Below are 221,894 nucleotides of genomic sequence, written 5' to 3' on the forward strand. Positions count from 1 at the left end.
ACGATGGGATCGGGCAGGAGCGGACCGACGCCGCAGGCGTGACTGAGCACCAGATTGGTCTGGAGGGTCTCCAGGTCCTCGGCGGCGATGGAGGTGTTGGCCAGCAGCCCGAAGCCCGTGTTGACGCCATAGACGGTGCGGCCCGAGGCGGCGATCTCGCGGATGGTGCGGGCGCCGGCCTCCACATCGGCCCATGCAGCGTCCGAGAGGCTAAGGCGCACGGGCCCGGCCAGGACGCCGCGCAGCTGGGCCAGGGTGAGCGGGGACTGGTCGATGATCAGGTGGGTCATGATTGCTTTCCCTTCTCCCCCTGGGGGAGAAGGTGGGCGGCGAAGCCGCTCGGATGAGGGGTAGAGTTAAGCTTGCTTAAGGCGTGGGCCCTGATCGCATCAAGCACCACGCTGGGGTTCCGTGTGAAGGCGCTGTTCTCGAAGCGAAGAACCGTGAAGCCTGCCGATCTCAGACGTTCGTCCCGCGCCTGATCCTCATGCTCGCGCAAGCGATGAACACCCCCGTCTAGCTCCACCACTAAGGCCAACTCGGCGCAGAGGAAATCGACGACGGAGCCAGCCACGGGCGACTGCCGTCGAAATTTGAGGCCGAGGAAGCTGCGGCCGCGCAGCATGGACCATAGCTGGGCTTCGGCTGAGGTCTGGCGGCTCCTCAAACCTCGCGCCCGGCGTGTCGTGGTTTCGGACTGGAACATCGTCCCCCTCATCCGGCGCTTGCGCGCCACCTTCTCCCCCGGTGGGGAGAAGGGCTATGTCAGTGACGGCAGGTTCAGGCCGTGCTCGCGGGCGGCGGCCTTGGCGATGTCGTAGCCCGCGTCCGCATGGCGCATGACGCCGGTGGCCGGGTCGTTCCAGAGCACCCGTTCGAGACGTTTCGCCGCGTCGGGGGTGCCGTCGGCGACGATGACCACGCCGGAGTGCTGGGAATAGCCCATGCCGACGCCGCCGCCGTGGTGCAGCGACACCCAGCTGGCGCCCGACGCGGTGTTCAAAAGGGCGTTCAGCAGCGGCCAGTCGGAGACGGCGTCAGAGCCGTCCATCATGGCCTCGGTCTCGCGGTTGGGGCTGGCGACCGAGCCGCTATCCAGATGGTCCCGGCCGATGACGATGGGCGCGGACAACTCGCCCGACGCCACCATCTCGTTGAACATCAGGCCCGCCCTGTGCCGGTCGCCGAGGCCGATCCAGCAGATGCGCGCGGGCAGGCCCTGGAAGGCGATGCGCTCGCCCGCCATGTCCAGCCAGCGCAGCAGGCCCGCATTGCCCGGGAACAGCCGCTTCATGGCCTGATCGGTCTTGCGGACGTCTTCAGGGTCGCCGGAGAGGGCGGCCCAGCGGAAAGGGCCAATGCCGCGGCAGAACAGCGGGCGGATGTAGGCGGGCACGAAGCCGGGGAAGTCGAAGGCGTTCTCGACACCCTCGTCAAAGGCGACCTGGCGGATGTTGTTGCCGTAGTCGGTGACAGGCAGGCCCATCTTCTGGAAGTCCAGCATCGCCTGGACGTGAACCGCGCAGGACTTGCGCGCGGCGGCCTCGACCGCGCGGGGATCAGCGACCCGCTTCTTCTCCCACTCATCGACCGTCCAGCCGATGGGCAGGTAGCCGTTGACCAGATCATGGGCGCTGGTCTGGTCCGTGACGAGATCAGGGCGCGCCCCGCGTTTCACGAGCTCGGGAAGAATCTCGGCCGCGTTGCCGAGCAAGCCGATGGAAAGCGGCTTCTTTTCGGTGAGGGAGCGGTTCAGCAGCTCGAGCGCTTCGTCCAGAGTCTCGGCCATGACGTCGAGATAGCGGGTGCGCAGGCGCATCTCGATGCGCGACCGCTGGCACTCAATGGCCAAGCATGAGGCGCCCGCCATGGTGGCCGCCAGGGGCTGGGCCCCGCCCATGCCGCCGAGACCCCCCGTCAGGATCCAGCGGCCGGACCAGTCGCCGCCGTAATGCTGGCGGCCGGCCTCCATGAAGGTCTCGTAGGTGCCCTGAACGATGCCTTGCGTGCCGATATAGATCCAGGAGCCGGCGGTCATCTGGCCGTACATGGCCAGGCCCTTGCGATCGAGCTCGTTGAAGTGCTCCCAGGTGGCCCATTTGGGCACCAGATTGGAGTTGGCGATCAGGACGCGCGGCGCATCCGCATGGGTGCGAAAGACGCCGACCGGCTTGCCCGATTGCACCAGCAGGGTCTCGTCGGGCGCGAGCTTCGTCAGCTGTTCGACGATGCGGTCGAAGTCGGCCCAGGTGCGCGCCGCCTTGCCGATGCCGCCATAGACGACCAGGTCTTCGGGCCGCTCGGCCACCTCGGGATCGAGGTTGTTCATCAGCATGCGCAGGGCCGCCTCAGCCTGCCAGGTCTGTGCGGACTTCTCGGGGCCGCGCGGGGCGCGGACGACGCGGGCGTTGCGGTCGGTGTCGGTCATGCGGGGCTCTAGGCGGTTTGGCGGCCGTCGCGGTAGCGGGCGGCCAGCAGATCAGCGCCGAGCCAATAGGCCAGCTCGGCCGGTTCGTCGATGTTCCACACGGCCAGGTCGGCGGCCTTGCCCGGCTCCAATGTACCGATCCGGTCGTGCAGGCCCAGGGCGCGGGCGGCGTTGCGGGTGAAGCCGGCCAGGGCCTCTTCCGGCGTCAGGCGGAACAGGGTGCAGGCCAGGTTCATGGCCAGGAGGGGGTCGGTCAGGGGCGAGGTGCCGGGATTGCAGTCAGTGGCCACGGCCATGGGCACGCCGGCCTCGCGCAGGGCGGCGACGGGCGGGGCCTTCTCGTCGCGCAGGAAGTAGTAGGCGCCGGGCAGGAGGACGGCGACCGTGCCCGCCCCGGCCAGGGCGGCGACACCCTCCGGCGACAGGTGCTCCAGATGATCGGCTGACAGGGCCTGATGCCGTGCGGCGAGGGCGGCCCCGCCCTGATCGGACAGCTGTTCGGCGTGCAGCTTGACCTGAAGGCCGTGGGCGCGCGCGGCGGTGAAGATGCGGTCCACCTCGTCCGGCGTGAAGCCGATGGTCTCGCAATAGGCGTCCACCGCATCGGCGACGCTCGCGGCCTGGGGGATCATCCGATCTATGATAAGATTGACATAAGCATCGCGATTGTCGCGATATTCCTTCGGCACGGTGTGGGCGGCGAGCAGGGTGCGCGAGACGCGAAGGTCTGCCGCCTGACCCACCAGACCGGCGGCCTCGAGCATTCGTCGTTCGCAGCCGGGTTCGAGGCCGTAGCCGGATTTGATCTCGACCGTGGTGACGCCGCGCCGGGCCAGGGCGCGGGCGCGGGGCAGGGCCTGCTCCGCCAGCTGTTCCGTGGAGGCCCCCCGGGTCGCGTCAACGGTTGACTGGATGCCGCCGCCGGCGCGCGCGATCTCTTCGTAGGTGGCGCCGTTCAGCCGCCGCTCCCATTCAGGGGCCCGATTGCCGCCGAAGACCAGGTGCGTGTGGCAGTCGATCAGGCCGGGCGTGACCCAGCGGCCTTCAAGGTCGCGGGTTTCCCGCGCGGCGGCGTCCGGCAGGTCGGCGCGCGGGCCGATCCAGGCGATGCGGCCGTCATGGACGGCGATGGCGGCGTCGCGCCCGGCGCCATAGGGCGCGCCGCCCGGCGTCATGGTCGCGGCGTTGAGGTTGGTGAGCAGCAGGTCCCACATGGTCTCGCCTCTTAAATGGACAGGTGGCGCACGGCTAGGCTACCGCTTGCTCATGAGCACGACTTCCGAAGGCCTGGGCTGGACCTCGGCCGCGAGCCTGCTGGGCGACCATCCCGACGCCGCCGTGGCGCTGATCGGCGCGCCGCTGAACGAGCGGTCGCTGACGCCGGGCCGCTGCGATCTGGGACCCAGGGCGCTCCGGGCCGCCCTGCCGCGCATGAGCGTCTATGACCTGGAAACGCGGACCGACATTTCGGCCGTGAAGGTCCATGACGCCGGCGATCTGTTCCTGAAGGCGATGGCGCCGGCCGACGCTTTCCGGCCCGTGCGGGATGCGGTGCGGGCGCAGGCGCAGAGGCGGCTGATCATCCTGGCCGGCGGCAACAACGCCGTCACCCGGCCCGGGGTGCACGGACTGTCGGACGATCTGTCGAAGGTGGGGCTGCTGACCCTGGACGCCCATTTCGACCTGCGCGACACGGATGTGGGCCTGACCAACGGCAATCCGATCCAGGCCCTGCTGGACGACGGCCTGCCCGGTGAGAACATCACCCAGGTCGGCCTGGCGCCCTTCGCCAACACGGCCCGGGCGCACCAGAAGGCGCTGGACGCCGGCATCACCGTGCGCACGGCGCGCGAGTGCCGCGAACAGGGGACGGCGCGCCTGGTGGCGCGGGAGCTGGAGCTTCTCGCCGCCCGCTGCCCTGTCATCTACGTGGACTTCGACATCGATGTCATCGATCGGGGCCAGTTTCCCGGCGCGCCAGGAGCGAGGCCGGGCGGGGTGCCGGTCCACGACTTCTTCGACGCCACGCGCGTGGTGGGCGCGCATCCGGCGGTGCGCTGCGTGGACTTGACGGAATACGATCCGTCGCTGGAAGTGGGCGACCTGGCCTCGCTGACGGCGGCGAGGTGGTTCTGCGAGCTGCTGGCGGGGTTCACCCTGCGCCGAGACGGGAGGGCGTGACCATGCTGCTGACGGTGATGGCGATGACCGCCATGGTTCAGGCGGCCGAGGCCCCGGCGGCCCCCGACCTGGGCTGGCTGGCGGGCTATTGGCTGAACTGCGCCGAGGATGGGCGCGAGACGTCGGAGACCTGGAGCGATCCGCGCGGCGGAATCCTGATCGGTTTCGGGCTGACGGTGGTGAACGGCCAGGCCGGCTGGGAGCAGGTGCAGATCGGTCCCAATGCGGCGGGACAGCTGACCTTCTTCGCCCAACCCAGCGGCCAGCGCCCGGCCCAGTTCCCCATGGCTGAGGTGGGCGAGCAGTCGATCACCTTCGAGAACCCGGCCCACGACTTTCCGCAGCAGGTCTCGTACCGCCGCGAGGGCGATGTGCTGATCGGCGCCATTTCCGGCGTTCTGCCCAACGGCCAGACGCGCGGGATCGAGTGGCGCTATGAGCGGGCCGAGCTGAACGCCCGCTGCCCGGCGCCTGAGGCCCAGGCGCCGGAAGCTTCGGAAGAGACGCCGGACGAGTGACGACCTCTGACGTTCTGATCCTGGGCGGCGGCCACAACGGGCTGGTCTGCGCCTTTTACCTCGCGCGGGCCGGGCTGAAGGTGACGGTGCTGGAGCGGCGCGGCGTCGCGGGCGGCGCGGCCGTGACGGAGGAATTCCACCCTGGCTTCCGCAACTCGACCGCCAGCTACACGGTAAGCCTGCTGAACCCGCGCGTCATCGCCGAGATGGAGTTGCATCGCCACGGGCTTCAGGTGGTGGAGCGGCGGGCGGCCAACTTCCTGCCGCTGCCGGACGGGGACTCGCTGCTGCTGGGCGAGGGACGCAGCCATGCCGAGGTGGCGCGCTTCTCCCAGAAGGACGCGGACCGTCTGGACGCCTATGCCGAGCGGCTGGACGTCATCGCCGATGTGCTGCGCGAGCTGATCCTGAGGACGCCGCCGAACGTGACGGAAGGCGGCTGGGGCGCGGCCCTGCCGGAGCTGCTGAAGTCGGCCGCGCTGGGCGGGCGGCTGAACCGGCTGGACATGCGGGCCAAGCGCGACCTGCTGGACCTGTTCGCAAAGTCGGCGGGCGACTGGCTGGACCACTGGTTCGAGAGCGATCCGATCAAGGCGGCCTATGGCTTCGACTCGGTGGTGGGCAACTACGCCAGCCCCTACACGCCCGGCTCGGCCTATGTGCTGCTGCACCACGTCTTCGGCGAGGTGAACGGCAAGAAAGGCGCCTGGGGCCACGCCGTGGGCGGCATGGGCGCCATCACCCAGGCCATGGCCAAGGCCTGCGCCGAAAAGGGCGTCGATCTGCGCCTGAACAGCCCCGTGGCCGAGGTCTTGACCGACAAGAGCCGGGCCGCGGGGGCCGTGACCGAGGACGGGGCCGTCTTCCGCGCGCGCACTGTGGTGTCGAACCTGCATCCGCGCCTGCTGTTCGGGAAGCTTGTGGACCCGGGCGTGCAACCGGCCGACTTCCGGGAGCGGATCGGGGCCTACGCCTCGGGATCAGGGACCTTCCGCATGAACCTGGCCCTGTCGGAGCTGCCGCGCTTCACCAGCCGGCCCGAGCAGGGCGATCACCTGACGGCGGGGATCATCATCGCGCCCAGCCTCGACTACATGGACCGCGCCTACACGGTTGCGCGGCGTCACGGCTGGTCGAAGGCGCCCATCGTCGAGATGCTGATTCCCTCGACGCTGGACCCGACCCTGGCGCCGGAGGGCCGGCACGTGGCCAGCCTGTTCTGCCAGCATGTGGCGCCCAGGCTGCCGGATGGGCGCCGCTGGGCCGACTGCCGCGACGAGGTCGCCGACCTGATGATTGAGACGGTGGATCGCCACGCGCCCGGCTTCAAGGCGTCAGTGATCGGACGGCTGGCGCTGACGCCGGATGACCTGGAGGAGCGCTTCGGCCTGGTCGGCGGCGACATCTTCCACGGCCGGCTGACTCTGGATCAGTTGTTCTCGGCGCGGCCCGTGCTGGGGCACGGCGACTACCGCAGCCCCATCAAGGGTCTCTACATGTGCGGGTCAGGCACGCACCCCGGCGGCGGTGTGACCGGCGCGCCAGGACGAAACGCCGCGCGCGAAATCCTCAAGGATCTGCGCCGTCCGGGCTTTTCCTGAGGTGCAATCGGCCCTCGGAGGGCCTATCTGGGCGCCATGGAAAATCGCAAGCTTTCGACGGGCCTGTCCCGCGGCGCCCTGGGCCGCTGCCCCGAGTGCGGCAAGGGCGGCCTGTTCCGCGCCTATCTGAAGGTGAAGCCGACCTGCGAGGCCTGCGGCCACGACATCGGCGAATACCCGGCCGACGACGGCCCGGCCTACATCACCATTCTGCTGGTCGGGCACCTGATCATCGCGCCGGTGCTGTTGTTCCCGTTCGTGTGGGAGTGGCATCCGGCGGCCGTGCTGGGCTTGCTGATCCCGCTGCTGATCGCGGTGATCCTGGTCTCGTTGCCGGTGGCCAAGGGCGCGGTGGTCGGCATGCACTGGGCGGCGGGGATCAAGCGGGCGCCGCACTAAGCTAAGCGGCGGGCGATGGTGGATGCGGTAGGGATTGAACCTACGACCCCTGCCGTGTGAAGGCAGTGCTCTCCCGCTGAGCTACGCATCCATGCCGTCGATCAGGAGGCGGCGGACATAGCGCGGGCGTTCACCGCCCGCAAGCCCGTTTCAGGCGCGAACCAGCGGTTCCAGCAGCGCGCGCACGGCGGCCGGGACTTCGGCGGGCCGGCGGGTCTGGCGATCCACATAGACATGGACGAAGCGTCCGGCCGCGGCCACCAGGTCGTCGCCCTGGCGGAACACGCCCAGCCGATAGGTGGCGCTGGACCGGCCCAGCCGCTCGACGGCGAGGCCGACTTCAAGCCGATCAGGGAAGCCGACCGAGCCGAAATAGCGACAGCCGGTCTCGGCCACGACGCCGAACACCTCGCTGCCCATCTGATCCAGCACGCCCGCCTCAATCAGATGGGCGTTCACCGACGTGTCGAAGAGGCCGTAGTAGACGACGTTGTTCAGGTGCCCGTAGGCGTCGTTGTCCATCCAACGGGTGTCGGCCGGGCGGAAAAGGGCGAAGGCGGATCGGTCGGGGCGATCCATCAGGCGGCCTCGGTCGCGGCGAGATCGACCCGTGGCCGCGCCAGCTCCTGAACCAGGGCGATCAGAGCGTCGGGACGCAGGGGCTTGGCCAGGTGGCGGTCCGAGCCCGCCTCCAGGCTCATCTTGACGTGCTCCGGCAGGGCGTTGGCCGTCAGCGAGACGATGGGCGTGCGGGGGCGGCCCACCTCGGCCTCGAAGCGGCGGATGGCGCGCGTGGCGGTCAGGCCGTCCATCTCGGGCATCTGCACGTCCATCAGGATCAGGTCGTAGGCGCTGGCCTGGGCGTGATCCAGGGCGTCGCGGCCGTTCTCGACGATGGTCAGGTCCACACCGATCTGTTCGAGCACCAGCGCCACCACGCGCTGATTGGTGGGATGGTCCTCGGCCAGCAGTATGCGCGGGGGCCTGGCCGGCGCATCCCCCGCGAACTCGACCGGCTGAGCCGCCATGGCGGCGCCCTGCGGCGGTTCCGTGGGCGTGAGGGCGACGGCCAGGGTGAAGGTCGATCCCTTGCCGGGGGTCGAACGGGCTTGGATATCGCCGCCCATCATCTCGGCCAGCGACTGGGAAATGGACAGGCCGAGGCCCGTGCCGCCGTACTTGCGGGTGATGCTGGCGTCGGCCTGCTCGAAACGCCGGAACAGACGCCTGGCGGCGTCAGCGTCGAAGCCGACGCCGGTATCCTTGACGCTGATGCGCAGGCCCCTTGGGGAGGCCTTGGCGGTGAGGGTGACGGCGCCCCTTTCGGTGAACTTCACGGCGTTGCTGAGCAGATTGGACAGGATCTGCGTCAGGCGCACCGGGTCGCCCAGGTACCAGCCGTCGGCGTCAGGCGAGATGCGACAGTTGAGCTCCACGCCCTTGGCGCGGGCGGCGGCGCGGTGCAGCTCGGATATGCGGGTCAGGCATTCGCGCAGGGAGAAGGGCGTGGTCTCAAGCTTTAGCTGGCCCGCCTCGATCTTGGACACGTCGAGGATGTCATTGACCACCTGTTCCAGCATGCGTCCAGAGGCGGTGATCAGCCCGGCCATCTCGCGCGCCTCGGGCTCGGTCTGGCGGGCCTTGAGGAGCTCGGACAGGGCGACGACGCCGTTCAGGGGCGTGCGCAGCTCGTGGCTCATATTGGTCAGGAACGAGGTCTTGGCGGCGTTGGCGCGCTCAAGCTCGGCCGTTCGCTCCTGGACGCGGGTCTCGAGCGTGCGCAGCAAGTCGTCGGATCTGGCCTTGGCGGCCGAGAGCGCCCGCGCAAGACCGCCGACCTCGTCGCGTCGCGCCTCGATATCCTCGACGTCGGTCGCCTCGGCGCCGTCGGCGTGGCGTGCGGCCAGGCGCTTCAGGGGGCGCGTGACGACCTGGCGGACCAGCCACCAGACGATGGCGATCTGCAGGGCCAGCACCAGGGCGCCGGCGGCCACCAGCACCAGGGCCGCTGTCGCCGCCTCGCGCACCACCGAGGCGGTGCTGGTCGTCGTCAGGAAATACCAGTCGGGGCCTTCGACGTGACCGTAGGAGATGATGTGGCGGCCGTCCGAAGTCTCGAGCACGCCGTAGCGGCGCCCGGACTGGCGTATGCGCTGCACGAGCTGGGTGAGGTGCAGGTTGTTCTCATAGAGCTGCACGACGCTGGCTTCGGCTCGGCCAGGCGTTTCGAATCCTGGATAGGCGATCAACGAGCCCTGGCCGTTGACGATGAGGCTTTCGGCGCCGGCGGGCGCCTCGTTCACGGCCCGCAACAGGTAGGAGCCGATCTGCAGCGAGTTGCCCCACGCCCCCACATAGCGGCCGTTCAGATAGACCGGCGTGAAGCAGCCCGTGGTCAGGGTCGCTCTCCTCGAGTCGGACAGCAGCGCGCGCAGCCGACTGCAGCGCATGACGCCCTGGGGGTTGTTCTCCGGGCGGGGCAGCTGGGCCATCTCCTCGCCGGAAAAACGGAAGGAGGCGGGGGCGTCCTGGCGATAATAGATCAGGCGATCCGCGCGACGGGGCGCGAACATGATCATGCGATCGTCGGGCGTGAAGAAGTAGAAGTTGTCGAAACGACTCGGGTCGGCGGTGCCTGTGGAGAAGACCACGCGCATCGCGCCCAGCAGCAGCGTCTTGTCCTCGGCCGTGAGCTCGGCGCCGCGCGCCATGAAGCTGCCGATCCCGTACATGTAGGAGCCCGCGCCGTTGGCGAGGCCGTCGAACAGCTCGGGCCGGCTGCGCCGGGTGCCGTCGGGCTGGAGCGGGAAGCGGCGCTCGAACTCCTCGGCGGAGGCGGTGAGGTCGCTGTGTGCAAGCCGCAGTTGCAGAGCCTCGGTGGCCGCAGCGTGCTTGGCGCGCAGGTCATCGAAAATCTGCTGCTCGGTGCGCGCCCGCTCGCGGGCATAGAGGGTCAGGTCGCTGTGACGCTGGGCCTCGAAGCGTTCCTTGAAGCCGTGAAAGGCCAGCCCGAAGGTCAGGGCCAGGGCGACGAGCGAGCTCGCCACCACGCCGATCAGCAGCTTGCGCGTTACGGAAAACGACTTCATGCGCTGGTTTAGGTCCCCCGCTCCTCCAATCGTGCTTACGCCGCACCGGTTGAGAGAGGGTTAGGACCGGGCGAGCAGCGTTCGCAGACTGTCCGCCAATTGATCAAAGTGGTCGATGACCAGGTCGGCGCCCAGGTCGCGCGCGGGAATTTCGGTATAGCCGAAGGAGACCAGGATCACCGGCGCCCCGGCGCCCCGCGCGGCGGCCAAATCGTTAAGGCTGTCGCCGATCATGAGGCACCGGGCGGGATCGCCGCCCGCCTGCCGCACCGACTCGATCAGATGCGCCGGCTCGGGCTTGCGCGCGCTGACGAGATCGGCGCCCACCACGGCGGCGAAGCGGTCCAGAAGGCCGAGCCCCTCGAGCACGCCGATGGACAGGTCGGTGCGCTTGTTGGTGCAGACCACCAGCCGCGCCCCTGCGTCCGACAGCTGGTCCAGCGCCTTGGGCACGCCGTCGAAGGGCCGGCTCTCCAGAGCGAGCCGGTCGCGGTAGAGGTCGATGAAGCGCTCGACCAGGTCGTCGGCCTCTTCGGAAGTCAGGATGCGCCCCGCCTCGGCGAAGCCGTGCTCCAGCATCACCCGGGCGCCTGACCCGACCAGATGACGGGCCGCCGCCAGCGGGGCCTGAGGAAGGCCATGCTCGTCAAGCAGCAGGTTGAGCACGCCGATAAGGTCGGGCGCGGTCTCGACCAGCGTTCCGTCGAGGTCAAAGGCGAGGGTCCAGCCGTCGAGGCGCAAGTCGCAGGCTCCGTGGGTGGCGACGGGCGGCCCGTTTCGGCTAAACGGGGCGAGATCGCAACCGAAAGAGTCGCCATGGCCGCGCGCGCCGCCGTCATTCTCGCCGCCGGGCAGGGCACCCGGATGAAGTCGCTTCTGCCCAAGGTTCTGCACCCTCTGGCGGGTCGGGCCATGGTGGACCACGCCATCAACGCGGCCGAGGCCGCCGGATGCGAGCGGGTGGTGGTCGTCGTCGGGACGCATGCCCCCGAGGTCGTCGCTCACGTGACGAAGCGGCTGGGAGAGCAATCCATCGCCGTGCAGGATCCGCCGCTGGGCACCGGACACGCGGTGCTGGCCGCGAAGGCGCAGCTGGCGGATTTCGATGGCGAGGTCGTGGTGACCTTCGCGGATTGCCCGCTGCTGCGCGGAGAATCGATCCAGCCCCTGTTCGGACGCGGCGCGGCGCTGACCGTGCTGGGTTTCGAGGCCGCCGATCCGGGCGCCTATGGGCGGCTGATCCTGGGAGAGGACGGTTCGCTGGAGCGGATCACCGAAGCCAAGGGCGCGCCGGACGAGGTGCTGGCGATCAAGACCTGTAACTCGGGCGTGCTGGTGTGCGACCGGGGCCTGCTGTTTTCGCTGCTGGGCGAGGTGGGCAACGACAATCCCAAGGGCGAGTACTACCTGACCGATGTGGTCCAGCTGGCGCGTGGACGGGACCTGCGCTGCGAGGCGGTGTTCACCGATGAGGCGGCGGTGCAGGGCGTCAACTCGCAGGCCGAGCTGGCCGCCGCCGAGCGCGTCTGGCAGCAGGGACGGCGACGTGAGCTGATGGATCAGGGCGTGCGCATGCCCGCGCCGGAGACCGTCTGGCTGGCCTGGGACACCGTGGTGGAGGCCGGCGCCGCCATCGAGCCGAACGTGGTGTTCGGCGCGGGCGTGACGGTCCGCTCAGGCGCGGTGATCGGCGCGTTCTCGCATCTTGAAGGCTGTGAAGTCAGGTCGGGCGCCAAGGTGGGGCCCTATGCGCGTCTGAGGCCGGGCGCCGACATTGGCGAGGGCGCGCGGGTGGGCAACTTCGTCGAGGTCAAGAATGTGGCCATGGGGCCGGGAGCCAAGGCCAATCACCTGGCCTATCTCGGCGATGGCCAGGTGGGGGCGGGCGCGAACATCGGCGCCGGGACGATCTTCTGCAACTACGACGGCTTCAACAAGGCTCGAACCGAGGTGGGCGAAGGGGCCTTCGTGGGTTCGAACAGCTCGCTGGTGGCGCCCGTCAAGATTGGCGAGGGCGCCATGGTGGGCTCCGGGTCGGTGGTCACGGAGGATGTGGCGGCGGGCGACCTTTACCTGGAACGTGCGGCGCCGACGGTGAAGGCCGGCTGGGCGGCGCGGTTCCGCGAGGCGATGAAGGCGCGCAGAGGGAAGTGAGCCCGCAGTATGTCTGACGCACAGAAGCGCACCGCCGGCGAGGCGGCAGCCGAGCGGGTCGAACCCGGCATGGTGGTGGGGCTGGGCACCGGCTCGACGGCGGCCTGGTTCGTGAAGGCGCTGGCGGCGCGGGGACTGAAGGACCTGCGCTGCGTGCCCACCTCGGAGGCCACGGCCGAACTGGCGCGCGAGCTGGGTCTGCCGCTGTCGACGCTGGAGGACACGCCGCGCATCGACCTGACCGTGGACGGGGCGGACGAGATCGGGCCGGGCCTGGCGCTGATCAAGGGCGGCGGGGCGGCCCTGCTGCGCGAGAAGCTGGTATGGGAGGCCTCCAGCCGCTGCATCGTCATCGCCGACAAGGGCAAGGTGGTGGAGACGCTGGGCGCGTTTCCCCTGCCCATCGAGGTCATCGCCTTTGGCCACAAGACCACGGCCAACCGCATTGCCGACGTGCTGGCCGACCACGAGATCGCGATGCCGGCGCGGGTGCGCACGGCCGAGCGCGGCCTGATCCGCACCGATGGCGGGAATCTGATCTATGACGCGCGCTGCGGCGCCATCCACGACCCGAGCCGCCTGGCCGACGACCTGAAGCTGATCACCGGCGTGGTGGAGCACGGCCTGTTCCTGGACCTGGCCGACGAGGCGATCATCGGCACGGATCAGGGCGTGGAGGTGCTGGCGCCCTAGGAGCGGGGACCCCGTCCCATCCAGCGGACGTTTGGGCTGGCTGGAGCGGACCCCCGCTTTCGCGGGGGTGAGCGGATTGTCAGAGGTTGGGTTTCCGGCCGCCACGTCCTAAATGCCGGGGCCTGACACGCAGAGCCCGGGACCACGCACATGGCCTACGACTACGACCTCTTCGTCATCGGCGCCGGATCGGGCGGAGTGCGCGCGGCGCGGCTGGCGGCGCTGGAGGGCAAGCGGGTGGCGGTGGCCGAGGAGCACCGTGTCGGCGGCACCTGCGTGATCCGCGGCTGCGTGCCGAAGAAGTTCATGGTCTATGCGTCGGAGTTCGCCCACACCTTCGAGACGGCCCAGGGCTATGGCTGGAGCTTCGGCGAACCCAGCTTCAACTGGAAAGGCTTCATCACGGCCAAGGACGTGGAGATCGCCCGGCTGTCGGGGCTGTACGCGGCCAATCTGGCCAAGGCGGGGGCGGACCTGATCCACGCACGGGCGGTGCTGAAGGACGCCCACACGGTCGAGCTGCTGGGCAAGGACCGCACGGTGACGGCCGAGCGCATCCTGATCGCCACAGGCGGACGGCCCTGGGTTCCGGAGGAGCTGCCCGGCATCGAGCACGCCATCACCTCTGAAGAGGCCTTCCACCTGCCCGAGCTGCCCAAGCGCATGCTGATCGCGGGCGGCGGCTATATCGCGGTGGAGTTCGCCGGCATCTTCGCCGGGCTGGGCGTCGATACGACCCTGGTCTATCGCGGCCCGAACATCCTGCGCGGCTTCGACGACGATGTGCGCGCCCATCTGGCGGGCGAGATCGAAAAGCACGGCGTGCGCGTGGTGCTCGGCGCGCAGCACACCTCCATCGACAAGACGGCCTCAGGACTGGTCAACCGGCTGGACAACGGGATCGATCTTGAGACCGACGTGGTCATGTTCGCCACGGGCCGAAAGCCCTATGTCGGCGGGCTGGGCCTGGAGGCGGCCGGCGTCGAGCTGAACGAGCGCGGCGCCATCAGGGTGGACGAGTACTCCAGGACCACGGCCGACAACATCTGGGCCATCGGCGACGTCACCGACCGGGTGAACCTGACGCCCGTGGCCATCCGCGAAGCGGTCGCCTTCGTCGAGACGGTGTACCGGAACCGGCCGACCCACTTCGCCTATGATCACATCCCGACGGCGGTCTTCAGCCAGCCGCCGGTGGGTACGGTAGGCCTGTCCGAGGCCGAGGCGCGAAAGACGGTGGGGCCCGTGGACGTCTATGTGACCCGCTTCCGGCCCATGAAGACCGCCTTCACCGGCGCCGAGGAGCGGACCCTGATGAAGATCGTCGTCGATCAGAAGACGGACCGGATATTGGGCGTGCATATCGTCGGCCCCGACGGGCCGGAGATGATCCAGCTGGCCGCCATCGCCGTGAAGATGGGCGTGACCAAGGCCCAGTGGGACGAGACCTGCGCCCTGCATCCCACCGCCGCCGAGGAGCTGGTGACCATGAAGGTCAAGCAGGAAGCGCCGGAACTGCGAGCCGCGGAATGACGCGGCTGGAGGGGCTGGGGAGCCGCGTATCGTCGGGCGCGGTGCTGGGGGCGGTGCTGCTGGCGCCATTGCTGGCCTATCTGTGGCCCCTGGGCTTCGCGGCGATCGTGGCCCTGGCCGGCGTCGTGGCCGTGCTGGGGCGGCTGGTTCCGGGCGCCAGGGTGGAGGGACCCTTAGCGAAGCCCAGGCTCCCCGGATTGCGGATGAGTATGTTCGCCCCGCTGGCCATGCTGTTGTTGATTGTCTTGTTTGCCGTCGTCTCGGTGAACTGGAGCCCGGCCTACGAACAGTTCGGGCCCATGGCGACCTATCAGGAGGCGGAAAGCCAGACCTGGCTGAAGCTGCCCATGCAGTTGGGGCTCTATGCGGCGGTGGTGCTGGCGACTGTCAGGCTGGGGCCCCTGGCCGCGCGGCGCGGCGCGGATTGGCTGGTTTGGGGCGCGGCGGCGCTATCAGTCCTCTGCCTGTTCGAGGGTCTGTCGGGGGCGCTCTTGTACCAGGGCCTGCGCGAGATGATCGGCGACCCGATCCGGCCTGACCTGGCGGTCAAGAACGTGGCCCAGGCGACCTACGTCCTGGCCCTGATGGCCTGGCCGGCCATGGCGGTGCTGCGCGACAGGGAGCGCGATCGGATCGCCCTGCTGGTGGCGGCCGCGGCGTTGATCTCGCCGCTGCTGCTGAAGACCTGGGCGCCGGCGGCGGCTTTCGTGGCGGCTGGTGCGGCGGCCCTGATCGTTCGACGCGCGCCGATCATGGGCCCCCGCATCGTCGCTGGAGCGGCGGCCGGGTTCATGCTGCTGGCTCCCTGGCTGATCCTGATGGCCCGTCCGCTGCTGGAGAGCGTCAAGGCTAACCTGGGCGCGTCCTGGGCCGCGCGTATCGACATCTACGCCTTCACGGCCGAGCGGATAGGGGAGCGGCCGCTCCAGGGCTGGGGGCTGGACGCCAGCCGCCTGTTCGATCCGCCTGTTCCACTGCACCCCCATGACGCCGCACTGCAGGTCTGGCTGGAGTTGGGCCTGGCCGGATCGGTGCTGGCGGCGGCCTTTTGGGCGTTGGTCTTCGCAGGACGTTCCGGGAAGCCCGGGGGGGCCTCAGCCGTGGCGGCGGGCTCGGCCTATTTCATCATCGGCGCCCTCAGTTTCGGGGTTTGGCAGGAGTGGTGGCTGGCCCTCGGTGCCCTGACAGCGGTTTGGGGCGGCCTGGCCGCGCGCGAAGCCGCCGAAGATCCCGACGCAATGCTCATTGAGGCGTAACAATCAGCACCTTATGTTGGGGGCATGAAAGGCCCCTGGCGTCCCTCCTCCTGGCGTGACCATCCGGTCAGCCACATGCCGCAGGACTATCCTGACGCGGCCGAGCTGGCGCGCGTGGAGGCCGAGCTGCGCACCCTGCCGCCGCTGGTCTTCGCCGAGGAGGCCCGGACCCTGACCGAGCGGCTGGCGCGGGTCGAGGCGGGCGAGGCGTTTCTGCTGCAGGGCGGCGACTGCGCCGAAAGCTTCAAGGAGTTTTCGGCCGATAATATCCGCGACGCCTTCCGCCTGATGCTGCAGATGGCAGTGGTCCTGACCTTCGCGGGCGGCAAGCCGTTGGTGAAGGTGGGCCGCATCGCCGGCCAGTTCGCCAAGCCCCGATCCAGCGCCGAGGAGACGGTGGGCGGCGTGACCCTGCCCAGCTATCGCGGCGACATCGTCAACGGGACGGACTTCGACGCCGCCAGCCGCGTGCCCGACCCCGATCGCATGATCCGCGCCTATCACCAGTCGAGCGCCACGTTGAACCTGTTGCGCGCCTTCGCCGGCGGCGGGTTCGCCGACCTTTATCACGTGCGTGACTGGACCGTGGGCCTGACGGCGGGGCCTGCCGGAGACCGCTATCGCGAGCTGTCCGAGAAAATCTCGGAGGCGCTGGACTTCATGGCCGCCGTCGGCGTGACGCCCCAGACCCACCCGGAGCTGTCGCGGGTGGAGATGTTCACCAGCCACGAAGCGCTGCTGCTGAACTTCGAGGAGGCGCTGACGCGCAGGGAGCATGACGGCTGGTTTGCTGCGTCGGCCCACATGCTGTGGATCGGCGAGCGGACGCGGCGACTGGACGGCGCCCACGTGGAGTACGCACGCGGCATCCGCAATCCCATCGGTCTGAAGTGCGGCCCGACCATGGAGCCGGACGATCTGCTGCGCCTGATCGATGTGCTGAACCCCGACAACCGGCCGGGCCGCCTGACCCTGATCGGCCGCTTCGGCGCGGACAAGGTGGGCGATCGCCTGCCGCGCCTGATGGCTGCGACCAAGGCCGAGGGGCGCCGGGTGATCTGGTCCATCGATCCGATGCACGGGAACACCTTCTCCAGCAACGGCTACAAGACCCGGCCTCTGGACCGCATCCTTTCGGAGGTGCGCAGCTTTATCGACATCGCCGCCTCCGAGGGCGTGCATGCGGGCGGCGTGCACCTGGAGATGACCGGGCAGGACGTGACCGAGTGCCTGGGCGGCGCCCGCCCGGTGACGCCCGAGGACCTGTCGAGCCGCTATCACACGCACTGCGATCCCCGGCTGAACGCAGCCCAGGCGCTGGAGCTGGCCTTCCTCGTGGCCGAGAATCTCAAAGCGGGACGCCGACGCGCGTCCCAGGCGGCCTAAGCGATGAGTCGGGTGGCCTATCAGGGGGAGCCCGGGTCGTTCAGCCATGAGGCGTGCCTGGCCATGCGGCCGTGGGACGAGCCCGTGGCCTTTCCTACGTTCGAGGCGGCGGTGGCGGCGGTGAAGTCGGGCGACTGCGGCTGCGCCATGATCCCGGTGGAGAGCGATCGCACCGGGGCCATCGAGCCGGCGGCGCGTCTGGTCGAGACCTCTGGCCTGAGGCAGATGGCGGAGGCCTGGCGGCCCTTCCGTCTGCATCTGGCGGGCGTGGCCGACGCCCTGCTGGAGGGGGTGCGGACGGCCGAGAGCCATCCGGTCGCCCTGGCCCAATGCACGCGGGCGATCCGATCGCTGAACCTGAAGCCGGTCGAAGCGGAAGACACCGCCGGCGCGGCCCGGGCCGTGGCCGAGGCCGAGGACCGCACGCGCGCCGCCATCTGCTCCAGCACGGCGGCCGAGCTTTACGGCCTGCGCATCCTCAAGAGCGATGTCGAGGACAACCCGGGCGTGCGTCTGCGCTTCGTGGTGCTCTGCGACAACTGAGTTCAATGAAATCGCCGGGGCTGCGGCCGTCGCCCTTGCGCGCGTGACCGCAGATGGCCAGTTTCCGCGCCCTCCTGCGGATGCGACTCCCATGACTGACGCCCTGCTCAGCGCTGAACCGCCGCGCCGGCCCACCGCCGCGCTGGGCGAATTGCTGCGCCTGGCCTGGCCGGTGGTGCTGGCCCGCGTGGGCATCATGACCATGGGCCTGGTCGACGTGATCGTGGTGGGCCGCCACTCGGCCGAGCAGCTGGCCTATCAGGCCCTGGCCCTGGCGCCGATCTCTGTGGTGGTGACCACGGTCGTCGGCCTGCTCATGGGCGTGCAGGTGATGACCTCGCGCCTGATTGGCGAGGGCCGACCGGAAGAGACGGTGGCGGTGCTGCGGCGCGGCTGCGTTTATGCGCTGCAGCTGGGCTTCGGCGCATTGCTGATCATGGCGCTGCTCGGCCCGTGGGCCATGCGCAACGCCGGGCTGGAGCCGGGGCTGGGCGAGGGCGCGAGCCTGCCGCTGGTGATCTTCGCCCTGTCCATGCCGGCCTACCTGCTCTCCGTGGTGGGCCAGCTGTTCCTGGAGGCCCAGGGGCGTCCGGGCGCCGGGGCGGCGGCGATGATCGTGGCCAACGTGGTCAATCTGGCGCTGAACCTGTGGCTGGTGCCCGGCGCCTCGGGCCTGCCGGTGGAAGGCGCGGCGGCCTCGGCCTGGGCGACCTTCTTCGCGCGCGGGCTTCTGGCGGTGGTCATCTTCGCCTTCATCTTCGCCAAGGCGGGCGTCACCCTGAAGGCCCTGCTGCGCCACGGTCGGGGCCATGCGGCGGACGCGCGCGAACAGCGCAAGATCGGCCTCGGCGCGGGCTCGTCCTACTTCATCGAGGTGACGGCCTTCGCCGCCATGACCTTCGTCGCCGGCTGGCTGGGCGGGCTGGAGGTCGCGGCCTGGACCGTTATCCTGAACATCGCCGCCGTGATCTTCATGGGGCCGCTGGGCCTGTCGTCGGCGACGGCCGTGCTGGTCGGCCGCGACTATGGCGCCGGTCAGCCGCATGGCGTGCGCCAGGCGGGCTTCCTCGGCATGGGGGTGACCGCGGTCCTGACGGGTCTGATCGCGCTGGGCGTCTGGCTGTTCGACGAGCCGCTGGCGCGGGCCTACACCTCTGATCCCCAGGCGGTGGCCATCGCCGTCTCCGGACTAACCATCGCTTGCCTGTTCTTCGTCGCAGACGGGCTGCAGGTGGTGGCGGCGCAGTCGCTGAGGGCCGCCGCCGACGTGTGGTGGCCCACGGTCATGCACATCGTCAGCTACGGCGTCGTCATGCTGCCACTGGGCTGGTTCCTGGCCCATCCGGCGGGCCTGGGCGTGAATGGCATCGTGTGGGCCGTGGTCGTGGCCAGCCTGATCTCGGCGGGCATGCTGACCACCCGGTTCTGGTTCGTGTCGGGCCGAAAGCTGGCTCCGGCCGTCGCCTGATTCGGATCAGCCCTGCGCCTTGGCCCACTTCTCCAACCAGTGGATGTCGTAGTCGCCCGACAGGATGTCGGGCTCCTGCAACAGCTGCTGGAACAGGGGGATGGTGGTGTCGATACCGCCCACGACCATCTCGTTCAGGCTGCGCTTGAGGCGGGCGATGCACTCCTCGCGGTCGCGGCCGTGGACGATCAGCTTGCCGATCAGGCTGTCGTAGTAGGGCGGGATCGAATAGCCGGCGAAGAGCGCCGAATCGAGCCGCACGCCCAGACCGCCCGGCGCGTGGAAGTCATTCACCAGGCCCGGCGAGGGGGTGAAGGTGCGCGGGTTCTCGGCGTTGACGCGGCACTCGATGGCGTGTCCCTCGAAGACGATGTCCTCCTGCGTGAAGGACAGGGGCAGGCCGGCGGCCACGCGGATCTGTTCGCGCACCAGATCGACGCCGGTGATGGCCTCGGTCACCGGATGCTCCACCTGCAGGCGGGTGTTCATCTCGATGAAGAAGAACTCGCCGTCCTCCCACAGAAACTCGATGGTGCCCACGCCGAGGTAGCCGATGGCCTTGATCGCATCGACGACGACCTTGCCGATCTTCTCGCGGCCGGCGGCGTCGAGCGCCGGGGAGGGGGCTTCCTCCAGCACCTTCTGGTGGCGCCGCTGCAGTGAACAGTCGCGCTCGCCCAGATGGACCACGTTGCCGTGGCTGTCGGCGATGACCTGGATCTCGATGTGGCGCGGCTTCTGGAGGTAGCGCTCCATGTAGACGGCGCCGTTGCCGAAGGCCGCGGCGGCCTCGGCCTGGGCGGTCTGCACGGCCTCGACCAGATCATCGGGGGTCAGGGCCACCTTCATGCCGCGCCCGCCGCCGCCGGCGGCCGCCTTGACGATCAAGGGGAAGCCGATGGACTTGGACGCCTCGATGGCCTGCTCGACCGTCTCGACCTCGCCGTCCGAGCCCGGCACCACGGGGATGCCTGCGTCCCGGGCGGTCTGCTTGGCCGTGATCTTGTCGCCCATGATCCGGATGTGCTCCGGCTTGGGACCGACGAAGGTGATGCCGTGGGCGGCCACGATCTCGGCGAAGCGGGCGTTCTCCGACAGGAAGCCGTAGCCGGGGTGGATGGCCTGGGCGTGGGTGACCTCGGCCGCCGCGATGATCGAGGGGATGTTCAGGTAGGACTTGGCCGCGGGGGCGGGCCCGATGCAGACGCTCTCGTCGGCCAGGCGCACCCACATGGCGCCGCGGTCGGCCTCGGAATGGACCGCCACAGTGGAGATGCCCATCTCCTTGCAGGCGCGATGGATCCGGAGCGCGATCTCGCCGCGGTTGGCGATCAGCAGCTTGTCGAACATGGCGCTGATCCTACTGGAGGACGACGAGCGGCTCGCCGTACTCTACCGGCTGGGCGTCGCCGACCAGCACCTCGGCCACCACGCCGTCGCGCGGCGAGGCGATTGGGTTCATGGTCTTCATGGCCTCGACGATCAGCAGCGTCTGGCCGGCCTTGACCTTGTCGCCCGGCTTGATGAAGGCCGGCGCGCCCGGCTGCGGCGAGAGATAGGCGGTGCCGACCATGGGGGACTTCACCTCCTCGCCGTCGCGCTTGGCCGCAGCCGGGGCGGTGGCGGGGGCGGCCTGGGCCGCTGGTTGGGGCGCGGGAGCGGCGGCCGGAGGCGGCGCGTGAACCATCATGGGCGCTGCGGCCGCCATCGACTTGGCGACGCGGATTTTCAGCCCGTCCTTTTCGACCTCGATCTCGGTCAGGTCGGTCTCGTTGAGGATGCCCGCCAGCTCGCGGACGAGCAGGGAGTCGATCGGAGACGGGGTCTTGGAAGCAGCCATGGAGGTCTTTGCCCTCTTCTTTTCGTCAGGCGGTCGCGCCGGTCAGGCGCAGCGCCGCGATGACGGCCAATTCGTAGCTTGCCGGGCCGAAGCCCTGGATGACGCCGGCCGCGACCGGCGAGATGAGCGAGGTCCGGCGGAAGTCCTCCCGCGCGGCGGTGTTCGACAGGTGGCATTCCACGAGCGGGATCGACAGGCAAGCCGCCGCGTCGCGCAATGACACGGATGTGTGGCCATATCCCGCCGGGTTCAGCACGACAGCCAGCGCCTTGTCCTCGGCCTCGTGCAGCCAGTCGATGAGCTGGCCCTCGTGGTTGGACTGACGGAAGTCGACGGCCACATCGCCGGCCGCCCGTTCGCACAGGCGCTGGATGTCGGCCAGGGTCGCGGTCCCGTAGACCTGCGGCTCGCGGGTCCCGAGGCGGTTCAGATTGGGGCCGTTGAGCACGAAAAGGGGTTTGGACATCCGCCGCCGCCTTGGAATCGGCGGACTTTTATAGTCCGTAACGTTCTGTCACAAGCCGCGAGGCGGGAAGGCCCGCCAGGACTGTCATGCTGATCTTCGTCAACGGCGATCCCATCACGGTGAAAGCGATCACCATCGCCCAGCTGATCGACGAGCTGGGCCTGGACCGCGCCGCCGCCGCCGTGGAGCGCAATCTGGTCATCGTGCCCCGCAGCCTGCACGACCAGACGGTGCTGGAGGCGGGCGACCGTATCGAGATCGTCCAGTTCGTCGGTGGAGGGTAAGGCCTTTCTTTCGCCGGACGCCTCGGTCAAGGTTCAGCGTCAGGAGAGACGCCCATGCACCTGTTCCGCAACAGCCTGATCGCCATCGCCGTCGCCTTGGCGGGTTCAGCCGCCGCCCAGACAGCGCCGGCCGGTCACGTGCAGCAGTCGCAGCTGCCGCCCCCGCCACCCCCGCCGCCCCCGGCTGAGCCGATGAAGCTGGTCTCGCCGCTGCCGCCCGAGCTGAACGGCGAGGATGCCGGTGGCCGATATCAGCCGACGCCTGAGGAGGTCGCCGAGATCGAGGCGTTAAACGCCCAGATCCGCGAGAACAACGCCCGCATCGCGGCCCACAACGCCGAAGAGGCGGCGCGCGCCGCCGCCGACCGCCGCGCCTACGAGCAGGCCCTGGCTGAACGCGAGGCCGAGATCGCCCGCGTCAACGCCGCGGCCGCCGAGTCGCAGGCCCGCTATGAGGCGGAGATGGCCGCCTGGCGTGCTCGCGTCGCCGCCTGTCAGGCCGGAAACACCGCCGCCTGCCAGGGTGGGTGAGACCTAGAGGCTTAGCGCCCATTCCGCGTAGCGGCGGCCCAGGTCGCGGACGCGTGTGCCCTCGAGATTGGTCAGGATCGACACGGTCACACCAGCTTCAGGGTATCTGGCCAGCCAGGAGCCGAAGCCGTTGATGTCCCCGAGGTGGCCGATCTCGCGTTGGCCGAACATCTCGCGCACCATCCAGCCTAGGCCGAACTCGTTGACCTCGGGCGTAAGGACCTGGCGCCAAACCTCTGCAGGCAGGAGATGTTCGTCTCCCACGGCCGCGACCCAGCGGTGCAGATCGTCGGAACCGGAGTACAGGGACCCCGCTCCGCGCGTAACGCTCATGTTCAGTGGACGGGCCGAGGCAAGGCGGCCCTCGGCCAGTACAAGGCCGTCCACCAGGCGCGGCGGAGGATCGGCCAGGCCCAGTCCGCCTGTCGAGGTGAGACCTAGTGGACTCAGAAGGCTGCGTTCCAGCACCGCCTCATAGGGCAGTCCGGCCAGCCGTTCGATCAGACCGGCCGCGACGACGGCGCCTGAGTTGCCGTACCTGAACTCCGACCCGGGTGCGGCTCTCAGGGGCTCTGCGTAGAGGAGAGCCAGTACCTCCGGGAGACTTGTTCCTTCGGCCGCCAGCCGGGGGAAGGCCTCAAGGGAGATGATGTCGCGGATGCCGTGGGAATGGTTCAGGAGCCGCCGCACGGGGATCGCCGCCCAGCTGTCCGGCGCGTCCCGCAAATAGTGGGTGACGGGCGCGTCCAGATCGATGCGGCCCTGGTTTGACAGGCACAGGACCGCCGTCGCGGTGAAGGTCTTGGATATGGAGGCGATCTTGAACTGGGCGTCCCGGTCGATCCGCGGATCACCGCCCAGCCGGGCGGGCCCCTGGTCTCTTCGCAGCAGCACTTCATCGCGCCGCTTCACCAGGATGGAGCCGGAGAAGGGGCGCGGTTCAGCCTCCTGGACCCGGGCGACGGCGCCCATCGACAGAGCGCAAGGGCTGGCCGCGGCGGCCGCAAGCAGGAAACGTCGATTGATCATCAGCCCCTCCAAGCAACAGAGGGCCTCGGCGCCCAGATCAGATGCAACCGGCGGCCAACCAGGCGCTACGAACCCCAGTCGGGCCTTCGCAGCGGGCCCGCGCGGGTCTAAACCCCGCCCATGACCGAAGCGAACGACACCTGGACCGTCGCCGGGCGCACCTTCACCTCGCGCCTGATCGTGGGCACGGGGAAATACAAGGACTACGCCCAGAACGCCGCCGCCGCCGAGGCCTCGGGCGCCGAGATCGTCACCGTGGCGGTGCGCCGGGTGAACCTGACGGATCGCTCCCAGCCGCTGCTGACCGACTATGTGAAGCCGGACCGGTTCACCTATCTGCCCAACACGGCGGGCTGTTTCACCGGTGAGGACGCGGTGCGCACCCTGCGCCTGGCGCGCGAGGCGGGCGGCTGGGACCTGGTGAAGCTGGAGGTGCTGTCGGACCCCAAGACCCTGTTTCCGGACATGGAGGAGACCCTGCGCTCGCTGAAGCTGCTGGTCGCAGAAGGCTTCCAGGTCATGGTCTACTGCACCGACGATGTGGTCTATGCCCGCAAGCTGGAGGACGCTGGCGCGGCGGCCATCATGCCGCTGGGCGCTCCGATCGGCTCAGGGCTCGGCATCCAGAACCCGGTCAACATCCGCCTGATCGTCGAGCAGGCCCGGGTGCCGGTGCTGGTGGATGCGGGCGTGGGCACCGCTTCGGATGCGGCCGTGGCCATGGAGCTGGGCTGCGACGGGGTGCTGATGAACACCGCCATCGCCGAGGCCAAGGACCCGGTGCGCATGGCGCGGGCCATGAAGCACGCCGTCATCGCGGGCCGCGAGGCCTATCTGGCCGGGCGCATGGGCAAGCGCATGTACGCCGATCCTTCGTCCCCCTTGGCGGGGCTGATCTAAGCGTTCATCATCCTCCCCCAGGGGGAGAGCCAGATGCGACAGATATTGCTAGGTTTTTCGGCGCTTACGCTGGCCGGCGCGCCGATGACGGTGGCGGACGCCACCTCGGCCATGGGCGTCTTCTCGGCCATCTGCAGCCAGGCCGCGGCCACGGTCGGGGCCACGGCGTCGCCGGAGGACATGCGCATCGTCTCCGGGTTCGGCACGGGCGGCTTCAAGGCCGACACCGACAATGCCGAGGCCCAGACCTGGTTCGACCACGCCATGCGCCTGCGCTGGGCCTTCGAGCACGAGGAGGCGGTGCGGGCCTTCCAGAAGGCGCAGCGGCTGGACCCCAACTGCGGCATGTGCGTGTGGGGCGAAGCCTGGGCCATGGGCGCGAACCTGAACTACAACGTGCCCCAGGCGACGCAGGCGCGGGCCCTGGCCATTGCCGAGCGGGCCCGGCGCCTGTCGGCGGACGCCCCGGCCTGGCAGCGCAAGCTGGTGGACGCCACCGTGCGGCGCTATCGCGGCCCGCCCGCGCGCCGGGCGGTCAACTTCGCCCGCAGCCTGGAGCGCATACAGCGCCAGCACCCCGAGGAGTTGCAGCTCAGGACCCTGGCCGCCGACGCCCTGCTGATGGCGAACCGCAACTGGTGGAGCGCCGACGGACGCATCCCGGGCGAGGGCGTGGACCGGGCCATCAGCCTGATTGAGAGCGCGCTGGCCCAGAATCCGGACGATCCGGGGGCCATCCACCTGTACATCCACTCGACCGAGTGGTCGGCGGATCCCTACCGCGCCGTGCCCTATGCCGACCGTCTGGCGGGACTGACGCCCGGCTCGCCGCATCTGGTGCACATGCCCTCGCACACCTACTACCGGATCGGCCGCTACAAGGACGCCACCACGGCCAATGTGGGCGCTGTGCGGGCGGCCCAGCGCTATCACGGCATTTCGCCGGCGCCTGAGGGCCTGACCAGCATCGGCATCCACAACCACAACATCCACTTCGGCATGGCGGGCGCCCTGATGGCCGGCGACGCCGAGGGCGGGCTGTTCCTGGCCGGGCACTTCTTCGAGGCTTATCCGCTGGATCAGCTGAGGAACCCCTTCGGCCAGATCGTGGCGGGGACGGCCCTGGTGAACCAGGCCCGCTTTGGCGATCCGGACGTGGTGCTGGCCTTTGACGATCCCGGCGCGGACTACTGGGGCCTGCGCGTCATGCGCCACTATGCGCGGGGCGAGCTGCGCGCCCGTCAGGGTGACGCCGACGCGCTGGAGGCCGAGCTGGCGGGGCTGCGCGAAGCCAAGACGGGCGTTCCCCAGCCGACGACCCCGTTCGGACGCATGGCCAGCATCGTTCTGTCCATTCCGGAGAAGGTGCTGGCCGGGCGGCTGGCCCTGCTGCGCGGGGACGAGGAGGCGGCCGTGACCGCCTTCCGCGAGGCGGCCGAGCTGCAGGCCAGCATGAACCTGGGCCGGGACCCGCCCCTGTGGTGGTACCCGACGCGGCGCAGCCTGGGGGCGGCCCTGATCGCCGCCGGGCGGCTGGACGAGGCCAAGGCCGAGCTGGAGCGCTCGCTGGAATATGCGCCCCACGATCCGCTGACGCTCTACGCCCTGTCGGAGGTGGCCGAGCGCCGCGGCGACCGGGCCGAGCAGAGCCGGCTGCTGGCCGAGGCCCGTCGCGAATGGCGGGGCGGCGACTTCAGCCTGGGCATGGTCTGACGACGATCCGGACGGAAAAATACCGTCCGAAGCGTCCGAAGCGTCCGATCCGTCCGACTCGTCGGCATGCCGGGGAGCGAGGGCGCTCGCGGGATGTCAAAGACCCGCTGCCAGTCTAGGGCCGGTCAGAGCGGCGGGGACAAGGTGGCCGTCTATTCCGGCTCGACCACCACGGCGGTGCCGTAGGCCAGCACCTCGGTGACGCCGTCCATGATCTCGTTGGCGTCATAGCGCATGGCCAGGACGGCGTTGGCGCCCATGCCGCGCGCGTGCTCGATCAGCTCGTCATGGGCCTCCTGCCGGGCGGTTTCGGCCAGCTTGACGTAGGCGCCGACCCGCCCGCCCAGCATCGACTGGAGCCCGCCCAGCATGTCGGACAGCGCATTGCGGCTGCGCACGGTGATGCCGCGCACCAGGCCGATCGTGCGCACGACGCGGTGGCCGGGCACTTCGTTGGACGTAACGACGATCATGACGGTCTCCTAGGGGACTTCAGCGGCGTTCCAAGAGGCGAAAAACGAAGGCGTGGTCATTGGTCTCGTCGGCCTCGTGGCGCTCGCGGCGGACCTCGGTCCACTGGCTTTCGTCAAAGGCGGGGAAATGGGCGTCGCCCTCGGGTTCGGCCTCGACCTCGGTCAGGTACAGGCGTCGGGCGCGGGGCAGGGCGGTCTCGAACAGCTGGGTGCCGCCGATAACGCAGACCTCGTCCACCCCGTCCTCGCGCGCCTGTTCGCGGGCGATGGCGTAGGCCTCGTCGAAGTTGGGGCAGACCAGGGCGCCCTTCAGCTTCAGCTCCGGATCGCCGGACAGGACAAGGTTCAGCCGGCCCGGCAGGGGCCTGAGCGGCAGGCTCTCCCAGGTCTTGCGGCCCATCAGGCACGGCTTGCCGATGGTGTTGGCCTTGAACAGCTGCAGGTCCGCGCGCAGCCGCCAGGGCAGACGGCCGTTGCGGCCGATGACGCCGTTGCGGGCGCGGGCGACGACGAGGGAGAGGGTGGTGGGCATCATCCCCCCTATTTAAGCCAGTCCAGCCATTTGCGCTGCATGGCCTGCTCCAGATCGACGCCGGCGCGGTCGCAGTAGATCAGCAGCATGCCCAGCAGGTCGGTGGCCTCGTCCGCCAGCTTGGCGGCGTCAGGCTGGCCGCGCGCCCGGCCTGACAGGCGCAGGTGCTCGGCGGTCAGTTCACCCAGCTCCTCCTGCAGCTTGAGCAGGGCCCAGTCTTCACCAGGAATGGCACGGTCACGGTCAATGCCGTGCTCGCGCGCATAGATGTCGGAGATGCGCAGGACGTCGTCCTGCAAGGCCTTAAGGTCCATCAGACCGCGACAGCCGCCTTGATGTGCGGCCAGGCCTCGTAGCCCTCGAGGGTGAAGTCGCCGTACTCGAAGGCGAACAGGTCGTCCCGGTCGGCGAGCGTCATGGTCGGGAAGGGCAGGGGCTCGCGCGTCAGCTGGGTGCGGGCCTGCTCCACATGGTTCAGATAGAGGTGCGCATCGCCGAAGGTGTGGATGAATTCGCCCGGCTCCAGCCCCGTAACCTTAGCCAGCATCAGGGTCAGCAGGGCGTAGGACGCGATGTTGAAGGGCACGCCCAGGAAGACGTCGGCGCTGCGCTGGTACAGCTGGCAGGACAGCTTGCCCTCGGCGACGAAGAACTGGAACAGGCAGTGACAGGGCGGTAGGGCCATGTCGTCCACGTCCGCCGGGTTCCAGGCGCTGACGATGTGGCGTCGGCTGTTGGGATTGGTCCTGATCCCCTCGACCAGACGCGAGATCTGGTCGACCACGCGGCCGTCGGGCGCGGCCCAGCTGCGCCACTGTTTGCCATAGACCGGCCCCAGGTCGCCCTTGTCATCGGCCCACTCGTCCCAGATGCGGACGCCGTGCTCCTTGAGGAAGGCGATGTTGGTGTCGCCGCGCAGGAACCAGAGCAGTTCCACGATGATCGAGCGCAGATGCAGCTTCTTGGTGGTCAGGAGCGGAAAGCCCTGGGCCAGGTCGAAGCGCATCTGGCGGCCGAAGACCCCGATGGTGCCGGTGCCGGTGCGGTCGTCGCGGCGCACGCCCGTCTCGAGGATGTCGGTCAGCAGATTCAGGTACTGCCGCTCGGGGTGGTCGGCGGGCGCAGGAGAGACGGCCCCGGTGCGGGCCTGAACCTCGGCGAGTGCGGCGAGCGCGTTCATGGCCTCAGAATGCCAGTGATTCGCTCCGGCGCGATTCGCCGGTGGCGATTAGCTGTGGGTAGCTGCCGCCTGTCTCCTCCCCGTCCCTGACGGGGAGGGGGACCGCCGGAGGCGGTGGAGGGGAAAGGGACCTCGAAGATTCCCCTCCGTCTGCTCGCTGCGCTCGCAGCCACCTCCCCACGGCTTCGCCGTAGGGAGGAGACATGAGCGCCGTCTCCTCCCCATCGCCAGATGGGGAGGGGGACCGCCAGTAGGGCGGTGGAGGGATGGGCATGCGAACGGCCTGCTACACCACCCCTCCGTCGCGTCGCTCCGTTTCACTCCGCGAGCGACACCTCCCCGCAAAGCGGGGAGGAGACAGGAGCATCAACCGCGCTGGCTGATCGGCACGTAGTCGCGGCGCGTGGGGCCGGTGTACAGCTGGCGCGGACGGCCGATCTTCTGCGACGGGTCCTCCATCATCTCCTGCCACTGGCTGATCCAGCCGACGGTGCGGGCCAGGGCGAAGAGGACGGTGAACATGGTGGTGGGGAAGCCCATCGCCGACAGGGTGATGCCGGAATAGAAGTCCACGTTCGGGTAGAGCTTGCGCTCGATGAAGTACTCGTCGTGCAGGGCGATGCGCTCCAGCTCCTGGGCCACCTGCAGCAGCGGATCGTTGGGGTCGCCCACCTCGGCCAGCACCTCCTTGGCGGACTGCTGCATGACCTTGGCGCGCGGGTCGTAGTTCTTGTAGACGCGGTGGCCGAAGCCCATCAGGCGCCGCTCGCGGTTCTTCACCCCGTTGATGAAGTCCGGGATGTTCTCGGGTGTGCCGATCTCCTTGAGCATGTTCAGCGCCTCTTCGTTGGCGCCGCCATGGCTGGGGCCCCACAGGCAGGCGATGCCCGCCGCGATGCAGGCGAAGGGGTTGGCGCCGGACGAGCCGGCCAGACGCACCGTCGAGGTGGAGGCGTTCTGCTCGTGATCCGCATGCAGGATGAAGATGCGGTCCATGGCGCGGGCCAGGACGGGGTTCACCTCGTAATCCTCGGCCGGGACGGCGAAGCACATGCGCAGGAAGTTCTCGGCGTAGTTCAGGTCGTTGCGGGGCGACACGAAGGGCTGGCCGATGTGGTACTTGAAGGCGCGGGCCGCGATCGTCGGCATCTTGGCGATCAGGCGGATGGCCGAGATGTAGCGCTGGGTCGGATCGTTGATGTCGAGGCTGTCGTGATAGAAGGCCGACAGCGCGCCCACCGTGCCCACCATGATGGCCATGGGGTGAGCGTCGCGGCGGAAGCCTTCGAAGAAGCGGTCGAACTGGGCATGCAGCATCGTGTGCATGGTGATGTTGCGCTCGAACTTCTCGTACTGCGCGGCCGTCGGCAGCTCGCCGTGGAGCAGCAGGTGGCAGACCTCGATGAAGTTGGACTTCTCGGCCAGCTGATCGATGGGATAGCCGCGGTGCAGCAGGATGCCTTCGTCGCCGTCGATGAAGGTCAGGCCGCTCTCGCAGGCCGCCGTCGAGGTGAAGCCAGGGTCGTAGGTGAAGGCGCCCGTCTGGCCGTACAGCTTGCGGATGTCCAGAACCTCAGGACCGGTCGAACCCTCGAGGATGGGCAGGTCGATGTCCTTGCCCGCGTAGGAGAGCTTGGCGGTCTTGTCGGTCATGGGTGCGATCCCTGTCGTTCGAAGAAGCGCGGCGCGGGGGAGGGCGGCCGCAGTTGGGCGCCTTTATAACGCCTTAGGTCGGTAGCGAAAGCGCATCGTCCAGGCGGGCGAGGCTTTCTTCACGGCCGAGCGCGGCCATGACTTTGCCGAGGTCGGGCGAGGGCAGGCCGCCGGTAAGGGCGGCGCGCAGGGCCGGGGCGAACTTGCCGAAGCCGACGCCCTGGCCTTCGGCGAAGGTCTTGAGCGCGGCGGCCAGGGCGTCGGCGTCCCAGGCGGGTTGGTCGGCGAGGACGGCGCGCAGCGGCTCCAGCAGCGGGCGGGCCTGGGCGATCTGGCCTGTCGCCTTGTCGTCGAGCGACAGGGGGCGGGCGGCCAGGGCGAAGGCGACCTGTTCGGCCAGCTCCACCAGGGTCTTGGCGCGGTCCTTCACCTGGGGAATGGCGGCGGCGATCCGGGCTTCGTCGGCGGTCAGGCCCGCCTTCTCCACGAAGGGCAGGGTCAGGCCGGTCAGGCGCGCATCGTCGGCCTGGCGGATCCAGTGGGCGTTGACGTGGGCCAGCTTTTCGAAGTCCAGGCGCGAGGGGGCGCGGTTGACGTCGCGGACGTCGAACCAGGCGATGGCCTCATCGTCGCTGAAGATCTCGTCGTCGCCGTGGCTCCAGCCCAAGCGGGCGAGATAGTTGCGCATGGCCTCGGGCAGGTAGCCCAGCCCGGCGTAGTCGGCCACGGCCTGGGCGCCGTGGCGCTTGGACAGCTTGGCGCCGTCCGGGCCGTGGATCAGCGGGATGTGCGCGAAAGCCGGGCGGCTCCAGCCCAGGGCGTCGTAGATCAGGCTCTGGCGCGCAGCGTTGTTCAGGTGATCGTCGCCCCGAATGACGTGGGTCACGCCCATGTCGTGGTCGTCCACCACCACGGCAAGGTTGTAGGTGGGCGTGCCGTCCGAGCGCAGCAGAACAAGGTCGTCCAGGTTCTCGGCCTGCCAGGCGACCCGGCCCTGCACCAGATCATCGACCGCCACCTCGCCCGAGTCGGGCCCACGGAAGCGCACGACGTAGGGCTGGTCGGCTGGGCCGTCGGTACGATCACGCCACGGGGAGCGGATGAGGCGGCCCTCGGCGCGGCCCTGTTCGCGCGCGGCCTCGACCTCGTCGGGCGTCATCCAGCAGCGGTAGGCGCCGCCGCTGTCCAGCAGCTGAAGCGCCGCCTCGCGGTGGCGGTCGGCGCGTTGGGACTGGAAGACCGGCTCCTCGTCCCCCTCGAGGCCCAGCCAGGCCAGGCCCCTGAACAGCACGTCGACGGCGTCCTGGGTGGAGCGCTCGCGGTCGGTGTCCTCGATGCGCACCAGGAACCTGCCGCCGCAGTGGCGGGCATAAAGCCAGTTGAAAAGCGCCGTGCGGGCGGTGCCAATATGCATGGCGCCGGTGGGCGAGGGGGCGATACGGGTGACGACGGACACAGGAGCCTTCCTGGGGGGCGATGACGGCGTCGCCTCTATAGCGCAAGGCGGCCGCAAGCCCACCCCGGCGTGGCGGAGCTGGATCGCAGCTCAGGTGGAGGCCCAGGCCGACCGCTGGCGGCTGTGGACCCCCGTGTTCCTGGGGCTGGGCTGCGCGGCCTATTTCGCCCTGAAGAGCGAGCCGCCCGCCTGGCTGGCCTGGGCGCCGGTGGTCGTGGCGGCCGGGGCGCTTTGGGCGGTGCGGCGCTGGGCGCCGGCGGCCATGTGGGCCGCGGTGCTGATGCTGGCCCTGTCAGGCGGGTTCCTGGCGGCCAAGCTGCGCCAGCAGGCGGTCGATGCGCCGGTCGCGCCGGAGCAGGCCGGCGCGGTCACGCTGGAGGCCTGGGTCCTGGACGTGGAGTCGCCGGGCACACGCGGGCCGCGCATCCTGGTGGCGCCCATCCGGGTCAGCGGACTGGCCGCTGAGGCGACCCCCGAGCGGTTGCGGGTCAACCTGACCGTGCCCGCGCCGAGGCCAGGGACGGCGATCCGCCTGCGCGGTCTGCTCAGCCCGCCGCCGCCGCCCGCCGCGCCCCACGCCTATGACTTTGGCCGCAACGCCTATTTCCAGAGCCTGGGCGGCACGGTCATCGCCTTCGGGCGGCCGCAGCATGTGCTGGGGCTGGCGCCGCCGCCGCTCGGCCTGCGGGCGAAGATGGCCGTGAACGCCTGGCGCCTGCGCCTGGCCGAGCGGGTGCAGGGGGCCATGTCGCCCCAGGCCGGCTCCATCGCCGCCGCCATGGTCACGGGGCACGAGGCCTGGATCAGCGAGGCGGACGAACAGGCCATGCGCGACTCGGGCCTGGCGCACATCCTGTCGATCTCGGGCCTGCATATGGCCATCGTCGGCGGCTTCGCCTTCTTCGCGGCGCGACTGGCCATCGCGGCCTGGCCGTGGCTGGCCTTGCGCATCCACGGCAAGAAGGCCGCGGCCCTGTTCGGGGCGGGCGCCGTGGGGCTCTATCTTGTGGTCTCAGGCGGGCCGCCGCCGGCGGAGCGGGCCGCCATCGTCGCCTGGGTGGCGTTCGCCGCCATCCTTCTGGACCGTCGGGCCGTCAGCATGAACGCCCTGGCCCTGGCGGCGCTGATCGTGCTGCTGCGCCGGCCCGAGAGCATCGTCCAGCCCGGCTTTCAGATGTCGTTCGCGGCCACGGCCGCCCTGGTGGCGTTGGCCGAGGCCTGGCCGGCGCGGGTGCGCGAGATCAGCGCGCCCTGGCTCATCCGAGCGGTTCAGGGGGCGGGCGCCTGGATCGCAGGGGCGCTGGCGGCCAGCTTCGTGGCGGGTCTAGCGACCGGCCCTTTCGCCATGCAGCACTTCAATCGCGTGGCGGTGTTCGGGCTGGGAGCCAATCTGGCCGTGGCCCCGCTGTCCAGCTTCGTGATGATGCCCGCCCTGGCCCTGGGCAGCGTGCTGTCCGGCACGCTGCTGGGCGATCTTATCCTGGCGGTGGCGGGATGGTCGGTGGACGCCATGCTGGCCATCGGACACTGGACCTCGCGCCTGCCGGGCGCGGTGCGCCTGGTCCCCAGCGCGCCGCCCCTGGCCCTGCCGGTCGCGTTTCTGGGCATTCTGATCATCTGCCTATGGCGCGGACGACTGCGCTGGGCGGGCCTGCCGCTGGCGCTGGCGGTGATCTGGTGGCCCAGGCCCGAGCCGCCCAACCTGTGGCTGGCCGACGGCGGGACCAACGCCGTGATCCGCACGGCGCCGGGTCAGGCCATGGCCGTGCGCAGCCGAGCCGGACGCTTCGGCGCGGACCTTTGGGCCAAGCGCATGGGGCTGACCCTGGCCGAGGACAGCGATGCGGCCTGCCGTCGCTTCTGGTGCCTGAGGGAGGGGCGGCCGTCAGTCGCCGTCTGGTTCGGCCGCCGGGCCCCCGACGCCGAGGCCCTGGCCCAACTGTGCGCCGCCGAGGTGGTGGCGGTGCGCGCGGTCGTGCCGAGCCTGCCGCCGGCCTGCGAGCGCCGGCTGGTGCTGGATGCGGAGGATTTCAGGCGCGGCGGCGCCGTCGAGCTATGGCGCTCGGGCGGCGGTTGGGCCGCGCGCTGGACGCGCGATGCGCAGGGCGACAGGCCGTGGACTTAAGTCTCCTCCCTGGCGCCAGGCGGGAGGGGGGGCGCCGAACGCGGTGGAAGGGGAAAGGGATGCTGGCGCGGGTGATTGAGCGAGAAATTTCCCCTCGGTCTGCTCGCCTGCGGCTCGCATCCATCTCCCCATGGCTGCGCCATAGGGAGGAGACGGCTGGGACCTAGTGATACCGGCGGAACAGGCCGACCAGCTTGCCCTGCACCTCGACCTGATCAGGCCCGAAGATGCGGGTCTCATAGCGGGGGTTGGCGGGCTCGAGCGCGATGGAGGCGCCCTTGCGGCGCAGGCGCTTGAGCGTGGCTTCCTCACCCTCGACCAGGGCGACGACGATCTCGCCGGACGAGGCCGTATCGGCCTTGCGGATGATGACCATGTCGCCGTCGAGGATGCCGGCGTCGATCATGGAGTCGCCCGAGATCTCGAGCAGGTAGTGCTCGCCCGCGCCCAGCAGGGCCTCGGGCACCGGCAGGCGCTCGCGCTCGTGCTGGATGGCGGCGATGGGCGTGCCGGCGGCGATCTTGCCCAGCAGGGGCAGTTCGCGCACGTCGTTGGCGGCGTCTGACGCCGGCGCCGAGGGCAGCTTGCGCGCGCCTTCGATCACCTGGGGCTGGAAGGGCGCGCGGCCCCGGGCCGGAGCGGCGGCGGTGGCCTGTTCAGGCAGGCGCGTCACCTCCAGCGCACGGGCCCGATGGGGCAGGCGGCGCAGAAAGCCCCGTTCCTCAAGCGCGGTGATCAGGCGATGGATGCCGGACTTGGACGCCAGATCCAGCGCCTCCTTCATTTCGTCGAAGGACGGAGAGACACCGGTCTCCTTGATCCGCTCATGGATAAACATGAGCAGTTCGTGCTGTTTGCGCGTGAGCATCCGAATCCTCGGAACAAGTCGTGAACCTGAGCCGATGTTCTGCGAGTGTTCCGGTTAATTGTCAATGAACGGCTTCACGCCGCCGCAGGTTGGCTCCGCAGCACGGGGAAGCCGCGCTCCAGAAGGGTGAAGCCCCCAAACAGCAGGGCGGCGAACAGGGCGTCGCCCGCCAGGGAGTTGGCGAAGAAGGGAATCGCCGCCGCATAGCAGGCCGCCAGCCCCTCGACCGTGTGGGGATACATGGTCCCCAAGGCCCAGGTGGCGAAGTTGGTCAAGGCGAAGAAGATCACCGACCCGGCCAGGGTGACGCCGGCGATGCGGCGGGGCGTGCGCCCCTCGCGCAGCAGGAAGCCCAGCGTCGTGACCAGGGCCAGGGTGGCGTAGATGGCCCACATCTCCGCATAGAAGCCGAGCACTAGGTCGCTTATCAGCAGGGCGACCAGCGGCGCGGCGACGGCCAGCCAGCGGTTGGGGAAGAGGGCGCCGGCGAACAGGCCCATGGCCATCACCGGCGCGAAGTTCGGCGGATGCGGCACGATCCGCAGCAGGGCGGCGGTCAGAACCAGCGCGGTGAGCGCGGCCAGGCGAGCCTTGGGCATGGCGCGAATCCTCTTCAGCGGCGGGGATTGAATCCCCTTCGGTCTTCTCATGCAAGGAGGGCCCGCGTGGCGGCGGCGACGTCGGCCTGACGCATCAGGCTTTCACCGACCAGCATGGCCCGGGCGCCGGCGGCGGCCATGCGGGCGGCGTCCGCGGGTGCGAACAGGCCGCTTTCCGTCACCAGCAGGGCGCCCTGCGGCGACAGGGGCGCCAGCCGCTCGGTCACGGCGAGGTCAACATGGAAATCGCGCAGGTTTCGGTTGTTGATCCCGATCAGATCCGCTCCCAGCCGGCCCGCGCGTTCCATCTCGGCCTCGTCGTGGACCTCGACCAGGGCGTCCATGCCGAGGCGCCGGGCTTCGCTCATGAGATCGGCGGCCAGGGCGTCGTCCACCATGGCCAGGATGACCAGGATGGCGTCGGCGCCCAGGGCGCGGCTCTCGGCCACCTGCCACAGATCGACCAGGAAGTCCTTGCGCAGGCAGGGTAGGCCGACCGCCCCGCGCGCCGCGACGAGATACTCGTCACGCCCCTGAAAGCCCGGCTCGTCCGTCAGCACCGACAGGCAGGCGGCTCCGCCCGCCTCGTAGGCGCGCGCCAGGGCGGGAGGATCGAAATCGGCCCGGATCAGCCCCTTGGACGGGCTGGCCTTCTTGATCTCGGCGATGAGGGCCAGGCGCCCCGGCGCGGCGGCGCGCTCAAGGGCGGCGCGGAAACCGCGCGGCGGCGAGGCGGCGGCGGCGCGGGCCTCGATCCCGGCCTGGGAGACCTCCGCCTTGCGAGCCGCCACGTGGGCGCGCTTGGCCTCGGCGATCCGCGAGAGGATGTCGCTCATGACGCCTGGTTCTCAACCAGACGGTCCAGGGCCTGACGCGCGCGGCCCTCATCGATGGCGGCGGCGCCCAGGGCGATGCCCTCGGCCAGGGTCTCGACGCGCTCGGCCACCAGCAGGCCTGCGGCCGCGTTCAACAGCACCACATCGCGATAGGGGCCGGTCGCCCCGTCCAGCAGGCGGCGGATGGCGACGGCGTTGTGCGCCGGGTCGCCGCCGCGCAGGTCTTCTATCGTGGCGGGCGCGAGACCCACGGCCTGTGGCGTAATGCGGAAGCGCCGCAGCGCGCCGTCGCGCAGCTCGACGATGTCGGTCGGCCCGGTTGTGGTCAGTTCGTCCAGCCCGTCGCCATGCACGACCCAGGCCCGCTTCGCCCCCAGCCGCTGCAGGGCGCCGGCCACCAGATCGAGGTGCCGGGGCGTGGGCACGCCGATGACCTGACGCTCGACGCTGGCCGGGCTGATCAGCGGTCCCAGCAGATTGAACAGGGTGCGAAACCCCAGCTGGGTCCGGACCGGGACGGCCCGGGCCAGGGCGGGGTGATGGGCGGGGGCGAACATGAAGCAGACGCCCGCCTGGTCGAGCGCGCGCTTTTCAGCCTCGGGCCCGGCCTGAAGATCGACGCCGAGCTCGGACAGCACGTCCGAGGAGCCGGATTTCGACGTGGCCGCCTTGCCGCCATGCTTGGCCACGCGAACGCCGGCGCCCGCCACGACGAGCGCCGCGGCCGTGGAGATGTTCAGCGTGTGCTGGCCGTCGCCGCCGGTCCCGCACAGATCGATGGCGTCGGCAGCGCCTTCCAGCTTCAGCGAGGCGCGGCGCAGCACGCGGGCGCAGGCGGCCAGCTCGCCCACCGTTTCCCCGCGCAGGCGGATGGCGGTCAGGGCGGCGGCCAGCTGGGCATCGGTGGCGCGGCCGTCGAGGCAGGCCTCGAAGAACGTTTCGGCGTCGGCCTCGGTCAGGGTCGCGCCGTCGGCCAGCCGGGCCAGCAGGGGGCGGAAGTCCTGTTCAGACATGAGCCGACCGCTTCACGCCCGCCAGGTCGAGGAAGTTGGCCAAGAGGTCGTGCCCGTGTTCGGTCGCCACCGATTCCGGGTGGAACTGCACGCCGTGGATGGGCCGGCTGACGTGGGCCAGGCCCATGATCTCGCCGTCCTCGGTCCAGGCCGTGACCTTGAGCACGTCGGGCAGGTCGGACCGGCGCACGGCCAGGCTGTGATAGCGCGTCGCCGTGAAGGGCGAGGGCAAGCCCCTGAAGACGCTTTGCCCTTCATGATGGATAGGGCTGGTCTTCCCGTGCATCAGGGTCTGGGCCCGCACCACCGTTCCGCCGAAGATCTGGCCGATGGCCTGATGTCCCAGGCAGACGCCGAAAATGGGCAGGGTCTCGGGCGCCCGCTGGATCAATTCAAGGCAGATCCCCGCCTGGTCGGGCGCGCACGGCCCGGGCGACAGCAGCACGCCCCGGGGCTGAAGCGCCAGGGCCTCATCCACGCTGAGGGCGTCGTTGCGCGCGACATGCGTCCTGGCCCCCAACTCGGCCAGGTAGTGGACGAGGTTGTAGGTGAAGCTGTCGTAGTTATCGATGACCAGGATCATGGGCGCTTCTTAAGCACAGGCGGCGGCGCGAAGGCGACCGGGAAAGACCTCGTTAACCATGACGCGGCCACCCTTTGGGCAGATTCCAGGAGGGGAGCCGATCCATGACCGAAGCCGCTACGCAGATCGCCAGCGTCGTGGATCAGGCCCGGGCGCTGTTAAGCGATCGGCCGAAGGGGGCGGACGGTCTGATCGGCCTGTTCGGCGCCACTCTGCTGGCGGCCATGGGCGCGACCTTGCTGGCCGGGGCCGTCGTCATGGGGCCGGGCTTCGACGTGCGGGTGCAGCCGGCGGCGGAGGCTACTGCATCCCAGCCCTGATCTCGGCGCGCAGGTGGTCGATGGGCTTCAGCCCCTGGTCTGACTTGAAGCGCCAGTAGGTCCAGCCGTTGCAGGCCGGGGCGTTCTCGAGCAGGGCGCCGACCTTGTGAATCGAGCCGGTGATCTCGCCATAGGCCAGGCTGCCGTCGGCGCGGACGCGGGCCTCGCGCTCTCCCTTGGGGCAGAACAGGCGGTCTCCGGGGCGCAAAAGGCCGGCCTCGACCAGGGCGCCGAAGGGCACGCGCGGCTCGGCGCGCTTGGAGCCCATCACGGTGAGGTCCTCAGGGTTCAGCGGCTTGACCTTGTCGATGCGCTTCTGGGCCAGGCGGGCGTAGGTCTCGTCGCGCTCGATGCCGATCCAGCGGCGGCCCATCTTGCGCGCCACCGCGCCGGTGGTGCCCGAGCCGAAGAAGGGATCCAGCACCACGTCGCCCGGCCTTGAGGCGGCCAGCAGGATGCGGTGCAGCAGGGCCTCGGGCTTTTGCGTCGGGTGGGCCTTCTTGCCGGCCTCGTCCTTGAGGCGCTCCTCGCCGGTGCACAGGGCCAGCGTCCAGTCCGAGCGCATCTGGACGTCCTCGTTGAAGGCCTTCAGCGCGTCGTAGTTGAAGGTGTAGCGGGTCTGGCCGCGCCCCTTGGCCGCCCAGATCAGGGTCTCGTGCGCATTGGTGAAGCGCGTGCCCTTGAAGTTCGGCATCGGGTTCGACTTGCGCCAGATGATGTCGTTCAGCACCCAGAAGCCGAGGTCCTGAACCGCCACGCCCAGGCGGAAGATGTTGTGATAGCTGCCGATCACCCAGATCGTGCCCTCGTCCTTGAGCACGCGGCGGCATTCAGCCAGCCACTCGCGGGTAAAGGCGTCGTAGGCGGCGAAGCTCTCGAACTGGTCCCACTCGTCGTCGACGGCGTCGACCTTGGAGTTGTCGGGGCGCAGCAGGTCGCCGCCCAGCTGGAGGTTGTAGGGAGGGTCGGCGAAGATGAGGTCGACCGAACGGTCCGGCAGGCTCTTCAGCCGCTCGATGCAGTCGCCGATGAGGATCACGTCGGTCGCGACGGTCATGGATGAGCCTTCCCCAACTCCGGAAAAAGGACTCTGAGCGGCAACACGGTTAAGGTCGGGTTGATTCCGAAGGGATTCTGGCGGTCTTGATCAAGTACATCGGCTCCAAACGCGCGCTGATCGCCCCGCTGATGTCGGTGGTGGGGCAGATCCTGCCGGAGCAGGGCCGTGTCTGTGATCTGTTCAGCGGGTCGGCCCGCGTGGGGCATGCCCTGAAGGCGCTGGGGCATCAGGTTCACGCCAATGACCACAACGCCTTTGCGCACGTGCTGGCGACGGCCCTGGTGCAGGCGGATAAGGAGCGGTGGTCGGCCCCCGCGGCAAAGGTCCTGGCCGAGCTGTCGGCGCTGAAGCCCGAGCCGGGCTGGTTCACCCGCACCTTCTGCGAGGAGGCGCGCTTCTTCACGCCGGAGAACGGGGCCCGCATCGACGCCATGCGCGAACGCATCGCGGCTCTGGCGCTGGAGCCGGAGCTTGAGGCGATCGCACTGGCCAGCCTGATCCGGGCGGCGGACCGTGTGGACTCCACGGCCGGTGTGCAGATGGCCTTCATGAAGCGGTGGGCGCCCCGGGCCCTGAAGCCGCTGGAGTTGCGCCTGCCCGAGATGGCCCCGGGGGTCGGGGCCCGCTGCCTGGCGACCTGTGCGGACGCCGAGGCCGTGGCCGCCGAGGTGGAAGCGGACCTGGTCTATCTGGACCCGCCCTATAACCAGCACTCGTACCTGGGGAACTACCACGTCTGGGAGAGCCTGGTGCGCTGGGACAAGCCCGAAGTCTATGGCGTGGCGCGCAAGCGGCTGGACGTGCGGGAGCGCAAGAGCGCCTTCAACAGCCGCAAGGGCATTCTGCCGGCGCTGGAGCGGGTGATCGGCGAGCTGAGCGCGCCGCGCCTGATCGTCTCCTTCAACGACGAGGGTTTCGTCACGCGGGAGGACATGGAGCGCATCCTGCTGGCTACCGGGCGCGCCGTACGCGTGGTGGAGCTGCCTCACAGCCGCTACGTCGGCGCGCGCATCGGCATCCACAATCCCAAGGGCGAGAAGGTGGGGCGGGTCGGGCGACTGACCAATGTGGAGCGGCTGTTCATCGCTCTGGACCCCGCGCTGGAGCCCAGGCTGGCCGCCTAGACTATTCGGAACCGCCAGAGTCCGGGGCCGTTCTTACCCGCCGAAGGAGGAACGGCCATGCGTGCTTATGTGGACCGAGCCGAAGGTTGGCAGGCCTATGAGGAAGTCCAGAGCTGGAGCGGCTTCGACCGCCCGGCGCCGGCGACGGCCGAGACCTCCCCGGCTCAGCAGGCCAGCGTCTGGGATAGGGACGAGGCCTTTGACGGGGTCATGGCCGTGCTGGGCGGCGTGATCTTCGCCCTCGGCGGCGCCCTGACCGGGCTTTGGCTGCAGCTTTAGGGCGTTATGGCCGCTATCTCGACCGGCTGGGCGGGTAGCTCGGCCGGCGGCGGCGGCGGAGCCGGCACGACGGCGGTGCGCGCGCCTTCGGCGATGAGCGCCAGCGAGTCCGGCCGCTGGCCCAGCAGCCGCTGGTAGATCCAGTAGGCCGCGGCCACCTCTTCCACGTACTGGCGCGCCTGCGGGATCGGTAGGGTCTCAATCAGCAGAAGGGCGTCCGCATCGGGCGGCAGACGGCGCAGGGTCTGCAGCATCGGCGCGGGGCCGGCGTTGTAGGAGGCGACGCTGCGCAGCAGATCGCGCTCGAACTCGGGCCAGGCCAGCATGCGGTTGAGATAGGTCTGGCCGAGGCGCAGGTTCAGCGCCGGCTCAAGAAGTCTGCGCGGCTCTCGCGCCAGGCCGGGATCGCGGTCGATCTCCGCCGCCGTCGTCGGCATCACCTGCATCAGGCCGTAGGCGCCCGCAGAGCTGACCGTCGAGGGATCGAAGCGGCTTTCCTTGCGGGCCAAGGCGTAGACGAGGGCGCGATCCACGGTGAAGCCGCCCTGGGGCTGAAGGTCCGGCATGGGATAGTCGGCGGCGTCGATGAAGGTGCTTTCCGGCGTCGTCACCAGGGGGCCCAGATCTATGGCCAGGGCGATCCAGCGATTGATGTCGCGTTCGTCGGTGGCGGTGCGCAGGCCCCGGCGGATCATGTTGGCGGCCTCGACCCGGCGGCCGACCTCCATGAGGGCGATGGCGTAGCGGGCGCGGGGTTCGCCGCGCACGAAGGCGTCCAGGTCCACGTTGGGCGGCGCGCGGCGGGCGACCGGCGGCGGGCGCAGACTATCGTAGGCGCGAGGCCCCAGGCCGATGATCTCGGGTTCACGGCCCAACCTGGCAAGGGCCAGCTGTCCGTAGAAGGTGTTGGGCCAGCGGGCGGCCGTCTCGAGCAGGGCGTTGGCCTCTTCCGGCCGGCCCGTGGCCAGAGCGGTGCGCGCGCCCCAGAAGGCCCCGCCGGCCCGGACCCAGATGTCCTCGGTCGGGTCATCGGCCACGCGGCGGAAATGATAGAGCGCCGTACCCGCCGAGCCCATGCGGTAGGCGGCCAGGCCCGCCACCCACTGCTCGCCGCGTTCGACCGCCAGCTGATAGGCGCGGGTGAAATCGTCGGCGTTCAGCGCCTCGCGCGCGGCGCGGGGACCTTCGAGGGGCTCGCCGTCCGGACCCAGCCGCTCGGGCCGAGGCGGGGGCGGCGCCCCCTCGGGCTGCTTACGCAGGGCCAGACGGTAGACGCGGCCGGCGCGGGGCTCGTCGCCATACTGTTCAAGCCAGGCGACCAGCTCCTCGTAGGTTGAGACATAGTTGCGGTGGAACAGCTTTTCGAAGGTCAGCGGCCCCATGAGGATCGGGTCGGTGATCCGTCCCGCCGCGGCGTCATAGGCGGCGAAGTCGCCGGCCGCGGCGGCGGCGAAGGCGGCGCGATAGGCGTCGCGGTTGGAAGACGACAGGACTTCAGGCGCACGGGCGGCGGCGGGCGCGGCCGCCAGCAGCAGAATCAGAAGCGCACAGGCCGCCCCCCAGAAGCGCCGTACCAAATCCATACTGTCGTCCCTCGAACCCTCGCGGCCGTGCAAGCCGCGCGCCGCCCTTCGCTGACACGTCGTTAGGGCCGGCCCCTCGATCAGGAGCGGAGCCTATTCGCCGGGTCCGCCTGCGCCAAGCCGGGCGGCCAGAGTCAAAATGTCGCTCCAGGCGCGCCCCTTCGCGGCGGGCTGGCGTAGCAGGAAGGCGGGGTGCAGCGTGGGCATGACCGGCAGCTCCAGCTCGCCATCGATGCGCCAGCTTCCCCAGTTTCCCCGAACCTTGAGGATGCCGTCGGTGGTCTTCAGAACCGACCGGGCGGCCGCCGCCCCGACCAGCAGCACCGCCTTGGGTCGCACCAGCTGAGCCGTGCGTTCGACGAACGGGGCGCAGATGGCCTGGTCGCCGGGGGAGGGCGTGGCGTTGCCGGGCGGGCGCCAGTAGACCGTATTGGTGATCAGGGCCTTGTCCAGCAGGCCCGCCGCCTCGAGCATACGGTCGAGCAGTTTTCCGGCGCGTCCGACAAAGGGCTCGCCGCGCGCGTCCTCATCTGCGCCGGGCGCCTCTCCGATGACAAGCAGCGGGGCGTCCGGACGCCCCCGCGAGAACACGGCCTGACGCGCCCCAGAGCGCTTCAGAGCGCAGCCGTCGAAGGCCGCGACGGCCTCCTTCAGTTGTTCCAGCGTCTCGGCCGCCTGGGCGGCTTCGCGCGCCAGGGCGACGGCGTGGGACAGATCGATACGCTCATCGCCAGCGCCGGTCCCGGCTGCGGCCGCGGCCCGGAGGGCGGCGACCACCGCCTTGGGCTGGGGCGCCTGGAGCCGGCGGTCCACCGGCGCTTCCTCAAGACAGGCGTCCACGCCTGCATCGCGCCAGAAGGCGAGCAGGCTCTCAAGGGCGCGGTCGTGGGCCGAAGCGGCGAGCATGCCCATGGGATAGTCCTTGACCGGCCGCGCGTCACCTTCCGATAAAGCCTTTGCGCCGCGCGGCCGCGCGAGGATGAGACAAGGACGCCTGCATGACCGAAGACACCCAGCGCGAGTCGATGGAATACGACGTGGTCATCGTGGGCGGCGGGCCCGCGGGCCTGGGCGCTGCCATCCGCCTGAAGCAGCAGGCCCAGGCGCAGGGACGTGACGTCAGCGTCGTCGTGCTGGAGAAGGGCTCCGAGATCGGCGCGCATATCCTGTCAGGCGCGGTGATCGACACCAGCGGCCTGAGCGCCCTGTTCCCCGACTGGAAGGAACGCGGCGCGCCCTTGGACACGCCGGTCACCAAGGACCGCTTCGTGGTGCTGGGCCCGCAAGGGTCGCTGGACATCAGCTGGCTGCCGCAGCCGCCCTACATGAAGAACCACGGGGCCTATATCGGCTCGCTGGCCAATCTGTGCCGCTGGCTGGGCGAACAGGCCGAGGCGCTGGGCGTCGAGGTCTATCCGGGCATGGCCGCCAGCCAGCCCATCTGGGACGAGGCGACCGGCGCGCTGAAGGGCGTGGTGGCCGGGGTCTTCGGCGTCGGCCGCGACGGTCAGCCCAAGCCAGATTACCAGCCTGGAATGGACGTGCTGGGCAAGTACGTTCTGTTGGCGGAGGGCGCGCGCGGCTCACTCTCCAAGCAGGTGCAGAAGCGCTTCGCCCTGACCGACGGACGCGATCCGCAGAAGTACGGCATCGGCCTGAAGGAAATCTGGGAGCTGGCGCCGGAGAAGCACCGGAAGGGCCTGGCCCAGCACACCCTGGGCTGGCCGCTGGACGACAAGACCGGCGGCGGCAGCTTCATCTATCACTTCGGCGACAACCTGGCGGCGGTGGGCTTCGTGGTGCACCTGAACTACGCCAACCCGTACCTGTCGCCCTATGACGAGTTCCAGCGCTTCAAGACGCACCCGGACGTGCGCGAGATGCTGGAGGGCGGGCGGCGCCTGTCCTACGGCGCCCGGGCCATCACCGAGGGCGGCTATCAGTCGGTGCCGAGGCTGGCCTTCCCGGGCGGGGCGCTGATCGGCTGTTCGGCGGGCTTTGTGAACGTGCCCCGGATCAAGGGCAGCCACAACGCCATCCGCACCGGCATCCTGGCGGCGGACGCCGTGCTGGAGGCCCTGGCGGCCGGACGCTCGGGCGATGTGCTGGAAGGCTATCAGACGGCCTATGAGGCCTCGGCCGTGGCTAAGGAACTGCGCCTGGTGCGCAATGTGAAGCCGCTGCTGTCGAAGTTCGGCACCACGATCGGCACCCTGCTGGCGGGCGTGGACATGCAGATCACGCGCCTGCTGGGCGGCTGGTCGCCCTTCGGCACGCTGAAGCACGGCAAGACCGACGCGGAGTCCACCGGCCCGGCCAAGGATCACAAGCCCATCGCCTATCCCAAGCCGGACGGCGTGGTGACCTTCGACAAGCTGTCCTCAGTGTTCATCTCGAACACCAACCACGAGGAGGATCAGCCCGTGCACCTGCGGCTGATCGACCCGAACGTCCCCATCCAGGTGAATCTGCCGCGCTATGGCGAGCCGGCGCGCCTATATTGCCCGGCCGGCGTCTACGAGGTGCTGTACGACGACGCCGGAGAGAATCCGCGCTTCCAGATCAACGCCCAGAACTGCGTCCATTGCAAAACCTGCGATATCAAGGATCCCAGCCAGAATATCGACTGGACGACGCCCGAGGGCGGCGGGGGCCCCAACTATCCGAACATGTGAGGCGGCCCCGAAGTCCATGCGCGTCCTGAGCCTGATCCTGGCCCTCTCGGCCCTGCCCGCGGCCGCCCTGGCCGACAGCCCCCTCACCATCCAGCAGGGCGCCGATCCCCTGGGGGCGACGTCGGACTACAGCCAGTTCCTGATGGGCCGCTACGCCATGGCCAGCGGCAACGCCGAGCGGGCGGCCGCGGCCTATGCGGCGGTCGGCGAACTGCCGTCCGAGGACCGACCTCTGGTCGAGAACGCCTTCGTCTCGGCCCTGTTCGCGGGCGAGATCGACCTGGCGGCGCGGCTGGCGCCCGACATGACCGAGGCCTCGACCCTGCTGAAGGAGTCCGCGCGGCTGGCCCAGCTGCTCCAGGCGCTGAAGCAGGGGCGCGGCGCGGACGCCGAGGTCCTGATCCAGACGCCCCTGGAGGGACCACACGCCGGGGTCGGCGCCCTGCTGAAGCCCATCGCCCAGGCCATGGTCGGCCGCTGGGACGTGGCGACGGCGGCGCCGGAGGGCGAGCAGCAGCCGGTCCAGGCCCTGTTCGGCGAGTACCACCGCGCGCTGCTGCTGGAGCACCAGCGCCGCTTTGACGAGGCGGACGTCATCTATCAGCGCCTGCTGACCCAGTCGGCGCCCATGTCGCTGTTCGTGGAGCCCTACGCCCGCTTCCTGGAGCGGCAGGGCAAGCGCCGCGAGGCGCGTCAGGTGCGCGCCGCGCACGCCAGTGATCTGGACAGTGGTCTGCCGGTGTTCCAGCCGCCCCAGGGTCTGCCCAGCCTGACCGAGATCGCGGCCCTGGCGCTGACCGAGCAGGCGGGCATGGCCATGAGCGCCGAGAGCAACGAGCTGGCCGCCGTCTATCTGCGCATGGCGCTGTATCTGCAGCCGCATACCCCAGGGGCATGGGCGGCGCTGGGCGACGTGCTGGACGGCGCCGACATGGATGCCGCGGCCCGCGCCGCCTGGCAGCGGGTGTCGCCCACCGACCCTTACTATTCGGCGGCCCTGACCCAGCTGGCCTTCAACCTGCAGGCGGCAGGGCAGGGGGCGAACGCCATCGCTACGGCGCGGCGGGCGGTCGAGGCGGCGTCGGCGGCAGAGCGCGACAACGCCCTGATGGCCCTGGCGGGCGTGCTGAACGCCGAGGGCCGCTACGCCGAGGCGCTGGCGGCTCTGGACCAGCTGCGCCAGCCGCTGGCGCAGCAGCCCTGGCAGACGCGCTTCACGCGCGGCGTGGCCTTTGAGCGGCTGGACCGTTTCGCCGAGGCGGAGGCCGAATTCCAGGCCGCCCTGGCGCTGAACGCCAACAGCGCCGAGGTTCTGAACTACCTCGGCTATATGTGGGTCGACCGGGGCGTGAAGGTCGACGAGGGCACGGCTCTGATCGAGCGGGCTGCGGCCATAGAGCCCTCGTCGGGGGCGATCCAGGACTCCCTTGGCTGGGCGCGGTTCCGCCAGGGCCAGTATGAGCTGGCGGTGACGCTGCTGGAGACGGCGGTGCTGGCCGAACCCAGCGATCCGGACATCAACGAGCACCTGGGGGACGCCTATCTGCAGGTGGGCCGCCGCCGCGAGGCCGCGTACCAGTGGCGGCGCGTGCTGACGCTGGAGCCGACCGACGCCCAGCGCGCGGCCGTTGAGGCCAAGCTGCGCGACCTGGAGGCGGACGCCGGGTGAGCCTGGACGGCGGCGTGAAACGGGCGGCGCCGGCCAAGGTCAATCTGTACCTGCACGTGGGCCCGCCCGCACCGGACGGCTATCATCCGGTCGAAAGCTGGAGCGTCTTCGCCGATGTGGGCGATCAGGTGCTCTCCCGCCCTGCGGACGCGACTTCGCTGAAGGTCGAGGGGCCGTTCGGCGTCGAGGTCCCGACGGACGTCGAGAACCTGATCCTGAAGGCGCTGGCGATGGCCGGCGCCGGGCCGGCGGCGGTGACCCTGGACAAGCGCCTGCCGGTGGCGGCGGGGCTGGGCGGCGGCACCTCCGACGCGGGCGCGGCCCTGCTGGCGGCGCGGGACCTGGGACTGACCGAACTGGATGACGCCGGGCTGGAAGCGGTCATGGCGCGGCTGGGCGCGGACGGCCCGCTGTGCCTGTGGGGGCGGGCCGCCGTCGCGCGGGGACGGGGAGAGCGGCTGACGCCCGCGCCCTTTGCGCCGCCCTTGGCCGCCGTGCTGGTCAATCCGCGCGCCCCGTCGCCGACCGGCGCGGTCTATCGGGCCTATGACGCCGCGCCCCGGCCTCTGGAGGCGGTGGATCTGCCGGATCGGTTCGCGAGCCCCGAAGCTGTCGCGGCGTTCCTGCGCGAACGGACGCGCAACGATCTGGAGACCCCGGCCATGGGTCTGGCGCCCGCCATCGGCCAGGTGCTGGCGGCGCTGGAGCCGCTGCCTGGCGTGCTGCTGACGCGGATGTCGGGATCGGGGGCGACCTGCTTCGCCCTGTTCAGCGACAGGGCGGCGGCGCAGGACGCGGCGCGGCGTCTGACCGAGGCGCGACCGGACTGGTGGGTGCAGGCCTGCGTCCTGGCCTGAGGCCGCTCCCCATAGAATACTGTCAAGCTTATATCGCGTATGCTCAAGCTAGACGATGAAACCATCGTCGGCGATCGTCGTTTACTGAGCCGGAACCAAGTCCCTCGCTGGTCGATCAGCTTAACCTGACCTTGCGGGCTCCCACAAGACTTGGGCGAAGACTGAACGATAGGAGAGTGACGGATATGCGTCGCATGATGATGGCTATGGGCTGCGCCAGCGCGGCCCTGATTCTCGCTTCGGCCGCCAACGCCCAGGATCCGGGCGATCCCGGCACCCGCACGGACGACCATACCTGCATGGCCCTGGCCATGGAGGCCAACGAGGCGGCCGAGAACAACATGTCCGAGAACACCGGCCGCCGCTACGGCTCCGGCGAGGCCACCCCGGCTGAGCGGGAGTACAAGCAGGAGTGCATGGCCCCGACCACCTCGCGCATGTATTCCTCGACGGCGGTGACGACGAACGAGAATCTGTCGAGCACCACCGTTTCCGGCACCACCGGCGTCGGCACGCCGATCCTGCCGCCGCGCACCGAGCTGATCACCAACGGCCCCGTGCCCGACACCCCGGCCAACCGCGCCCGCTACGGCGGTCCGAACAGCCGCGCCGGTCAGATGACGGCGCCGCGGGGCAACTGATCCCTCGATCAGCCTAAGCCTTTCTTGAAGGCATGGACGGCGGGCCCTATGGTCCGCCGTCTTTTTTGCGCCTGCGAACACCGTGACAACCGAGCCGCTTTCCTTCCAGGACCTGATCCTGACCCTGCAACGCTACTGGGGCCAGCGAGGCTGCGCCCTGCTGCAGCCCTATGACGTGGAGGTGGGGGCCGGCACCCTGCATCCGGCTACGGTGCTGCGCGCCCTGGGGCCGCGTCCGTGGAAGGCGGCCTATGTGCAGCCCAGCCGGCGGCCCGGCGACGGACGCTATGGCGAGAACCCGAACCGGCTGCAGCACTATTACCAATTTCAGGTGATCCTGAAGCCGAACCCGGACGACCTTCAGGAACAGTATCTGGGGTCGCTGGCGGCCATCGGCATCGATCCCAAGCTGCACGACATCCGCTTTGTCGAGGACGACTGGGAGAACCCGACGGTCGGCGCCTGGGGGCTGGGCTGGGAGGTCTGGTGCGACGGCATGGAGGTGACCCAGTTCACCTATTTCCAGGGCGTCGGCGGCATCGAGGTCGACGTCGTCTCGGGCGAGCTGACCTACGGGCTGGAGCGTCTGGCCATGTATGTCCAGGGCGTCGACAATGTTTACGACCTGAAATTCAACAACGACGGCCTGACCTATGGCGAGGTCTTCCTGGAGAACGAGCGCCAGCAGTCGGAAGCCAACTTCCACGGCTATGACGTCGACGGGCTGAAGCGCCGCTTCGACGACATGGTGGCTGAGGTGGAGCGCCTGCTGGCCATGCAGGGGCCGCAAGGCCAGGCGCTGGTCCTGCCCGCCTACGACCAGGTTTTGAAGGCCAGCCACCTGTTCAACCTAATGGATGCGCGGGGCGCCATCGCCGTGGCCGAACGGCAGAGCTACATCGGCCGCATCCGCGATCTCTGTAAGGCCTGCGCCACCGAATGGGTCGAGCAGGAAAGGGGGCGCGTCTGATGCCCCAGCTGCTTCTGGAACTGTTTTCCGAAGAGATCCCCGCGCGCATGCAGGCGGGCGCGGCGCGCGACCTGCATCGGCTGATGACCGAACGGCTGAGCGCGGCGGGCCTGGCCTTTGAGCAGGCCCGGGTCTTCGCCGGGCCGCGGCGGCTGACGCTGGTCATTGACGGCCTGCCGGAGGCGACGCCCGACCTGTCGGAGGAGCTGAAGGGCCCGCGCACCAGCGCGCCTGACCAGGCGCTGGAGGGCTTCCTGCGCAAGACGGGCCTGACCCGCGAGCAGCTGACCGAACGGGACGGGGTCTGGTTCGCCGAGATCAACCGCGCCGGCCGCCCGGCGGCCCAGGTCATCGCCGAGGCGGTGGACCAGACGGTGCGCGCCTTTCCCTGGCCGAAGTCCATGCGCTGGGGGTCTGGAACGCTGCGCTGGGTGCGGCCGCTGAAGCGCATCGTCTGCGTCTTCGGGAGCGAGGTGGTCGCGTTCGACATCGATGGGATCGCGTCCGGCGACGAGACCCAGGGGCACCGCTTCCTCGGCTCGGGCCAGCCCTTCGCCGTGCGGGACTTCGACGACTACCGGCACAAGCTGGAGGTGGAGCGGGTCATCCTGGACGCCGCCCAGCGCAAGGCCCGCATCCTGGAAGGCGCGCGCGCCGTGTGCGCCGCCAAGGGGCTGGAGCTGGTCGAGGACGAGGGCCTCCTGGAAGAGGTCGCCGGCCTGGCCGAATGGCCGACGCCGATCCTGGGGGCCATGGACCCGCAGTTCCTGGACCTTCCGCCCGAGGTGGTGCGCCTGTCCATGAAGACGCACCAGAAGTACTTCGCCGTACGCGATCCGCTGAACGACCGGCTGGCGCCCCACTTCGTGGTGGTGGCCAATGTGGAGGCTTCCGACGGCGGGATGGCCCTGGCCGCGGGCAATGCGCGGGTGCTGTCGGCCCGGCTGAACGACGCGCGCTTCTTCTGGGACGAGGACCTGAAGACGGGCTTTGACGCCTGGCTGAAGAAGCTGGAAGGCGTCACCTTCCACGCTAAGCTGGGAACGATGGCCGAGCGGGTCGAGCGCATCGCCGCCCTGGCCCGCGAGATCGCGCCCCTGGTGGGCGCCGACCCGGATCAGGCCGAACAGGCGGCGCGCCTGGCCAAGGCCGACCTGGCCAGCGGCATGGTGGGCGAGTTCCCCGAACTGCAGGGGATCATGGGCGGGTATTACCTTCGCGCTGCCGGTAGTGCAGACGCGATCGCCGACGCCGTGCGCGATCACTACAAGCCGCAGGGGCCGAACGATCAGGTCCCGACCGCGCCCCTGACCGTGGCGGTGGCGCTGGCCGACAAGCTGGACACCCTGGTCGGCTTCTTCGCCATCGATGAGAAGCCGACGGGCTCGAAGGACCCCTTCGCCCTGAGGCGCGCGGCGCTGGGCGTGATCCGGCTGGTGCTGGAGAACGGGGTACGCGCGCCGCTCCGAGCTGTCTTCACCCTCCGATTTGAGACGATCATTCGACAGCTTCATCAGCAAGGTCGAGCTCCGCTCGAAGCTGCTGTAGAGGGGTTGCGCCCGTCGATTGGTGAGGTCCAGGCAGATCAAGCTCAGAGGGCTGTGACTTGGACGGACCGCTCCGAGGGCTTTGCAGTTTGGGTGCTGGGTGAGGCGGACGAGAAAGCTCGCGACCTCCTCGCCTTCTTCGCTGACCGCCTGAAGGTCCTGCTGCGCGATCAGGGCAAGCGTCACGATCTGGTGGACGCGGTGTTCGCGCTGGGCGACGACGATCTGGTACGCATCGTGCGCCGGGTCGAGGCGTTGGAGGCGTTTCTGGCCACCGACGACGGGGCGAACCTGCTGGCCGGCTATCGCCGCGCCGCTAACATCCTGAAGGCCGAAGCCAAGAAGGGCCCGCTACCCGAGGCGGGAGCCATTGATCTGGCCGCCCTGACCCTGGACGACGAACGCGCCCTGGCCGTCAGCGTAGCCCAGGCCCGCACCGACGTGGACGCGGCCTTGCACGCCGAGGATTTCGCCGGGGCCATGGCTTCTCTGGCCCGGCTGCGCGCGCCGGTGGACGCCTTCTTCGAGGGCGTGCTGGTGAACTCGGACATTGCCTCGGAGCGCGAGAACCGCCTGCGCCTGCTCATGCAGGTGCGTGACGTCATGGGCCGCGTGGCGGACTTCAGCCAGATCGGGGGCTAGTCCCCCGTGTCTCCTCCCCATCCAGTACGGGGAGGAGACAGAAATGGCCGCCGCCTTTACAGAATCACGCGCGAGGGCAATGACTTAGGCTTCAGTCCGTTTGGAGTGCGCGTCCGTGGCCGGCTTTGTCATCCTGATTACCCTGGCACTGGTCGCCCTGGTCTGGGTCCTGCACTTTCGAGCGGTGAAGAGGGCGGGCCTCGCCTCCACCTGGCCGCGCACCGTGGGGCGCGTCACGCGGTCCGAGGTGATCGAGGAGGAGGACACCGACTCCTACGGGGACCGCTCTTCCGCCTACATCTCAAAGCTGGCCTATGAGTACGAGGTCGGCGGGCGGACCTATACGGGCGAGCGCGTGGGCCTGGGCGCCACGCCGCGCTGGTCCCTTCGCAAGAAGGCCGAGGCCGTCATCAGCCGCTTCCCCGTTGGGGCCCAGCCGCAGGTGATCTACAACCCGGACGACCCTGCCGAAGCCTGCCTTGACGCCAAGAAGCCGGGCGTGGGCATGCCGATCTTCTGGACGGTGGTGCTGCTGTTCCTGGGCTTTGTCTTCCTGGGCGTCTGGGCCGAGTAGCCGCCGCGCCTATTCGAAGCGCCAGGCCTCTTCCGCCGCGCGGCGTAGGGACCGGGACTTGTGCAGGGTCTCGTCGTATTCGGCCCTGGGATCGCTGTCGGCGACGACGCCGCCGCCCGCCTGGACATGGATCTGGCCGTCCGCGAACAGGGCGGTGCGCAGCACGATGCACAGGTCCACCTCGCCCATGGCCGAGATGTAGCCGGCCGCTCCCGCATAGCCGACGCCGCGCTTGGTGGTCTCCAGCTCGTCGATGATCTGCATGGCCCGCACCTTGGGCGCGCCGGACAGGGTGCCGGCGGGCAGGGTGGCGGTCAGCACCTCGACCGGGTGCAGGTCGGGCCGCGCCTGGCCCTCGACCTCCGAGACGATGTGCATGACGTGGGCGTAGCGTTCGATGACGAAGCTTTCGGCCACACGCACGCTGGCGGGCTGGGCGATGCGGCCCACGTCGTTGCGGCCCAGGTCGAGCAGCATCAGGTGCTCGGCGCGCTCCTTGGGATCGGCCAGCAGCTCGGCCTCAAGGCGTGCGTCCTCTTCCGGCGTGGCGCCGCGGGGGCGGGTGCCGGCGATGGGCCGCAGGGTCAGCTTGCCGCCCCGCAGGCGCGCCAGAATCTCGGGGCTGGAGCCGGCCAGCTGAAAGCCGCCGAAGTTCAGGAAGTACAGGAACGGCGAGGGGTTGGTGCGCCTGAGCGAGCGATAGAAGGCGAAGGGCGAGCCCTGATAGGGCGCGCTGAAGCGCTGGCTGGGCACGATCTGGAAGATGTCGCCGGCGCGGATGTAGTCCTTGGCCGCCTCGACGTTGGTTGAATAAGCCTCGAGCGTCAGGGAGGGCTGCAGCGGGACCTGGGCTGACGCGGGAGGCGTGGCGGCAGGCCGTGGGGCGGGCGCGCGCAGGGCCGCCTCGGTCTCGTCCAGCAGGGCCTGGATGCGGTCCCAGGCCTGGTCGGCCGTCTCGACTGCCGACGGGCGGGCCGGGCACGCCAGGATGATCTCCTGGGCGACGCCGTCGAACACCGCCACCAGGGACGGCCGGGCCAGCACGGCGTCGGGCAGGTTCAGGGGATCGTCCTTGGCCGGGCCGAGGGGTTCGACAAGCCGGACCACGTCATAGCCAAAGACGCCGAAGAGTCCCGCCGCCATGGGGGGCAGACCGGGCTGGTCGAAGTCGATGCGCGAAGCGTCGATCAGGGCGCGCAGGGATTGAAGGGCTGGCTGGGCTTCAGGCTCGAACCGCTCTTCGGCGATGGCGTCGCCCCCCCGCGCGACCTCTGCGCGGTCGCCGAAACAACGCCAGACCAGATCGGGCTTGAGGGCGATGACCGAGTAGCGGCCGCGCCACGCGCCGCCCTCAACCGACTCCAGCAGGAAGGCGTAGGGCTGATCGAGGCCAAGCTTCAGATAGGCCGAGACCGGCGTCTCCAGATCGTCCACCAGACGTCGGACGACCACCTGGGCGCGGCCTGCGTCCCAGGCGGCGGCGAACGCCTGACGTTCGCTCATTCGGCCGGGGCGTCGGCGGCGCCTTCACCGCCCTCAGCCGGCGCAGCCTCGGGGTCGATGCCGAGGGCGCGCTGAGCCTGGTCAGGGTAGGTGCGGACCTTGACCGCTTCGCCGGCCTGGCTGCGGGCGATCTCGGTCAGCTCGTTCATCAGGCCCATGGTCAGGCGCGGGCGCGCCTGCTCAGCCGGACGCGCGGCCAGCGCCGCCGTCGGCGCGTGCACGGCGTCGACCCGTCCGACAACCATGCGCGTCTGGTCGGCGGGGCCGCTGAAGACCTGGCCGCGGCCCTGTCCGAACAGGCCCTGGAGCACGCCCTGGGGCGTTTCGCCGGCGGTCTGGACCGAGACGCCGGTGCGGGTGACCAGATCGGCGCCGGCCGAGGCGGCGACAGCGGCGATGTCTTCGCCGCCGCGGACGCGGCCGGCCAGCTCATCCGCCTTGGCCTGGAGCAGGCGGGCGTTCTCACGCCGGGTCCAGACGTCGGTCAGCTGGGGACGGACCTCCTCCAGCGGGGGCAGGGCGGCTTCGCGCACGTCCTCCACCCGCAGGGCGAAGTACTGGCCTTCGCCGGCGTCGACGATGTCGCTCTCGCCGCCGGCCTCGGTGGCGAAGGCGGTCTGGAAGACGCTCTCGGGCGCGCCAAGGCGCTGGCCGTTCTCTGCGATGCCCTGCTCGGTCAGATAGGGCAGCTGGACGACCTGGCCGTTCGTGCGCTGGGCGGCTTCGGTGATGGAGGCGCCGCCGTCGCGGGCCTGCTGGAAGGCTTCGACCTGTTCGTAGACGCGAGCGCGGGCGGCCTCCTGGCGCAGCTCCTGCTCGATGGCCGCGCGGTTGTCCTCAAGGGTGGCGGCGCGGCCGGGCGTGATCGAGGTCAGCTTGGCCACCGTCAGGCCCAGCGAGCCCTGGATGGGGTTGGAGACCTGGCCGGGCTGCATGCCGAACACGGCCTGGCGCACGGCCTGATCGGCCACGGCCGAGGCGGGGCGGTTGTCATAGGCGACGGGCTCGACGCCGTTGGCCTCGGCCACGGCGGCGGGATCCTGGCCGGCGCGCAGGGCCTGGGCGATGCGGTCCGCGGCGGCGCGGTCGCGCGCGGCGATGGTGACGAAGGTGCGGGTCTCGGGCTGGCCCAGGGCGTCGCGGCGGAAGTTGAAGCGCTCCTGGATCTGGGCGTCGGTGACGCTGACCTGGCCCAGCTGCTGCGAGGGCGTGAACAGGACCAGGGTCGTGCGACGCATCTCGGGACGACGCAGCGCCTCGGCGTTCTCGTTCATGAAGGCGGTCAGCTGGGCGTCGGTGGGGGCAGGGGCCGTGCCGGCCATGTCCTGGGTGACGAAGAACCAGCGGCCGTCCCGGCTCTGCATCTGCACCGAGGCCATCAGGGCGCCGTAGACGCGCGGGGCGCGCGAGCCGGCCACGAGAGCGGCGGCGAAGTGGTTGGCGCTCATCTCATCGCGCAGGCCGCGCTCGAACACCGGGGCGGTCAGGTTCGCCTCGGCCAGGCGGCGGTTGTACTCGTCCTCGTCGAAGGCGCCGGTGATCTGGTTGAAGAAGGCCGGGATGGCGCGGATCTGCTCGATGATCAGCTGCTCGCTGGGCCGAACGCCGACCTTCCACAACCAGGCGTAGAGGCCTTCGTCGGCGGCCATCTGCTCCAGCATCTGCATGTGCACGCCGCGCTGGATCAACTCGTCCTGGGGAATGGGCTGGCCGCCGTTCTGCTGTTCCATGTTCTGCTTCACGCGGGCGAACTGGGCGGCGAACTCCTGCCGGGTGATCTCGCGGTCGCCGGCGGTGATGACCGCGCCGCCGGGATTGGCGCCGAAAGTGTCGCTGAACTGGAAGACGGCGAAGCTGATGATCAGCAGGCCGATCAGGACCAGGGCGACCTTGGACTTGGCGAAGGCCCGAAACGAGCTGAGCATGGCGGTTCCCGACAAAGCGATTGGGCGCGATCCCGACGCTGAGAGCGCGCCTTCTGCCTATAGGCGGGCGGCGGGGCTACCGGCAAGCGGCGGCTTGGCGGAAAGCCGTGGTCCGGCTAGGAACCCGGGCCATGCAGAGCACCATCACCCCCCTGATCGCCGGCAACTGGAAGATGAACGGCCTGTCGGCCTCGCTGGACGAGGCGGCCGCGCTGAAAGAGGCGCTGGACCAGCAGCCTGCCGCATGTCGCGTGGCCCTGTGCCCGCCCGCCACCCTGATCGCCCAGATGGCCTGGCGGCTGAAGGGCGGGGCTGTGCTGATCGGCGCGCAGGACTGTCACGCCGCGGCCGAGGGCGCCTACACCGGCTCGATCTCGGCGGCCATGCTGAAGGATGCGGGCGCGGGCCTGGTGATTCTGGGCCATTCGGAGCGGCGCCAGGGCTTCGGCGAGACGGACGCGGATGTGGCCGCCAAGGTGGAGGCCGCGCTGGCGGCCGGCCTCGAGCCGATCGTCTGCGTGGGCGAGACCCTGGAAGAACGTGACGCCGGCAAGGCGGTGGAGGTGGTGCAGCGACAGGTTTCGGGCTCGCTGCCGGACAGCCTGGCGGGCGCGGCCTTCAGCGTGGCCTACGAGCCGGTCTGGGCCATCGGCACGGGACGCACGCCGACCCTGGAGCAGATCGCCGAAGTGCACGACGCCGTGCGCGCGACGCTGGAACAGCGCTTTGGCCAGCACGGTTCGGGCATCGCCATTCTGTACGGCGGGTCGGTGAAGCCGGCCAATGCGGCGGAGATCCTGAAGGTGTCGAACGTCGGCGGGGCGCTGGTCGGCGGCGCATCGCTGAAGGCCCAGGACTTCCTCGGCATCATCCGCGCGCTGTGACGCCCAAGGGCTCTGGCGTTCGCCCGACCCCGGTGTTAGAGGGGCCGCTTGATCGCGGCCCGGTCGCCGCCCACATGATTTAGGCCATGCTGTCCGCCATTCTGCTTACCGCCATCATCCTGGTTTCCCTGGTCATGGTCGGGGTCATCCTGCTGCAGCGCTCCGAGGGCGGCGCGCTCGGCATGGGCGGCGGTCCCAGCGGCTTCATGACCGCGCGCGGCGCCGGCAACCTGCTGACCCGGATCACCTCGATCCTGGCCACGGCGTTTTTCGTGCTGGCGATCCTTCTGACCATCGTGGGCAACCGCGAACAGGCGGCCCGGTCGATCGTCTCGGCTGACGAGGTGGGCTCCATCGACCTGAACGCCCAGCAGCCGCAGCCGACCGAGCAACAGCCCGCCCAGCCCGCCCCGGCCCAGCCGGACGCGCCGTCGCTGGACGACCTGCAAGCTCTGTCCCAGGCGCCCGCGGCGCCGCCGGCCCAGTGACCGCGCCGGGTTCCGGCCCGGCTCAAATCATCCACGGACTTGGTGTCTCCGCCGCTTCGATCAGCGCGGCGGCGGCGCCCGAATCGCGCTTAGTTTGATCCCCCATGGCCCGCTATGTTTTCATCACCGGCGGCGTGGTTTCCTCATTGGGAAAAGGCCTCGCCTCAGCCGCGCTCGGCGCGCTGCTCCAGGCGCGCGGCTACCGCGTCCGCCTGCGTAAGCTCGACCCCTATCTGAACGTCGATCCGGGGACGATGAGTCCCTATCAGCACGGCGAGGTCTTCGTCACCGACGACGGGGCCGAGACGGACCTCGACCTGGGGCACTACGAGCGCTTCACCGGCGTGTCGGCGGCCAAGTCGGACAACATCACCACGGGCCGCATCTATCAGACCATCCTGGAGAAGGAGCGGCGCGGCGACTATCTGGGCGCGACCGTTCAGGTCATTCCGCACGTCACCGACCAGATCAAACAGTTCGTGCTGCAGCCGGCGCTCGACGATGACGGCCAGGAGGTCGACTTCGTCCTGGTCGAGGTCGGCGGCACGGTCGGCGACATCGAGGGCCTGCCCTTCTTTGAGGCGCTGCGCCAGTTGAGCCAGGAGCTGCCGCGCGGCCAGTCCATCTTCATCCACCTGACCCTGCTCCCCTTCATCAAGACGGCCGGCGAGATGAAGACCAAGCCGACCCAGCATTCGGTGAAGGAGCTGCGCTCCATCGGCATTCAGCCCGACATACTGCTGTGCCGCTGCGAGGCGCCCATTCCGGCGGACGAGAAGCGCAAGATCGGGCTGTTCTGCAACGTCCGTGAGAACGCGGTCATCCAGGCCATGGATTCGGCGGACATTTACGCGGTGCCGCTGGACTATCACCGCGAGGGCCTGGACCGGGAAGTACTGGCCTGCTTCGGCATGGACGAGGCGCCGGCGCCGGACCTGTCCCGCTGGGAAGAGATCGTGGATCGCCGGCTAAACCCGGACGGCGAGGTCACCGTGGCCGTGGTCGGCAAGTACACGGTGCTGAAGGACGCGTACAAATCGCTCATCGAGGCGCTGCACCATGGTGGGGTGGCCAATCGGGTCAAGGTCAACATCGACTGGGTCGAGGCCGAGACCTTCGAGGGCGACGCCGCCGACTGCGAAGCCCGGTTGCAGGCCGCCCATGCCGTGCTGGTGCCCGGCGGCTTCGGCGAGCGCGGCTCGGAGGGCAAGATCGCCGCCGCGCGTTTCGCCCGCGAGCGCAACATCCCCTATTTCGGCATCTGCTTCGGCATGCAGATGGCGGTGATCGAGGCGGCGCGGAACCTGGCGGGCCTGGCCAGGGCCAGCTCCACCGAGTTTGGCCCGGCTGAAGAGCCGCTGGTGGGCCTGATGACCGAGTGGACGCAGGGCAACGAGCGTGTGCGGCGCGAGGCCGGCGGCGACCTGGGCGGCACCATGCGCCTGGGGGCCTATGATGCGGTCCTGACGCCCGGATCGCGGATCGCCGAAATCTACGGCGCCACCGACATCAGCGAGCGGCACCGGCACCGCTACGAGGTGAACATCAACTACCGCGAGGCCATCGAGGCCACGGGGCTGAAATTCCGGGGGCTGTCGCCCGACGGCGTGCTGCCCGAAACGGTGGAGCGCGAGGACCATCCCTGGTTCATCGGCGTGCAGTACCACCCTGAGCTGAAGAGCCGGCCCTTCGCGCCCCACCCGCTGTTCGCCAGCTTCATCGCTGCGGCGGTGGAGCAGAGCCGTCTGGTCTGACGCGGCCATGAGCGCGCGTCAGACGGCCGAGAAGGGGCTGGAGCTGTGGCGGTCGGGCCGCATGGCCGAGGCCCAGCCGTTGATCCGCCGGGCCGCGCGCGAGGGCGAGCCCAGGGCGCAATACCAGCTGGCGCTGTGGAAGATTTGGGGCGACGGCGCCGAGCGCGACCTGGCGTCCGGGCACAAGCTGCTGCTGGCGGCGGCGGCCAAGGGCGTGACGGCGGCGCGTCTGACGCGGGCGGCCCTGCTCGCCAACGGAACGGGCGTGGCCGAGGACTGGGGCGCGGCCCTTGCCGAGGTTCGGTCGGCGGCGGGACAGGGCGACCAGATGGCCCAGCAGCAGCTAGCCCTGCTCGGGGCCATGAATCTCGACGCCGAGGGCCGCCCGGCGGGCGATCCGCCCGAGGGCCGACGGCTGAGCGAGAGCCCGGTGGTGGACTGGGCGCCCAACCTGCTGACCCCCGAAGAATGCGCCTGGCTAAGGGCGCGGGCCGCTCATCTGCTCGTACCCTCGCGGGTGATCGATCCCAAGACCGGCCAGACCATCGATCATCCCGTCCGCACCTCTGACGGCGGCAGCTTTGGGCCGCCGGACGAGGATCTGGTGGTGCGCGCCATCAACCATCGCCTGGCCCGCGTCACCGGCACGGAGACAGCCTGGGGCGAGCCGCTGCACATGCTGCGCTACCGGCCCGGGCAGGAGTACCGCCCCCACTTCGACTTCCTGCCGGGCGAGGCCAACCAGCGCTCGACCACGGTGCTGATCTATCTGAACGAGGACTATGAGGGCGGGGAAACCGCCTTCGCTTCCGGCCTGAAGATCAGGGGCGGACTGGGCGACGCCATCGTCTTCCGGAACCTGCTGGCGGACGGGCGCGGCGATCCCATGAGCAAGCACGCCGGCCTGCCGGTGACCGCGGGAGAGAAGTGGCTGGCCACGCGCTGGATCCGGCAGAGACCTTATCATCCTTGGGGGCTGCAGCCCTCTTGAAAGCCGGGGCGGCTTGGGGCATAAGCCCGCGCTCACGCGGCGGCCGAGCGGGCCGCCGTTCCCGTTTTCGCGCCCCAGGCGCTTACTAGAACCCTACGAGAGACGGACATGGCCGTTCCCAAGCGTAAAGTCTCGCCCTCGCGTCGCAATATGCGCCGCGCGCACCACGCCCTGGGCGCCAACAGCTACACTGAGGACAAGGACACCGGCGAGCTGCGCCGTCCGCACCACATCGACCTGAAGACCGGCATGTACAAGGGCCGCCAGGTCATCACGCCTAAGGAAGACTAGGCCCTTTCAAGCCTTCATCGTTTGAGCGGATTTGACGGCGCGCGAGATCCCTCGCGCGCCGTTCGTCGTTGACGCGCCGTCTCAGCGGCGTCGCCAGGTATCCGTCGACCAGTAGGCGCGCCGGCCTTCGTAGAGCACCAGATTCTCGTCGTCCTGGACGACCAGGCCGACATCGCCCGAGGCGCGGGCCCCGCTGGTCCAGAGCCGCCATCCGCTGCTGTCGCTGAGCACCAGCTGGCCGTCCCGCTCGAGGGTCAGGCTGCAGTTGCGGGCCCGGCCGGCCGTGCGGGATTCCCACAGGGTCTGGCGGCGGGTTTCGAGCACGAGATTGCAGTCGCGGCCGAGGCGCAGACGTACCTCGCGGTTGTTCGAATAGATCGTCTCCTCGTCGCGTGAATAGAGGATGTCGCCGATCCGGAAGGCCCCGCGAGACGTGGAGCTGTAGGGTCCAGTCGACCCGCTCCAACCGCCGCCGGGACCGCCCCAGCCGCCCCGATCACGGCGGTCCCCGCGGTCACGGTCACGCGGGTCGCGGTCACGATCGCCCTGGGATTGCTGGACGGTGTTCGAGGCCCAGACCGGACGGTTGCCCCCAGCGTACAGGACCAGGTTGCCGTCGCCTTGCATGACCAGCCGGACGGAGCCTGAGCCGGCTGTGTTGGACGCCCACAGCGGCCGGTTGGCGGCGTCATAGACGACCAGATTCCCGTCGTCCTGAAGGTTGGCGTAGCAGCCGCGGCCACGATTGTTGGTGCGGCTGGACCACAGCGGCTGTCCGCTGGAGGCGTAGAGAACCAGATTGCAGTCGGTCTGCATTCGCAGGGCGTAGCGATTGTTGGCGGCGGTCAGGGTCTGACCGGCCGTCAATCGGGCGGGGGCGGACAGGCTGTCGGCCGAGTACGCGGGGGTGGCGAGGACGAGGCCGGCGAGGGCGGCGGCGGCGAGACTTGCAGTGCGGATCATGGCGGCTATTCCCGAGGGCGACGCCCAAGCTGTAGCGTTTGCAACATGAACGGCAACTGTCGAGCTTGGCAGCTTTTCTGTTGAACTTCGCGGCGCGCAGGTGAACGCTCAGAAACTGCTCGCGGACCTGAACCGGAGATCGCCGATGCACCGTAACGCCCTTGTCGCCGCCGCCGTCGTTCTGATCGCCGCCTGCTCTCAGGAGCCGGCCAGAGAGGACGGATCCGCCCATGCGCCCACGCCTGCCCCGGCTCCTGCCGAGCCGACACCTGCAGATGCCAACGCCCTGACCGCCGAGGGCTGGGGTCCCTTGCGCATCGGTATGACGCGCGCCGAGGTCGAGCAGGCGCTCGGCGGCGACGACGATCCGGCGGTGGGCGGGCCAGAGCCCGAGGTCTGTGATCAATTTCGGCCCGCGCGCGCGCCCGAGGGCCTGCAGGTCATGATCGAGAACGGCCGGCTGGCCCGCATCAGCCTGATCCGCGAGGCGGCCTTGAAGACAGTCGATGGCTACGGGCTGGGCGCGACGGCCTCTGAGCTCAAGGCGGGCCTGGGCGCCCGCGCCGTCGTCACGCCCCACAAGTACAGCCAAGCGCCCGCCGAATACGTGGACGTCTGGTACTCGCAGGAGCGGTCCGGTGACGATATCCGCCTGATCCGATACGAGATCGGCCCAGACGGACGGGTGTCGATGATCCACGCGGGCGGCCCCGCCGCCATGTACGTGGAGGGCTGCGCCTAGGGGACCCTAGGGTTCGGTGACGGCGCCGGGCGCGTCGTCCTGGCGCTGGGCCAAGTTGCCGTCGGGCGGCGTGGTGTCGCCCGCCAGCCCTGGAGCGACCGGCGGCGGCGAGCCGGGCACGGTCGTGCCTTCAGCGGCCGTCTGACCCATTCCGGCTTCCCCGGCGGTCATGGTCCCGTCGGCGGTCATGGTGGTTCCGGCGGCGTTCACGCCGGCGTCTTCGGCGGTCATGGCGCCGGTCTCGGACATGGTGTCCTCCGCCGGGTCACTGCAGGCGGCCAGCAAAAGGGCGGGGGCGGCGACGAGGGCCGCCAGTCTGAATGCGAACATGGTCTGAATTCTCCCAAGCTTGGAATCGCTGCGCGATTCCGCCGAGGCCGTGAATCAGGCTCTCGTTAAGTACTGGACCGAAATCTGAGTTTCGCCGGTGCGCGACCTGCTCAACCGATTTCGGTCTAGCCCCAACCGCCTAAGTTGCCCGCGCGTTCCCCATGGTCTATCGCCACGCCGACTTTCCCGCGGCAGGCGGGACCTACGGCCCATGCGAAAGGCGCGACCTCAATGACCGACATCCTCGACATCACCGCCCGCCAGATCCTGGACAGTCGGGGCAATCCCACCGTCGAGGTGGACGTGGTGCTGGAGGACGGCAGCTTCGGTCGCGCCGCCGTGCCGTCGGGCGCCTCCACCGGAGCCCACGAGGCGGTCGAGATGCGCGACGGCGACAAGTCCCGCTGGCTGGGCAAGGGCGTGGAAAAGGCGGTCGACGCCGTCAACGGCGAGATCTTCGATGCGCTGGCCGGCATGGACGCCGAGGACCAGCGCCGCATCGACGACGTGCTGATCGAGCTGGACGGCACGCCGAACAAAAGCCGCCTGGGCGCCAACGCGATCCTGGGCGTCAGCCTGGCCTGCGCCAAGGCCAGCGCCATCAGCGCCGATCTGGCCCTGCACCGCTACGTCGGCGGCGTCTCAGCCCGCGTGCTGCCGACCCCGATGATGAACATCATCAACGGCGGCGCCCACGCCGACAACCCGATCGACATCCAGGAATTCATGATCATGCCCACGGGCGCCGACAGCTTCGGCGAGGCCCTGCGCATGGGCGCGGAGATCTTCCACTCGCTCCGCGCCGCCCTGAAGGCGGAAGGCCACAACACCAACGTCGGCGACGAGGGCGGCTTCGCCCCGAACCTGGCCTCGGCCGACGCGGCCCTGGGCTTCATCATGAAGGCGGGCGAGCAGGCCGGTTACAAGCCCGGCGAGGATTTCCACCTGGCGCTGGACGTGGCCTCCACCGAGTTCTTCAAGGACGGCAAGTACGTGCTGGCCGGCGAGGGCAAAACCCTGGATCAGGCCGGCATGGCCGAATATCTGGTCGCCCTGTGCGACCGCTTCCCGATCGTCTCCATCGAGGACGGCTGCGCCGAGGACGACCTGGAGGGCTGGCGCCTGCTCACCGAGCGTCTGGGCGACCGCGTGCAGCTGGTGGGCGATGACCTGTTCGTGACCAACCCGGCGCGCCTGGCGGCCGGCATCGGCGAGGGCCTGGCCAACTCGATCCTGATCAAGGTCAACCAGATCGGCACCCTGTCCGAGACCCTGGACGCCGTCGATATGGCCCATCGCGCCGGCTACACGGCGGTGATGAGCCACCGCTCGGGCGAGACGGAGGATTCGACCATCGCCGACCTGGCCGTGGCCACCAACTGCGGACAGATCAAGACCGGCTCGCTGGCCCGCTCGGACCGTCTGGCCAAGTACAACCAGCTGCTCCGCATCGAGGAGATGCTGGGCGATCAGGCCATCTACGCCGGGTCGTCGGTGCTGCTCGGCGGCTAGCGATTTCTTCGGCAACGGCGGCCCCTTGCCGAGGCGGCGAGGGCGGCGGATAAGCTGGCGCGTGACCACATCCGCGCCGCATCGCCTGACTGCTCTGGAAGCCGCGGCGCTTGTGGCGATCGTCGTCATCTGGGGCGTCAACAATGCCGGCGCCAAGCTGGCGACCGAGCACCTGCCGCCGCTGTTCATGGGGTTCTTGCGCTTCGCCATAGCCGGGGCCGTGCTGGCCGCCTTCGTGCGGCCGCCGTTTCCGAACGGGCGGCGGTTGCTGGGGGTGATGATCTTCGGCGGGCCGGTTCACTTCGGCCTGATCTACCTCGCCTTCTGGATGGCCGAGGACGTCACGCCCCTGTCGGTCAGCCTGCAGCTGTGGATCCCGATGACGGCGCTGTTCGCCTTCCTCTTGATGGGTGAACGCCTGACCAAGGCGGCGGTCGGCGGCATGGCTCTGGCCATGCTGGGCGTGGTCTGGATGACGGCCGACCCGCACGCCCTGCACGACTGGGACGCGATCCTGGTGGGGGCGGCGGCCAGCGCCGCCTGGGCGCTTGCGACGGTGAACGCGCGCCGCAGCATCGGCGTCTCGCCGCTGAAGCTGCAGGGCATGCTGGCCCTGACGGCGGCGCCGGTCCTGGGGCTGGCCTCGATCCTGTTTGAGGACGATCAGCTGACCGCGGCGGTGACCGCGCCGCCGATGGTCTGGGCCTCGGTCATCTGGGCCTCCCTGATCTCGACCGTCATCGCCACGGGTCTGCTGTTCTGGCTGGTGCAGCGGCGCGAGGCGGGCCGGGTGACGCCCTACATGCTGGCGACGCCGGTGGTCTCGGCCCTGATGGGATGGGGCTTCATGGGCGACCAACTGACCTGGCAGATCGTGCTGGGCGCCGCCCTGACGCTGGCGGGCGTCGGCGTCGTGGCCCTGGTCGAGCGCCGGCTTCGGATGGGGGCGGCGAGGGCCGCCTGAGCTCAGCCGCTGCGGGCGGAGCCCCCCGATCAGCCGGCCGCCATGATCCCGCAGGCCACGCGGGCGCCGGCTCCGCCGATGGGCTGGGACTGATGATCGTCGGGCTGGGCGTGGATGACGAGCGCCGAGCCGTCGGCGTCCCACAGAGGCGCGCCGGGTCCGGAGGCGGCCAGACGAACCCGGTCGGTGAAGATCTCGGCGCGACCGCGGCCGTCGCCGCCCACCCACAGATTGGGCAGGTCGCCCGCTTCCGGACCGCCGGGATTGAGCAAGCCGTGGGCGCCGTCGCCGTGACTGACATGACCGCCGGCGGACTGGAACGCCGGGTCGGAGCAGTCGCCGACCGCGTGGATGTGCATGCCGTGCCAGCCTGGCGTCAGCCGCTCGACCTCCACCTGCATCAGCACGCCCGTCGGGCCCTGGCGATAGGTCGCGCGGCCGATCCGTGCGCCGTCCGGGCTCATCAGCGTGGCCTCGCCGAAGTCGCCCATGGGACTTCTTTCCGTCATGCCCGGAAGGCTGGCGCAGCCGCCTACGGCGAGGATTGACAAGGCACTGATTAACAAGCCGGATTTCATCGCGTTCACTCCCTGCGCGGATAGGGCTTTGGGCCCCGGTTTCTTTGCCTTGCGGACCCCTGGATGCTAACAAGGGGGGAACCCAGACGTTCCGCGATTCTGACGGACTTTCCTTGACCGACGACACCCGACCCGACGCCGCCGACGGCGGCGCCCAAGGCATCGCACCGATCGCCATCGAAGACGAGCTGAGACGCTCGTATCTCGACTACGCCATGAGCGTGATCGTGGCCCGCGCCCTGCCGGACGCGCGCGACGGCCTGAAACCCGTGCATCGCCGCATCGTCTACTCGATGTACGAGAACAACCAGACCTCGGACCGCAAGCACGTGAAGTCGGCCAACGTGGTCGGCGCGGTCATGGGTCAGTACCACCCGCACGGCGACCAGGCGATCTATGACGCCATGGTGCGCATGGCCCAGCCGTTCTCGATGGGGCTGCTGCTGGTGGACGGCCAGGGCAACTTCGGGTCCGTCGACGGAGATCCGCCGGCGGCCATGCGCTACACCGAATCGCGCATGACCAAGGCCGCCGAGGCTCTGGTCGAGGACATCGACAAGGATACGGTCGACTTCCAGGACAACTACGACGGGGCCCGCCAGGAGCCCCGAGTCCTGCCGGCGCGCATCCCCAACCTGCTGGTCAACGGCGCGGGCGGCATCGCCGTCGGCATGGCCACCAACATCCCGCCGCACAATCTGGGCGAGGTGATCGACGCCTGCGTGGCTGTTCTGGACAATCCCGAGCTGCCCCTGGACGAGCTGCTCGACATCGTGCCGGGCCCCGATTTCCCCACGGCGGGCGAGATTATCGGCCGATCGGGCGCGCGCCAGGCGCTGATGACGGGCCGGGGCTCGGTCGTCGTGCGCGGCAAGGCCTCCATCGAGACGATCCGCAAGGATCGCGAGGCCATCATCGTCACCGAGCTGCCGTATCAGATCAACAAGGCCACGCTGATCGAGCGCATCGCCGAACTGGTGCGCGAGAAGCGCCTGGAGGGCATCAGCGACATCCGCGACGAGAGCGACCGCCACGGCATGCGGATCGTCATCGAGCTGAAGCGCGACGCCTCCGGCGACGTGATCCTGAACCAGCTCTACCGCTTCACGAACCTGCAGAGCAGCTTCGGCGTAAACATGCTGGCGCTGAACCGGGGCAAGCCCGAGCAGATGGGCCTGCGCCAGCTGGTCGATCTGTTCCTTGAGTTCCGCGAAGAGGTCATCGTCCGGCGCACCAAGTTCGAGCTGGGCAAGGCGCGCGACCGGGGCCACGTGCTGGTCGGCCTGGCCATCGCCGTGGCCAATGTGGACGAGGTCATCGCCCTGATCCGCACCTCGGCGGACCCAACCGAGGCGCGCGAGCGTCTGCAAGGCAAGGCCTGGCCGGTGGGCGACATGATGGCCCTGATCGAGCTGATCGCCGATCCACGCTCGGTGATCGTCGAGGGCGACAAGCTGCGCCTGACCGACGAGCAGGCGCGCGCCATCCTGGCCCTGACCCTGGCCCGGCTGACCGGCCTTGGCCGGGATGAGATCTTCGGCGAGGCCAACGAGCTGTCCGCCACCATCCGCGAGAAGCTGGAGCTGCTCTCGGACCGCGCCAACATCCTGGCCGTGGTGCGCGCCGACCTGCTGGAGGTGAGAGAGCAGTTCGCCGTCCCACGTCGCAGCCAGATCGTCGAGGGCGACTTCGAGCTGGAGGATGAGGACCTGATCCCGCGCGAGGAGATGGTCGTGACCGTCACCCACTCGGGCTACGTCAAGCGCACGCCGCTGGCCGCCTATCGGACCCAGCATCGCGGCGGCAAGGGCCGCTCGGGCATGGCCATGAAGGACGAGGACGCCGTGGTGGGCGTGTTCTCAGCCTCGACACACGCGCCGGTGCTGTTCTTCGCCACCAACGGCAAGGCCTACAAGCTGAAGGTCTGGCGCCTGCCGCTGGGCACGCCGCAGTCGCGCGGCAAGGCCTTCGTCAACCTGCTGCCCATCGAGCCGGGCGACAGCATCATGAACGTGCTGCCCCTGCCGGAAGATGAGGCTGAGTGGGACCAGTACGACATCATGTTCGCCACGCGCTCGGGCGACGTGCGCCGCAACAAGCTGTCAGACTTCGCCAGCGTGAACCGGGCCGGCAAGATCGCCATGAAGCTGGACGAGGGCGACCGCATGGTCGGCGTGGCCCTGTGCACGGCGGATGACGACGTCATGCTGACCACGGCCCTGGGCCGGGCCATCCGCTTCAAGGCCGACGACGTGCGCGTGTTCAAGGGGCGGGATTCCACTGGCGTGCGAGGCGTCCGACTGGCCGAGGGCGACGAGGTCATCTCCATGGCGGTGCTAAGCCGCGTCGACGCTACGCCCGAAGAGCGCGCCGCCTATGTTAAGCATGCCAACGCCATGCGCCGCGCGGCGGGCGACGAGGACGACGCGCCGGCTGAGGCGGACGATGAGGCGACGGGCGACGCGGTCCTCAGCCCCGAGCGCATCGCAGAGCTGGGCGCGGCTGAACAGTTCATCCTGACGGTCACCGAGACCGGGTTCGGCAAGCGCTCTTCGGCCTACGAGTACCGGCGTACCGGCCGAGGCGGGCAGGGACTGACCGCCCATGGCCTGGGCGGGCGCGCGGGCGACCGGCTGGCGGCGTCCTTCCCAGTGGAGGAGAGCGATGACCTGCTCATGGTCACCTCGGGCGGCCAGCTGATCCGCACGCCGGTCAGCCAGGTGCGCGTGGTGGGCCGGGCGAGCCAGGGCGTCACCATCTTCCGCACCGCCGAAGGGGAGCGGGTGGTGTCCGTGGAGCGGTTGGCTGACAGCGGCGGCGGCGAGGCGGAGCCGGGCGATGAGGGCGGCGAGAGCGAAGCCGACTGAGGCTTGACGCCTCGCCTCGGCCGCCGCCACTCTCGCAATGGCTGTGGCCAGGGGGGGCAGGCGTCATGAAATGGTTGTGGCTGATCATGTCGGCTCTGCTCGCCTCCTGCAGCATGCCGAGCGTGGACCCGGAACGTGCTGAGCAGACCTTACAGGTCTATCGGTGGGTCAGGGACGGCGATGCGCAGGCCCTGTCGTCGGCCAGCACCGGCGCTCTGCTCCGGCAACTGACACCCGAAACGCTGGAAAATCTCCGTAGCTACACTCGCCCCGGTGAACCACAGAGCAGCGAAGTCATTGGCTGGAGCGCTAACGTCGTCGATGGCGGACCTTCCAGCTACCAGGTCGCCCAGCGCCTGGATTATGGCGAAACCTACGTCATCGTGACCGTCGTCATGGTGCAGAGGCGACCGGGCGGCGAGTGGTTCATCGACGGCGTGCACCTGAACCAGATTGACGCTGCCGCAGCGCAGAGCGCGGGCGGCTTCAGTCTTTCAGGTAAGCGGGCGCTCCATTATGTGGCGCTTGCGGGCGCGGTGGCGGCGCCGATCCTCTGCCTGGTGACGGCGGCCGTGGCCGGCTGGCGGCGCCGCTGGGCCTGGATGATCCTGAGTCTGTTCGGCGTAGGCCAGTTCGCCCTGAACTGGGCCACGGGAGAGTGGCAGATCCAGGCGGTCTACATTTCAGTGTTCGGGGCAGGGGCGTTCAAGGGGCCGGGATTGGCCGACCCGTGGATTCTCTACCTGTCTCTACCCCTGCCGGCGCTGCTCTTTTGGCTACTGGGCAAATACAGACCCAAGCCCGCGCCAACCGCGTCGGCGGCGTGAAGGCCGAGCCCCGCATCCTGGTGGACGGACGGCTCGCCGAGGCGGCGGACTTCCGGCATCAGGCGCTGGTCAACTATGGGGCCTACACGTCCTTTCGCGTGGAGAACGGCGCGGCTCGCGGTCTCGGCCTGCACATCGCCCGGCTTCAGGCGGCGGCAGTCGAGCTGTTTGGCGAGGCGCTGGACGAGGTCGAACTGCGTGGCTGGATGCGGGCGGCGCTTGAGGGCCGGGACCAGGCCTTCCTGCGCGTCAGCCTGTTCTCGCCTCAGGTCTGGCCGCGAGAGCCGACCTATGTCGGGCGACCCTCGGTCATGACGGCGGCCTTTGATGCGCCGCCGCCCCTGGCGGAGCGGCCACTGGCGGTCCAGCCTCAAGTCCATCAGCGCGAGGCGCCGCACCTGAAGTCGGTCGGCACCTTCGGCCTGATGCGTGCGCGCCGGCGGGCGAGGGCGGCAGGGTTCGATGACGCCCTGTTCGTGGACTCAGAAGGCGTGATCTCCGAAGGTACGTTGTGGAACATCGGCTTCTGGCGCGGCGATCAGCTGGTCTGGCCTGAGGCGCCCATGCTGGAGGGCGTAACCCAGGCGTTGCTGCGCGGCGCGATGGGCGGGACCGAAGAGCGCGTGACGCTCAACGACCTGGGCGGCTTTGACGCCGCCTTTCTCTGCAACAGCGCCACGCCGGCCTGCGCCATCAGCCGGATCGGAGACATCGGCTTTGCGCCCGCGCCGGAGCGCATCGCAGCCCTGGAGGCGGCGTGGCTGGCGGCGCCGCCAGAGCTGATCTAGGACCGCGCGCGGCCTGATGCTAAGCCTTGGCGGATAGAGGGGAGCTCCGACCGGTGCGCATCGGCCTTTACCCAGGAACCTTCGACCCCGTGACCAACGGGCATGTCGACATCATCGCGCGCGCGGTCAAGCTGGTGGACCGCCTGGTCATCGGCATCGCCATGAATGCGGCCAAGGGCCCCATGTTCACGCTCGAGGAACGCGTCGAGATGCTGGAGGCCACGGTCGCGCCCTTGCGCGGCCGCACCGAGATCGTCATCGCGCCCTTCGAGTCGCTGTTGATGCACTACGCCGAGAAGATCGGGGCGCAGATGATCATCCGCGGCCTGCGCGCCGTGGCTGACTTCGAGTATGAGTTCCAGATGACTGCAATGAATCAGCGTCTTAATCGAGAGATTGAAACCGTGTTCTTAATGGCGGACCCGCGCCATCAGGCGATCGCATCACGCCTGGTGAAGGAGATCGCGCGGCTGAACGGGGATGTGACGCCCTTCGTCTCGCCCGCCGTGGCCAAGGCGCTGGTCGCCAAGGTGGCCGCCCAATGAGGCGTCTGATCGCGGGCATCGCCGCCGCGGTCGCGCTCGGCGCCGCCGGTCCCGGCCTGACCCAGGACGGCTGGCGCACGCCGGACCCGCAAAACCTGTTGGTCATCGACACCACCAAGGGCCGCATCGTCGTCGAAATGGTCCCCGAGGCGGCGCCTCAGCATGTGGCGCGTCTGCGCGAGTTGGCCGGGCGCGGCTTCTACGACGGCCTGATCTTCCACCGCGTCATCGACACCTTCATGGCCCAGACGGGCGACCCGCAGGGCACGGGCGCCGGCGGCAGCGACCTGCCGGACCTGCCGGCTGAGTTCACGTTTCGGCGGGGCGACGCCGTTCCGTTCCAGCCCGTTCCCGACTCCCTGCCCAACGTGCGGGCGCCTCTGCAGGCGGGGCTGTGGGGCGTGCTGCCGGTGGTCACTCAGCCGGACGGTCAGATGATGGCCACCCTGGACGGCAAGGCGGGGGGCGAGGCCCGCTTCTGCCCAGGCGTCGCCGCCATGGCGCGCACGGGCGGCGACGTGAACAGCGCCAACAGCCAGTTTTTCCTGATGCGCCAGATGAGCACCAACCTGAACAGCCAGTACACCGTCTGGGGTCGGGTCCTGACGGGCCTGGATGTGGTGCGGGGGCTGAATGTGGGCGAGCCGCCGGCCAGTCCCGATCGCATGACCCGGGTGCGCGCCGGCGATCAGATGCCCGAGGCCGAGCGTCCGCGCCTGCGCGTGGCTGAGGCGAACAGCCCCCAGATGGCCGAGGCGATAACGGCGGTCCGCGCGCAACGCGGGGCCCGCTTCAACCTGTGCGACATCCAGCCGGTCGTCGAGGCCGGCTGAGGGGAGGATTGCCGATGATGCGTCTGGTTCTGGCCCTGGCCGCCGGTGGAGCCTTGCTGAGCAGCCTCTCCGCCGCCCAGGAACCTCCGGCCGCCGTCGCCGCCGCGCCGCCGCCTGTTCCGGCCGCCAACGAGTGGCGCGCGGTCGCGCCGGAGAACCTGTTGGTCATCGACACCACCAAGGGGCGCATCCTGGTGGAGCTGGCGCCCCAGGCGGCCCCCGGCCATGTGGCGAGGATCGTTCAACTGGCGAACAGCGGCTTCTACGACGGCCAGCGCTGGCACCGGGTCATCGACTGGTTCATGGCCCAGACCGGCGATCCGCTTGGCACAGGCGAGGGACAGAGCCCCTATGAGGACCTGACGGCGGAGTTCACCTTCAGGCGTGGCGCGGACACGCCGTTCACCCCCGTGGCCAGCCCGGCCGGGACCGTCGAGGGCTTCTCACTGTCGTTGCCGGTGGTCAGCCAGCCCGACGCCCTGATGGCCAACACCTCGGACAACAAGGTGCACGGATGGGGCACCTACTGCCCCGGCGTGGCCGGCATGGCGCGCGGCGCCGAGGAGAACAGCGCCAACAGCCAGTTCTTCATCATGCGCCAGCCCTATCCGTCGCTGGACAAGCGCTACACGGTCTGGGGCATGACCGTGGCTGGGCTGGATGTGGTTCGAGCCCTGAGCGTGGGAGAGCCGCCGGCCGAGCCCGATCGGATGACGCGGGTGCGCACGGCCTCGGCCCTGCCAGAGGGCGAACGCCCCGCCGTTCGCGTGCTGGACACCGGCTCGGCCTTTTTCCGCAACATGGCCGAGCAGGCGCGGGCGGCGCGCGGCGCCGACTTCTCGGTCTGTGACCTGGCCCTGCCGGCGGAGGTCAGCGCCCCCGCCGCTTATACATCTGGCTGAGCAGCAGCCCTTCGCGCAGGCCGCGATCGGCGACCCGTACGCGAGGGCAGGGCCAATCAGCCTGCAGCGCCTCAAGGATGGCCGCGCCCGCCAGCACGAGATCGGCGCGGTCAGGCCCGATGCAGGGTTCGGCCGATCGCTCCTTAAGGTTCATGCCAAGCAGTCGCTCGGCGGTGGCGGTGCAGTCCTCGCGCGTCAGCCACAGTCCATCGACCTTGTTGCGGTCATACCGCAGCAGCCCCAGATGCAGGCCCGCCAGGCTGGTCACCGCGCCGGACGAACCGATCAAGTGCGCTCGCCCGTCAGGAAAGTCTGCGGCCATCCTGCCCAGGTCGGGCGGCGGGGCCAGCGCCTGGCGCACATGATCGACCATGGCCTCGAACCAGGCGCGCGACGGCGTTTCGGGCTCAGGGAAGGCTTCGGCCAGGCTGACGACGCCCAGCGGCAACGAGCGCCAGGCCGCCAGGCGATAGCGGCGCCCGTCGCTGGGATTGAGCTGAACCCAGGACACCTCGGTGGAGCCGCCGCCCACATCCACGATAATCGCCGAGCTGTGATCGCGGTCCAAGAGGTTGGCGCACCCGCGCACGGACAGGCGCGCCTCTTCCTGCGGTTCGATGATCTCCAGTCTCAGGCCAGTCTCGGCCTCCACACGGTCAATGAACTCAGGGCCATTTTCGGCGGCGCGGCAGGCCTGAGTGGCCACGGCGCGGAAGGTCGTGACGCCGCGACGGTTCAGCTTGGCCGCACAGACTTTCAGGGCCTCCACCGCGCGGTCCATGGCGGCGGGCTGAAGTCGCCCCGAGGCGGTGAGGCCTTCGCCCAGCCTGACGATGCGCGAATAGGCGTCCACGACGCGGAAGCCGCCGCGGGTCGGCCGCGCGATCAGCAGCCGGCAGTTGTTGGTCCCCAGATCCAGCGCGCCGAACAGGGGGGCGCGGCTTGGCTCCGGGCCGGCGCCGGGCGGCGCCGAAGCGGCATCAGGCATCAACCTGGACTCGTTGCGGCCCGCGGATCGCGGGCGTCTTGCCTGCCACCCTAAAGCGTTCGTGGGGCGGCACAATCCTGAACGGGGCCTGCATGTCCTGTTCCGGCTGGGCTCAGGGGCCGGGGTCCAATGTGGCCGCATGGAAAAGGTACGTTCAGCCAAGTTCTGCATCGGCCAGGTGGTCGCCCACCTGTCAGGCGCGCTCCGGGGCGCCGTCGTCGACGTGGACGTGTTCATCGACCCGGAGGTGCAGGCGGCGCTGGGCCGCGAGCCCGAGAACGGCGACCAGCCCTACTACAGGCTGCTGGCCGAGACCGATCAGGGACCCATCCTGGCCTATGTGGGCGAGGACGAACTGATCGCCGACTTCACTGGCGAGCCGGTGCACCATCCTGCGGCGCGGGAGGTTTTCGACGGATTCAAGGGCGGTCGCTATCATCGCGATGCCCGCGCCCTGCACTGATCCGGAAACGTCCGGATGGAACCCGGCGCGGCTTGAGGCTAGTTAACCCCACTGTAGGTCCGGGCATGCTTCCTTCCGCCCAGCTTCGCGCCCGCCAAGGAGGACGACCGATGGGTGACTTCGCGCACGTCTTCGAGACGCCGCCGCCGGGCGCGGCCGCCGACTGGACCATCCCTCAGAACTGGGAAGCCTATACCGAGGTCGAGCACCAGACCTGGGTCAGCCTCTACGAGCGGCAGATGAAGGTCTTGCCGGGGCGGGCCTGCGACGCCTTCATGAAGGGGCTCGACCAGCTGGACCTGCACGGCCAGGGCATTCCCGACTTCGCCCGCATCAATGAAGCGCTCGAGAAGCTGACCGGTTGGACCGTGGTGGCCGTGCCGGGTCTGGTGCCGGATGACGTCTTCTTTGATCACCTCGCCAACCGGCGTTTCCCCGCGGGACAGTTTATCCGTCTGCCCGACCAGTTGGACTACATCCAGGAGCCTGACGTCTTTCATGACGTGTTTGGCCATGTGCCCATGCTGTGCGACCCGGTCTTCGCCGACTACATGCAGGCCTATGGGCAGGGCGGGGCGCGGGCCCAGTCGCTGGGCATGCTGAAGAACCTGGCGCGGCTTTACTGGTACACGGTCGAGTTCGGCCTGATGGAGACGCCCGAGGGGCTGCGCATCTATGGCGCGGGCATCGTCTCTTCGAAGACGGAGTCGATCTTCTGTCTGGAGGACCCCTCGCCGAACCGCCTTGGCTTCGACCTGGAGCGGGTGATGCGGACGCTCTATCGCATTGATGACTTCCAGCAGGTCTATTTCGTCATTCCGTCGCTGGAGGCCCTGCTCGAGGAGACGACGCGCGACTTCGGCGGCGTCTATGAGCGGCTGAAGGGCACCGAGGACCTGCCCATCGAGACGGTGCTGCCGACCGACAAGGTCTATACGCGCGGCACCCAGGCTTATGCGGCCGCGGGCGGCCGTTTCGCGCTGCGCAGGGTCGGCTGAGATTTCAAGCCAAAAACCCGCCGTAACCAGCTGATGCGGCGGACAATCTCGTAAATGATCCAGCTGCCGCCGAAGGTGGCGGCGATGAGCAGGGCCGCCTCCAGCCACAGGGGCAGCCAAAGGCCGGCCAGGCTGGGCGCGACCATGATGATGATGGTCTGGTGCACGATGTAGAAGGGGAAGATCGCCACCGTCATGTAGCGGCGGATCGGGTGATCGAAGCTGAGATATCGGCGCGCGAAGCCCAGCGCCGCCGCCACCCAGAACCACTGCTCGGCCGCGAAGACGAAGCGCATGCCGAAATAGGCCCATAGCGGCGAAGGCTCACCCCTGCCGTGCCATGCCCAGATGTAGAACAGGTTCAGCAGATAGGCGGCGACGGCGAGGCTGAGCGCGATCCAGCGCAGGTGGGCCAGCCGTTCGGCCACGACCTCGGACTTAGCGATCAGATAGCCGCCGACGAACAGGCTGAACCAGACCGCATGTTCGTACCAATCGGCCAGCAGCACGTGCGGGCGGTGGGCCCAGGGGAACAGAGCCAGGCGGAAAAGGCTGAGCGTAAGCCAGGGCAGGATCAGCAGCATCACGGGCGACAGGCGCTCGATGCGTTCGCTGAGGCCCGTCAGCGGCCCCCGGGCCCGGACCAGCGCCGCCAGGGCGAGGGCGTAGGCCAGCACGTAAGCCACGAACCACATGTTGTTCCAGGTGGGCACGGGCAGGCACGGTCCGTCGCAAGGCAGGCCGAACAGACCCGCCAGCCATCGCCAGCCGTAGTCGATCAGGCCCGGCGCGACGACCTGGCCGTCCTGGATCAGCTCGAAATAGGACTGCGGCGGCATGATCAGAAAGGCGGCGAAGATCAGCGGCGGCAACAACCGCCAGGTTCGGTCCCATGCAAAGGTCCACGGGTCCGAGCGGTCCAGCATGAAGCGGCAGGCGCAACCCGAGACGAAGAACAGCAGGCCCAGTCGCCAGGGACTGGTCAGCAGCAGGGTGGCGTCCAGGGCACCGGAGGCGCGTGGGCTTTTCACGTGCCAGTCCCAACCAGCGTAGAACAGGCCGACGTGAAACAGAATCAGGACTGCGAAGGCCAGGATACGCAGCCAGTCGAGGTCATAGCGGCGGTCGGCGGCTGCGGTCACTGTGGAGGTCGAGGCCTGGTCAGGCGCCGTGGCGCTGGAAAGGATAGAAGCCTGACCCGAGGTGCAGCATGGCGGTCAGCTCGTCCAGGGCGCCGTAGCACTCGTCGATCAGCAGGGGGTCGGCCAGATCGGCGGGCGTCATGCGGTCGCGGTACCAGCGCATCACCCACACCGACAGACGGGCGTGCATTTCTTCGGTCAGGCGCTGGGCGGGATTGGCGGCGGCCAGCTCGCCCTCGGTCATGACCACACGCAGACGCAGGCAGGCGGGCCCGCCGCCGTTCCTCATGCTCTGACGCACATCCACGTACTCGACCGCGCCGATGGGGCCGTTTGAGGCGGCCAGCTTTTCGGCCGCGGCGTGGGCGCGCGGGTTCTCGCGCGTCTCGACGGGCGCCAGCAGCGTCAGTCTGTCCTGGCCGGGGACGGTGAGTAGCTGGCTGTTGAACAGATAGGACGAGACCGCGTCCTCGATGGGCAGGTCCGCCTCAAGGATCTCAAGGAAGACCGGCTCGAACAGGCCCTCGGCCGCGCGGCGGATGGCGTCCAGCGTGGCCTTTTTGTCCTCGAAGGCCAGCTCGTGGAACAGCAGGGCCTCGCGCGTGCCGACGCAGACGACGTCGTTGTGGAAAGCGCCTCCGCCGATGGCGGCGCGGCCCTGGCGGGCGAAGACGGGCCGCTGCGTCCCGTGGCGGCGCGCGACGGCCTCGGAAGCCTGCAGCGTCTGGCGGGCGGGGAAGTCGTCCTGCCAACGCTCCCAGCCGTCGCGGCCCCAGACGAACAGATTGACGCCCGGCTGGCCGTGCTCGGCGCACAGGCGAACATGGTTGGCCGCACCTTCGTCGCCCAGGTGCGCCACGCTCGGCAGGGGGCCGTGAACGGCGAAGCGCGCCTCGTCGGGGAACAGCCGCTTGAGAATGCGGTGCGTCTGCTCGCCTTCCAGCGCGCGATGGATGTTGCTGGTCAGGTTGGCCGCCGACAGATGCAGGCGGCCATCAAGGGCGTCGGCGCTGGGCGTGACGGTGGCGGCGTTGGCGGCCCACATGGCCGAGGCCGAGCAGGCGGCGGCGGCGAAGGCGGGCGCCTCTTTCCAGGCGCTGGCCAGCACCTCGCCGTCCTTCCCCGAAAAGCCCAGGTCGCGCAGAAAGGGGATGTGTGGACGCTGGTGCGGGGGCAGGACGAACTGGGGAATGCCCAGATCCGCCAGGCGCTTCATCTTTGCCAGGCCTTCCAGGGCCGCGCCGCGTGGGTCGGAAACTTGGCCCCGGTTGCGGTCGCTGGCCAGGTTGCCCGGCGACAGCCCGGCATAGGAGTGGGTCGGCCCGACCAGGCCGTCGCAGTTGGCTTCGTGGGCTAGCGTCATTTCTATGTCCGCCGAACCTCGACCAACAGGCCCAGGCTCCTAAGCAAAGGATCGCTGCCGTAGTGCAGCGCGAGAAGCGTGACCGCCGCAAGACCAGCCAGTAGCAGCGACTCGCGCTTCAACCCGCTCCGCCAAAATTCAAAGGCCGTAACGCCACACATCAGGCCAAACGTCGTGCTCCAGATCAGTATCCGAGTCGCTGGTGGAACTCGCAAATCTTGCCCGAAATTAAAGCTGACGGCAGCGACGAAAAGAGCTGTCAGGCTGAAGAGAACATACGTGATCACAGCGAGGCGGTACTCGCGAGAGCGGCCATTGCTGGTGGCAGTCATCAAGCCAGCCCCTTGATCTCGCCCGCGGTGGAGCGGACCTGATCGGCCTCGAAGCTGGCCACTGGGTAAGCGCAGTAGTCCGCCGCGTAATAGGCGCTGGGGCGGTGGTTTCCGCTGGCGCCCAGGCCGCCGAAGGGCATGTCGCCGGCCGCCCCGGTGGTCGGACGGTTCCAATTGACGACACCGGCGCGGATCTCGTCGAGGAAGCGGTCCCATAGGCCGCCGTCATTGCTGAGCAGACCGGCGGACAGGCCATACTTGGTGTCGTTGGCCGCCTCCATGGCCTGATCGAAACTGGAGACGCGGCGCAGCTGTAGGACCGGAGCGAAAATCTCCTCGTCCGGCAGGTCGCGGGCCTCGGTCACGTCCAGCAGGGCCGGGCGGACGAAGGCGCCGCCGCGTTCGGACTTCAGCGGCCGGATCACCCTGGCGCCGCGCGCCACCAGGCTCTCGACCTGGGCCAGGGCGCCCTCGGCAGCGCGGGCCGAGATCAGCGGCCCCATGAAGGGGGCGGGGTCGGCGTTCCAGGCATCTACGATCAGCCGGTCCGACAGGGCCGCCAGCGCCTCGATCAGGGCGTCCGCCTCGCTGTCCTGCACGATCAGCCGCCGCGCGCACGAGCAGCGCTGGCCGGTGGTGATCCAGCCGGACATGGCGACCAGCGTCGCGGCGGCCTCAGCGTCGCCAAAGTTCCACGCCACCAGCGGGTTGTTGCCGCCCAGCTCCAGCGCCAGGATCACATGCGGGTCGTCGGCGAACTTGCGCCGGAAGTGCGCGCCCGCCGCGCCCGAGCCGGTGAACATCAGGGCGTCGATGCGCTGATCCAGCAGGGCCGCGCCGGTCTCACGCCCACCCTGGACGATGTTGAAGACGCCGTGCGGCAGGCCAGCCATGCTCATGGCCTTGCCGATCATCTCGCCCGTGCCGGGCGCTTCCTCCGAAGGCTTGAAGACGACCGTATCGCCCGCCAGCAGCGCGGGGAGGATGTGGCCGTTGGGCAGATGGCCGGGGAAGTTGAACGGACCCAAAACCGCCGCCACGCCGTGGGGCCGGTGACGCAGGACGGCGCGGCCGAAACCGGTCTCGACCTGGCGCTGGCCGGCGCGCTCTTCCTGGGCGCGGATGGAAATATCGATCTTGCCCTGCATGGCGGCCAGTTCGGCCTGGGTCTCCCACAGGGCCTTGCCGGTCTCGCGGCTGATGATTTCGGAGAAGGCGGGCGCCAACTCCTTCAGCGAGGCCTGGTAGCGCTTCATGGCCGCCACCCGCTCGTCACGCGGCATCCGCGCCCAGGCGGGGAAGGCGGACCGCGCGGCGTCCACGGCGGCGGCGACCTCAACCGGCGAGGCGGCCTGGCCCTCCCAGACGGTTTCGCCGGTGGCGGGATCGGTGGAGATCAGCTTGGTCATGGCGTGCAGATAGGCCGTTCCGGCCAAGAAATCACGTCTTGACCCGTATGGTGTCGCCAGCGCGCACCTTGAGCGCCTCAGCGGTCTCGCGGGTCAGAACGGCGGCGCTGTCGTCGATCAGCTGCACCTTCTGACGCACGGCGCGGAAGCTGGATACGCCACAGGTCGAGATCAGGGCCGGGAGCTCGGTCTCAACCTCGGCGGCGATCTCCACGCGCAGGGGCCGGGCGTCGCGCACGGTGCGGATGTCGTCCCGGCGGCAGGTCACGGTGGGGCCCGCGTCGAAAATGTCCACCAGGCCGTTGGGGCGGAAGCCTTCGCTCTCCAGCAGCGCCATGGCCGGCACGCCCTGGGGATGGACCTTGCCGATCACGGCGCGCGCGGGCTCGGGCAGGATTTCGACATAGATCGGATGGCGCGGCGCCAGGTCGAGGATGAACTGCTTGTCCGTCGAGCCGGTCATGTGGTCGGCCTCGTCGAACGGCATGGGGAAGAACTTGGACGCCACGTGGTCCCAGAAGGGGCATGCGCCGTCGGGCGTGAACACGCCGCGCAGCTCGGCAAGCACCGTCTCGGCGAAGAGGTCAGGCTGACAGCCGATCAGCATGTAGCGCGACTGACTGAGCAGCCGTCCGGCGCCGCCCTTGCGGCGGTCGGCCTTGAGGAACAGCGAGCCCACCTCGGACCACCCGGTGCACTCGTTGACCAGCATCAGCACGTGGTGCTGCAGCCGGATGTTCAGCGAGGGGCAGGACTGGCTGATTGGTGACAGGCGGAACGAGAAGAAGGGCCGTTTCAGACCCACCGCCGCCTTGACGCTGCACACGCCGTCGATGTCGCCGGTCTCGCTCTCTTCGAGCATGAGAGTGTACCAGCGTTCCTCGGGCGGGATGGTCTGCTCGAAGCTGGCGCGGGACAGCTCGAGCCGGTCGCTGAGGACGTCGGGGTCTTCAGGCAGGCTAGTGAAGCCGGGACCTGAGAGCAGAGCCAGCTCAAGCAGCGAATCCAGATCGCCGGGCAGGGCGGGGCGGACGACGAGCACTAGAGGGTCTCCAGTCTGAGCGCCTTGAGGCGGTGGGCGTCGATCTCGCCGCCTGCCACCTTCATAAGGATCAGGGCCGACAGCTGGGCGCGCTCCACGAAGCTTTCGGGCCAGGCGAATTCCTGATCCGAGTGGATGTCGCCGCCGCGCACGCCGAGCGTGTCGATGTTGGGCAGGCCCGCCGCGTGCAGGTTGTTGCCTTCACAGACGCCGCCGGAGGGCTTCCAGGCGATGGGCAGGCCGAGCGCCGCGCCCGCGCCCTCGACGGCGCGGCACAGCTCCGTCTGGGCGGCGTCCATGGGCTTGGGCGGACGGGTAAAGCCGCCGTGCAGATGCAGGTTGAGCCCCTCAAAGGGCGGCGATGCGACGATACGGTTCACCTCGGCGGTGATCCAGTCGGCGGAGGCCTTGTCGGGCACGCGCACGTTGAAGCGGACCACGGCGTTGTCGGCGACGACGTTCAGCGCCGAGCCGCCTGATATCTTGGAGACGTTGATCGTCACCTCGTCCCGCAGTCCGTTCAGGCCGTGCAGTTCCGCGGCGATCATGGCGGCGCCGGCGACGGCGTTGCGGCCCTCGTGGAAGGCGCGGCCCGCATGGGCGGCTTTGCCCCTGACCACGAGGTGGAAGTTGGCCGAGCCCTTGCGCGCCCCGGCCATGGAGCCGTCGGGCAGGGCGGGCTCGAAGGTCAGGCCCAAATGGCCCAGGGCGCCCAGACGCGCCAGCTCCTGGGCTGAGCCCGGAGAGCCGATCTCCTCGTCCGGCGACCACAGGACGGTCCAGCCGACGCGATCCTTGCCGGGGAAGGTCTCGAACGCTTCGAGCGCGCCGAACATGACCGAGATACCGCCCTTCATGTCGGCGATGCCCGGTCCCCACAGGGCCCCGTCGTCGCGCGTGCGAACGCTCTGGAACGCGGAGTCCGCTGGGAAGACGGTGTCGTAGTGGCCGGTCATCACCACCTGGACCGACGCCTCGGGCCGCAGGGTCAGGCGAAGGGCCGGCGGGCTGGGCGTATGCCGCGCCTCGCCCGCGTCGGTGATCTCCACCAGATCCGGCAGGGCGACGCGTTCGACGGCGCAGGGCAGGGTGGCGGCCAGCGCCTCCAGCGCCTCCAGCTGCCGCATCAGGCCGTCGTGATTGCGGCTGCCGGAGTTCTGGGCGCACCAGCCGACGGCCCGCTCGATCAGATCGGGGCCGCGCTGGGCCAGCCTGTCGAGGACGGCTTGTTCCTGGGGCAGAATCCGCATCGGGGCGGACCCTAGTCGGGGCGGACGCAAAGGTGAAGGTGGCGCGGGGCTTCCTCGACACGGCGGCGCGATCTAGGCTCCGTCCCTCAACTGGGAGAACTGACGATGACCTGGCTGCAAGCCATGAACCCGAACGCGCCGATCAACAGCGAGGCCGACGCCCTGAAGGCCGGCCGAGCCAGCGCCATTTCGATCTTCATCGGCGTGATCGTAGGGCTGGTCAGCGCCGCGTGGTCCTTCATGCAGGCGGATGAATTGGCGGCGCAAGCGGCGCAGGGCGCCGACCCCGCCACCGCCGAGGTCATGGCCGCCAGCGTGCAGGCGGGTCTGTGGATGGGCGTGGGCCTGGTTGTGATCCAGCTGATCTTCGCTGTGGTTCAGTGGCGCGATCCCAAGAAGTTCATCGCCATCCTGTTCATCATCCTGATCATTCTTGGCCTGCTCTCGACGCTGGCGACGCCGATGCTCGCCCAGTCCATGCCGAACATGCCGGCGACGCCCCTGTGGCAGGTAGCCCTGTCGGTGGTGATCATGGTGATCCAGCTGGTGCTGCACATCGCGGGTCTGCGGGGCATCAAGCGGCTTGACGATATGCAGATGGCCGCCTCTCGCTGAGGCCGGCCGAAGTCAGCGAACGGGGACGGTACGCGTGCGCTCCCGGCGGTTTCGGCCGGGGCGCTCGCTCTCACGGCGCCAGCGGATGGAGAGGCGATTGTCGCCGTCGCCGCTGAGGCGTGAGACCACGGCGACGTTGCGGCGCGCGCGCCACTCGACCTGAACCGCCGCCCCTTCGGCCCCACCGATGATCTCGAAATAGACGTCGTCGGACAGGTACTTGCCGCCGGCTATGGTCATGCCTGAGGCCTCGCCGCCGAAGGACAGGCGGTCCAGTCCCGCGAACTCACGCAAATTGCCCAGGACGTCGAAGCCGCCGCCGCCGGCCAGGGAGGCCACGCTTGAGGCCAGTTGCGCCGCCTCGAGGGCCGATAGCTGCGAGGCGGATCGGCCGAACAGGACCTGGGCCAGGATCTCGTCCTGGGGCAGGGACGGCGTCGAGCCCAGGGTGATGATGGGCCGCGCCGCCGTGCCGGAGACGCGCACCTCGGCGGTCAGGGTCGGGTCCTCGCGAACGGCGCGCAGGTCCAGCCGGATGTTGTTGGGGTCGGTCGACAGGCTGACCGAGCCGCGCTCGTCGATGATGAAGCGCTTGCCCGCGAACTCGTAGTCGCCCCGGATCACATTGGCCCGCCCGGTCAGGATGGGATCGCTGAGCGTACCGCGCACCCGCGCGTTCAGAGACATCTCGATGTCGAGCCCCCGTCCGCGAAGGTAGATTTCATCGTCCGCGCGCAGGGTCACGTCCAGCGCCATGTCGAAGCCGCGGCCCCGTGGGCGCTCGCGCGGCTCCTCGTCGCCACCGGGCCGATTGATCTCCACGACGTCCAGAGTCACGACACCCGAGGGCGTGGGCAAGTCGGCGGAAATTTCAGCGCGGTTCACCTCGAGCCTGCCCTCCAGGCTGATGCGACCGTCGCGTCCACGCGTGACGGTGATGGGGCCGGTGGCCTGGGCCTCGGCCAGGTCGTTGTCGATGACCTTGAAGCTGGTCAGCTGCAGGGTGAGGTTCGAAGCTGATCCCTCACGCAGGCCCAGACGCCCTGAACCCGTCGCGCGGCCACCGTCGCCGTCGCCGGCGGAGAAGGTCTCAAGGGTGGCGGAGCCCCGGTCGAAGGTGGCGCTGGCCGTCACATCGGTCAGGGTCAGGCCCGTGGCGGCGTCCCGGAAACGTCCTTGCGTCAGGTCGAGGCGCCCGTCCAGCTCCGGCGCGATCAGGGTGCCGCCGATGGCGGCCCGCCCATTGACCTGGCCCGACAGGCTGCGCTCACCACCCAGAACCAAGTCCCAGATGGGCTGGATTTCACCATTGAGGGTCACCTGGCCCCGGATCGGCGCGTCCCGAGCCACGGCCAGCCGAAGCGGAGCCGCCGAGGCGCGCACAGGCAGGCTGAGCTCCAGTTCGGAGCGAGCGTCGCCGCCATTAGCGGCGGTGGCCGTGATCTCAAGCCGGTTGTTCAGCAGGATGGCCTCGACGTTGGCGTCCACATTCACGCCCGGACCGGTGTCGCGACTGCGCGCGTCCTGGAGTTGGGCGGTGACCGACCCCGAAAGGTCGTCGCCGCGCCCGCGCAGTGACACCCGGCCCGTGATGCGTCCACGCAGATCGGGCGTCAGGGAGGCCAGATCGACACTGGACAGGTCAGCCTGAAGCACGGCCCCCTGCTGGTCCTGGCGCAGCTCGCCGATCAGGGCGCCGCCCCCCACCTCCAGATTGGCGCGCACCACGCGCCCGCCGTCGGCCAGGGCGAAGACCGCCGGCGCGCGCGTGCGGAAGGCGATGTCGCGGATCCGGCCCGAACCCTCCAGAGCCACGCTCTGAGCCTGGCCCTGGCGCGAATAGAGGCCTGTGCCTTCGAAAATCACCGGCGTGGCGCCGCGCACGTCCGCACTGACTCGGAAGGGCAGACGCTCCAGCGTGCCCTGACCTTGCAGGGACAGGCGGCGGATGTGTGTGTCGGACCCGGCCAGACGCACGTCGGTGGCGCGCACATCGACCATGGCCTGGGCGTCGCCGCGCGACCCGCTCAAGCGGATCACGCCATCGGCCTGTCCCGAGGTGATGAAGGCGCCGGGCCGCGCCGTGAAGGTCAGGTCGGCGCTTGAGGGCGTGCGGCCGTTCAGGGCCACGTCGCCCTGGGCCACGACCCCGCCGGCCGCCACATCCAGATTGTTGAGGGCGACGCCGCCGCCGCCGAAGCGGAAGTCGGACGAGGCGCGCGCCGGGCCGTAGCGGCTGTCGGCGGTGAGCACGAAGCGCCCATCCGAGCCGTTGGCGCCGCGCCGGAATCTCAAGGTCAGATCGGCGTCTGTGAGGGGTAGCGGGCCAGCGTCCAAGCGCGAGATATTCGCCGTCAGGTCGATGATGGGCCGGTTCAGCGTCCCGGTCAGCGCGCCCTGGCCCGACGCCTCACCCACGACTTCGATGGGTCCGATCCCGAACGGCCCACTGGCGTCCCAGTCCAGCAGCAGCCGCGTGTCGCGCCCGCCCAGACCCAGAAAGCCGCGCGCGCCCAGGCGACCGGACTGCCCCGTCAGCTCCGACTGGCTGATGGCCAGGCGGCCTTCGCTGAGCACGCCCTGTCCGCGCAGACGCGGCGTCTCGCCCAATAGGCGGTCGAGTTGCGCCATGCCCGTATGGAGGCGGCGGCCGCGTGCATCGATGCGGAAGCTCCAGGGGTTCTGACTACGCTTCGAGGCGCTGAAATCCAGATCCAAGCGACCTGAACCCGCCCGGCGGATGCGGGAGAAATCCTCGACGATGGCGTCGCCCTGGAAGCTGAGGGCGCCCGTCACGCCGCGAGATCCTCTGCCGTCCAGATGGAAGGCCGAGCCGTCGAGGATGACGCGCTCAAAGAGGGTCCGCCCGTCCGCCAGTCGGGCGCCTTGGAACTGCAGCCGCGGCTGGGCGCCCAACAGACCGCCGATCACGCCTCGGGCGCGTCCGCCGTCAGCACGCAGGTCAGCGTCCACGTCGAAGCGGCCGTTGCGGGCGATGATCTCGACCGGGCCGGTCACAACGTCCGCTTGATACCCAGCCAGTTGGACCTGGGCCAGGGTCGTACGGCCAACGAACCGCCAGCGATCAGGCTCGCCGCGCCAGAGCCCATTGAGGGAGGCGGGCCCGGCGATGTTCTGACCCGACAGGCGCGCCAGGTTCGGCGTGGAAGCGCGCAGGGTGAGCCCCTGGGACGAACGGCGCGTCTGGCGATTGATAAGTCCCTGGGCCCGTGTGGTCAGGTTGTCGGCGCGCAGCACCCAGCCGACCGCATAGATGTCGCCGCGCTGGTGAATCGCCGCCATGCCGAAGCGCGCCTCGCGGCCCAGCCGCTCCGCGAAGGGCTCCAGCAGGTCCGAGCCCTCGAAGACCATGCGCCCCGAGACGCGCGCGCCCTCGTCGTCCCAACGTCCCTGGGCGTAGAGCGGTGTGAACCGGCCGCTGCGCACGATGGCGTTCAATCGCCGGTCGTCCAGGGTGATGTTCATCAGGAAGGGCTCGTCGGGCGAGAAGCCGAAGGCGCCGGCGATGGGGCCGCCCCGGGCTTCGTGCGCGCGGGCGTTCAGCTCGATGGGCGCGTCCTCCCCCAAGGCGAAGGTCGCCTCCAGCCGATCGCCCGGCCTCGTGACGCTGACCGCCCGGAACTGGCCCCGCCGGTCGCCGACGCGCGTCAGCTCAAGCGCGCCATCGACGTTGAAGCGCCCATACTCCTGGGAGAAGTTCTCGAACAGTTCGACCTCGGCGCGAAACCGGTCGATGTCGATGCCCAGCGGCAGGGGTCCCGGCGGCTCTAGCCGGGGCTCCACCTCGGGACGCCTCAGCACCTGTAGCTTGCGGACGGTGATGTCGGTGGCGTGAAAGCGACGCGTGACCAGCGCCCAGTAGCTCCAGTCCACGCGGACATCCCGAGCGTCCAGCCAGACGCCCTGGGCGTCGGTGACGGTCACGCGCTCAAGCGTGAAATCGTCCCAGAGGTCGCCCCGCAGGCCATAGACGTTGATGCGCCCGTAGCGGCCCAGTTTCTTGCCGGCGACGAAGGTTTGCACCAAGTCGCGGCCCGCGGGCGACAGCACCGCCAGTCGGCCGCCGACAAGCACGACCACCACCAGGGCAGCCAGCACGGCCAGCACGATCCCAGCCCACCAAAGCAGGCCGCGCTTCACCTTTGCCTTGGTTTCGGCTTCGGCGGGCGTCTCAGCAGGCTGTTCGGCGGGCTCTGTCAAAACGCCTGGCCTATGCTGATGTAGAGCTGGAAGGCCGCGTCGCCTTCGCGCTTGTCCAGCGGGATGGCGATATCCGCCCGGATCGGACCGAACGGAAGATGATAGCGCACGCCCGCGCCGACAGCCCACTGCACCCCGTCGAAGCCGGCGAAGCTGCTCTCACCCACCGTGCCCCCGTCGATGAAGGCGACCGCGCCCCATCGCTCACCTATGCGGCGGCGCACCTCCAGCGAGGTCTCGATCAGCGACAGGCCGCCCTGGGGGGTGCCGTCGGGCAGGCGAGGTCCGACGCTCTGGAACTCGTAGCCCCGGATGGATCCGCCGCCGCCCGCGAAGAAACGCCGGTCGCTGGGGACATCCCCAACGCCGTCGGCCCCCGCGATGGACCCGGCGCGGATGCGCCCGGCGACCACGGTGTCGCCCTGCTCATCCAGCGGCAGATAGGCGCTGACCTGGCCGGCGGCCCGAAGGAAAGCCAAGCTTGTGTCGCCGCCCACTAGGGTCGGCTGCAGATCCAGGCTGGCGCGCCAGCCCTGCGTCGGGTCAAGCGGGTCGTTCGACCTGTCCAGCGTCGCCGAGCCGCGCAGGGTCGCGATGTAGAGGGTACGCTCGCGTGGAACCGGATTGCCCAGCGAGTCAAAGGTGATGTCCTCGTACTGCCCCGCCTCCAGGGCCGCGCCGTACGAGTAGAACGAGGTCGGCCCGAACCGCTGGGTCAGATCGGCCGAGGCCAGCAGGCCGCGGCGGTTATAGGCGTCGGTCTCTTCGTCCACGACGGCGGCCGACAGCTTCAGCGTCCGTCCGGGCCGACGCCAGTGCGGCAAGGACAGGGTCGCTCCGATGCGGCTGTCGATCTCGGCCAGGCGCAGGTCGAAGCGCAGGGTATCGGCGCGGCCGAAGCGGTTGCGCCAGGTCCAGGCGGCGTCGACGCCCACGCCCTCGCTGGTGGACCAGCCCACGCCCGCTTCCAATACGCGTGCGGGCTGATCCCGCAGGCCGACGACGATGGGCCGCAGGCCTTCGGCGTTCGTCTCGGAAGGCGGACTCAAGGCGACGGTGACGGAATCATAGACTCCGGTCTCCGTTAGCCGGCGCTCAAGCTCGGCGACATCCTCGGGATCATAGACCTCGCCTTCGCGCCACGGGGCGAGGCCTGCGACCCACTGGGGATTGGTCGGCCCCTGGGTGCGCAGCGTCACCCCGTCCAGCCGCACCAGGGGGCCGGATGCGATGCGGTAGGTGGGTGTCAGCGTATTGTCGGCGTGATCGACCACGACCCGGCGGGCGCCGGCGCTGGCGTCGGCATATCCCTGGCGTGTCAGGACCGCGACGATGCGGCCCTCAGCGGCGACAACATCGGCGGCGCGGCCAGGCTCGCCGGGCTCAAGCTCAATGGCCTCCCTGGCGGCGGCGGCCGCCCCGGCTTCAGGCGGCGGTTCCGTCCACTCGACCGCGGGGTCGGCGATCAGGAAGCGAGGGCCCGGCTGAACGTCGATGTAGGGGAGGGCGGGGTCCGCCTCGGTGATGTCGGGCGTGACTGTCGAGGCGTAATAGCCTTCCGAGCGCAGGACGGCGGTGGCGTCCTCGGCGGCGGCGCGGGCGCGTCGGCGCGCCTGAAACCGGTTGTCGGGCGCATCATCGGTCTCGCCGACAGCGTTTTCGATTCGCTCGCGCAGATCGTCGGGGAGTTCGCCCCGCACCTCGGCCTTGGGCGCAGCCACGGCCGCCTGAGTCGACAGCGTCAACGCAGCCGACATCGCCGCCGTAAGCGCCGCGCGTCTCGTACGGATGGGTGCCCCCGATCGCCTCATGCCCGCCTTCAAGCTCCGCCCGGACGGGCGCCCTTAAGGTCCAGAACAGGCGGCGAGCTTGACGGTTCCACCGTACCCCGCCGCCCGGCCGCTGTTGGCCCAGGAAGCGGGCCGGATCAAGGCGCGGCCGTTTCCCCGTCGGAACTCAGTAGAAGAGGGTGTCGCTGTCCGGCTGAACGCTCTCGGCCGAATCGCGATCGGTCGGCAGTTCGCGCTCCTGAGGGGGCGTATCCGTGGGAGCGGGAGCCGCCGATGCGTCCGCCTCAGCCTCGGTTCCTGCGGCGTCCAGACCGGCCTCGGCGGCCGTCGGCGGCACCTGCTCAGGCAGAGGGTCCATGTCGGCGGGCTCTTCGCAGGCGGCGACGCTCAGCATCATCGCGGCGGCGGCGGCCTTAAGGATCAGTCTCATCGGGCTCCCCATCGGGCGTATGGCCAAGCTTTGTGGCCGGGGTGGAGATTGGCGCGGGACGCGCGCCGGTCAAGCGCACGGAGGGGCCGGCCGGTTCCAATCCCGTTCGGCGTTGCCGCAAAGCCGCTTGCGGCGACAGGGCCTCATCCCTATGGTCCGCGCCCGTCGCGGCGCGCCCCTAGCTCAGCCGGTTAGAGCACCTGACTTTTAATCAGGGGGTCCTGGGTTCGAGTCCCAGGGGGCGTACCAACTTTCAACGATTTAGCGACGTTGGTTGAAGCGCGGCCAGAGCTGCTCTTGCGGACGCCGATCCCCGAGACCGCTTCGGCGAAAGGACTCCGCTCAGGCCGCCGCATACGGTAGAAGGGCTTATGTCCATGTATCGTCTGGCGCTTTCGGCCTGTCTCATCCTTGGCCTTGGAGCCTGCGCCTCAGGCCAGGCGGCTCGCGACGGCGCGGGTCAGGTGCAGGACGGCTTCGCTGACGCCGCCCTGGCTCCGCTCGAGGATCTGAACGTCCGGCGGGACGAGATTCCCATTGTGCTGCTGCAGGCCCAGGCCAATCCGTATGACCTGCGCAATATGGAGCGCTGCCAGGCCATCGCCCAGGAGGTGCGACGCCTCGACGACGCCCTGGGGCCGGACACGGATGAGCCGCCGTCGCCGGATGGGCGCATGATGAGCGAACGGGGGGCCGATGCGGCAGCCGATCTGACGCTGGACGCCATCCGCGGCACGACCACCGATCTGATTCCATTCCGCAGCTGGGTGCGCCGCCTGACTGGCGCTGAAGCGCACAGCCGTCTGATGCGCGAGTCGATCACCGCTGGACGCCAAAGGCGCTCGTTCCTCAAAGGGGTGGGCATGAGCCGCAATTGCGCGCCGCCCGCAGCGCCCAGCTGGTTCAATCCGGCGCCGGAACCGGCGCCCCCACCGCCACCGCCGCGTCAGTCGCGCCGTTCTGGCCGCAGATGACGCGCGGCGAAGTCTCGCCGGAAGGCCTCGAAACGTCCCTCCGAGATCGCGGCGCGCATGGCGGCAGTCAGGGCCTGGAAGAAGGCGATGTTGTGCCAGGATAGAAGCACCTGCCCCAGGATCTCGTCAGCGCGCACCAGGTGGTGAAGATAAGCTTTTGAATAATCGCGGCTGGCCGGGCAGGGGACATCGGCGTCGAGCGGCTCGTCGGCCTCGGCGAAGCGGGCGTTCTTCAGGTTGATGGGTCCGTCCCAGGTCCAGGCCTGGCCATGACGGCCCGAGCGCGTGGGCAGGACGCAGTCGAACATGTCGACGCCGCGCACCACCGCCTCCACCAGGTCGATGGGCTTGCCGACCCCCATCAGGTAGCGGGGCCGGTCGACGGGCAGCAGGGGGGCGGAAAACTCCAGCGTCTCGCACATGGCCTGATGGCCCTCGCCCACGGCCAGGCCGCCGATGGCGTAGCCGTCAAAGCCGGTCTCCAGAAGGCGATCGGTGCTCTCTCGGCGCAGGTCCTCGAAGGTGGAGCCCTGCTGGATTCCGAAAAGGGCCTGGGTATCGCGCGCGCCGAAGGCGGCCTTTGATCGCGCGCCCCAGCGGGCCGACAGCTCCATGGCCTGACGCGCCCGGTCCTTCTCGGCAGGCCAGGAGACACACTCGTCCAGCTGCATGACGATGTCCGAGCTCAGCAGGTCGGCCTGGATCTCGATGGAGCGTTCGGGCGACAGGGCGTGGCGCGAGCCGTCGATATGGCTGGCGAAGGTGACGGCCTCCTCGCGCACCTTGGAGATGCCCGACAGGCTCATGACCTGAAACCCGCCGGAGTCCGTCAGGATCGGCCCCTCCCAGCGCATGAACCGGTGCAGACCGCCCAGCCGCGCGATGCGCTCGGCGGTGGGGCGCAGCATCAGGTGATAGGTGTTGCCGAGAATGATGTCGGCGCCGGCCTGGCGCACCTGATCGACCGTCAGGGCCTTGACCGTCCCGGCCGTGCCCACAGGCATGAAGGCGGGGGTGCGGATGTCGCCTCGCGGCGTTTTCAGCACCCCGGTGCGCGCCTGTCCGTCCGCAGCGGCTATGTGAAAGGGGAAGGTCATCGGCGGATCAGGGCCTCAAGACGCTCTGCGCGCTCCAAATCCTTGGGCCGACCGAACAGGCGGCAGGTGTCGATCTGTTCCTCCACCGAGGGGATGAAAACGACCGCGCCCTCCAATTTGATCGGAATGCGACTTTCGAAAGTCACCCGGGTCCACTCGACGCCAGCGCGCACATCCATTTCGGCCATGACGTCCACGGGTACGGGCGTGGTCAGAATCTGGCCGAAGACCTGCGAGCGGAACAGACCCTCGCCGGGGTCCTCCGACACTTGGCCATGCAGCGCGCGGATCAGGGTGTGGGCGTTGCGCGCGCTGGCCAGCACATCGACGTCCGGAACGTGGGGCTCGTTCAAACCCGCCAGCGCCATGGCCGCGCCGCCATAGATCCACCACGGATCGCGAAGCTCGCTCGCGGTCGAGGCGATGACGCCCAGCGTCGCCACCAGCGGCTCTGGCAGTCGGCCGCTCACGGCTCTGCCCTGAACAGGAGGCTGCCATCGCCATAGGAGTAGAACCGATACCCTGTCTCGACGGCGTGAGCGTAGGCCGCCTTCATGCGCCTGGTCCCGGCGAAGGCGCAGACCAGCATGAACAGGGTCGATTTCGGCAAATGGAAGTTGGTCATCAGCATGTCCGCCGCGCGGAACCGATAACCCGGCGTGATGAAGATGTCCGTCTCGCCGTCGAAGGGGCGGACCACCCCGTCTTCGCCCGTGGCGCTCTCCAAAAGGCGCAGCGAGGTGGTGCCGACGCAGACGATGCGGCCGCCCCGGGCCCGGACGGCGTTCAGCCGGTCGGCGACCTCGGCTGAGACCTCGCCGGTTTCGGCGTGCATGCGGTGGTCGGAAAGGTCGTCCGCCTTGACCGGTAGAAAGGTGCCGGCCCCCACGTGCAGGGTGACGAAGGCCTGCTCCACGCCCCGGTCGCTCAGGCGCCGCAGCAGCTCGGGCGTGAAGTGCAGGCCCGCCGTCGGCGCGGCGACCGACCCGTCCTCGCGGGCGTAGACGGTCTGGTAGTCGGCGAAGTCCTGCTGATCCTCGGGCCGCTGGGCGGCGATATAGGGCGGCAGGGGCATGGCCCCCAGCGCGCGGATCGCCTCGTCCAAGAAGGCGCTGGAGCGGTCGAAGCTGAGCTCCACAAGCCCGTCCTCCATCTTGGCCTCCACGCGGGCCTCCAACTGCGACATCGCGCAGGCGGACGGCTGGCCGAACAGGACGCGATCGCCGGGCTTCAGCCGCTTGCCCGGCTTCATGAAAGCCGTCCAGCGGTCCGGGCCGGTGCGCTTGTGCAGGTTGCCCTCGACGGCGACGGTCAGGCCGTCGCGCTCCCGCACGCCCTTCAGCCGGGCCGGGATCACCCGCGTGTCGTTGAAGACCAGCACGTCGCCGGGCTGGAGCAGGTCGGGCAGGTCGCGGACAACCCGGTCTTCGTCGGGCGCGCCGGGCCGCACTAACAGCAGCCGCGCCGAGTCGCGCGGGCTGGCCGGGCGCAGGGCGATGCGCCCCTCGGGCAGGTGGAAATCGAAGTCGGCGGTCCGCATGGGGTCCCGCCAATGGGGGAGGGCGGAGCGGACGTCAATCCGCAAGGGCTGGCCCAGTCTCGGGGCTGGACGGGAGCTTCGCCATGCGGCTTGATCGCTGGGTTCAGGAGAGTCCGCATGATCGCCCGCCTTATCCGCCCCCTTGCCTTCGCCGCCTTGGCTCTAGCGGCCGGTTGCGCCACGCCCGTCTTCGCCCCGGATGATCCGGGCGAGCGGCTGATGAACGATGTGCGCGCCCTGTCCTCTGACCGCTATCAGGGTCGCGCCACCGGCACGGTCGGCGGCGCCCTGGCGCAAGCCTGGGTCCAGCGCCGCATGGAGCAGGCGGGCCTGCAACCTGGCCCGCAGGGCTGGCGACAGACCTTCATCACCCGTGACCGCGCCAACACCGAGGTCACGGGCATCAATCTGGTTGGCGTTCTGCCGGGCTCAGGCGGTCCTGACGCGCCATGGATCGTGCTGTCGGCCCACTACGACCATGTCGGGGTCCGCAACGGTCAGATCTACAATGGGGCCGATGACAACGCCTCCGGCGTGGCCGCCACGCTGGAGCTGACGCGGCGGTTCCGCGAGCGGCCGCTGCGTCATAACCTGATGGTGCTGTTCCCTGACGCTGAGGAGCTGGGCCTGAGGGGCGCGCGCCATTTCGTGGCGAATGCGCCCGTGCCCGTGGAGAACATGGCGCTGAACGTCAATCTGGACATGGTCGCGCGGGGCGACAACGGCATCTACTGGGTGGTCGGAACCTATCAGTGGCCGGTGCTGCGCCCCGTGATCGAGGCCCTGCCGGTCAATGCTCCGGTGACCATCCGCTTCGGCCACGACACACCCCAGGACACGGGGGCCAACGACTGGATCAACCGGGCCGATCAGGCCGCCTTCCTGGACGCGGGGGTGCCGTCGCTGTTCTTCAGCGTCGATGACCATATGGACTACCACCAGCCTGCGGATGATCCGGAGAAGATCCCGGTGGACTTCTTCGTGGAGGGCGTCCGCATCACGGAGGCCACGATCCGGGCGCTCGACGCTGATCCAGCCCTGCTGGCCCGCGCCCGCGCCGAGCGGAGGCGCTGATGCGAAGGGTTATCCTTGCCGCTGGACTAGCGGCGCTGGCCCTGGCCGCCTGCGAGGAGCGCCGCCCGCCGCAACCTGGCGAGACGCCGGCGCCTGAGGCGCCGCGCGCGCCCAGCCTGAACGGCTTCGCCTACAGCGCCTCGGGCGACATCTCAGGCTTCTTCCTGCCGGTGTCGGACGTGGTTATCGGCGATCAGGCGTTGGATCACCTGTTCATCGGTCGCGCCTCGGACTTCAGCGACTGGCAGGGCGGCCAGCGCAGCGACACCTTCGCGCCCATCATGTTCGAGTTCGAGGATCGGGCGTCCGAGCTTGTGACGAACGAGATGGGACAGGAGGTGCGCACGAACCGGCCGCGCGTTCTGCCTGACGCCTACGCCGTGTCCGACGACGCGATCCGCTTCACCGGGCAGCACCCGACGCTGGGCGTGGTCAGCTTCGAAGGCCGTCTCGACACGGACGCCCTCAATCAGGCCCGGCGGGCCATCGGCTCGAGCCAGACTGTTCTGACCGGCGCCCTGAGGGTCGGCGAGCGCACCTTTGAGGGGCAGTCCTTCGTCTGGTACGGCGGGGACTGATCAGGATCAGGCGCTGAGCTGATTTAGCTCGCGGCGGATGTTGGCGCGAGCCTGACGGCCCAGCCGCCGCTCCCACTCGGGGTCGGGAAACAGGGGCGCCGCCTCGAAAAACCGGCGCATGACTGCGGCGCGGCCGGCGCGATAGGCTGCGTCCGGGACATGAGCGTATTCCTTGCGTATGGCGCCGGCGTAGGCGTCATAGTCTGCGGGGCGCGCCCCCAGGATCGAGAGGTCAATGGAGACGAGGCGCGCGCCCAGCCGGTCCTCCGGCCTTACCGAGTGCCCGGCCGTCAGCAGGATCAGCCGTTCGATCTCGGCGATGTCGGCGGCCGAGACGCCCTCGGCGGTCAGCGCCGATCTCGCGAGCCGGGCGCTCTCGGCCTCATTGTCATTCCGCGCCGGAACGTAGACGGCGTCGTGAAACCAGAGGGCGGCGTCCAGTAGAGCCCGCTCGTGCGCCGCCAGATCCTCGCACGCCTCGAGCTGGGCCAGGCAGTCCCGAACGTGGGTCAGCGTATGATAGACCCGATGCGGCTCGCGGTACCTGGCGATCAGAGCGTCGCGGACCGCATCGGAGATCACAGGATCAGCCCACCGTCGCCTTGACGATCTTCCCCGGATTACGGGGCGGCTCGCCCTTGGGCAGGGCGTCCACATGCTCCATGCCGCTCTCGACCTGGCCCCAGACGGTGTACTGGCGGTCCAGGAAGGTGGCGTCGTCGAAGCAGATGAAGAACTGGCTGTTGGCGCTGTCCGGATTGCTGGTCCGAGCCATGGAGCAGACGCCGCGCACGTGCGGCTCGGACGAGAACTCGGCCTTGATGTTCGGCTTCTTGGAGCCGCTGGTCCCCGTGCCGGTGGGGTCGCCGCCCTGGGCCATGAAGCCGGGGATGACGCGGTGGAAGACGACGCCGTCGTAAAAGCCCTCATTGGCCAGGTCGGTGATCTGCTTGACGTGGTTGGGCGCCAGGTCAGGGCGCAGGCGGATCACCACATCGCCGCCGTTTCCGTCGCCGGTGTCGAGGGTGAAGGTCAGGGTCTGGGGCTCGGCCACGAGGCGCTCCTCTCTAATGGGGACGGGCGGCTTCTAGCTTGCGCGCGCCCTTCCGGAAAGACGCAAGGTCTCGCTCCAAGCCGCAGCGTCGTCACGCGGCGCTGGACGCTGCGAGCGGAGGTCGCCCTCTGGCGCCCCGCGTCCGCGAGTATCTAACCCAGCAACGCTCTTACCTGTGTCTGGAGCCGGGCGTCGCCCGTGGCGAGGATCTGGCCCGGGCCGCAGTCGGCGCTGATCCATCCCTCGACTTGGCCTCCCGCGCCCTCGATGAGCGGTTTGTGCGCGGCCCAGTCCCACAGCTTGAGGCCGGACTCCAGCACCACGTCAATCTGTCCGGCGGCCAGCATGGCGTAGGCGTAGGCGTCGCAGCCCAGGCGGGCCAGGCGTGCGGACTGGCGCAGGCCCCGCCAGGCCGCCGCCTCCTCGTCTGCGAAGAGGGCCGGGTCGGTGGTCGAGATGGTGGCGTCGGCGAGGGTGGGGCAGGGGCGCGTGCGGAGCGTCCGGTCGGGCTGGCCCGGCCGCACAAGACGCGAGGCTGACCGCGTTCCGACAAACGTCTCCTGCAGGTAGGGCTGCGCTACGACGCCGAGCACAGGCTCCCCCTCGCGCATGAGGGCGATCAGGGTCGTCCAGAGGGGGAGGCCCGCGATGTAGGCGCGCGTGCCGTCAATGGGGTCGAGCACCCAGACCCAGTCGGCGTGTGGACGATCCTCGCCGTACTCCTCTCCAATGACCCCATGATCCGGAAAGCGATTAGCGATCGCCCGGCGCAAGGCGGCCTCGGCCCCTCGGTCGGCGGCGGTCACGGGGTCGAAGGCCCTTTGGGCGCCCTTGTCGACGATCGCGATCTCCTGCCGGAAGGGCGGCAGGGTCTCGGTCGCGGCGACGGCGACCAACTCCAGAGCGAAGGCTTCGAATGCGGTGAGAGAAGACATGTGCCGTGTCTAGCCATGGGCGTAGGGCTGAGCCAGCGGGATTGCCGAAAAGGCGTTGACAGCGTTTCAACGTAGTAATACAGCGGCACGCATGACGACCGATCTTTCCTCTGCCGAGGCGCGGCTGCACGCCGCAATCCTCTCGCTAGAAACTCCAGCGGAGGTGCGCGACTTTCTGGCAGACCTGTGTACGCCTTCCGAGGTTCGCGCCTTCATCGAGCGGCTGGAGGTGGCGCGGCTGTTGGACCAAGGCGAGCTGTCCTATCGCCAGATCGCAGAACAGGCCGGGGCCAGCACCACGACCGTGGTCCGTGTGGCGCGGTTCCTGAGGGAGATGCCCTTCCAAGGCTACCGCCGCGCGCTCGACCGGTTGAAGGGAACCGGAAAGTGAGTGGTTCCGTGTCTGTCCCCGAGAACCGCCTTCGCATCGCCGTTCAGAAGAACGGGCGGCTGGCCGAACGCAGCCTTGATCTGATGCGGGAAGCGGGCCTGCGCGTCATGAAGGGCGCCAACGACCTGCTCTACCGGATTGAAAACCACCCGATCGACGTCCTGCGCGTGCGCGACGACGACATTACGACCTTTGTGGCCGATGGGGTCTGCGATCTGGGCGTCATCGGGCTGAACGTGCTCGAGGAGCATGCGGCGCGGCGCAACGGCCCGAGGCCAGAGGTTGTGATGCGGCTGGGGTTTGGGCGCTGCGCCCTGAAGATCGCGGCGCCGGCGGAGGCGACCTGGCAGGGCCCTGAGGCTTTGGCGGGCAGGCGTATCGCCACCTCCTATCCGGGCGTGCTCCAGTCCTGGCTGCGCGAGCGGAATATCGAGGCGGAGGTGGTCGAACTGCACGGCGCCGTTGAGGTCGCGCCCCGCCTGAAGGTGGCCCACGCCATCTGCGATCTGGTGTCCACCGGAGCGACGCTTGAGGCCAACGGCCTGAAGGCGGTCGAGACGGTGTTGGAAAGCGAGGCCGTGCTCGTGCGGGCCCCCGGCGGGCCGCCGGAAGCCCACCAGCATCTGGCGGACGTGCTGACGGACCGGCTGCGGGGCGTCGTGGCGGCCCAGGGCGCCAAGTACATCATGCTGAACGCTCCGCGCAGTTCGCTGGATCGCATCACGCGGCTGCTGCCGGGCGCCGGCGCGCCGACCATCACACCGCTGGCGGGGGCGAACGACGCCGTCGCGGTGCACGCTGTCTGCCAGGAGAACGTCTTCTGGGAGACCCTGGAAGGTCTGAAGGGGGCGGGCGCTTCCGCCATCCTCGTCCTGCCGATCGAGAAGATGATGATGTAGGCCCAGATGCGATTGATCGATTGGAACGCGGCCTCGTCCGAGGACCGTGAGAGGGCCCTGCTGCGCCCGACGCAGGCAAGACAGCCAGAGGTCACCGCCAAGGTGGCCGAAATCCTGGCCGACATCCGCGCGAGAGGCGCCGACGCGGTCGGCGACTGGTCCCTGCGACTCGATGGGGCGCCGATGCGGCGGATCGACATCAGCGAGGCGCGTGTCGCTGAGGCGGCCGGTTCGGCATCGGTCGAGGACAGGGCCGCCCTGTCGATGGCGGCCGGCGCTATACGGCGCTTTCATGAGGCCGACCGTCCGGTTGACGGACAGGAGGTCGAAGCCCTTCCAGGCATCCTCAGCCGTCGGGTCTGGCGCCCGCTCGAGCGGGTGGGGCTGTACGTGCCTGGCGGAACGGCGCCGCTGTTTTCAACGCTTCTCATGCTGGCACTTCCAGCGAGGGCCGCGGGCGTGACCGACAGGATCGTCGTGACTCCGCCGAACCGCGACGGGTCCGTCGATCCGCTGATGGTGTTGGCGGCGCGAGAAGCTGGACTCGAAGCCATCTGGCTGGTGGGCGGCGCCCAGGCGATCGGGGCGCTGGCCTTCGGCGCCGGTCTTCCCCGGGCGGACAAAATCTTCGGTCCCGGCAACGCGTGGGTCGCCGAGGCCAAGCGTCAGGTAAGCGCCGAACCCGGCGGCCCCGCCATCGACCTTCCCGCAGGCCCCAGCGAACTGATGGTGGTGGCCGACGACGGCGCCGATGCTGAGCTCGTGGCTGCGGATCTCCTGGGTCAGGCCGAGCATGACGCTGACGCCCAGGTGGTCTTGGCGACTCCCGATCCGGTCCTGGCCCGGGCAACGCAGGAGGCCATCGCTCGCCGACTGCGATCGCTGCCGCGCGCCGAGATCGCGGGCCAAGCCCTGCAAAGCGGCGCCCTTATCCTGTGCAGGGACGTGGCTCAGGCCATCGATATCGCCAACGCCTATGCTCCCGAGCACCTCTCTCTTCAGGTGCGGGATCCCGACAACTGGATCGCCCTCATCCGCAACGCGGGCGTCGTTTTCGCCGGCGCGCGCGCGGCCGAGACCTTTGGCGATTATCTGGCCGGGCCCAGCCACGTCCTGCCCACGGATGGCGCCGCCCGCGCCTTCTCCGGCGTGACGACGGCGTCCTTCATGAAGAGCTTCGCCGTTCAGCGCGTGAGGCCGGAGGCCATGGCCAGGGCGGCCGCCGCCGCAGCGCGACTGGCGCGACTGGAGGGGCTGGAGGCTCATGCCCTCGCAGCGGACTTGCGCTGGGAGCGCCTGACGCCATGACCAGCCTGGCTGAGCGTCTCGCGCGACCCGAGATCCGCAATCTGCCCCGGTTCGAGCTGTCTGACCGGGGCTGTCCCGCGGCTGTGCGGCTCGACGCCAACGAGAACCCCTTTCCCCCGCTGATCGACGGGCCGTTGGCTCAGGACCTGAACCGGTATCCAGATCCGCGACCCGAGTCCCTCAGGCGCCGCATGGCCGCCATTTACGGTGTCGCCGCCGAGAGGTTGCTGCTGACCCGCGGAGGTGATGACGCCATCGACGTTCTCATTCGCGCCTTTTGCCGGCCAGGCGAGGACGCCGTCCTGGTGCGGCCGCCCACCTTCGGCGCCTATGCTCACTTCGCTCGTATGAACGGCGTTCGGGTGATCGAGAGGCCGCTGGGACCAGACTTCAGTTTCGACGCGGAGACGGCCATCGCCGCCGTGCGGGAGGACGGCGCGGTCAAGCTGGTCTTCCTCTGTACGCCGAACAACCCGACCGGAACCGTCACGCCCGTCGCCGACATCCGCGCCTTGGCGAAGGCGCTGCCGGACACATTGGTCCTGGTCGACGAGGCCTATCTGGAGTTTTCGGAAAGCGGCAGCGCTGCCCCGCTGTCCGAGGCGCTGCCCAACCTTCTGGTCCTGCGGACGCTGTCCAAGGCCTACGGGCTCGCCGGTGCGAGGGTAGGGGCCCTGATCGGCGATCCAGAGGTGCTGGAGATGGCCGGCCGGACCTTGCCGCCCTATCCCCTCCCGGGGCCCTGCATCAGGGCGGCGGAACTGGCGCTGGCGCCTTCGCGTCAGCCGGTGGTCGAGGCGCGGATTAGCCGTCTGACGACAGAGCGGCGCCGGCTTGCAGAGCGGTTGACGGACTCCGGGCTGTTGACGGCGGTGCACGAGGGGGGCGGCAACTTCCTGCTGCTGGATACGGACACGCCAGAGGCGCTGGCCGCCAGGCTGAATGCGAGCGGGATCAAGGTGCGCCCCCGCCCGCAAGTCTCGCCGGGCGCGCTCAGGCTGAGCGTTGGAACGCCCGAGGAGAACGACCTCGTCCTGGCCGCCCTGGGCGTGGGAGCGCCCCGTCCGCCCGGACGCCGGGCCGACATCAGCCGCGACACTCGCGAGACGCGGATCGCGGTGGCTATTGACCTGGATCAGGCCGCGCCGCGGCGGGTGCGGACAGGGGTGGGTTTCTACGACCACATGCTGGACCAGATCGCCGCCCATGCTTGTATCTCGCTCATCCTCGACTGCGAAGGCGACCTCGAGACCGACCCGCATCATACGGTGGAGGACTGCGCCCTGGCCCTCGGCGCGGCCCTCAAGGCCGCGCTCGGCGACCGCCGAGGCATCGGCCGCTACGGCTTCGTCACGCCCATGGATGACGCGGAGGCGGCGGTCAGCCTGGACCTGTCGGCGCGACCCTTCTGCCGGTTCGAGGGCCAGTTCGCGACCGACCGCATCGGCGACTATCCGACGGCGCTCACGCCGCACGTCTTCCGCTCGCTGGCCGACAGCCTGGGCGCGGCGATCCACGTTCGGGTCACGGGCGAGGACGACCACCACAAGACCGAGGCCTGCTTCAAGGCCTTCGGCCGGGCGCTGCGCCAGGCCATCCGGCTGGAGGGCGGCGATGTCCCTTCGACCAAGGGCGTGCTGTGAGTCTGGTCGTCGTGGACATTGGCGTGGGCAACACGGCCTCCATGGTGTGGGCGCTGGAGCGGCTGGGCGCACGCCCGCGGCTGTCCGCCGACGCGGCCTGCATCGCCGATGCGGAGCAGCTGGTGTTCCCCGGCGTGGGCGCGGCCGGCTTCGCCGCCGAACGGATCGAGGCCCTTGGTCTCACGGAAGTCCTGCACGCCTTTAATCGGCCGCTGCTGGGCGTCTGCCTGGGCATGCAGATGCTGTTCGAGCGCAGCGAGGAAGGCGGAGCGCCTGGCCTAGGGCGGCTGGCTGGGACCGTGCGCCGGCTGAGGCCTTCGCCCGAACGGCCATCACCGCACATGGGTTGGAACCGGCTGTCGAAGCGCGCGGACGATCCCTTGCTGGAGGGCGTCGAGGACGGCACCTACGCCTATTTCGTGCACGGCTACGCCGCGCCGGTCACAGCGGACACGGTGGCGAGCTGCACCTACGGCGAGCCTTTCTCGGCAGTCGTTCGGCGCGGCAACGCGTGGGGCTGCCAGTTCCACCCGGAGCGGTCGGGGCCCGTCGGCGCGCGGATCCTGCGCAACTTCCTGGACCTGCCATGCTGATCTACCCGGCCATCGACCTGCGCGCGGGCGAGTGCGTGCGGCTGCTGCACGGGCGCTTCGATGCGGTCACCCGCTACGACGCCGATCCGCTGGCGCGGCTGGCGGCCTTCGAGGCCGCGGGCGCCGAGTGGGTCCACATCGTCGATCTCGACGGCGCCGAGGCTGGAGAGCCACGTCAGCACGACCTGATCGCGCGCCTGGCCGCGGCCGCTCGGGTGCGTATCCAGACCGGCGGCGGCGTGCGCAGGGCCGACGACGTCGCCCGACTGCTCGACGCCGGAGCCGAGCGTGTGGTGGTCGGCAGCCTGGCGGTTCGACAGCCCGACACGGTGATCGAATGGCTCGACCGGTTCGGAGCCGAGCGGCTGACGCTGGCGCTCGACGTGCGGATGATGGAGGGGGCGCCCATGGTCGCCACCGACGGCTGGACCAAGGGCTCGGGCCTTTCCCTGTGGCAGGCGCTGCACAGGCTGTCGGCGGGCCGACCGAAGCACGTGCTGGTCACCGAAATCTCGCGCGACGGCGCCCTGGAGGGCCCGGACCTCGACCTTGCCGCCGAGATCGTGCGCCGGGCTCCGGACCTCGCCTACCAGGCCTCGGGCGGCGTCTCGTCGTTGGCCGACCTCGCGGCCCTGAAGGCCGTCGGCGCCACCGGTGCGATCGTCGGCCGCGCGCTCTACGAGGGCCGCTTCACGCTCGAGGAGGCGCTCCTTGCTGGCTAGGCGGATCATCCCCTGCCTGGACGTGCGCGGCGGCCGGGTCGTGAAGGGCGTTCGCTTCCGGGATCACATCGACGTGGGCGATCCGGTGGAGATGGCGCACGCCTATTCGGCCGAGGGCGCCGACGAACTGGTCTTCTACGATATCACCGCCAGCCCGGAGGGCCGCGGCCCGGAGCTCGGCTGGATCGAGGCTGTGGCGCGCGTGATCGACATCCCCTTCTGCGTGGCGGGCGGCATCCGCACGCTCGATCATGCCCTGGCCTGCCTGACGGCCGGGGCCGACAAGGTCTCGATCAACTCGCCCGCCCTGGAACGTCCCGATCTCACTGAGGAGATCGCCCAGGTCGCGGGCTCGCAATGCGTTGTCGTCGGCGTCGACAGCGAGCAGGTCGAGGGCCAATGGCGAGTGCGCCAGTACACGGGCGACCCCTCGCGCCAGAAGGATGCGGGCCGCCTGACGCTTGATTGGATCGCTGAGGCGCAATCCCGCGGCGCCGGCGAGATCGTCCTCAACTGCATGGACCGCGACGGGGTCCGCCAGGGCTACGACATCGAACAGCTTCAGGCCGCCCGAAGCCGTCTGAGCATCCCGCTGATCGCCTCGGGCGGCGCGGGCTCGGCCGAGCATTTCCGCGACGTCTTCGACCAGGCGGATGTCTCCGGCGCCCTAGCCGCCAGCGTGTTCCATTCCCGCAAGCTTACCGTTCCCGACCTCAAGCAAAGGCTGGCCCGATGGCACATCCCCGTACGCCTCTGACCCCGGCCGATCTCGACCGCCTCGACTGGGACAAGAGCGCCGACGGCCTGCTGCCCGCCGTTGTGCAGGACGCCGCCACGCTCCAGGTGTTGATGCAGGCCTGGATGAACCGCGACGCGCTCGCCGAAACCCTCGAAAGCGGTGAGGCGACCTTCTGGTCGCGCAGCCGCCAGGCGCGATGGCGGAAGGGCGAGAGCTCGGGAAATCGACTGCGCTTGGTCGAAGTGCTCGCCGACTGCGACGCCGACAGCCTGCTGGTGAGCGTGCGACCAGCAGGCCCGACCTGTCATGAGGGCCTGACCAGCTGCTTCGGCGAGGAGAACGCGCCCGGTCTCGGCTGGCTGGCGCGTTTGGAACAGATCATCGCATCGCGCCGGGGCGGCGATGAAAGCGCCAGCTATACCGCGCGTCTGCTGGCCGAGGGACCGATGCGGATCGCCCAGAAGGTGGGTGAGGAGGGCGTCGAAGTCGCCCTTGCCGGGGTCGCCGGCGCGGATCGGCGCCTCGTCGAAGAGGCGGCTGATCTGCTTTTTCACCTCCAGGTGTTGCTGTGCGCGCGTGACATGACGTTTGAGGCCGTGACGGACGAGCTAAGGCGTCGCACGGTCCGGCCAGCCCCGTCCTGAGGGTCCGCCCATCGTGCGGGCCCGGTCCGTCGCAGAGGCTTAGAAATCCCGACACACAAGTTTCGCGTGACCGTCGAGCATCCTTCGCGGGCGCGCCTTAGCCATGCTCTCATGGCCGAGACCGCATCTCAGAGTGAAGACCCCGTCCGCGCCGCCGTCGCGCCTTCAACCGCCATAGGGTTGGTCTGTGCCGCGGATGAAGACTCCGTCGCCAGCCAGCGCGCGCGTCTTGCTGCCGCCGGCTTCGACGGCATGGCCGTGGAGGCGCCTGCTGGTGCGGCGGCGAGGCCACAGGTCGATCGCGTTCTCCTGGAACTGAGAGCGGGGCAGACCCTCTATCTGCCGGGTCTCGATACGCTGCGGCGCAATGTGCCCGACACGCTCAGGACCCTTCGAGGTCTGCTGGAGCTGGGGGTGGAGATCAGGGTCGCCGAACCGGATTCTCCCCCCGTCACTCTGGCGCCGGAACCCGTCCTGATCGAGGCGCTGACCCTGCTGTCCACCTTCTCGGCCAATCACCGCAATGCGCCGAATACGCCTGGCAGATCAGGCCGTTCGGAGACATTGAGCGAGGTTCAGGCCAAGCATGCGCGGCGTCTGTTTGACGAAGGGCAATCTCTTCGAACCATCAGCCTGATCTTCCGTGTGCCTCCCGATGTGGTGTGGCGCGCCATCGGGCGCCGTTCAGCGCTGCGCGACGAGGGCTGAAAGGTTTCAAGGCATTGTCACATGACAAAGCCTTGACGGATTCAAATCGGTCCCTGTCGCCGTTCCGACAATCCGCTGTCGTCTGCCGCCGCTAGCAAGCCCGCCGAGGTGGGCAGAGCCACGGGATCCGCAGGGGGTTCCGGTCGTCCGCCCGCGACCAGACCCATCGGTGGAGATCAAAATGACCAGCGCGTCCCGTTTCAAGTTCCTGGCCCTGGCCGGGGCCGCCATGCTGACTCTGTCGGCTTGCGGCTCGGCTGAAGTCGCGTCGCCCGGCGAAGACGGCTTCGGCGGCGGCGGCACCGGCGGCGGCACTGGCGGGGGGGGCGGCACCGGCGGCGGCGCCGCGGCTGACTGCCCGACCGGCTTCTCGAACGTGGGTGTTTTGAACAACCTGCGCGTCTGCCAACTGCCGGCCAAGGTCACAGGCAATCTGGTGGTGCCGCTTCGCGCCGGCACGGTCTATTCGCTGGGCGGCCGCACGGACGTGGGCGATGACCGGGGCGCCGATCCCAACAATCCGACCGCGGGCGCTCAGCAGGGCATCCTGACCATCGAGGCCGGCGTGCGCATCTTCGGTTCGAGCGGCGCCGACTTCCTAGTCGTCAACCGCGGCTCGCAGATCTTCGCCGAGGGCACCTCGACCAGCCCGATCGTCTTCACCAGCCGCCAGAGCATTGAAGGCGCGACGGGCGTCGACTCGATCGGCCAGTGGGGCGGCATCGTGATCCTGGGCCGCGCGCCCATCGCCGCCTGCCCGGGCGGCCTGACGCCTCCGAACATCGGCTGCACCGCCCAGGTCGAGGGCACCAACGCCTTCTACGGCGGCGCGACCCCGGCTGATAACTCGGGTCGTCTGCGCTATGTGCGGGTCCAGCACTCTGGCTTCGAGGTGCTGCCGGGCAACGAGCTGAACGGCATCACCCTGGCCGGTATCGGTTCGGGCACGACCGTCAATCACGTGCAGGTCCACAACAGCTCTGACGACGGCATCGAAATTTTCGGCGGCCGCGTGAACCTGGACCACATCGTCCTGACCGGCAACGACGATGACAGCCTGGACACCGACACGGGCTGGCAGGGTGCGGCCCAGTTCGTCCTGGTGGTCCAGCGGGCCAACGGCGGCGACCGCGCGTTCGAAATGAGCTCGGCGGGCGTCGTCGACGGCGGCGGCCAGCCGGCACTGCGCTCCCATCCGCGGATCGCCAACGCCACCATCGTCAAGCGCAGCAGCGGCAGCGACGCCATCGTGGTCAACTCGGGGTCGGACCTGACCCTGCTGAACTCGGTGGTCACTTCGCTCGGCGGCTCGGGCGCCTGCCTGGACCTCGACAGCGCCGCCACCGGCACGGCCGCGCCTGAATTCCAGTCCGTGTTCTTCTCCTGCGCTACGGCCTTCCGCGTTGATGGGGACCTCGACTCCTCGACCTTCTTCAACGCCGGGTCGAACAACAACGCCGCGGGCACATCGACCCTGACGGGCACGTTCATCAACGGCGCCAACGAGGCCGGCGTCACGACGACGAACCCGGTCCCGTACTCGGCCTTCTTCCAGAACGTCGCCTACATCGGCGCGGTCCGCGATGCGAACGACACCTGGTGGCAGGGCTGGACGTGCGGTCTGGCCGCTGGCTCGACCTGCTGATGCGACGGGAGCGGCTCCGGAGTCGGAGCCGCTCCCCCACGTCCCTGGCCGGCGGCCGGGGAGCCTGAACGCTTGACCCTTTCAGAGGCGCATTCGATGACCCGCTTTACACCCATGCTCGGCGGCCTGCTGCTCGCCACGACCGCGCTCGTCGCGCCTCACCACGCCCGCGCGGCGATGATCCAGGATACAACCCAGCCCGCCGGGGAGCCGGTGGAGGCGGCGGGGCCGACCGCTGTTGACGAGATCGTCGTCCTGGGCCGCAACATCCCGCAGCCCATGCGCGAAACCTCGGAGGTCGCGTCTTTCGTCAGCGCCGAGGAACTGGCGCGAACCGGCGACTCCAACGCCGCAGAGGCCCTGACTCGCGTGACCGGCCTGTCCATCGCACAGGGCCGCTTCATCTATGTCCGCGGTCTGGGCGAGCGCTATTCGGCCGCGCGTCTGAACGGCTCGCCGCTGCCCAGCCCCGAGCCGCTGCAGCGCGTGGTGCCGCTGGACCTGTTTCCGGCGTCCATCCTGAGCAGCGTCGCCGTCCAGAAGACCTATTCACCCAACTATCCGGGCGAATTCGGCGGCGGCATCATCGACCTGAACACGGTGAGCACGCCCGCTTCACCCTTCCTCGATCTCAGCGTCAGCATCGGCGGCAACACCGAGACCACGGGTCAGGAAGGGCTGACCTATTACGGGTCGCGTACGGACTTCACCGGCTTTGACGACGGCACGCGCGAAATGCCGCGTCAGCTGCGCGAAGCCATCGCCACCGGCAACCGCGTTGTCGCGGGCGCCAACTTCACGGCCGCGGACATTCAGGAGATCGGTTGGAGCTTCATCAACGCGCCGCTGAACCTGCTCCAGCAGTACGAGCACACGCCCGTGGACTTCGGCACCAGCGTGGCGGGCGGAAACAGCTGGCAGGCCGGGCCGGGCTATCTCGGCCTGATCGGCGTGCTGAGCTATTCCAACGAGTGGCGCACGCGCAACGGCGTCCAGGGCGAAGGCCGCATCGACGCCGGAGACCTCATCGCGACGCGCAGCTACGACTTCATGTCGACCGAGAACAATGTGGGCTGGAACGGCCTGTTCGGACTTAGCTACGAAACCGGCGATCACGTGGTCCAGTGGACCAATCTGTGGGTCCGCCGCACCAGCAAGGAGACTCGCAGCCGCGAAGGCTTCGACTTCGACGCACCTGGCAACAACCTGGTGCGCGACGACTACACTGCCTGGTACGAGCGCCAGCTGTTCGACACCCAGCTGCGAGGCGAGCACGTTTTCGGCGACTGGAATTTCGACTGGCGAGCGTCGTGGGCGCAGTCGACGCGTGATGCGCCCTACGAAAAGGCGATCCGCTATTCGATCGACGACATGGGCGTGCCGTATCACGAGGGTCAGCGGAACTCGACCTCGTTCAGCGAGCTGACGGACGAGGTGGCCTCTGCGGGCTTCGACCTCTCCTACACCTTGCCGCTGTCGGATGCGCGCGACGCCGTGTTCAGCGTCGGCGCCGAGACCTACGACAACACCCGAGAAGCCGAGCAGCGCATTTTCAGCTTCCAGGGCAGCGGACTCTCGCCCGCTTTCCAGCGCCAGCGCGTCGATTATCTGTTCGCCGACTACAATCAGGGCCCGGGCCTGCTGCAGCTGGTCGAAACGACCGGCGGCGCCGGCGCTGCGGCCTACGACGCGGACCTGACGGTTACGGCCTGGTACGGTCAGGTCGACGCCGAAATCATCCCGCTGGTGCGTACGGCCGTGGGCCTGCGTTACGAGGAAGGCGAGCAGTCGGTCACACCGCGCGATCTGTTCGGGGGCACGGCCCCCTTCGCGCCGACCCAGCTGTCCAATGACTACGTTCTCCCGGCGGCGACCCTGACCTGGAACTTCGCCGAGAACATGCAGCTGCGCCTGGGCGCGTCGAAGACCATCGGCCGGCCCCAGTTCCGCGAACTGGCGCCCCAGCAGTACCTGGACCCGGACAGCGACCGCCTGTTTATTGGCAACCCCTACCTGCGGGACAGCGAGCTGCTCAATCTGGACGCCCGCTGGGAGTGGTACTTCTCGGCTAACGAGGCCCTGACCGCCGGCGTGTTCTACAAGGACATCGACCGCCCGGTGGAAGCCGCCATCAACGACACCGGCTCGGTCACCCAGCAGACCTACATCAACGCGCCGCGCGCGGTGCTCTATGGCTTCGAAGTGGACGCCAAGCGTTACTTCGACAGCCCAATGATGGGCGACTTCTGGGACGCCAAGCGCTGGCTGGTCCAGGCGAACTACACCCTGACCCGCTCGGAGCTGCGGGTCGAGGCGGGCGACGAAGTCTTTCCGTTGTCGGGTGCGGGAATGCCTCAGCCCGCGACCAACTTCTTCAACGACGGCGACCGCCTGCAGGGCCAGTCCGAGCATCTGTTCAACCTGCAGTTCGGCTGGGAGGACGATGTGGTCAACTCGCAGGCCACCCTGCTGCTGACCTACGCCAGTGAGCGCAGCTCGGCGCGCGGCCGTCCGGGCGAACCGGACCTGATCCAGGAGCCGGGCGTGATGCTGGACTTCGCCTACCGTCGCGAGTTTGAAGCCATGGATCGCCCGTTCAAGCTGGGCTTCGAAATCCGCAACCTGCTCGGCACGGAGTTCCAGGAGTACCAGGAGCTCAACACCCGCGTGGACATCAACCGCTACGACCTGGGCCGGACCTTCTCGCTCAGCCTGTCCACCGCCTTCTGATGGCCGATGGGGGCGGGGCGTTCGCGCCCCGCCCGCCTTGTCGGCGAGCGGCGTCACAGGCTTGTCACGCCAAGGTCATGGGCCGGTGCGGGACGGGATCGTCTCGTCACACTACGAAGCCGATATGTTCCGTGTCCCGCTGATCTCCAGCGTCCAGCCAACGGCCGTCCTCAGGCGGCTCGCGGCTCGTCCGCGGGCGATCCTCGGGGCGACGGAGGCCGTGCTGGCGGTGGCGCTAGCGGGACCGGCGGCCGCGCTGATCTGGATGCTTGCGGGGGACCCCGCTCCCATGGCGGCGTCTATCCGTCCCACAGGCCCGGATGCTGCCGATGTCTCGGTTCTCGGGCGCTTCGACCCCTTCTATCGAACCGGCCGGGACGCCCCTGCGGTTGACGTCACAGCGCCGTCTGAAGGCGCTGGCGCCCAGGGCTTTCGCCTCTTCGGCGTTCGAACAGAAGGCGGGGGCCGAGGGTCCGCCATCATTGCGGGTCCGGACGGGCAGCAGCGCGCCGTGCGCACCGGCGAGGAAGCAGCGCCGGGCGTCATTCTCCAGTCCGTCACCGGCGAGAGCGCCACCCTGCGCGCGGGGGGGCGGGTGATGCTGATCGCCTTCGAGCCTTCGGTCGCCGCGGCCGCACCGAACGCGGCCCCCCAGACCAGTACGCCGTCGGCGACTGTCGCGAACGTCGCCGCTACAGCCGATCGGTCCGCACTGATGCGCCAGCTCAGCCTGACCCCGCGTCGCACCGACGGCCGCCTCAGCGGCATGACCCTCCAGGCCCGCGGCGGGGCCGCGGCCGCCCTGCGCCGGGCGGGACTGGAGCCTGGCGACGTCATCACCGCGGTGAACGGCCAGCCCGTCACCCAGGAAAGCCTGGCGGAGCTCCAGGCCGAGATGATGCGCGCGCCCCAGGCTGAACTCACCCTTGAACGCGGCGGTCAGTCCCTGACCGTCCAGCTGCCAGCGAGCCCCCAATGACCCGTCTCGCCGTCGCCCTGGTCCTGATCCTGAGTCTGCTCTCGGCCCCGCCCGCCGCCCACGCCCAGAACCAGGTGTTGAACTATCAGAACGCGGACATCCGGGCGGTGGTCCAGGACATCTCGCGCGTGACGGGGCGTACCTTCATCGTCGACCCGCGCGTCAGCGGCGCCGTCACGGTGGTGAGCGCCCAACCCCTGTCCCGCAACGAGCTGCTGTCGGTGTTCGTGCAGACCCTGCGCGCCAATGGCCTCGTGGTCACGCCGGCAGGGTCCGGCGCCTGGCGCATTTCGCCAGCCGAGGGCGCCGCCCAAATGCCCGGCTCGGCGCAGGGGTTCTCGACCCGCGTTTTCCGGCTGTCGAGCGTGGACGCCGCCGCCGCCGCCGAAATCCTGCGGCCGCTGGTCTCGCCTGAGGGTCAGGTGCTGCCGGCCCCGGAAGGCAATGCACTGGTGGTGGCCGACTATGCCGACAACCTGGCGCGCATCTCGTCGATCCTGAACCAGCTTGACGAGGATCGCGCTGATCTTCGCACCGTCAGCCTGGTCAACACCTCCGCACGCGAGATGGCCGAGACGGTGACGCGCGTGCTGGGGCTGGCCAGCGACGCCGAGGGCGGCTCGTCGCTGCTGACCGTGACGCCCGTGGCCTCCTCCAACACGGTGGTGCTGCGAGGCGCGCCGGGCCTGATCGCGCGGGCCGAGACCTTGATCCAGGATCTGGACGGACGCGCCGGGGCCAGCGGCGACATCCGGGTTATCCATCTGCAGCACGCCGACGCCGGCCAGCTGGCGGCCGTGCTGCAACAACTGGTGGGTCAACAGCCGGGTGCGGTCGAGGCCGCCGCCCGCAACGCCGGCCAGCCAGCCGTCACCCAAACCTCGAACGCGTCCCAGAGTCCGGCCGCTCCGGGCCTGGCTCTCGGCGGGCAGCCGGTTTCCATCACGCGCTATCCCGGCGCCAACGCGCTGATCATCGCCGCCAGTCCCGAAACCCAGCGTGTGCTCGCCGAGGTGGTGCGCCAGCTGGATACCCGCCGCCAGCAGGTGCTGGTCGAAGCCATCGTCGTGGAGGTGTCGGACACGGCGGCGCGCCAACTGGGCCTGCAGTACATGATCGGCGGCGGCGAGAACGGCACGGTTCCGTTCACCGCGACCAACTACTCGAACATGGCGCCGAACCTGCTCAGCCTGGCCGCGCCCCTGATCGCCGACGACGACCTGGATGAGGATTCGGCTTTGCTGAATACCTTGCGCCAGAACGCGTTGCGCAGTCTGCAAAGCGCCACCGGGGTGACGCTGGGCGTGGGCGGGCAGAACAGCAACGGCGTGCTCTTCGGCGCCATACTGAACGCGGTGCGCGAGGATACGGCCTCGAACATCCTGTCGACCCCGTCGGTTATGGCGCTGGACAACCAACAGGCCCGCTTCCTGGGCGGCCAGGAGGTGCCGGTCTCGACGGGCGAGGTGCTCGGCGACTCCAACTCCAATCCCTTCCGCACGATTGAGCGCCGCAACGTCGGCGTCCAGCTCGAGGTGACGCCCCAGATCAACGCCGGAGGAGGGGTCACCCTGGCCCTGCGCGTCGAGGTGTCGTCGGTCGCAGGGCCGATCAGCGAGGACTATCAGGAACTGATTTTCAACAAGCGCGAGGTGGCCACCACGGTCCTTGCCGACGACGGCGACATCATCGTGCTGGGCGGCCTGCTGGATCAGAACGAACGCGTTTCGACGCAAGGTATTCCGGGGCTGTCGAACATTCCCGGCGTGGGGGCCCTTTTCCGCAGCAACGGCCGATCGAACCAGCGCACCAACCTGATGGTGTTCCTGCGCCCGACGATCATCAGCGACGCGGGTCAGGCCCAGGCCGTGACGGCGCGCCCATTCGAGCTCATGACCGGCGCCCAGCGCGCCGCTGATCCGCAAGGCCAGAGCAGCCTTGAGCGTCTGGTGCGCGAGGCGCTTCAGGCCCAGCCGCCGCGAGCGCCCTGATGCAAGCCGCGCCCCGCATCGCCTATGGCTTCGCCAAGAGCCGCGGCGTCGTCCTGCTGGACTGGGCCGAACCGGCCCGCGTGGGATTGCGCGAAGGCGCCGACGCCTCGGCGTTGCTTGAGGTTCGTCGGGCCCTGGGCCGCGCCCTGAAGGTGGAGCCGCTGGCGCCGGCGGCCTTCGACCGACGGCTCTCCGAGGTCTATGCGGACGGCGGCCTTTCCGACGCGCCGCTCGAGGGCCTGGACGACAGGTTCGGCCTGACGGACGAGATGCCGGCGGTGGACGACCTATTGGACGCCCAGGATGACGCGCCCATCATCCGCCTGATCAACGGCCTCATGGCCGAAGCGGTCCGGTCCGGCGCCTCGGACATTCATATCGAACCCTATGAAACGCGGCTGGTGGTGCGCATGCGCATCGACGGCGTGCTGCGCGAGACGCTGACCCTGCCCGCGCGCCTCGCGCCTCTGGTGGTGTCACGGGTCAAGGTCATGGCCCGGTTGGACATCGCCGAACGCCGCAAGCCTCAGGATGGGCGCATCGCCGTGGCCCTGGGCGGCAAGACCGTGGACGTGCGCGTCTCGACCCTGCCTTCGCGCGCCGGCGAGCGGGTGGTCATGCGCGTGCTCGACAAGGCGCAGGCCGATCTTTCCCTGGATGAGCTGGGTATGGGACCCGAGACCCTGGCGCACATCCGCCGGGCGCTGGATGAACCCAATGGCGTCATCCTGGTCACCGGGCCAACCGGTTCGGGCAAGACCACGACTCTCTACGCAGCCCTGGCGCGCCTTAACGACGGGCGGCGCAATATCCTGACCATCGAGGACCCGGTGGAGTACGCCGTCGACGGCGTCGGACAGACCCAGGTCAACGCCAAGGTCGGCATGACCTTCGCCGCGGGCCTGCGCGCCATCCTTCGCCAGGATCCAGACGTGGTCATGGTGGGTGAAATTCGGGACGTGGAGACGGCTCAGATCGCGGTTCAGGCCGCTCTGACCGGCCATCTGGTCCTGTCGACCGTTCACACCAACGACGCCGCCGGCGCCGTGACTCGCCTTCGGGACATGGGGGTCGAACCGTTCCTGCTGGCTTCGACGCTGAGGTTGATCCTCGCTCAGAGGCTGGTGCGCCGCCTGTGCCCTGAGTGCGTCCGCACCGCGCCCGCCACGCCTGCAGAAGCGAAGCTGCTGGGCCTGCGCAAGGGCTTCCCAATCGGCCATGCGGCTGGCTGCGGCGTCTGCCGCAACACGGGCTATCAGGGGCGGATCGGCCTCTATGAGGCGGTCTATGTGGACGAGGCCGTGCGCGGCCTGATCGCCTCGGGCGCCGATGAAGGCGAGATCGTCAAGGCGGCCCTGACGCCGATAGGCGGGCTGAGCGAGGCCGGGCGAGCCGCAGTCGCCGAGGGGCTGACCACGGTCGAGGAGGCGCTGCGCGTCACCCGCCGCGGCGCCCAGGACGATGACCATGGCGAGCTTTGACTACATCGCCGTAGACGCCGCAGGGCGGACGCGGGCCGGCGCCTTGACGGCCGCGAACGAAGCCGAGGCCCGAGCCCTGCTGGCCCGGCGGCGGCTGGCCGCGATGCGGGTGACGCCCGCCTCGAAGGCCGCGCCCAAGGCCAAGCGCGCAGGAGCGATTGGAGGGCGTGACCTGGCGCTGGTCACACGCCAATTGGCCACCCTGATCGCCGTGGCGCCGCTCGAGGAGTCCCTGCGCACCCTTGCCGCCCAGGCCGAGAAGCCCAAGCTGCGTCAGGTGCTGGAGCAGACCCACGCCGGCGTCCTGGAGGGTCGCAGGCTGGCCGACGCCATGGGCCGCACGGGTCGGGCCTGGCCGACGCTCTACCGCGCCATGGTGGCGGCCGGCGAAAGCTCGGGCGCGCTGCCGATGATCCTGGAGCGCCTGGCCGATCTCCTGGAGACCGAGCAGCAGGTGAAGGCCAAGGTGCTGACGGCTCTGGTCTATCCCATCGCCCTGACCGTGGTGGCGCTGGTGGTGGTGGCCGCCCTGATGATCTTCGTCGTGCCCAAGGTGGTCGACCAGTTCGAAAGCATGGGCCAGGCCCTGCCGCTGCTGACGCGGCTGGTCATCGGCGCCTCGGACCTGATGCGTCACTGGGGCTGGCTGATCGCCCTGACGCTGTTGGGGGCAGGGGCTCTCTTCGCCCATTGGCTCAGGAAGGCCGAGAACCGGCTGAGGTTTGACCGCTGGGTGCTGAGGCTGCCCGTCGTGGGCCGGCTGATCCGCGACCTTCATGCCGCCCGTCTGGCGCGGACCCTGGCCACCATGCTGGCGTCCGGTTTGCCTGTGGTTGAGGGCCTGACCGCCGTGTCCCCCACGGTGCGCAACGCCGTCTTGCGTCAGGCCACGGAACAGATGGCCGCCGCGATCCGCGAAGGCGGCGGCCTGTCGTCAGCCATGCGCCGCGCCGGCGTCTTTCCGCCCCTGCTGGTGCACATGACAGCCAGCGGTGAATCCTCCGGTCGCCTGGAGCCCATGCTCGAACGATCAGCCGACTACCTCGATCGGGAATTCAATGCCTTCACGGCGGCGGCTCTCAGCCTGTTGGAGCCCATCATCATCGTCGTCATGGGCGGCGTCGTCGCCGTGATCGTGCTGTCGATCCTGCTGCCGATTCTCCAGATCAACACCCTGGCCGTCGGCTAGGAAGGATGTCCGCCATGTCCCGCAAGACCGCCGCCCGCCGCCGCCTGCATCGCCGCCGCCGCCAGGGCTTCAGCCTCGTCGAACTGATGGTCGTCATTGTCATTATCGGGCTTCTAGCCACGATCGTGATGCTCAATGTCCTCCCCAGCCAGGACCGAGCGCGGATCGAGAAGGCCCGGGCGGACGTCGCCGTCCTGGAGCAGGCGGTCGAGGTTTATCGCCTGGATAATATGGACTTCCCCCCGAACCTTCAGGCGCTGGTGGAGGCGCCGGCGAACCTCAACCGGCCTGACCGCTATCGCAGCGGCGGGTACGTGCGTCGCCTGCCGGAAGACCCCTGGGGCAACGCCTATCAGTACCGGCGTCCCGGCGAGCGTGGGGCCTTCGACATCTGGTCCATGGGCGCGGACGGCGAGACCGGCGGAGAGGGCGATGACGCCGATATCGGCAACTGGTCCTGATAAGGACCGAGGCGGCTACAGTCTGGTCGAGCTGATGGTCGTCACCGCGATTATCGGCCTGTTGGGGGCTGTCGTCGTCCTGAACGCGCCCGATCCGCAGGGCCGGTTGCCGGACGCCGCCGACGCTTTTGCGGCTCGACTGGTCCGTGCGCGCGAGGAATCGATCCTGTCCGGCCGGACGATCGAGGTGCAGGTGACGCAGGCCGGCTATGCCTTCGCCGCACTGAACGGGGAGGGGCGCGCCCCGCTGGCGAACCGCGCCTTCGCCGACCGCGCCTGGCCCGATCGGGTAGCCCCCTCTGAAGAGGCGCGGATCATTCGCTTCGACCCGACCGGCCTCGTGACGCCGGCGGAGGTGGTGCTTGTCCGAGGGGGCAGCCAAGCGCGGGTCAGCGTCTCCGATGCCGGTGAGGTGGCCGTCCATGCCGGCTGATCGCCAAGGCTTCTCCCTTATCGAACTGCTGGTGGCGCTGGCGGTGTTCAGCCTGGCCGTGGTCGCTTTGTTGAACCTCACAGGCGAAAGCGCCCGCACCGCCGCAGAGCTGGAGACGCGGGCCCTGGCCTCGGTGGTGGCCGAGAACCGCGCCGTCGAGGCGGTCACCGGCCTGGCGCCGCTGGTGCTAGGTCAGGAGGAGGGAGTGGAGCAGGCGGCCGGCCGTGCCTGGCGATGGACGCGCATCACGAGCGGCACGCCCGAACCCGGCCTCTACCGCGTCGACATCCGTGTGCAGGCGCAAGGCCGCCCTGGTTCGGCGGCCGAGGTCAAGGTCTTCCGGAGCGCCTCGGCATGAGGTCCGGCTTCACCCTGGTCGAGATGCTCGTGGCGCTGGCCATCTTCGCCCTGATCGCCGCGGCCGGCGTGTCGGTGCTGGGGTATGCCGCCGCCAGCCGTGCGGCTGTGCGCGAGCGCTCCGATGAGGTGGCCGAGCTCCAGCGGCTGCGCGGCCTGCTGAGCGCCGATCTGTCCCAGGCGGCGCCGCGGCGCACGCGAGGGCCGGATGGCGCTCCAGCTCGTCGTGTCTTCGAAGGCGGAGAGCCGGGCGGCCCCCTGATGCGCTTCGTCCGCGCTGGGTGGGACAATCCGTTGGGCGAGCCGCGCGCGTCTCTGCAGACCGTCGAGTATCGCCTGGTGGGGGGGCGGCTTGAGCGTTGCGCCCGTCCGGCTCTGGACGGCGCCGTCTGCGGCTCAGCCCAGGTGCTGGCGCGGGGCGTGCGGCGCGCCCAGGTGGGCTTCCTCTATCGCGGCCAATGGCTGGACAACTTCGCCGGCGCGCCGACCGAAGCCCTGCCCGAAGCCGTGCGCCTGGACCTCGAAACGGACCGGTTGGGCGGTGTCCAACAGCTGTTTCTGGCGCCGGGGAGCGCGTCATGAGCGCGCCCATGCGTGATGATGAACGGGGGGCCGCCCTGCTGACGGTGCTCCTGCTGGTGGCCGTGATTTCCGCGCTGGCCGTGGCCGTTCTGGACGATATGCGTTTCGGCATTCGCCGCGCCGCCAATGTGCGCGATCAGGGTCAAGCGAGGTGGCTGGCGCTGGGGGCGGAGGCCATGGCGCGCGGGCGGCTGGAGCGCCTGATCCAGGGGTCGCCGGACCTTACGCCGCTTGAGGCCTGGAGTGGCCGATCCCTTACGCTTCCTGGCGACGATGGGGCCCTGATCAAGGTGTCGGCGGCGGACGCGGGCGATTGCTTCAACCTCAACAGCGTCGTTCAGGGCAGGGGGGAATATCTGATCCGCAGAGACGAGGGCGTGGCCCAGTTCATCGCCCTTGCTGAAGCCGTGGACATCCCCCGAGCCCGGGCTGAGATGCTCGCGGCGGCCCTGGTGGACTGGATCGACCAGGACTCGTTCCCGTCGCCGCGCGGAGCCGAGGACGGCGCCTACGCCGCTGGCGCGCCGGCCTATCGAACGGGCAATACCCTGCTGGCCGACTCAAGCGAAGTGCGGGCCATACGCGGCTTCGATGCGCCCACATGGCGGGCGCTGCAGCCCTATGTCTGCGTCCTGCCCAGCAGCGACCTCTCCCCCATCAATCCGAACGCCTTGACGCGCGAGGACGCCCTGTTGCTGAGCGTGATCACCGACGGCCAGCTCAGCCCCGATCGCGCCGCCGCCCTCATCCGCGCACGGCCCGGCGGCGGCTGGACGTCTCTCGAGGCCTTTTGGGGCCAGCCCGCGTTGGCCCAGATCACGCCCCCGCCCGAGGCGCTGGAACAGGTGCGGCTGACCACGCACCACGCCCGCCTGCGCGTCCAGGTTCGGTACCAGGGCGCCGAAATCGTTCTGAACTCCCTGTTTGAAGCCGCCGGAGGCAGGGTCCGCCTGGTCGGCCGCCGCTGGAGCGCCGCATGAGCCACGTTCAAGTCCTTATCCTGCCCCTGGACCCGGGAGAGCCTCCGCTCAGCTGGGTTTTCGATGACGCGGCCGTGCCGGGCCGCGAGCAGCCCGTGGCTACGGTCGTCGGCGTACCCGGGGTTGATGTGACCGCAACCTGGTTGGACCTGCCGGCAGGCTCTTCGGCGCAGCGAAGGACGGCGGCGCGGCTCATGGTGGGGCAGGGCGGCGTGCTGGAGAAGGAGACCCTCGTCACCACGCTTGGCCCCCAGCGCGAGGACGGCCTCACCCTAGTGCTCATTTACTCGAGCGAGGCCCAGGTCCGCTGGCGCGAGCGCCTCGAAGTCCTGGGCGTGACCGCGGACCTGTTGACGCCCGACTACCTGCTTCTGCCTGAGCCGACTGATGATGCGGTCTCGCTTGCGGAGTTGCCCGACCGTCTGGTGATCCGGGGGCGCGACCTGGCCGCCGCGGTCGAGCCGGACACCGCCGAACTCCTCCTCGCTGGGCGTGAGCGGCATCGCCTGGACGAGCCGGGTCAACTGGCCATGGCCATCCGGCAGGCTTTGTCCCAACTGATTGATCTTTCGCCGCCCGCGCGCCCGGAGGCTCTGGGGTGGCGCGACCTGCGTCTCGCGGCTGCGCTGCTGATTGCGCTGATGCTCAGCCCGATGGTGCTGGCATTGGCCGGCGCCTGGCGCGACGAGGCCGCGGCGAGGCGGGCGGAGGACCAAGCTCGCGCCGCCGCCGAGCGTGTGTTGGGCGAGGAAGCCGTCGGGGATGATCCCGCGGGCGCGCTTCGCGCGGCGCGCCTGGATCTGGAGCGCAGCGGAGGCTTTTCGCGCCTGGCCGCCGGCCTCTTTTCGGCTATCGAGACGGTCGAAGGCGCCGCCCTGGAGGGCCTGATCTACGGGCAGGACGGGACCTTGCGCGCAACCATCGCCTACCGCGACTACGAGGATGTGCAGGCCCTCGTCGCGGCCGCACAGGGGCAGAACCTTGTGCTTGAGGAACTCAACGCGCTGGATGAACGCGGCGTGCGCATCGGCGACTTCACGGCGAGGCCGATGTGATGGGCGCGATGGTGAGGTGGTTCAGCGGGCGATCGCCGCGCGAACAGGCGCTGCTGGGACTGCTGGGGGCGCTGCTTGCCGGAACGGTGGGCTGGTACGGCGTCGCCAATCCGCTGCTGAACTGGCGTCAGGCCGCAGCCGAACGGCGCGCGCAAGCCGAACTGGCGGCTGTTCAGGCTATCCAGGACGCGATCCTTGTGGCCGGCGCCCGCACAGGAAGGGCCGCGATCGCCCCTGACGCCTTGCCCGCCCTGCTGACCGCTACGGCGGCTGAAGCGGGTGTGACGGTGACGCGAGAGCAGCCCGAGGGCGGCGGCGCCCATACCGTCTGGCTGGAGGGGGCGCGCCCGGCGGCCGTGTTCGGCTGGCTGGCCGAGGTTGAGCGTCGCGGCGGCGTGGTCCGCGACGCGACCGCTTTGAAGTCAGGCGGCGGCGCCCTGGACGTGCAGGCGACGCTGGAGCCCGGTCAATGAGCCGTCTTCGTTTGGCGGTCGTTTTCGCCGCCGCGCTGGCGGTGTGGCTGGCAGCCACCTTGCCGCTGTCCCATGTCGTGCGAGCCGCCCAACCGGAGCGTTTCGGCCTGAGCGTGGAGCGGATCAGCGGTTCAATCTGGTCGGGTCGGCTACACGAGGCGCGCCTGCTCGGCGCGCCGCTGGGCGACCTGAACGCATCAGCCAGCCCGTGGGCCCTGCTGACCGGCAAGGCTCGGCTCAAGCTCGAAGGCGAGCGGGGCGGTTCGGCCGTTCTGGAAACGAACGGAGACAGCGTGGCCGTCCATGACCTGGATGGGGCGATTCCTGCCGGCCTTTTGGGTCTGCCGCCCGGCCTCCGCGGCGCGCTGGACGTCAGAGACGGAGCCGCGGTCTTCCGCGGCGGCGCCTGTGTCTCAGCCGCCGGGCGGGTTCGGCTGGATGCTCTGACCCGGATCGCGGGCTTTTCAGGACCGATGCTTGAGGGGCCCATTTCATGTCAGGCTGGGCGCCTGTCTGTGGATATGCGCGGTCGGACCGAGCAGGCCGAGGTGCGGGTCAACGCCAGCCTGGACGCGGAAGGCGCTCGCCAGTCGGCGATCCAGGTGCGCACTGCCGATTCCCTCGTTCAGACGGCCCTGGCGGCCCACGGCTTCCAGATCACGCCGGGCGGCGCCGTCCTGACGGTGACCGTCAGGTGAGTCCGCTGCTCGAGGGCGGCTGGGTTCAGGCAGCGTGGCAAGGCGGGCTTGGCCTCGTGGTCGGCAGCTTCCTCGCCTTGGCTTCGGTGCGCCTTCCGGCGGGAGAGCCCATCGTTCTGGCCCGCTCGCGCTGCCGGTCCTGCGCCAAGGCGCTGGGGCCCCATGAGCTTGTTCCGGTTCTCAGCTGGATGATCCAGCGGGGTCGATGCCGGACTTGCGCCGCGCCGATCGGATGGCGGTATCCCGTGATGGAGCTGTCGTGCGCGGGACTCGCCGCCTGGGCGGCCCTGGCTACGCCGGGACTGCCGGGTGCGCTGGGCGCCCTTTTCGCCTGGCAGCTCCTGTTGATCGCGGCCATCGATGCGGAGCACTACTGGCTGCCGGATCGCCTGACCTTGCCGCTGGCGATCACGGGTCTTTTGGCGGCGGCGCTTTTCGAGGCTCATCAGGCCCTGGACCGTGTCGTCGGCGCGGCGGCGGGGTTTCTGGCGCTGGCGGGTCTCGCCTGGGGCTACCGGCGCCTGCGCGGCCGCGAGGGCTTGGGCGGGGGCGACCCCCGTCTGCTGGCCGGGATCGGCGCATGGGTGGGGTGGCAGGGATTGCCCCTGACTCTGCTGCTCGCCAGCCTCGCGGGCCTGTCCCTGGTTCTGGCGGCGCGGCTTTGGGGCCGCCCGATGGCGGGTGACGACCGTCTGCCTTTCGGCGCGTTCCTGGCCCTGGGTGCGTGGTTGAGCTGGCTCCACGCGACCGGCTGAGACGGTGACTGGCCCCGGATCGGGCTCAGTCTTTCAGCGTCCGCAGGTAGGCGATGATATCGGTGATGTCTTCGGGCTCCATCTCAAAGGCGGGCATGGGACCGTCGTGGGCGACGATGATCCCTTCGGCCAGCGCCTCTTCGAGGTTGTCCACCGGGTAGCGGTTAGGAATTTCGCGCAGGGGCGGAGCGTCGGCCAGGGGGCTGGGGCCCTCACGTCCAACGGCGTGACAGGCGCCGCAGCGCTCCCTCACGAGGGTCTCGCCATGCAGGGCCGAGACTGTCATGTCGACAGGAGGACCGGCGACGCCGGGGCGCGGCTGAACTTCCATCAGCGACAACAACATCATCAACAGAAGCATGATCCGTTCCTCCGCTCAGGCGGCCAGCTGGCGCAGGGCCATGGGGTCGCAGATGCGCAACTGGCGCAGGGTGTTCAGTCGGATGACCTTGTGCGCCTGCAGCTGGGAGATCATGCGCGAGACCGTCTCGATCGTCAGGCCCAGATAGTCCGCCAGGTCCTGACGGCTCATGGGCAGCTCGACCGTCTCGGCGTCCCCTCGCTCCGCGAACTGCGCCAGAGCCGCAGCCACCCGCTCGATGGCGCTCTTGCGCCCGATCTGGATGAGGTGCCGTTGCATGCGCTGCAGCCGGGCTGCGCCGGCGTGGAACAGTATCTGAGCAACGGCGGCGTTCGTCGTCGCCGCCGCCTCGACCTGGCTGCGTCGCAGGACCAGAATCTCGCAGCGCTCCAGCGCCTCGGCCGTGAAGGCGTGCGCTCCGTCGTCCTCCAGTCCGATGAGATCGCCGGCGAAGAAGAAGTCGCCGATCTGACGCCGTCCGTCTTCAGTCAGACGGATCGTGCGCACCGAGCCGCTCACCAGCCGATAGAGGCAGCTCGCCGCTTGGTCCTGAAGGAAAATCTCCGATCCGGCGGAGACGGTTTTCACCTCGCCCAGGGCGACCAGGGGATCATCATGTACGAGTGTCAGTTGCGGCGCGGCGGTCATGGGAAGCCCCTCTAGGAACGCTGCGACAGTGGCTCCACGGCCCGCTTTCCGACATTCGGTCCGTGCGCGTAAGGTGAGTTACGTATCGTCGCTGAGTCCTCCGCCCTTGAACCTGCTTTCCACATCGGGCCGTCGCTGGTTGGCCATTCTGGCCCTCATCGCGGCGCCTATCGCCGCCGCGCCGCTGGCGCGCCTGCTGATGCACGCGGGCGGAGGGCCCGGCGTGATCTTCATGGCGCTGCTGCCGATCGTGCTGGGGGCGGCGCTGGTGGGCGGCTCCAGAGCAGCCGTGGGCGCAACGCTGACGGCGGTCGCTTCCCTGCTGGTGATGAGCAGGATGGCTGGAGAGCCGCTGTCATGGGCTGCGGCGGCGGTCTTCACCGTCTTGGGAGTCACAGCGGGGTTCGCAGGGGACTATCTGCATCGACTGTCCCGGCGCGCGAGCGACGCCAACCGCGAACTGCGCCTGCGCGAGGCCCATCTGGAGTCGATCCTGGCCACTGTGCCCGACGCAATGGTGGTCATCGATGAGGATGGATTGATCCGCTCCTTCAGCCAGGCCGCCGAACGCCTGTTCGGCTACCCGGCAGCCGAAGTTTATGGCCGCAACGTCAGCCTGCTCATGCCGGAGCCCTATCGCCAGCAGCACGACGGCTATCTGGAAAGATACCGGCGGACGGGCGAGCGGCGCATCATCGGCATCGGGCGCGTGGTGACGGGCGAGCGTAGTGACGGCTCGACCTTCCCCATGGAGCTTGCGGTCGGCGAGGTGGAGAGTCCCGAGGGGCGCCTGTTCACGGGTTTCGTGCGGGACCTGTCCGAGCGCCAGCAGACCGAGGCGCGTCTGCACGAGATGCAGGACGAGCTGGTTCACGTTTCGCGGCTGACGGCCCTGGGCGAGATGGCGTCGGCTCTCGCGCACGAACTGAACCAGCCCCTGACGGCGATCGGTAACTACCTCAATGGTCTTCGACGGACGATGGAGAGGGACCGCGCGCTGACCTGCGAGAAGGCCGCGCCCATACTCCTCAAGGCGGCGGACCAGGCGCAACGCGCAGGCGAGATCATCCGCCGCCTGCGCAACTTCGTCGCCAAGGGGGAGGCCGACAAGCGTCTCGAAAGTCTGTCCAAGCTGGTCGAGGAGGCCGTCGCCCTGGCCTTCGTGGGCGGCAAGGAACTGGGCGTGCGATTGCAGGTACGCCTCGATCCCCGCCGCGACAGGGTGCTTGTCGATAAGGTTCAGATTCAGCAGGTGCTTCTGAATCTGATCCGCAACGCCATGGAGGCCATGGCCGAGAGCGATCGCCGAGAGCTGCAGATCTATTCGCAGGCGGCGGGGCGCGGCTGGGTGCGCCTTGTCGTGGCGGATACGGGGCCAGGCCTGGCCCCGGACGTGCTGGAGCAGCTGTTTCAACCCTTCCTCACGACGAAGGCCCACGGGCTCGGCGTCGGGCTGTCCATATGCCGAACGATCATTGAGGCCCATGGCGGACGGATCGAGGCGCGCAACGCGGCGGGCGGCGGCGCGCGCTTTGAGTTGACCTTGCCTCTGCTAGAGAAGGATGAGGAGGAGGACGAATGATCCGCAATCCGGTGATCCACATCGTCGACGATGACGAAGGTGTGCGCGACTCCCTGACCTTCCTCCTGGAGTCTGCGGGTCATGAGGTCGTCGCCTTCGCATCCCCCCTCGAAGCCTTGCAGGCGAAGGACGGACCCGCCTGTGTGATCACCGACGTGCGGATGCCCGAAATGAACGGGCTGGAACTGGTCGAGCAACTGCGTTCGAAGGATCCCGGTCTTTGCATCATCGTCATCACCGGGCACGCCGATATCGCCATGGCGGTCGAGGCCATGAAGAAGGGCGCGATGGATTTTCTCGAGAAACCCTTCGATGACACGGCCTTGCTGAGGGCGGTGGATCAGGCCCTCAGCGTCAAGACCGATGGCTCCCCAGCGGCCGACCCGGAGGCGGCCCGCCGCGTCGCCAGCTTGTCGATGCGCGAGCGCCAGGTGCTGGAGGGCCTCATGAACGGCCAGTCGAACAAGGAGATCGCGCGCGACTATGATCTCAGCCCGCGCACGGTGGAGATTTATCGCGCCAAGGTCATGGCGAAGATGAGCGCCGAGACTTACGCCGATCTTATCCGTATGGGCCTGAAGGCGGGCGTCTCGCCCGTTTGACCTGGGTCAAAGCGCTGGGCGACGGCGCTTGCGAAGCTGGGGCTGAGACAACTCGCCCTTGAGCGCACCATGGCCCGAATTCTCATCATCAATGGTCACCCTGACCCCTCGGCCGAACGGCTGGTCGCGGCGTTGGCGGGCGCCTACGCTTCAGGGGCTCGCGAGGCCGGACACGAGGTCCGCGAGATCACCCTGGGTGAGCTGGACTTTCCCGTGCTGCGGTCGGCAGAGGCGTTCAATGATCAACCGCCGCCGCCCGTCATCGCGGCGGTGCAACGCGACATCAAATGGGCGCAGCACATGGTGGTGGTCTTTCCCCTGTGGCTGGGCGGATTGCCGGCCATGACCAAGGGCTTCTTCGAGCAGGCGTTTCGGCCCCAGTTCACCATGCGCTGGCGCAAGAACCAGTTCCCCCAGGGCCTGCTTGGCGGACTCACCTGCCGGCTGGTCGTCACCATGGGGATGCCGGCCCTGGCGTTCCAAATGCTGTTCGGCGCCCATGGCGTGAAGTCCTTCCAGCGCAGCGTGCTGGGGCTGGCCGGGATCAAGACCACGGGCCGAACTCTGATCGGCGGCGCCGGCGAGGGGTTTGAAGCGGAACCCTGGCTGCGGCGGCTGCACGCCCTGGGACGCGCCGGACGCTGATCTACGTCAGACGACGCGAGCGTGGCGGCCCGGTGAGGTCTCCAGCTTTGGATCAAAGGCCGCGCATACGGCGCGGACAAACGGGCGGCCTCTGTCGGTGACCGTCACGAGATCGCCGCGCCGCGTCACCAGGCCGTCGCTTTCGAACTCGGACAGATTGGGCGCGGAGGCGTTGGCGGGATAGGGGCGGCCGTGTTTGGCGTAGACCGCGCCCAGGTCCACGGCGAACTCGCACATCAGCCGCTCGATGATATCGGCCAGGAGAGCGTCCTCGTCCGACAGCGCCACGCCTCGGGCGGTCGCCAGGCGTCGCGACTGAATGGCGGCGCGCCAATCCCGCTCCAGGGTCGCATTCTGCGCATAACCGTCCGGCGTGCGGCTTATCGACGAGGCTCCCAGCCCGACCAGAGTCTCCGCCAAGTCGGTCGTATAGCCCTGGAAGTTACGGCGAAGGCGGCCGCTGTGATGCGCGATGGCCATGCCGTCATGGGGCAGCGCGAAGTGGTCCAGCCCGATGGCTTCGTAGCCGGCTTCGATCAGGAAGGCCTCGGCGGCGCGGCTCTGAGCGAAGCGCGCCCTCGGGCCGGGCAGGTGTGCGTCCTTGATGAGTTTCTGGTGCGGCTTCATCCACGGCACGTGGGCGTAGCCGAACAGCGCGATGCGTTCGGGCCGCAGCGTGGCCACCTGCGTCAAGGTGGCCAGAACCTGGTCCACGCCTTGAAGCGGCAGGCCATACATCACATCAAGGTTGAGTGAGGTTACACCCGCCTGGCGCAATGCCTTTGCCGCGGCGGCGATGCTCTCGAAGGACTCCGGACGGTTCACGGCCGCCTGCACGTCGGGAGACAGGTCCTGGACGCCCAGACTGGCGCGGGTGAGGCCCAACTCGCCCGCCGCCGCAATCCACTCAGGCGTCAACACCTCCGGGTCCAACTCGGCGGCGAACTCGGTCAGACTGGTCATATCGAACCGCTGGCGAAGGCCCGCGATAAGCCCATCCAGCTCGTTGGGAGTCAGCATGTTGGGCGTCCCACCGCCCAGATGCAGGGTTTCGACCCTCAACGGGCCCCCTGCAGCGTCGACAACGAGATCGGCCTCCGCGAGCAACAGATCGAGGTAGCTTGAGATCACCTCACGCCGATTCACTGCCCGCGTGTTGCAGCCGCAGTACCAGCAAAGCCGCTTGCAGAAGGGCAGATGGACATAGAGGGAAACGGGCTGATCCCCCCGTGTCCTCGCCAGCCATGCGCTCCATTCGGCCGGCCCCACGGCGGCGCTGAACTGAGCCGCCGTGGGATAGCTGGTATAACGCGGGGCGTTGACGTCGTAGCGGCGGACCAGCGCCTCGTCGATCGCGGACAGGGCCATCGGCTCAGGCTGGATCGTCCGAGCCGTCGTCGCCCTCGTCGGCCAGTTGGAACTCATGCCAGAGGCCGTTGAGGACACCGAACCCGACCGCCAAGCCCAGGCCGAGGATCCAGGTAAAGTACCACATGGTCGATAGCTCCTTCGGGCTCAGTAGAGATCAGGGTTGGTGTTGAGCGCCTGGGTCGTCGAGCGACCCCACAGCACCTTGTAGACCCAGGCCGTGTAGGCCAGGACGATCGGTAGGAAGACCACCGTGACCACCAGCATGATGAACAGGGTCATGTGGCTGGAAGAAGCGTTCCAGACCGTTAGGCTGGACTGGGGGCTGATCGAGCTGGGCAGGATGAAGGGGAACATGGAGAGCCCCACCGTGGAGATGATGCCCAGAGCCGAGACCGACGACCCGGCCAGGGTCATGGGTTCGTTCCGCAGCTGCAGCCCGATCATGGCGATCATGGCGCCGAAAAAGCCAAAGGTCGGGGCCAGCATCATCCACGGATAGCGGCCGTAGTTGTCCAGCCAGGCGCCCGGCGCGGCTTCGACCGTGGTGCGCAGGGGGTTCGACGGCCCGGCCGTGTCGAGCACGCCCGTGATGCGGAAGCCCAGGTCTCCATAGGCGACGAACAGGCCGCCGATGGCGAAGAGCGCCAAGCCCAGGAAGCCGGCGACCAGGCCGATTGTCCGGGCTCGGTCCTGGATGGGGCCCCGCTCGGCCTTGACGCCGAGCCAGGCAGCGCCGTGCAGCACCAGCATGCAGACCGAGAGCAGACCGCACACCAGGGTGAAGGGCGTGAACAGGCCGAGCAGGCTGCCGTGGTAGGTCGAGCGAAGCGTGTCATCCAGCTGGAATGGGGCGCCCGAAAGGACGTTGCCCACCGCCACGCCGAACACCAGCGCCGGAACGAAGCCGCCCACGAAGAGCGCCCAGTCCCAGGCTGAACGCCAGCGCGCGTCGGGCCGCTTCGACCGATACTTGAAGGCCACCGGCCTCAGGATCAGCGCGGCCAACACCAGAAACATCGCCAGGTAGAAGCCGGAGAAGCTTACCGCGTAAACGAAAGGCCAAGCGGCGAAGATCGCGCCGCCGCCCAGGATGAACCACACCTGGTTCCCTTCCCAGGTGGCCCCCACGGTGTTGATGACCATGCGCCGCTCAGCGTCCGTCTTGGCGACGAAGGGAAGCAGGGCGCCGACGCCCAGGTCGAAGCCGTCGGTGAGGGCGAAGCCGATCAGCAGCACCCCCATGAGCGCCCACCAGATGAGGCGCAGGGTCGCGAAGTCGAGAGGCAGTTCCATCTCTTGGGTTCCTTAGGGCTTAGGCGACGGCCGGGGCGGCGCTAGGGGGATTTTCGGCGGAACCTTCAAGGAGGGGGTCCAGCGTCTCGTGCTGGGCGAAGGGACCCTTCTTGATGGCTCGCAGGATCAGACCGACCTCGACCACCGCCAGCACTCCGTAGAAGAGGGTGAAGCCGATGATGGTGATCCACAGCTGCGGCACGGTCAGGCTGGAGGCGCCCAGGAACGTGGGCAGCACGCCCTCCACGGCCCAGGGCTGGCGCCCGACTTCAGCCAGCAGCCAGCCGAACTCGATTGCGATCCAGGGCAGGGGAATGGCCACCACGGCCAGCCAGAGAAACCATTTGGTTTCGTGCCGGCGCAGCGTGCACAGCAGGAAGGCGGTGGCGAAAAGGGCGATCATCAGGAAGCCGATTCCGGCCATGATGCGGAAGGTCCAGAACATGAGGGGGACATTGGGCACCGTGTCCCAGGCCGCCTGCTGGATCTGACTCGGCGTGGCTTCACGCGGGTCCGCCACGTAGCGCTTCAGCAAGAGACCGTAGCCAAGGTCGTTTCGGACGGTTTCGAACTGGCCGCGGGCCACGCGATCGTCAGGGTTGGCCTTGAGCCGTTCCAGCGCGTCGTAGGCGACCACGCCGCGCTCGATCCGATCCTCGGCCACGGCCACCAGCTCAAGTATGCCGATGACGGGTTTGTCGATCGTCCGGGTGGCGATCAGGCCCAGCACGTAGGGAATCTTGACCTCGAAATGGGTGGTGCGGTCCGCAAGGCTCGGCAGACCAAAGGCGGTCAGGCCAGCCGGCGCCGGTTCGGTCTCCCACATGGCTTCAAGCGCGGCCAGCTTCATGCGCTGGTTGTCCGTGAGGGCGTAGCCGCTCTCGTCGCCGAGCACGACGACGGACAGGGATGACGCCAGGCCGAACGCGGCCGCGACCGTCATCGACCGCTTGGCGAACGCCTTGTGCTTGCCCCTCAGAAGGTACCAGGCCGACACGCCCAGAACCACGACCGCCGCGCAGACGTAGCCGGCGCTGACCGTGTGAACGAACTTGGCCTGGGCGACCGGGTTGAAGATCACCGCGCCGAAGTCCTGAACCTCCATGCGCATGGTGTCCGGGTTGAACACCGCCCCGACCGGGTTCTGCATCCAGCCGTTGGCGATCAGGATCCACAGCGCCGACAGGTTGGTGCCCAGGGCGGTCAGGAAGGTCACGAACAGGTGCGTGACCGGTTTCAGCTTGTCCCAGCCGAAGAACATCAGGCCCACGAAGGTGGCCTCAAGGAAGAAGGCCATGAGGCCCTCGATGGCCAGCGGCGCACCAAAAATGTCGCCGACATAATGGCTGTAGTAGCTCCAGTTCATACCGAACTGGAACTCCATCGTGATGCCGGTGGCGACGCCCAGCACGAAGTTGATGCCGAAGATCGTGCCCCAGAACTTGGTGATGGTCCGCCAGATGGGGCGACGGGTCATCACATAGATGCTCTCCATAATGACCAGCATGAAGGAGAGCCCCAGCGTCAGCGGGACGAACAGGAAGTGGTAGAGGGCTGTCAGTGCGAACTGCAGCCGGGAGAGGTCTACGACCGCGAGGTCGATCATGGGTGTCTCCAATGCCGGGACAAGGCGGATGCTGCAGCCGCTAAGGCGGCAGAGGCCGAGTCGCCTTGATCTCGATCAAAGTCTTCGCGCCGCGTCCTGACGTATGCGGGGGCATGGCCGCGACCCCCGTTGATTCTGCGTCCGAAATCGCGGTCGCCCGCGCATGGTTGAAGGCCGAGGCCGCGCCGCATCGCAGGCTGGCGTCGCGAGCGGGCATGTTGGTCGTGGCGGACGTGGTTCCCGCCGCAGTCACCGCGATCGGTCTCGCCCTGGCCGTCAGCGGCGTGGCCGCAGGGGATGCCACAAGAAGTGCGAGCGGCGCCGTCTTGGCGGGCTTCGGCTTGCTCGCCCGGGCCGTTCTGGGCCGCTGGGCCGTCGAAGCTGGCGCGCGCCTGGGCCTGGCGGCGCGCGCTGATGTCCGGGGGCGGTTGACCGAGGCTGTGCTTACGCGCGGAAGCGCCGGAGCGGACGGCGTGACCCTGGCTCTCGAAGGCGTTGACGCGCTACAGGGATGGTTCAGCCGCTACGTTCCTGCGCGCATGACGGCGGCAGTTTCGCCACTCCTGCTGATCGGCTTGGCCGCACTGGCGAGCCCTGTGGCCGCCGCGATCCTGCTGGGTACGATGATCCCCTTCATTCTCGGCATGGCGCTCGCCGGAACGGCCGCCGCGGCTCAGAGCCGTCGCCAGTTTGAAGCCATGACCCGCCTGTCAGGCGTATTCCTGGATCGTATCCGCGCCCTTCCTGACCTCGTGGCCTTCCAGGCCGAGGGCGCCACAGCCAAGGACTTGAGCCGGGCGTCCAATGATCTGTCGCGCCGAACCCAAGGCGTCCTGGCCGTCGCCTTCCTGTCGTCGGGAATACTGGAGTTCTTCTCGGCTCTCGCCGTGGCGCTGGTGGCCGTCTACTGCGGGTTCAACCTGCTGCGGTTGCTGCCTTTCCCCGTTCCGGAGCAGCTGGATCTGGCGCGCGCATTCTTTGTGCTGGCGCTCGCGCCAGAGGTTTATGCGCCGATCCGCAGATTGGCCGCCGCCTATCACGAACGTCAGACCGCCGAGGCCGCGGCGCCGGCCCTGGCCCGGGCGCTTGAGCGGTCTCAACCGGTCGAGCGAGCGCCAGCGCTGCAGCGCGCGCCTTCGATCGCTTTCGAGCGGGTGACGGTCCGGTTCGATGAGCGTCAGGTTCTCGAGGCCTTCAGCCTCGATATCCAACCCGGCGAAACCGTCGCCATCATGGGGGCCAGCGGCTCGGGGAAGACGACGCTTTTGCGCATGCTGCTTGGGCTCACGCGTCCGCAGGGCGGCCTCGTCTTAGTGAATGGTCGCGATCTGGCGGCGGTGGGCGAGTTGTCCGCCTCCATCGGCTGGGCCGGTCAGGCGCCCGTGGTCACGCCGGGGACGCTGGCGGATAATATCCGCCTTGGCCGGCTAGACGCGACGGATGCCGAGGTCGCGACCGCCGCCGCCTACGCCGGACTACATCTCGACCTGAATCGCGTGCTTGATGAGCGTGGCGGAGGCCTCTCAGGGGGCGAACGACGCCGGTTGGGCCTGGCGCGGGCCTTTCTCAAGAATGCGCCGATCCTCCTTCTGGATGAGCCTACCGCCAATCTGGACGGGGCTTCAGAGGCGGCTTTGCTGCCCTCGATCCGAAGCGCCTGCCAGGGCCGGACCACGCTCATCGCCACGCACTCCGAGACGCTGGCCGCCCTTGCCGACCGCGTGGTGCGGCTATGAAGGGACGGGATCAGCTGCGCGCCATGTTGCGAGAGACGGCGTCGTCGCAACGGCCCTGGTTGGCGCTGGCGGCCGGCTTTGCCTTGACGGTAGCGATGGCGGCTGCCGCCTTGCTTGGCCTGTCAGGCTGGTTCCTCACCGCCTCGGCCGCGGCCGGTCTCCTGGGGCTGGCTGCAGCGCACGCCTTCAACTTCATGCTGCCCAGCGCCCTCATCCGGCTGCTGGCGATCGTGCGGACCGCCGCCCGATACGGAGAGCGGATGAGCGGCCACAAGGCCGCGCTGGACGCCCTCGCGCAACTGCGGCCAGCCCTGTTTCTACGCATCGCTTCGGCTGCGCCCGAACGCCTGATGCGACTGGCGGGCGGGGAAGCGGCGGCCCGCCTCGTTCAGGACGTGGACGCATTGCAGACCGCCCTGGTCCGCCGCTCTGCGCCATGGAGCGCCTTTGGCGGGATGGCGGCGGGCGGGTTGATGACGCTTCTGTGCGGATGGCCTGCGGCCCTGGTCTGCGGGCTCGCCATGGTCCTAGCCCTGTCGCTGGCCCTGGTGACGGGCCGCAGACTGGCGGAGCCAGCCGGAGAGTCGCTTCAGGCTCGACAAGGCGAGCTCAAGGCCGAGCTGGCCATGCAGGAGCAGGCCGCGCCTGAACTTCGCGCCTACGGGCTTGAGGGCTGGGCCCGGACCAGGCTCGCGCCGCCCGCCGCCGCCCTTGATGAGGCCACACTCAGGTTGGCGCGCGCCGAGGGGTGGATTCTCGCAGGCCAGGGCGTCGTGATGGCTGCCGCGGCTACAGCCGTCGTGCTGGTGTCATTGGATCGACCCGCGCCCTTGGTCGCCTTAGCGGCGCTCGCTGTGCTGGCTGCAGTCGAGGGAGCCGCCGCCTTCGCCGCCGCAGCCCGCGACCGGGGCCGGTCCAATGCGGCCGAGGTTCGTCTGGGGACGTTGTTGGATGGCGCCCTGTCTGATCCGGCGCCCGCACCGCGACTAAAGCCCGTTCTGACGATTAGCGGGACGCGGCTCGAGCCCGGCGACCGGTTGGCGATCACCGGGCCCTCGGGCTGCGGGAAGACGACCCTCGTCGAACGGCTAATGCGTCTGCGCGAGGGGGCCCAGGGCGACCTGCTGCTCGGAGGGTTCGATGTGGCTGAATTGCCCGTGGAGCAGGTGCGCCGGCAGTTCAGCTACGCGCCCCAGCATCCCCGCTTCATAACTGGGACAGTGCGGCAGAATCTTATGCTCAGCGGCCCGCCGGCGTCTGACGCTGATCTGTGGCGCGCGCTTGAGGACAGTTGCCTCGCCGAGCGTTTCCGTCAGACGGGCAGGGGGCTCGACACCCTGCTGGAGGATGACGCCAGCATTCTATCCGGCGGCGAGCGCCGCCGGCTGGCCATCGCCCGGGCCCTCCTCCGGCCGGCGCCCTGGCTGGTGCTGGACGAGCCTACGGAAGGTCTGGACGAGCGGTTGGAGGCGGCGCTGCTGGATCGCCTCGATCGGCGGTTGGGCGTCTCGGGTCAGGGCCTGATCGTCGTCAGCCACCGAACGGTGGCGGCAGGCCTGGCTGACGTTTCGACCTGCCTGACCCGGCCGGCGGAAGAGCCGGTGCAGGCCTGAGAGCCGACTTCAACAGGCCGCGCCGCTCCGGCGAGCGGACAGACGACCACGTTCTTCGGAAGATGAGACTACCCGCCGGAGCCGTGCATGACGAAGAAGTAACTACCTGAAATGCCGAGCGCGGCTTAGCTCTCGCGGGGACAATCGGAACCTCGCCATGCGCTCGTTTAAAATCCTGCTCCTCGCCACCGCTGCATTCTGCGCGCCCTGCGCCGCACTGGCCCAGGCCACGCAGCCGTCGCCGCCGTCTCCTCCGCCGGCCAGAAGCGAGGTACAGGATCAGGAGGAGGCCCCACCGCCGGAGCAGGAAGACAGCACGGCGGTCGGCGAGGTGGTCGTTACGGCTCGCGCGAACGACATCCGAACGTCCATCGACTCGATCAGCTACAGCGTCACTGAAGACCTGCAGGCCGCCAGCGGCACCCTCGCCGACGCCTTGCGCAACATTCCTTCGGTGGACGTGGACCCGCAGGGCAATGTCAGCCTTCGAGGCGATTCGGGCGTGGTCATCCTGGTGGACGGGCGGCCTTCAGGCATGCTGACCGGAGAGAGCCGCGCCCAGGCATTGCTCCAGCTTCCGGCCGATCAGTACGCGCGCATTGAAGTGATGACCAATCCGTCGGCGGCTTACCGGCCTGATGGGGCAGGGGGCGTGATCAATCTGATCACCCGGCCGACCGCCCCGCGCCGAGGCGCCACCTACAGCGGCTCGGTCCGCGCCAATGTGGGCAATGATGGACGCTATAACTACGGGGCCAATCTCGCCTACACGCGCGACCGGCTCACCCTTTCAGGGGACGTGGGCGTCCGCCATGACGCTGTGAGGCAGGAGAGCAGTCGGTTCCGGGAGCGATACGATCCGGTCTCAGATCTGTGGCTGCCCAGCACCCAGACCCAGACGGTCGACGGTGAGTCCGATGGTTTGCTCATCCGCCTCTCAGCCGAGTACCGGGTCGACGACGCGACCCAGGTCACGGGTGAGGTTCGGCACAATCACTTCGAGAGCAACGCCTTCGGCCTTGATCTTCTGGAGTCTGAGGATGCGCTGGGCGGCGTGGCCTCGTCCTTCCGGCGCAGCGGCGACGGCGGTTTCTCCGGTGACTTCTCGGGCGCCACGGCGCGTTTGTTGCGGCAGTTCGGCGAGGGTCACGAGTGGACGAACGAGCTGCGCTACGACCACGGCCATGGCAAGTTCTATCAGGACGGCTTCGTCGAGACGCTGGTCCCGGCCGCGCCGCCTTCGTGGGAGCTGCTCGATAACGAAAACATCCACTCCACCCTTGCGTTCACCAGCGCCTACAATCGGCCCCTGCCCGGCGACGCGAAGCTGCGCGCCGGCTACGAGTTCGAGCGCTTCGACATGGACTTCAGCACCATCCTGGCGCGCGGTCCGACAGAAGCCTCCGCGACGCCGGATCCCCTGATCTCCAACCAGTTCATCGTCGAGCAGACGGTTCACGCCCTTTACGCCACCTATGAGCGTCCTTTCGGCGACAAGCTGACGGCCCAGTTCGGCCTGCGCCTGGAGCAGGTGCTGCAGGACATGGATCAGGTCACGTCGGGCACGACGGACGAGAACGACTACTTCAGCGCCTACCCAACTCTGCACGTGTCCTATGATCTGGGAGACAACCAGACCCTTCGAGGCAGCTACAGCCGGCGAGTGCAGCGGCCGCAGCCCTTCGATCTGAACCCGTTCCTCATCTACACGGACGCGGTCAGCTATCGCTCGGGCAATCCGGATCTGGAGCCGCAGGTGACGGATTCGTGGGAGCTGATGTGGCAGCGCCGGGTCGATCAGACCTTCTATCAGGCGACCCTTTATTATCGGGACACCACCGACGCCTTCACCTACGTCGTGACGGACATGGGCGGCATTCTGGTGACGCGGCCCGAGAACCTCGGCGCGCGCAGCTATCTGGGCCTTGAGCTGGTGGCCAACGGGCGGCTGCACCCGACCCTGCGGTACAACGCCAGCCTCAGCATCTTCCAGCAGGAGATCGAGGCGGCGGGCGTCCCTGGCGGACAGGATCGCTCAGGCACGGGCGCCAGCGGACGCCTCAGCCTGAACTGGCAGCCGACGCCGGATGACTTCCTGCAGGTGTCCGGCCTGTGGATCGGTGAGACGATCGGCGCGCAGGGCACGCGCGAGGGCGGCCAGCTGATCAACCTCGGCTACCGCCGCAAGCTGACCGATCGTTGGGCCGTCCAGGTCACGGTCCGTGACCTGTTTGACGAGTTTGGCGAGGTCGTCACCTACGAGACGCCCACCCTACGCGACACGACCGAGCGGCTGTTTGGCGGGCGCATGAGCTTCATCGGTCTGACCTATACCTTCGGGAACGGCCAGCGCCGCGAGCAGCCGCCCGCCTTCGACTTCTCGGCTCCGCCGACCGGCGGCTAGATCAGTGTCTTAGCCGCACTGGCTAAGACACTGGTTATAGTCGTGCAGCGCCACGTACGAGCAGGGTCCGTAGAAGCGGCCCATCATGCCGCTTTGCTGATCCACCTGCGAGCAGTAGGCCAGGTCGGCCTGGTACTGGGCTTCGCAAGTCGACTGGCACGATCCGCCAGTTTGAACGACGCGGGCTTCAGCGGGGGCGCTCATCGGGCCGGCGGCGATCAGGGCGCCGCCCATGACGAGGGCGGCGACGGCGAGACGGATATTCATGTGGCTCTCCCTTCCTCCGTAAACCCGAATGCGGCCCAAGCGGCGCGGTTCCATCACGCCTCAGTGACCGTGCCCCTCCTCGGCCCAGCGGCGTGGATCGCCTCCGCCAGTTCCGGAATCCCGTACGGCTTTGTCAGTAGCGGGAAACCGGCCTCGCCCGCAGCCGCGGCGGCTTCGCTGAACCCCGTCGACAGGACGATAGGCTGATCCGGGCGGCGGTTCCTGATTTCGCGGGCCAGAGCCAGGCCGTTCATGGGCCCGGGCATGACCATGTCGGAGATGACCAGGTCATAGAGATCCGACCCGTCGAACATCTTCAGCGCCTCATCGGCGGCGCAGGCGCGCACATAGGTGTAGCCCAGGTCTCGAAGCATGTGGCCGATGCCGGCGGCGACGCCATCGTCGTCTTCCACGAGGAGCGCACGGCCTCGCGCTCGCGGCGCGGCAGGGGGCGCGGCGCTGACCTCGGCGGCCAAGGCCTTGTCCGTCGTCGGCAGGCACAGAGTGAAGACCGCGCCCCGACCCTCCTCCGACTGCACCGTGACATCCCCACCGCTGGAGCGAGCGAAGCCATAGACCTGGCTTAAGCCCAGACCGGTGCCGCGGCCGACCTCCTTGGTCGTGAAGAAGGGCTCGAAGACCCTGGACTGCACTGCTGGCGACATGCCGACGCCGGTGTCGGCCACCCTGATGCAGATTCGCTCGTCGTTTGTCGGCTCGGAAAAGACGGTGATGGTCAGCTCGCCGCCGTCTGGCATGGCGTCGCGGGCGTTCACCGCCAGGTTCAGCAGCGCCAACTCGAGTTCGCCGACATCGAGCTCGACCGGCCGCAAGGGGCGTTGAACGTCAATGCTGACGCGAATGTCCTCGCGCAGAGATCGCTCAAGCAGGATTCGCATTCGCTCTACCTGCTCGCCCACATCGACGACCGCGCTCTTCAGAGGTTTGCGCCGCGAGAAGGCCAGCAGCTGGCGGGTGAGCCCGCTACCGCGTTCGACCGCCTGGCGCATGCCTGCGATCAGGGCCTCACGCCGCTTCGGGTCATCCGAGCGCTGCAGCATATCCGCGGCGCTCGAGACCACCATGAGCAGGTTGTTGAAGTCATGGGCCACGCCGCCCGTCAGCCGACCCACGGCTTCCAGCTTCTGGGACTGGCGCAGCGCCTCCTCGGCGCGTTCGCGTTCGGCCATCTGTTCATGAAGCTGCGCGTTGGCGCCGGCCAACTCCTCGGCGCGAGCCGCCAGCTGCCGGTTCGCACGCTTCAGCGCCGCCTGACCTACCGCGAGCACCGTCATCAGCAATGCCGAAAGAGCCACCACCAGGAACAGGCCGACCCCTTGCGTACGCTGCTGCGCCAGCGGCTTGCCGACCAACCTCAGACGCGCCGTACCCAGTCTCTGTCCGCCCTGGGTCACGGGCCGCACCACATAGAGGCGGCCGTCCAGGAACTGCGTGGTGTGATCGCGCGGCGTGGCGACGGGCGGGATGGTCTCTCCACCGCGCGCGTAGCTGGCCACGAGCCGGTTGTTCTGGTCATAGATCGCCGCCGCCAGCACGTTCGGATTCACCTGGACGGCGTCGACATAGTCCTGCGCCGCCGTCTGGTCGTCGAACGCCAGGGCGCCACTCACAGCGGAGGCCAGAAGGTCCGCCTGGGCGCCGGCTTCGCGCGCCAGGTCACGGCGCACGGCCTGCTCATTCAAGAGAAACACCACGGCCGCCACCGCCAGCAGCAGGGCGAGGCTGCCCACGGCCAGAATCGGCAGACCGATGCCCGCGAGCGTGCGTCTGAGCCGGTTCATCGCGCGCCTCTGACGCTGAGGGCCAGGTTCAGGAGGCGCGAACTGATGCGAAGCCCGGCGCGTTGGCTTTGGCCTTGATCGATGTGGAATCGAACGCGGCTGTTGACGACCACGAAATGGACGGCGCCGCGATGCCCTGACACATCCGCGTCCGTGACGGTCAGCACCGGCAGATTGGTCGCAGCCGTAAGGCTGTAGCCCCGTCCGAGATAGGCCACATGGCAGCCGCGCAGCGATTCGGAGCCCACCCGGCGCACCGTGATCGGGTGTCCCCACGCCGTCTGGCCCTGAGCTGCGCGGTCCAGCGTCTGTCCAAAGGGATCAGCCCCGGCGACGCAAATGTGCAGCGGCGAGCCGTCGGCCGGGAAGGCTGCAGTGGGCCATTCAACAAAGGCCGTGAAACGCACGAGGTAGTTGGCCTTGACCGCCTGCTCCAGGTGCGTGTTCGCAACGGCCGCGCTGTGCGCCAGGCACAGGGCGAGCGCCAGGGCCTTCACTCGGAATGCCCCCCGGCTGATCATCAGAAGCCCACCGACAGCTTGGCCAGGAAGCTTCGGCCGACCAGCCTTCTTCGCTCAGGATCCTCCGATTCCAGCCGCTGGTCGTGCAGCAGGTTCGAGCCAATCAGCGACAGCTCGAAATCATCCCGGAAGCGCCAACCGATCCGCACGTCCGCATCGGTGTATCCGTCGATCCCCGAGCGCGGCAGCTCGCCCACATTTCTCAGCCTGAAATCCAGCTCCAGTCGTTCGCCCCAACGATGATGGGAGCCGAAAAAGACCTGATGCTCGGGGTCGTCGCCGATCGAGGCCAGGCTGGTGATGTCTCCCAGACCGGTCGGGCGGACGCTGAACGACTTTTCGAGAGAGTTTGCCCCGAAGGTCAGACGCCAGTCGGGCGTGACATCGTAACTGCCCCAGGCCTCCACGCCCCAGCTTTGACCCTCGCCCTCGTTGGTGAATTCGATGGGCAGGAAGGTCGAAGGATTGGGCGAGACGGTCCTCAGGTCCTCGTAATCGTGGAGGAAGAGCGTGACGGAATAGGAGAGGCGAGGCGTCGGCTGGGATCGCCAGCCGAGTTCGTAGGCGGTGAGTTGTTCTGACTGGAAATTGCCTGGCGCCAGGAAGCCCGGAAAGGTGAGATCGCGATCGATCCGGCTGGCAGTGCGTGCGGCCCGTGACACCGCGCCCCACAGCAGCGATCCATCGCCCAGGGTCCACCCCAGGCGAGCACTTGGCAGGAACTCCACCCCGGTGAAGCTGCTGTCCTCCACCTTGGCGCCCAGGGTGAGCGAGAGGGCAGGGGTGAGGGCGATCTGATCTTGAACGAACAGGCTGGCCAGGGTGATGCGCCGTTCAGGCGGATCCAGATACGCCACCGGCGGAACCAGCGTCACCAGGCTGCTCTCGACGATCCGGTAGCCGCCACCCCAAACGACGCCGTGTCGACCCAGGTCGATCACGTGTTCGGCCGTGGCGTCCCAGGTCGTCACCTGCTCATCCACCTCGGACGACAGACGCCGGTTGTGGTCGACGTAGGCGTTGAGTCTCAGTTCGCCCCGGTCGCCGACGGCGCTGCGCCAACGGGCCATCAGGAAGCCGCCGTTGATCACGACGTCGTTCTGGACGCCTGTTTCGAAATAATCCCCTTCGACTGTCAGGGCTCCCGAGGCGCCGCCGAAGTCAGCACGACCAGCAAGACGGAACCCCGCTGTTTCGTCGTTCGCCGACGCGCCAGAGGGAAGGTCCGTAGAGCTGCGGTCAAAGGCCGTAGCCGACAGTCGCCAGGCGCCATCCACGCCCTCGAAGACTCCGCCGGTGCGCAGGTTCAGCAACCGGTCGTCGTCGCCCGCCGCAACGGAGGCGGCTGGAGCCGCGGTCTCATAGGCCGAGCGCGTGATGATGTTGATGACGCCATTGACCGCGTTGGCGCCATAAAGAGCGCCGCCTGGCCCACTGATGACCTCGATGCGCTCAATGTCCTCCAGCACAATGCCCTGGGTGTCCCAGAGGACCCCCGCGTGCAGGGTCGTGTAGATGCTGCGGCCGTCGATCAGGACCAGCAACTTGTTGCTGGTTTCAAAGCCGTTGAAGCCCCTCGCGCTGATCGCGTAATCGCCCGCATTCACGCGCTGCACGTTCAGGTTTGGCGCCAGGCGCAGCACTTCGGGGATGCTTGTGGCGCCTGAGCGCCGGATGTCGTCCCGACTGATGACGAAGATCGACGCCGCCGCGCGGGACAGATGCTCGGGCCGCCGCGAGACCGAGGTGACCTGAACCTCGACCTGGGCCAACTGCTCCAGCGACAGCTGCGCCAGCTCGTCGGCCGTCGGTTGCGGCAGATCGTTCGAAAGCGCCGTGGAACTGGCGAGCGCCAGAACCGATGCGCCGACCGCGAGCGACATGCTGCTTCCCCCCACCGTAGCCGTTGCGTCGGCCATCAACGCGCAAGGCTGTGCACGGTTCCGCACACTGACGGGTCAGGCGCATCCTTGAGCCAGATCAATGCCGCCTCCGCGCCGTCGAGTCATGCAGATGTCTCTTGAGGAGGCTGCCATGAGCTACAAGGCCATCACCGTCCTGCTGTACGGGCGCGACGACCCGCACACTCTTAGCGCTGCAGCTTGGCTGGCCGCGGAGCATGGCGCACGGCTGACCGCGACGCCGGTCTATCCCGATCCGGCCTCCGATCTGATCGCGGCCGGGGCGGCCCTCGGCGCGGCCATTCCTCAGTCAACCTATGATGAGATGGCTGAGCTCAATCAGGAGATCCAGGCGGGTCTGGAGAAGGCTTGCCGCAAGGCCTGCGCCGAGGCCGACATCGCGTACGGAGCTGGGGAAGGCGCCCCGCGCCTGATCTTGGAGGACCTGAACCCCATCGTGTGGACGGCGCTGGAGCGGGCCTGCACACTGACCGATCTGGTTGTCGTGGGGCGTGGTTTCGTCAAGGCGATGCCCCAGCGGGCCATGCAGGTCCTCGAGGACGTGCTCATGCGCCTGCGCGTGCCCCTGTTGGTGGTGTCCAGAGGCGTGGGCGATCTGACGGGGCCGGTGGCTATCGCCTGGAATGGGCGGCTCGAGGCCGCGCGCGCCGTCAAGGGCGCCATGCCCCTGATTGCGGGCGGATCGCAAACCCTGATCCTGCAGCACCCTAGCGTCAGCGTCGTTGAGGCTCTCGGTCCTGAGGTGTTGGCCGATTATCTCGAGAGCCACGAGTTGGGCGGCTCCGACCTTGTCTACTTTGGCGGCGATGACGCCGGAGATGCGCTCCTGCAAGAGGCGAGAAGGCGGAACGTCGGCCTGCTTGTGGCTGGGGCTTACGGACATTCGCGTCTGCGCGAACTGGTGCTGGGCGGCGTCACGCGCAGCCTGTTGTTCGCCGACGAGGCGCCATCCCTTCTGCTTGCCCATTGAGAATGAACATGAATCTGACCGGGAACACTCTCATCGTCGTTGCGGACGGCGCTCACGCGCGAATTTTCGAAGAGAAGGTGAGGGGCGGGGCCCTCACCGAGATCAGCGAGCGACTAGGCGATTTCGGCCACCTTGGACCGCTGGCGAAACGGCCGCGCGTCCAGGTGCATGCGCGGATGGGGTTCGGCTCCCATACGACGGAGAGCGAGTCGATCTCCGTGCGAGAGGAGGGCCGCTACATCCAGGCGCTGGCCGATCGCCTGGACGAGATGGGCGCGCCCAAGGCCTTCGACGAGATCGTCCTGATCGCGCCGCCCAAGGCGCTGGGCGGACTTCGCGTGGCCCTCTCGCCGGCCCTGGCCAGGAAGGTGACGGGTTCTGAGGCGGCCGAGCGGATCACCGACGACGAAGAGGGCGTGCGCAAGGCCTTGCGTCGAATTCGGCTCAAGGCGCGTTGATCGCATACCTGTTCAGAAAGAGGGACTGAAGACGATGGCCGATCGCGCCTATCACCACATTCATCTTGAACTGGCCCGCGAACCTTCCGCACCCGGCGGCGACGCCAGGCTGGGCTACGACGTGGTCGCTCCACTGACCGCCGAGGGACGCCTGGACGTGGATGGGTGCCGGGCCGACCCTGATCGTTGTCGTGTAAGGCGCTTCCGCGACGGCGAGACCGAGGATGTGGGCGTCCTCCGCAGCCGCCGCGGCGGCGGCTGGGTCTTCGACTTCGACGAGGGCGAGGCGGACGACGAAGCCGGTTTCCGCCTCGACGACGAACAGTTCCAGCCCGGCGAATACGTCTCGGTGCGCATGACGGACGGCCAGATGCACACCTTTCGCGTCGTCACGGTGCGGCGGCTGGAAGGCTGAGCCGTTCGGCTACCAGCGGTCGGATTAACGCGACGAAGGCCGTTCCTCGGCGCCGTCATTCAGCGTCCCCTCCTGTGGCCAGGGAAACCATCGGAGGGAACCATGAAGGGCCTGTTTCTTGCCGCGTCGGCGGCGCTAATCATCAGCGGCGCGGCGGCGCCGGCTGAAGCCAAGGGATTGGGCATCGATCCAAACGGCGCGCCGGCCTGGTGCGACCGCGGAACCATGATCGATCCCAACGGCTGTCCCGTCGCCCTTGATCAAGGCAGCGCCATCGACCCGAACGGCGCCCGCGACAAGGCGCGCTCGCATATGGATCCGAACGGCCAGCCGCTGTTCGCCGTCCTCGGTGACTGGTTCGCGGGCCTGTTCTGGTTCTGGTGAGATCGCCATGAAGCCGGACAGCGCGGGCGGGATACGTAGCGTCCTGCCCGCCGTCACCTCAGATCGGGCGGATCAGCGCGATCTTCTTCTTGCCCGCGGCCAGCTTGGCGACCCCATCGGCGGTCAGGTCAGCCCGGGTAACCAATCGTGACCCGTCGCTGATCGGCGCATCGTTCAGGCGCAAGCCCCCGCCCTGAGCCAGTCGGCGCGCTTCGCCGTTCGAGGCCGTTAGACCGGCGCGGGTCATCAGGGCGGCGATCTGGGCGCCCTCGAACTCCGCGGCGGGAATCTCGACCGTCGGCAGATCCGCCGACAACCGTCCCTGCTCGAAGGCGGCCTCTGCTCCGGCGCGCGCGTGGGCGGCGGCGTCCGCGCCGTGCACCAGGCTGGTCACCTGGTCCGCCAGAACCTTCTTGGCCTCGTTGATCTCGGCGCCCTGCAAGGCCTCCAGTCGCGCAATCTCATCCAGCGGCAGGTCCGTGAACAGGCGCAGGAACCGCCCCACATCGGCATCCTCGGCGTTGCGCCAGTACTGCCAGAAGTGGAAGGGCTCCAGTTGATCCGCGTTCAGCCACACCGCGCCCTGGGCGGTCTTGCCCATCTTGGCGCCCGAGGCGGTGGCCAGAAGGGGCGTGGTCAGGCCGAAGACCGGCTTCTGATCGACACGGCGGGTCAGTTCGACCCCGTTGACGATATTGCCCCACTGATCGGATCCGCCGAGCTGCAGCGTGCAGCCGTAGCGACGGTTCAGCTCCAGGAAGTCCACCGCCTGCATCAGCATGTAGTTGAACTCAAGGAAGGTCAGCGGCTGCTCCCGCTCAAGCCGCAACTTCACCGAGTCGAACGCCAGCATGCGATTGATGGTGAAGTGCGGCCCGTACTCGCGCAGGAACTCGATGTAGCCGAAGCCCGACAGCCATTCGTCGTTGTCGACAAGCAGGGCATCGGTCGGCCCGTCGCCGAAGGTCAGCAGGCGTTCGAACACCGGTCGGATCGAGGCGATGTTGCCCTTGATGGCCTCATCGGTCAGCAGCTGTCGCTGGGTGTCCTTGCCGGAGGGGTCGCCCACCTTGGTGGTCCCGCCGCCCATGAGGACGATCGGCTTGTGCCCGGCCTGCTGCAGGCGGCGCAGCAGCATGATCTGGATCAGGCTGCCCACGTGCAGGCTGGGGGCCGTGGCGTCAAAGCCGATGTAGCCCGTGACGATCCCGGACGCGGCGGCCGCGTCCAACTCCTCCGGATGGGTGATCTGGTGGATATAGCCGCGGGCTTGCATGGTGCGCAGGAACTCGGATTTGAAGGCGGGCGTGGTCATGATCAAGGCGCTTGGCGGAACGAGGAAGCGGCGTGTAGCACGAGCCCATGAAGGCGCGAACCGCAAGCACGAAGACAGTGAAGCTCAGGCCGTTTTCGGTCGGCGGCTCGCCCCGCGTCCAACTTGAAGTCTGGATCGAGCGCCAGGGCGACCGTCTGTGGTTGCGCTACCTCGCGGAAGGCGAGGTGGACCGGGTCGATTGGCCCGCGCCCGCAGGAAACCAACGCGCCGATGAACTGTGGCGGCACACCTGTTTCGAGGCTTTTGTCCGCACGCCGGACGGCTATCGTGAGTTCAACCTGTCGCCGTCGGGCCACTGGGCGTCGTACCGGTTCGACGGGTACCGCTCAGGCATGGCGCTGGCCGATGAGATCGTCGACATCCTGGGCCTGAACGGCGCCGGCGACATGGTGGCGCTGGAGGCGGCGATCGACCTGCCCTCCGGGGCTGATCGTCTTGGCCTCTCCGCCGTGATCGAGGACGTCGACGGCGGCATTTCCTATTGGGCGCTGGCGCATCCGTCGGATAAGCCGGACTTCCACCATCCCGACTCCTTCATCCTGGAGCTTCCATGAACTTCGGCATCGACCGGCTGCTGGCGGAGCCCGAGCTGAGGGCTCAGCTGAAGGGGCGGCGCGTGGCCCTGTTGGGCCATCCCGCGTCGGTAACGCGCGACCTGATGCACTCCATCGACGCCTTGGCGACCTGTCCCGACATCAAGCTGACCGCCGCCTTCGGGCCCCAGCACGGCATGAAGGGCGACCTTCAGGACAACATGATGGAGAGCCCGGACGAAACCGATCTGGTCCACGGCATCCCCGTCTTCAGCCTCTATGGCGAGGTGCGCCGCCCCACCGGTCAGTCCATGGGCACGTTCGACGTCCTGCTGGTCGATCTCCAGGACCTGGGCTGCCGCATCTACACGTTCGTTACGACCCTGCTCTACGTTCTTGAGGCCGCCGCCCAGCACGGCAAGGAGGTCTGGGTGCTGGACCGCCCCAACCCGGCTGGCCGGCCCGTGGAGGGTCTGACCCTGCGGCCCGGCTGGGAGAGCTTTGTCGGCGCAGGCCCCATGCCCATGCGTCACGGCCTGACGCTGGGCGAAATGGGCCGCTGGTTCATCGACCAGTTCAAGCTCGACGTCGGCTACCGCGTCGTCGAGATGCAGGGTTGGCGTCCCGATGAAGCGCCGGGCTTCGGTTGGCCCTCGGATCGCATCTGGATCAACCCCAGCCCCAACGCGCCGAACGTGAACATGGCTCGGGCCTATGCCGGGACGGTGATGCTGGAAGGCACGACCCTGTCCGAGGGGCGAGGCACGACCCGCCCGCTGGAGCTGTTCGGGGCCCCTGACATCGATGCGCGCGCTGTGATCGCTGAGATGCGTCGCCTCGCGCCGCAGTGGCTGGACGGCTGCCTCCTCAGGGACTGCTGGTTCCAGCCCACCTTCCACAAGCATGTGGGCCGGCTGTGCTCGGGCGTGCATATCCATGCCGAGGGACCCGCCTACGGCCATGAGGCCTTCAAGCCCTGGCGGGTTCAGACCCTGGCCTTCAAGGCGATCCGGACCCTTTACCCGGACTACGAGCTGTGGCGGGATTTCCCGTACGAGTATGAGTTCGGCAAGCTGGCCATCGACGTAATCAACGGCGGCCCGGCCTTGCGCGAATGGGTCGACGATCCCGTCGCCGCGCCCGCCGATCTCGACGCCCTGACCACTCCCGACGAGGCCGCATGGGCCGAGGAGCGAGCCCCGCATCTTATTTACTGAGGCGGCGTCTTGCGCGCGGGCGCGACTTTGCTATCTTTGCCTTAGCGGACCGGGCCCCTCTGGCGATCCTTCTGGATCGTGATGTCGGACCGCATCGAGCGTGCTCGGTGCGTGAGGGACTGGAACCCACTCCCACCCCCCGTCACCGGCCTCTTGCGGACCGGGCGCGCTCCTCAACAGAGGAGACGACTATGACTATCCACATCCAACTTTATCGCGCCCGCCGGGAGCATGCGAAGCTGAGCCGCCAGGTCCGGCTCGAGCAGAAATCTCCGCGCCCGGACTTCAAGCGCCTCAGCGAGTTGAAGAAGCAGCGCCTGGCGGTCAAGGACCGCATCTCCAGGCTTGAGGCCATCGCGCCGCCGCTCACCGCCGCCGCCTATCCAGGCCCGGCCTACGCCTGAACATAACCCTCGGATGAACTCTCATCCGCCCGGCCGTCGCACTGCGGCCGGGCGGTCTTCTTGTGAGTTGACATGGAATTTCTTCTGATCGACTGGCTCGGCAAGCCCGTGTGGGCGTGGCTGGCGTTTCTGGCCGTGGTGATCGCGCTGCTGGCCTTGGACCTGGGTGTCCTGCACCGTGACCAGCGCGAGATCGGCGCGCGAGAAAGCCTGCTTCTGTCCGCCATGTACATGGGCGTCGGGCTGCTGTTCGGCGGCTGGATCTGGTGGGAGATGGGCTCGGAGCGCGGCGTCGAATACCTGACCGGCTTCGCCATCGAGAAGTCGCTGGCGATGGACAACGTCTTCGTCATAGCCATGATCTTCGCCTACTTCGCCATCCCCCGCGCCCTTCAGCACCGCGTGCTTTTCTGGGGCATTCTGGGCGTCGTGGTGCTTCGGGCGCTGATGATCGGCGGGGGCGCGGCCCTGGTCAGCGAGTTCGGCTGGGTGCTCTACCTGTTCGCGGTCTTCCTGATCCTGACCGGGATCAAGATGTTCTTCGCGGGCGAGGGCCACAAGGATGTCGGTGACAACCCGCTCGTCCGCTGGATGCGCAAGCGGCTGAGGGTGACCGACAGCCTGGAGGGCGACCGTTTCTTCGTGCGGCGGCCCGATGGGCGGGGGCGGATGGTGCTGTGGGCCACGCCGATGTTCCTGGCCCTGGTGATGATCGAGATCGCCGACGTCATCTTCGCGGTGGACTCGGTGCCGGCCATCTTCGCCATCACGACCGATCCCTACATCGTCTACACCTCGAACATCTTCGCCATATTGGGCCTGCGGGCCCTCTACTTCGCCCTGGCGGCGGTGATCCACCGCTTCGCCTATCTGAAACAGGCGTTGGCGGTGCTGCTGGTCTTCATCGGCGGCAAGATCTTCGTGGCCGACCTGTTCGGCTGGACCAAGTTCCCGGCGGAATGGTCGCTGGGGATCACCGCGGCCATCCTGGCGACCGGCGTGATCTGGTCGTTGTGGAAGACCCGCAAGGCGGCTCCAATCGGAGCCTGACGGCAGGGGCCGGCCGCGGCCGGCCCTTGTCTATGCCGGGTTCTCTTCCAGCCGCTTGTCGAGGTACGCGCCGACGCGGCGCTCCACCTCGTGCAGGTGGTTTTCCCAGAAGTGACTGGCGCCCTCGACCAGCTCGTAGTCGATGACGATACCCTTCTGCGAGCGCAGCTTGGTGACCACGCGCTCGACCTCCACCGGCGGCACGATGCTGTCCGCCGAGCCGTGCAGGAACAGGCCGGACGCGGGGCAGGGGGCCAGGAAGCTGAAGTCGTACATGTTGGCCGCCGGCGAGACGGAGATGAAGCCGTCGGTCTCGGGCCGGCGCATCAAGAGCTGCATGCCGATGTAGGCGCCGAACTGATAGCCGGCGACCCACGTCTGGGTGGCGGCGGGGTTTTGCGACTGGAGCCAATCCAGCGCCGTGGCCGCGTCGGCCAGCTCGCCGATGCCGGAGTCGTACTCGCCCTGGCTCTTGCCCACGCCGCGCGAGTTGTAGCGCAGGGTGGCGAAGCCGCGCTGCATGAACAGGTGATAGAGCTGCACCGCCACGGCGTTGTTCATGTCGCCGCGCGCCTTGGGGTGCGGATGCAGGATCAGGGCGATCGGCGCATCGTCGCGCTTGCCCGGCGTGTAGCGGCCCTCAAGCCGGCCGGCGGCTCCGGCCATGATGATATCGGGCATGAGGGGGCGTCCTCCGTCGTCGCAAATACTTGACCGCAGCGCTGGGTTTTTCTAAGCCCGGCCTGATTTCCCCGCGCGGAAGCCAGCGCCTTTAGCACAGGCTCGGGCGATTGCGCGTCTTTTCTGGAGCTTCGGAGGCGCCCATGCGTCTTTCCACAAAGGGCCGATACGCCGTGATGGCCATGGCCGACCTGGCGCGCCACAGCCAGGGCGAGCAACGGGCCGTGTCCCTATCCGATATCGCGTCGCGGCAGGAGATTTCCCTGTCCTATCTGGAGCAGCTGTTCGGGCGCCTGCGCCGCGGCGGGCTGGTCAACAGCGTGCGCGGCCCCGGCGGCGGCTATCGCCTGGCGCGCCCGGCGGGCGAGACCACGGTGGCCGAGATCGTCCTGGCCGTGGACGAGCCGATCCGCGCCACGCGCTGCGCCGGTCAGGGCAGCCCCAAGGGTTGCATGATCGGGGGCGAACGCTGCATCACCCACCACCTCTGGGAAGGTCTGGGCCGCGAGATTCACCGCTATCTGGCGGGCGTGTCGCTGGCAGACGTCCTGGCCAACCGCTTCGAGGGATCGAGGGCCGCCGCGTGAGCAACACCGCCGTTTATCTGGACTACAACGCTTCCGGCCTCGTGCGGCCCCAGGTGATCGAGGCCATGGCCGAGGCGCTGGCCGCCGGCGGCAATCCGAACGCCGTCCACGCGCTGGGCCGCAAGGCGCGGGCGCGGGTCGAGACCGCGCGCGCCGAGGTGGCCGAGCTTGTTGGAGGGGACGCGGCCAGCGTCGTCTTCTCCAGTGGCGGGACGGAGTCCAACAACCAGGCCATCGCCAGCGCCATCAAGGCGGGCTGCGAGCGGCTGATCATCTGCGCCACCGAGCACCCTTGCGTGTCCGAGACGGCCGCCTGCTGCGGCGTTGAGGTGGAGCTGATCCCCGTCACCGACCGGGGCCTGATCGATCTGGAATGGCTGAAGGACCGGCTTGAGAACGGGCCGCGCGCCTTCGTGGCCGTGCACCACGCCAACAACGAGTCCGGCGTCATCCAGCCGGTGGCCGAGGCCGCCGCCCTGACCCACGAACACGGCGGATGGATGCACGTGGACGCCATCCAGACGGCCGGCAAGATCGTCGTCGACATGGCCGAGCTCGGGGCGGACACCCTGACCCTTTCGGCCCACAAGCTGGGCGGGCCCCAGGGCGTCGGCGCCCTGATCTATCGCGATCAGGCGCCGGTGGTGCGCGTGATCCACGGCTCGGGCCAGGAGCGCGGCCTTCGCGCCGGCACCGAGAACGTGGCCGGCATCGTCGGCTTCGGCGTATCCGCCAGGCTGGCGGCCCAGGAGGTTCCCTATTCCGCCGCGCACGTGGGCTGGCGCGACGCCGCCGAGGCGCGCGTGAAGGCCCTGGGCGCCACCGTGATCGGGGAGGGCGCGCCGCGCCTGCCCAACACGCTGTTCATGGCCGTGCCGGACTGGGAGAGCCCCAGCCAGCTGATGACGCTGGACCTGCAGGGGATCATGGTCTCGGCGGGCATGGCCTGCTCGTCGGGCAAGTCGAAGCCGTCCAAGGCCATCACCGCCATGGGTCTGCACGACGTGGCCCTGGGCGCGATCCGCGTCTCCGGCGGCTGGGGCACGACCGAGGCCGACTGGACCCGCTTCGCCGACGCCTGGACCTCTGAATACGAAAAGCGCCGGGCCCGGCGCGAGACGGCGGCCTGATGGCGGCCACCCAAAAAACGGTCGACACGGTCAAGGAGCTGGAGCGCTACAAGCACGGCTTCACCACCCAGGTCGAACAGGAGTTCTCGCCCGTCGGGCTGGACGAGGGCACCGTGCGCTTCATCTCGGCCAAGAAGGGCGAGCCCGAATGGATGCTGGAGTGGCGCCTGGCCGCCTTCCAGCGCTGGCTGGCCATGGACGAGCCCACCTGGGCCAAGGTGGACTATGTGCCCGCCGACTATCAGGCGCTGCACTACTACGCCGCGCCCAAGACCAGGGAGGGCCCCAAGAGCCTGGACGAGGTCGATCCGGAGATCCTGGAGACCTACAAGAAGCTGGGCATCCCGCTGCGCGAGCAGGAGGTGCTGGCGGGCGTGCAGGGCGCGCCGAAATACGCGGTGGACGCCGTCTTCGACAGCGTCAGCGTGGTCACCACCTTCCGCGAGGAGCTGGCCAAGGCGGGTGTGATCTTCTGTTCCTTCTCCGAGGCCGTGCGCGAGCACCCGGAGCTGGTGCGAAAGTATCTGGGCTCGGTTGTGCCCGTCTCGGACAACTACTTCGCGGCGCTGAACAGCGCGGTCTTTTCCGACGGCAGCTTCGTCTATGTGCCGCCGGGCGTGCGCTGTCCGATGGAGCTGTCGACCTATTTCCGCATCAACGCCGAGAACACCGGCCAGTTCGAGCGCACCCTGATCATCGCCGACAAGGGCGCCTACGTCTCGTATCTGGAGGGCTGCACCGCCCCCATGCGCGACGAGAACCAGCTGCACGCCGCGGTGGTCGAGCTGATCGCGTTGGACGACGCGGAGATCAAATACTCCACCGTCCAGAACTGGTATCCGGGCGATCCGGAGACCGGCAAGGGCGGCATCTACAACTTCGTCACCAAGCGCGCCGACTGCCGCGGCGACCGCTCCAAGGTGTCGTGGACCCAGGTCGAGACCGGCAGCGCCGTGACCTGGAAATACCCCTCCTGCCTGCTGAAGGGCGAGGGGTCGGTGGGCGAGTTCTACTCCATCGCCATCACCAACGGCCGGCAGCAGGCCGACACCGGCACCAAGATGGTGCACCTGGGCGCCAACACCCGCTCGCGCATCATCTCCAAGGGCGTGTCGGCGGGCCGCTCGTCCAACACCTATCGCGGCCTGGTCTCGGCCCATCCGAAGGCCACGGGCGCGCGCAACTTCACCCAGTGCGACTCCCTGCTCATCGGCAAGTCGTGCGCCGCCCACACCGTGCCCTATGTGGAGGCGCGCAACGGCTCGGCCCAGTTCGAGCACGAGGCCACCACCACGCGCCTGTCGGAGGACCAGCTCTTCTACGCCCGCCAGCGCGGCCTGTCGGCGGAGGAGGCCACGGCGCTGCTGGTCAACGGCTTCGTGCGCGAGGTGCTGCAGGAGCTGCCGATGGAGTTCGCCGTCGAGGCCCAGAAGCTGGTGGCGATTTCTCTTGAGGGGAGCGTGGGGTGATGGGGACTGGCGAAACTCCCTTCCCCCTCGAAGGCCACCGCTCCGTCTTCCTCGGGCTTGTCCCGAGGATCCAGGTCCGAGGCGCGCACCGTCTGGTTCCGGGCGCCTGCACGCATGCTCCGACGCTCCGCAGCCTGACCAAACGCTGGCCCCTCGGGACAAGCCCAAGGCTGACGACGCCTGGTGAGGGCTTGTCTGCCGGCCGGGCGGCTGCGCAGTCTCACGCCCATGGACGAGAAGCGCCCGTTCATCGCCGTCTACATGATGACGAACAAGCCGCGAGGCACGCTCTACACCGGCGTGACCAACAGCCTGTATCGACGCGTGTACGAGCACCGCGAAGGGCTGATCGGGGGCTTCACCAAACGCTACGGCCTGAAGCGGTTGGTCTGGTGGGAGGGTCACGAGTCCATGATCGGCGCGATCCGTCGCGAGAAAGCGATCAAGGCCTATCGCCGCGAGTGGAAGATCAATCTGATCGAGCGGGAAAACCCGCACTGGGACGACCTGTATCTGGCGCTGACCCAAGAGCCGGTCTGGCGGCACGATCCCAAGCCCTAGTCCACATCAATCATCGTCACCCTCGGGCTTGTCCCGAGGGTCCAGTCCTCCGCCAAGCCGTGCCTCGCCGACGAGACGCTCACTTCGCGGACGTTTGGCGCCAAGTCGACCCCTGGATCCTCGGGACAAGCCCGAGGATGACGGCGGTAGTTTCTACGACCCTCCCCCATTCAAGGGGGAAGGGGGAATCTGTGCGAGTTCGCTGAATGCTCTCCATCTCCAACCTCTCCGTTTCCGTCGGCGACAAGCCGATCCTGAAGGGCCTCAGCCTCGATGTGCCCTCTGGCGAGGTGCACGCCGTCATGGGGCCGAACGGCGCCGGCAAGTCGACGCTCGGCTACACCCTGGCGGGGCGGCCGGGCTACGAGGTCACGGGCGGGACGGCGGCCATGCTGGGCGAGGACCTGCTGGCGCTGGAGCCTGAGGAGCGCGCCGCGCGCGGCCTGTTCCTGTCCTTCCAGTATCCGCTGGAGATCCCCGGCGTGCCGGCCCTGACCTTCCTGCGCACCGCCCTCAACGCCCAGCGCCGCGCGCGCGGCGAGGCCGAGGCCACCGCGCCGGAATTCCTCAAGCTGGTCCGCGCCAAAGCCGCGGAACTGCGCATCGACATGGAGATGCTGAAGCGGCCCCTCAACGTCGGCTTTTCCGGCGGCGAGAAGAAGCGGATGGAGGTGCTGCAGATGGCGGTGCTGGCGCCGCGTCTGCTGATCCTGGACGAGACGGATTCCGGCCTCGACATCGACGCGCTGAAGATCGTGGCCGACGGCGTCAACGCGCTGCGCAGTCCCGACCGCGCCATGGTCGTCATCACCCACTATCAGCGCCTGCTGGACTACATCCGCCCGGACCGGGTGCACGTGCTGGCGGGCGGCCGCATCGCCGCGTCCGGCGGGCCGGAGCTGGCGCTGGAGCTCGAGGCCGGCGGCTATGACCGCTATGGGGCGGCGGCGTGAGCACACATGACTTCTTCCTTCTCCCCTCGGGGGAGAAGGTGGGCGCCGGAGGCGCTCGGTTGAGGGGGATGGTTGAGGATTGGCTTGTCGGCGGCCCCCTCATCCGGCCCGCTTCGCGAGCCACCTTCTCCCCCGAGGGGAGAAGGGAACGATGACCCCCGCCCGTCTCGACATCACCCAACCAGAGACCTGGCCCAACCGGCGCGTCGAGGACTGGCGCTGGACCGACGTGGCGCGGGTGCTGCGCGAGGCGCCGCCGCCGTCGCCGCAAGCCTCGGTCGAGCCCGGCGGGCCCTTCGCGGGGCTGGGCGGCGACGAACTGGCCGTGGTCAACGGCCGTGCGCCCGCTGACGCCCGGATCATCGCTGACGGCCCCGGCCAGGTCGCGCGCCTGCGTTTCGTGTCCGCGACCGACGGCACGGGCCATCAGGCCAGGATCATCATCGAGGTGAAGCCGGGGGCGGACCTGCTGCTGCTGGAAAGCCAAGAGGGCGCGGCGGCCGGCTACGTCGCCAACCACATCCTGGACATCGACGTCGGCGCGGGCGGGCGGCTGACGCGGATCGTGCTGGCCGCGGACGCCGCCGATGCGCTGGCGTTCACGCGGGCCGACGTGACCATGGGCGGCCACGCCGCCTTCGCCCAGACGGTGCTGACCACGGGCGCGAAGCTGCAGCGGATCGAGACGCGGGTATCCCATCCCGGCAAAGGCGCCTCGGTGCGGCTGGACGGCCTTTATCTGCTGAGCGGCGAGCGCCACGCCGACGCCACCAGCGAGGTGGACCACACCGGACTGGACGGCCAGACCTCCCAGCTCACCAAGGGCGTGGTGCGCGAGCGCGGTCGGGGCGTCTTCCAGGGACGGATCATCGTGCGCGAGGGCGCCGACGGCACGGACGCGCGCATGGGGCATCACGCGCTGATCCTCGGCGATCGGGGTGAGGTGGACGCCAAGCCCGAGCTGGAGATCTACGCCGACGACGTGGCTTGCGCCCACGGCAACACCGTCGGCGCGCTGGACGAGATGGCGCTGTTCTATCTGCGCAGCCGGGGCGTGCCGGAAGCCGAGGCGCGGGCTCTGCTGACCGAAGCCTTTCTCGGCGAAGCGCTGGACCGGATCGAGCGCGAGGACGTGCGCGAAGTTTGCCGGGCCTGGCTGGCGGAGCGCCTTTCATCTCCTCCCCCGAGCAGCGGAGCGGAACGGGGGAGGGGGACCACCCGCAGGGTGGTGGAGGGGGCGGCCCAAAGCGCCGCGCCTGATCTCGCCCCCTCCACCGCTTCGCGGTCCCCCTCCCCCGCAGGCGGGGGAGGAGAAGAGCGATGACCTTCGACGTCGCCGCCGTCCGCGCCCAGTTCCCGATCCTGTCGCGGCAGGTGAACAACAAGCCGCTGGTCTATCTGGACAGCGCCGCCAGCGCCCAGAAGCCGCGCGCCGTGATCGCGGCGATGACCCAGGCTATGGAGGGGTCCTACGCCAATGTGCACCGGGGCCTGCACACCCTGGCCAATGAGACCACCGAGGCCTTCGAGGGCGCGCGCGACAGGGTCGCCGCCCTGCTGAACGCCGAGACCCGTGAGCAGATCGTCCTGACCCACGGCGGGACGGCGGCCATCAACCTGGTCGCCGCGGGCGTCGCGGCGCGGCTGAAGCCCGGCGACGAGATCATCGTCACCGAGATGGAGCACCACTCCAACATCGTGCCCTGGGCCCTGGCCTGCGAGCGGACGGGCGCGGTGCTGAAATGGGCGCCGATCCTGGATGACGGCTCGCTGGACATGGCGGCCCTTCTGGACCTGCTGGGCCCCAAGACGCGGCTGGTGGCCGTCACCCACATGTCGAACGTGCTGGGCACGGTGAACCCGGTCCAGGCCATCACCGAGGCGGCCCATGCGGTCGGCGCCCAGGTGCTGATCGACGGCTGCCAGGGCGCGGTGCACGCCAAGCCGGACGTCCAGGCCATCGGCTGCGACTTCTACGTCATGACGGGCCACAAGCTGTACGGCCCGACCGGCGTCGGCGCCCTCTACGGCAAGGCTGAGGCGCTGGAGGCCCTACCGCCCTGGCAGGGCGGGGGCGAGATGATCGAGAGCGTCTCGAAGGAGCGCATCACCTATGCGCCGCCTCCACACCGATTCGAGGCGGGGACCCCGCCGATCCTGGAGGCGATCGGCCTGGGCGCCGCCATCAACTGGTTGGGCGGCCTGGACCGCGATGCGGGCCTTGAACACGAGCACGCCCTCTATCGCCGGGCGGTTGACGGCCTGAAGAGCGACAACGCCGTGCGAATTCTCGGTCAGGCCGAGGGCAAGGGCGCGATCCTGAGTTTCTCCGTGGAGGGGGCTCACCCCCACGACCTGGCCCAGATCATGGACCGCTACGGCGTCGCGGTCCGGGCCGGCCAGCACTGCGCCGAGCCCCTGGCGCGCCGCCTGGGGATCGAGGGGAGCGTTCGCGCTTCCTTCGCCCTATATAACGACGAGGCGGACGTGGACGCCTTCTTGGAGGCGCTGAGCCGCGCCAGACGATTTTTCGAGCGATGAACGACCAGACCGCCATAACGCCCGAGACCGCCCAGCCCCTTTCCGAGGAGGAGGTCGCGCGCCTGACCGACAAGCTGATTGAGGCGCTCAAGACCGTCTATGATCCGGAGATTCCGGTCGACGTTTACGAGCTGGGCCTGATCTACCGCGTCGACCTGAACGACGACCGCGCCGTGCGGGTCGAGATGACCCTGACGGCCCCCGGCTGTCCCGTGGCCGGCGAGATGCCGGGCTGGATCCGCGACGCCGTCCTGACGGTGGACGGCGTGACCGGCTGCGACGTCAATCTGGTGTTTGACCCGCCCTGGGATCCCTCGCGCATGAGCGACGAGGCCAAGCTGCAGCTGAACATGTTCTGATGGAGCAGACCGTTTTCAGGCGCCGCCGCGAGCGGCCCCGGATCATCAGCCTCACCGAGGCGGCCGCCACCCGCGTGCGCGAGATCATCGCCCGCGACGAGGAGGGGCGCACGGCCCTTCGCGTGGGCGTGAAGAACGGCGGCTGCGCGGGGCAGGAATACGTCATGTCTTATGCCGATGCGCCCGGGCCGCTGGACGAGGTGATCGAGGACAAGGGCGTGACGATCCTGATCGACCCCAAGGCCGTGCTGTTCCTGATCGGATCCGAGATCGATTACGAGGAGACCGAGTTGTCGGCGAAGTTCGTTTTCCGCAATCCGAACCAGACCGACGCCTGTGGCTGCGGTGAAAGCGTCACCATCACGCCGCGTGAAGCCTAGGCTTCCTCGCTGGGCGCAAGGATACGCTCAGCAGGCGTGACAGGATCGCCCGTACCTTCCGCCACCAGTTCGGCGGTGCGCGCCTCGACCGCCTCTTCCAGCGCCTCGAGAAAAGCCGCCTTGGGCAGGCCCGGTGCGATGGCCGGCAAGAACTCCAGCACGGCGGTTCCGGGGTGCTTCTCCCACTTCTGCTGCGGCCAGTAGAGGCCCAGGTTCGTGGCCACTGGCACGACCGGGAGGCCAAAATCGCGCTGCATGTGCCAGACGCCGGAGCGATATCTGAACTTCTTGCCGACGGGGGCGAGATTTCCCTCGGGGTAGATCAGGATGCGCCGTCCCTCCGCATGGGCCTGGGCGGCGCTGCGCGACAGCGCGCGGCGCGCTTCTGGACCGCCGCAGTTGTCGACCACGATGGCGCCGAGCTTCTTCAGCACGCCGGAGATCAGTGGAAACCGCTCCAGATGGTCCCCGGTGACGAAGGCTACGTCCTGGAACTGCGAATAGACGCAGAAGCCGTCGCCGTAGGACTGGTGCTTGGCCGCCAGAATGCAGGCGCCGGCGGGAATATGTTCGACGCCGCGGACTTCCAGTCGGATGCCGGCGAACACCCGCATGGCCCAGACCATGCGGCGCACGTAACGGCGGATCACGCCCTGGACCAGCCCGCGGCCGGGGAATAGCGCCGCGATCGCCGCCGTCAGTGTGTAGGCGGTCGACAGCACCCAGAACGCGATGTTGAAAAGCAAAGCTCTCATGGAGCTGTTCTGTAGGGCGAAAAAGGCTGAAATGGCGCCATGGCGGTGTCCGAAGATTTCCTGACCTCTGTCCAGGAGCTGCTGGCCTTCGTGCCCGAACTGCGCGCCAGGCGCATGTTCGGCGGGGCCAGCCTGTACAGCGGCGACGTGATCTTCGCCCTGTTGGTCGACGATGTCCTCTACCTCAAGTCGGATGAGAAGAACGCGCCCGAGTTCGAGGCGGCGGGACTGGAGCCCTTCATCTTCGTCAACAAGGCGGGCGACGAGGCGCCCATGCCTTATCGCCGCGCGCCGGACAGCGTCTGGGACGATGAGGAGGAGGCCCGCCGCTGGGCCGCCCTGGGCCTGGACGCGGCGCTGCGCGCGCGAGCGAAGAAGTCGCGCTAGGCCGCCTTCACCCCCACGCTCGCGGCGGCGCTGACGCGGTTCCGTCCGCCCCGCTTGGAGGCGTACATGGCCTCGTCGGCGCGATCGAGCAGGGCTTCGGGCGTCTCGCCAGGCAGCTTCTGCGCGAATCCGATGGAGACGGTGATGGCGCCCAGATCCTCGTTGGTGGAGCGGCGCTTGAGTTCGCGAGAGGCGATCTCCTCGCGAATGGTTTCGAGCACTGACTGGGCGACGACGCTCGGTTCGTTCGGAAAGATCAGGGCGAACTCCTCGCCGCCGAAACGGGCGGCGATACGCGGCTTTCCGGCGTGCCGGCCTATGACGCTGGCCACATAGCGCAGCACCTGGTCTCCGGTCTGATGACCCCAAGTGTCGTTGAAAGTCTTGAAATGGTCGATGTCGAACACGGCCAGGGTCACCGGCCGGTTCTCCTCCTCAGCGTTGGCGCAGGCGCGTTCAAGCTCGTCGTCGAACGCCTTGCGGTTGGCCAGGGCGGTCAGGGCGTCGGTCATGGCGTCGCGGCGCACCTGCTCGAGATGCTCGCGCAGCTTTGCCACCTCGCGGGTCGAGGCATGCAGGCGCTGCTCCAGGACCACGTTCTCCGTATGGACCTTTTCCGTGGCGGCCGTCAGATCGCCGACCAGGCGCCGGACGTTGTCCGGATCGGCTGCGCCCAGTTCGGCGCCGGCGCTGGCCAGGGTCTTGCCGTACGCCGCCTGCGACTTCTGGGCTGTGGCGATGGCGGTGGCGACACTGGTGAGTTCGCGGCTGAGCTGGGCCCCGGCGTCGCGGATTTCGTCGGCCACCCGCGCGCGCGGCAGATGCTGGGCCGCGAGCGCCTCCGCGACCTCCTCGGTAAAGGCCTCTCCATCGGCGATCATCCGCTCGATCTCGCGGCCGAGCGCGCCTTCGGGATCGCCCATGTAGTGGAGCCAGAGTTCGAAGTTCAGCGGCGTGGGCCAAACGTTCGCGGCCTCCATGCGGGCCAGGGCGTCACGCGCCAGGGAATAGGCGGCGGGTCCCCGCAGGGTGGTTTCGATCATTCGGCTCATGCCCACCTCGTCCCTTGGCCCGCATTCGGCGGGCGTGACGACCAAGCATGCACAGTGGACAAGAACAGGCGGTTAAAGCGCGAGCCCGTGGCGACCTCAGTCGCTCTTCGCCCGGGGGGCGGGCCGCATCAGGAAGGCGGGCAGGGACCCTTCAAAGGGATCGGCGGGCGGCTGACCCTTGGCGCGGGTCGGAGCATCCTTGACGCCCCGCGCGCGCGGCGGACGTGCGGAAGCCTCCTCAGCCTCGGCTCCCGCAGCGGGCTGCGTCGGGTTCTGTCCACTTCTGCGGCGGCGTGCGGGCTTCTCGGCAGGAGGGGGCGCCTCAACGGGCGCTGCTTCGTTCGGCTCTGAGATGGCTTCGGCCTTGGCGGGCCGCGGCTCACCGCGCGAACCGCTCCTGCCGCGGCTGCGCTCGGCGTCCTTGCCGCGGGCGGGCCGCGGCGCGCTGCGAATGCCTGAGACATCCACGCTCAGATCCACCTCTTCGGGCGTCTTCTTCGTCAGCTTCAGCACCTTGTCGTAGGATTTCTCATCCGCAGGGGTGAGGATCATGAAGGCCTGGCCCGAACGCCCGGCGCGGCCCGTGCGGCCTATGCGGTGGACATAGTCGTCGGCGTGGTGCGGCACATCGTAATTGAAGACGTGGCTGACGTCGGGAATGTCGAGGCCGCGCGCGGCCACGTCCGAAGCCACTAGCAGCTTCAGCTCGCCGGAGCGGAACGCCGCCAGGGTCTTCGTGCGCACCGACTGATCCAGGTCGCCGTGGATGGCGGCGGCGTCGAAGCCATGCCGCTTCAGCGACTTGGCGACGATGTCCACCTCGGACTTGCGGTTGCAGAAGACAATGCCGTTCTTCACGTCGGCCCGCTCGACCAGGGCGCGCAGGGCGGCGCGCTTGGCCTTGGGATCGCTTGTGGAGATGCGGGCGATATACTGGGTGATGGTTTCGGCTGTCTCGGCGGGGCGCGACGCCTCGACCCGTTCCGGATTGCGAAGGAACTGCTGGGTCAGTCGCGTGATCTCGGGCGGCATGGTGGCCGAGAAGAACAGGGTCTGACGCCTCGGTGGGGTCAGCTTGAAGATGCGTTCGATGTCGGGGATGAAGCCCATGTCGAGCATGCGGTCGGCTTCGTCGACCACCATGATCTGGACCCCGGTCAGCAGCACCTTGCCCCGCTCGAACAGGTCCAGCAGACGGCCCGGCGTGGCGATCAGCACGTCCACGCCCTTGTCCAGCGCGGCGACCTGGTCGCCCATGGAGACGCCGCCGATCAGCAGCGCCCAGGAAAGCCTTGTGCCCTTGGCGTACTTCTCGAAGGCCGAGGCCACCTGGTCGGCCAGCTCTCGGGTGGGCGCCAGGACAAGGGCGCGCGGCATGCGGGCGCGGGCGCGGCCTGACGCCAGGCGATCGACCATCGGCAGGGTGAAGGCGGCGGTCTTGCCGGTGCCGGTCTGGGCGATGCCCAGCACGTCCATGCCGTGAAGGGCATAGGGAATTGCGGCCGCCTGAATAGGCGTGGCCGTGGTGTAGCCCGTCTCGGCGACGGCCTTGAGGGTCGTGGCCGACAGGCCCAGTTCGGAAAATTCAGTCATTCTTTTGATTTGTGGGCGACCGTTGCGTCGCCGGAAAACGCGCGCTGCGACAAATGGAACTCTGGTTCGTCGCGCGCCGCGAGAATAGGGATGACGCCGTTCAAGTCAACGCATTGACTGTGACGGCGGCAGACGTGCGGGGAGCATGATGAAGCCTTCTGGTGGCGTAGTTATGGCGGCGGTCGCCGTCGCCTTGACGATTTCAGCCCCTGCTCGGGCCGGCTCGGCCGCCACGCGCGCTTCGCATCCGGCGCTCAGGCCCGCCTTCGGCAACACCATCGTCTCCACCTATCCCAACGGGCGTCAGACCCTGCTCTGGCTCGAGCCCGACGGCGATTTCGAGGGCGAACGCAGCCAGGGTCAGCGCATCAGCGGCGTTTGGGAGGTCGACGAGGACGAACTGTGCCTGCGTCAGCGCCGGCCGATGCCGCTGCCGATCCGCTACTGCACGCCGATCGTGCCTGGCGGCGTCGGGGCCCGGTGGACGGCCCGCGCGCCCACGGGCGAGACCGTTCAGGTTCAACTGGTCGGCGGCCAGATCGGCCGCTGAGCCCGACCGCGCGGCGCCGGCGCGCGCCAGCCGACACTTATCTCCAGCAATGCCGGATAGCGCCTTCGGAGGCGCCGCCGTCCTCGGCGTCTGCGCGCCGCCGCCGCGTGTGGTGCGAGGGGACGGGGATCGTGGCCGCGCAAAAAGAAAGAGCGGCGGGTTTCCCCGCCGCTCTCCGTAGTCGTCGTTTCTGAGTGGGCGTGGTTCTTAGAACCGCGCCGACACCCGGAAGAAGGCCCGGCGACCGACGTAGTCGTAGTTGCCGAGCTGCGAGATGCCCTGACGGAAGCCCGCATAGGGCGACACGGCCGGCGGATGCTCGTCGAACACATTGTTCACGCCAGCCTGCACGCTCCAGTCGCCGAAGTTGCGGCGGACCGAGAAGGTGTGCGTGGCCGTGAACTCGTTATGCATCTTGTTCACGACGTAGTTCGGGTCCTGAGCGGCCGCGCCGGGGATCGTGTAGCCCGGCAGGAGCGTGCCGGTGGGACCGGTGACTGAGGGGCAGTCGACGAAGGTTACGCCGCCGTCACCCGAGCACCGATAGTAGCGGCTGATCGCGGACGTCTCGTCGAGGCCGGCCGCCTGGTACAGTTCCAGGTCAGAGGCCTTGCCGAACATCGTCACGCCCCAGAACAGCGTCCAGTCACCCCGGTCGAAGCGGAAGTTCAGATTTCCGCTGAAGTCAGGGCCGTCGTAGCTGTACGTCGAGCCGTTCAGGTCCTGAACCGGAGAGTCCGGGAAGAGCTGAGACACGTCCTGCAGCTGCCAGGTGAACTGACCATCGATGGTCAGATCGCCGAAGCCGAACTCGTGACCGTAACGGACCGACAGGTCGATGCCGCGGTTGGTCTGCTCGGCGATGTTCACGTAGGGGTTCTGCACGGTCAGGATCGCGAACGTCACGGGATCCCGGGTGAACAGGGCGCAGAGCGGATCGGTCGGATAGGCGACCGAGCGGTAGCACTGGCTCAGGATGTTGGCGGTGCCGTACTGGGTCACCTCGTCGGAGATTTCGATGTGGAAGTAGTCGACCGCCACGTTCAGGTCGATGAACGACGGGGTCCAGACCACACCGATGGTCGAGGCTTCGCCGGTCTCGGCCTGGATGTCCAGGAAGGCGCCGCCCTGCGCGATCGCCGTGGCGGAGCCATTGCCGGCCGCGGTGTATCCTGCAGGAACGCCCTCGGCGGCGCAGTTCTGCTGGATATTGGCGTTTCCGTTCAACTCCCACTGGATGCAGGGGTCGATCTGCGCCTGGGTCGGGAACGAGGTCTGGTTGCCCAGGAACTGCTCGTACAGAGACGGGGCGCGGAACGACGTGCCCCGCGTGGCGCGGATGCGCCAGGACGGGTTGATCTGCCAGTTGATCCCGACCTTGTAGGTGTCGGACCGGCCGTACGAGTCGTAATCGGAGATCCGGCCCGAGACGTTGGCCGTCAGGCTGTCGATGAACCGCACGTCGCGGATCAGCGGCACCTCCAATTCGGCGAAGGCCTCACGCACCGTGTCTTCACCGGCGGTGATGCCCGCCGAGGAGGAGCCCCAGATGTTGCCCAGGCGAACCTGTTCATCCGGCACGTCGTTCAGTTCTTCACGGCGCAGGTGGAAGCCGACGGCCGCCGCCATGGGACCGGCAGGCAGCTCGAACAGGTCGCCACTGAACACCGCTTCCACGTACTGATGGGTGTACTCGGTATTGCCGACCGCTTCGAACATCAGGAAGTTGCGCTCGGCGTCCGAGAACCGGCCTTCCAGGACGTCCTGGGTGGTCCAGCGCACACCGCCCGGCAGATCCGAGCAGTCGTAGTTCGACAGGTTGTCGAAGAAGGTCCCGTCCGTCTGATAGCAGGCGTCCGCGCTCGTCAGGGTAGTGACCGCGGGGTCAACGCCCGTGACAGCCGCAACACGGTCGGCATACAGAGCGTCCGGGTTGCGGTATTCGCCTTCCGAGCGCGCCCACTGACCGTAGATGTCGTAGCCCCAGTTGCGCAGGAACCCGAGCGAGAAGTCTCCCCGGATGCCGACCACAGCGCGCGTGTAATCCACGTTCTGAATCTGCGTGGACGTCATCGGGATGATCGGCAGGATCGTCGCCGCTGAGAAGGGCAGCCCGTTATCCGGCCGTTGGGCGGTCGGAATGAAGGCGCTGGTCGTCGGGAAGAACTGACGCGCGCCTTCCTGCGACGAGCGGCGCTTGTTGTGCATGAACTCGCCGTAGAGCTCCATGCCAGGCGTCAGGTCGTAGTTGAAGTTCGAGAAGACCGTATAACGGTCCACTTCGCCGATCAGCGACGCCCGGCCGTAGAAGTCGAAGGGCCCTTCGCCGTTGGAGCCGAACTGGTAGTTGCCGTGAGCAAACGTGGCCGGGAAGCCGCCGCGGCCCTGACGCACCATGTTGGCGATCCAGACGCTGGCGCCCTGCTGCGGCGTGGCGTAGGTGCGGCCTGCGACGGGGTAGAAGAAGTCCATGGTGCCGCCGCCGGCGTTGGCGCGCAGCACGCCCGCGAACAGACCGAAGCACTTGTACTCGCCGGTGAACGGATCGATCAGGTCGACCCGATCACCAGCAGGGTCCTGGACGCTGGTGTAATAGTCTTCAGCGCAATCCAGATAGTCACGCTGGCCGCGGCGCAGGGGCTCCTGGGCGAAGTAGTCGAAGCCGACGGCGAAGTTGCCGCGGTCGAAGGTGGCGCCCCAGGTGCCGCTGACACGGTACTGCTCGCCGCCTTCCTGCGCGGGCACATTGGCGTAGGCGTCGAACTGGAAGCCGTCCAGGTCGCGGCGGGTGATGTAGTTGATGACGCCGGCGATGGCGTCCGAGCCGTAGACCGACGAGGCCGAGTCGTTCAGGATCTCGACCCGCTCGATCATCGACTGGGGCAGCACGTTCAGGTCGAAGGCCTGCACCGTGCCGCGCGTGCCCGCCGGACCGGCGCGCTTGCCGTTGATCAGCGACAGGGTGCGCTGGGCGCCCAGGCCGCGCAGAGACACCGACTGAGTGCCGCCGCCGCCCGTGCCGACGAAGCCGGTTAGGGTGTTGTTGTTCTGGAACGAACCGGAGGCGACCGACGACTGCTGCAGCAGCTCGGCGGTGTCGACGATGCCCTCCAGCGTCGCCTGCTCCGAGGTGATCACGGTCACCGGCGCGGCGGAGTTGAACTCGTTGCGGCGGATGCGCGAACCAGTGACGGTGACGGCTTCGACCTCGGTGGCCTCGTCCTCGTCCTCGTCATCCTGGTTGGCGGTCTGGGGCTGAGCCTGGGCCATGGCCGACACCGGCGCGCCGGCGACGGCGGCCAGGGTGACGACGGCGGCGCCGCCCAGCAACAGCTTCTTGAAATCTCTCATTACGCTTAGCTCCCCTCGGGTGAAGCCCGCATATGCGGTATTGCTATCCAACCGGCACGGATTCGGCCGGTATTCCGCCATCTTCTAGACACCGGGCCTGCTTGCTCAACTGAAACAGTGTCTTATGTTTTCAGTTAGAAAAGCATCTGCGTACCATTTCGACTGAAGCGACATTTGCGCAACAGCGATACGACACACTATTGGCTGATTGGAGCCGCCTGGGCGATTATCCGATCCAGCCGGTCGAGCAGGTCCCGTCCGGCCGGCGTAAGGTGCAGAGAGCGGCTGCGTCGATCATCCGGGATTTCCCGGGCCTCAATCAACGCAGGCCATGGCTCCGACACGCCCGACAGCGCCTTCACGATCCGGGTTGTTCGGGGGCCTGACAGGCGCGCCACCACGGCGAGTTCGGTGAGGTTCAGGCCTTCATTCTCGCACACGTAGAGAAAGCCGATCACCTCCGGCAATCCGACGCCCGGCAGGATCTCGCGCATCTGTTCCAGGCAGGCGAGGGGGCTGCTGCGCCGCCGCGTCCGGTTCGAAGAGCGCGGCGTCACAGATCGTACGAGTGGAGGCGGCCAGTGCGATTGATACGGCGCTGTGAGGCCTGGACCGGCGCCGAGTTTTTCCGGGATCGGGACCTCGGCCGCTGGACCTCAAGTTTGGCCTGAGGGTACTCCGCCTGAATGGCCGACATCAGCGCGGCCAGCGGACCGGTCGCGCCGTCGGCGGGGCCGTTCTCATTCTCGTCGATCTCGATGATGATCTTCGCCTGATATCGCATGGAGTGGCAGGGCCTTAGAGGCCATCCCCTTCCTGATGCAGCTTGGCGGCCAGATAATAGCCCTGGCCATACGCCGTTCCGATCAACGGAGAATCAGCATCGCCCAGTTTGCGCCGGAACCGCGAGATCAGCGTGGCGGCTGACCTGCGGTCAGCGCCCGAGGATGCGCTCAAAGCTTCCGACAGAGCGCTCTGCGGGACGGGTTCGCCGTCGGCCGACTGAAGAACGCGCAGCAACTGCATTTCTTGGGCGGTCAGCCGGATCGTCAGACCCGTGGGGCCGGTGAGCACGCCGCGCCGCCAGTCGATGCGCCAGGCCGAGCCGGCGGCGGCCTCGGCAGGAGGGGCCCGCCGCAGCAGGGCGCGCAACCGCGCGACCAACTCCCTGCGGCTTTGGCGCCAGCTCAGGACGTCGTCGATGCCGAGCTCAAGGGCGATCACCCGGTCAACCTCCTCGTCCGAAGGGCTCAGAACCGCCAGGGGCCGGCCGTTGCAGAGGTTCACGAGGTGAACGATCTGGTGGGGCGAGAGGTCGGGCATGATGGCCAGGACCGCCCGGGCGCCGTCCATGGCTCGCGACGAGCTGCGGACATCCGGTCGCAGTCCGGCCGCCCGCGCCATAGCCAACAGTTCGTCCAGATGAGGCGTCGCTGCAGCGGACGCGCAATAGACGACCAGTTCGCCTGCTTCGGCGTCTCCGAACTGAGTTCCTCTCAAGATCGCCTCAGGCACGCTGATCCGGCTTGCATACATCGAAAGTGACGCTGCGGAAGGTGGCATTGGGATAGCCTAATTACACGAGCGATCGCTGTGTTGAAGCCAGGGGTCTAATAATTACATAGCAAAGGGGGTCTATTCGCGCTGCAATGATGCGATGAAGGCGTTGGAATATGCGTTCAATCGACGGGTATTACATCATTGCGTCATTTCGGCGGGATTTTGACGCAGATCAGCGCGCCATTGAGGCGCATCATTACAACAATTTAATCCGTGAATGGTAAAGCTTGTCGTCTGGCGCACTGCGGCTGCCGCAGCTTTCTCAGACCCGCGGCGATGTCGGTCCGACCCGCCTCAGTAAGGATCCACGGCCTCGAAGGCGGCCAGTCCGGCGCTCAAGTCGGCGATCAGGTCGTCCGTGTGCTCAAGGCCGATCTGCAGACGAATCAGCGGGCCCTCAAGCTGCGGCGGCGACTGACGCAGACGCACCTGCGGGGACTCGAACGTCGCCAGGCTCTCATAGCCTCCCCAGGAAAAACCGAGGCCGAACAGCTCCAGCGCGTCCAGCATGGCTTCGGCGGCCGCGTCTGGGCCGGGCCGCATCACGACGCCCATGAGTCCTGAGGCGCCCGTGAAATCGCGTCGCCAAAGCGCATGCTGGGGAAAGCTCTCAAGGGCCGGCCAAAGGACGCGTGACACCTGGGGCTGGGTCATGAGCCATTCGGCCACTCGCTGAGCGGCGGCCTGCTGCGCATCCATGCGCACGGCCATGGTCCTGAGACCTCGCAGTAGGAGAAAGACATCGTCAGGCGAGACGTAAAGGCCAAGGTCCTCAATGGTTTCGTGCAGGCGCCGGATCAGGGCCGGGTCCCTCGCCGCGATCGAGCCTCCAAAGACATCGGAATGGCCGCCGACGTGCTTGCTCAGCGCCTGAACGCTGATGTCGGCGCCGTGCGCCAGCGGTTTGAACCATCTGCCCGCCGCCCAGGTGTTGTCGACCAGGCTGACGACGCCCCGGCCGCGGCAGGCCGCAGCCAGCGCCGGCACATCCTGCAATTCAAAGGTCGCGGTGCCTGGCGATTCCATCAGCAGCAACCTGGTGGCCGGCCCAAGGCCATCGATGATCTCGTCCGTCGTGGCCTCGGCGGGGTGGTAGCGCACCGAGGCGCCCAGCCGTGTCAGCGTTCGCTCCATGAAACGCCGGCTGGGCCAATAGCAGGCGTCCGTGGCCAGTACTTCGTCGCCCGGCTTCAACACGGCGAGGAGAGGGACGGTCACCGCCAGCAAGCCGGTGCCCACGACGAAGGCGCGCTCTGCGCCCTCCAGGTCGGCGAGAGCCGCCTCTAAAGCGGCGTGTCCGCCTGAGCCTTCAATGCCGTAGACAGGGCCGCTGGCGGGGTCGCGCAGGTCCTTGGCCCGGGCGTTCAGCAGCGTGGTGCCGCGCTCGATGGCCGGGTTCACCGTGCGGCGGCCGCTCGCGGGCCTGCGGGTCGCGTCGCGGATAAGCCGAGTGGTTTCATCCATGGGAGCGTTCCCCAATCAGGCTTGACGGCTTGCATCGGCCGGCCGCAGGGGGCAGGTGTATCGGCGCGCCCCTCAAGCTCGCAAGCTGGAGATCAGCCGTAGATGCGCCGACTGGCGACCGTTGTTGCTTTTCTCGTCCTTTCAGCCTGTGGACGCGATGAATCGACGCCGCCTGTCGAGGCCCAGCCCCTGCCCGAGACCGACAACGCCGGCGTCGAAACCGTGCTGGGCCCCCGTGAACCTGGTCCCACCCAACGCGCCATCCAGGCCAGGGGGCGGCTGAACTGCGGGATCCATCAGGGGTTGGCGGGTTTCGCCCTGGCTGACAATCGGGGCAGGTGGCAGGGCTTCGACGTGGACTTCTGCCGCGCCATCGCCGCCGCTGTGCTGGGCGATGCTAACGCCGTTCGGTTTGTGCCGCTGAGCGCGCGCGATCAGTTCGAGGCCCTGCGACGAGGTAGGGTCGACGTGCTTGTCCGGGGTACGCCGGTCGGTGTGGCCAACGACGCGCGAGAAGGGGCTGACGTCGCCGCCTACACCTACTTTGACGGTCAGGGCTTCCTCGCGGCGCGCGGCCTGAACCTGACCAGCGCCGCTGAACTGTCGGGCGCGCGCATATGTGTCGAGGGCGGTTCGGCCGCGGCACTCAACGTGGAAGACTACTTCCAACGTCGTGGGCTGACCTATGAGCCCGTGGGCTTCGCCAGCGAGAGCGAGGCGCGACGTTCATTCTCCGAAGGCCGATGCGACGCCGTGGCGGGCCAGATTTCTCAGCTGGCGGCGCTGCGCGCCACCCTGGCCAACCCCGACGCCCAGGTGCTGTTGCCGGATATCATCGCTGATACGGCCAGCGGGCCCATGGTCAGCGAAGACGATCCCCAGTGGCGCGACGCCGTGCGGTGGATCACCCATGCGCTGATCCTGGCTGAGCAGATGGGGCTGACGCGGGACAACGTCGCGGAACAGGCAGAGTCACAGGGATCGCCCGTTGAGGTGCGGCGCCTCTTGGGCCAGAGCGGCGCCTTGGGTGATGCGTTGGGCCTGCGCAGCGACTGGGCGCTCAGGGCCATCGGCGCTGTCGGCAATTACGGCGAAGTGTTTGATCGTAATCTCGGCCCGCGATCAGTACTGCGACTGACGCGAGGGCGGAACGCCCTGTGGAGCGCGACGCCTTCGGGCCTGATCTACGCGCCGCCCGCGCGCTAGCCTGTCACGATCTCGGCATCGGGACTTGAGGCCCACTCGGCCCAACTGCCGTCATAAAGGCGCCCTTCGACGCCCAGTCTCTCCAGCGCCAGCAGGACGATGCAGGCCGTTACGCCGGACCCGCAGGAAACGGCTACGGGGCGTGCAAGATCGATCCCAGCAGCCTCGACACGGGATCTTAGCGCTCCGGCAGGTCTCAGCCGGTCATGATCGATTAGATCGCTGAAGGGCAGGTTGACCGCGCCGGGGCCATGGCCGCTACGCAGGCCCGCGCGCGGTTCGGGCGCTTCACCACGGAAGCGGGGCGCGGGGCGGGCGTCGATCCATTGGATCGCCCCCTCCGCTACGGCTGTCCTGAGACCGCCGCGATCGATCAGCAGCTCCGGCCGGGGCCTGGCCGTGAAGTCGCCCGCGGTCGGGTCGGCCGCTCCGGTCTCCAGTACGCCTCCCGCCTCGCGCCAGGCAGGCAGGCCGCCGTCCAGCACCCGCGCACAACCACTCATGGCCTTGAAGCAGAACCATGCACGCGCAGCGGAAAACAACCCTTGCTGGTCGTAGACAACGACCTCGTCGCCGTCGTTGACGCCCAGCCTGCGAGCATGGGCCTGAAACGTGGGCGCGGATGGAAACACGTGGGGCAGCGGAGAGTCCTGCTCGGCCACGGCGTCGATGTCGAAGAAGGCCGCGCCTGGAATCCGCGCCTGCCGGTGGGCCGTTTCGAGCGCGCCTTCCGCCACGCTCCAGCTGGCGTCCAGAACCCTGAGCGCCGGCTCCCCGAGCCGGGCTTTCAGTTCGTCGGCCGCAATCACCGGATCGACCGCGCCCGGCACGCCTCAGCCCTTCTGCAGGGCCAGCTGGATCACATCGGTGCGGCCGGTGGAGAACCCCGCCTCGCAATAGGCCAGATAGAACAGCCACAGCCTCCGGAACCGCTCGTCGAACTTGCCTCCTGTGATCTGGGGCCAGGCGGCCTGGAACCGCTCCGCCCAGGCGGCGAGGGTGCGGGCATAGTCCTGGCCAAAGCGCTCAATCCCGGTCCAAGCCAGTCCGACCTCGTCGGTTCGCGCCTTGAGGACGCTTTCGCCGGGCAGATCGCCGCCCGGAAAGATGTACTTCTGGATGAAGTCCATCCGCTTCAGATAGTCGGCGAACAGGTCGTCCCGGATGGTGATGATCTGCAGTGCGGCCCGCCCACCGGGCCTCAGCACCTCGGCCAGCTTGGCGAAATAGGCCGGCCAGTATTGGCGTCCTACAGCCTCGAACATCTCGATGGAGGCCACGCGATCGAACTGGCCCTCCACGTCGCGATAGTCGAGCATGCGGATCTCGACCTGATCCGACAGGCCTTGGCGCTGCATGCGGGCCTGGGCGAAGTCGTACTGCTCCTTCGAAATGGTCAGGCCGGTGACCCGCGCCCCACGCTTGGCCGCGTGCTCGGCGAAGCCGCCCCATCCACAGCCGATTTCGAGCACATGCTGGCCAGGCTGCAGGTCCATGGCCTGGCACAGGGTCTCGTACTTGCGCTTCTGGGCCGCCTCCAGCGTCTCGGCGTCGCCGACGAAACGAGCCGAGGAATAGGTCATGGTCGGGTCCAGCCAGAGGCCGTAGAAGGCGTTGCCGAGGTCGTAGTGGGCGTGGATGTTCTTGCGCGACCCCGACCTGCTGTTTCGGTTCAGCCGGTGCCCGACCCAGTTCATCGCCTGGACCAGCAGGTTGCCGTGGAACAGGCGGCGGATCCCGTCATGGTTCATCGCCAGCACGCTCAGCAGGGCCGCCAGGTGCGGGCTGTCCCACTCGCCGGCCATGTAGCCCTCGGCGAAGCCAATGTCGCCCGAGCCGAAGACCCGGCGTGCAAAGCGCGGATTCTTGACGATCAGGACGCCGCGCGGGCCCGGCGCCTTGCCGTCGATGCGAATGACGCGCCCCTCAGGGGTGTGCACCTCGATGCCCCCAAAGGACCAGACGCGCGCCATCAAGGCGACGAGCGTTCGGAAGACCGGGTCCTTCAGCTCGGCCCAGGGGCGCTGAGTGATGGCGGCGCTGTCCGCGCCGGAAGTGGACGTCAGGCTCAAACCGCGCGCTCCTGTTGCACAGTCAGCAGTAAAGTATAGGCACGCCGACGGCGGGAACCAACCGTCACGCCGAGAGGGCCTGGCGATAGGCGTCCAGCGCTCGGAGGCGCGTTTCCCGCAGATCGACGATCGGGGCCGGATAGCCGTCGGGCGGCCCAGAGGGCAGGGTCCAGGGGGCATGAATCGCCTGGGCCGGCGCCCTGGCCAGCTCAGGGACCCAGCGCCGCACGTAGACGCCGTCCGGGTCGAACCGCTCGCCTTGCGTCACTGGGTTGAAGACGCGGAAGTAGGGCGCCGCATCGACGCCAGAGCCCGCCGCCCACTGCCAGTTCATGGCGTTCGACGCAGGGTCCGCGTCGACCAGCGTGTCCCAGAACCAGGCCTCGCCCCGGCGCCAGTCGATCAGAAGGTTCTTCACCAGGAACGAGGCGACGATCATGCGCACGCGATTGTGCATGAAGCCCGTCCGCCACAGCTGGCGCATGCCGGCGTCGACTATGGGAACCCCGGTTCGGCCTCGGCTCCAGGCCCGGAACCCGACGGGATCGTTGCGCCAGCGGATCTTGTCGTAGGCGGGCCGCGCCGCCTTTCGCCCTAGGTCGGGGTCGTGAAACAGCAGGTAGGCCCCGAAAGCCCGCCAGTTCAACTCGGTCTCAAGCTTGGCGACCTGTGCTTCGAGGCCCGGCTCGAGGTGCCGGCGAAATCTCGCGGCGGCCAAAACGTCGTCGGGGGCGATCTCGCCCCATCGCAGGTGAGGGGACAGGCCGCTGGTCCCATCCCGGTCCGGCCGGTCTCGGTTCTCTGGATAGTCCTGCAGCGCCTCATCGAGAAAGCGGTGCAGCCGGGCCTGGGCGCCGGCCTCGCCGGGGGTCCAGACCTCGCCGAACTGGGAGGCCCAGTCGGGCGAGACAGGCCTGAGGCCCCACGCCGACAGCGCTTCGGACGCCGGCCAGGACGGCGGCGGGCTGAAGGTGGGATCAGCGATGCGTTCGGCCGGCGCCTCACGGGCCTTGAGCGCTCGATCGAAGGCGCCGAACACCTGATAGGGACGTCCCTGCTGGGTCAGCAGGTCTTCCGGCGCCACGCGGCCGGTTTCGTGGACGATGTCCAGCTCGGCGTCGGAGCGGGCCAGCATCCGACGCGCCTCGGCCTGCATGGCGGCGGCGTCGGGCTCATAGCGCCGGTGCGCCACGACGCGGCGGGCCCCGGTCTCCTGGGCCAGGGCGGCGAGGACGTCGCAAGACCGCCCCCGACGCAGAATCAGCCGCGCGCCATGGGCTTCGAGGTTCTTCGCCAGCGCCGCCAACGAGTGGTGGAGCCACCAGCGCGAGGCGCCCCCCAGCGGACGGTCCACGCCCTCGTCATCCAGGATGAAGACCGGGATCACGGGCCCGGCGGCGCAGGCCGCACTCAGGGCCGCATTGCGCCCAAGCCGAAGGTCGCGGCCGAACCAGAACAGGACAGGAGCGGCATCAGACGCCATTATTCCGCCGCCTCATTTTCCCCGCCCTTGTAAGCCAAGCCCCGCAACGCCAGTTTCTACGGCGTCCCGTTCGCAGCAGTTCACCGTCTGGAGTCTCTGTCCTTGTCCGCCCCCAACGCCCGCATCCAGATCGATGTCCCCAACGCCCAGCCCGTGGTGATCGGCGGGGGCGAGCGCCTGGCCATCATCGCCGGCCCTTGCCAGATGGAGAGCCGTCAACACGCGCTGGAGACGGCGCAGGCATTGAAAGAGACGGCCCAGCGGCTTGGGATCGGGCTGATCTACAAGACCAGCTATGACAAGGCGAACCGCACCTCGGCCAACGCCGCGCGGGGCATGGGCCTGTCCGGGGCCATGCCGGTCTTCGCCGAGATCCGCGAGACGCTGGGCCTGCCGACACTGACGGACGTTCACGAGACCCAGCATTGCGCCCCGGTGGCCGAGGCGGTCGACGTGATCCAGATTCCCGCCTTCCTGTGCCGCCAGACGGACCTGCTGGTGGCCGCCGCCCAGACCGGCCGCGCCATCAACATCAAGAAGGGCCAGTTCCTCGCCCCCTGGGACATGAAGAACGTCATCGCCAAGGTGACGGCGGCGGGCAATCCCAACGTCATGGCGTGCGAGCGCGGCGCCTCCTTCGGCTACAACACGCTCGTCTCCGATATGCGCGCCCTGCCGATCATGCGCGAGATTGGGTGCCCCATCGTGTTCGACGCCACCCACTCCGTGCAGCAGCCGGGCGGGCAGGGGACGTCCTCGGGCGGTCAGCGCGAGTTCGTGCCGGTGCTGGCGCGCGCCGCCGTCTCGGTGGGCGTGGACGCCGTCTTCATCGAGACTCATCCAGACCCGGACAACGCACCCTCCGACGGCCCCAACATGGTGCCCATGGCTCAGTTCGAGGGTCTGGTTTCAGACCTTCTGGAGTTCGACGCCCTGGCCAAGCGCCGGCCGCTGTAAGCGCGTTGCGAAGCGGCGCCGAACGGCTGTAGCGTCCGCCCATGCGGCGGCTGTTTTCCTTTCAGGACAAGCTGACGACGCGTCAGCTGGTGGGGCTGACGCTGCTGGGCCTGCTGTTCGTCCTGGCCGCGGCGGTTGTCATCTGGCGCGAAGATATCCTGCGCACGGCGCTGGATCCCAAGGTGCCGTTCCAGACCTATGATCCGCCGCCCGCGCCCGACTACAGCCAGCCGTCCGCCTGGGCGCTCGCGCCTGCCGACGCGCCGCCGCCCGGCCAGGCCGCCATCTTCTTCATCCACCCGACGACCTTCGACGGCGGAGGCCACTGGAACGGCCCCATCGACGATGACGAGGCGAACGCCTTCCTGCGCCGCGCCATGCTGCCGAATTACGCCGGGCCCTTCTATCGCGTGGGGGCCATCTATGCCCCGCGTTACCGTCAGGCCAGCCTCTACGCCCAACTGACCCTGAGGGAGGATGCCCGCGAGGCCCGCATCTTCGCCTATGGCGACGTGCGCCGCGCCTTCGAGGCGTTTCTTGAGCGTGTCGGCGACGAGCGCCCCCTCATCCTGGCGGGCGTGGGGCAGGGGGCTGACCTGCTCGATCATCTGCTGATGGACATGGCAGCAGACCCGCGCCTCACCGGCCGGATCGTCGCCGCCTACATGGTCGATGCTGCGGTGCCCGCGGCGCGATATGCGCCCGGTGATCCATTGCCCGCCTGTGAAAATCGGGATCAGGCCGGCTGCGTGGTGGCCTGGCTCCAGGTTCGCGAAGGGGCCGAGGAGCTGGCGCGGCGCAGGCTGGAGCGGGCCCTGGTCTGGACGCCCGCGGGGCGGCTCGACTACCTCGGCGACAGGACCGCGCTGTGCGTTAATCCGATCCTGGGCGCGCGCACGGACTCGGCTGCGCCGGCCCGCCTGAATCTCGGGGCCGCCAACGCCACCGGGTTGGAATGGGGCGCGCGTCCGGCCTTCCTGTCCCGACAGGTGGGGGCTCAATGCCGGGATGGGGTGTTGCGCTATTCGCAGCCGGAGTCGCGCACCACCTTCCGCGATGAGGGCACGTGGGCCGACCAAAGAAAGTCGCCTCAATACAATCTATTCTACGCGGATATTGAGGCTGACGCCGAAGCTCGACTGGCCGTCTGGCACCGCCTGGAGACGGCCGCCTAGCCTGCGGCGGTGACCGCCTCGCGCCAGTCAAACAGCGAGGTCAGCACGCCCAGCGCCGCCTTGCGGTCTGGCTTGAGCGGGCCCTGCAGCACAAGCCGCGCATCATCCGCCGCGGCGAGCATCAGTTCGCGGTGCGCGTGCGGGTCGGCGAAGCGATAGGCGGGAAAGCCGGACTGCTTCAAACCCAAAGGGTCGCCGCCGCCTCGTAGGGCGAAGTCCTCTTCCGCGATCCGGAAACCGTCGTCCGTCTCTCGCAGGATTTGAAGCCTTTGCGACGTGGCCTCGCCGCCGCCTCCGCCCTGGAGCAACAGGCAGGCGCTGTGCGCCGCGCCCCGTCCGATGCGTCCACGCAGCTGATGCAGCTGGGCCAGGCCAAAGCGCTCCGCATGCTCCACCACCATGATGGTGGCGTTGGGCACGTCCACGCCCACCTCGACGACCGTTGTGGCCACCAGAACCGCCGTGCGCCCCTCGGCGAAGGCGGTCATGGCGGCGTCGCGCTCGGCCGCGTCCATCTGGCCGTGAACCAGGCCAACGGGCACGCTCAGCCGCTCGGTCAGGTCCCTGGCCCGCTCCTCGGCTGCGGCCAGGTCGGCTACCTCCGACTCGGACACCATGGGACAGATCCAATAGGCCTGGGCGCCGCCTCTGGCCGCGGCGTCCAGCCGCTCGATGGCTTCGTCGGCGCGCGCCAGGGGCAGAACGCGCGTGGTGACGGGCTTGCGGCCCGGCGGCTTTTCCAGAAGCCGGCTCACGTCCAGGTCGCCAAACTGCGCCAACTCCAGCGTGCGTGGGATCGGGGTCGCCGACATGGCCAGCAGGTGAACGGCCTCGCCCTTGGCCACCAGGCGGTCGCGCTCCGCCACGCCGAAGCGGTGCTGCTCATCGATGACCGCCAGCCCCAGCGCCTTGTAGGCCACGGCGTCCTGGAACAGCGCGTGGGTGCCGAAGGCCACCTGGGCGCGGCCCTCGGCCAGCGCCGCCAGCTTTTCCGCTCGGCTCGCTCCCTTGTCCCGCCCGGTCAGCAGCACGGACGTTACGCCTGCAGCCTCCAGCAGGGGCACCAGCCGCTCATGGTGCTGTCGCGCCAGGATTTCCGTGGGGGCCATGAAAGCGGCCTGATATCCCGCCGCCGCCGTCTCCACCGCAGCCAAGGCCGCCACGACCGTCTTGCCTGAGCCGACATCGCCTTGCAGTAACCGACCCATACGCTGGCCCGACTGCAGATCGGCGCCGATCTCGTCGCATGCCTTCCGCTGATCGCCGGTCAGGGCGAAGGGCAGGGCGGCGATCAGCCTGCGCCCCGCCTCGGACGGTGCGATGCGCGGCCCAGGCTTGGCCTGGCGCTGGCGCCGCCGCTTGGCCAGGGCGATCTGGTGCGCCAGCAGTTCGTCATAGGCCAGCCGCGCCCGCGCAGGGCTCAGCGGATCGAGTTCGGCCTCGCTTAAGGGATGGTGCAGCGCCGTGATCGCCCCATGCCAGGAGGGCCAGCGCCGCGCCGCCAGCCAGGCCGGATCCTGCCATTCCGGCAGCTCCGGCGCCTTTTCCAGCGCGTTCAACGCCACCTTGCGAAACTGACGCGAGCTGAAGTTGGCCGAGCCGGGATAGACCGGCTCCACGGCTGGGATCTCGTCCGCCCGCTCGGAGGGCAGCACAAAGTCGGGGTGCGGGATCTGCACCTCGCCGTTGAAGAACTCGACCTTGCCTGAAACGACCCGCGTCTCGCCTACGGGCAGCTGTTTCAGCAGGCTGTCGCCATAGGTCTTGAAGTAGACTAGGTGGACGAACCCCGTCTCGTCATAGGCTCGCACCCGATAGGGCGCGCCGATCTTGTGCGACGGCACATGCCGATCGATGGTCACGGTGAAGATCTGGACCTGGCCCTCCACGGCGCTGTTCGCCCTGGCTTTAGCTCGCCGGATCAGCCCGGTCGGGCCTGTGAACAGCACGTCGCGCACGCGCGGCCCGGCCAGACGGCGCACGATCGGCTCCACCTTGGCCCCCACGCCCTTCAAGGTGGCGGTCTCGGCGAACAGCGGGAAGAGAATCTCGGGCCGCATGGCTCTACATAGCGCGACTGGCGTTAGGCCGTCCGGAACGTTATCTGCACCCGCCCATGCCCGATACCCTGCTGACCGACACGCCCGATCCCCGCGCCCAGCGCATCGCTCGCCTGCGTTACCGCGCCTGGCGGCGCGGCATGCGCGAGGCCGACCTGATCGCCGGTCCCTTCGCGGATCAGCGCCTGGATGGCCTGGATGATGCCGGCCTGGACGCTTTCGAGCGGCTGATGGATGTGCCGGACAACGATCTCTACGCCTGGATGATCGGCCAGGCCGACCCCGCGCCTGAACACCAGGGGCCGGTCATGGACGCGCTTCAGGGTTTCGCCCGCAGTCTCGCCCAGCAGACGCCGGGGCGCGGGGCGTGAACCCGCTGAAGGCCATTATAGAGGCGCCGGGCCAGATCGAGATCGGCGGCGCGCCCGAAGGTCTCGACGCCCTCGTCGTCGCTGACGCGCTCAAGAAGCGCTCGCCCGTCCTGTTCGTGGCCCGCGACTACGCCCGCGCCGGGGCTTTTCAGGGCGCGCTGCAGTTCTTCGCCGACCGCGCCCGCATCCTGGAGTTTCCGGCCTGGGACTGCCTGCCCTACGACCGGGTCAGCCCCTCGCCCGGGCTGGCCGCGCGCCGCATCGCCACCCTCGTGGAGCTGATGCAGGGCCTGCCGGACGAGCCGACGGTGATCGTCACTACAGTGGGGGCGGTGACCCAGCGCACCGCGCCGCGCGAGGCCCTCCAGCAGGCCGGTTTCAGCGCACGCGTCGGCTCCGACATCGATATGGCCGCCGTAGAGCGCTACTTCGCCGTCAACGGCTACCAGCGCGCCTCCACCGTGTCGGAGCGGGGCGAGTTCGCCATTCGCGGCGGCGTCATCGACGTCTTTCCGCCGGGCGCGGAGGAGCCGGTGCGCCTCGACCTGTTCGGCGACACGCTGGAATCGATCCGCGCCTTCGATCCGGAATCCCAGCGCTCCACCCGCCAGCTGACCGAGGTCAGCCTCGCGCCGGTGTCCGAGGCCCTGCTGGACAAGGAGACCATCGCCCGCTTCCGGGGCGGCTTCGTGCGCGCCTTCGGGGCCCCGGGCGATGATCCAGTCTACGCCGCCGTTAGTGAGGGCGTCCGCCGCCAGGGAGCCGAGCACTTCCTGCCGCTGTTCTACGAGCGGCCGGAGAGCCTGTTCGACTATCTGCCCGACGGCACGCTGGTCTTCCTTGATCATCAGGCGGAAGAGGCTCGCGCCGAGCGTATGGCCACCGTCCGCGACGCCTTCGAGGCCCGGCAGGAGACCGCCCACCTGAAGGGCGGCGCCTATCGCGCCCTGCCGCCCGAGGCCCTGCATCTTCAGGACGATGACTGGTCCGGCGCTCTAGCTCGCCATCCGGTGCGCAGGCTGACCCCCTTCGATCCGATCGGGGAGGGGGGCGTCGACATGGCCGGGCGCCTGGGCCGCACCTTCGCCGCGGAGCGCCAGCAGGACAGCGTCAGTCTGTTTGATGCCGTCTCGGCCCACGCTCGACAGCAGATGGCGGAGGGCCGGCGGGTCCTTTTCGCCTCGTGGTCGGAAGGCTCGTCCGAGCGCCTCGGCTCCATGCTGGGCGACCACGGCATGGGCCGCATCCCCGCCGCTCCCTACTGGAACGCCGCGAGGGCCGCCGATCCGAAGACCCCCCAGCGCGTGGTGCTGCCGCTCGATTCCGGCTTCGTCACCGACAGCCTGGCCGTCATCTCCGAGACCGACATCCTAGGCGACCGACTGGCGCGGCCGCGCCGCAAGAAGCGCGCGACCAACTTCCTGGCCGAGGCCTCGGCTCTGACGCCCGGTGATCTGGTGGTCCACATCGACCACGGCATCGGTCGCTACGAGGGGCTGAAGACGCTTGAGGTGCAGGAGGCGCCGCACGACTGCCTAGAGCTCATCTACCATGGCGAATCCAAGCTCTATCTCCCTGTAGAGAATATAGATCTTCTCACGCGCTATGGGGGCGACAGCGACGAGGTTCAGCTGGACCGCCTGGGCGGGGCGGCCTGGCAGGCGCGCAAGGCCAGGGCCAAGGAACGCCTGCGCGAAATGGCCGAGGGCCTGATCGCCATCGCCGCCCAGCGCCTGTTGCGCACCAGTGAATCCACCGAGGCGCCGCAGGGCGTTTTCGACGAGTTCTGCGCCCGCTTCCCCTACGAGGAGACCGACGACCAGCTGAACGCCATCGGCGACGTGCTGGAGGATCTGTCGCGCGGCCGCCCCATGGACCGGCTGATCTGCGGCGACGTGGGCTTCGGCAAGACCGAGGTGGCGCTCAGAGCCGCCTTCGTCGTGGCCATGAGCGGCAAGCAGGTGGCCGTGGTCTGCCCGACCACGCTTCTGGCCCGCCAGCACTACGCCAGCTTCGTCGAGCGTTTCCGCGGCTGGCCGGTGAAGGTGCGCCGCCTGTCCCGCCTGACGCCGGCCAGGGAGGCCGCCGAGACCCGTGAGGCGCTGAAATCCGGCGAGGTCGAGATCGTCGTCGGCACCCACGCGGTCCTGTCCGAGCAGGTCGGCTTCAAGGACCTGGGTCTGGTCATCGTCGACGAGGAGCAGCACTTCGGCGTCAAGCACAAGGAGAAGCTCAAGGCGCTGCGCGCCGACGTGCACATCCTGACCCTGACGGCCACGCCCATCCCGCGCACCCTGCAGATGGCGCTGTCGGGCATCCGCGACATGTCCATCATCGCCACGCCGCCGGTCGACCGTCTGGCCGTGCGCACCTACGTCACTCCTTGGGATCCCGTGGTGGTGCGCGAGGCCCTGCTGCGTGAGAAGTATCGGGGCGGCCAGGCCTATTTCGTCGCCCCCCGCGTCTCGGATCTGCCCGAGCTGGAGCGCTTCCTGCGCGATCAGGTCCCGGAGGTTCGCTTCGCCGTCGGCCACGGCCAGATGAGCGCCACCCAGCTGGAGGGCGTCATGACCGCCTTCTACGACGGCGAGTTCGATGTGCTGCTGTCCACCACCATCGTCGAGAGCGGCCTGGACGTGCCCACGGCCAACACCCTGATCGTCCACCGCGCCGACCGCTTCGGCCTGTCCCAGCTATACCAGCTGCGGGGGCGGGTGGGGCGCTCCAAGGCGCGCGCCTACGCCTACCTGTCCACGCCGGCGGATCGGCCCGTCAGCCTGGGGGCCGAAAAGCGCCTGAAGGTGCTTCAGTCGCTGGACAGCCTGGGCGCGGGGTTCCAGCTGGCCAGCCATGACCTCGACATCCGGGGCGGCGGCAACCTGCTGGGCGACGCCCAGTCGGGGCACATCAAGGAGATCGGCGTCGAGCTGTACCAGCAGATGCTGGAGGACGCCGTGGCCGAGCTGAAGTCGGGCGGCTCCGCGGGGCTTGCCGACGTGCGGGGCTGGTCGCCCCAGATCAACGTGGGCGTGGCCGTCCTGATTCCGGAGGAGTACGTCCCGGACTTGAATGTGCGGCTGGCCCTCTACAGGCGCCTGTCCGAGGCGGAAAAGCTGGAGGACCGCGAGGCCCTGGCCGCCGAGCTGATCGACCGCTTCGGCCCCCTGCCGCCCGAGGCCGCCCAACTGCTCAAGGTGGTGGGCGTCAAGGGCCTGTGCCGCCAGGCCTGCGTGGCCAAGATCGACGTAGGGCCCAAGGGGGCGGTGATCGCCTTCCGCGACGACACCTTCCCCAATCCCGTGGGGCTGGTGGGTCTGATCCAGAAGCGGGCGGTCAGCTGGCGCGTGCGTCCTGACCAGAAGCTGGTGGTCAAGGGCGAGTGGGACAGCCCCGAAGCCCGCCTCGAGGCGGCCGAAAAGATCGTCGCTGAACTGGCGGCGGTGGCGCGGCCCTCGGTCTGAACCGGTCCCCGCCGCCGCTCGCCTGACGTCGCCTTAGCGCTGTGCGCCGTCCGTGGCTCCGCGCGCCGGCGCAGCGCGGCGTGGGCGAGGCCCCGCGCGTTCCGGCTGGGCGGGAGCGTAAGAGGGTCCGGGCCGCGTGGCGGGCGCGCGCACGGCGCCCGGCGAGGCCACGGTGGGGCCGGCGTCGGCTATGTCCGGATCACCGTGGTAAAAGATGTGCACCGGCACATCGATCTGGCGATAGCCGGCGTAACGCCCCTGGATGTTCTGGCTTTCATATTCGCACCAGCCGACCGCATTCATCTTGATCGTGGTCTCGAACACGTCGTCGACGCGCAGGAAGTCGGCCTCTGTCCCGGCGCCGTTCTGGACGAACTGCTCCATGCGCTCCTCGACCACGCGGACCGGATTGAAGCTCAGCGTCACCCCGCCGTTCCAGTGATTTTCGAAGTTCACCGGTGCGTTGATGTTGAAGTTTCGGATCGTCTCATCACCGCCCAACTGCGCCAGAGGGGAGTGCGACCAGGTCCCGATCGGCACGATGTCCGCGCCATTCGGGGACGACGCCAGCGCCGCGTTGCCGAACATCACGCGCGCCGCGTCGGCGCGGGTGTGGGCGTTCTGGAACGATTTGCACCACACCTGGCCCCTGACGTTGAGCACCGGTGTTTGGGACGTGACCCGCAGGTCGCGCATGGCAGGGTCTGTGCTCTGCGACATGTTTCGGACCGAGATGTTGATGGCCGGAACATTTGATGTGACGAGGATGTCGTGGACCGCGAACGACATGTCCGAGCTGTTGGCGCCGGCGGTCATCGGGGTCAGGGCGAACAGCACCCCGGCCAGAAGCAGGTTCGAAGTCTTCATGTCAGGCGTCTCGAAGGCATGGGAGGGATGGCGTGAGGTGTCCTGGCGACGGCGACGCTTGTGACGTCTCGGACCGCCTTCGTGCAGGTGCATCGGCGCACGCGCCGGATTGCATCGTTATGCAACCGGGGTTGCAGGGGGCGCGTGTCCGTGTGAGCGTCGCCGTATGCGGCACGGATCCTTCGCCGAGAACCTGCGCATCCTGCTCAAGGCCCTCGTGCTCAGCCGCACGGGCCTCGCCTCCAGCCTGAATGTCGACAAGTCCCTGGTAGGCCGATGGGCGGCGGGGACCGTCACGCCTTCCGAGCACAACTTGGCCAATCTCACGCGCTTCGTAGCCGAACAGATCGACGGCTTCACCATGCTCGACTGGGATCGATCACCGGCGGATTTTGCCGCTCGCCTTGGGGTCAGCGTCGAGGCCGCGACTGCAACGGCTCAGTTAGAGTGGGTTCCGCCGGCCATCCAGGAAGAGGCGCGCCGGGGCGCCCGGCATCGCGGTTGGGCCTATGAAGGCCTCTGGCGCAGTACGCGCGCCTCCAGCGATCTGCCCGGCCGGTTTCTCTGCGACATCGTCGAGATCCGTAGCCAGCCCGAGGGCGTCATCCGCTTCCGCAGCGGCATCGAGAGCGTACGTTATGAGGGCCAGGCGCTGCTCCTGCAGCATCAGCTTTTCTATTTCGGGGCGGACGCCCAGCACGGCACGGTGATCTTTGGCATCTTCAGCGGCATCGCCCGCCAGCGCGCCGAGGTCATTGAAGGCTTGTCTCTGGGCACCCTGCGCGACGCCGGGGGCTCCCCTATGGCGTCGGCCTGTGTGATGTCCCGCCTTGGTGATCTCTCCGGCGACCCTACGGAGGACGACCGTCGATTTGAAGCCGCCGTGGCCGAGCTGACGCCGCTGGCTCCTGAGGACGCTGTTTCGCAACAGGTGCGGGACCGCCTGGCCTTGACCCAGACCCCTGAGATTCCCGGGTACCTGCGCCTGCTGTTTGCTCACTCCTTGTCGCGCGGCGCGGTTCTGGAGACTGATGTGATGTGAAGCGGGAAGTGGGATATCCGCGCAAGCGGGCAGGCCAGGCCCTTGAATCGTAACGGCTTCGCGTCTCAGGAACAGGCTTGGGTCCCCGGCGTCCATGTCCGCGTTAGACTTCGCGGACCATGATCAAAGACCCGCTCATCGCCGAACCGGCCCGCCTGGCAAGGTGGCGCGATCTGGCAGGGTTTGGCACGGTTTGGCGCGCCATTTTCTACCTCGGCGCCCTGCCAGGCCCCGGGGCGGGCGCTCGCTACGCCGCCTCGGCGCTGGCCTTGGCCGCGCGCTCCAGGGCCGCTCCGGCCGTCTCGGACGGGCGCAGTTCGGCCACGCCCAGATCAAACTCCGCCACGAAGGGCGGCCGGTCCTGCCCGGCGTCAAAGGCGGTGCAGCCGATGACGGCGGCGATGCGCTCGCCCACCGTCTGTGCCTGGGCCGCGTCGGTGGCCGGCAAGGCCAGGGCGAAGGTATCCGGCCCCAGCCGCGCGGTCGTGTCTTCGGCCCTGACCAGCCGCGACACCATCGAACCGATCTGGGGCAGGGCGCGAGCGATCCAGCCGCCGGCCGCCAGCCCGATGTGTTCGGGCTTTTTCCTCAGGCGCAGCACGCACACCGACAGGGGTCTGCGCCGGCCCCGTGCGGCCTCGGCCTCGGCCACCAGGTGCTGGGCGAACAGCTCGGCGGTGAACAGGCCGGTGGCCGGGTCCATCAGGCCCGACGAGCGGCTTTTTTCCAGCGCCTCGCGGATGGCGGTCTGACGGCGGTGAAAGCCCGCCAGGGCCGCGATGCGCCGCGCCGTCTCAGCCTCGGGCGTCGAGGGGGCGGCGATGTCCGCCACGCCGCGCCGGAACAGGTCCGCGACGTCCACGGCCTCGGGCTCCGGCAGATAGAGCAGGATGGGCGTGTGATAGAGACGCGTGTTGCGCTTCATGCCCGTGGCGATCGACATGGCCTCGGTCTGGTCGCCCCCGCTCCAGATGACCACGGCGTCGAAGGCCTTTTCGTGCAGGTAGTCGAAGGCCGTGTAGGCGGTGAACGCGCCGGTCGTCTCCACCTCGGTCTCGTCCAGCGCGTGGGACAGGGCCAAAAAGCGTGGGTCGGGATCGCCGATCATCAGCACGCGCGAGCGCCGCGGATCGCCTTGGGGCTGAAGGTCATAGCCATGCCGCGACAAGGTGCGGCGGCGCAGGGCCAGCTCTTCCTCGGTGACCGCGGCGCGGATCAGCTGCTCAAGGCGCAGGCTGGCCTGGGCCGGATGCAGGACGCCCGACATGATCAGGTCGAAGCCGTCAGCCGTCACGTCCTTCGCCTCGCCGATGCCCAGGACGGGGGTCCGCCGCTCCGGCGCGCGGGCGCGGATTTGTTCCAACAGGTCGGACACGGTCTCAGCAGGCGCCGCCAGATCGATGACCGCCGCTTCGATCGGCATATCTTCCAAGGCGGCCGAAGCGGCTCCCGCCGACGTCGCCGTAACCGTACGCCAGCCCAGTCGGTCCAGGCCCTCGGTCAGCGCATCGCCGACCGAACCGCCTTCCACCACGAGGATGCGCGCGCCGCGCCCTGGCGTGATCACGAAACCGGCCCCCCCACTCGCTTCCAACACGAAGCGGGCGGACGATAGACAATGGCAGGGCGAACGCCAATGGCCGCAAGGGTTCCTTTCCCCGCCGAAATCGCGCTAAGCCAGTCCGGTGCAAAGCGTGAGGGCGTCACGGTTGACCAGGTCGGAGTTGAAGGCGCGGGCCAAACCCGCGTTCGGCGTGCTGGGGCGCGCCCTCGGCCGTCTGTGGGGCCGGGACGTCATGCTCTACACAGGCGGTGTCTGCTTCTTCGCTCTTCTGGCTGTTTTTCCAGCAATTTCCCTTCTGATCGGCTTCTACAAGGTGGTGCTGACCACGGGCCAGGCCACGGCCCAGGCCGCGGCGCTTGGCGACGTGATCCCCCACGCCGCGCGCGGTATCTTCGAGAACGAGGTGGTCCGACTGACCGACGCCTCGGCGCGTACGGTGACCGCCCAGAGCGCTCTGGCCCTCATCATCGGCGCCTATGCCGCGCATCGGGGGTTCAAGGCCCTGCTGGCGGGCCTGACCTTCATCCATGACGAGCCGGAACCCCTCGGCTTCCTCAAGTTCAACCTGCTGGCCTTCGTGGTCGCCCTGGCCGCCTTCGCGCTTTTCACAGTAGTTTCAGGTGCCGTCCTAACCTCCCGAATCTTGGAGGAAACGTCCCCAATCCACCCGTTCCAGAGTGTTGGCCTGGACCTTGAATGGTTATGGGCGTCGGTGGGTCTCGCCTTCGGCCTTTCGGCCCTCTACCGCTACGCCATGAGCCACTCCGGCCCCGTGATTTGGCTGGCCGCCGTGGGAGGAGGCGTCGCCGCCTCGCTGTTGTTCGTCGGCGCCTCGTGGGCCTGCGCCTTCTACGTGGAACAGATCGTCGAGCTGGGCGCGACCTACGGCTCGGTCGGCGCGGTGGTGGTTTTCCTGATCTGGCTGTCGTGGAACGTGAACGCCGTCTTCTTCGGCGGCGCATTGGCCACCGAGATTGAGATCGCCCTGGACAAGTACCGGGGCGCTCAGGCCGTGACCGATCCCGGCTGACGCGGTTCGGCCCGGAAGCTCAAGCGCCCGCCGTCCTCGGTGACCTCCACCAGAGCCCAGCCCATCTCGTTGAGCAGGTGCGGGACATCGATACGGGCCATGGGATCATCGGCCCATAACACGATCGGCCTATCGCCTCCGGTCCGCTCGATCGCCCGGCGCAAACGCAGCGAAGGGATCGGGCACCGATGGCCCGTGGCGTCGACGATCAGCGGCTCGGCGGCCCGTTCCATACCGCCTAGATAGCCGCTGCCCGCGGACATGGGGAGGGGGAGCTGTTTTTCCGTAAACGGAACGAATCCCTGTTAGTTTAATGCGCATGAGCCGTACCTCGCGCCCTCGAGGACCTGCCTTCACCGCCCGCCAGGTGGGCGCCTTGCCCTGGCGGCGGGTGGGGCAGGGCGTCGAAGTCTGCCTCGTTCAGACCAGCAGCAGCCGGCAGTGGCTCCCCCCCAAAGGTTGGCCCATGGAGGGGAAAAGCGATCCCGAGGCGGCCGCCCAGGAAGCTTGGGAGGAGGCCGGCGTGCGCGGCCAGGTGGATCACGCTCCCCTGGGGCGCTTCCGGCACCTCAAGGGGTTGAAGTCCGGCGGGACCTTGCCGGCCGAGATCACCCTTTACGCCTTGCGGACGGAAGAGGTTCGGGACGACTATCCCGAGGCTAGGCGACCGCGCCGTTGGGCTGGCGTCGAAGAGGCTGCGGCCCTGGTGCGCTCGCCGGAACTGGCGGCGCTGATCCGCCGGTTCGCGGCCGACGCCATGGGAGAGGGCGATGCCGAAGGTGAGTCTGGCTGAACTACCGACCCTGGTGGGTCAGGAGCTGGGCGTTTCTGACTGGTTCAGCGTCGATCAGGCCCGGATCGACGCCTTCGCTGAAGTGACAGAGGATCGCCAGTGGATCCACATCGATCAGACCAGGGCGGCGGCTGAGATTGGCGGAACCATCGCCCACGGCTTCCTGACCCTGTCCCTCATGTCGGCCATGACGTCCCAGATTCTCGACGTCCAAGGGGTCAGTCGGGCCATCAACTATGGCTTCGAAAAGATAAGGTTTCTCAGCCCAGTGCCGGCAGGGGCTCGCATTCGGCTTCGGGAAAAACTGATGTCGGCCGAACCTCGCGCCGGTGGGCTCGCCCTGACCCGGGAGTGCACGGTGGAGATCGAAGGGGCTGAGAGACCGGCCTTGATCGCCGTCTGGATCGGCGTCCTCTATGGCTGAGCCTTGGGTGCGTGGGCTGACGAGAGGAGAGCGCACGCTCGCCGCGGACGTCTTCGGCGGCGAGCTCCTGACCGGGCCGGTGCGGATCCTGAGAGCGCCTTGGCTCAAGCGGGCCTTCGTGGCGGGACGATGGTTCGGCCGGGACTGGATAGTCTGGCCCACCGAGTCGGTAGAAGCGGATTTCAGCGCCGCCCCAATCGGTAAGACGGCTGTGTTCGTGCACGAGCTCGTCCATGTGTGGCAGACGCAGAACGGCGTGAATCTTCTGCTTTCCAAGTTGAAGGCGGGTGATGGCCCGGGGGCGTACCGCTATCCGCTCGACGAAAGTTGTGCGTGGCAGGCCCTGAACATCGAGCAGCAGGCGGCCATGGTCGAGCATGCGTTTCGGCTCAGCCGCGGCCTGCCGGCGCCGGCTGCCGCGGCATTCTACCGGGCGAGGGCCAGATTCAGCTGTGGCCTTTGATACGGCCATGATGCGTCTAAGATATATTATGTGCAATAATCGACAGGTGGCGCTGTCTCAGGCGCTGAACAGTACGCGCATGCCGTCATAAGCGGCTTCCACGCCGTCTGGCAGGATGGCTGACAATTCCCGGTAGTCCATGTCCAGATGAAGGTTGGTCAGAATTGCGCGCTCGGGTTTCACATCCTGAATCCAATGCAGTGTCCGCTCCAGATGTGCGTGGGTCGGATGTGGCGTCATTCGCAGCGCATCAACGATCCAAACCTCACAGCCGCGCACCGCGTTGAGCGCCGCCTCACTCAGCTCCGAGACATCGCTGGAGTACGCCAGCCCACCGAAGCGGTAGCCGACCGAGCTGATCGGCCCGTGCTCCTGCTCGAAAGTGGTCACGTGAACCGGCCCGCCCTTGCCCTCGACGGCCCAGGGCACGCCCCAGCCCGGCAAGGTCCACGGGTCGCAAAGGGCCGGGTAGCCCTTCTCGCCCTCGAAAATGTAGTGGAAGCGGCGCTCCAGCGTCTGGCGCGTCACAGGATCCATATAGGCCGGTATGCGCCTGCGAGCGGTCATGGCGAAGGCCCGGAGATCGTCGATCCCGTGGGCCTGGTCGGCATGGTCGTGGGTGTAGAGTACGGCGTCGATATGCTTAACGCCGGCGTCCAGCACCTGGGCCCTGAGATCCGGCGACGTGTCGACCAAGACCGTCGTGGCCTCCGGTTCCTCGCCGCGACGCACGAGTAAGGAGCAGCGCCGGCGTCGATTGCGTGGCTCGTTTGGGTCGCAGGCGCCCCAATCCCCGTTGGCGCGGGGCACCCCGCCCGACGATCCGCAGCCGAGAATGATGGCCTCAAGCTGACTCACGGCCTTGGGATCCGGTCGAACAGGTCGAAGAAGGCTTTCTCGGTTCGCGTCTCAGCCTCCTCGCGGCTCCAGCCCCGGATTTCCGCCAGTTTGTCCAGCACGTGACCCACATAAGCCGGCTCGTTGCGTCGGCCGCGATGCGGGACGGGCGCCAGGTACGGGCAGTCCGTTTCGACGATGATACGGTCTTGCGGCATGGCGTGGATAATGTCCCTCACCTCTTCCGCGGCCTTAAAGGTCGCGATGCCAGAGACCGAGAACCAGCCGCCCAGTTCCGCCGCTGTTTCAGCGAGTTTTGGACCACTGGTGTAGCAGTGCATGAGGAATCGGAACGCCCCCGCCGCCATCTCCTCGCGGAGAATATATGACATCACGTCGTCGGCCTCGCGGGTATGCACGACCAGCGGCAGACCGCTCCGCCTCGCCGCCTCGATATGCACGCGAAACACCTCTGCCTGGCGATCGCGAGGGCTGAGATCGTAGTGGAAATCCAGGCCGCATTCGCCGATGCCGACGACGCGCGGCCTAGCTGCGCGCTCCAGCAGCGCGTCCACGGTCAGCTTAGGCTCTTCCTTGGCCTCGTGGGGATGAACGCCGACGGTGCACCAGATGTCGGGGTGAGCCATGGCCAGGGCGTGGGTCGCCTCCCAGGTGGCCAGCTTGTCGGAGATCTCCACCATCAGGCCCACCCCGGCCTCGCGGGCGCGGGCGATGACTTGATCCCGATCTTCGTCGAACTGGGGCGCGTGCAGATTCACATGGCTGTCGATCAGCATTAGGCGTGCGCCCCCTGCCCCTTCAACCGTCCGGCCAGCCCCAGGAAGACTTCGGCGCGGTCCAGATTGATGGCGTCCGCGTCGTCGACCGCCCGGCTAAGGTCTCGCCAGAGATCGGCGTCGCGCTCGCCGCCTCCGGCCTCGGCCCGCCTGCGAACCTGATCGGCCAGGGCGTTGAAAAGGAACTCGAACCGGTCGGCGCCGTCGGCTCCGCGAAAGCGGTCGGAGGCCTGGATCAGCTCGGCGTCGGGCGGCGGCGGACCTTCGACCAGCCGCTCGGCCAGATCGGCCAGGTCCAGCGCCTCGGTCCCGGCCAGCCGCCAGGCCAGGCCTGGGCCCCCGCCCGACAACGCGGCCAGCCTGCTCGCCTGATCGCCGCCGACGCCCCGCCGCTCGAGAAAGGCGGTGATCGCCCCGGCCTCCCAGGGCGGAAACCGCAGTTTGCGGCAGCGCGAGCGGATCGTGTCGAGCAGGCGTCCAGGGGAATGGCTGACCAGGAACAGCACCGCATTGGCCGGCGGCTCCTCGAGGATCTTCAGCACGGCGTTGGCCGCGTTGGGATTCATATCGTCGGCGGCGTCGATGATGGCCACGCGCGCCTGGGCCACGGACGGGGACTTGGCGAAGAACTCAGGCAAACGCCGGGCCTCGTCTACGGGGATGACCTTCTTCACGCGGCCGTTCTCGACCGGCCGCTCAAGCACCGTCAGATCCGGGTGCGCCCCGGCGCGGGCCAGGCGCACGGCCTGTTCCTCGGGGTTCAGGCGGATCGTGTCGGCGGCCCCCAGCAGGCGAAAGGCGGCGTGGTGGGCGAAGGTGGCCTTGCCGACCCCCTCGGGCCCGGTCAGCAGCCAAGCGTGGTGCATCCGCCCTCGGGCCAGGGCGTCCTCGAAGGCGGCGACCTGGACCTCGCAGCCCTCCAGCACGTCGGTCTCGCGCGGGTGCGGCGTCTCAGCCATCGCCCAGCTCGCCCGGCCAGCGTTCGCGCAGGGCCTCCCAGACAGCGGACCCGACCGCATCGACAGAGCCCCCGGCGTCGATGATCCGGCAGCGGTCCGGCTCGGCCTCGGCGATCTTGAGGAAGCCTTCCCTCAGACGCCTGTGAAAGCCCTCGCCCTTGCTCTCGAAGCGGTCCTCGCCGCCGGCGCGGGCCTTGGCCCGCTCAAGCCCCGCCTGGGGCTCCAGGTCGAAGATCAGGGTCAGGTCCGGGCGGTCGGCGCCCACTACGGCCATGTCCAGCGCCTCGATGAAGGTGGCGTCCACCTTGCCGCCCGCGCCCTGATAGGCCCGGGTCGAATCGGAGAAACGGTCGCACAGCACCCAGTCGCCCCGCTCCAGGGCCGGACGGATCACCTGGTTCAGGTGGTCGTCGCGCGCGGCGTACATGAGCAGGGCCTCGGCCGTCGGCGTCCAGCGACCGGCCTCGCCGTTGACCAGGAGGGCCCGCAGAGCCTCGGCGCCGGGCGAGCCGCCGGGCTCGCGCGTCTGCACCACGCTGAGCCCGCGCCCCCGCAAGGCTTCAGCCAGGCGGGCGATCTGGGTGGACTTGCCGGTCCCCTCCCCGCCCTCGAACGTAATGAATCTGCCGCGCGCCACGGGCGCACAATGGCCGGATGCGGAGCCGAGGCAAGCCCGGCGGACCGCTAATTTCGTGGATCAGAGGCCCGCGACCAGGCGCGCGTCCCAAAGGCCCAGGCTGACGGCCCTGGCCCGGGCCAGTTCGGCCTCGTTGGGATCCGTCCAGGGCCCCAGCAGCACGCGGTAGAGGCGGCGGCCGTCGACCCGGGTCTCGTCGATGCGGGCCTGACCCAGCTGGCGGGCGACCCCTTCGGCGTTGTCGCGCTCGGCGAAGGCCCCGGCCTGGACCCAGACGGGCCGCGCGGTTTCGGGATTGATCGAGGGCTGGCCGGTTCCTCCGCCCCGAGGCGCAGGGCCCAGATAGCGCACCCGCACCTGGCCGACGCCCCGCTGCAGCAAGCCCAGCTGGTCGGCCGCGCCGCGCGACAGGTCGATGATGCGCCCGTCCACGAAGGGCCCCCGGTCGTTCAGCCGCAGAACCACGCTGCGCCCGTTCTCGAGGTTGGTCACCTCGACCAGACCCGGAAGCGGCAGGGTCTTATGGGCCGCCGACAGGCCGTGCATGTCGAAGCGCTCGCCCGTGGCCGTGGGCCGGCCGTGGAAGGCGTCGCCGTACCAGGAGGCCTGGCCCACCTCGTCATAGTCCGGGTCCGCCTGGGGCGTGTACCAGCGCCCGCGCACCTGATAGGGCCGCATGGTCCCCGAGACGATCGGCGCGGGATCGCTGACCTGGGGCGTGGCCGCCGGACGGCTGGGATAGGAAGGGCTCGGGCCAAGGCTTCCACGCGGCGTCGAGGCGCAGGCGGCGGCCGTCAGGGCCAGAAGGCCTACCAACGCGGCGCGCAGGATCGAAAGGCGTCCGTTCCCCATGCCGGGAACTGTGATCTGCCCCTTCTCAAGGTTTGGTTAAGGCTGCCGAGCCGCTAGGCAGAGCCGCGAATGCGCCCTAGAAGGCCCGCTCCGGACAGGTGGCCGAGTGGTTTAAGGCAGCGGTCTTGAAAACCGCCGTGGGTGGAAGCCCACCGTGGGTTCGAATCCCACCCTGTCCGCCACCTCCCCTCTCTTTCCGTCGCGTGGCGGGGCGCCAGAGCGAAAACGGGGCGCCAAACCGTGCCAAACCCTGCCAGATCGCGCCATTGGACTAAATCGCCCCACCCGACCGGCGCGGCTTCGCCAGCCAGATCATGAGCTTGGCGAAGGCCTCGTCGGCCGCCGGCTTGTCCTGGGGCGGCAACTGCACCTGTTCCGCCAGGCGCTGGAGCTTGAGCCAGGCGGCGGCCTCGTTCAGGTGATCGTCCGCGGCCGCCTCGCAGGCCCGCCGGAAGGCGTAGGCGCGAAAGCCCGTGCGGCTGGGCGAGGCCTTGAGCGCTTCAGCCTCGGGGTCCGGGTCAGAGCCCTGGACACTGTCTTCGGCGGGCGCAGATGGGAGGATATCCGGCTCGGAGGGCGGCTGAACGTCGACACGCCGCCAGCCCTGTACCGACGCGCGACGGCGAAGGGACCGCTCGGAAAGGCCGTAGCGTTCCGCCACCACCGGGGCGCTGTCCCCGGCCAGGTAATCCTGACGGGCGCGGCACCAGAGCTCGGATCGGTGCGGCCTCTGGGCGAAGGTCGGGATGGGGCCGATGAAGGGCTGGGCGGGGGTGTGTTCGTCGGTCATGCAGGCATTGTCGGGCTGCGCGACGGGGCGGGGATAAGTGTTCTCCCCTCACCCAAACCCATGCCGGGTCAGGGCGTCGTCCACGCGCTGGACCGCCGCCTCGGGATCGTCCTCTACGAACCGCTTCTCCTGCACCTGAAGGTCTCGCCCCAGGGCGCGGAAGCGCTCCTGCAGCTCGCGGTCCTCGGGCGGCGTCTCCAGCCAGACCTCGTTGGCCTCATCGCGCTGCGTGAGGCCCTTTTCCTTGGCCCAACTGGAGCCGATGCGCACCCCGGCATAGAGGATGCTGGCCTGAAAGGCGCCGCAACCGCCAGCGCGGCAGGCGGCCTGGAACATGACGTCGGCGGCCTTACGTTCCGGGCCGTCAGTAGGGAAGTCCACGCAGGCCTTGTCATGCACGATGGAGGCGCGGCGGTAGTTCCCCGTATAGGGCGAGCCGACGATGCTCCACAGGGCGCGCGGGATGCTGGCGCCGTCCACCACGAAACCCGCCGGAGCCGACCACAGGCGGCCGGTCCTGGCCTCGGTGAAGGTGAAAGCCTCCAGCAGCTTCATCATGCGGCCGCCCGACGGCGCCGTCAGCCACTGGGCCAGCGGCTCTCCGCTGAAGACGCCGAACCGGTCAGCCATGCCCCTGCCCTCCACCTCTGATGGGCCGAAGGCTGACGCCTAAGAGGCGCGGGCGTCAATGCGCCGAGCGGTTCAGGTGGACCGATGCAGCTAAGCCGAGGAACTGTCGCCGATTCCTCGCCGGGACGCTTGCCCCCATCGCGTGCTTCGGCCAAGCTCGACCGCGTCTCGGGAGGAGTGATCTGATGCGGTGGAGTGGGTTGATCGCCCTGGCGGCGGCGGTGCTGGCCGGCGCGGCGGCGCAGGCGGAAGAATGGGCCAGGCTCGAGACTGGGGACCGGGCGACGCGTTGGGGCATCAATCCCTCCTCCATACGAACCGAGGCCTATGGGCCGACGCGGGCCTGGTTCATTCGCGCCATCCCACCCGTGGGAGAGGACAGCCCCGACTATCGCTTGTCGCTGGAGGCCTTTGACTGTGAGCGGTACGTGCGGCTGACCGAGACCGTCGTCGATTACCGCATGGAGAGTTATGGCGAGTTCGCCGGCGAGCGGCGGAACCCCGGTGATCGCGAAGAGCTGGTCCCCAACACCGTCGGCTATGCCCTGATGGAGGCGGCGTGCAGCGGCCGCGGCCAGGGACCGAGAAGCTGGAGCGAGCGCGATTTCGTCGAGGCCTTCCGGCGCGACTGGACGGCCCAAAATTATAGCAACAGTCCGCCCTATGGAGTAGGCGATCTGGCGCCGCCCTGCAGCACGCGGAGTTGGGATTGCGAGGTCTGGGAGCGTGAGTGGCGCGGGCGGGGGCTGGCCGAGGGCGTGACCGTGGCTCCGAGCGGGCGGATCATGGCCAACTGAGGCCGCCTTGGCCTCCCTGTCCCTCTAGTGAAAGTCCCTTGAGCCCGGCAGCATGCGCAGGTTGCGCGGGTGCTGGGGGTGCACAAACTCATCCGCGCCGGACAGCTGGATGACTGGGGTGTGGTCCGGCGACAGGGGGTTCAGCTCGGCCGAGCGGTCGAACAGGCGATGGGCCATCAGGTGGACGACGCCCTCGGGGCTCTTTTCGACCACGCCCTCCACCGCCAGCAGACGGGCGGCCATGACCTCGCGGCGGAAGGCCTCGAAGGTGCGCTCCCACAGCACGAGGTTGGTGATCCCGGTCTCGTCCTCGAGCGTGATGAAGATGGCCTTGCCGTTGCCGGGCCGCTGGCGGACCAGAACGATGCCGGCGGCCTTGACCCGCGCGCCCGAGCGTTTCGCCTCCACCTGGGCGCAGGTCAGCATGCCCTCGGCCTGGAACACCGGCCGCAGCAGGGACATGGGGTGCCCCTTCAGGGACAGGCGCGTGGTCTGGTAGTCGGCGGCCACGTGTTCGCCAAGGGCCATGCGCGGCAGGTGAGCGTCCGGCTCCTCGGCCAGCTCGTGGACCTGGGCCGCGGCGAACAGCGGCAGGGCGTCGTCGTCGGGCAGGCGGCGGGCCGCCCACAGGGCCTCGCGCCGGTCCAGCCCCAGGGAGCGGAAGGCATCCGCGTCGGCCAGCCTGCGGATGGCGGCCACGGCCAGGCCCGCCCGGCGCATCAGCCCCTCCAGACTGTCGAAGTCCGGGGACCGGGCGGCCAGGATCGCCTCGGCCCAGTCCTGGCGGAAGCCGTCGATCTGGCGGAAGCCCAGGCGCAGGGCCAAGCCCCCTTCCCCGCGCTCCAGTGTGTTGTCCCAGGCTGAGCGGTTCACATCGATGGGCCGAACCTCGACGCCGTGCTCCTGGGCGTCGCGCACGATCTGGGCGGGCGCGTAGAAGCCCATGGGCTGGCTGTTCAGCAGGGCGCAGGCGAAGGCCGCCGGATGTCGGCACTTGATGTAGCTGGACACATAGACCAGGCGCGCGAAGCTGGCGGCGTGGCTCTCGGGAAAACCGTAGCTGCCGAAGCCCTTGATCTGCTCCCAGCAGCGGGCGGCGAACTCGGGGTCATAGCCGCGCTCGACCATGCGGCCGACGAAGCGGCTCTCATAGGTGTGCAGGGTCCCGTCGCCGCGGAAGGTGCCCATGGCCTTGCGCAGGCCGTTGGCCTCGGCCTCGGTGAACTCGGCCGCCACCATGGCCACCTTCATGGCCTGTTCCTGGAACAGCGGCACGCCGAGGGTCCGGTTGAGCACCTTCTCGAGCTCGTTGGGATCGTGCGGCGGCGCGGGGCTGGCGTAGAGGACCGCTTCCTTGCCGCCCCGCCGGCGCAGATAAGGGTGCACCATGTCGCCCTGGATCGGGCCGGGCCGGACGATGGCCACCTGGATGACCAGGTCATAGAAGGCGCGCGGCCGAAGGCGCGGCAGCATGTTGATCTGGGCGCGGCTCTCCACCTGGAAGACGCCGATGGAGTCGCCCCGGCACAGCATGTCGTAGACGTCGGGCTGGTCCGGCGGGACCGTGGCCAGATCGAAATCGGCGCCCTCGTGGTCGCGCATTAGATCAAGCGCTTTCTTGACGCAGGTCAGCATGCCCAGGGCCAGCACATCGACCTTCATCAGGCCCAGTTCGTCGATGTCGTCCTTGTCCCACTCGATGAAGGTGCGGTCGGGCATGGCCGCGTTGCCGATGGGGACCAGCTCGTCCAGCCGGCCGCGCGCCAGGATGAAGCCGCCCACATGCTGGCTGAGGTGCCGTGGAAAACCGAGGATCCGGCCCGCCATGTCCACGGCCCGGCGGATCATGAGATTGGCGGGGTCGAGCCCGGCCTGAAGCACCTGGCTGTCGGGGATGCTGGTCCCCCAGTGGCCCCACTGCACCGAGGCCATGCGGGCGGTGACGTCCTCGGTCAGCCCCAGGGCCTTGCCCACCTCGCGGATGGCGCTGCGCGGGCGATAGCGGATGACGGTGGCGGCGATGCCGGCGCGCTCGCGGCCATAGCGGGCGTAGATGTGCTGGATGATCTCCTCGCGCCGCTCGTGCTCGAAATCCACGTCTATGTCGGGCGGCTCGTCGCGGGCCGTGGACAGGAAGCGCTCGAACAGGACGTCGTGGCTGGCCGGATCGACGCTGGTGATGCCCAGCACGTAGCAGACGGCCGAGTTGGCGGCCGAGCCGCGCCCCTGACACAGGATGCCCCGGTTCTCGGCCTCGCGGACGATGTCGTGGATGGTCAGGAAGTAAGGCGCCAGACCGCGGTCGGCGATGAAGGCCAGCTCCTTGTCGAGGATGGCCTGGACCTTGCCCGGCACGCCGTCGGGATAGCGGTGCAGGGCGCGCCTGGCGGTCAGATTCTCAAGCCAGGCCTGGGGCGTCCAGCCGGGCGGAATGGGCTCTTCCGGGTACTCGTAGCGCAGCTGGTCCAGATCAAAGCCCGAGCGGGCCAGCAGGTGCTGCGTCTCAGCCAGAGCCTCGGGCGCATCGGCGAACAGGCGCGCCATCTCGGGAGGCGCCTTCAGATGGCGCTCGGCGTTGGCCAGCAGGCGACGTCCTGCTTGGTCGATGCTGACACCTTCCCTGATGCAGGTCAGCACGTCCTGAAGATCGCGCTCCGCCGGGTCGTGGTAGAGCACGTCGTTCATGGCCAGGAGCGGCGTTGAGGCCCCTTCGGCCAACGCCTTCAGCCGCGCCAGGCGGCGGCGGTCGTCGCCCTGGCGGTGCATGGCCGCGCCCAGCCAGACGGCGCCGGGGCGAGCGTCATTCAGGCGGCCGATGAGGGTTTCCAGCCCCTCCAGACGGCGCGGCGGCACGGCGATCAGCAGCAGACCTTCCGGATCGGCCAGCAGGTCGTTCAGGCGGATCGGGCACTCGCCCTTCTTCGCGCGGCGATTTCCCAGGGTCAGCAGGCGCGTCAGGCGGCCCCAGCCGGCGCGGTCCTCAGCATAGGCGACGATGTCCGGCGTGCCGTCCTCGAAGGCCAGACGCGTTCCGGTCAGCAGGCGGAAAGCGTGGGCCCGCGCCTTGACCAGGTCGGACAGGGCCGGGTCGTTGAGCGGATCTTCGCGAAAGGCCACTTCGCCGGGCGAGCCGCCCTCGCGCACCTTCTCGGGCGGGGACCAGCCGTCGGCCCGCAGCTGGTTGAGCGCGCTCCAGGCCCTGACCACGCCCGCGACCGTGTTGCGGTCCGCCAGCCCCAGGCCGGTATGTCCCTTCAGGATCGCCGTCAGCACCAGGGTCTTAGGGTGCGAAGCCCCGCGCAGGAAGGAGAAGTTGCTGGCGCACACGAGCTCGGCGTAGGCGGGCGCGGTCATGGGAAGAGGCCGTGCACATACCAGCGCGGCTCGGGCTCCTCGCCGAAGTGGCCCGCGCGGAACAACCAGAAGCGCCGCCCCTCGGCGTCCTCCACCCGGTAGTAGTCGCGCACGCGGCGACCCTTGCGCCACCACTCGTCCTCGATGCGCTCCGGCCCCTCGGCGCGGGTCACCTGATGGGTGATGCGCCGCCACCTGAAGCGCGCGGGCGGGCCATCAGGGGCCAGAGAGATGGCCTCGACCGGCTGGGGCGGATCGAACAGCTGAAGCGGCCGCAAAGGGGGTTGTTCAGGCTCGCGTTCGGGCCAGGCGGCCTGGGCCGCGGCGGCCTGCACCGCGGGGGTCAGGCGGCAGGCCCGCTCGGGCAGATGGGTGTCGACCGGCTCGACCTTGAGCACCGCCTCGGGCCCCAGGCGCGCGGTCAGCCGGTCGATCAGGGCGTCCAGCGCCTCGGTCCGCGCGGACCTGGCCTCGAAGGCCTCCTGCTCCGCCGGAATGGTCTGGAGCCGGCCGGCCTGCAGGCGCAGCTGATCAAAGCCGAAGCCGGGGTCGAGCGGATGGGCCAGCGCCGCCAGACGCTCTTTGAACAGGCGCAGCACCGCCCTTGCGTCGCGGGTCGGCCGCGCCGTGCCCACGCCGATGCGGCGCACATGGCCGTCGACCCGGAAGACGCTGAGCACGAAAAGGCGCGCGCCGCAGCGGCGCGTCTCCAGCCCGGCCATGACCTCGGCCAGCAGGTCGGACAGCACCGCCTCGACCGCCTCGTCGGTCTGGATCGGCTCGGCCAGGACGCGGTCGGCCATGACGGGCGGCGCGGGCCTGACGGGCGTGATGCGGGCGTCCGCCTGACCCAGGATCAGGTCCAGCCGATGGGGAAAGTCGCGCCCGAAGCGGGCGGCGAAGGCGGCGCGAGGCCGGTCGTCCAGATCGCCCAGGGTGATCAGCCCCGCGCGCCTCAGGGCCTGGGCCTCCTCCGGCTTCAGCTCAAGCGCGCTGATGGGCAAGGCGCGGGCGACCCGGCGATCCTCGCCTTCCGGAACGACGCCGCCGGGGCCGAACCGGGCCAGGGCCCGCGCCGTCTGGGGCGTGCGCGCCAGGGCGGTGCGCGCCTGAAGGCCCATTTGCGCCGCCAACTCGCGTACGCGCCGCACCAGCCCCGCCTCGCCGTCGAACAGATGGGCGCAGCCGGTCACGTCCAGCATCAGGCCGTGCGGGCGGCACAGGGCGATCATGGGCGAAAAGCGGCCGAAGGCGATCAGCGCCCGTCTCAGCAGAACCTCGTCGCCCGCAGGGTCGTGGGGCACGGCCTCCAGCTGGGGCGTGCGCGCCCGCGCATCGGCCAGGGTCATGCCGGGGTGCAGGCCGACCGCCAGGGCCTCCGGATCCGCGGCGGTGAGCCTCAGTGCGCCCTTGTCCTTGTCGACCAGCACGAGAGGCGCGCCGCCTTCAGGCCGCGCGGACGCCAGCCTGTCGGTCGCCAGATACGGGAACCACACGGCCAGATGCCGCCGCCGGTTCGACGAATGACCGCGCTTCACGATCCCACTCCATGATCCACTCGCCCCCCGCAGGCCCTTTTCGGCTGCGCAGCAGGACCGCCCGAAAGGCGGGCCGCCCCGGCGCGCGCGCCTCCAGCGCCGCGGAAGGCGCCGCCTCCACCGACCAGCGCGTATCGGCTGCGCTGGGCCGGGGTTTGGCCCCCGAGCGGATCAATAGGGCTGTCGCTGCGCCAGCTTCGGCCGCAAGGGCCAGGCGGCGGCCGGCGGTCAGGGACCAGGCCCTGCCCTCGCCCCAGCCGCTCATCAGCACGGCGCCGACCGCGCCGCTTTTCAGGGCCTCCTCGCCCGCGGCCAGCAGGGCCTGGGCGCTTCTGACCCGCACCAGCACAAGGTCGCTGGGCTCCAGGCCCCACTCGTGAAGGCCCGCGCCGTAGGGCGCGCCGACCTCGGACAGGGCGCGGTCCTCTAACACCCAGACCAGGGGCGGCGGGGCGGCCCTCAACGCCAGGCTGAGGCCAAAGCCGTTGGCTGACACGGCCTGAGCGCTGGAGGCGGCGAAGACCTCATGCAGGCCCTTGCGCGCCAGCGGCCCCACGCCCAGATCGGCCGGAGCCATGCCCAGGCGGAAGCCGTCCTCCACATCGACGCAACCCCGCGGCGCGAGGGCCGCGAGCTGGTCGCGCAGGCGTTGAAGCGTGGCCGGGGCAGGCATGATGTTCCCTAAATGTTCTCATCATATGCCGCGCAATGAGGGGGTGGAGTCAAGCCAGGCGAATCAGGAACGCCGCACTGGCCCCGGTAGAACAGTTGAAAGCCTGTGCGCCTCTCAGCTGCGCCATTCGCTGAGGGTGGCGCCGGCCGCGTCGGTGAAGGCCACGCGATCGATCTCGACGGCGGCGATGCAGGACGGGCGCTGGTCCGGCCCGGACGCCGAGCAGCGGACGGCGCGTCCGTCGGGAAAGGCGGTCAGGCGTCCCTCCACCACGAGGCGGTAGCCCTCTGGCGGAACCTCGACCGGCGCGGCGCCCTCCTCCGCCCGGATCACATGGCGATAGGCGCGACCGTCCCGCCGGGCCACGCGCGAACCGCCCTCTTCGAAAATGGCCGCCAGGCCATAGGTCTGGGCGCTAACCGCGCCAGGGGTCAGCGGGTCAGGCCGCACGGTCGGACAGCCTGTCCCCCTTAGCCAGGGCCGCGTCACCCATAGGCCCTCGACCGCCTCGGCCTGGGGCGCCGCCGCCCGGATCAGCGCCGTCTCTGACCAGTCGGCCGGACGCAGGGACAGGGTCAGCGCCCCATCGCCGCCACGCTCCACGCTCGCCACGCCGGGCTCAGCGGAGGTCGGCCGGGCGCCGCCGCAACCGAAGGCTTGGACCAGCATGAACTGCCGACCCGCCAGCCTGGGCGAGGCCGGGACCGTCTGTCCTCCGACAAAGGAGGAGGCGGCCGCATCCAACGCCTGCAGTAGCTCCACCCTGGACATGGGCGCGATGGGCGGCGTCACGGGCGCGGGCGCCGGCTCGGGCGGACGGGGCTCCGGTTCCGGCTCCGGCGCAGGGGTCCGGTCGCAGGCGGCGACGGCCAAGGCCAGCACGAAGGCGCAAAGGGCCGCTCGTGCCGGTCGCGCGGGCGCGACAGAGTTCCGGTGGGCGGGCATAAGGCCACCGTAACACGACATTCCGCCCTGTGAACCGTTGACGTGGCCGCTCCCAGCCGGACTATCAGGCATGACCTACGAACAAATGGCCGCGCTTGGCGTGTTGGCGGCGGTCGTCTTCGGACTGATCCAGGGCCGTTTGAGGTCGGACGTGGTGGCCCTGACCGGCGCTGCGGTCCTTCTCGTCACAGGCGTGGTGCGCCCGGTCGAGGTGCAGCAGGCCTTCGCCTCGCCCGCCATCATCGCCCTGGCCGCGCTGTTCGTGCTGGCCTACGCCATCGAGCTGTCCGGCTTCATGGGCGTGCTGATCCGCATGGGCGCAAGGCTGTGCGCCCGGATCGGCTCGGCGGGCCTGTGGGTGGTCATCGGCCTGTGTGGCGGGGCTTCGGCCTTTCTGAACAACACGCCGATCGTGGTGCTGGCGGCGCCCGTGGTGAAGGACGTGGCCGCCTCGCTGAACCTGGATCCAAAGCGGTTCCTGATTCCCCTGTCCTATGTCTCGATCATGGGCGGGGCCTGCACCCTGATCGGCACCTCGACCAATCTGCTGGTCAACGACATGGCGCGCAACGCGGGCCAGCCGGTATTCAGCATCTTTGAGATCACGCCCGTCGGCCTGATCATCGCGCTGGCGGGCGGGCTGTACCTCTATCTGCTGGGGGGGCGCCTGTTGGCTCCCGCCGGCGGCGGCGACGCGCAGGAGCCGGCCAGGGTGCAGACCGGCGACGGCCTGTTGGGCGACCTGAAGCTGTTCAAGGTCGACAAGCCCCTGGACCGGCGCAAGGCTCTGATCTCCGTGGGGGTGTTCGTGGCCGTGGTGGCGGCGGCGGCCCTGGGCGTGGCCCCCATTGCGGCGGCGGCGTTCGCGGGCGCGGTGTTGCTGATCCTGGTGGGGGTGATCACGCCTGACGAAGCCTATGCGGGGCTTCGGCCCGAGGTGCTGCTGCTCATCGCCGGCATGGTGGTGGTGGGCCTGTCCATCGAGCTGACGGGTCTGGCCGCCTCGGGGGCATCGGCCCTGATCGAGGTGATCCGGCCGCTGGGCCCGTTGGGCGCCCTGATCATTCTTTATGGGGTGACGCTGTTCGCCACCGAGCTTCTATCCAACGCGGCGGTCGCCGTGCTGCTGACGCCCATCGCCGTGGCCCTGGCCGAGAGCCTGGGGGCGGACCCCCGCCCCTTCCTGGTCGCCATCATGATGGCCGCCAGCGCCGCCTTCGCCACGCCCTTCGGCTATCAGACGAACGTGCTGGTCTATGAGACGGGCGGTTACAGCTACATGGACTTTCTGCGCATCGGCGTGCCGCTGAACCTGATCAGCTGGGTGGCGGCGTCGGTGGCGATTCCGATGTTCTTTCCGTTCTGACGCGTGCGTTCAGGCGGCGTCCTTGCGATGCAGCCAGTTCCAGGCCGTGGCCAGCGCTCCGCCGATGATGAACCCGAAGGCGGCGGTGATCCCAATCAGCAAGGCCGCCGTGGCCGGGTCGAAGGCGCCGATCCGATACGGCGGGTCGATGAAATGCAGCCGGAAAATGAAGTCAATGAACGGCTGAGCCCAGCCGATGACGACCAGGACGGCCCAGCAGAAGTGCCAGAGCCCGAGGACGATAGCGAAGGCCAGACCGGCCTTCAGGGGACTGACGGATCGCATGACGCGCCTCCTCCATGGAATGCAGGGAGATTGCGCCAAGGCGGCGAACCGACCTTGATGGAGGTCAAATTTCACCTGCTTAGATCACGCGGTTCTCTGATCTATTTTCCGGGACGCCCCCACCGTGGGCGGCCGCCCCGTCCCGCAACCCCAGCGCACCGCTGGAAGGCGGGCAGGTGGCGCTCTCGAGACGCCTGCTGCAGTCGCCTCATCACGGCCGCCACGTCGGGATGTTGAACCTGTCGCAATAGGCGGTCGTACATGGCGTCGTTCTCAACCTCCGCCCTCACGGCCTCCTCGCAAGCCTCCGCCACGCCGGATGCGGCCCTGACGTTTCCGGCCCATCTGTCGGGCGGCGGATAGACGCCAAAGCGGGTGAACAGCGCCAGCAGCGCCTGTACGTGCCGATCTTCGGCTGCAACGATATTGATGAAGGGGCGGACCGGACCGAACGCCTCGATGACCGCCTGATAGGTCGCGCGGGCGCGATACTCGTCGTCAAGAGCCTCGTTCAGCGCCGCCAGGCTATCTGCATCAAGCATGACGGATGTCTATCAGCGGGAGGCTGCGCCGGACTTGATCCACGTCAAGCTCGCGCCCCCAAAGGAGGCTGTCACCGTCGTCCGCTCGTCCAGCGCCCTGGCGCGCCCTGCAGGACTCGAACCTGCGACCGTCCGCTTAGAAGGCGGATGCTCTATCCAGCTGAGCTAAGGGCGCCCTCAGTGGGTCCAGGGAATCTTGCGGCCAGCCGCGAAGTTATCGGCGTAAGCCTTGATGATCGCCGGCGGTTTGTTGGAGTGATGCAGTCTGAAGGGAATGCCGTGGCGCTCGGCGTAGGCCACCGCCTCCTCCGCCGTGTCGAAGTCGATGCGGATCTGACCGTCCATGTCTCGCGAGCCGGTCCAACCCGTCAGCGGGTCGGCGAAGCGGGCCGAGGCGGGTTCGAACTCGAGCCGCCACCCGCGCGTCGCGGCCTTGCCGGACTGCATGGCGGACTTGGCGGTCTGATAGATGCGGGCAAGCATCGGCTGGGCTCCTCGAACGGTCGGCGTCCTGGTCGGGGCGGCAGGATTCGAACCTGCGACCCTCTGCTCCCAAAGCAGATGCGCTACCAGGCTGCGCCACACCCCGTCAGGGCGGCCTGTTTGCCACTATTGCAGGGCGGCGAAAAGGCTAGTTCGCGCGGAAAAACGGGTGCTCGACGCGGTCCCCGGGCTGGGCCCCGATCTCGGCGGCGCGGCCGGCCCGGATCTCCAGCACGCCCCTGGCCGGCCCGTAGGAGGGGATCGGCGCATCGGAGTTAGGGGTGGTGTTGCGGGCGATGGAGACGATGCGGCCGTCGGCGGCGATATAGATGATGTCCAGCGAGCTGGGCGTGTTGTGCATCCAGAAGCTGCGCTCCTGACTGTCAGGGAACTGGAACAGCATGCCGCGGTCGTCCTCCAGCGGGGGCCGGAACATCAGACCGCGGGAGCGCTCGGCCTCGTCATCGGCGATCTCCACCTGAAAGGCGTGGACGCCGGAGGCGGTACGGATGGTCAGCGGCTCAAGCGTTTGGCCTGCCGGGCCATCGGGGCTTGAGGCCTGGGCGCAGGCGGCCAGAGCCAAGGCTGCGACCACAGCCGGAAGGCGTTGACGTACAAGCGTGTGCAGCAACATGCGCGACCTTAATCTCAGGCCGCGGGGTGGATCTCCGCCACGACCAGACCCTTGGGACCATCCGCGAAACGGACGGAAACCGCCTCGCCCGGCTGGAGATCCTCCAGCCCGCAGCGACGCAACGTCTCGATGTGAACGAATATATCGCCGGGCTCGGCGTCGCGCACCACGAATCCATAGCCCTTGGCGCGATTGAACCATTTCACGTGGGCAGGCTCGACAGGCCCTGACGGCTCAAGCGAAGGCTGACGCGGGCGTTCCGGGAAGCGGCGCACGAAGGCGTCGTCGTTGCGCGGCGGAACCGATCCGGGGATCGGATCCGTCAGCTCCAGAACGGACGAGACCTGCCATCCCTTGGGGCGCCGGACGACGTCGCAGACCACGGCGGCGCCTTCGCCCGCCGCCTCGCGCCCGCTGTCGCGCAGGCTGGTGATGTGCAGGAGCACGTCCTTCAGATCGGTCTGGCTGGGATCATCAGGCACGATGAAGCCATACCCCTTGCCGGGGTCGAACCACTTCACGCGGCCACTGATACGTACGGCCGCCTGACCGGCGGCATCCCCCTGGAACTCGGACATAGGCCCCTCACGCCCGCGCCTCAAATGCGAGCGGCGTTTATCCTAACACGGTTCTGTGTTTTTCCAGACCGAGAAACGCGGATTTTTCAACGTAGACGCGAAAGGGCTGGCGCGATTGAGGAATCGCAGGTCGGCCGAATTGCGAGGGGGAAGGCGCGGATGGCAGGCCCTAGGGGAGTCGAACCCCTCTTTTCAGGTTGAAAACCTGACGTCCTAACCGATAGACGAAGGGCCCGCGACCGCGAGAGGCCGCCGTATAGCGGCGCCGGAATCGGCGCGCAACCCCCCAATCGTCGGTTTCAGCCCGTCATTCGCCGCGGATCGCAGGCGTCCTCGATCTCGATCTGCACGCCCTGACGGCCGTTCCAGTCGTCAGGCTGAAGGCGTCCGGCCACGTGCATGACGGCACCCTCCAGCAGGGCCTGGCCCAGCGGCGTGTCGCCCGACCGCCATGCGATGGCGCGCACGGCTCGGCCGTCCTCGGACGCCAGCCGGCAGGCCACATGCCCGCCGTTCAGAAGACGCGAATCGGTGGCTCGCACGCCGCTGAGAGCCAGCAACGGCTCTTCGTTGCCCGGGCCGAAGGGCGCCAAGGCTTGGAACGCTTGCCATAGGCCGCGGTCGACAGCCGCGGGAGCGCACAGGGCGTCGATTTCGAGGGCGTCGGCCTCGGCGGCGGCGCGGCTCTCCTCGGCCAGGCGCTCGTCAAGAAAGGCGCGCAGGTCGGGCAGCACCTCGCGCCGCACCGTCAGCCCCGCCGCCATGGCGTGCCCGCCGCCGGCCAGCAGCAGTCCTTCATCAAAGGCCGCCTGCACGGCCCGGCCCAGGTTGACGCCGGGCTGGGATCGGCCTGAGCCCTTGCCCACGCCCGAAACCGGGTCGATCCCAATGACGATGGCCGGGCGGCGGAAACGCTCGCGCAGGCGACCGGCCACGACGCCCACCACGCCAGGGTGCCAATCCTCGGCGGCGGCGATCATCACCGGCCCTTGGGGATCGAAGTTGGAGGCGGCCTCGATCTGGCGAACGGCCTCCTCCATCACGCCCGCCTCGACCTCACGGCGTTCGGCGTTCAGCTGGTGCAGCTGTTCGGCCAGGTCGCGGGCCTCGGCCTCGTCATCGGTGGTCAGCAGGCGCACGCCCAGATCCGAGCGGCCGATACGTCCGGCCGCATTGATGCGCGGGCCCAGCACGAAACCGACGCAGCGGGTGTCCGCGGGCTTATCGAGACTTGCGCCGGCGGCGGCCATCAGGGCCCTGAGGCCCGGGTTCTCCCATGACGCCATACGCTGCAGGCCCAGGCGCACCAGGGCGCGATTGAAGCCTTCCAGCCGCGTCACATCGCAGACGCCGCCCAGGGCCGCCAGGTCCAGCCAGCGGCGGATGTCCGGCTCTTCGCGACCGGCGAACAGCCCCCTGGCCCGCGCTTCGCGGTTCAGGGCCGCCAAGAGCACGAAGGTGACCCCTGCAGCCGCCAGATTCCCCTGCCCCGAGCCGCATTCCGGATGGTTCGGATTGACCAAGGCGCGGGCGGGCGGCGCCTCATCCCGCATCAGGTGATGGTCGATCACCACCACCTCCAGGCCCATGTCGTGGGCGGCGGACAGCGCGGTATGGGCCGCCGCGCCGCAATCGACGGTGACCACCAGCTCGCAGCCCTGGCTCTTCAGCGTGCGAAAGGCCGCTTCGCTGGGGCCATAGCCCTCGCGCACGCGGTCCGGCACATAGACGGGCAGGTCCTTGCCCATGGCTCTGAACCAGCGGATCAGCTGGGCGGCGCTGGTCGCCCCGTCCACATCGTAGTCGGCGAAGACCCAGACGCGGCGGTCTTCGACCAGCGCGTCGATCAGCGCCGAAGCGGCGTCATCCATGCCGAGGAAGCTGGAGGGGTTCGGGAAGGTCGCTCGCAGGGTCGGCTGCAGGAAGACGTCGGCGGCCTCAAGGCCGACGCCCCGGCCCAGCAGGGCCCGCGCTACGGCGTCCGGCAGCCCGTGCCGCGCCGACAGGGCCGACAGCGCACTGAGGTCGCCGCCGCGCGCGCGCCAGCGCCGTCCGGTGAGGGAGCGCGAAACGCCCAGAAAAGACTCATCAGGACCCACCATCGGCCCGACGTTGGGGGCAGCCTGCGTCAGAAGCGGTCGCCTATTGGATCGGCGGCGGCGGGACCGCTCGCTCGCGCAGCCGGGCGGCGAAGGCCTCGGCCTGGGCGGTGGCGTCCGCAGGCGGCGGAGTGGCCAGGCGCGCATTGATGTTCGACGCGACCTGGCGCGCCCAGGCTTCGGGGTTCTCGGTCAGGGTCCAGCGCAGGGCGGCCACCTCAGTGGCGAAGGCGTCCTGCCGCGTTTCCAGCAGCGTCACCTGGGTGCGAATCTCGGCCGGGGTCGGCACGTTCTGCGGCGCGGCGGGGAAGTCGCGCCAGCGCGGATAGTCAGCGTCGGCGCGCGCCAAGGTCTCCACCTGGGCCGCGGCGGGCGAGCTCTGGTCCACGGGTGGATCGAAGGGATTGATGGACAGGCATCCGGCCAGCGACAGGCCTAGGATCGCCCCCGCCCCCGCTTTCACGATTTTGCCCATGGCCGCGCTCATCTTGTCACCGGTCATATGCCATGATGGAAGCGCACGAAAGAGACCAGGAGCCCGCCTTGGCCCGCAAGCCCCCCGAACCCAAGCCGCGCAAGTCCTCCGGGGCGACGAAGGCGAAGCCGCGTCCGAGCAAGGCCGCCTCCAGGCCGAAGACCGAATCCGCTGCGGCGTCGCCCCGACCTGAGCCGGCCTCGCCCCCTCCCCCGCCTGAGGCCGCCACGAGCTCCGCCGACGCCATCGAAGCCCTGTCCATGAATCTGGCCAAGGCGGCCCTGCGCGCCCAGAGCCTGCTGGCCGAGACCGCCTTGCGCCAGGCGGACCGCCCGGCCGCCCTGTCGCCCGATCCGTTCAATGCCGCCCCCGCCATGACCAGCGTCGCCGCCAGCCTCGTCTCGCGGCCCGACAAGCTGTTCGCGGCCCAGGCGGACCTGTTCCAATCCTACATGAACCTGTGGGCGGGTGCCGCCCGGCGCGCGGCGGGCGAAGAGGTCCAGCCCGTGGCCCAGCCGCCGAAGGGCGACAAGCGGTTCAACGACCCGGAGTGGTCGCAGAACCCCATGTTCGACGTGATGAAGCAGTCCTACCTGCTGACCAGCGACTGGCTGAATCGGCTGATCGCCTCGGCCGAGGACGTGGACCCCCTGGTCAAGCGCCGCGCCGAGTTCTTCACCAAGATGATGACCGACGCCTTCTCGCCCACCAACTTCCTGGCCTCGAACCCGGCGGCGCTGCGCGAGCTGATGGCCACAAACGGCGAGAGCCTGGTCAAGGGCATGGAGAACTTCGCCGCGGACATCGAGCGCGGCGGCGGCAGGCTCAAGGTCAGCCAGGCGGACTACGGCAAGTTCGAGGTGGGCCGGAACGTGGCCACGGCCCCCGGCCAGGTAGTCTGGCGCGGCGACCTGTTCGAGCTGATCCAGTACACGCCCACGACAGTCCAGCAGCGCGAGATCCCGCTGCTGATCTTCCCGCCCTGGATCAACAAGTTCTACATCCTGGACCTGCGGCCCGAGAATTCCATGATCCGCTGGCTGACGGGACAAGGATTCACGGTCTTCGTCTGCGCCTGGGTCAATCCGGATCGGGACAAGGCCGGATACGGCTTCGACGAGTACCTCAAGGGCGGCATCTACGAAGCTGTCGAAAAGACGCTGGAACAGGCCGGGACCGATCAAGTCAACACGGTCGGCTACTGCATCGGCGGCACCCTCCTGGGATCGGCGCTGGCCCATATGGCGGCCAGAGGCGACAGGCGCATCGCTTCGGCCACCTTCTTTGCGGCTCAGCACGACTTCGCCGAGGCGGGAGACCTGCTGCTCTTCACTGATGAGCACTGGCTGGGCGAGATCGAGCGCCAGATGGACGAGGCCGGCGGCGTGCTGCCTGGCGCTGCCATGGCGGACACCTTCAACGCCTTGCGCGCCAACGACCTCGTCTGGTCCTTCTTCGTGTCGAACTACCTGATGGGCAAGGATCCGCCGTCCTTCGACCTGCTGTTCTGGAACGCCGACCAGACGCGCATGCCCAAACGCCTGCACCTGGACTATCTGCGGCAGATGTACGGCAGAAACGCCCTGGCCAGGGGCGAGATGGTCATGGGCGGCGAGCGGCTGGACCTGTCGAAGGTGACGATCCCGCTCTACTTCCAGGCCAGCAAGGAAGACCACATCGCGCCGATGAACTCGGTCTATCGCTCGGCGCGGCTGTTCGGCGGGGACGTGACCTACACCCTGGCCGGATCGGGCCATATCGCGGGCGTGGTCAACGCGCCGGCGGCCAGGAAGTACCAGCACTGGCTGAATGATCAGCTGCCGCCGACCCTGGACGAATGGCGCGCGGGCGCGACCGAGCACCCCGGCTCGTGGTGGGAGCACTGGGCCGGCTGGCTTCATGCGAAGTCGGGCGGCTGGGTTCCGGCGCGGAATCCTGACAAGGGACCGCTGAAGCCCATTGAACCGGCGCCGGGCGCCTATGTGAAGGTGAAGTCGTGAACGTCGCCAAGGCCAACGCCCTGCTCGCCCTGACCACCTGCCTCAGCCTGGCCCTGCTGCTGATGACCATGTCCGTCTTCGGACGGCCCGACATGGCGGTGCGCTATGTGCTGATCGCCCTCTTCTGCTCCATGGGCGTGGTGGTCCTGAACCGATTGATCCCGGCCCTGCCCAGCGCCAAGAGCCCGCCCATGATCGCGCCTGGCGCGCCCAAGATCGTCGTGATCTGGGTGGCCCTGTTCCCGCTGCTGATCACCCTGTCGGCGGCCTTGCCGGTGCTGGTTCCCGGCGCCGACTTCGCCCTGATGCTGATCATCGCCAGCGTCTGGTGCGGCATGACCCTGGCCTCGGCCATCAAGGCGCAGAGGCTGTCCTAGTCTCGGCGCCTGGCGGCCCCACCCATTCCCAGTGCCAGGGCTCGTACAGGTAGTTCACGAAGCCGTACCGGTGCGCATTGGCCATGAGCCAGCGATAGGCCGGCCCACGCGACTGGTGCAGGCGGTTCTGCGGCCGGGTCGAGTCCGCCGTCTCGCCGGGCAGACGGCCCACATAGAGGTCGATGGCCGTGCCGGTGCGGTGCGGCGAACAGACGGCGCGGCGCACGCCGTCGCAGCCGCCCTCTGTCTCACAGCGCAACTGATCGTCCTCGGGCGCGCGATAGCCTGAGAACAGGGTCAAAAGTTCAGGGTCCGCGGCGATGGCCGGATCGGCGGCGCGGGCGTCGCGCACCATGGCGCGGTACCAGGCCAGGACATCCCCGCGCAGGAAACGGCCCTCCCGGAAACCGGCGTCCTCGCTCTCGTCCATGACCCGCAGGGCCGACGGTGGCGGCGGCGGCGGGCACTCGTCGCGAAAGCGCGCCATGACGAAGGGGCGCCGTTCCTGCCAAAGGCCCTTCAGCACCTGAAAGGCCTCCGGGCCGAACACGCCCGTGGGGGCGAGATCCCAACGCGTCTGCCAAGCCGCCAGGGCGCCAGCGAAGTCGGGTGTATAGGGCGGACAGTCCGTGCCGATCTCGCGCATGACGGCGGGCGCATAGGCCTCCCAGCCCGTCTCGGGACCGAAGGGTGACCATTCCAGAGTATCCAGCGAAGCGGCGTTGGCCTCGGCCGCTCCGGCGAACTCGGCGTGCGCGCGGCACGGCGTGGCGTAGGCGGTCTCCTGCGCCACCGCAGGTCCGCCAGTCGCCAGGACCAGCCCGAAAAACAGCGCCGCCAATGCCCCTTTCCACATGCCGCCAGTGTGCCTCGCTTCGGGCCCCTTGTCGCGGGCCCCGGGCAAGGGTCAGATCACTCGCGAGTCGCCAGGGAGCCCCATGACAGACGTCCAGACAGCGGTCGCGCCGCCCCGCCGCAGCAACGCCGTGCTGGCGGCCTTCTCCCTGCCCTGCCTGCCCCTGGCCGCGTTCGGGGTGGCCCTGCCGGTTTTCCTGCCGGAGTTTTACGCCACCTATGTCGGCATCTCGATCGGCATGGTGGGCGCGGTGTTCATGGCCGTGCGCCTGATCGACATCGTTTTTGACCCCTTCGTCGGCTGGGCCATGGACCGGACGCACAACCGGCTCGGCCGCTACCGACCGTGGATGGCCCTGGCCGCGCCGATCCTGATGCTGGCCGCGTTGATGATGTTCGTCACGGTCAGGCAGGGGGCGGGCGCGCCCTACCTCTTCCTGTGGCTGCTGGTGCTTTATCTGGGCTTCTCGATCGGCACCCTGTCCCAGCTGGGCTGGGCCGCGTCGCTCGCGCCCCAGTACGACCAGCGCTCGCGTGTCTACGCCTGGTGGCAGGTGTTCAACATTCTCGGGGTGGTGGGCATCCTGGTCCTGCCCACGGCCGTCGAAGCCATGACCGGCGGCGGGCATGAGGTGGGCATTCGGGTGATGGGCTGGACCATCATCGCCCTGTTGCCCGTCACCGTCGGGATAGCGCTCCTGTTCGCGCCCGAGCCGGTGAACCCCGGCGCCGCCCCCCACGGCGGGCTGAAGGCCTATCTGGACCTGTTCCGTCGCAAGACCGTGCGCAAGCTGCTCATCGCCGACCTGTTGCTGGGCGTCGCCCCCGGCATCACCGGCGCGCTGCTCTTTTTCTTCTTCGACCAGATCAAGGGTTACGGCCGGGGCGAAGCCTCCGTCTTCATGCTGCTTTACTTCATCGCCGGCCTCGTGGGCGCGCCCGTCTGGGCCTCGCTGGCCAAGCGGGTGGGCAAGGATAAGGCGCTGGCCATCGCCAGCCTGATCTTCGCAGGCCTCTACGTCGTCGCGACCCTGCTGCCCGGCGGATCCTTCTGGCTGACCGCGGGGGCCATGTTCATAGCGGGCCTGCCCTATGCGGCGGGCCTGTTCCTGCTGCGCGCCATGATGGCCGACGCCGGCGACGAGGTGCGGCTGGACACGGGCGTCGAGCGCACCGGCCTGATGTTCTCGATCCTGTCGGCGACGACCAAGGTGGGCCACGTCATCGCCCTGATCCCCTATGTGATCCTGCAGGGCGTGGGCTTTCAGGCCGTGCCGGGCCCAGAGGGCAACAGCGAACAGTCGCTGATGGTGCTGAACCTGCTGTTCGTCTTCGCGCCGGGCCTGCTGATCGCGGCGGCGGCCTGGGTGCTGAAAGGGTATCCCCTGACGCCGGAGCGGCACGAAGCGATCCGCGCTGCCCTGGCCGAGCGTGACGGAGCCCCGGCGTGAGCGCGCGCATCGACCGCCTTCTGACCATCATGGCCCGCCTGCGCGACCCGGACGGCGGCTGTCCCTGGGACGTGGAGCAGACCTTCGCCACCATAGCCCCCTACACCATCGAAGAGGCGTACGAGGTGGCCGACGCCATAGAGCGCGGCGACATGGGCGAGCTGAAGGAGGAGCTGGGCGACCTCCTGTTCCAGGTGGTCTTCCACGCCCGCATGGCCGAGGAACAGGGCGCCTTCGCCTTTGACGACGTGGTGGCCGCGCTGGAGGACAAGCTGGTTCGCCGCCACCCGCACGTCTTCGGCGACGGCGACGGCCGCACCGCGCGCGAACAGACCGTCGCCTGGGAGGCGATCAAGGCGGCCGAGCGCAAGGAGAAGGCCAAGACCGGGGTGCTTGACGACGTGCCCGTGGGCCTGCCGGCGCTGACGCGGGCGCACAAGCTGACCAAGCGGGCGGCGCGGGTCGGCTTCGACTGGCCGACCCTGACAGAGGTGCTCGACAAGGCGCGCGAGGAGCTGGCCGAGCTGGAGGCCGAGATCGCGGCGAACGACCTCGACAAGGCGCGCGAAGAGATCGGCGATTTCCTCTTCGTTCTCGCAAATCTGGCGCGAAAGCTTGATGTGGAGCCGGAAGACGCCCTGCGCGCCGCAAACGCCAAGTTCGTGCGCCGCTTTGCCCATATCGAGGCGCGCCTGGCCGAGACCGGCCGCACGCCGGACCAGTCCACACTGAAGGAGATGGACGCCTTCTGGAACGAGGCCCGGGCGGCGGATAAGACGGCCTAGAATACCGGCGGGTTTTCCAACGTCGCCAACCTGCGCTGGACCCTTGCCTGGCGCCAGCGGTCGACCGGCTGTTCGATCAGCATCACCAGCAGCACCGACATGGCGATGCTGCCCACGATGGCCACCGGCACGGCCTGCTCGGGCGTGACCGTCAGGGCCAGGGCGATCACGAACAGGTGGCACAGGTAGAGCGGATAGCTCAGCTCTCCGATCCAGCGGTCCCATTTCACCGCCTTGAAGGCGTTGAAGGCGAAGGGCGTCACCACGGCCACGCCCACATAGACCAGCCAACGCGCGGCCTCTCCCCTGAGCCCGGTCAGCGGCATCAGGACCAGCCCGGCCACCAGGGCCAGCCCCAGCACGGCCCCCATCCATCTCGGCGCCTTGGAGGCCCATGGCAGGGCGCGGTGGGCCAGCATGCCCATCAGGAACATGAACAGGGCCGTCGGAAACAGCCGGCTGCTCCAGAGGGGATAATCCAACGGCAGGAGGTGACCCGCGAAGCGCAGCGCGACGCTGGCCAGGGCGATAACCAGCAGCGTCGTCCAGCGCATCCGCGCCAGGAAGGGCGCCATCGCATAGAACATCAGCTCCATGGACAGGCTCCAGGACTGCGGAACCAGCAGCGCCTGCCAGGCCAGGGTGTTGGTCTCGCTGGGAAGGGCCCCGGACGGGTCGTAGATAAGGCCGCCGTCCGGCCCGATGCGCAGCCAGAACAGCAGCTCCTGCCCCACCACGAACACGTTCTCGAAGGCCATGACTACGGCGGTTGCCGGATCGGAGAAGGCCGTCATGAAGACCTCGGGCGTGGCGGTTACGGACACGCCGAAGCCGAACAGCCCGATGGCGCAGACGACCATCATGGCCAGGTAGCTCGGGGCCAGGCGCAGGAGGCGGTTGGAGTAGAACAGGCCCCGGTCGGCGTATTTCCCGTCCAGCACCAGGGCCATGTAGAAGCCCGAGATGATGAAGAAGGCCTGCACCGCCAGGCCCCCGTGCACGAAGGTGAAGGGCGCGCCCGGCAAATGGGCCAGCAGCACCGCCAGCGCCAACGTCAATCGCAACATGCCCATGGTCGGCTCCCCTCGCCCTGCCGGGCGTCAGATTAGCTAGGCGGTATCGGTTCGGTCGCGGAAGGGCGCCGCGCCAACTTGGCAAGACGGGGCGAGTGCGGCTCAGGCCTCTTCCAGCACCAGGACGCCGGGGGCGGCCTTGAGAGCGCCGCGCAGGGCGGCGTCGAGGCGATAGCGGCCAGGCAGCTTCAGCTCCACCTCGCGGCCGCCGCCGACGGAGGCGACAAGCGTCACCTCGCCCCCGCGCGGCGCGTGGGCGACGCCAAGGCGAACCTTAAGCGAGTCCAGGTCCGTGGCTGCGGCCGAGACCACGACGCGCAAGCCCTGCGCCGCCTCCTCCACCAGCTGGTCAATGGCGCGCGCCTCATCGCCGAAGAAGCGCACCTCGCCATCGGCGGCCTTGGCGCGGATCCGGGCCAGCACCCCCGCGCCGGGTTCGAGCACCTCGCGATAGCGGCGCAGTTGCTCGGGCGGAAACAGCACCTCGAACTCGCCCGTCGGATCCGAGAAGGTGACGAAGGCGAACTTCTCGCCCGTGCGGGCGCTGGCGCGCTCCTGACGGCGGCGGACGATCCCGGCCATCATGAAGGCCTCGTGCCCGTTTTCGGCCAGCTGCACCGCCTCGGCCACCAGGGTGACGCGCTTGCGCCGCAGCACCTCGACCATGTCCTCCAGCGGATGGCCCGACAGATAGAAGCCGATGGCGGCCAGCTCCTGGTCCAGCCGGTCAGGCCCGATCCAGGGCTCGCACTTGGGCAGGCGCGGCCGCGCCACGTGGGCCTGATCGGCGCCGAACAGGCTGACCTGATCCGAGGCGCGGTCGGCGGCGACGGACTGGGCGTAGGCGATCAGCTGGTCGGCGTTGTCGACGATCTGGCGGCGGTTCGGATGGATGGCGTCGAAGGCGCCGGCGCGGGCCAGGTTCTCCAGCGCCCGCTTGTTCACCGCCTTGGGATCGATCCGCTCCAGGAAGTCGAACAGGTCGCGGAAGGGACCGCCGTCCTCGCGCGCCTGGACGACCGAGCGCATGGCTTCGAGGCCCACGTTGCGGATGGCGCCCAGGGCATAGAGGATCGACAGCCGGCCGTCGGGCCCCTCGGCCACGTCGAAGTCGGCCTGGCTGCGGTTGACGCACGGCGGCAGGACCGGCGCCTCAAACCGGCGCGCGTCCTGGTAGAAGATCGCCAGCTTGTCCGTGTTCGATATGTCTAGGCTCATGGAGGCGGCCAGGAACTCGACGGTATGGTTCGCCTTCAGATAGCCGGTCTGATAGGCGATCAGGGCGTAGGCCGCCGCGTGGCTCTTGTTGAAGCCGTAGCCGGCGAACTTGGCCACCAGCTCGAAGATGAAGTCGGCCTGGGCCACATCGACGTGCTGAGCCTTGGCCCCCTCGATGAAGCGGGCCTTCTGGAGGTCCATTTCCTCCTTCTTCTTCTTGCCCATGGCCCGGCGCAGCAGGTCGGCCTCGCCCAGGCTGTAGCCGGACAGCACCTGGGCGATCTGCATCACCTGTTCCTGGTAGATGATGACGCCGTAGGTCTCCTTCAGGATCGGCTCCAGCCGTGGGTGCAGGACGTCCACCTCTTGGCGGCCGAACTTGCGGTCCACATAGGTGTCGATGTTCTCCATCGGCCCGGGCCGGTAAAGTGAGATGAGGGCGGTGATCTCCTCCAGCGAGCCGCAGCGCAGCTTGCGCAGGGTGTCGCGCATGCCCTGGCTTTCCAGCTGGAACACCCCGACCGTCTGGCCCGAGGCCATCAGCTCATAGGTGGCGGCGTCGTCCAGCGGCAGGGCCGCCAGATCCAGCGCCACGCCCCGCTTGGCCAGGTAGCGGACCGCCCGGTCCAGCACCGTCAGCGTCTTCAGGCCCAGGAAGTCGAACTTCACCAGACCGGCGCTTTCGACCCACTTCATATTGAACTGGGTGGCCGGCAGCTCTGAGCGTGGGTCCTGATAGAGCGGCGACAGCTCCACCAGCGGCCGGTCGCCGATGACGATGCCGGCCGCGTGGGTCGAGGCGTTGCGGTATAGGCCCTCCAGCTTGAGCGCCGTTTCCAGCAGGGCGTCGACAGCGCGGTCCTGGGCGCGGGCCTCCTTCAGCCGGGGCTCCAGCTCGATGGCCTGGGCCAGGGTCACCGGATTGGCCGGGTTGTTCGGCACCATCTTGGCCAGGCGATCCACCTGGCCCAGCGGCAGCTGCATCACGCGGCCCACGTCGCGCAGCACGGCGCGCGCCTGCAAGGTGCCGAAGGTGATGATCTGGGCCACCCGGTCTTCGCCATAGCGCTGCTGCACGTAGGCGATGACCTCCTCGCGGCGCTCCTGGCAGAAGTCGATGTCGAAGTCGGGCATCGAGACCCGCTCGGGGTTCAGGAAACGCTCGAACAGCAGCCCGAAGCGCAAGGGATCCAGGTCGGTGATCGACATGGCCCAGGCCACCATGGACCCGGCGCCCGAGCCGCGCCCCGGCCCGACGGGCACGCCGTGCGCCTTGGCCCACTTGATGAAGTCCGACACGATCAGGAAGTAGCCGGAAAAGCCCATCTGCTGGATCACCCGGACCTCGTGGTCCAGGCGATCCCAGTAGGCCTGCTCATCAGTCGCCAACTGCACCGCCGCCAGGCGCTGGCGCAGGCCCTCGCGGGCCTGGTGGGCCAGCTCCTCCTCCTCCGAACGCCCCGCCCCGGTGTCGAAGCGCGGCAGGATCGGATCGCGCTTCTTGACCAGGAAGGCGCAGCGCCGGGCGATGTCGATGGTGTTCTCGCAGGCCTCGGGCAAGTCCGCGAACAGCTCGCGCATGGCCGCGGCCGGTTTGAACCAGTGCTGGTCCGTCAGGCGGCGGCGATCCTCCTCGCCCAGGAACGAGCCGTCGGCGATGCACAGCAGCGCCTCGTGCGCCTTGGCCATGGAGGCGTCGGCGAAATAGACATCGTTGGTGGCCACCAAGGGCGCGTCGTGGTCGTAAGCCCAGGCGATCAACCCCGGTTCCGCTGCGGCCTGTTCCGGCAGTCCGTGCCGCTGCAGCTCCACATAGAAGCGGTCGCCAAAGGCTTCCTGCATGGCCGCCAGCGCCTTCGCGGCCTCAGGTCCCTTGCCCTGGGCGAAGAGGTTATCCACAGGGCCGTCCTGGCCCCCCGACAACAGGATCAGGCCCTCAGACAGTTCGACCACGCGCGCCCAGGCGACGGAAGGTTCACTGAGCTCGGCCCCATCGACGAAGGCCTCGGACGACAGGCGCGATAGGTTGGCGTAGCCGGTTTCGTCCTGAGCGATCAGAACCACCGTGGGCGTTCGGGCCCAGCGCTCGGGCCGGCGCTCGCCGATGCCCGTCACCGGCAGGGCGCAGCCGATCAGGGGCTGGACCCCGGCGTCGCGACAGGCTTGCGAAATTTCAAGTGCGCCGAACAGGTTGGCCCGGTCCGCCACGCCCACCGCGGGCATCCCCTGCCCTGCGGCCAACTGGCCGATTTTGCCCGCCTTGATCGCGCCCTCGAGCAGCGAATAGGCGGTGCGGACCCGCAGGTGAATAAAGCCCTGGCTCAACACGCTCCCCGGCGCCGGTCAGCGGCAGCTAGGCCGCCCGACGACTCAGGCGGCGTATTGCGCGACGATGCAGACCATCCAAACGAAGCCGCAACAGGACGCAAGCGACAGCGTCTCGCGAACCACCTTGCCCATAGATGTTGTCCCCAGCTTTGTGTTGCCGGTTTGTTCTATGTTCTACGTCCGTTCTCGTCAAGCGTCACTTTGTTGTCGCGTTTCGCGGGATCAGAGTCCCAGCGCCAGCTCCAGGTTCTGCACCGCCGCGCCCGAGGCGCCCTTGCCCAGGTTGTCCAGCTGGGCGACCAGCAGAGCCTGTTCGCCGCCGCGCGCCCCGAAGACGAACAGCCGCATCCTGTTGGTGCCGTTCAGGGCCTCGGGCTCCAGGCCGGCCAGGGCCGAGCTTTCCTCAAGCGGCGCCACCGAGACGCAGGGCTGGTCCGCGTACTCGGCCGTCAGCGCCGCGTGCAGCGTCTCGGGCGACGGCCGCCCGGGCAGCGCGCCCAGATGCAACGGCACGGACACCAGCATGCCCTGGCGGAACCGCCCCACCGAGGGCACGAACAGGGGTGGCCGCGAAAGTCCCGCGTGTTCCTGCATTTCCGGCACGTGCTTGTGCTGGAGCTTGAGCCCGTAGAGGCGGAAGTTGTCGGCCGTGGCGTCGGGCGCCGCAGGGTCTTCGAAGGCGGCGATCATGGCCTTGCCGCCGCCCGAGTAGCCAGACACGGCGTTGACGCTGATCGGATGGCCCGCAGGGACCAGCCCTTCGCCCACCAGCGGCCGCATGAGGGCGATGAAGCCGGTCGGATAGCAGCCGGGATTGGAGATGCGCGTCGAGGCGCGAATGCGCTCGGCCTGGCGGCCGCCGTCCAGCTCGGCCAGGCCATAGGTCCAGTCATGGGCTGTGCGATGGGCGGTGGAGGCGTCGATGACCCGCACCCTGGGGGTCTCGATCATGGCCACGGCCTCTTTCGCCGCGTCGTCCGGCAGACACAGGATCACCGCGTCGGCCGTGTTCAACGCCTCGCGCCGGGCCTCGAGGTCGCGCCTGCGCTCGCCCAGCAGGATCAGCTTCAGGTCTTGGCGGCCTTCCAGCTGCCGCAGTACGTCCAGGCCCGTGGTGCCGGCCTCGCCGTCGATGAAGATGGTGGGGAGGGTCATGGCGGCGTCCTAACCCTTCGGTCGCGTCAGGAGAAGGCGCTTCAATCCACCACCGGCACGCCCGGCGGATACCAGGTGATCTCGAAGCGCAGGCCGTCCGGATCCTTCATGAACAGCGCCCTGGCGCCGTTTAGGTCCCGAATCTCGGGCGCGTCAAAGCCAACGGCGCGCATCTGGGTCTGCACCCGCTCCACCGTCTCGGGATCGGGCGCGCCGAAGCCCACATGGTTCACGCCGGGGCCATAACGCTCGTACTCACGCGTCTCGGGATTGGCCGGACGGAACTGCAGGAAGAACCCCTCCCCGTCCGTCCATATGCCGCGCTTCGTCTGGCTGAAGCCCAGCAAGGGCAAGAGCGCGGCGTAATAGGGCTCGCTGGCGGCGGTGTCGCGCCACAGGATGGTCAGGTGATCGATCTTGAGGGGGCGGGGCATGCAAGACTTGAAAAGAAGAAGGGCGCTCCGGGTCTCCCCGAAGCGCCCCTGAAGGGTAGCCGTATAGTCCGCGCTTAGCGCTTCGAGAACTGGAAGCTCCGGCGGGCCTTGGCGCGGCCGTACTTCTTGCGCTCGACCACGCGGCTGTCGCGGGTGAGGAAGCCATGCGGCTTCAGCACCGGGCGCAGCTCCGGCTCGTAGTAGGTCAGCGCCTTGGCGATGCCGTGGCGGATGGCGCCGGCCTGACCCGAGAGGCCCGAGCCCTGGACGGTCACGTCCACGTCGAACTGGGACAGTCGGTCGGCGATCTGCAGCGGCTGGGCGATCATCATGCGCAGCACGGGGCGGGCCAGATAAATCTCCTGGTCGCGGCCGTTGATGGTGATCTTGCCCGAGCCCGGCTTCAGCCAGACGCGCGCGATGGCGTTCTTGCGCTTGCCGGTGGCGTAGGCGCGGCCCTGGGCGTCGACGATGCGCTCGCGCTTGGGGGCGGCCTCAGGCGTGCCCATGCCCTTCAGGGCGTCGAAGCCCGAAGAGGATTGCGGCGCGGCGGGGGCGGTTTCCTGAACCTGGACGTCGGTCATGGTCACTGGCTCCGGGCGTTCTTGGCGTTCAGAGCCTTGAAGTCGATGACCTCAGGGTTCTGGGCGTCGTGCTTGTGTTCGGCGCCGGCGAAGATGCGCAGCTGCGTCATCTGCTTGCGGGCCAGTGGGCTTTCCTTGGGCAGCATGCGCTCGACCGCCTTTTCCAGCACGCGTTCGGGGAAGCGGCCGTCCAGCACCTTGCCGGCGGTCGTTTCCTTGACGCCGCCGGGATGGCCGGTGTGGCGGTAGTAGATCTTGTCCGTCAGCTTCTTGCCGGTGAACTTCACCTTGGCGGCGTTGATGACGATGACGTTGTCGCCGCAGTCGACGTGCGGGGTGTAGTCCGGGCGGTGCTTGCCGCGAAGACGCATGGCGATGAAGGACGCGAGACGGCCGACGACGGCCCCTTCGGCGTCGATCACGATCCACTTCTTCTCGACGTCCGCGGGCTTCAGCGAAGCCGTGGTCGTTTTCAGCATGGTGTCCTGATCCTGATGGCGATCAGCCGGAAGGCGGCGGACCGTTGGAAGCGGCGGGTCATACAGGTTGCGCACGGTCGCGTCAACGTACTCGATGCGGCCGCGGTGTCGGAAATATCAGTGAAAACAGTGGGATAAGATTGCGGTATTAAAATACCACATCGAGGCGCCCGCTGTTCTGAGAGGTTTATCCCCGCCCCGCGGCCTGGGACTATCCTTCCCGCATGTCGCCCCGCCCCCAACTCCGCGGTTGAGCCCTCCAAGTCCCTCCAGCCTGGTGGCGCAAAGTGGCGCGGTTTGGCGCGGTTTGGCGCGGTTTGGCACGGCGTTTTCGATGTGGTGCCCTGCCGTCGCCGCTGATTTCACCAAGCTGTGATGCAAGACGGGAGACAGCGGCGCATAAGCGCCCCGTCTGGAGACCGACCCATGCCTCTATCCCGTCGCGCCGCACTGAAGAGCGCCGCCGCCCTCGCCTTCTCCGGCCTGGCCGCCCGCGTCGCCGCTCAGGCGGCCGGCGACGCCTACCGCAACGAGGTCGAGGGCTATGGCCCGCTCATCAGCGATCCGCGCGGGGTCTTCGACCTGCCCGAGGGCTTCTCCTACCAGGTGATCTCCCAGGTCGGCGACACCATGGACGACGGCCTGTTCACGCCGGGCCGGGCGGACGGGATGGGATGCTTCGCCCTGGAGGGCTCGCGCGTGGCCCTGGTCCGCAACCACGAACTGCGCCACGACCGCACCAGCCACATCAATCTGGGCCCCGGCGGGGTGGCGGGCGAGCGCAACGGTCTGATCGACGCGGCCAAGGCCTATGACCGCTTCGCCGATGGCCGCCCCCTGCCCGGGGGAACCACCACCCTGATCTATGACCTGCAAAGCCGCCAAGTGGTGCGACAGCATCTGAGCCTGATCGGAACGAGCACCAACTGCGCGGGCGGGGTCACTCCGTGGGGCAGCTGGCTGACCTGTGAAGAGATCACCCGGGACCCGGGTCAGGACGGGGTCAATCAGAAGCACGGCTACGTCTTCGAGGTGACGGCCAACAGTCACGGCCTGACCGAGGCGCGACCCCTGCCCGCCCTCGGCCGCTTCGACCACGAGGCCGCCTGCGTCGACCCTCGCACCGGCGTCGTTTACCTGACCGAGGACGAGTCCGACGGCCTGTTCTACCGCTTCGTGCCCGAGCGACCGGGCGACCTGGCTGCGGGCGGACGGCTTCAGGCCATGGCCTTCAAGGATGCGCGCGGCGGCTCGTCGGCCAACCGGGCCGAGCGGGTCTGGGGCCCCGGCGACTGGAGGGACGTCGTTTGGATCGACATCGAGGACGTCGACAGCGCCGGTGTGCGCAGGCGCGGGCACGCGGCCGGCGCCACGCTCGTGGCGCGCGGCGAGGGCATTCACTGGGGCGACGGCGAGCTTTACCTGACCGCCACCTCGGGGGGACCGATCGAGCGTGGCCAGATCCTACGCTACGTCCCCTCACGGTTCGAAGGTCAGGTCGGCGAGCGGCTGCGGCCGGGACGTATCCAACTGTTCCTCGAGGCCACGGACGAGCGGGTCTACAACATGGGCGACAACCTGACCGTCGCGCCCAACGGCCACCTGCTGGTCTGCGAGGACAACTACTCGGACGACATCTACAACCACCTGCGCGGGGTCACGCCGGAGGGCCGCGTCTATACGATCGGCCGCAACATCTATCCGGGCAACAGCGAGCTGGCCGGCGCCTGCTTCTCGCCTGACGGTTCGGTGCTGTTCCTCAACCTGCAGACGGCGGGCCTGACCCTGGCCGTCCGCGGTCCCTGGGACCGGGTGCGGACTAGCTGAAGAACAGGCGCTGCCTCGAACGCCTGACCACCCACAGATTGATTGTGGCCACGGTCAGCGCCGCGATGGCCCCCGCCTGGTGCAGCAGGCCCAGCCAGAGGGGCGTGCCTGAGACCAGGGTGATGATCCCCAGCAGGGCCTGAAGGCAGACCACGCCGAGCACCGTGTAGGCCGCCGCGCCGACACCCTCCGCGGGCCGCGATCGGCTGACCTGGAGCGCATAGCCCACGGCCGCCAGCAGCACCGCATACGCCCCCATCCGATGCACGAACTGGACCAGGGCCTTGTCGTGAAGGAAGGCCATGGCGCCGCGCGACCAGTCCACCGGGGCGATCAGCGCCCCCTCCATTGACGGCCAGGTGTTGTAGACGAAGCCGGCGTCGTTGCCGGCCACCAGCGCGCCCAGGAGGCACTGGACGAAGATCAGCCCCAGAAGGAAGGCCGCCGCCTGGGTCCATCCCTGGGGCGAGCGGGTCAGGTCGGGCCCCTTCAGCGCCTCAAGGCCCGTCCAGACCAGCAGCGCCAGCACGATGAAGGCCATGCCCAGGTGAACGGTCAGCCGTTCGGGAGCGACGTCGACCCGCTCCGAGAGGCCCGAGGCCACCATCCACCAGCCGATCGCCCCCTGCAGTCCGCCCAGCGCCAGCAGGCCCGCGCAGCGCCAGACCAGCCGGCGGGGCATCCGCCGCGTTATCAGGAAGGCCGCGAAGGGGATCGCGAAGACGAGGCCGATCAGCCTGCCCAGGAACCTGTGCCCCCACTCCCACCAATAGATGGTCTTGAACTGTTCCAGGCTCATGCCCGCATTGACCAGCTGATACTCGGGAATGGCCTGATAGCGGCGGAAGTCCTCCAGCCAGTCGGCCTGACTCAAGGGGGGGATAACGCCGGTGACCGGCTTCCACTCGGTGATCGAGAGCCCTGAATCCGTCAGCCGGGTCGCACCGCCCACCAGGATCATCGCCGCCACCAGCCCCGCGGTGATGAACAGCCAGATGGCCACGGCGCGGGAACGATCAGAGGCGGAGAATCGGCTCATGCTGGCTTTTCCGTAACGGCGTTTTCCGGCCGCCCCGCGAGGCAACTCCGCCGGCGGCAGGCGCTACATGCCCAAGGAACCTTGACTGGCCAAGGGCATTTGTTTGGCGAAGCTGTCGCACCCGCGACTATCTGGAGGGATGATTATGGACGGAGTTGGAATTATCGGCGCGATCATCATCGGCATCGTCGCCGGTTGGATCGCGGAGCAGGTCACGGGCCGACGCCACGGGCTGATCACCAATCTGATCGTCGGTCTGGTCGGCGCCTTCATCGGCTGGTTCCTGGCCGGTCTGATCGACGTGGGCGTGGGCGGCTGGATCGAATGGCTCGTCGCCTCGACCATCGGCGCCATCCTGCTCCTGTTGATCTTCAGCATGGTCCGTCGCCGCTAGACGGCCAAGCCCAAAGCTGGTTTTGGAGACGCCGTCGGGATGATCCCGGCGGCGTTCTTCTTGCGCGCGAGGCGACATGGGTCCGAGAACCCGCAAGGCGGTGGCCAGCATCCTGATGCTGGTTTTTCTGGCGCTCTATGTGTGGGGCGCGGCGACGCTCGCCGACCGACTCCCGGACAATCGAGTGATCGAGGTAATCTACTTCGCCATCGTCGGCGTGGCGTGGGGCCTGCCCCTGCTGCCGCTGATGAAATGGGCCGAGACCGGCAGGCTCTAAACGGAAACGGGACCGCCTCGCGGCGATCCCGTCATCGTCATTCGCTCATTGCGAGGAATGGTCGGAGCGACAGGATTCGAACCTGCGACCCCTTGACCCCCAGTCAAGTGCGCTACCAGGCTGCGCCACGCTCCGAAGGCGCCCCCTATAGACAAGCCCATGGGGCGTGACAAACCAAAAAGCGCCCCAAGGCAGTTCAGGCGGACAGGGCCTGATCCAGCCGCGTCTTGGCGGTCCTCAGCCGGTCCAGAATCGCGTCCAGCCGGTCGCCTGCAGCAGCCGAGTCCGCCGCGTCGCCATTGTCGCCCGCACCGTCGGAAACGCCCTTCAGGCCCCCCTGTCGGTGCAGCTTCTGGACTCCTCGGATGGTCAGGCCGTCTTCGTGCAGCAGGCGCTTGATCAGACGCAGCCGCTCAAGATCCTGCGGCCGGTAAAAGCGGCGCCCGCCTGCGCGCTTCACCGGACGGATGAACGTGAACTTGGTCTCCCAGAAGCGCAGGACATGCTGGGGAACGCCCAACTCGTCTGACGCTTCGGAAATCGTGCGAAAGGCGTCGGCGCTCTTGGCCACGGGTCGGTTCCCTGTCAGCGATTCGCCGCGTCCACCCGGGTCTTCATGATCTGGGACGCCCGGAAGCTGATCACCCGGCGCGGATCGATCGGGGCGGGCTCGCCCGTCTTCGGGTTGCGCCCGACGCGGGCCCTCTTGGCTCGGACCTGGAACACGCCGAACCCGGAAAGCTTAACCATTTCGCCCTTTTCCAGGGTCTCGACGATCAACTCCAGCGAGCGTTCGACCAGCGATGCGCACTCCGTGCGGGCCAGGCCCACTTCGTTGTGGACCGCCTCGCATAGATCGGCGCGCGTCAGAGTTCGGCCTTTCATGGCGGGTTCCCTCTACAGCCCCGCCTGACAGTTACGCCAATAAGGCGAACGCGCCAAGCGGCCCTACATGCGAATCGCGCACGCGCCCCAGGTCAGCCCGCCGCCCATGGCCTCGATCAGCACCAGATCGCCGGGTTTGACCCGTCCGTCGTCCATGGCCGCCCGCCAGGCCAGCGGGATGGAAGCGGCCGAAGTGTTGGCGTGCCACGCCACGGTCGAGACCACCTTGGCCTCGTCGATGCCCAGCCGTTCGCCCACGCCGGCGATGATGCGCTGGTTCGCCTGGTGCGGAATGAACCAGTCCACGTCCTCGATCCGGATGCCCGCCGCCTCGACCGCCGCCCGCACGGCCTCGGCGATGTTCACCACGGCATGGCGGAAGACCTGGTTGCCGGCCATGCGAAGATGGCCCACCTGGCCGTTGGTGGCCGGTCCGCCGTCCACGTAGAGCAGGTCGGTCTTGGTCCCGTCGCACCGCAGGGCGAAGCCGAGCAGGCCGCGATCAGCGGTCGTGCCCTGCCCTTCCTGAGCTTCGAGCACGACGGCCCCCGCTCCGTCTCCGAACAGCACGCAGGTGGTCCGGTCGGTGTAGTCCATCAGCCGGGTCATCTCTTCCGCGCCGATCACCAGTGCGCACTTTGCGTGGCCGCGGGTCACGAAGCCGTCGGCGACGCTGAGGGCATAGACGAAGCCCGAGCACACCGCCTGTACGTCAAAGGCGATGCACACCGGCGCCCCCAGCTTGCGCTGTACGATGGAGGCGGTGGCCGGAAAGGTGAGATCGGGCGTGGTGGTGGCCACGATGATGAGGTCGACGTCCGCCGCTGTGCGGCCCGCCTCCGCCAGGGCCTGCTTGGCGGCCTCGACCGCCAGGTCGCTGGTCGGCTGGTCCGGGCGCGCGCGGCGCCGCTCGCGGATGCCGGTGCGCTCCTGGATCCAGGCGTCCGAAGTCTCCACCAGCGCCTCAAGATCGGCGTTGGTCATGATCTCTTCGGGGAGATAGGCGCCGACGCCGGTTACGACGCTGCGCAGGACGGGGCTCATCTAGGACTCTCTGGACTCAACGGGCGCGGCGGGGGAGGACATTATGGACGACATGCGCTCCAGATTGCGAGCGATCTCATTGGCGAAGCCGCTCGAAACGAGGTCCTCGGCCACGCGAATGGCGTTCGTGAAGCCACGGACGTCGGCTCCGCCGTGGCTCTTCACGACAATGCCGTTCAGGCCCAGCAGAGGGCCGCCGTTGATGGAGCTGGGATCGATCCTGCGCCGCATCTTCTTCAGCGCCGGCGCTGCCAGCAGGGCGCCGAGGCGCGACAGGGGGCTCGACATCAGGGCGTCCTTCATCAGCCCCGAAATGAAGCGCGCCGTGCCTTCGGCGGTTTTGAGGGCGACGTTGCCGGTGAAGCCGTCGGTGACGATGACGTCCACGGTGCCCTTGCCGATATCTGTCCCCTCGACGAAGCCAAAATAGTTGAGCCCAAAATCCCGCTCGCGCAGCAGGGTGTGGGCCTCGCGGACCTCTTCGTGGCCCTTGGCGTCTTCAGAGCCAACGTTGAGCAGGCCGATGGAGGGGTTTTTGCTTCCCAGCACCGCCCGGTGGAAAGCGGCGCCCATGATGGCGAACTCAATCAGTTGGTGGGCATCGGAGGAGACATTGGCGCCCACGTCCAGCACGGCGGTATGCCCCTTCACCGTGGGCCAGGCGGCGACGATGGCTGGTCGCTCGAGGTCAGGAACCGCCATTCGCAGTTGAAGCTTTGAAATCGCCATCAAAGCGCCGGTGTTGCCGGCGGACACGATGGCGTCCGCCTGGCCGGACTTCACGCTTTCAATAGCGTTCCAGAGACTGGAGCCCTTGCCCCTGCGCAGCGCCTGTGCGGGCTTTTCGTCCATCGCCACGACCAGATCGGTATGCCGAATCTCGACGGCGCCTTCAGGCACGCGCTTGCCGGACAGGTGGGTCTCAATCGCCTGGCGGTCGCCGTGGAGGATCAGCTTCAGGCGTCCCCCACTCGCCTCGAGGCGCTGAACCGCCGCTGGGACGACCACGGACGGGCCGTGGTCTCCGCCCATGGCGTCGAGCGAGATGACGATCACTTTGTCAGGCAAGGGAGCAATCTCCGGCGCGCTCAGTCCGGCGGCCACTTCCCCCCGCCGCCCGCGCTTTCCGTAACGATAACGGCGCCGATGGCCGATGCAAGCTTGGGCGCGCGGGACTGAGCGCGCGGCGGCTGTCAGCCGTCCTTGGACTTCAGCTTGGCGAGAACGGCGAACGGCGACGGCTCAGCTTCAGGCTCCGGCGCTTCGAACTCGACCCCCGGCTTGCGCGGCCAAGGGTCCAGGGCGAGCGACAGCTGCTCGACCACATAGGCGGCCACGTCGATGACGCCGCTTTCGATCACGTCCGGCGGCTCGGGCGCCTCGGGATCAAAGTCCCCGTCGGTTGGCTCGGGCGGCGTCTCGGTCAGGTTGACCTCAAAGGCCTCGCTGATCTCGGCTGGAAACGGCTCAAGGCTGACGCCACAACGATAGATCACATGGGCGTCAAGGGATCCCGTGAGGCGCCAGCCGTCGCGTGTCGGCTTCACGCTGGCCTGCGCGGTCAAGGCGTCGAGGCCCTCCAGCCCTAGGTGACGGGCGATGCGTTCGCGCACCCCGGCTTCGGCTTCGAGGGTCAGGTCCAGCCCATCCCGAATCTGGCCGACGGGGACGGGATAGGTCCAGGGTTGTCTGTTCATCGGGCGACCTCCGGCCAGTTGGGCCCGTTCCGCAACAAATCGTCCAACGCCTGAGCGGCCAGCCGGTCGCGCGCAGCGGCGGCGTAAGCAGCCAGGGCCGAGGCGTCGGCTTGCTCTTCGCCCAAAACGTTGCGGCTCAGCACGGTCTCGAGCGGATCGCCCTCTCCGGCCAGCGCCGCCTGATAGGCGCGCCAGCGGCCGTGGATCGCCTCGCCCAGCTTGCGCATCTTCTTGCCGACGGCCAGGTCGCCGACGCCGATCTCGCGAAGAGCGTCGTCCAGCTGGCTGACAAAGCGGCCCAGGAGAGCCCGGGACACGTCCTCGCCGCGGTCGCCCTCGCGCTCCAGCCGATCCATGACCAGCACCACATGCAGCAGGTAAAGCTCAAAGCGCGCGTCAATACGGTCCGGGACCCCCATCTCACGATAAAGGGCCGGCGCGCGCGCCTGGGCGACGCAGGCGGCATAGAGGCGGTCCCCCGCCTGTCGGTCACGGCGTCTCGCGATCAGTCTCTGAAGCAAAGCTTTCGCCCCTTTTCCGCCTCGCCGTTGAACTAGTCTGGCAAGAAGGCTAGGTCAAAGCGGGCGGTGTAATCCCCCGCCGGCTGCGAGGCGTCATGTTCACTACCCGTTTCCGCACGTTGATGATTCTTGGCGCCGCCGGCGCCGCGGCGGCCTGTGCGCCCGTTGTGGGTCGTCACGGCTTCCAACCCATCGACACCCAGCCGGCAGACATCGTGGTCGGCCAGGACACCCGCGAGACGGTGATGACCAAGCTGGGCTCGCCCTCGCTGGTGTCGACCTTCGAGCCCAATACCTGGTTCTACATTTCCCAGGTGACCGAGAGGTACACCTACCACAAGGCCGAGGTGTCGCAGCGGAACGTGACCGAGATCACCTTCGATCCGGCGACGCAGCGCGTGCTTGAGGTCAACAACCTGGATCTGGAAGACGGTCAGGACGTGGGCATGAACGGGCGCGTGACGCCGACCCGCGGCCGCCAGCTGACCATCCTCGAGCAGCTGCTGGGCAATGTGGGCCGTCAGCGCCTGCCCGGCCTGGAAGACGACATGGTGCCGGGCGGTCAGCGCCCGCGGGACTAGTCCCAGACCGCATGGACTAACAAGAAACGCCCCGGAGATCGCTCTCCGGGGCGTTTTTCGTTTCAGGATGGCTCCGCCGCCTCTGGCGAGACGACGGAGCGCCCTTGCGTCCGATCAGACGATCTTGCCGCTCGCCAGCACCGCCAGCAGCAGAAGCGCCACGATGTTGGTGATCTTGATCATCGGGTTCACGGCCGGACCGGCGGTGTCCTTGTAGGGATCGCCGACGGTGTCGCCCGTCACCGCAGCTTTGTGGGCCTCAGAGCCCTTGCCGCCGTGATGGCCCTCTTCGATCAGCTTCTTGGCATTGTCCCAGGCGCCGCCGCCCGAGGTCATGGAGACCGCGACGAACAGGCCGGTGACGATCACGCCCATCAGCATGGCGCCCAGGGCGGCGAAGGCGTTGGCCTTGTCCGACTGGATCATCAG

At 68.8% G+C, this 221,894-nt stretch carries 222 protein-coding genes and 7 tRNA genes (2 of these 229 cut by a window edge); 117 read left to right on the forward strand and 112 right to left on the reverse strand.

Going from position 1 to position 221,894, the window contains the following annotated elements:
- The 4 genes in view from hutH to hutI are tightly spaced (at most 54 nt apart) and all read right to left on the reverse strand, a layout consistent with a single transcriptional unit that may run on beyond the window.
- On the reverse strand, positions 1-290 hold the 5' portion of the coding sequence (gene hutH / locus Q0812_RS03425; protein WP_302108889.1) for a histidine ammonia-lyase. The gene continues 1,255 nt to the left of window position 1, outside the view; the window shows 290 of its 1,545 coding nt (coding positions 1-290); the start codon lies at positions 288-290; the stop codon falls past the left edge of the window.
- Positions 287-706 (reverse strand): endonuclease domain-containing protein, encoded by a 420-nt coding sequence (locus Q0812_RS03430; RefSeq protein ID WP_302108890.1) that lies wholly within the window; start codon positions 704-706, stop codon positions 287-289. Before Q0812_RS03430 ends, hutH begins: the two co-directional genes overlap by 4 nt.
- Positions 707-760: 54 nt before the next feature.
- The gene (hutU, locus tag Q0812_RS03435) at positions 761-2,428 is read right to left on the reverse strand and encodes a urocanate hydratase (RefSeq protein ID WP_302108891.1); all 1,668 of its coding nucleotides are present in this window, start codon (positions 2,426-2,428) and stop codon (positions 761-763) included.
- An 8-nt stretch (positions 2,429-2,436) separates the two neighbouring features.
- A complete protein-coding gene (hutI, locus tag Q0812_RS03440) occupies positions 2,437-3,642 on the reverse strand; it encodes an imidazolonepropionase (protein ID WP_425281537.1) in 1,206 nt (401 codons plus the stop codon).
- A gap of 52 nt (positions 3,643-3,694) precedes the next feature.
- Between hutI and Q0812_RS03445 the strand changes: the two genes are divergently transcribed.
- The 4 genes from Q0812_RS03445 to Q0812_RS03460 are packed head-to-tail and all read left to right on the forward strand — an operon-like array spanning position 3,695 to position 7,127.
- A complete protein-coding gene (locus Q0812_RS03445; protein ID WP_302108892.1) occupies positions 3,695-4,609 on the forward strand; it encodes an agmatinase family protein in 915 nt (304 codons plus the stop codon).
- A gap of 2 nt (positions 4,610-4,611) precedes the next feature.
- Positions 4,612-5,127, forward strand: coding sequence for a DUF6265 family protein (locus Q0812_RS03450; RefSeq protein ID WP_302109198.1), 516 nt, complete (start codon positions 4,612-4,614; stop codon positions 5,125-5,127).
- Positions 5,124-6,728, forward strand: coding sequence for a phytoene desaturase family protein (locus tag Q0812_RS03455; RefSeq protein WP_302108893.1), 1,605 nt, complete (start codon positions 5,124-5,126; stop codon positions 6,726-6,728). The genes Q0812_RS03450 and Q0812_RS03455 overlap by 4 nt, the downstream gene beginning before the upstream one ends.
- Before the next feature lie 36 nt (positions 6,729-6,764).
- Positions 6,765-7,127, forward strand: a complete 363-nt coding sequence (locus Q0812_RS03460) for a DUF983 domain-containing protein (RefSeq protein WP_302108894.1) — start codon at positions 6,765-6,767, stop codon at positions 7,125-7,127.
- 16 nt (positions 7,128-7,143) lie between these two features.
- Here Q0812_RS03460 and Q0812_RS03465 read toward each other — a convergent pair.
- The 4 genes from Q0812_RS03465 to Q0812_RS03480 all read right to left on the reverse strand — a co-directional run bounded on the left by Q0812_RS03465 (position 7,144) and on the right by Q0812_RS03480 (position 10,957).
- Positions 7,144-7,218, reverse strand: a tRNA-Val gene (locus Q0812_RS03465).
- Positions 7,219-7,277: 59 nt separating this feature from the next.
- On the reverse strand, positions 7,278-7,706 hold the full coding sequence (locus Q0812_RS03470; RefSeq protein WP_302108895.1) for an acyl-CoA thioesterase: 429 nt from the start codon (positions 7,704-7,706) through the stop codon (positions 7,278-7,280).
- Positions 7,706-10,216: an ATP-binding protein gene (locus Q0812_RS03475; RefSeq protein ID WP_302108896.1), complete on the reverse strand. Its 2,511-nt coding sequence runs from the start codon at positions 10,214-10,216 to the stop codon at positions 7,706-7,708. Before Q0812_RS03475 ends, Q0812_RS03470 begins: the two co-directional genes overlap by 1 nt.
- Positions 10,217-10,276: 60 nt before the next feature.
- Positions 10,277-10,957, reverse strand: a complete 681-nt coding sequence (locus Q0812_RS03480; RefSeq protein WP_302108897.1) for an HAD family hydrolase — start codon at positions 10,955-10,957, stop codon at positions 10,277-10,279.
- Positions 10,958-11,032: 75 nt separating this feature from the next.
- Between Q0812_RS03480 and glmU the strand changes: the two genes are divergently transcribed.
- From glmU to Q0812_RS03515, 7 genes are all read left to right on the forward strand, one after another.
- The gene (glmU, locus tag Q0812_RS03485; RefSeq protein ID WP_302108898.1) at positions 11,033-12,370 is read left to right on the forward strand and encodes a bifunctional UDP-N-acetylglucosamine diphosphorylase/glucosamine-1-phosphate N-acetyltransferase GlmU; all 1,338 of its coding nucleotides are present in this window, start codon (positions 11,033-11,035) and stop codon (positions 12,368-12,370) included.
- Between the two features lie 9 nt (positions 12,371-12,379).
- Positions 12,380-13,063: a ribose-5-phosphate isomerase RpiA gene (gene rpiA, locus Q0812_RS03490; protein ID WP_302108899.1), complete on the forward strand. Its 684-nt coding sequence runs from the start codon at positions 12,380-12,382 to the stop codon at positions 13,061-13,063.
- 150 nt (positions 13,064-13,213) lie between these two features.
- Positions 13,214-14,596: a glutathione-disulfide reductase gene (gene gor / locus Q0812_RS03495; protein ID WP_302108900.1), complete on the forward strand. Its 1,383-nt coding sequence runs from the start codon at positions 13,214-13,216 to the stop codon at positions 14,594-14,596.
- A complete protein-coding gene (locus tag Q0812_RS03500) occupies positions 14,593-15,852 on the forward strand; it encodes an O-antigen ligase family protein (RefSeq protein WP_302108901.1) in 1,260 nt (419 codons plus the stop codon). The genes gor and Q0812_RS03500 overlap by 4 nt, the downstream gene beginning before the upstream one ends.
- A 24-nt stretch (positions 15,853-15,876) precedes the next feature.
- Positions 15,877-17,238 (forward strand): class II 3-deoxy-7-phosphoheptulonate synthase, encoded by a 1,362-nt coding sequence (locus Q0812_RS03505; RefSeq protein WP_302108902.1) that lies wholly within the window; start codon positions 15,877-15,879, stop codon positions 17,236-17,238.
- A 3-nt stretch (positions 17,239-17,241) separates the two neighbouring features.
- The gene (locus Q0812_RS03510) at positions 17,242-17,781 is read left to right on the forward strand and encodes a prephenate dehydratase domain-containing protein (RefSeq protein WP_302108903.1); all 540 of its coding nucleotides are present in this window, start codon (positions 17,242-17,244) and stop codon (positions 17,779-17,781) included.
- Between the two features lie 91 nt (positions 17,782-17,872).
- Positions 17,873-19,249 carry an MATE family efflux transporter gene (locus tag Q0812_RS03515; protein ID WP_302108904.1) on the forward strand — a complete coding sequence of 459 codons (1,377 nt, stop codon included), beginning with the start codon at positions 17,873-17,875 and terminating at the stop codon, positions 19,247-19,249.
- A 6-nt stretch (positions 19,250-19,255) separates the two neighbouring features.
- On the opposite strand, the gene accC is transcribed toward Q0812_RS03515, so the two are convergent.
- Genes accC through aroQ form a run of 3 tightly spaced genes read right to left on the reverse strand, consistent with a single transcriptional unit; the run spans position 19,256 to position 21,555 of the window.
- The gene (gene accC, locus Q0812_RS03520) at positions 19,256-20,599 is read right to left on the reverse strand and encodes an acetyl-CoA carboxylase biotin carboxylase subunit (protein WP_302108905.1); all 1,344 of its coding nucleotides are present in this window, start codon (positions 20,597-20,599) and stop codon (positions 19,256-19,258) included.
- A 10-nt stretch (positions 20,600-20,609) separates the two neighbouring features.
- Positions 20,610-21,089, reverse strand: a complete 480-nt coding sequence (gene accB / locus Q0812_RS03525; protein WP_302108906.1) for an acetyl-CoA carboxylase biotin carboxyl carrier protein — start codon at positions 21,087-21,089, stop codon at positions 20,610-20,612.
- 25 nt (positions 21,090-21,114) lie between these two features.
- Positions 21,115-21,555, reverse strand: coding sequence for a type II 3-dehydroquinate dehydratase (aroQ, locus tag Q0812_RS03530; protein WP_302108907.1), 441 nt, complete (start codon positions 21,553-21,555; stop codon positions 21,115-21,117).
- An 86-nt stretch (positions 21,556-21,641) separates the two neighbouring features.
- Here aroQ and thiS point away from each other — a divergent pair, with 86 nt between their 5' ends.
- Positions 21,642-21,839, forward strand: coding sequence for a sulfur carrier protein ThiS (gene thiS, locus Q0812_RS03535; protein WP_302108908.1), 198 nt, complete (start codon positions 21,642-21,644; stop codon positions 21,837-21,839).
- 54 nt (positions 21,840-21,893) lie between these two features.
- Complete coding sequence (locus Q0812_RS03540) at positions 21,894-22,370, forward strand: hypothetical protein (protein WP_302108909.1); 477 nt, start codon at positions 21,894-21,896, stop codon at positions 22,368-22,370.
- 3 nt (positions 22,371-22,373) lie between these two features.
- On the opposite strand, the gene Q0812_RS03545 is transcribed toward Q0812_RS03540, so the two are convergent.
- On the reverse strand, positions 22,374-23,399 hold the full coding sequence (locus Q0812_RS03545) for a serine hydrolase domain-containing protein (protein WP_302108910.1): 1,026 nt from the start codon (positions 23,397-23,399) through the stop codon (positions 22,374-22,376).
- A gap of 120 nt (positions 23,400-23,519) precedes the next feature.
- On the opposite strand from Q0812_RS03545, the gene Q0812_RS03550 reads away from it, so the two are divergent.
- Positions 23,520-24,299, forward strand: a complete 780-nt coding sequence (locus tag Q0812_RS03550; protein WP_302108911.1) for a thiazole synthase — start codon at positions 23,520-23,522, stop codon at positions 24,297-24,299.
- Between the two features lie 33 nt (positions 24,300-24,332).
- Positions 24,333-26,012, forward strand: a complete 1,680-nt coding sequence (locus tag Q0812_RS03555) for a tetratricopeptide repeat protein (protein ID WP_302108912.1) — start codon at positions 24,333-24,335, stop codon at positions 26,010-26,012.
- A gap of 152 nt (positions 26,013-26,164) precedes the next feature.
- On the opposite strand, the gene Q0812_RS03560 is transcribed toward Q0812_RS03555, so the two are convergent.
- The 6 genes from Q0812_RS03560 to gltX all read right to left on the reverse strand — a co-directional run bounded on the left by Q0812_RS03560 (position 26,165) and on the right by gltX (position 31,264).
- Complete coding sequence (locus Q0812_RS03560; protein ID WP_302108913.1) at positions 26,165-26,485, reverse strand: YbjQ family protein; 321 nt, start codon at positions 26,483-26,485, stop codon at positions 26,165-26,167.
- Between the two features lie 19 nt (positions 26,486-26,504).
- On the reverse strand, positions 26,505-27,020 hold the full coding sequence (locus Q0812_RS03565) for a dihydrofolate reductase (RefSeq protein ID WP_302108914.1): 516 nt from the start codon (positions 27,018-27,020) through the stop codon (positions 26,505-26,507).
- A gap of 5 nt (positions 27,021-27,025) precedes the next feature.
- Positions 27,026-27,316: a nucleoside triphosphate pyrophosphohydrolase family protein gene (locus Q0812_RS03570; protein WP_341923480.1), complete on the reverse strand. Its 291-nt coding sequence runs from the start codon at positions 27,314-27,316 to the stop codon at positions 27,026-27,028.
- Positions 27,317-27,330: 14 nt separating this feature from the next.
- Positions 27,331-28,197, reverse strand: a complete 867-nt coding sequence (locus Q0812_RS03575) for a thymidylate synthase (RefSeq protein ID WP_302108916.1) — start codon at positions 28,195-28,197, stop codon at positions 27,331-27,333.
- Positions 28,198-28,563: 366 nt separating this feature from the next.
- Positions 28,564-29,850, reverse strand: a complete 1,287-nt coding sequence (gltA, locus tag Q0812_RS03580; protein WP_302108917.1) for a citrate synthase — start codon at positions 29,848-29,850, stop codon at positions 28,564-28,566.
- 73 nt (positions 29,851-29,923) lie between these two features.
- Positions 29,924-31,264, reverse strand: a complete 1,341-nt coding sequence (gltX, locus tag Q0812_RS03585) for a glutamate--tRNA ligase (protein ID WP_302109199.1) — start codon at positions 31,262-31,264, stop codon at positions 29,924-29,926.
- 28 nt (positions 31,265-31,292) lie between these two features.
- Between gltX and Q0812_RS03590 the strand changes: the two genes are divergently transcribed.
- On the forward strand, positions 31,293-33,431 hold the full coding sequence (locus Q0812_RS03590) for a ComEC/Rec2 family competence protein (RefSeq protein ID WP_302108918.1): 2,139 nt from the start codon (positions 31,293-31,295) through the stop codon (positions 33,429-33,431).
- Positions 33,432-33,594: 163 nt separating this feature from the next.
- On the opposite strand, the gene lexA is transcribed toward Q0812_RS03590, so the two are convergent.
- From lexA to Q0812_RS03615, 5 genes are all read right to left on the reverse strand, one after another.
- Positions 33,595-34,299, reverse strand: coding sequence for a transcriptional repressor LexA (gene lexA / locus Q0812_RS03595; RefSeq protein WP_302108919.1), 705 nt, complete (start codon positions 34,297-34,299; stop codon positions 33,595-33,597).
- Positions 34,300-34,373: 74 nt separating this feature from the next.
- Complete coding sequence (locus Q0812_RS03600; protein WP_302108920.1) at positions 34,374-34,898, reverse strand: DUF6580 family putative transport protein; 525 nt, start codon at positions 34,896-34,898, stop codon at positions 34,374-34,376.
- Between the two features lie 47 nt (positions 34,899-34,945).
- The gene (gene trpC / locus Q0812_RS03605; protein ID WP_302108921.1) at positions 34,946-35,734 is read right to left on the reverse strand and encodes an indole-3-glycerol phosphate synthase TrpC; all 789 of its coding nucleotides are present in this window, start codon (positions 35,732-35,734) and stop codon (positions 34,946-34,948) included.
- Positions 35,731-36,747 (reverse strand): anthranilate phosphoribosyltransferase, encoded by a 1,017-nt coding sequence (trpD, locus tag Q0812_RS03610; protein WP_302108922.1) that lies wholly within the window; start codon positions 36,745-36,747, stop codon positions 35,731-35,733. The genes trpC and trpD overlap by 4 nt, the downstream gene beginning before the upstream one ends.
- Positions 36,740-37,330, reverse strand: a complete 591-nt coding sequence (locus tag Q0812_RS03615; protein WP_302108923.1) for an anthranilate synthase component II — start codon at positions 37,328-37,330, stop codon at positions 36,740-36,742. Before Q0812_RS03615 ends, trpD begins: the two co-directional genes overlap by 8 nt.
- A gap of 104 nt (positions 37,331-37,434) precedes the next feature.
- On the opposite strand from Q0812_RS03615, the gene Q0812_RS03620 reads away from it, so the two are divergent.
- The gene (locus tag Q0812_RS03620) at positions 37,435-37,650 is read left to right on the forward strand and encodes a hypothetical protein (RefSeq protein ID WP_302108924.1); all 216 of its coding nucleotides are present in this window, start codon (positions 37,435-37,437) and stop codon (positions 37,648-37,650) included.
- Here Q0812_RS03620 and Q0812_RS03625 read toward each other — a convergent pair.
- On the reverse strand, positions 37,631-38,707 hold the full coding sequence (locus Q0812_RS03625) for a site-specific DNA-methyltransferase (RefSeq protein WP_302108925.1): 1,077 nt from the start codon (positions 38,705-38,707) through the stop codon (positions 37,631-37,633). The two genes, Q0812_RS03620 and Q0812_RS03625, sit on opposite strands and share 20 nt — an antisense overlap.
- Before the next feature lie 86 nt (positions 38,708-38,793).
- On the opposite strand from Q0812_RS03625, the gene Q0812_RS03630 reads away from it, so the two are divergent.
- Together Q0812_RS03630 and Q0812_RS03635 are read left to right on the forward strand one after the other, a co-directional pair.
- Complete coding sequence (locus Q0812_RS03630) at positions 38,794-39,834, forward strand: DNA adenine methylase (protein ID WP_302108926.1); 1,041 nt, start codon at positions 38,794-38,796, stop codon at positions 39,832-39,834.
- Between the two features lie 57 nt (positions 39,835-39,891).
- Positions 39,892-40,113 carry a hypothetical protein gene (locus Q0812_RS03635; protein ID WP_302108927.1) on the forward strand — a complete coding sequence of 74 codons (222 nt, stop codon included), beginning with the start codon at positions 39,892-39,894 and terminating at the stop codon, positions 40,111-40,113.
- On the opposite strand, the gene Q0812_RS03640 is transcribed toward Q0812_RS03635, so the two are convergent.
- Entirely contained in the window at positions 40,110-41,696 is a 1,587-nt protein-coding gene (locus Q0812_RS03640; protein ID WP_302108928.1) for a lytic transglycosylase domain-containing protein, read from the reverse strand. The two genes, Q0812_RS03635 and Q0812_RS03640, sit on opposite strands and share 4 nt — an antisense overlap.
- 93 nt (positions 41,697-41,789) lie before the next feature.
- On the reverse strand, positions 41,790-42,602 hold the full coding sequence (locus tag Q0812_RS03645; protein ID WP_302108929.1) for a uracil-DNA glycosylase: 813 nt from the start codon (positions 42,600-42,602) through the stop codon (positions 41,790-41,792).
- Positions 42,603-42,694: 92 nt separating this feature from the next.
- Between Q0812_RS03645 and Q0812_RS03650 the strand changes: the two genes are divergently transcribed.
- From Q0812_RS03650 to Q0812_RS03680, 7 genes are all read left to right on the forward strand, one after another.
- Positions 42,695-44,371, forward strand: a complete 1,677-nt coding sequence (locus Q0812_RS03650) for an electron transfer flavoprotein-ubiquinone oxidoreductase (RefSeq protein WP_302108930.1) — start codon at positions 42,695-42,697, stop codon at positions 44,369-44,371.
- Positions 44,372-44,387: 16 nt separating this feature from the next.
- Positions 44,388-46,040 (forward strand): tetratricopeptide repeat protein, encoded by a 1,653-nt coding sequence (locus tag Q0812_RS03655; RefSeq protein ID WP_302108931.1) that lies wholly within the window; start codon positions 44,388-44,390, stop codon positions 46,038-46,040.
- On the forward strand, positions 46,037-46,897 hold the full coding sequence (locus tag Q0812_RS03660) for a 4-(cytidine 5'-diphospho)-2-C-methyl-D-erythritol kinase (protein ID WP_425281538.1): 861 nt from the start codon (positions 46,037-46,039) through the stop codon (positions 46,895-46,897). Before Q0812_RS03655 ends, Q0812_RS03660 begins: the two co-directional genes overlap by 4 nt.
- 185 nt (positions 46,898-47,082) lie before the next feature.
- Positions 47,083-47,538 (forward strand): hypothetical protein, encoded by a 456-nt coding sequence (locus tag Q0812_RS03665; protein ID WP_302108932.1) that lies wholly within the window; start codon positions 47,083-47,085, stop codon positions 47,536-47,538.
- Positions 47,539-47,620: 82 nt separating this feature from the next.
- On the forward strand, positions 47,621-48,508 hold the full coding sequence (locus Q0812_RS03670; RefSeq protein ID WP_302108933.1) for a glycine--tRNA ligase subunit alpha: 888 nt from the start codon (positions 47,621-47,623) through the stop codon (positions 48,506-48,508).
- Complete coding sequence (gene glyS, locus Q0812_RS03675) at positions 48,508-50,697, forward strand: glycine--tRNA ligase subunit beta (RefSeq protein WP_302108934.1); 2,190 nt, start codon at positions 48,508-48,510, stop codon at positions 50,695-50,697. Before Q0812_RS03670 ends, glyS begins: the two co-directional genes overlap by 1 nt.
- A 115-nt stretch (positions 50,698-50,812) precedes the next feature.
- Positions 50,813-51,271 (forward strand): DUF3592 domain-containing protein, encoded by a 459-nt coding sequence (locus tag Q0812_RS03680; protein WP_302108935.1) that lies wholly within the window; start codon positions 50,813-50,815, stop codon positions 51,269-51,271.
- Between the two features lie 9 nt (positions 51,272-51,280).
- On the opposite strand, the gene trpE is transcribed toward Q0812_RS03680, so the two are convergent.
- Together trpE and Q0812_RS03690 are read right to left on the reverse strand one after the other, a co-directional pair.
- Positions 51,281-52,774, reverse strand: coding sequence for an anthranilate synthase component I (gene trpE, locus Q0812_RS03685; RefSeq protein WP_302108936.1), 1,494 nt, complete (start codon positions 52,772-52,774; stop codon positions 51,281-51,283).
- Complete coding sequence (locus Q0812_RS03690) at positions 52,771-54,699, reverse strand: peptidylprolyl isomerase (RefSeq protein WP_302108937.1); 1,929 nt, start codon at positions 54,697-54,699, stop codon at positions 52,771-52,773. Before Q0812_RS03690 ends, trpE begins: the two co-directional genes overlap by 4 nt.
- A gap of 131 nt (positions 54,700-54,830) precedes the next feature.
- Here Q0812_RS03690 and tpiA point away from each other — a divergent pair, with 131 nt between their 5' ends.
- The 5 genes from tpiA (at position 54,831) to rpmF (ending at position 59,107) form a co-directional block, all read left to right on the forward strand.
- The gene (gene tpiA / locus Q0812_RS03695) at positions 54,831-55,583 is read left to right on the forward strand and encodes a triose-phosphate isomerase (RefSeq protein ID WP_302108938.1); all 753 of its coding nucleotides are present in this window, start codon (positions 54,831-54,833) and stop codon (positions 55,581-55,583) included.
- An 86-nt stretch (positions 55,584-55,669) separates the two neighbouring features.
- Entirely contained in the window at positions 55,670-56,071 is a 402-nt protein-coding gene (gene secG, locus Q0812_RS03700; RefSeq protein ID WP_302108939.1) for a preprotein translocase subunit SecG, read from the forward strand.
- A gap of 104 nt (positions 56,072-56,175) precedes the next feature.
- A complete protein-coding gene (locus Q0812_RS03705; RefSeq protein ID WP_302108940.1) occupies positions 56,176-57,825 on the forward strand; it encodes a CTP synthase in 1,650 nt (549 codons plus the stop codon).
- Positions 57,826-57,832: 7 nt separating this feature from the next.
- Positions 57,833-58,816 carry a 2OG-Fe(II) oxygenase gene (locus Q0812_RS03710; RefSeq protein ID WP_302108941.1) on the forward strand — a complete coding sequence of 328 codons (984 nt, stop codon included), beginning with the start codon at positions 57,833-57,835 and terminating at the stop codon, positions 58,814-58,816.
- Between the two features lie 108 nt (positions 58,817-58,924).
- Positions 58,925-59,107: a 50S ribosomal protein L32 gene (gene rpmF, locus Q0812_RS03715; protein WP_302108942.1), complete on the forward strand. Its 183-nt coding sequence runs from the start codon at positions 58,925-58,927 to the stop codon at positions 59,105-59,107.
- A gap of 81 nt (positions 59,108-59,188) precedes the next feature.
- On the opposite strand, the gene Q0812_RS03720 is transcribed toward rpmF, so the two are convergent.
- On the reverse strand, positions 59,189-60,070 hold the full coding sequence (locus Q0812_RS03720; RefSeq protein WP_302108943.1) for a hypothetical protein: 882 nt from the start codon (positions 60,068-60,070) through the stop codon (positions 59,189-59,191).
- A 145-nt stretch (positions 60,071-60,215) separates the two neighbouring features.
- Between Q0812_RS03720 and Q0812_RS03725 the strand changes: the two genes are divergently transcribed.
- A complete protein-coding gene (locus Q0812_RS03725; RefSeq protein WP_302108944.1) occupies positions 60,216-60,812 on the forward strand; it encodes a hypothetical protein in 597 nt (198 codons plus the stop codon).
- A gap of 6 nt (positions 60,813-60,818) precedes the next feature.
- On the opposite strand, the gene Q0812_RS03730 is transcribed toward Q0812_RS03725, so the two are convergent.
- Positions 60,819-61,142: a hypothetical protein gene (locus Q0812_RS03730; RefSeq protein WP_302108945.1), complete on the reverse strand. Its 324-nt coding sequence runs from the start codon at positions 61,140-61,142 to the stop codon at positions 60,819-60,821.
- A 231-nt stretch (positions 61,143-61,373) separates the two neighbouring features.
- On the opposite strand from Q0812_RS03730, the gene eno reads away from it, so the two are divergent.
- Both eno and Q0812_RS03740 read left to right on the forward strand, forming a co-directional pair.
- Positions 61,374-62,654 carry a phosphopyruvate hydratase gene (gene eno / locus Q0812_RS03735; protein WP_302108946.1) on the forward strand — a complete coding sequence of 427 codons (1,281 nt, stop codon included), beginning with the start codon at positions 61,374-61,376 and terminating at the stop codon, positions 62,652-62,654.
- Positions 62,655-62,715: 61 nt separating this feature from the next.
- Positions 62,716-63,618 (forward strand): DMT family transporter, encoded by a 903-nt coding sequence (locus Q0812_RS03740; protein WP_302108947.1) that lies wholly within the window; start codon positions 62,716-62,718, stop codon positions 63,616-63,618.
- Positions 63,619-63,647: 29 nt separating this feature from the next.
- Here the strand turns inward: Q0812_RS03740 and Q0812_RS03745 are convergent, their stop codons facing one another.
- Positions 63,648-64,127 (reverse strand): superoxide dismutase family protein, encoded by a 480-nt coding sequence (locus Q0812_RS03745; protein ID WP_302108948.1) that lies wholly within the window; start codon positions 64,125-64,127, stop codon positions 63,648-63,650.
- 182 nt (positions 64,128-64,309) lie between these two features.
- Between Q0812_RS03745 and gyrA the strand changes: the two genes are divergently transcribed.
- The 6 genes from gyrA (at position 64,310) to Q0812_RS03775 (ending at position 70,958) form a co-directional block, all read left to right on the forward strand.
- Entirely contained in the window at positions 64,310-67,063 is a 2,754-nt protein-coding gene (gene gyrA, locus Q0812_RS03750; protein WP_302108949.1) for a DNA gyrase subunit A, read from the forward strand.
- 65 nt (positions 67,064-67,128) lie between these two features.
- Positions 67,129-67,890 (forward strand): hypothetical protein, encoded by a 762-nt coding sequence (locus tag Q0812_RS03755; protein ID WP_302108950.1) that lies wholly within the window; start codon positions 67,129-67,131, stop codon positions 67,888-67,890.
- Entirely contained in the window at positions 67,887-68,678 is a 792-nt protein-coding gene (locus tag Q0812_RS03760; RefSeq protein ID WP_302108951.1) for an aminotransferase class IV, read from the forward strand. The genes Q0812_RS03755 and Q0812_RS03760 overlap by 4 nt, the downstream gene beginning before the upstream one ends.
- Before the next feature lie 53 nt (positions 68,679-68,731).
- The gene (gene coaD, locus Q0812_RS03765) at positions 68,732-69,223 is read left to right on the forward strand and encodes a pantetheine-phosphate adenylyltransferase (RefSeq protein ID WP_302108952.1); all 492 of its coding nucleotides are present in this window, start codon (positions 68,732-68,734) and stop codon (positions 69,221-69,223) included.
- Positions 69,220-70,056 carry a peptidylprolyl isomerase gene (locus Q0812_RS03770; protein ID WP_302108953.1) on the forward strand — a complete coding sequence of 279 codons (837 nt, stop codon included), beginning with the start codon at positions 69,220-69,222 and terminating at the stop codon, positions 70,054-70,056. The genes coaD and Q0812_RS03770 overlap by 4 nt, the downstream gene beginning before the upstream one ends.
- Positions 70,057-70,070: 14 nt before the next feature.
- Entirely contained in the window at positions 70,071-70,958 is an 888-nt protein-coding gene (locus tag Q0812_RS03775; protein WP_302108954.1) for a peptidylprolyl isomerase, read from the forward strand.
- Here Q0812_RS03775 and Q0812_RS03780 read toward each other — a convergent pair.
- Positions 70,927-71,946, reverse strand: coding sequence for a Ppx/GppA phosphatase family protein (locus Q0812_RS03780; protein WP_302108955.1), 1,020 nt, complete (start codon positions 71,944-71,946; stop codon positions 70,927-70,929). The two genes, Q0812_RS03775 and Q0812_RS03780, sit on opposite strands and share 32 nt — an antisense overlap.
- 139 nt (positions 71,947-72,085) lie before the next feature.
- Here Q0812_RS03780 and hspQ point away from each other — a divergent pair, with 139 nt between their 5' ends.
- Positions 72,086-72,409: a heat shock protein HspQ gene (gene hspQ, locus Q0812_RS03785; protein WP_302108956.1), complete on the forward strand. Its 324-nt coding sequence runs from the start codon at positions 72,086-72,088 to the stop codon at positions 72,407-72,409.
- 110 nt (positions 72,410-72,519) lie between these two features.
- A complete protein-coding gene (gene phhA, locus Q0812_RS03790; RefSeq protein ID WP_302108957.1) occupies positions 72,520-73,407 on the forward strand; it encodes a phenylalanine 4-monooxygenase in 888 nt (295 codons plus the stop codon).
- On the opposite strand, the gene Q0812_RS03795 is transcribed toward phhA, so the two are convergent.
- From Q0812_RS03795 to Q0812_RS03820, 6 genes are read right to left on the reverse strand one after another with little or no spacing between them, the layout of a single operon-like run.
- Positions 73,362-74,549 carry an acyltransferase family protein gene (locus tag Q0812_RS03795; protein ID WP_302108958.1) on the reverse strand — a complete coding sequence of 396 codons (1,188 nt, stop codon included), beginning with the start codon at positions 74,547-74,549 and terminating at the stop codon, positions 73,362-73,364. The genes phhA and Q0812_RS03795 overlap by 46 nt on opposite strands.
- A gap of 19 nt (positions 74,550-74,568) precedes the next feature.
- Positions 74,569-75,912, reverse strand: a complete 1,344-nt coding sequence (astB, locus tag Q0812_RS03800) for an N-succinylarginine dihydrolase (RefSeq protein WP_302108959.1) — start codon at positions 75,910-75,912, stop codon at positions 74,569-74,571.
- Positions 75,913-75,914: 2 nt separating this feature from the next.
- Positions 75,915-76,244, reverse strand: a complete 330-nt coding sequence (locus tag Q0812_RS03805; protein ID WP_302108960.1) for a hypothetical protein — start codon at positions 76,242-76,244, stop codon at positions 75,915-75,917.
- Positions 76,244-77,680 (reverse strand): succinylglutamate-semialdehyde dehydrogenase, encoded by a 1,437-nt coding sequence (gene astD / locus Q0812_RS03810; protein WP_302108961.1) that lies wholly within the window; start codon positions 77,678-77,680, stop codon positions 76,244-76,246. The genes Q0812_RS03805 and astD overlap by 1 nt, the downstream gene beginning before the upstream one ends.
- 4 nt (positions 77,681-77,684) lie before the next feature.
- The gene (locus tag Q0812_RS03815) at positions 77,685-78,695 is read right to left on the reverse strand and encodes an arginine N-succinyltransferase (RefSeq protein ID WP_302108962.1); all 1,011 of its coding nucleotides are present in this window, start codon (positions 78,693-78,695) and stop codon (positions 77,685-77,687) included.
- Positions 78,695-79,945, reverse strand: a complete 1,251-nt coding sequence (locus Q0812_RS03820) for a hydrolase (protein WP_302108963.1) — start codon at positions 79,943-79,945, stop codon at positions 78,695-78,697. The genes Q0812_RS03815 and Q0812_RS03820 overlap by 1 nt, the downstream gene beginning before the upstream one ends.
- Positions 79,946-80,050: 105 nt before the next feature.
- Between Q0812_RS03820 and Q0812_RS03825 the strand changes: the two genes are divergently transcribed.
- The gene (locus tag Q0812_RS03825; RefSeq protein ID WP_302108964.1) at positions 80,051-80,560 is read left to right on the forward strand and encodes a hypothetical protein; all 510 of its coding nucleotides are present in this window, start codon (positions 80,051-80,053) and stop codon (positions 80,558-80,560) included.
- Between the two features lie 12 nt (positions 80,561-80,572).
- Here the strand turns inward: Q0812_RS03825 and Q0812_RS03830 are convergent, their stop codons facing one another.
- The 3 genes from Q0812_RS03830 to Q0812_RS03840 form a co-directional block, all read right to left on the reverse strand.
- Positions 80,573-84,781, reverse strand: coding sequence for a translocation/assembly module TamB domain-containing protein (locus tag Q0812_RS03830; RefSeq protein WP_302108965.1), 4,209 nt, complete (start codon positions 84,779-84,781; stop codon positions 80,573-80,575).
- Positions 84,778-86,526, reverse strand: a complete 1,749-nt coding sequence (locus Q0812_RS03835; protein WP_341923488.1) for an autotransporter assembly complex protein TamA — start codon at positions 86,524-86,526, stop codon at positions 84,778-84,780. The genes Q0812_RS03830 and Q0812_RS03835 overlap by 4 nt, the downstream gene beginning before the upstream one ends.
- 211 nt (positions 86,527-86,737) lie before the next feature.
- A complete protein-coding gene (locus Q0812_RS03840) occupies positions 86,738-87,001 on the reverse strand; it encodes a hypothetical protein (RefSeq protein WP_302108967.1) in 264 nt (87 codons plus the stop codon).
- Positions 87,002-87,173: 172 nt separating this feature from the next.
- Between Q0812_RS03840 and Q0812_RS03845 the strand changes: the two genes are divergently transcribed.
- Together Q0812_RS03845 and Q0812_RS03850 are read left to right on the forward strand one after the other, a co-directional pair.
- A tRNA-Lys gene (locus tag Q0812_RS03845) sits at positions 87,174-87,250 on the forward strand.
- Between the two features lie 122 nt (positions 87,251-87,372).
- Positions 87,373-87,975 (forward strand): hypothetical protein, encoded by a 603-nt coding sequence (locus Q0812_RS03850; RefSeq protein WP_302108968.1) that lies wholly within the window; start codon positions 87,373-87,375, stop codon positions 87,973-87,975.
- Here Q0812_RS03850 and tgt read toward each other — a convergent pair.
- From tgt to queA, 3 genes are read right to left on the reverse strand one after another with little or no spacing between them, the layout of a single operon-like run.
- On the reverse strand, positions 87,948-89,072 hold the full coding sequence (gene tgt, locus Q0812_RS03855) for a tRNA guanosine(34) transglycosylase Tgt (protein ID WP_302108969.1): 1,125 nt from the start codon (positions 89,070-89,072) through the stop codon (positions 87,948-87,950). The two genes, Q0812_RS03850 and tgt, sit on opposite strands and share 28 nt — an antisense overlap.
- Positions 89,069-89,542 (reverse strand): hypothetical protein, encoded by a 474-nt coding sequence (locus Q0812_RS03860; protein ID WP_302108970.1) that lies wholly within the window; start codon positions 89,540-89,542, stop codon positions 89,069-89,071. The genes tgt and Q0812_RS03860 overlap by 4 nt, the downstream gene beginning before the upstream one ends.
- Positions 89,539-90,612, reverse strand: coding sequence for a tRNA preQ1(34) S-adenosylmethionine ribosyltransferase-isomerase QueA (gene queA / locus Q0812_RS03865; protein ID WP_302108971.1), 1,074 nt, complete (start codon positions 90,610-90,612; stop codon positions 89,539-89,541). The genes Q0812_RS03860 and queA overlap by 4 nt, the downstream gene beginning before the upstream one ends.
- Positions 90,613-90,729: 117 nt before the next feature.
- Here queA and Q0812_RS03870 point away from each other — a divergent pair, with 117 nt between their 5' ends.
- Positions 90,730-91,686 (forward strand): M20/M25/M40 family metallo-hydrolase, encoded by a 957-nt coding sequence (locus Q0812_RS03870; protein ID WP_302108972.1) that lies wholly within the window; start codon positions 90,730-90,732, stop codon positions 91,684-91,686.
- A complete protein-coding gene (locus tag Q0812_RS03875; protein ID WP_302108973.1) occupies positions 91,686-92,264 on the forward strand; it encodes a hypothetical protein in 579 nt (192 codons plus the stop codon). Before Q0812_RS03870 ends, Q0812_RS03875 begins: the two co-directional genes overlap by 1 nt.
- A 6-nt stretch (positions 92,265-92,270) precedes the next feature.
- Here the strand turns inward: Q0812_RS03875 and Q0812_RS03880 are convergent, their stop codons facing one another.
- The 3 genes from Q0812_RS03880 to Q0812_RS03890 all read right to left on the reverse strand — a co-directional run bounded on the left by Q0812_RS03880 (position 92,271) and on the right by Q0812_RS03890 (position 94,253).
- Positions 92,271-92,846 carry an HD domain-containing protein gene (locus tag Q0812_RS03880; protein WP_302108974.1) on the reverse strand — a complete coding sequence of 192 codons (576 nt, stop codon included), beginning with the start codon at positions 92,844-92,846 and terminating at the stop codon, positions 92,271-92,273.
- Positions 92,847-92,850: 4 nt separating this feature from the next.
- Positions 92,851-93,318, reverse strand: coding sequence for a peptidylprolyl isomerase (locus tag Q0812_RS03885; RefSeq protein ID WP_425281539.1), 468 nt, complete (start codon positions 93,316-93,318; stop codon positions 92,851-92,853).
- Positions 93,319-93,470: 152 nt separating this feature from the next.
- Entirely contained in the window at positions 93,471-94,253 is a 783-nt protein-coding gene (locus tag Q0812_RS03890; RefSeq protein WP_302108975.1) for an inositol monophosphatase family protein, read from the reverse strand.
- Between the two features lie 91 nt (positions 94,254-94,344).
- On the opposite strand from Q0812_RS03890, the gene Q0812_RS03895 reads away from it, so the two are divergent.
- The 24 genes from Q0812_RS03895 to Q0812_RS04010 all read left to right on the forward strand — a co-directional run bounded on the left by Q0812_RS03895 (position 94,345) and on the right by Q0812_RS04010 (position 117,709).
- Complete coding sequence (locus tag Q0812_RS03895; RefSeq protein WP_302108976.1) at positions 94,345-94,644, forward strand: YerC/YecD family TrpR-related protein; 300 nt, start codon at positions 94,345-94,347, stop codon at positions 94,642-94,644.
- 8 nt (positions 94,645-94,652) lie between these two features.
- The gene (hisG, locus tag Q0812_RS03900) at positions 94,653-95,543 is read left to right on the forward strand and encodes an ATP phosphoribosyltransferase (protein ID WP_302108977.1); all 891 of its coding nucleotides are present in this window, start codon (positions 94,653-94,655) and stop codon (positions 95,541-95,543) included.
- 6 nt (positions 95,544-95,549) lie between these two features.
- Positions 95,550-96,851: a histidinol dehydrogenase gene (gene hisD / locus Q0812_RS03905; RefSeq protein ID WP_302108978.1), complete on the forward strand. Its 1,302-nt coding sequence runs from the start codon at positions 95,550-95,552 to the stop codon at positions 96,849-96,851.
- Positions 96,848-98,494 (forward strand): histidinol-phosphate transaminase, encoded by a 1,647-nt coding sequence (hisC, locus tag Q0812_RS03910; protein WP_302108979.1) that lies wholly within the window; start codon positions 96,848-96,850, stop codon positions 98,492-98,494. Before hisD ends, hisC begins: the two co-directional genes overlap by 4 nt.
- Positions 98,491-99,087 carry an imidazole glycerol phosphate synthase subunit HisH gene (hisH, locus tag Q0812_RS03915; RefSeq protein WP_302108980.1) on the forward strand — a complete coding sequence of 199 codons (597 nt, stop codon included), beginning with the start codon at positions 98,491-98,493 and terminating at the stop codon, positions 99,085-99,087. The genes hisC and hisH overlap by 4 nt, the downstream gene beginning before the upstream one ends.
- Positions 99,081-99,809: a 1-(5-phosphoribosyl)-5-[(5-phosphoribosylamino)methylideneamino]imidazole-4-carboxamide isomerase gene (gene hisA, locus Q0812_RS03920; RefSeq protein WP_302108981.1), complete on the forward strand. Its 729-nt coding sequence runs from the start codon at positions 99,081-99,083 to the stop codon at positions 99,807-99,809. Before hisH ends, hisA begins: the two co-directional genes overlap by 7 nt.
- A complete protein-coding gene (gene hisF, locus Q0812_RS03925; protein ID WP_302108982.1) occupies positions 99,799-100,566 on the forward strand; it encodes an imidazole glycerol phosphate synthase subunit HisF in 768 nt (255 codons plus the stop codon). The genes hisA and hisF overlap by 11 nt, the downstream gene beginning before the upstream one ends.
- A complete protein-coding gene (hisIE, locus tag Q0812_RS03930; RefSeq protein ID WP_302108983.1) occupies positions 100,542-101,192 on the forward strand; it encodes a bifunctional phosphoribosyl-AMP cyclohydrolase/phosphoribosyl-ATP diphosphatase HisIE in 651 nt (216 codons plus the stop codon). The genes hisF and hisIE overlap by 25 nt, the downstream gene beginning before the upstream one ends.
- A gap of 111 nt (positions 101,193-101,303) precedes the next feature.
- Positions 101,304-101,900: a recombinase family protein gene (locus Q0812_RS03935; RefSeq protein ID WP_302108984.1), complete on the forward strand. Its 597-nt coding sequence runs from the start codon at positions 101,304-101,306 to the stop codon at positions 101,898-101,900.
- Between the two features lie 181 nt (positions 101,901-102,081).
- On the forward strand, positions 102,082-103,545 hold the full coding sequence (locus Q0812_RS03940; RefSeq protein ID WP_302108985.1) for a hypothetical protein: 1,464 nt from the start codon (positions 102,082-102,084) through the stop codon (positions 103,543-103,545).
- Between the two features lie 96 nt (positions 103,546-103,641).
- Positions 103,642-106,275 carry a TonB-dependent receptor domain-containing protein gene (locus Q0812_RS03945; RefSeq protein ID WP_302108986.1) on the forward strand — a complete coding sequence of 878 codons (2,634 nt, stop codon included), beginning with the start codon at positions 103,642-103,644 and terminating at the stop codon, positions 106,273-106,275.
- Between the two features lie 124 nt (positions 106,276-106,399).
- Positions 106,400-107,254, forward strand: a complete 855-nt coding sequence (locus Q0812_RS03950) for a type II secretion system protein N (protein WP_302108987.1) — start codon at positions 106,400-106,402, stop codon at positions 107,252-107,254.
- Complete coding sequence (gene gspD, locus Q0812_RS03955; protein WP_302108988.1) at positions 107,251-109,245, forward strand: type II secretion system secretin GspD; 1,995 nt, start codon at positions 107,251-107,253, stop codon at positions 109,243-109,245. Before Q0812_RS03950 ends, gspD begins: the two co-directional genes overlap by 4 nt.
- Positions 109,245-110,726 carry a type II secretion system ATPase GspE gene (gene gspE / locus Q0812_RS03960; protein WP_302108989.1) on the forward strand — a complete coding sequence of 494 codons (1,482 nt, stop codon included), beginning with the start codon at positions 109,245-109,247 and terminating at the stop codon, positions 110,724-110,726. The genes gspD and gspE overlap by 1 nt, the downstream gene beginning before the upstream one ends.
- Positions 110,713-111,915, forward strand: a complete 1,203-nt coding sequence (gene gspF, locus Q0812_RS03965) for a type II secretion system inner membrane protein GspF (protein ID WP_302108990.1) — start codon at positions 110,713-110,715, stop codon at positions 111,913-111,915. Before gspE ends, gspF begins: the two co-directional genes overlap by 14 nt.
- 14 nt (positions 111,916-111,929) lie before the next feature.
- The gene (gspG, locus tag Q0812_RS03970) at positions 111,930-112,376 is read left to right on the forward strand and encodes a type II secretion system major pseudopilin GspG (protein ID WP_302108991.1); all 447 of its coding nucleotides are present in this window, start codon (positions 111,930-111,932) and stop codon (positions 112,374-112,376) included.
- Positions 112,348-112,809 (forward strand): GspH/FimT family pseudopilin, encoded by a 462-nt coding sequence (locus Q0812_RS03975; protein ID WP_302108992.1) that lies wholly within the window; start codon positions 112,348-112,350, stop codon positions 112,807-112,809. Before gspG ends, Q0812_RS03975 begins: the two co-directional genes overlap by 29 nt.
- The gene (gene gspI / locus Q0812_RS03980) at positions 112,799-113,167 is read left to right on the forward strand and encodes a type II secretion system minor pseudopilin GspI (protein WP_302108993.1); all 369 of its coding nucleotides are present in this window, start codon (positions 112,799-112,801) and stop codon (positions 113,165-113,167) included. Before Q0812_RS03975 ends, gspI begins: the two co-directional genes overlap by 11 nt.
- Complete coding sequence (gene gspJ / locus Q0812_RS03985; protein WP_302108994.1) at positions 113,164-113,748, forward strand: type II secretion system minor pseudopilin GspJ; 585 nt, start codon at positions 113,164-113,166, stop codon at positions 113,746-113,748. Before gspI ends, gspJ begins: the two co-directional genes overlap by 4 nt.
- Before the next feature lie 8 nt (positions 113,749-113,756).
- Entirely contained in the window at positions 113,757-114,728 is a 972-nt protein-coding gene (gene gspK / locus Q0812_RS03990; RefSeq protein ID WP_302108995.1) for a type II secretion system minor pseudopilin GspK, read from the forward strand.
- Positions 114,725-115,783, forward strand: coding sequence for a type II secretion system protein GspL (gene gspL, locus Q0812_RS03995; protein WP_302108996.1), 1,059 nt, complete (start codon positions 114,725-114,727; stop codon positions 115,781-115,783). Before gspK ends, gspL begins: the two co-directional genes overlap by 4 nt.
- The gene (gspM, locus tag Q0812_RS04000) at positions 115,783-116,256 is read left to right on the forward strand and encodes a type II secretion system protein GspM (protein WP_302108997.1); all 474 of its coding nucleotides are present in this window, start codon (positions 115,783-115,785) and stop codon (positions 116,254-116,256) included. The genes gspL and gspM overlap by 1 nt, the downstream gene beginning before the upstream one ends.
- Positions 116,253-116,954 (forward strand): type II secretion system protein N, encoded by a 702-nt coding sequence (gene gspN, locus Q0812_RS04005; RefSeq protein ID WP_302108998.1) that lies wholly within the window; start codon positions 116,253-116,255, stop codon positions 116,952-116,954. The genes gspM and gspN overlap by 4 nt, the downstream gene beginning before the upstream one ends.
- A complete protein-coding gene (locus tag Q0812_RS04010; RefSeq protein ID WP_341923491.1) occupies positions 116,951-117,709 on the forward strand; it encodes a prepilin peptidase in 759 nt (252 codons plus the stop codon). Before gspN ends, Q0812_RS04010 begins: the two co-directional genes overlap by 4 nt.
- A gap of 25 nt (positions 117,710-117,734) precedes the next feature.
- On the opposite strand, the gene Q0812_RS04015 is transcribed toward Q0812_RS04010, so the two are convergent.
- Complete coding sequence (locus Q0812_RS04015) at positions 117,735-118,070, reverse strand: c-type cytochrome (protein ID WP_302108999.1); 336 nt, start codon at positions 118,068-118,070, stop codon at positions 117,735-117,737.
- A gap of 15 nt (positions 118,071-118,085) precedes the next feature.
- The gene (locus Q0812_RS04020; protein ID WP_302109000.1) at positions 118,086-118,718 is read right to left on the reverse strand and encodes a helix-turn-helix domain-containing protein; all 633 of its coding nucleotides are present in this window, start codon (positions 118,716-118,718) and stop codon (positions 118,086-118,088) included.
- 106 nt (positions 118,719-118,824) lie between these two features.
- Here Q0812_RS04020 and Q0812_RS04025 point away from each other — a divergent pair, with 106 nt between their 5' ends.
- The 3 genes from Q0812_RS04025 (at position 118,825) to Q0812_RS04035 (ending at position 121,547) form a co-directional block, all read left to right on the forward strand.
- Positions 118,825-120,300, forward strand: a complete 1,476-nt coding sequence (locus Q0812_RS04025) for a sensor histidine kinase (RefSeq protein WP_302109001.1) — start codon at positions 118,825-118,827, stop codon at positions 120,298-120,300.
- On the forward strand, positions 120,297-120,902 hold the full coding sequence (fixJ, locus tag Q0812_RS04030) for a response regulator FixJ (protein ID WP_302109002.1): 606 nt from the start codon (positions 120,297-120,299) through the stop codon (positions 120,900-120,902). The genes Q0812_RS04025 and fixJ overlap by 4 nt, the downstream gene beginning before the upstream one ends.
- A 69-nt stretch (positions 120,903-120,971) precedes the next feature.
- A complete protein-coding gene (locus Q0812_RS04035; RefSeq protein WP_302109003.1) occupies positions 120,972-121,547 on the forward strand; it encodes an NAD(P)H-dependent oxidoreductase in 576 nt (191 codons plus the stop codon).
- A gap of 6 nt (positions 121,548-121,553) precedes the next feature.
- Here Q0812_RS04035 and hemN read toward each other — a convergent pair whose 3' ends face one another.
- Genes hemN through Q0812_RS04055 form a run of 4 tightly spaced genes read right to left on the reverse strand, consistent with a single transcriptional unit; the run spans position 121,554 to position 125,814 of the window.
- Positions 121,554-122,915 (reverse strand): oxygen-independent coproporphyrinogen III oxidase, encoded by a 1,362-nt coding sequence (gene hemN / locus Q0812_RS04040; RefSeq protein WP_302109004.1) that lies wholly within the window; start codon positions 122,913-122,915, stop codon positions 121,554-121,556.
- Between the two features lie 4 nt (positions 122,916-122,919).
- A complete protein-coding gene (cydX, locus tag Q0812_RS04045) occupies positions 122,920-123,042 on the reverse strand; it encodes a cytochrome bd-I oxidase subunit CydX (protein ID WP_302109005.1) in 123 nt (40 codons plus the stop codon).
- A gap of 20 nt (positions 123,043-123,062) precedes the next feature.
- Entirely contained in the window at positions 123,063-124,211 is a 1,149-nt protein-coding gene (gene cydB / locus Q0812_RS04050) for a cytochrome d ubiquinol oxidase subunit II (protein ID WP_302109006.1), read from the reverse strand.
- Between the two features lie 19 nt (positions 124,212-124,230).
- The gene (locus Q0812_RS04055) at positions 124,231-125,814 is read right to left on the reverse strand and encodes a cytochrome ubiquinol oxidase subunit I (protein WP_302109203.1); all 1,584 of its coding nucleotides are present in this window, start codon (positions 125,812-125,814) and stop codon (positions 124,231-124,233) included.
- Between the two features lie 116 nt (positions 125,815-125,930).
- On the opposite strand from Q0812_RS04055, the gene cydD reads away from it, so the two are divergent.
- The 3 genes from cydD to Q0812_RS04070 all read left to right on the forward strand — a co-directional run bounded on the left by cydD (position 125,931) and on the right by Q0812_RS04070 (position 131,570).
- Positions 125,931-127,553, forward strand: a complete 1,623-nt coding sequence (cydD, locus tag Q0812_RS04060) for a thiol reductant ABC exporter subunit CydD (protein WP_302109007.1) — start codon at positions 125,931-125,933, stop codon at positions 127,551-127,553.
- Between the two features lie 95 nt (positions 127,554-127,648).
- Entirely contained in the window at positions 127,649-129,166 is a 1,518-nt protein-coding gene (locus Q0812_RS04065) for an amino acid ABC transporter ATP-binding/permease protein (RefSeq protein ID WP_302109008.1), read from the forward strand.
- A 157-nt stretch (positions 129,167-129,323) separates the two neighbouring features.
- Positions 129,324-131,570 (forward strand): TonB-dependent receptor domain-containing protein, encoded by a 2,247-nt coding sequence (locus tag Q0812_RS04070; RefSeq protein ID WP_302109009.1) that lies wholly within the window; start codon positions 129,324-129,326, stop codon positions 131,568-131,570.
- A gap of 9 nt (positions 131,571-131,579) precedes the next feature.
- Here the strand turns inward: Q0812_RS04070 and Q0812_RS04075 are convergent, their stop codons facing one another.
- From Q0812_RS04075 to Q0812_RS04090, 4 genes are read right to left on the reverse strand one after another with little or no spacing between them, the layout of a single operon-like run.
- Positions 131,580-131,837: a hypothetical protein gene (locus tag Q0812_RS04075; protein ID WP_302109010.1), complete on the reverse strand. Its 258-nt coding sequence runs from the start codon at positions 131,835-131,837 to the stop codon at positions 131,580-131,582.
- Between the two features lie 53 nt (positions 131,838-131,890).
- Complete coding sequence (locus tag Q0812_RS04080; protein WP_302109011.1) at positions 131,891-133,639, reverse strand: ATP-binding protein; 1,749 nt, start codon at positions 133,637-133,639, stop codon at positions 131,891-131,893.
- Positions 133,636-134,136, reverse strand: coding sequence for a TOL_0243 family YfiR-like periplasmic protein (locus Q0812_RS04085; protein WP_302109012.1), 501 nt, complete (start codon positions 134,134-134,136; stop codon positions 133,636-133,638). Before Q0812_RS04085 ends, Q0812_RS04080 begins: the two co-directional genes overlap by 4 nt.
- 23 nt (positions 134,137-134,159) lie before the next feature.
- On the reverse strand, positions 134,160-136,043 hold the full coding sequence (locus Q0812_RS04090) for a TOL_0244 family TonB-dependent receptor (protein WP_302109013.1): 1,884 nt from the start codon (positions 136,041-136,043) through the stop codon (positions 134,160-134,162).
- A 151-nt stretch (positions 136,044-136,194) separates the two neighbouring features.
- On the opposite strand from Q0812_RS04090, the gene Q0812_RS04095 reads away from it, so the two are divergent.
- The 4 genes from Q0812_RS04095 to Q0812_RS04110 all read left to right on the forward strand — a co-directional run bounded on the left by Q0812_RS04095 (position 136,195) and on the right by Q0812_RS04110 (position 138,309).
- Entirely contained in the window at positions 136,195-137,052 is an 858-nt protein-coding gene (locus Q0812_RS04095; RefSeq protein WP_302109014.1) for a universal stress protein, read from the forward strand.
- Between the two features lie 8 nt (positions 137,053-137,060).
- Positions 137,061-137,510 carry a baeRF12 domain-containing protein gene (locus Q0812_RS04100; protein ID WP_302109015.1) on the forward strand — a complete coding sequence of 150 codons (450 nt, stop codon included), beginning with the start codon at positions 137,061-137,063 and terminating at the stop codon, positions 137,508-137,510.
- Between the two features lie 34 nt (positions 137,511-137,544).
- Positions 137,545-137,925 carry a hypothetical protein gene (locus Q0812_RS04105; RefSeq protein WP_302109016.1) on the forward strand — a complete coding sequence of 127 codons (381 nt, stop codon included), beginning with the start codon at positions 137,545-137,547 and terminating at the stop codon, positions 137,923-137,925.
- Between the two features lie 102 nt (positions 137,926-138,027).
- Positions 138,028-138,309, forward strand: coding sequence for a hypothetical protein (locus tag Q0812_RS04110; RefSeq protein ID WP_302109017.1), 282 nt, complete (start codon positions 138,028-138,030; stop codon positions 138,307-138,309).
- Between the two features lie 58 nt (positions 138,310-138,367).
- Here the strand turns inward: Q0812_RS04110 and tyrS are convergent, their stop codons facing one another.
- Positions 138,368-139,624: a tyrosine--tRNA ligase gene (gene tyrS / locus Q0812_RS04115; protein WP_302109018.1), complete on the reverse strand. Its 1,257-nt coding sequence runs from the start codon at positions 139,622-139,624 to the stop codon at positions 138,368-138,370.
- Positions 139,625-139,671: 47 nt separating this feature from the next.
- Here tyrS and Q0812_RS04120 point away from each other — a divergent pair, with 47 nt between their 5' ends.
- The 4 genes from Q0812_RS04120 to Q0812_RS04135 all read left to right on the forward strand — a co-directional run bounded on the left by Q0812_RS04120 (position 139,672) and on the right by Q0812_RS04135 (position 142,849).
- On the forward strand, positions 139,672-140,199 hold the full coding sequence (locus Q0812_RS04120) for a DOMON-like domain-containing protein (RefSeq protein ID WP_302109019.1): 528 nt from the start codon (positions 139,672-139,674) through the stop codon (positions 140,197-140,199).
- On the forward strand, positions 140,196-141,395 hold the full coding sequence (locus Q0812_RS04125) for an exo-beta-N-acetylmuramidase NamZ family protein (protein WP_302109020.1): 1,200 nt from the start codon (positions 140,196-140,198) through the stop codon (positions 141,393-141,395). Before Q0812_RS04120 ends, Q0812_RS04125 begins: the two co-directional genes overlap by 4 nt.
- A gap of 191 nt (positions 141,396-141,586) precedes the next feature.
- Positions 141,587-141,799, forward strand: a complete 213-nt coding sequence (locus Q0812_RS04130) for an HP1242/YdcH family protein (RefSeq protein ID WP_302109021.1) — start codon at positions 141,587-141,589, stop codon at positions 141,797-141,799.
- 72 nt (positions 141,800-141,871) lie between these two features.
- Entirely contained in the window at positions 141,872-142,849 is a 978-nt protein-coding gene (locus Q0812_RS04135; RefSeq protein ID WP_302109022.1) for a TerC family protein, read from the forward strand.
- A 30-nt stretch (positions 142,850-142,879) separates the two neighbouring features.
- On the opposite strand, the gene Q0812_RS04140 is transcribed toward Q0812_RS04135, so the two are convergent.
- Positions 142,880-143,530 carry an alpha/beta hydrolase gene (locus Q0812_RS04140; RefSeq protein WP_302109023.1) on the reverse strand — a complete coding sequence of 217 codons (651 nt, stop codon included), beginning with the start codon at positions 143,528-143,530 and terminating at the stop codon, positions 142,880-142,882.
- Between the two features lie 143 nt (positions 143,531-143,673).
- Here Q0812_RS04140 and Q0812_RS04145 point away from each other — a divergent pair, with 143 nt between their 5' ends.
- The 9 genes from Q0812_RS04145 (at position 143,674) to Q0812_RS04185 (ending at position 151,510) form a co-directional block, all read left to right on the forward strand.
- The gene (locus Q0812_RS04145; protein ID WP_302109024.1) at positions 143,674-144,117 is read left to right on the forward strand and encodes an Rrf2 family transcriptional regulator; all 444 of its coding nucleotides are present in this window, start codon (positions 143,674-143,676) and stop codon (positions 144,115-144,117) included.
- A complete protein-coding gene (locus Q0812_RS04150) occupies positions 144,114-145,247 on the forward strand; it encodes a cysteine desulfurase family protein (RefSeq protein WP_302109025.1) in 1,134 nt (377 codons plus the stop codon). The genes Q0812_RS04145 and Q0812_RS04150 overlap by 4 nt, the downstream gene beginning before the upstream one ends.
- The gene (gene sufB / locus Q0812_RS04155) at positions 145,247-146,716 is read left to right on the forward strand and encodes a Fe-S cluster assembly protein SufB (RefSeq protein ID WP_302109026.1); all 1,470 of its coding nucleotides are present in this window, start codon (positions 145,247-145,249) and stop codon (positions 146,714-146,716) included. The genes Q0812_RS04150 and sufB overlap by 1 nt, the downstream gene beginning before the upstream one ends.
- 228 nt (positions 146,717-146,944) lie before the next feature.
- Positions 146,945-147,277 (forward strand): GIY-YIG nuclease family protein, encoded by a 333-nt coding sequence (locus Q0812_RS04160; RefSeq protein ID WP_302109204.1) that lies wholly within the window; start codon positions 146,945-146,947, stop codon positions 147,275-147,277.
- Between the two features lie 206 nt (positions 147,278-147,483).
- Positions 147,484-148,230, forward strand: coding sequence for a Fe-S cluster assembly ATPase SufC (gene sufC, locus Q0812_RS04165; RefSeq protein WP_302109027.1), 747 nt, complete (start codon positions 147,484-147,486; stop codon positions 148,228-148,230).
- 151 nt (positions 148,231-148,381) lie between these two features.
- On the forward strand, positions 148,382-149,554 hold the full coding sequence (gene sufD, locus Q0812_RS04170; RefSeq protein ID WP_302109028.1) for a Fe-S cluster assembly protein SufD: 1,173 nt from the start codon (positions 148,382-148,384) through the stop codon (positions 149,552-149,554).
- Positions 149,551-150,771 carry an aminotransferase class V-fold PLP-dependent enzyme gene (locus Q0812_RS04175; RefSeq protein ID WP_302109029.1) on the forward strand — a complete coding sequence of 407 codons (1,221 nt, stop codon included), beginning with the start codon at positions 149,551-149,553 and terminating at the stop codon, positions 150,769-150,771. The genes sufD and Q0812_RS04175 overlap by 4 nt, the downstream gene beginning before the upstream one ends.
- Entirely contained in the window at positions 150,768-151,130 is a 363-nt protein-coding gene (locus Q0812_RS04180) for an SUF system Fe-S cluster assembly protein (RefSeq protein ID WP_302109030.1), read from the forward strand. Before Q0812_RS04175 ends, Q0812_RS04180 begins: the two co-directional genes overlap by 4 nt.
- Positions 151,130-151,510 carry a HesB/IscA family protein gene (locus Q0812_RS04185; protein ID WP_302109031.1) on the forward strand — a complete coding sequence of 127 codons (381 nt, stop codon included), beginning with the start codon at positions 151,130-151,132 and terminating at the stop codon, positions 151,508-151,510. Before Q0812_RS04180 ends, Q0812_RS04185 begins: the two co-directional genes overlap by 1 nt.
- On the opposite strand, the gene Q0812_RS04190 is transcribed toward Q0812_RS04185, so the two are convergent.
- The gene (locus tag Q0812_RS04190) at positions 151,507-152,265 is read right to left on the reverse strand and encodes a lysophospholipid acyltransferase family protein (protein WP_302109032.1); all 759 of its coding nucleotides are present in this window, start codon (positions 152,263-152,265) and stop codon (positions 151,507-151,509) included. The two genes, Q0812_RS04185 and Q0812_RS04190, sit on opposite strands and share 4 nt — an antisense overlap.
- A 39-nt stretch (positions 152,266-152,304) precedes the next feature.
- Between Q0812_RS04190 and Q0812_RS04195 the strand changes: the two genes are divergently transcribed.
- On the forward strand, positions 152,305-152,652 hold the full coding sequence (locus Q0812_RS04195; RefSeq protein WP_302109033.1) for a TfoX/Sxy family protein: 348 nt from the start codon (positions 152,305-152,307) through the stop codon (positions 152,650-152,652).
- Here Q0812_RS04195 and Q0812_RS04200 read toward each other — a convergent pair.
- Both Q0812_RS04200 and Q0812_RS04205 read right to left on the reverse strand, forming a co-directional pair.
- A complete protein-coding gene (locus tag Q0812_RS04200; RefSeq protein ID WP_302109034.1) occupies positions 152,649-153,704 on the reverse strand; it encodes a GGDEF domain-containing protein in 1,056 nt (351 codons plus the stop codon). The two genes, Q0812_RS04195 and Q0812_RS04200, sit on opposite strands and share 4 nt — an antisense overlap.
- Before the next feature lie 96 nt (positions 153,705-153,800).
- Positions 153,801-155,297, reverse strand: coding sequence for a DEAD/DEAH box helicase (locus Q0812_RS04205; RefSeq protein WP_302109035.1), 1,497 nt, complete (start codon positions 155,295-155,297; stop codon positions 153,801-153,803).
- 148 nt (positions 155,298-155,445) lie between these two features.
- Between Q0812_RS04205 and Q0812_RS04210 the strand changes: the two genes are divergently transcribed.
- Positions 155,446-155,847 carry a hypothetical protein gene (locus Q0812_RS04210; RefSeq protein WP_302109036.1) on the forward strand — a complete coding sequence of 134 codons (402 nt, stop codon included), beginning with the start codon at positions 155,446-155,448 and terminating at the stop codon, positions 155,845-155,847.
- 207 nt (positions 155,848-156,054) lie between these two features.
- Here the strand turns inward: Q0812_RS04210 and Q0812_RS04215 are convergent, their stop codons facing one another.
- The 5 genes from Q0812_RS04215 to metC all read right to left on the reverse strand — a co-directional run bounded on the left by Q0812_RS04215 (position 156,055) and on the right by metC (position 162,222).
- Entirely contained in the window at positions 156,055-159,198 is a 3,144-nt protein-coding gene (locus Q0812_RS04215) for a TonB-dependent receptor plug domain-containing protein (protein WP_302109037.1), read from the reverse strand.
- A gap of 197 nt (positions 159,199-159,395) precedes the next feature.
- The gene (locus tag Q0812_RS04220; RefSeq protein ID WP_302109038.1) at positions 159,396-159,692 is read right to left on the reverse strand and encodes a hypothetical protein; all 297 of its coding nucleotides are present in this window, start codon (positions 159,690-159,692) and stop codon (positions 159,396-159,398) included.
- A 59-nt stretch (positions 159,693-159,751) separates the two neighbouring features.
- The gene (locus Q0812_RS04225) at positions 159,752-159,982 is read right to left on the reverse strand and encodes a hypothetical protein (RefSeq protein WP_302109039.1); all 231 of its coding nucleotides are present in this window, start codon (positions 159,980-159,982) and stop codon (positions 159,752-159,754) included.
- 14 nt (positions 159,983-159,996) lie between these two features.
- Complete coding sequence (locus tag Q0812_RS04230) at positions 159,997-160,698, reverse strand: winged helix-turn-helix domain-containing protein (RefSeq protein ID WP_302109040.1); 702 nt, start codon at positions 160,696-160,698, stop codon at positions 159,997-159,999.
- 354 nt (positions 160,699-161,052) lie between these two features.
- Positions 161,053-162,222: a cystathionine beta-lyase gene (gene metC / locus Q0812_RS04235; protein WP_302109041.1), complete on the reverse strand. Its 1,170-nt coding sequence runs from the start codon at positions 162,220-162,222 to the stop codon at positions 161,053-161,055.
- Between the two features lie 102 nt (positions 162,223-162,324).
- Here metC and Q0812_RS04240 point away from each other — a divergent pair, with 102 nt between their 5' ends.
- On the forward strand, positions 162,325-163,428 hold the full coding sequence (locus tag Q0812_RS04240; RefSeq protein ID WP_302109042.1) for an amino acid ABC transporter substrate-binding protein: 1,104 nt from the start codon (positions 162,325-162,327) through the stop codon (positions 163,426-163,428).
- Here the strand turns inward: Q0812_RS04240 and Q0812_RS04245 are convergent.
- The 3 genes from Q0812_RS04245 to Q0812_RS04255 all read right to left on the reverse strand — a co-directional run bounded on the left by Q0812_RS04245 (position 163,425) and on the right by Q0812_RS04255 (position 166,983).
- Positions 163,425-164,258, reverse strand: coding sequence for a sulfurtransferase (locus Q0812_RS04245; protein WP_302109043.1), 834 nt, complete (start codon positions 164,256-164,258; stop codon positions 163,425-163,427). The two genes, Q0812_RS04240 and Q0812_RS04245, sit on opposite strands and share 4 nt — an antisense overlap.
- A 3-nt stretch (positions 164,259-164,261) precedes the next feature.
- Positions 164,262-165,500, reverse strand: coding sequence for a class I SAM-dependent methyltransferase (locus Q0812_RS04250; protein WP_302109044.1), 1,239 nt, complete (start codon positions 165,498-165,500; stop codon positions 164,262-164,264).
- 64 nt (positions 165,501-165,564) lie between these two features.
- Positions 165,565-166,983: a cryptochrome/photolyase family protein gene (locus Q0812_RS04255; RefSeq protein WP_302109045.1), complete on the reverse strand. Its 1,419-nt coding sequence runs from the start codon at positions 166,981-166,983 to the stop codon at positions 165,565-165,567.
- Positions 166,984-167,085: 102 nt separating this feature from the next.
- Between Q0812_RS04255 and kdsA the strand changes: the two genes are divergently transcribed.
- A complete protein-coding gene (gene kdsA / locus Q0812_RS04260; RefSeq protein WP_425281540.1) occupies positions 167,086-167,940 on the forward strand; it encodes a 3-deoxy-8-phosphooctulonate synthase in 855 nt (284 codons plus the stop codon).
- A gap of 41 nt (positions 167,941-167,981) precedes the next feature.
- Complete coding sequence (locus Q0812_RS04265) at positions 167,982-169,115, forward strand: DUF3089 domain-containing protein (RefSeq protein WP_302109046.1); 1,134 nt, start codon at positions 167,982-167,984, stop codon at positions 169,113-169,115.
- On the opposite strand, the gene recG is transcribed toward Q0812_RS04265, so the two are convergent.
- A complete protein-coding gene (gene recG, locus Q0812_RS04270) occupies positions 169,112-171,175 on the reverse strand; it encodes an ATP-dependent DNA helicase RecG (protein ID WP_302109047.1) in 2,064 nt (687 codons plus the stop codon). The genes Q0812_RS04265 and recG overlap by 4 nt on opposite strands.
- Positions 171,176-171,231: 56 nt before the next feature.
- Between recG and Q0812_RS04275 the strand changes: the two genes are divergently transcribed.
- Both Q0812_RS04275 and mfd read left to right on the forward strand, forming a co-directional pair.
- On the forward strand, positions 171,232-171,546 hold the full coding sequence (locus Q0812_RS04275) for an FAD assembly factor SdhE (RefSeq protein WP_302109048.1): 315 nt from the start codon (positions 171,232-171,234) through the stop codon (positions 171,544-171,546).
- Positions 171,543-175,007, forward strand: coding sequence for a transcription-repair coupling factor (mfd, locus tag Q0812_RS04280; protein WP_302109049.1), 3,465 nt, complete (start codon positions 171,543-171,545; stop codon positions 175,005-175,007). The genes Q0812_RS04275 and mfd overlap by 4 nt, the downstream gene beginning before the upstream one ends.
- Positions 175,008-175,040: 33 nt before the next feature.
- Here the strand turns inward: mfd and Q0812_RS04285 are convergent, their stop codons facing one another.
- On the reverse strand, positions 175,041-175,874 hold the full coding sequence (locus tag Q0812_RS04285; RefSeq protein ID WP_302109050.1) for a hypothetical protein: 834 nt from the start codon (positions 175,872-175,874) through the stop codon (positions 175,041-175,043).
- Between the two features lie 166 nt (positions 175,875-176,040).
- On the opposite strand from Q0812_RS04285, the gene Q0812_RS04290 reads away from it, so the two are divergent.
- Entirely contained in the window at positions 176,041-176,916 is an 876-nt protein-coding gene (locus Q0812_RS04290; protein ID WP_302109051.1) for a helix-turn-helix domain-containing protein, read from the forward strand.
- A gap of 247 nt (positions 176,917-177,163) precedes the next feature.
- On the opposite strand, the gene Q0812_RS04295 is transcribed toward Q0812_RS04290, so the two are convergent.
- Positions 177,164-178,480 (reverse strand): diguanylate cyclase domain-containing protein, encoded by a 1,317-nt coding sequence (locus tag Q0812_RS04295; RefSeq protein WP_302109206.1) that lies wholly within the window; start codon positions 178,478-178,480, stop codon positions 177,164-177,166.
- A 145-nt stretch (positions 178,481-178,625) separates the two neighbouring features.
- Between Q0812_RS04295 and Q0812_RS04300 the strand changes: the two genes are divergently transcribed.
- On the forward strand, positions 178,626-179,510 hold the full coding sequence (locus Q0812_RS04300; protein WP_302109052.1) for a YihY/virulence factor BrkB family protein: 885 nt from the start codon (positions 178,626-178,628) through the stop codon (positions 179,508-179,510).
- Here Q0812_RS04300 and Q0812_RS04305 read toward each other — a convergent pair.
- A complete protein-coding gene (locus tag Q0812_RS04305; protein WP_302109053.1) occupies positions 179,486-179,743 on the reverse strand; it encodes a sulfurtransferase TusA family protein in 258 nt (85 codons plus the stop codon). The genes Q0812_RS04300 and Q0812_RS04305 overlap by 25 nt on opposite strands.
- Before the next feature lie 86 nt (positions 179,744-179,829).
- Between Q0812_RS04305 and Q0812_RS04310 the strand changes: the two genes are divergently transcribed.
- Genes Q0812_RS04310 through Q0812_RS04320 form a run of 3 tightly spaced genes read left to right on the forward strand, consistent with a single transcriptional unit; the run spans position 179,830 to position 181,190 of the window.
- A complete protein-coding gene (locus Q0812_RS04310; protein WP_302109054.1) occupies positions 179,830-180,303 on the forward strand; it encodes an NUDIX hydrolase in 474 nt (157 codons plus the stop codon).
- On the forward strand, positions 180,281-180,727 hold the full coding sequence (locus tag Q0812_RS04315; protein WP_302109055.1) for a MaoC family dehydratase: 447 nt from the start codon (positions 180,281-180,283) through the stop codon (positions 180,725-180,727). Before Q0812_RS04310 ends, Q0812_RS04315 begins: the two co-directional genes overlap by 23 nt.
- A 7-nt stretch (positions 180,728-180,734) precedes the next feature.
- Positions 180,735-181,190 (forward strand): hypothetical protein, encoded by a 456-nt coding sequence (locus Q0812_RS04320; RefSeq protein ID WP_302109056.1) that lies wholly within the window; start codon positions 180,735-180,737, stop codon positions 181,188-181,190.
- Between the two features lie 57 nt (positions 181,191-181,247).
- Here Q0812_RS04320 and Q0812_RS04325 read toward each other — a convergent pair whose 3' ends face one another.
- The 5 genes from Q0812_RS04325 to Q0812_RS04345 are packed head-to-tail and all read right to left on the reverse strand — an operon-like array spanning position 181,248 to position 185,272.
- Positions 181,248-182,048, reverse strand: coding sequence for an MBL fold metallo-hydrolase (locus Q0812_RS04325; RefSeq protein WP_302109057.1), 801 nt, complete (start codon positions 182,046-182,048; stop codon positions 181,248-181,250).
- Positions 182,045-182,824, reverse strand: a complete 780-nt coding sequence (locus Q0812_RS04330) for a TatD family hydrolase (protein ID WP_302109058.1) — start codon at positions 182,822-182,824, stop codon at positions 182,045-182,047. Before Q0812_RS04330 ends, Q0812_RS04325 begins: the two co-directional genes overlap by 4 nt.
- Positions 182,824-183,783, reverse strand: coding sequence for a DNA polymerase III subunit delta' (gene holB / locus Q0812_RS04335; RefSeq protein WP_302109059.1), 960 nt, complete (start codon positions 183,781-183,783; stop codon positions 182,824-182,826). Before holB ends, Q0812_RS04330 begins: the two co-directional genes overlap by 1 nt.
- Positions 183,776-184,420 (reverse strand): dTMP kinase, encoded by a 645-nt coding sequence (gene tmk, locus Q0812_RS04340; protein WP_302109060.1) that lies wholly within the window; start codon positions 184,418-184,420, stop codon positions 183,776-183,778. The genes holB and tmk overlap by 8 nt, the downstream gene beginning before the upstream one ends.
- 60 nt (positions 184,421-184,480) lie before the next feature.
- Positions 184,481-185,272, reverse strand: a complete 792-nt coding sequence (locus tag Q0812_RS04345) for a septal ring lytic transglycosylase RlpA family protein (RefSeq protein ID WP_302109061.1) — start codon at positions 185,270-185,272, stop codon at positions 184,481-184,483.
- A gap of 92 nt (positions 185,273-185,364) precedes the next feature.
- On the opposite strand from Q0812_RS04345, the gene Q0812_RS04350 reads away from it, so the two are divergent.
- Positions 185,365-185,454, forward strand: a tRNA-Ser gene (locus Q0812_RS04350).
- Positions 185,455-185,543: 89 nt separating this feature from the next.
- On the opposite strand, the gene Q0812_RS04355 is transcribed toward Q0812_RS04350, so the two are convergent.
- Positions 185,544-186,062, reverse strand: coding sequence for a hypothetical protein (locus tag Q0812_RS04355; RefSeq protein ID WP_302109062.1), 519 nt, complete (start codon positions 186,060-186,062; stop codon positions 185,544-185,546).
- Positions 186,063-186,110: 48 nt separating this feature from the next.
- Entirely contained in the window at positions 186,111-186,692 is a 582-nt protein-coding gene (locus Q0812_RS04360; RefSeq protein ID WP_302109063.1) for a DUF1353 domain-containing protein, read from the reverse strand.
- 185 nt (positions 186,693-186,877) lie between these two features.
- Between Q0812_RS04360 and Q0812_RS04365 the strand changes: the two genes are divergently transcribed.
- Positions 186,878-187,489 carry a hypothetical protein gene (locus tag Q0812_RS04365; RefSeq protein WP_302109064.1) on the forward strand — a complete coding sequence of 204 codons (612 nt, stop codon included), beginning with the start codon at positions 186,878-186,880 and terminating at the stop codon, positions 187,487-187,489.
- A 24-nt stretch (positions 187,490-187,513) separates the two neighbouring features.
- On the opposite strand, the gene Q0812_RS04370 is transcribed toward Q0812_RS04365, so the two are convergent.
- The 4 genes from Q0812_RS04370 to Q0812_RS04385 all read right to left on the reverse strand — a co-directional run bounded on the left by Q0812_RS04370 (position 187,514) and on the right by Q0812_RS04385 (position 193,999).
- Entirely contained in the window at positions 187,514-190,843 is a 3,330-nt protein-coding gene (locus tag Q0812_RS04370; RefSeq protein WP_302109065.1) for an error-prone DNA polymerase, read from the reverse strand.
- Positions 190,840-192,381 carry a Y-family DNA polymerase gene (locus Q0812_RS04375; RefSeq protein WP_302109066.1) on the reverse strand — a complete coding sequence of 514 codons (1,542 nt, stop codon included), beginning with the start codon at positions 192,379-192,381 and terminating at the stop codon, positions 190,840-190,842. The genes Q0812_RS04370 and Q0812_RS04375 overlap by 4 nt, the downstream gene beginning before the upstream one ends.
- The gene (locus Q0812_RS04380; protein ID WP_302109067.1) at positions 192,290-193,054 is read right to left on the reverse strand and encodes an ImuA family protein; all 765 of its coding nucleotides are present in this window, start codon (positions 193,052-193,054) and stop codon (positions 192,290-192,292) included. Before Q0812_RS04380 ends, Q0812_RS04375 begins: the two co-directional genes overlap by 92 nt.
- Positions 193,055-193,168: 114 nt before the next feature.
- Positions 193,169-193,999, reverse strand: a complete 831-nt coding sequence (locus tag Q0812_RS04385) for a hypothetical protein (protein ID WP_302109068.1) — start codon at positions 193,997-193,999, stop codon at positions 193,169-193,171.
- A gap of 70 nt (positions 194,000-194,069) precedes the next feature.
- Here Q0812_RS04385 and Q0812_RS04390 point away from each other — a divergent pair, with 70 nt between their 5' ends.
- On the forward strand, positions 194,070-195,365 hold the full coding sequence (locus Q0812_RS04390) for an SLC13 family permease (RefSeq protein WP_302109069.1): 1,296 nt from the start codon (positions 194,070-194,072) through the stop codon (positions 195,363-195,365).
- Between the two features lie 9 nt (positions 195,366-195,374).
- Here Q0812_RS04390 and Q0812_RS04395 read toward each other — a convergent pair whose 3' ends face one another.
- From Q0812_RS04395 to Q0812_RS04440, 10 genes are all read right to left on the reverse strand, one after another.
- Entirely contained in the window at positions 195,375-195,650 is a 276-nt protein-coding gene (locus Q0812_RS04395; protein WP_302109070.1) for a hypothetical protein, read from the reverse strand.
- Between the two features lie 101 nt (positions 195,651-195,751).
- The gene (locus Q0812_RS04400) at positions 195,752-196,192 is read right to left on the reverse strand and encodes a ferritin-like domain-containing protein (protein ID WP_302109071.1); all 441 of its coding nucleotides are present in this window, start codon (positions 196,190-196,192) and stop codon (positions 195,752-195,754) included.
- 98 nt (positions 196,193-196,290) lie between these two features.
- Positions 196,291-196,367: transfer RNA gene (locus Q0812_RS04405), tRNA-Arg, on the reverse strand.
- A gap of 2 nt (positions 196,368-196,369) precedes the next feature.
- Positions 196,370-196,675: an ETC complex I subunit gene (locus tag Q0812_RS04410; RefSeq protein ID WP_302109072.1), complete on the reverse strand. Its 306-nt coding sequence runs from the start codon at positions 196,673-196,675 to the stop codon at positions 196,370-196,372.
- A gap of 29 nt (positions 196,676-196,704) precedes the next feature.
- Positions 196,705-196,781 (reverse strand) — tRNA-Pro (locus tag Q0812_RS04415).
- A 42-nt stretch (positions 196,782-196,823) separates the two neighbouring features.
- Positions 196,824-197,309 (reverse strand): DUF192 domain-containing protein, encoded by a 486-nt coding sequence (locus Q0812_RS04420; RefSeq protein WP_302109073.1) that lies wholly within the window; start codon positions 197,307-197,309, stop codon positions 196,824-196,826.
- A 14-nt stretch (positions 197,310-197,323) separates the two neighbouring features.
- A complete protein-coding gene (locus tag Q0812_RS04425) occupies positions 197,324-197,887 on the reverse strand; it encodes a cold-shock protein (protein WP_302109074.1) in 564 nt (187 codons plus the stop codon).
- A gap of 160 nt (positions 197,888-198,047) precedes the next feature.
- Positions 198,048-198,122 (reverse strand) — tRNA-Glu (locus Q0812_RS04430).
- A 64-nt stretch (positions 198,123-198,186) separates the two neighbouring features.
- Positions 198,187-199,989, reverse strand: a complete 1,803-nt coding sequence (gene recJ, locus Q0812_RS04435) for a single-stranded-DNA-specific exonuclease RecJ (protein ID WP_302109075.1) — start codon at positions 199,987-199,989, stop codon at positions 198,187-198,189.
- A gap of 40 nt (positions 199,990-200,029) precedes the next feature.
- On the reverse strand, positions 200,030-200,488 hold the full coding sequence (locus Q0812_RS04440) for a hypothetical protein (protein WP_302109076.1): 459 nt from the start codon (positions 200,486-200,488) through the stop codon (positions 200,030-200,032).
- An 8-nt stretch (positions 200,489-200,496) separates the two neighbouring features.
- Between Q0812_RS04440 and phaC the strand changes: the two genes are divergently transcribed.
- Both phaC and Q0812_RS04450 read left to right on the forward strand, forming a co-directional pair.
- On the forward strand, positions 200,497-202,461 hold the full coding sequence (gene phaC / locus Q0812_RS04445) for a class I poly(R)-hydroxyalkanoic acid synthase (RefSeq protein ID WP_425281541.1): 1,965 nt from the start codon (positions 200,497-200,499) through the stop codon (positions 202,459-202,461).
- The gene (locus Q0812_RS04450; protein WP_302109077.1) at positions 202,458-202,838 is read left to right on the forward strand and encodes a hypothetical protein; all 381 of its coding nucleotides are present in this window, start codon (positions 202,458-202,460) and stop codon (positions 202,836-202,838) included. Before phaC ends, Q0812_RS04450 begins: the two co-directional genes overlap by 4 nt.
- Here the strand turns inward: Q0812_RS04450 and Q0812_RS04455 are convergent.
- Entirely contained in the window at positions 202,816-203,679 is an 864-nt protein-coding gene (locus Q0812_RS04455; RefSeq protein WP_302109078.1) for a D-alanyl-D-alanine carboxypeptidase family protein, read from the reverse strand. The two genes, Q0812_RS04450 and Q0812_RS04455, sit on opposite strands and share 23 nt — an antisense overlap.
- Before the next feature lie 97 nt (positions 203,680-203,776).
- Between Q0812_RS04455 and Q0812_RS04460 the strand changes: the two genes are divergently transcribed.
- The gene (locus Q0812_RS04460; protein ID WP_302109079.1) at positions 203,777-205,144 is read left to right on the forward strand and encodes an MFS transporter; all 1,368 of its coding nucleotides are present in this window, start codon (positions 203,777-203,779) and stop codon (positions 205,142-205,144) included.
- A complete protein-coding gene (mazG, locus tag Q0812_RS04465) occupies positions 205,141-205,929 on the forward strand; it encodes a nucleoside triphosphate pyrophosphohydrolase (RefSeq protein ID WP_302109080.1) in 789 nt (262 codons plus the stop codon). The genes Q0812_RS04460 and mazG overlap by 4 nt, the downstream gene beginning before the upstream one ends.
- Here mazG and Q0812_RS04470 read toward each other — a convergent pair.
- The 7 genes from Q0812_RS04470 to rplM all read right to left on the reverse strand — a co-directional run bounded on the left by Q0812_RS04470 (position 205,926) and on the right by rplM (position 213,197).
- Positions 205,926-207,002, reverse strand: a complete 1,077-nt coding sequence (locus tag Q0812_RS04470) for an acyltransferase family protein (protein ID WP_302109081.1) — start codon at positions 207,000-207,002, stop codon at positions 205,926-205,928. The two genes, mazG and Q0812_RS04470, sit on opposite strands and share 4 nt — an antisense overlap.
- Positions 207,003-207,104: 102 nt before the next feature.
- Entirely contained in the window at positions 207,105-210,548 is a 3,444-nt protein-coding gene (gene dnaE, locus Q0812_RS04475) for a DNA polymerase III subunit alpha (protein ID WP_425281542.1), read from the reverse strand.
- A gap of 42 nt (positions 210,549-210,590) precedes the next feature.
- Complete coding sequence (sidA, locus tag Q0812_RS13755; RefSeq protein WP_425281543.1) at positions 210,591-210,680, reverse strand: cell division inhibitor SidA; 90 nt, start codon at positions 210,678-210,680, stop codon at positions 210,591-210,593.
- A gap of 90 nt (positions 210,681-210,770) precedes the next feature.
- Positions 210,771-211,703 carry an N-acetyl-gamma-glutamyl-phosphate reductase gene (argC, locus tag Q0812_RS04480; RefSeq protein ID WP_302109083.1) on the reverse strand — a complete coding sequence of 311 codons (933 nt, stop codon included), beginning with the start codon at positions 211,701-211,703 and terminating at the stop codon, positions 210,771-210,773.
- 41 nt (positions 211,704-211,744) lie between these two features.
- The gene (locus tag Q0812_RS04485) at positions 211,745-212,137 is read right to left on the reverse strand and encodes a VOC family protein (protein WP_302109084.1); all 393 of its coding nucleotides are present in this window, start codon (positions 212,135-212,137) and stop codon (positions 211,745-211,747) included.
- A gap of 74 nt (positions 212,138-212,211) precedes the next feature.
- Entirely contained in the window at positions 212,212-212,721 is a 510-nt protein-coding gene (gene rpsI / locus Q0812_RS04490) for a 30S ribosomal protein S9 (protein ID WP_302109085.1), read from the reverse strand.
- A 2-nt stretch (positions 212,722-212,723) separates the two neighbouring features.
- Entirely contained in the window at positions 212,724-213,197 is a 474-nt protein-coding gene (gene rplM, locus Q0812_RS04495) for a 50S ribosomal protein L13 (RefSeq protein WP_302109208.1), read from the reverse strand.
- Positions 213,198-213,626: 429 nt separating this feature from the next.
- On the opposite strand from rplM, the gene Q0812_RS04500 reads away from it, so the two are divergent.
- The gene (locus tag Q0812_RS04500; RefSeq protein WP_302109086.1) at positions 213,627-215,027 is read left to right on the forward strand and encodes an alkaline phosphatase PhoX; all 1,401 of its coding nucleotides are present in this window, start codon (positions 213,627-213,629) and stop codon (positions 215,025-215,027) included.
- On the opposite strand, the gene Q0812_RS04505 is transcribed toward Q0812_RS04500, so the two are convergent.
- Positions 215,020-216,066, reverse strand: a complete 1,047-nt coding sequence (locus Q0812_RS04505) for a COX15/CtaA family protein (protein ID WP_302109087.1) — start codon at positions 216,064-216,066, stop codon at positions 215,020-215,022. The two genes, Q0812_RS04500 and Q0812_RS04505, sit on opposite strands and share 8 nt — an antisense overlap.
- A 145-nt stretch (positions 216,067-216,211) precedes the next feature.
- Between Q0812_RS04505 and Q0812_RS04510 the strand changes: the two genes are divergently transcribed.
- Together Q0812_RS04510 and Q0812_RS04515 are read left to right on the forward strand one after the other, a co-directional pair.
- Positions 216,212-216,460, forward strand: a complete 249-nt coding sequence (locus Q0812_RS04510; RefSeq protein WP_302109088.1) for a GlsB/YeaQ/YmgE family stress response membrane protein — start codon at positions 216,212-216,214, stop codon at positions 216,458-216,460.
- 76 nt (positions 216,461-216,536) lie between these two features.
- Positions 216,537-216,737 (forward strand): DUF2842 domain-containing protein, encoded by a 201-nt coding sequence (locus Q0812_RS04515; RefSeq protein ID WP_302109089.1) that lies wholly within the window; start codon positions 216,537-216,539, stop codon positions 216,735-216,737.
- A 58-nt stretch (positions 216,738-216,795) separates the two neighbouring features.
- Here Q0812_RS04515 and Q0812_RS04520 read toward each other — a convergent pair.
- The 7 genes from Q0812_RS04520 to Q0812_RS04550 all read right to left on the reverse strand — a co-directional run bounded on the left by Q0812_RS04520 (position 216,796) and on the right by Q0812_RS04550 (position 220,884).
- Positions 216,796-216,872 (reverse strand) — tRNA-Pro (locus Q0812_RS04520).
- 61 nt (positions 216,873-216,933) lie between these two features.
- Entirely contained in the window at positions 216,934-217,308 is a 375-nt protein-coding gene (locus Q0812_RS04525; RefSeq protein WP_302109090.1) for a MerR family transcriptional regulator, read from the reverse strand.
- A gap of 14 nt (positions 217,309-217,322) precedes the next feature.
- On the reverse strand, positions 217,323-217,622 hold the full coding sequence (locus Q0812_RS04530; RefSeq protein ID WP_302109091.1) for an integration host factor subunit alpha: 300 nt from the start codon (positions 217,620-217,622) through the stop codon (positions 217,323-217,325).
- A gap of 63 nt (positions 217,623-217,685) precedes the next feature.
- Positions 217,686-218,666 carry a beta-ketoacyl-ACP synthase III gene (locus Q0812_RS04535; RefSeq protein WP_302109092.1) on the reverse strand — a complete coding sequence of 327 codons (981 nt, stop codon included), beginning with the start codon at positions 218,664-218,666 and terminating at the stop codon, positions 217,686-217,688.
- Positions 218,667-219,734, reverse strand: a complete 1,068-nt coding sequence (gene plsX / locus Q0812_RS04540) for a phosphate acyltransferase PlsX (RefSeq protein ID WP_302109093.1) — start codon at positions 219,732-219,734, stop codon at positions 218,667-218,669.
- A gap of 125 nt (positions 219,735-219,859) precedes the next feature.
- Complete coding sequence (locus tag Q0812_RS04545) at positions 219,860-220,363, reverse strand: YceD family protein (RefSeq protein WP_302109094.1); 504 nt, start codon at positions 220,361-220,363, stop codon at positions 219,860-219,862.
- The gene (locus tag Q0812_RS04550; protein WP_302109095.1) at positions 220,360-220,884 is read right to left on the reverse strand and encodes a ubiquinol-cytochrome C chaperone family protein; all 525 of its coding nucleotides are present in this window, start codon (positions 220,882-220,884) and stop codon (positions 220,360-220,362) included. Before Q0812_RS04550 ends, Q0812_RS04545 begins: the two co-directional genes overlap by 4 nt.
- 122 nt (positions 220,885-221,006) lie before the next feature.
- Here Q0812_RS04550 and Q0812_RS04555 point away from each other — a divergent pair, with 122 nt between their 5' ends.
- Entirely contained in the window at positions 221,007-221,465 is a 459-nt protein-coding gene (locus tag Q0812_RS04555; protein WP_302109096.1) for an outer membrane protein assembly factor BamE, read from the forward strand.
- 114 nt (positions 221,466-221,579) lie between these two features.
- Here Q0812_RS04555 and Q0812_RS04560 read toward each other — a convergent pair whose 3' ends face one another.
- A protein-coding gene (locus Q0812_RS04560) for a sodium-translocating pyrophosphatase (RefSeq protein ID WP_302109097.1) crosses the window boundary here: on the reverse strand, positions 221,580-221,894 show its 3' portion. It continues 1,818 nt past the right edge of the window; the window shows 315 of its 2,133 coding nt (coding positions 1,819-2,133); the start codon falls outside the window, past its right edge — the gene reads right to left on this strand; it ends in the stop codon at positions 221,580-221,582.

Origin of the sequence: Peiella sedimenti (assembly GCF_030504955.1) — a bacterium.
In the GTDB taxonomy this organism is placed as follows: Bacteria; Pseudomonadota; Alphaproteobacteria; order Caulobacterales; family Caulobacteraceae; genus Brevundimonas; species Brevundimonas sedimenti.

Excerpts from the sequence above, each read along its gene's own strand:
- Q0812_RS03720 (WP_302108943.1), bottom strand. The coding sequence starts at position 60,070 with ATGATCCGCACTGCAAGTCTCGCCGCCGCCGCCCTCGCCGGCCTCGTC.
- trpC (WP_302108921.1), bottom strand. The coding sequence starts at position 35,734 with ATGAGCGACATCCTCTCGCGGATCGCCGAGGCCAAGCGCGCCCACGTG.
- Q0812_RS03430 (WP_302108890.1), bottom strand. The coding sequence starts at position 706 with ATGTTCCAGTCCGAAACCACGACACGCCGGGCGCGAGGTTTGAGGAGC.
- Q0812_RS04400 (WP_302109071.1), bottom strand. The coding sequence starts at position 196,192 with ATGCTTGATGCAGATAGCCTGGCGGCGCTGAACGAGGCTCTTGACGAC.
- Q0812_RS04385 (WP_302109068.1), bottom strand. The coding sequence starts at position 193,999 with ATGCCCGCCCACCGGAACTCTGTCGCGCCCGCGCGACCGGCACGAGCG.
- Q0812_RS04070 (WP_302109009.1), top strand. The coding sequence starts at position 129,324 with ATGCGCTCGTTTAAAATCCTGCTCCTCGCCACCGCTGCATTCTGCGCG.
- Q0812_RS03755 (WP_302108950.1), top strand. The coding sequence starts at position 67,129 with ATGAAATGGTTGTGGCTGATCATGTCGGCTCTGCTCGCCTCCTGCAGC.
- Q0812_RS03445 (WP_302108892.1), top strand. The coding sequence starts at position 3,695 with ATGAGCACGACTTCCGAAGGCCTGGGCTGGACCTCGGCCGCGAGCCTG.
- Q0812_RS04195 (WP_302109033.1), top strand. The coding sequence starts at position 152,305 with ATGGCGGTGTCCGAAGATTTCCTGACCTCTGTCCAGGAGCTGCTGGCC.
- Q0812_RS03560 (WP_302108913.1), bottom strand. The coding sequence starts at position 26,485 with ATGATCGTCGTTACGTCCAACGAAGTGCCCGGCCACCGCGTCGTGCGC.
- Q0812_RS03640 (WP_302108928.1), bottom strand. The coding sequence starts at position 41,696 with ATGGATTTGGTACGGCGCTTCTGGGGGGCGGCCTGTGCGCTTCTGATT.
- Q0812_RS04330 (WP_302109058.1), bottom strand. The coding sequence starts at position 182,824 with ATGCTGATCGACAGCCATGTGAATCTGCACGCGCCCCAGTTCGACGAA.
- Q0812_RS03650 (WP_302108930.1), top strand. The coding sequence starts at position 42,695 with ATGACCGAAGACACCCAGCGCGAGTCGATGGAATACGACGTGGTCATC.
- Q0812_RS04380 (WP_302109067.1), bottom strand. The coding sequence starts at position 193,054 with ATGCCTGCCCCGGCCACGCTTCAACGCCTGCGCGACCAGCTCGCGGCC.
- sufC (WP_302109027.1), top strand. The coding sequence starts at position 147,484 with ATGCTCTCCATCTCCAACCTCTCCGTTTCCGTCGGCGACAAGCCGATC.
- Q0812_RS04090 (WP_302109013.1), bottom strand. The coding sequence starts at position 136,043 with ATGTCGCTCGCGGTCGGCGCATCGGTTCTGGCGCTCGCCAGTTCCACG.
- cydD (WP_302109007.1), top strand. The coding sequence starts at position 125,931 with ATGGCCGCGACCCCCGTTGATTCTGCGTCCGAAATCGCGGTCGCCCGC.
- Q0812_RS04355 (WP_302109062.1), bottom strand. The coding sequence starts at position 186,062 with ATGACCGACGAACACACCCCCGCCCAGCCCTTCATCGGCCCCATCCCG.
- Q0812_RS03710 (WP_302108941.1), top strand. The coding sequence starts at position 57,833 with ATGAGCGCGCGTCAGACGGCCGAGAAGGGGCTGGAGCTGTGGCGGTCG.
- Q0812_RS04015 (WP_302108999.1), bottom strand. The coding sequence starts at position 118,070 with ATGCTTCTGTTGATGATGTTGTTGTCGCTGATGGAAGTTCAGCCGCGC.
- Q0812_RS03620 (WP_302108924.1), top strand. The coding sequence starts at position 37,435 with ATGACCGAAGCCGCTACGCAGATCGCCAGCGTCGTGGATCAGGCCCGG.
- Q0812_RS04555 (WP_302109096.1), top strand. The coding sequence starts at position 221,007 with ATGATTCTTGGCGCCGCCGGCGCCGCGGCGGCCTGTGCGCCCGTTGTG.
- Q0812_RS04080 (WP_302109011.1), bottom strand. The coding sequence starts at position 133,639 with ATGAACCGGCTCAGACGCACGCTCGCGGGCATCGGTCTGCCGATTCTG.
- Q0812_RS04545 (WP_302109094.1), bottom strand. The coding sequence starts at position 220,363 with ATGAACAGACAACCCTGGACCTATCCCGTCCCCGTCGGCCAGATTCGG.
- Q0812_RS04215 (WP_302109037.1), bottom strand. The coding sequence starts at position 159,198 with ATGAGAGATTTCAAGAAGCTGTTGCTGGGCGGCGCCGCCGTCGTCACC.
- Q0812_RS04140 (WP_302109023.1), bottom strand. The coding sequence starts at position 143,530 with ATGCCCGATATCATCATGGCCGGAGCCGCCGGCCGGCTTGAGGGCCGC.
- hisIE (WP_302108983.1), top strand. The coding sequence starts at position 100,542 with ATGGCACATCCCCGTACGCCTCTGACCCCGGCCGATCTCGACCGCCTC.
- Q0812_RS04310 (WP_302109054.1), top strand. The coding sequence starts at position 179,830 with ATGAGCCGTACCTCGCGCCCTCGAGGACCTGCCTTCACCGCCCGCCAG.
- Q0812_RS03840 (WP_302108967.1), bottom strand. The coding sequence starts at position 87,001 with ATGAGACTGATCCTTAAGGCCGCCGCCGCCGCGATGATGCTGAGCGTC.
- Q0812_RS03450 (WP_302109198.1), top strand. The coding sequence starts at position 4,612 with ATGCTGCTGACGGTGATGGCGATGACCGCCATGGTTCAGGCGGCCGAG.
- hisA (WP_302108981.1), top strand. The coding sequence starts at position 99,081 with ATGCTGATCTACCCGGCCATCGACCTGCGCGCGGGCGAGTGCGTGCGG.
- Q0812_RS04510 (WP_302109088.1), top strand. The coding sequence starts at position 216,212 with ATGGACGGAGTTGGAATTATCGGCGCGATCATCATCGGCATCGTCGCC.
- Q0812_RS03820 (WP_302108963.1), bottom strand. The coding sequence starts at position 79,945 with ATGCGGATTCTGCCCCAGGAACAAGCCGTCCTCGACAGGCTGGCCCAG.
- rpiA (WP_302108899.1), top strand. The coding sequence starts at position 12,380 with ATGTCTGACGCACAGAAGCGCACCGCCGGCGAGGCGGCAGCCGAGCGG.
- gspN (WP_302108998.1), top strand. The coding sequence starts at position 116,253 with ATGAGCCGTCTTCGTTTGGCGGTCGTTTTCGCCGCCGCGCTGGCGGTG.
- Q0812_RS04500 (WP_302109086.1), top strand. The coding sequence starts at position 213,627 with ATGCCTCTATCCCGTCGCGCCGCACTGAAGAGCGCCGCCGCCCTCGCC.
- Q0812_RS04275 (WP_302109048.1), top strand. The coding sequence starts at position 171,232 with ATGCCCGATACCCTGCTGACCGACACGCCCGATCCCCGCGCCCAGCGC.
- gltX (WP_302109199.1), bottom strand. The coding sequence starts at position 31,264 with ATGCATATTGGCACCGCCCGCACGGCGCTTTTCAACTGGCTTTATGCC.
- Q0812_RS04210 (WP_302109036.1), top strand. The coding sequence starts at position 155,446 with ATGAAGCCTTCTGGTGGCGTAGTTATGGCGGCGGTCGCCGTCGCCTTG.
- Q0812_RS04505 (WP_302109087.1), bottom strand. The coding sequence starts at position 216,066 with ATGAGCCGATTCTCCGCCTCTGATCGTTCCCGCGCCGTGGCCATCTGG.
- Q0812_RS03600 (WP_302108920.1), bottom strand. The coding sequence starts at position 34,898 with ATGCCCAAGGCTCGCCTGGCCGCGCTCACCGCGCTGGTTCTGACCGCC.
- Q0812_RS04125 (WP_302109020.1), top strand. The coding sequence starts at position 140,196 with ATGAACTTCGGCATCGACCGGCTGCTGGCGGAGCCCGAGCTGAGGGCT.
- Q0812_RS03935 (WP_302108984.1), top strand. The coding sequence starts at position 101,304 with ATGGCCGAGACCGCATCTCAGAGTGAAGACCCCGTCCGCGCCGCCGTC.
- Q0812_RS04065 (WP_302109008.1), top strand. The coding sequence starts at position 127,649 with ATGGCGGCTGCCGCCTTGCTTGGCCTGTCAGGCTGGTTCCTCACCGCC.
- Q0812_RS04190 (WP_302109032.1), bottom strand. The coding sequence starts at position 152,265 with ATGAGAGCTTTGCTTTTCAACATCGCGTTCTGGGTGCTGTCGACCGCC.
- accC (WP_302108905.1), bottom strand. The coding sequence starts at position 20,599 with ATGTTCGACAAGCTGCTGATCGCCAACCGCGGCGAGATCGCGCTCCGG.
- Q0812_RS04285 (WP_302109050.1), bottom strand. The coding sequence starts at position 175,874 with ATGAAGACTTCGAACCTGCTTCTGGCCGGGGTGCTGTTCGCCCTGACC.
- gspD (WP_302108988.1), top strand. The coding sequence starts at position 107,251 with ATGACCCGTCTCGCCGTCGCCCTGGTCCTGATCCTGAGTCTGCTCTCG.
- Q0812_RS04220 (WP_302109038.1), bottom strand. The coding sequence starts at position 159,692 with ATGCGCGAGATCCTGCCGGGCGTCGGATTGCCGGAGGTGATCGGCTTT.
- eno (WP_302108946.1), top strand. The coding sequence starts at position 61,374 with ATGACCGACATCCTCGACATCACCGCCCGCCAGATCCTGGACAGTCGG.
- Q0812_RS03565 (WP_302108914.1), bottom strand. The coding sequence starts at position 27,020 with ATGATGCCCACCACCCTCTCCCTCGTCGTCGCCCGCGCCCGCAACGGC.
- phhA (WP_302108957.1), top strand. The coding sequence starts at position 72,520 with ATGGGTGACTTCGCGCACGTCTTCGAGACGCCGCCGCCGGGCGCGGCC.
- Q0812_RS03745 (WP_302108948.1), bottom strand. The coding sequence starts at position 64,127 with ATGACGGAAAGAAGTCCCATGGGCGACTTCGGCGAGGCCACGCTGATG.
- glyS (WP_302108934.1), top strand. The coding sequence starts at position 48,508 with ATGCCCCAGCTGCTTCTGGAACTGTTTTCCGAAGAGATCCCCGCGCGC.
- metC (WP_302109041.1), bottom strand. The coding sequence starts at position 162,222 with ATGGATGAAACCACTCGGCTTATCCGCGACGCGACCCGCAGGCCCGCG.
- rpmF (WP_302108942.1), top strand. The coding sequence starts at position 58,925 with ATGGCCGTTCCCAAGCGTAAAGTCTCGCCCTCGCGTCGCAATATGCGC.
- glmU (WP_302108898.1), top strand. The coding sequence starts at position 11,033 with ATGGCCGCGCGCGCCGCCGTCATTCTCGCCGCCGGGCAGGGCACCCGG.
- Q0812_RS04120 (WP_302109019.1), top strand. The coding sequence starts at position 139,672 with ATGAAGGCGCGAACCGCAAGCACGAAGACAGTGAAGCTCAGGCCGTTT.
- gspF (WP_302108990.1), top strand. The coding sequence starts at position 110,713 with ATGGCGAGCTTTGACTACATCGCCGTAGACGCCGCAGGGCGGACGCGG.
- Q0812_RS03515 (WP_302108904.1), top strand. The coding sequence starts at position 17,873 with ATGACTGACGCCCTGCTCAGCGCTGAACCGCCGCGCCGGCCCACCGCC.
- Q0812_RS04160 (WP_302109204.1), top strand. The coding sequence starts at position 146,945 with ATGGACGAGAAGCGCCCGTTCATCGCCGTCTACATGATGACGAACAAG.
- Q0812_RS04100 (WP_302109015.1), top strand. The coding sequence starts at position 137,061 with ATGAATCTGACCGGGAACACTCTCATCGTCGTTGCGGACGGCGCTCAC.
- Q0812_RS03625 (WP_302108925.1), bottom strand. The coding sequence starts at position 38,707 with ATGACCGTCGCGACCGACGTGATCCTCATCGGCGACTGCATCGAGCGG.
- Q0812_RS04110 (WP_302109017.1), top strand. The coding sequence starts at position 138,028 with ATGAAGGGCCTGTTTCTTGCCGCGTCGGCGGCGCTAATCATCAGCGGC.
- sidA (WP_425281543.1), bottom strand. The coding sequence starts at position 210,680 with ATGGGCAAGGTGGTTCGCGAGACGCTGTCGCTTGCGTCCTGTTGCGGC.
- Q0812_RS04075 (WP_302109010.1), bottom strand. The coding sequence starts at position 131,837 with ATGAATATCCGTCTCGCCGTCGCCGCCCTCGTCATGGGCGGCGCCCTG.
- recG (WP_302109047.1), bottom strand. The coding sequence starts at position 171,175 with ATGCGGCCCGAGATTCTCTTCCCGCTGTTCGCCGAGACCGCCACCTTG.
- cydB (WP_302109006.1), bottom strand. The coding sequence starts at position 124,211 with ATGGAACTGCCTCTCGACTTCGCGACCCTGCGCCTCATCTGGTGGGCG.
- Q0812_RS04225 (WP_302109039.1), bottom strand. The coding sequence starts at position 159,982 with ATGCGATATCAGGCGAAGATCATCATCGAGATCGACGAGAATGAGAAC.
- Q0812_RS03730 (WP_302108945.1), bottom strand. The coding sequence starts at position 61,142 with ATGTTCGCATTCAGACTGGCGGCCCTCGTCGCCGCCCCCGCCCTTTTG.
- Q0812_RS03770 (WP_302108953.1), top strand. The coding sequence starts at position 69,220 with ATGAGGCGTCTGATCGCGGGCATCGCCGCCGCGGTCGCGCTCGGCGCC.
- Q0812_RS03890 (WP_302108975.1), bottom strand. The coding sequence starts at position 94,253 with ATGTCTTCTCTCACCGCATTCGAAGCCTTCGCTCTGGAGTTGGTCGCC.
- queA (WP_302108971.1), bottom strand. The coding sequence starts at position 90,612 with ATGCGGACCGCCGACTTCGATTTCCACCTGCCCGAGGGGCGCATCGCC.
- hutU (WP_302108891.1), bottom strand. The coding sequence starts at position 2,428 with ATGACCGACACCGACCGCAACGCCCGCGTCGTCCGCGCCCCGCGCGGC.
- gor (WP_302108900.1), top strand. The coding sequence starts at position 13,214 with ATGGCCTACGACTACGACCTCTTCGTCATCGGCGCCGGATCGGGCGGA.
- Q0812_RS03975 (WP_302108992.1), top strand. The coding sequence starts at position 112,348 with ATGACGCCGATATCGGCAACTGGTCCTGATAAGGACCGAGGCGGCTAC.
- hisC (WP_302108979.1), top strand. The coding sequence starts at position 96,848 with ATGACCAGCCTGGCTGAGCGTCTCGCGCGACCCGAGATCCGCAATCTG.
- Q0812_RS03825 (WP_302108964.1), top strand. The coding sequence starts at position 80,051 with ATGACCTGGCTGCAAGCCATGAACCCGAACGCGCCGATCAACAGCGAG.
- astB (WP_302108959.1), bottom strand. The coding sequence starts at position 75,912 with ATGACGCTAGCCCACGAAGCCAACTGCGACGGCCTGGTCGGGCCGACC.
- Q0812_RS03460 (WP_302108894.1), top strand. The coding sequence starts at position 6,765 with ATGGAAAATCGCAAGCTTTCGACGGGCCTGTCCCGCGGCGCCCTGGGC.
- Q0812_RS03615 (WP_302108923.1), bottom strand. The coding sequence starts at position 37,330 with ATGATCCTGGTCATCGATAACTACGACAGCTTCACCTACAACCTCGTC.
- tgt (WP_302108969.1), bottom strand. The coding sequence starts at position 89,072 with ATGACCTTCCCCTTTCACATAGCCGCTGCGGACGGACAGGCGCGCACC.
- lexA (WP_302108919.1), bottom strand. The coding sequence starts at position 34,299 with ATGCTCACGCGCAAACAGCACGAACTGCTCATGTTTATCCATGAGCGG.
- Q0812_RS04395 (WP_302109070.1), bottom strand. The coding sequence starts at position 195,650 with ATGCGATCCGTCAGTCCCCTGAAGGCCGGTCTGGCCTTCGCTATCGTC.
- trpD (WP_302108922.1), bottom strand. The coding sequence starts at position 36,747 with ATGTCTGAACAGGACTTCCGCCCCCTGCTGGCCCGGCTGGCCGACGGC.
- Q0812_RS03555 (WP_302108912.1), top strand. The coding sequence starts at position 24,333 with ATGCGACAGATATTGCTAGGTTTTTCGGCGCTTACGCTGGCCGGCGCG.
- Q0812_RS04460 (WP_302109079.1), top strand. The coding sequence starts at position 203,777 with ATGACAGACGTCCAGACAGCGGTCGCGCCGCCCCGCCGCAGCAACGCC.
- Q0812_RS04180 (WP_302109030.1), top strand. The coding sequence starts at position 150,768 with ATGAACGACCAGACCGCCATAACGCCCGAGACCGCCCAGCCCCTTTCC.
- Q0812_RS04530 (WP_302109091.1), bottom strand. The coding sequence starts at position 217,622 with ATGAAAGGCCGAACTCTGACGCGCGCCGATCTATGCGAGGCGGTCCAC.
- Q0812_RS03655 (WP_302108931.1), top strand. The coding sequence starts at position 44,388 with ATGCGCGTCCTGAGCCTGATCCTGGCCCTCTCGGCCCTGCCCGCGGCC.
- Q0812_RS03475 (WP_302108896.1), bottom strand. The coding sequence starts at position 10,216 with ATGAAGTCGTTTTCCGTAACGCGCAAGCTGCTGATCGGCGTGGTGGCG.
- thiS (WP_302108908.1), top strand. The coding sequence starts at position 21,642 with ATGCTGATCTTCGTCAACGGCGATCCCATCACGGTGAAAGCGATCACC.
- cydX (WP_302109005.1), bottom strand. The coding sequence starts at position 123,042 with ATGTGGTACTTTACCTGGATCCTCGGCCTGGGCTTGGCGGTCGGGTTC.
- rpsI (WP_302109085.1), bottom strand. The coding sequence starts at position 212,721 with ATGACCGACGTCCAGGTTCAGGAAACCGCCCCCGCCGCGCCGCAATCC.
- recJ (WP_302109075.1), bottom strand. The coding sequence starts at position 199,989 with ATGGTGGGTCCTGATGAGTCTTTTCTGGGCGTTTCGCGCTCCCTCACC.
- Q0812_RS03635 (WP_302108927.1), top strand. The coding sequence starts at position 39,892 with ATGCGTGCTTATGTGGACCGAGCCGAAGGTTGGCAGGCCTATGAGGAA.
- Q0812_RS03470 (WP_302108895.1), bottom strand. The coding sequence starts at position 7,706 with ATGGATCGCCCCGACCGATCCGCCTTCGCCCTTTTCCGCCCGGCCGAC.
- Q0812_RS04240 (WP_302109042.1), top strand. The coding sequence starts at position 162,325 with ATGCGCCGACTGGCGACCGTTGTTGCTTTTCTCGTCCTTTCAGCCTGT.
- Q0812_RS04135 (WP_302109022.1), top strand. The coding sequence starts at position 141,872 with ATGGAATTTCTTCTGATCGACTGGCTCGGCAAGCCCGTGTGGGCGTGG.
- gspM (WP_302108997.1), top strand. The coding sequence starts at position 115,783 with ATGGGCGCGATGGTGAGGTGGTTCAGCGGGCGATCGCCGCGCGAACAG.
- hspQ (WP_302108956.1), top strand. The coding sequence starts at position 72,086 with ATGGAAAAGGTACGTTCAGCCAAGTTCTGCATCGGCCAGGTGGTCGCC.
- Q0812_RS04535 (WP_302109092.1), bottom strand. The coding sequence starts at position 218,666 with ATGAGCCCCGTCCTGCGCAGCGTCGTAACCGGCGTCGGCGCCTATCTC.
- gspI (WP_302108993.1), top strand. The coding sequence starts at position 112,799 with ATGCCGGCTGATCGCCAAGGCTTCTCCCTTATCGAACTGCTGGTGGCG.
- Q0812_RS03780 (WP_302108955.1), bottom strand. The coding sequence starts at position 71,946 with ATGCCTGATGCCGCTTCGGCGCCGCCCGGCGCCGGCCCGGAGCCAAGC.
- Q0812_RS04315 (WP_302109055.1), top strand. The coding sequence starts at position 180,281 with ATGCCGAAGGTGAGTCTGGCTGAACTACCGACCCTGGTGGGTCAGGAG.
- Q0812_RS04485 (WP_302109084.1), bottom strand. The coding sequence starts at position 212,137 with ATGCCCCGCCCCCTCAAGATCGATCACCTGACCATCCTGTGGCGCGAC.
- Q0812_RS03725 (WP_302108944.1), top strand. The coding sequence starts at position 60,216 with ATGCACCGTAACGCCCTTGTCGCCGCCGCCGTCGTTCTGATCGCCGCC.
- Q0812_RS04345 (WP_302109061.1), bottom strand. The coding sequence starts at position 185,272 with ATGGGGAACGGACGCCTTTCGATCCTGCGCGCCGCGTTGGTAGGCCTT.
- hisD (WP_302108978.1), top strand. The coding sequence starts at position 95,550 with ATGCGATTGATCGATTGGAACGCGGCCTCGTCCGAGGACCGTGAGAGG.
- phaC (WP_425281541.1), top strand. The coding sequence starts at position 200,497 with ATGGAAGCGCACGAAAGAGACCAGGAGCCCGCCTTGGCCCGCAAGCCC.
- Q0812_RS03775 (WP_302108954.1), top strand. The coding sequence starts at position 70,071 with ATGATGCGTCTGGTTCTGGCCCTGGCCGCCGGTGGAGCCTTGCTGAGC.
- Q0812_RS04440 (WP_302109076.1), bottom strand. The coding sequence starts at position 200,488 with ATGACCGGTGACAAGATGAGCGCGGCCATGGGCAAAATCGTGAAAGCG.
- Q0812_RS04370 (WP_302109065.1), bottom strand. The coding sequence starts at position 190,843 with ATGACCGCGCCCGCCTACGCCGAGCTCGTGTGCGCCAGCAACTTCTCC.
- Q0812_RS03945 (WP_302108986.1), top strand. The coding sequence starts at position 103,642 with ATGACCCGCTTTACACCCATGCTCGGCGGCCTGCTGCTCGCCACGACC.
- Q0812_RS04420 (WP_302109073.1), bottom strand. The coding sequence starts at position 197,309 with ATGTTGCTGCACACGCTTGTACGTCAACGCCTTCCGGCTGTGGTCGCA.
- Q0812_RS04470 (WP_302109081.1), bottom strand. The coding sequence starts at position 207,002 with ATGGGCATGTTGCGATTGACGTTGGCGCTGGCGGTGCTGCTGGCCCAT.
- trpE (WP_302108936.1), bottom strand. The coding sequence starts at position 52,774 with ATGAGCGAACGTCAGGCGTTCGCCGCCGCCTGGGACGCAGGCCGCGCC.
- Q0812_RS03575 (WP_302108916.1), bottom strand. The coding sequence starts at position 28,197 with ATGAACGCGCTCGCCGCACTCGCCGAGGTTCAGGCCCGCACCGGGGCC.
- Q0812_RS04205 (WP_302109035.1), bottom strand. The coding sequence starts at position 155,297 with ATGACTGAATTTTCCGAACTGGGCCTGTCGGCCACGACCCTCAAGGCC.
- Q0812_RS03665 (WP_302108932.1), top strand. The coding sequence starts at position 47,083 with ATGCGTCGCATGATGATGGCTATGGGCTGCGCCAGCGCGGCCCTGATT.
- sufD (WP_302109028.1), top strand. The coding sequence starts at position 148,382 with ATGACCCCCGCCCGTCTCGACATCACCCAACCAGAGACCTGGCCCAAC.
- Q0812_RS04390 (WP_302109069.1), top strand. The coding sequence starts at position 194,070 with ATGACCTACGAACAAATGGCCGCGCTTGGCGTGTTGGCGGCGGTCGTC.
- accB (WP_302108906.1), bottom strand. The coding sequence starts at position 21,089 with ATGGCTGCTTCCAAGACCCCGTCTCCGATCGACTCCCTGCTCGTCCGC.
- Q0812_RS04365 (WP_302109064.1), top strand. The coding sequence starts at position 186,878 with ATGCGGTGGAGTGGGTTGATCGCCCTGGCGGCGGCGGTGCTGGCCGGC.
- Q0812_RS04200 (WP_302109034.1), bottom strand. The coding sequence starts at position 153,704 with ATGAGCCGAATGATCGAAACCACCCTGCGGGGACCCGCCGCCTATTCC.
- gspJ (WP_302108994.1), top strand. The coding sequence starts at position 113,164 with ATGAGGTCCGGCTTCACCCTGGTCGAGATGCTCGTGGCGCTGGCCATC.
- Q0812_RS03540 (WP_302108909.1), top strand. The coding sequence starts at position 21,894 with ATGCACCTGTTCCGCAACAGCCTGATCGCCATCGCCGTCGCCTTGGCG.
- Q0812_RS03850 (WP_302108968.1), top strand. The coding sequence starts at position 87,373 with ATGTCCATGTATCGTCTGGCGCTTTCGGCCTGTCTCATCCTTGGCCTT.
- hemN (WP_302109004.1), bottom strand. The coding sequence starts at position 122,915 with ATGGCCCTGTCCGCGATCGACGAGGCGCTGGTCCGCCGCTACGACGTC.
- aroQ (WP_302108907.1), bottom strand. The coding sequence starts at position 21,555 with ATGTCCAAACCCCTTTTCGTGCTCAACGGCCCCAATCTGAACCGCCTC.
- Q0812_RS03950 (WP_302108987.1), top strand. The coding sequence starts at position 106,400 with ATGTTCCGTGTCCCGCTGATCTCCAGCGTCCAGCCAACGGCCGTCCTC.
- Q0812_RS04020 (WP_302109000.1), bottom strand. The coding sequence starts at position 118,718 with ATGACCGCCGCGCCGCAACTGACACTCGTACATGATGATCCCCTGGTC.
- Q0812_RS04360 (WP_302109063.1), bottom strand. The coding sequence starts at position 186,692 with ATGGCTGACCGGTTCGGCGTCTTCAGCGGAGAGCCGCTGGCCCAGTGG.
- tyrS (WP_302109018.1), bottom strand. The coding sequence starts at position 139,624 with ATGACCACGCCCGCCTTCAAATCCGAGTTCCTGCGCACCATGCAAGCC.
- sufB (WP_302109026.1), top strand. The coding sequence starts at position 145,247 with ATGGCGGCCACCCAAAAAACGGTCGACACGGTCAAGGAGCTGGAGCGC.
- Q0812_RS04035 (WP_302109003.1), top strand. The coding sequence starts at position 120,972 with ATGGCCCGAATTCTCATCATCAATGGTCACCCTGACCCCTCGGCCGAA.
- Q0812_RS03940 (WP_302108985.1), top strand. The coding sequence starts at position 102,082 with ATGACCAGCGCGTCCCGTTTCAAGTTCCTGGCCCTGGCCGGGGCCGCC.
- Q0812_RS03510 (WP_302108903.1), top strand. The coding sequence starts at position 17,242 with ATGAGTCGGGTGGCCTATCAGGGGGAGCCCGGGTCGTTCAGCCATGAG.
- Q0812_RS03645 (WP_302108929.1), bottom strand. The coding sequence starts at position 42,602 with ATGCTCGCCGCTTCGGCCCACGACCGCGCCCTTGAGAGCCTGCTCGCC.
- hutI (WP_425281537.1), bottom strand. The coding sequence starts at position 3,642 with ATGTGGGACCTGCTGCTCACCAACCTCAACGCCGCGACCATGACGCCG.
- Q0812_RS04175 (WP_302109029.1), top strand. The coding sequence starts at position 149,551 with ATGACCTTCGACGTCGCCGCCGTCCGCGCCCAGTTCCCGATCCTGTCG.
- gspG (WP_302108991.1), top strand. The coding sequence starts at position 111,930 with ATGTCCCGCAAGACCGCCGCCCGCCGCCGCCTGCATCGCCGCCGCCGC.
- gspE (WP_302108989.1), top strand. The coding sequence starts at position 109,245 with ATGCAAGCCGCGCCCCGCATCGCCTATGGCTTCGCCAAGAGCCGCGGC.
- tpiA (WP_302108938.1), top strand. The coding sequence starts at position 54,831 with ATGCAGAGCACCATCACCCCCCTGATCGCCGGCAACTGGAAGATGAAC.
- Q0812_RS03895 (WP_302108976.1), top strand. The coding sequence starts at position 94,345 with ATGACGACCGATCTTTCCTCTGCCGAGGCGCGGCTGCACGCCGCAATC.
- Q0812_RS03545 (WP_302108910.1), bottom strand. The coding sequence starts at position 23,399 with ATGATCAATCGACGTTTCCTGCTTGCGGCCGCCGCGGCCAGCCCTTGC.
- Q0812_RS03875 (WP_302108973.1), top strand. The coding sequence starts at position 91,686 with ATGCGAAGGGTTATCCTTGCCGCTGGACTAGCGGCGCTGGCCCTGGCC.
- gspK (WP_302108995.1), top strand. The coding sequence starts at position 113,757 with ATGCGTGATGATGAACGGGGGGCCGCCCTGCTGACGGTGCTCCTGCTG.
- Q0812_RS04255 (WP_302109045.1), bottom strand. The coding sequence starts at position 166,983 with ATGGCGTCTGATGCCGCTCCTGTCCTGTTCTGGTTCGGCCGCGACCTT.
- Q0812_RS04290 (WP_302109051.1), top strand. The coding sequence starts at position 176,041 with ATGCGGCACGGATCCTTCGCCGAGAACCTGCGCATCCTGCTCAAGGCC.
- gltA (WP_302108917.1), bottom strand. The coding sequence starts at position 29,850 with ATGACCGACAAGACCGCCAAGCTCTCCTACGCGGGCAAGGACATCGAC.
- Q0812_RS03705 (WP_302108940.1), top strand. The coding sequence starts at position 56,176 with ATGGCCCGCTATGTTTTCATCACCGGCGGCGTGGTTTCCTCATTGGGA.
- holB (WP_302109059.1), bottom strand. The coding sequence starts at position 183,783 with ATGGCTGAGACGCCGCACCCGCGCGAGACCGACGTGCTGGAGGGCTGC.
- Q0812_RS04305 (WP_302109053.1), bottom strand. The coding sequence starts at position 179,743 with ATGGAACGGGCCGCCGAGCCGCTGATCGTCGACGCCACGGGCCATCGG.
- Q0812_RS03690 (WP_302108937.1), bottom strand. The coding sequence starts at position 54,699 with ATGCTCAGCTCGTTTCGGGCCTTCGCCAAGTCCAAGGTCGCCCTGGTC.
- Q0812_RS04425 (WP_302109074.1), bottom strand. The coding sequence starts at position 197,887 with ATGTCCGAGTTCCAGGGGGATGCCGCCGGTCAGGCGGCCGTACGTATC.
- Q0812_RS04145 (WP_302109024.1), top strand. The coding sequence starts at position 143,674 with ATGCGTCTTTCCACAAAGGGCCGATACGCCGTGATGGCCATGGCCGAC.
- Q0812_RS04185 (WP_302109031.1), top strand. The coding sequence starts at position 151,130 with ATGGAGCAGACCGTTTTCAGGCGCCGCCGCGAGCGGCCCCGGATCATC.
- Q0812_RS04105 (WP_302109016.1), top strand. The coding sequence starts at position 137,545 with ATGGCCGATCGCGCCTATCACCACATTCATCTTGAACTGGCCCGCGAA.
- Q0812_RS04265 (WP_302109046.1), top strand. The coding sequence starts at position 167,982 with ATGCGGCGGCTGTTTTCCTTTCAGGACAAGCTGACGACGCGTCAGCTG.
- Q0812_RS03870 (WP_302108972.1), top strand. The coding sequence starts at position 90,730 with ATGATCGCCCGCCTTATCCGCCCCCTTGCCTTCGCCGCCTTGGCTCTA.
- gspL (WP_302108996.1), top strand. The coding sequence starts at position 114,725 with ATGAGCCACGTTCAAGTCCTTATCCTGCCCCTGGACCCGGGAGAGCCT.
- Q0812_RS04130 (WP_302109021.1), top strand. The coding sequence starts at position 141,587 with ATGACTATCCACATCCAACTTTATCGCGCCCGCCGGGAGCATGCGAAG.
- argC (WP_302109083.1), bottom strand. The coding sequence starts at position 211,703 with ATGACCCTCCCCACCATCTTCATCGACGGCGAGGCCGGCACCACGGGC.
- Q0812_RS03805 (WP_302108960.1), bottom strand. The coding sequence starts at position 76,244 with ATGACTGCCACCAGCAATGGCCGCTCTCGCGAGTACCGCCTCGCTGTG.
- Q0812_RS03550 (WP_302108911.1), top strand. The coding sequence starts at position 23,520 with ATGACCGAAGCGAACGACACCTGGACCGTCGCCGGGCGCACCTTCACC.
- Q0812_RS04515 (WP_302109089.1), top strand. The coding sequence starts at position 216,537 with ATGGGTCCGAGAACCCGCAAGGCGGTGGCCAGCATCCTGATGCTGGTT.
- Q0812_RS04410 (WP_302109072.1), bottom strand. The coding sequence starts at position 196,675 with ATGCTTGCCCGCATCTATCAGACCGCCAAGTCCGCCATGCAGTCCGGC.
- Q0812_RS03505 (WP_302108902.1), top strand. The coding sequence starts at position 15,877 with ATGAAAGGCCCCTGGCGTCCCTCCTCCTGGCGTGACCATCCGGTCAGC.
- fixJ (WP_302109002.1), top strand. The coding sequence starts at position 120,297 with ATGATCCGCAATCCGGTGATCCACATCGTCGACGATGACGAAGGTGTG.
- Q0812_RS04095 (WP_302109014.1), top strand. The coding sequence starts at position 136,195 with ATGAGCTACAAGGCCATCACCGTCCTGCTGTACGGGCGCGACGACCCG.
- Q0812_RS03500 (WP_302108901.1), top strand. The coding sequence starts at position 14,593 with ATGACGCGGCTGGAGGGGCTGGGGAGCCGCGTATCGTCGGGCGCGGTG.
- secG (WP_302108939.1), top strand. The coding sequence starts at position 55,670 with ATGCTGTCCGCCATTCTGCTTACCGCCATCATCCTGGTTTCCCTGGTC.